This window comes from Rhodococcus tibetensis (genome assembly GCF_024438035.1).
Taxonomy (GTDB): domain Bacteria; phylum Actinomycetota; class Actinomycetes; order Mycobacteriales; family Mycobacteriaceae; genus Rhodococcus_F; species Rhodococcus_F tibetensis.
In genome coordinates, this window is record NZ_JANFQF010000011.1 from 1 (window position 1) to 213,458 (window position 213,458).

Sequence of the window (213,458 nt, forward strand, 5' to 3'; positions counted from 1 at the left end):
TGACGCCATCGCCCGCGAACTCACCCTCGACCGATCAGCTACATTCCAACCACTGACCACACTGTCCACGAAGTCCTGAGACAGATGTGTACACGAAGTCCTGAGACAGCACACGAGTGCAGGGACTCCTTAACCACGCACGGGCGGCGGAGCCGCCTACTTCAGCGACGCCGGCGGGGTGAAGCGCTCGCCGTACTTGGCGGCGAGCGCTTCGGCGCGCGTGACGAAGCCGGCCTGGCCGCCTTCGTAGCCCTGGATGTACTGCGACACACCGCCGGTCCAGGCGGGGAAGCCGATGCCCATGATGGAGCCGATGTTGGCGTCGGCGGTGGTCATGAGAACACCCTCGTCGAAGCACTTCTGCGTTTCGATGGCCTCGATGAACAGCATGCGTTCGATGAGGTCCTGGAAGGGGACGTCGAGTTCCTTGGAACCGAAGTTCTCCCGCAGGCCGGGCCAGAGGCCGGTGCGCTTGCCGTCGGCGTAGTCGTAGAAGCCGGCGCCGCCGAGCTTGCCCTTGCGGTCGAATTTGTCGACCATCGTGTTGATGACGTCGCCTGCCGGATCGGCGGGCAATTCCTTGCCTTCGGCCTTCGTAGCTTCCGCGGTTTCCTTGCGGATCTTCTGCATGAGCGTCAGGTTCAGCTCGTCCGACAGCTGCAGCGGCGCGGCGGGGTAGCCGGCCTGCAGACCTGCCTGCTCGATGGTGGCCGGATCGATGCCCTCGGCGAGCATGGCGATAGCCTCGTTGATGAACGTGCCGATGACGCGGGAGGTGAAGAAGCCGCGCGAGTCGTTGACGACGATCGGCGTCTTGCGGATCGCCTGCACGTAGTCGAAGACCCGAGCAAGGGCCTCGTCGGACGTCTTCTCGCCGCGGATGATCTCCACCAGCGGCATCTTGTCGACGGGCGAGAAGAAGTGGATACCGATGAAGTCTTCCTGCCGCTTCACACCCGTGGCCAGGCCGGTGATCGGCAGGGTCGACGTGTTCGAGCCGAGCAGTGCCTTCGGGTCGACGATGTCTTCGATCTCCTGGAACACCTTGTGCTTGAGTTCCTGGCTTTCGAACACGGCCTCGATGACGAAGTCGACACCGGCGAAGTCGGCCGGGTCGGCGGATGGCGTGATCCGGTCGAGCAACGCCTTCGACTTCTCTTCGGTGGTCTTGCCACGCGAGAGCGCCTTGGCCTCGATGCCCTCGGAGTAGGCCTTGCCCTTGTTCGCCGCCTCGATCGTGACGTCCTTGAGGACGACGTCGAAGCCGGCCTTCGCGGAGACGTACGCGATGCCCGCGCCCATCATTCCGGCACCGAGCACACCGACCTTGGTGATCGGGGTCTTCTCGATGCCTGCGGGGCGGGATGCCCCGGAGTTGATGGCCTGCAGGTCGAAGAAGAACGCCTGGATCATGTTCTTCGCGACCTGGCCGGTGACCAGCGACGTGAAATACCGCGCCTCGATGAGGAGCGCGTTGTCGATGTCGACCTGCGAGCCCTCGACAGCGGCGGCCATGATCGCGCGCGGCGCCGGCATCGGGGCACCCTTGAGCTGCTTACGCAGGTTCGCGGGGAACGCGGGAAGGTTTGCCGCGAACGCCGGGGTGGACGGGGTTCCGCCGGGGATCCGGTAGCCCTTTTTGTCCCACGGCTGGACGCCGCCCTCGGGGTTGGCCTCGATCCACGCCTTCGCGGCAGGCACCAGTTCTTCGACCGAGGAAACGACCTCGTCGACGAGTCCGACCTCCTTGGCCTGGACCGGTCCGCGCTGCTGACCCTGCAGCAACACCTGCATGAGCGCGTTCTGCAGACCGAGCATCCGGACGGTGCGCACGACTCCGCCGCCACCGGGCAGCAGGCCGAGGGTGACCTCGGGCAGACCGATCTTGACGCCCTTCACATCCGCGGCGATGCGGTGGTGCGTGGCGAGGGCGATCTCGAGTCCGCCACCGAGTGCGGCACCGTTGATCGCGGCGACCACCGGCTTACCGAGAGTTTCGAGGCGACGCAGGTCCGACTTGAGCGCGACGCTGTGGTCGTAGATTTCCTGGGCGTTCTCGGGGCCGACCTTGATCATGTTCTTCAGGTCACCGCCGGCGAAGAAGGTCTTCTTGCCGGAGGTGATGACGACGCCCGCGATGGAGTCCTTCTCCTCGACGAGGCGGTCGACGGTGGCCTTCATCGAGGAGATGTAGGCGTCGTTCATGGTGTTGGCGCCCTGGTTGGGGTCGTCGATGGTGAGCACGACGATGCCGTCGGCGTCCTGCTCCCAGTTGATGATGTTCTGCTCGCTCACTGCTTCAAGTCTCCTGTTGATCCGGGCGTCAGACGCGCTCGATGATGGTGGCGACACCCATGCCGCCGCCGATGCACAAGGTGATGAGGGCATACCGGGCGTTCCGTCGCTCGAGTTCGTCGAGCATGGTGCCGGTGATCATGGCCCCCGTGGCGCCCAGCGGATGACCCATCGCGATGGCACCACCGTTGACGTTGAGCTTCTCGTCGGGGATCTTCAGGTCCTTCTGGAACTTCAGCACCACGGATGCGAACGCCTCGTTGATCTCGAACAGGTCGATGTCGTCGACGGTCAATCCGGCGGCGGCGAGAACCTTCTTCGACGCCGGCGTCGGGCCGGTGAGCATGATCGTGGAGTCGGCGCCGGAGGTGGCGGTGGCGACCACGCGGGCGCGCGGCCTCAGACCCATGTCCTTGCCGGCCTGTTCCGACCCGACGAGTACCAGTGCGGCACCGTCGACGATGCCGGAGCTGTTGCCGCCGTGGTGGACGTGGTTGATCTTCTCGACCCAGTGGTACTTCTGCAGCGACACCGCGTCGAAGCCGCCCATTTCCCCGACACCGGCGAACGACGGGTTGAGGCCTGCGAGATTCTCGAGGGTGGTCCCGGGACGCATGTGCTCGTCCTGGTCGAGGACGGTGATGCCGTTGATGTCCTTCACCGGGACGACGGACTTGGCGAAGTACCCGCCCGCCCACGCCTTCGCGGCGAGATCCTGCGAGCGGACGGCGTACGCGTCGACGTCCTCGCGGGAGAAGCCCTCGATGGTGGCGATCAAGTCTGCGCCCACACCCTGCGGCACGAAGTAGTTGTCGTAGTTGGTGGCCGGGTCGAGAGCCCACGGTCCGCCGTCGGAGCCCATCGGCACACGGGACATCGATTCGACGCCACCGGCGATCACCAGTTCGTCCCAGCCCGACCGCACCTTCTGTGCGGCGGTGTTGACGGCCTCGAGTCCCGAGGCGCAGAACCGGTTGAGCTGAACGCCACCGACGGTGTCGGGTAGTCCGGCGTCGTTGACGGCGACGCGGGCGATGTCCATGCCCTGGTCGCCGACCGGGGTGACGACACCGAGGATGAGATCCGAGATGCGATCCTCGTCCAGTTCGGGGAACCGGACGCGGAGCTCGTCGATCAGGCCGGTGACCAGCGAGATCGGCTTGACCGAGTGGAGCGAACCGGTCTTCTTTCCGCGGCCACGCGGGGTGCGGATGGCTTCATAAATGAATGCCTCTGTGGTCACTTCGGGTGTTCCTTCCTTATCTGCGTCGACGCCGACAGTGCACACGGCGCTCTGCGCGGGGCATACCCCGTCAACTTCACCTTAGAACCTGTTGCAAAACGGCGGGAAGGACCGAAGCGATCCTGGATCGTGACCCAGGCGATCACGCTGGCTCTTTACTCATCACGCCCGCCGCCCAGCTCCCTCTCACGCCTCGAGTCCGAGCCCGGCGTCCCGCGCGCGCACGATGGCAGCGGAGCGGTCGGGCACACCAAGCTTGGCCAGCACATTGGACACGTGGTTACGCACAGTCTTCGGGCTCAGTACCAAGCGCCGGGAGATGCTCGCGTTGTCGTGCCCGCGAGCGACGAGGTCCAGGACCTCACGTTCCCGATCAGTCAATTCCGGAAAGACCGTCGAGCGCACCTGGTGCGAGGCCGCCATGAAGGTCATCGCCCGCGCAGCCACCGCCGCACCCAGGATCATTTCGCCGTTCGCGACCGCTCGCACAGCACGTTCGACCTCGGCTGGATCAGCGCCCTTGACGAGATATCCCCGCGCGCCGGCACGCACCGAGGCGACGAGCGACTCGTCATCTTCGTGCATCGTCACCACGAGCACACGCACTTCCGGATATGTCTGGACCAGCCGGCGGGTGGCGTCCACGCCCGACCCGTCACCGAGTTCGAGATCCATCAGCACCACATCGACTTCGGCGTCGACGACCTCGAGGACTTCGGCGACCGAACTGGCCTGCGCAGCCACCTCCATGCCGTCGAGTGTCGAGAGCAGCGCCACCATTCCGAGCCGGAAGACCGGGTGATCGTCGACGACGACGACCCGGATGGACGATGGTGAAGGACTGGCACTACCCGCGCTCATAGTGGGGTCAACGGTAACCGGGCGGTGACCACTGTTCCTGTCGGACGCCCGGATTCGATGTCGAGGGTGCCGCCCAGTTCGCGGGCGCGCTCGCGCATCGACCGGGTCCCGACCCCGACACTCCCAGCTGGATCGAACCCACGGCCGTCGTCGTGGATCATCACCTCGAGGACGTCGCCGCCTCCCGGTTCCTGGGTGAGTGTGGCGTCGACTCGGCAACCGTCCGCGCCGCTGTGCCGTTTTGCGTTGGTCACGGCTTCGACGATGATTCCGTATGCGGCGGCGCTGATCTGCGTACCGAGGCTGGTCGGCGGGTCTGCCTGGATCTGCAGTGTGAAGCCGCTCCGAGAATGTGTTTCCGCCAGGTCTTGGAGCGCCGGGAGAAGGCCGAGTTCGTCGAGCACCGGGGGAAACATGCTGCGGGACAGCTGCCGGATTCCCTCGACCTGGTGGTCGAGTTCCGCCTGAAGCGAGTCGATGAGTTCCGCTGCCGAATGGGGGTCGCTGGTGAGCAGGTTGCGCGCCCCCTGCAACCCGAGGCGGATGCCGGCCAGCGACGGTCCAAGGCCGTCGTGCAGTTCACGGCGGATCATCTGCCGCTCCTCGAGCCGAACCGACGCCAGTTGCCCCCGCGCCTCCCGCAGATCTTCGGCCGACTGCATTACCACCAGTCCCGCGGTGATCACCGCAGACAGCTCGGTGAGTGATCTGCGTGTCCGAGTGCCGAGCGTCTCTCCGGGCGGGGCGGTGACCACCATCGTGCCGAGTGCTGTGCCACGATGCACCAACTCCACCGCCTCCGGCTGTCCGGTCGCGGAACCCCACACTGCGGCAACACCACTGGCGCGGCGGATGGATACCGATTCGAGTCGCAACGCGACCCCGACACCGGCGGCGAGTTCCGCGAGTAGTTCTTCGGGTGATTCGGCACTGCCGAATTGCCGCCCGAGTGTGCGGACCGCCCGAGCCGGATCTGCACCCTCGCCGTACACCAGGTGGTGCACTCGCCGCTGGAGCCACACCCGCGCGGGCTGCACAGCGATGGCGACGACTCCCGCGGCAACCACCTGCGCGCCCACCGATTCGCCCGCTGGGAGCAGCGCCGCCACGACCGTCGCCACCACCACGTACAACACCAGCAGCAGAACGGTGAGTGTTCCGGCCACTGCCGCGCGGCTGACCGCTAGATTCAGCCCCCACATGCGCTGTCGCAGAACGCACACGAGGATCGCGACCGGGTAGAACGCCTGCACAGCGAGGTGCACCAACGGATTGAGCACCCATAAGCCCGGGAGCGACGCAGGCAGCGCGAGAGGAAGGTACGCCGCTGTCATCAGACCGGTGCCCAGACACATCCATCCCAGGCCCACCCGCTCCGCCTGCGGACCGTGTCGCCACCTCCAACCGCAATCCGCCGACGCCAGCGCCCCGACGAGGAGAACAGGAAGGAGCACCCAGACGGGCAGAATGTCCGTGAAGGTTCGCGACCAGAAATACCACGCGGTGGCGCAAATACCGGCCGCCACGCCGGCCTTGGCGATCCACCCCAGGGGATGGTCGCGGATCAGCCACGGGACGACGAGGAAGAGGCTGAGCGTGCCCGGAATCCACGCCGTGTTCTGCAGCGGTTCCAGCACACCGACTCCCGGAAGGCCGGAGCGGACCAGCGCGAGCTGTGAATAGCTATAGCTGAGCGCGGCCACTCCCACTCCGATCGCGGTGAGGCCGAGCAGGATCGGTACCGGGTTCACACGCCGAGTGAGAACGACCCCGGCGACGGTCCCGTAGACCGCAGCCCCGACGACGTCGACCAGGAAGAACAGCTGGTTCGAATCGATGCCCGGGTCCGCGCGGACGAAGGCCGCAACAGACAGGACCACCAACACCCACGACGACACCGCCATGACAGCGGCGGGTACCGGCGCACCGCCGGTACCCGCCGACCCCTCGATCATTCGGATGCCCTCGTCTCGCTCATCGTGCGAACGAGTATCACTCACGCAGGGAGGGCGCGAGAGCGAATCCCACCGCGCTGACCAATACCCACAGCGGTCCGGTGAATCCGGCCAGGTACTGCAGGGGTGACACGCCGATGAGAGCTGTCACCAAGCCGAGGACCAGGCTGACCCAGCCGATCCACCTCGGTCCGGCGTGTCCGCGCAACAGCGCGGTGGCCACCGCCAGCGCGCTCACACCCGCACCCGCCCACAACCACGGGATCGTGCCCATCCAATGGGCACCGACCACCGCGAACTCCGGTACCAGCTGGTCTGTCTCCCCGAGGCCGAACACCAGCTCCGTCGTCAGACCGGTCCCCAGCAGGCACGCCGCCGACGTCAGGACCAGCCCGAACGCCGCGACCGACGGGACGATGCTTGCTGCGGGCAGCGCCACCCGCAACCGTTGAGCCAACCCCGCTGCGAAGACGAGCAGGAGCAGCGCCGTGGTCATAATGGACACGTGCATCACGAGGATGCTGGTTCGTTGTCCGGCAAGGTGGTTCATGATCGATGGCGCGTCACCTGCCGAAGACTCCGCATAGACCGCGTCGATCGACATGCTCGCCTGGATGCCGACGATTCCGGCCACCCCTGCCAGAATTCCGACATACGCCCACCATCGGCTACCTTGTGCCGGCGCCCGGACCTCGTTCTGCACGCCGCCAGGAACATTCACTGTGCTCATGAAACGAGAATCGGCTACCCGGCGTCCCGGGCACCAGGGGCGGGAGTCCCGAAGGGGCGGGACGATCAGCCTTCGAGCTTCTTGGCCCCGAGCATGTCCTTGAGCAATTCGAACGCCACGACCTCCGGGTCACGACGAGTCGACGGATCAGCGGGTTCCGCCGCCTCGGCAAACATCTCTTCTTCGTCTTCCGGTGTGGTGACAGGCGGGGTCGCGGATTCGTAGTCGACCGGGGGTGCGGGATCGTCGGGAAAGTCGGGTGCCTCCGGCGGCGGAATGTCGTCGTCCGGCTCCGACGACGGATGAGGCTGCGGCCGAGTTGATTCCGCGTCAGCCGGTCGCTGCTCGGACGACGGCTGCGCCGATCGCTGTGCGGTCTTGTCCTGGCTGGGCCGGGAGAATCGCGGGGTGCCGGCAGGCCGGCTAGGCGCCGAGGCGACCTTCGTGACCGGCGGAGGCGGGGCAGCCGAGGCGCCCGCCTGATACTCCACTTCCCAGTTACCGCCGAACATCTCGCCGAGGACCTCGGTGATGACCTGAGCGTTGTGGGGCGAAGCGATGCGTGCACCCAGATTGGGAACAGGGTGCGCGAGGATCAAGCGATTGCCCTGCACGTCGTGCACCGTCGCTGCCGACAGCATTGCCGGGAGGATCTTGTTCCGCTGACTCACCTTCTCGCGCAGACTGTTCCACGCCTCTCGTAACGCCGCCGCATCGGGACCGCCGGACGCTGCCGGTTCCGACACGACTTCGGGGGCCGGGGAAGGCTCCGGCTCGGGAACCGGCTGGGGCGTCGGCTCGGGAACGGGGACAGGCTCCGGCGTCGGCTCGGGAACCGGCTCCGGTGTCGGGTCTGGTTGCGGAACGGGTGCAGGCTCGGGTTGCGGAACAGGGGTGGGTTCAGGCTCCGGAACAGGGTGCGGCTCGGGCGTCGGAACAGGGTGCGGCGCCGGCTCGGGTTCGGGCGGCATGGGCACCGTTGCAGTCTCGGCCGCCCTCATCGACGGGCGCTGGAACTTCGGTTCGGGTTCCGGAGTCGAACTGGCCTGCACGGCGGGTACCGGCTCCGAACGTCCGGCCACCGGGTTTGCCGGCGCCGCACCTGCCGGAGGCAGTCCCCGCTCGACCCGCTCGAGTCGCTGCAATACCGCGGACTCCGCGTCCGACGCGGAGGGCAGGAGCATCCGGGCGCACATCACCTCGAGCAACAGACGTGGGGCGGTGGCACCGCGCATCTCGCCGAGTCCGGCGTGAATCACCTCCGCGTATCGGGTGAGGGTCGCCGGGCCGATCCGCTGAACCTGCGCGCGCATGTTCTCGAGCACGTCGCCGGGTGCGTCGACCAGACCGCGCTCGGCCGCGTCCGGCACCGCCTGCATGAGGATGAGGTCGCGCAGACGCTCGAGCAGGTCGACGGCGAAGCGCCGCGGATCGTGGCCGGCGTCGATGACGCGGTCGACGGTTCCGAACAGTGCAGCCCCGTCTCCGGTGGCCAGTGCGTCCACTGCATCGTCGATGAGGGCCACGTCGGTGACACCGAGGAGCGCGAGCGCGCGCGGGTAAGTGACCCCATCGTCGCCCGCACCGGCCAGCAGCTGGTCGAGGATGCTCAGAGAGTCACGCGGCGAACCGCCACCCGCACGAATGACCAGCGGATACACGGGGTCCGCCACCGGAACGCTCTCTTGCAGGCAGATCTTTTCGAGCAGTCCGCGCATGGTCGACGGCGCGAGCAACCGGAACGGGTAATGGTGGGTACGCGAACGGATGGTCGGCAGCACCTTGTCAGGCTCGGTGGTCGCGAAAATGAAGATGAGGTGTTCCGGCGGTTCCTCGACGATTTTGAGGAGGGCATTGAATCCCGCCGTCGTGACCATGTGGGCCTCGTCCACGATGAACACCCGGTACCGGGACTCCGCCGGTGCGTAGAACGCGCGGTCGCGCAGCTCACGTGTGTCGTCGACACCACCGTGGCTGGCCGCGTCGAGTTCGGTGACGTCGAGATTGCCGGAACCGCCCGGACCCAACGCCACGCACGAGGGGCACTGACCACACGGAGTCGACGTCGGGCCTTCGACGCAGTTCAGCGACCGCGCAAGGATGCGCGCAGAGGACGTCTTACCGCAGCCACGAGGACCGGAGAACAGATAGGCGTGGTTGATCCGGCCGGCATCGAGTGCGGTGCTCAGTGGTTCGGTGACGTGCTCCTGCCCCACCACCTCGGCGAAGGATGCGGGTCGGTACTTCCGGTACAGGGCCACGCGGAAAGACTACCGGCGGACCCTGACACGTCAGGTGCGGGTGGTCGGGTCCACAGACACGCCGAACGAGCCCCCGCCACACCCGTCACTTCACACGCGAAACCCGACAGCTGAGTGCATTGCGTAACACGTTCGCAACGCGTCGGCAGCACACCTGAAACGGGTCACGGTCATCGTGACTTTCCGCGCACGGTTCCGTCCGGGCGTGTGAGGAGAATGTCGTGCCTGCAATCGACGCCGGGGCAACTGCCTGGCTGCTGATCAGTACCGCGCTGGTCCTGCTGATGACCCCGGGTCTCGCCCTGTTCTACGGCGGGATGGTGAGATCCACCGGTGTCCTGAACATGATCATGATGAGTTTCGTGTCAATCGCGCTGGTCACGGTGGCGTGGCTGGTGGCGGGGTACTCCTTGATCTTCGGTGACGACATCGGCGGCGGACTGATCGGCGGCTTCGAACACCTGGGAATGGTGGGCATCGACCCCACCACGGTCCACGGGCAGGTCCCGGAGATTCTCTTCGCCACCTTCCAGTTGACGTTCGCGATCATCACCGCGGCGCTGATCAGCGGCGCGATCGCCGACCGCGCCAAGTTCTCGGCATGGATGATCTTCGTCCCGATCTGGGCTCTCCTGGTGTACGCGCCCGTCGCGCACTGGGTGTGGAACCCGCAGGGCTGGATCGCGCAGTTCGGCGCCCTCGACTACGCGGGCGGATTGGTTGTCGAGATCGTATCCGGCGCGTCGGGACTGGCGTTGGCGCTGGTCCTGGGCCCGCGCCTCGGTTTTCGATCCGAGTCGATGCGCCCACACAACCTTCCGCTGGTGCTGCTGGGTGTCGGACTGCTCTGGTTCGGCTGGTTCGGTTTCAACGCCGGCTCCGCCCTCGCCGCCGACGGCACCGCCGCCGCGGTCTTCCTCAACACTCTTGTCGCCGGCTGCACAGGCCTACTCGGCTGGCTCCTCGTCGAACAGAAGCGTGACGGCCACCCCACCACCTTCGGTGCCGCGTCCGGTGTCGTCGCAGGCCTTGTCGCGATCACGCCGTCCTGCGGCACCGTGAGCATGGTCGGGGCGCTCGTCGTCGGCGCCGTGGCCGGTGTGGTCTGCTCGTTCGCCGTCGGCTGGAAGTTCCGCCTCGGGTACGACGACTCGCTCGACGTCGTGGGAGTCCACCTGGTGGGCGGCATCGTCGGCACGATCCTGATCGGCCTGCTGGCCACCGGGGTCATGACCGGCGGACCGGAAGGCCTCTTCTACGGCGGCGGGTTCTCGCAACTCGGCAAGCAGGTGCTGGCCGTGGTGGTCGTGGCCCTCTACGCGTTCGGCATGACGTACGCGCTGGGCAAACTGATCGACCGAGTCTTCGGATTCCGGGTGAGCGCGGACGACGAATCCTCGGGCATCGACCTCGCCCTACACGCCGAATCGGCCTACGAACACGGCGTCCCCGGCCACGGACCGGGAGGCGGCGGCCAGGGCAACAGCGTCTTCCCCTGGATGCACGAGAGCGAACGCCGCCGCCATCTGGAGGAGGAGCGGAAGGATACCGAGTAGGCGCGGCTACTTCTTCTTCGCTGCGGCCGACTTCTTGGCCTCGGCCTTGGCCGCCTTCTTGAATTCGCGCACCTCGTGGAGGCTCTTGTCGTCGACGACGTCCGCGATCGACCGGCGCGAACCGTCCGTGCCGTAGTCCCCCGCGGCCTCCCGCCAGCCCTTCGGCTCCACGCCGATCTGCTTGCCGAGCAAGGCCAAGAAGATGCGCGCCTTCTGATCGCCGTAACCGGGCAACGCCTTCAGCCGCTTCAGAACCTCTTTGCCGTCGGGATCGCCCTCGGTCCACAGCGCTTCGACGATGCCGTCGTAGTTCTCGACGAGGAAGGCACACAACGACTGAATCCGGGTGGCGATGGAGCCGGGGAACCGATGCACCGCAGGAGTCTGCGCACAGACTGCGGCAAATTCCTGCGGGTCCATCTCGGCGATTCGTTGAACCTCGAGACCGCCCAGCCGGTCTGCGAGCTTCTTCGGCCCCGCGAATGCCGTCTCCATCGGAACCTGCTGATCGAGCAGCATTCCGATCAGCAGGGCCAGGGGGTCACTCGCCAGGAGTGCGTCGGCCTCCGGGTCACCGACGAGGTTCAACGTGCGTGCCATGGGTCCGATCCTGCCATCCCGCCGATCCAGCGGGGAGGTCCTCGAGTCGATTCACTCTTTGTCCACAGAGTTATCCACAGCACTGCATTACTCGCGCGTAAGTTCGGCATCGACCCCACACCCGCCACTGGGCCGGCGTGATTCTCACCGGCTCATTCCTGGCGCTTCCAGCTGATCGACCGGGTCACGAACGCAGTGCGATGGCGCTCACCCGGTGTCGGCGCGGCCGATACCGGGTACGACTACGGTCCAGGGACTAATGTCCATTCGCGCGACCCCGAAGGACATCCGATGGCCGAGAACGAAGGCAACCGAGCCAACGGTTTCAGTGGAGCCGTGGATCGTGCGACGGACAGCACCACCTTCGAACGGGTAGCCCGTGCAGGCCACGTGATGAGCGGGTTCGTTCATCTCCTGGTCGCGTACATCATTATTCAGCTGGCCTTCGGCACCGGTGGCAACGCCGACCAGTCCGGGGCGCTGGGCACGCTGGCTTCCAAACCCGGGGGCCGGTTCGTCCTGTGGGTGGCCGCGGTGGCGTTCGTCGCAATGGCGTTGTGGCGCCTCGCCGAGACCGTGCTCGGACCTCACGTCACCGAGGGTTCCCAGGGTGATTCGGAAGGGCCGTCGCTGCTGGACCGCGCGAAGGCCTTCGGCCTGGCTTTGGTCTATTTCGCCTTCGCCTTCTCTGCGGTGCAGTTCGCGAGCGGTGCCGGGAAGTCGAGTGGTCAGCAGAACGCCGGGCTCAGCGCCCGCCTGATGGAGTCCGGGGCAGGCAAGGCCCTCCTCATCCTGGTAGCTGTCGGCGCCATCGCGATCGGCGGCTACCACATCTACAAGGGAGCGTCGAAGAATTTCCTCGACGACCTGAAAGGCCAGCCCTCGAATCTCGTGGAGCCGCTCGGCGTCACCGGATACGTCGCGAAGGGTCTGGTGATCGTCGGCGCCGGTGTGCTCGTGATCGTCGCGGTGCTGAAGTCCGATCCCTCCAAGGCCACCGGTCTCGACGGAGCAGTCAAGACACTCGGCTCGGCGCCGTACGGTCAGGTACTTCTGGTCCTCGCCGGACTGGGCATCGCTGCCTACGGTGTGTACAGCTTCGTGATGGCCCGCTACGCCCGGATGTAACCGACTCTCAGGAGTGCGAGCCGTCCAGCCGTGCCTCGGCGGCCGCGAGGAGAACGCACGTTGCGACGCCGTTCATCGCCTTGTCCAACTCTTCGGTGGACGGGAAGCTCGGCGCGAGGCGAATGTTCTTGTCCTCGGGATCGTTGCCGTACGGGAAGGCGGATCCGGCCGCGGTGAGCGCGATTCCAGCGTCCTTGGCCAGGGCGATGACCCGCTTGGCCGTGCCCTCCACCACGTCGAGGCTCACGAAGTAGCCACCCTTCGGCTCCGTCCACGACGCCACCTTCGACGCCCCCAAACGATCCTCGAGAATCCGCAGCACCAACGCGAACTTCGGTGCGAGAATCTCGCGGTGCTTCTCCATGTGCGCCCGGACACCGTCTGCGTTGCCGAAGAACCGCAGGTGACGCAGCTGGTTGAGCTTGTCCGGTCCGATACTCTTCTTCCCGAAGTGCTTTTGGTACCAGGCCAGGTTTTGCGTGGAGGCGCCGAAGAAGCTGACGCCGGCGCCCGCAAAGGTGATCTTCGACGTCGACGCGTACACGAGCGGACGGTTCGGGTGGCCGGCTTCCGCGGCCATACCCAGGATGTCCAGCGACGGCGCCGTCTCCCCGAACAGGGGATGCACCGCGTAGGCGTTGTCCCAGAACAAACGGAAATCCGGGGCGGCGGTCGGCATCGAGGCCAACGCCCGCGCCACTTCCTCCGAGTACACGGCACCGGTGGGATTGGAGTAGTTCGGAACCGCCCACAAGCCCTTGATCTGCGGGTCGCCTGCCACAAGCTTGGTGATGAGGTCCACGTCGGGGCCATCCGGTCGCATCGGCACCGGAATCATCTCGATGCCATAGGACTCGGTGATGGCGAAGTGGCGATCGTAACCGGGAGCCGGGCAGAGGAACCTGACCTTGGGTTCCTGGGACCACGGGCGGGGGGAATCGGGGTTTCCGTGCAGCAGCGAGAACACCACGGCGTCGTGCATGATCTCGAGGCTCGCATTGCTCCCGGCGAGAAGATTCTGGACGGGAATACCGAGCAGCTCGCCGAAAATTGCCCGCAGTTCAGGGAGCCCGGTAAGGCCGCCGTAGTTGCGGCAGTCGGTGCCGTTGCCGTCCCGGAAGTCGCCGTCACCAGGGAGCGTCAGAAGCTCGGCCGATAGGTCCAGCTGTTCGGGAGAGGGCTTGCCTCGGGTGAGATCGAGCGTGAGCTTCTCGGTCTTCAGCTGCGCATAATTCGCAGTTTGACGCTCGTGCTCGGAAAGTAGTTCCTCATGGCTCATCAACCCGATCTGGGTCTGGTTGGGCATCAGGAGCGGCCTTTCACCGACGTGGTGGGTCGGGTATGCGAAAGATAGGGGACCCCGCGCACCCGGCAGAGCCCGTTGACCCTTGCTGCCTTCCGGCCCTGGGGGAGTTCACAGGATGCGCGCCGCGCGGGATCCACCACAGAGTGTAGACGGCCCCGAACCTCCGCAGGGATCGACCCCGCATACGGGGGCCGGTGCTACGGTCGCCACCGCATTCGGCCACGTCGGGCCGCAAAAAACCGGGACGGGATTTCAGGGATGTATCGGAGAAGGACCGCGCAGGCGGTGGCACTCGGCAGCGTCGTGGCGGCACTGTCGGCGTGCGGGGCAGGCAACGACGACTCGACCTCGGACCATTCAGTGCGCTGGGATGAGGTGGACCCGTGCACGCTCGCCGACGGGGCCACACTCGACCCGCTGCTGACGGCCGACGTCGGCAACGGCACGCCCGTCGAGGGCGCCGAGCGTCGCAGCTGCACCTGGGGCGGCCCGAGACGCTGAACACCGTGACCGTCACCACGACAGGCACCGCCGCCCCGGACAAGCCTCTGCGCACGCTCGACGTGCTCGGAATCGAAGGCCGCACCCTCGCCGAGAGCAAGTAGACGTGCTCGGAATCGAAGGCCGCACCCTCGCCGAGAGCAAGTACCAGTGCATCCTCGAGTTCGCGACCGACTCGGGGACCCTCGTCATCGACACGACCTTCGGCCTGGACGCCGTCTCAGACCCGGACACGTCGTGCAATCGGTCGGTGCCGCTGGCAGAACACTCGCTGGGCTTGCTGCAGTGGGCCTAGAAACCGGGCCGCCACCTGGCCGTTTAACACCGAGCCGGAGTCGTTGGGTATGCTCCTCCACGGAGGATTCGCCTAGTGGCCTATGGCGCTCGCCTGGAACGCGGGTTGGGTTAACGCCCTCAGGGGTTCAAATCCCCTATCCTCCGCCACAGGAAGCCCCTGTGAACTGCTGAGAAGCGGTTCACAGGGGTTTCTTTCGTTCATCACCAGATCTTCCTGGCTACCCGGTGTAGTTATCTTCCTGTTATCGTTCGGGGCGCAGTGTGTGTCGGAACGAGATAAGGGATATGTCATGGCGATTCGTCGCACCCGCGCGTTGATCGTGGGCCTCGTCGCAGTATTGGCGTCGGGCCTCGCGTCCACTTTGACCGGAACCGGTATCGCCCATGCCGACTCGGCCCTGATCTCGGTGTATTCACCTTCGATGGACAAGAACATTCCGGTCAAGGTGCTGAAGGCCGCTGGTGGTGGTCCCGCGCCGACCCTGTACCTACTCGACGGGCTGCGGGCACCGGATGACAACAACGGCTGGCTGATCGAGACCGACGTGGAGAGATTCTTCGCCGGCAAGCACGTCAATGTGGTCATTCCGTTCGGCGGCGGTGGCACGTTCTACTCGGATTGGCAGCGCGACGACCCCAAGCTCGGCCGGGTCAAGTGGGAAACCTTCCTGACCAACGAACTGCCCCCGGTGATGGCCTCGCAGTTCGGCAGCGACGGGGTGAACAACGCCGTCGCCGGACTGTCGATGAGTGGCACCTCCGCGTTGAACCTCGCCATCCATCGCCCCGACTTCTACAAGGCGGTCGCCTCGTACAGCGGGTACCCGACGGCCAGCTCGCCCGGCTTCGCGCAGGGCATTCAGGTATCCGTCGCCCAGATGGGCGGCAACGCCTCGAACATGTGGGGCTTCTGGCCGTCACCGGCATGGATTCGCAACGACCCGCTGCTGAACGTCGGCGCACTGCGCGGCAAGTCCGTCTACATCTCCTCCGGTGCTGGTTCTACGGTGAGCGATCCCACCGTCGACCCGGACAGCGCGCAGTTCGACCCGGTGAAGTTCTCGCAGACGGTCCCCCTCGAGACCGCCGCCGGACTGAGCAGTAAGACCTTCGTCCCCGCGGCGCAGCGCGCCGGCGCCAAGGTGCAGACGCACCTCACCGACGACGGCCTCCACACGTGGAATTACTGGCAGGACCGGCTGCACGAGTCCTGGGCAGGCACCATTGCACCTGCCCTCGGCACCGCCTAGACCAGGCGTTCGGATCGCCTGACTTCCGCCGCACAGTGGCCCCCGATCTCGGATCGGGGGCCACTGGCGTTATAAGCGGTGTTGGATATGTGTTGTGCCGATCGACGACAGCAGGCGAATGCTCAGCCTCGCCGTCGTATTGGCCGTTCTGGCCGGATACGTCGACGCCCTCGGTTTCATCACCCTCGGCGGGTTCTTCGTCGCATTCATGAGCGGCAACCTCACCCGCTTCAGCGTTGGATTCGCCGAAGGCACCTGGGCGCACGCGCTGACGGCCGCCGCCGTGATCGCCGTGTTCGTCCTCGGTACCGTGCTGGGGGCGGTGATTGTTCACCTCACCGACCGGCGGAACCTGCCGGTGAAGACCACAGTGCTCGCGGCGGTGTCGAGCCTGCTGCTCGCCGGGTCTCTCGCCGCGAGCCTGGATGCAAGCACGGTGGCTGTCGGCGCCATGCTGCTCGCGATGGGCGCCGAGAACTCCTTCTTCCAGCGCGACGGCGAGGTGACCGTTGGCCTCACCTACATGACCGGTGCTCTCGTCAAGATGGGACACCGACTTGCCGGGGCCATGTTCGGTGGCTCCCCGTGGGCATGGCTACGCCACTTCGCGCTGTGGATCGGGCTGGTGGTGGGCGCGATCACGGGCACCCTCGCACACCGATGGGTCGGGTTGGAGGCCCTCTGGTTCGCGGCGGTGCCGGCGACCGCACTCACCCTTCTCGTACACCGGACGGTCGACCGAGCTACTCCCCGCCCGCAGTCGTCGTGACGGGGTTACCCGAGGAGTCGAGAGTCCACCAGACGCTGCCCACGGCCTGCCCGAACGCATCCCCGGCCTCCTTGTCGTCCTTGTAGCGGTACACGGGCCGCCCGTTGACGGTGAGCTGATGGGTGCCATCCGCCGCCGGGATGGTGTCCACGACTACCTCTTGCAAACCTTCGACGACGGGATTTTCGGTAACGCTGGTGACCGGCGGCCACGATTCGAGACAGGGGCCACGGCACGAACTCGCACCGGAGCCGACCTCGTCGTTGTCGTACACATAGACCGTCATCCCACCGGTGTCGACGACCACCTCACCGATCGTGGTCGGACCCAGCTCGAGAACGGGTTCACCGGGCGCCGCGGGTGGTGACATCGGAGTCGGCGACACCGGCGCGTTGCCGCCCGTGTCGCCGGAATCGGTGCTGTCGTACGCGCAACTCGAGAAAGCCAGGCTGACGGCGGCGATCGCGGCCAGCACCCATGTTCGTCTCATGGAGTCCTCGTTCTCTGTGACGGCGGTATGGCGGGCCTCCGGGGAACCTCGCACAGACCCGTGCCCTACAGTTCACCTCGAGTTGTCCGCCGGTGCGGGCAGTTCGGGCGATGTTGCGGCCGGGGCAGATGTCGGTGCCGGTGATTACGCTGCCTGTCATGGGCTGGTACACACCGACCTCGCCGTCGTCCGATCTCACCGACACCCTGGTGTGCGGATGGTCGGCGCGCACGGAGGGCGAGCACCTGCTGGTGCCGGACGCCTGCATGGACATCCTGTGGATCCGCGGCGTCGGCATCCGCCTCTGTGGTCCCGAAACGTCGGCCTGGTCGTTCACCCTTCCGCCGGGCACCGAATCAGTGGGCGTGCGCTTCCGGCCGGGCGCCGCTTCGCCACTCTTTCGGACCCCGGCGTCCGAGCTGCGCGATACCCGCGTCGGTCTCGCAGACGTCCTGGGCTCGAGCTGGGAACGGATACTCACCGACCGACTCGACCACGCAGCGGGGAGCGACGAGCGAATCTCGTTGTTCGAGAACGCCGTGCGAACCTGGCGGAACAGCCGATCCGAATCGGATCCGCTGATCGGCCACGTGCGCCGGGCGCTGGCGCGACACTCCTGGAACGTGAGCGCGCTCGCCGACGCCACATCGGTCACCGAACGGCAACTGCAGCGGCGGTGCAACGAGGCGTTCGGGTACGGCCCGGCAACTCTTCGCGGAATTCTGAGGCTGCAGCGGTTCATGGCGCTCGCGCAGTCCGGAATGCGAAGGAGTCTGGCAGAACTCGCCGCTACCTCGGGATACAGCGATCAGGCACATCTGTCCCGCGAGTGCCGCCGCATCTCCTCACTCACCCCGTCCGACCTGCTCGCCAGCGAGGCACCCGGCTGGCACGGGAGCGCCTCAGTCGTCGATGTCGGGAATGTTCAAGCACTCGACCGCTTCGGAGGAGAAGAATCGGCGGCATGACTTCGACAACAGACACCCCCGCAGCCCACTACCGAGATCTCGCCGAGAAGTTCACCGGTCGCGTCGAATCCGTGCCCGCCGACCTCTGGAACGCTGTGTCGCCGTGCGAGGGCTGGACCGCCCGCGATCTCCTGCGCCACGTGATCGACACCCAGCGGTACATCGTCACCGTGGTCGATCTCGAACTGCCCGCCGACCCTTCGGTCGACGACGACCCGGTCGGCGCGTGGGCGGCCACCCGCGACGGCATGCAGCACATCCTCGACGACCCCGAGCGCGGGAACCGCGAATACGACGGACACTTCGGCCGCACCACGCTCGCCGAGACGGTCGGCAGTTTCTACTGCTTCGACCTGGTGGTCCACGGTTGGGACCTCGCGCGCGCCACCGGCCTCGACGAAACCATCCCCGCAGACGACCTCGCGTGGGTTCAGGCTGTCGCCGAACAGCTGGGCGACAACATTCGCATGGCGGGCGTGTGCGGGCCGGCGGTCGAAGTTCCCACGGACGCCGACGAGCAGACCCGGCTTCTGGGTTTCCTCGGCCGCAAGGCCTGACGCCCGGCGCCGTCCCGGCCGCACTTGTAACCTCAGGTCATGAGTCTGCCGGGCAAACTAGCCGCGCTGATGGCCGTGTCACTGGCCGCCGGTGTGCTGACCGGTGATGGAATCGCCGGCGCGGAACCGGAGCCCCGCGCCGCTCAGGGAATTGCGTCGCGCGGGCTTCTCAGTTCCACCCCACTGCACGCCGCGGTCATGTTCGCCGGGACCACCGACGACACCATGCCGTCCGGTCGGGTGCCCGGCAAGGAATCGGATCGCACGTGGGCCACCACGCACCGCTTCGACGAGTACCCGTACATGCGGTACGAGGTCACGTTCGCGCCGGGCACTGCCACCAGCGAGGTGACGTGGGAGGGCCGTTCGGTCAATCTCGACGACCTGGCGATGCACGTGTGGGATGAGGAGGCGGACAGCTGGGGTGAGCCGGTGGCCACGGCACGGCCCGACGTCCCGGGCGAGCCGGTAACCCTGAGCACCCGCATCGAGGGCGTAGATGCTGCCCAGATCCTGGTGATCGACAGCCGCCGCCGCGACCGCTCTTTCCGTGATGCCAACTCCGAGGCCGACCAGCAGTTCGCCGATCCGGCGACCTACGACTTCGCGATTCAGCACATCACCGACACCCAGTACGTGTCCCGGGACAACCCCGCGGTGTTCGACAGCATGACCCGCTGGACGGCCGACAATGCCGCGGACCGGAAGATCGCCTACTCGATGCACACGGGCGACCTCGTCCAGAGCTGGATCCGGCCGGGCGCACCCGACACCCGCGCCCGCCCCGAGTTCGAGGTGGCAGACCAGGCGATGTCGAGACTGGAAGACGCCGGTATCCCGCACGGCGTCCTACCCGGCAACCACGACAATCTGTGGAATGTCGGCGGCCGTCTGATCCCCGGGGAGCACGAGAAGAACCACGCCCTCTACAACGAATTCTTCGGCCCGTGGCGATACCGGGATCAACCGTATTGGGGCGGTTCGGTGACGGACACCGACAACTCGGCGCACTACGACCTGCTCGACCTCGCAGGCGCGAAGTTCCTGATGTTGTACATCGGCTACAACCCGCCTGAGCGTGTATTGCAGTGGGCGGAGGACGTTCTCGCCGCACACCCAGATCGCAATGTGATGATCGGCAGCCACTACTACCTCGATGAGGACGGCTCCCTGCGGATGAGCGGTTTCGGCGACATCGGCGGCAGCGCCGGACAGCAGATCTGGAACCGGCTCGTCGTGCCGTTCGACACGGTGTTCCTCGTCCTGGCCGGACACGTCGACGGGCAGACGACGGTCACCGACAGAAAGGTCGGTGATACCGACCGCACCGTGGTGGAGTTGCTGGCCGACTACCAGAACTTCCGGGTGAACGACCGCCGTGAGACCGGGTTTCAGCGGCTTCTCCAGTTCGACCTCGACGGCGGCACCCTTGCTGTGACCACGCATTCCCCTTCGCTGAACAGTTTCCGCGTGGAAGATTTCGATCCGCAGCGTCGCTACGAGCCCGGTGACGGAGATTTCGTCGCCGAGGTGGAGTTGCGGGCCGACATGCCGCGCGCCGTCATTCCTACGGCCTGAGGTACACCTCGATCATCCGCGAGACGAACGCCTCCGCATCGACCGGCCCGGCGACCACCTCGATACTGCCCGCCGCCCGGAGAACCGCGACCCCGTGCAGCTGGGTCCACAGTTGGAGCGCCACAGCCCTCGGATCGGCCGCACCGGCTTCGCCGACGAGTGTGATGACTGCCTCGAACAGCGGTCGTGACTGCTTCCGAAGTTCGATTCCCGAGCCCTCCAGCACATCGTGACGGAACATCAGGTCGAACAGATTCCGCCTCTCAGCGGCGAACGCGACATAGGTCAGGGCACTTCGTCGGAGCCGGTCGACGGGATCGGGCGTGGTCTCGACCACCGCGTGCAGCTGATCCGACAACTCCGCGAATCCGGCGGCCGCAAGCGACGCCAGCAATGCCTTGTGCGTCGGAAAATAGCGGCGTGGGGCACCGTGTGACACCCCTGCCCGGCGGGCAACGGCGCGCAGACCGACTGCGTCGATGCCGCCCTCGTTCAACAGTTCGCGGGCGCAGTCGATCAGACGTTCGCGTAGTGGTTGCACCTCTCCAGTCACGTAGACAGTGTCTACCATGAACTCGGTAGACACTGTCTACCATTCGCTCGATCTCGAGTCAGGAGAGTGCACCATGTGGTACTGGATCTTCAAATTCGTACTGATCGGACCGGTTCTGCGCCTCGTCGGCCGACCCACCATCGTCGGCGCTCATCACATCCCGAAGTCCGGACCGGTGATTCTCGCGAGCAACCACCTGACTGTCGTCGACTCCTTCTACCTCGTACTGATGGTCCGTCGCCGCATCACCTTCGTCGCCAAGAGCGAGTACTTCACCGAACACGGGACGAAGGGTCGGTTGAAGCGGTGGTTCTTCACCGCGGCGGGACAAGTTCCCATCGATCGGTCCGGGGCATCCGCAGCCGATGCCGCCCTCGACACCGCACGGAAGATCCTCGAGGACGGCAAGGTCTGGGGCATCTACCCGGAGGGCACCCGGTCGCCCGACGGCCGACTGCACAAGGGGAAGACGGGCATCGCACGAGTCGCACTGGCCACCGGAGCGCCGGTGCTACCGGTCGCCATGCACGGCACCCCAACTATCAATCGGCACGGCTCCGCCCTGTTGCGATTTGGAAAGGTGTCGATCACCGTCGGTGCACCACTCGACTTCTCCCGCTACGGGGCACTCTGCGACAACCGGCATGTGGTGCGGGCCGCCACCGATGAGCTGATGCACGACTTGATGGTGCTGTCAGGGCAGGAGTACGTCGACGCCTACGCCGCCAGACGATAGCGGCGGCGTGTGTCAGGCGGTCGCCGCATACGCACAGCGCTGAACCCACTGGTCACACGCGACACTTTGAGTCACAGGGGCACCTGACGCGCGTATTGAATCAATACGCAAGTAATGTTCTTTCCATGCGCGAACGCCGATACTCCTCGACCAGCCCCGAGCACCTGGCCGCAGCCTTGTTCGACGTCGCCGCCCAAGCGGGTCTCGAAGGCGCCAGCGTGCGCGAGGTGGCCAAGCGGGCGGGTGTGTCCATCGGCGCCGTGCAGCATCACTTCTCCACCAAGGACGAGATGTTCGCCTTCGCGCTACGGAGTCTCGTCGACAAGTTACTCGCCCGGTTGGCCGAGGTGGATCAAGGCGGCAACCCTGCCCGCGGCCTGTTCTCGGCGTTGTCGCAATTGCTCCCGCTCGACGAGACCAGGTCCCGCGAGGCCCACGTCATGGCCGGGTTCGCGGTTCGTGCGGCCACGTCGCCCTCACTCGCCGAGATTCGCCGCACAACCCTTTTCACCATCCGTACCAGGCTGTCCGCGGTGCTGATCGGTATGGGCGTGCACGAGGCCGAAACGCGCGCAGCGTTGCTTCTTGCCACCGTCGACGGCCTTGCACTCGACGCGATCGGCAGCCCCGGCCTGTACCCGCCGGAGTACCTCGAGCACGCCCTCGATGTCCAGATCGCGATGGTTCTCCACGGCGCCGAGGTCGTGCCCGCGCCGTCGTCGATCGAACTGGCCAGCTGACCCCCACCGCCTCGACCGATGTCTCAGTCGCCGCACCACATCACACCGCTGACCCACCGGACGGTGGCGAGCAGCACCGCGGTCGGTGCGGGCCGATTTGCACCCAGCCCCTCGGGAGACCTACACCTCGGGAACCTTCGCACAGCTCTGTTGGCGTGGCTGTTTGCGCGGTCCACCGGCCGTCGCTTCCTGATGCGCGTCGAAGACCTCGACCGTGTCCGCCCGGGCGCCCGGGAACAGCAACTGGCCGATCTCCGCGAACTCGGCCTCGACTGGGACGGGGACGTCGTGGTGCAGTCGGATCGGCGGCAGCATTACCAGGACGCGGTCGCCCGACTCGAGTCCGCCGGCCTCACCTACGAGTGCTTTTGTACGAGAAGAGAAATTCTGAAGGCGCCGTCCGCACCCCACGCCCCGCACGGTGCATATCCCGGAATCTGCCGGAACCTGACGTCGGAGGAACGCGGCGCACGCCGCGCCGGCGGACGCCCGCCCGCTCTGCGCCTGCGCGCCGATGTGGGGTCGTTCGCGATCGACGACCTCCTGCACGGCAGCTATTCCGGGATGGTCGACGACCTCGTGCTGCGGCGCGGTGACGGTACACCCGCATACAACCTCGCGGTGGTGGTCGACGACGCCGCCCAGGGAGTCGACCAGGTGGTGCGCGGCGACGATCTGCTGTCGTCGGCGCCCCGGCAGGCCTATCTGGCCGGACTGCTCGGGCTGACGGCCCCCCAGTACGCCCACGTTCCGCTGGCCCTCGACCAGGAAGGCAGGAGACTGGCCAAGCGTGCCGGTGCCGTCACCCTAGGCGACCAGAAAGCATTGGGGCGCACTCCTCGTCAGGTACTCGGAATGCTGGCCGCGTCGTTGCGGCTCACCGCCCCGGACGAGGAAGCCGACCTGGCCGGGCTGCTCGACCGCTTCGAACCGTCCCGGCTGCCGCGCGAGCCCTGGGTGATCACACTCCCGACGACGCCGTCGCAATCACCATGACGAGGAAGAACAAGATCCATCCGAGGATATAGGCGGCGCCAAGGGCGATACCGGCGATTGCGAGTCCCCGGCCCTGTTCTCCGGACCGCTTGATCTGACCGAGCGCAACGATCCCGAGGATGATGCCGACTATCGCGCCGACACCGTAGGCACATCCACCGACGATCGAGACGACCAGTGCAGCGATCGCCAACCCATTGGTTCCGGGCGGATGCGCGTACGGCGCGCCGTAGGCGTTCGTGGGCCCGTACCCGGGAGTGGGCGCGCCATACTGATTTTGCGCACCGTACTGATTTTGCCCGCCGTACTGACTCTGCCCGCCGTACTGAGGTGCAGCCCCGTACTGGTTCGTTGCCCCGTAGGGGTTGGGTGTCTGGTACGGCTGCTGCTGATTCGGAGCACCGTACTGATCGTTGCCGCCGTACTGGTTCGGTGCGGCATACGGATTGGGGTTTCCGTACTGACCCTGGTTCTCCGGCGCCGACGACGTTCCGTAGGCGCCCGGCTGCTGATAGTCGGGGTACTTTTCGGTGGGCGCCGAATATGTGGGGTTGCCGGACTCGTCGACCCCATATCCGTCGCGCGGCAAACCCGGTACCTCGCCGTAACCGGGCGGGTAACGGCCGCCGTCCGGATTCGAGTCGTCCGATCCCCCAGAATTAGTCACGATTACCAGCGTAAGGCATGAAATCGCCTCGAGAAGAAGCGGTCCAAAGGTGGGCAAGTAAAGGTTCGTCCACGTAGTGTCTATTCGCACTGTCATACGCAAGCACTCAATTCTTGCTGAGGGGAACACATGACGACTGGTGGATACGACCCGAACGACAAACCCGAGGGCGGTGATCAGGGCGGATACCCTCCGCAGGGCAATCCCCCACCACCTCCTGGCGGATATCCGCCGCCTCCCGGGAATTACCCACCGCCGCCGCAGGGACCACCCCCCGGCGGATATCCGCCGCCCCCCGGTGGAAACTACCCACCGCCTCCCGGGAATTACCCGCCACCGCAGCAGGGCGGTAATTACCCACCGCCGCAGCAGGGTGGAAATTATCCGCCGCAGGGCAATTACCCGCCGCCCCCGCAGGGACCGCCGCCTGGTGGATATCCGCCGCCTCCGCCCGTATCGGGTTACGGAGCGCCCGGCCAGACACCGGGACAGCTGTCCGTGGGCAACGCGATCAGCTACGGCTGGAACAAGTTCAAGGACAATGCGCTCATCTGGATCGGGATCATGCTGGTCGCGGCGGTCATCCAGGTCGTCCTGAACCTGATCTTCGGCGGGTTCGACACATCCTCCGACTTCTCCGATACGTTCACGGTGTGGCGAATCATCGGAACGCTCGTCACCACGGTGGTCGGCTACCTGATCAATGCTGCCCTCGTGCGGGGAGCGCTCCACGAGGTGGACGGCAACAAGCCCGCATTCGGATCGTTCTTCCAGTTCACGAATGTCGGTGCGATCATCATCGCCAGCGTGATCGTGGGCGTCCTTTCCACAATCGGTTTCATCCTGCTCGTCATTCCGGGTCTGATCGTCGTCTTCCTGACGTGGTGGACGCTGCAGTTCGTGATCGATCAGAACCAGGACGCCGTCACCGGCATCAAGTCCAGCTTCGGAATCATCTCCCAGAACGTGGGACCGCTTCTGCTGCTGGCCCTCGCTCTGGTCGGTATCAACATCCTCGGCGCGATTCCGTGCGGACTCGGACTGCTGGTCACGATTCCTCTCACGATCATCGCCTCGACCTACGCATACCGCGTGCTCACCGGTCGGTACGTTTCCGCCTGACGGCCTGATTCACCACGGGTGAGCGTGCTTTCCGTCCACACGGACGGCAGGCGCGCTCACCCGTTTTCGCTATCCGTCACATGAGCCCCACTCGCCCGATGCGTAATGTGCTCGGCGTCATCCGAGACACACAGACTCGAGATTCGAGGGGGAACTATGACTACTGGCGGATTCGATCCGAACCAGGGGCACCAACCGTTCGGCGCCCAACAGCAGGGGGAACACCACTACGGGCAGCAATCCGGTGGGCAGCAGTTCAATTCGGGGCAGGCTTTCGGTACTGCACCGTTCGCCCAGCCCGACTTCGGGTTCGACACGTCACGTCCGGGTGAGCTGCTGCCGCGTCTGGGTGCACGCGTGATCGACGGGCTCATCGTGGGCATTCCCACCGCCATCGTCACGACGGTCATCTCGCTGGCGCTCGGTTCGGTTCTGGGTAGCGTCGTCGGTGCACTTCTCACCGCAGCCGCCGTGGTCGGCTACTTCGTTCTGCTCGAGACCACGCGTGGACAGACCCCCGGAAAGCAGCTCTTCAGCCTCCGGGTGGTGGGACCGAGCGGTGGACTGCCCACGCAGCAGCAATCGCTCATCCGGAACAGCTTCTACGTCCTTTCCGCGCTCGGCGGTCTTCCGCTGATCGGGCTCCTCTTCGGGCTCCTCGGCACGGTCGCGGCGATCGTCATCGGTGTGACGATCAACAGCAGCCCCACGAAGCAGGGAAAGCACGACGAGCTCGCCGGCGGCACGCGCGTCGTCCAGGGCTGACCGCCTTCACCTGGCGTAGCACCCGCGGGTGAACGTGCCTTTCGTCGCTTCAGATCGGACAAAAGGTACGTTCACCCGTTCCTGATTCGCGCCGCTCCACCTGCAAGTGCTTGGATTGCGGCGTGACAGCCTCAGATCAGTACGTAGAGCAAGCCGACCAAGCCACGTTCGCGCACGTCAGTCGCGGGTACTACCCCACGATCGTCGCGTTGTTCACCGCGACGCTGCTGATCTCGAATATCTGCGCCACCAAGGGTGTCGCATTTTTCAGTGATTCCTCTCTGACCCTCGGGCCGCTGCAGATCCTGCCCGTTATCACCGACGGTGGTTTCTTCCTCTTCCCGCTCGCCTACATCCTCGGCGACGTCCTCAGCGAGGTGTACGGGTTCAAGTCGACGCGACGGGCCATCTACCTGGGATTCGGCGCCCTGATTCTCGCCGCATTCTGCTTTTGGCTCCTCCTCGAACTCCCCGCCGCCGACTTCTACGAAAACCAGGACGCCCTCAGCGCCGTCGTCGGTGTCTACCCCCGGCTGTTGCTCGCCGGACTCGCCGGATACCTGGTGGGTCAGATGCTGAACTCGGTGACGCTGGTCCTCATCAAGGAACGCACCAAGGAGAAGCACCTGTGGGCGCGGCTGATCGGCTCCACCGTCGTCGGGGAGTTCGCCGACACGCTGATCTTCTGCTCCATCGCCGCCGGCGCCATCGGCATCACCACGTGGACCGACTTCGCCAACTACGTGATCGTGGGCTTCCTCTGGAAGACCCTGATCGAGGTGCTGGTCATGCCCGTCACCTATCGGGTCATTGCCTACGTGAAGAAGCGGGAACCGACCTACGTCCTTCAGGCGTAGAAGCGGCCCAGGGTGTCGGCCTTGAACTCCTCGAAGTAGCCGCCCTCGATGCTCCCGCGGATCTGGTCGACCAGTCGCACGGTGAACCGTTCGTTGTGAATGGTGCACAGCGTCGACGCCAGCATCTCCTTGGCCTTGAACAGGTGATGCAGGTAGGCCCGCGTGTAGTTGGCGCAGGTGTAGCAGTCGCAGTTCTCGTCGATCGGCGTGAAATCCCGACGGTTCTTGCTGGTGTTGATGTTGAACCGGCCGTCAGGGTGATAGATCGCCGCGTTGCGCGCCACACGTGACGGGTTGACGCAGTCGAAGGTGTCGGCGCCGTTCTCGATGGCCACGAAGAAGTCGTCCGGTTCGCTGATGCCGAGCATGTGCCGGGGCTTGTGCTCGGGCAGCTCCTCGTTGCACCAGCGGACGATGGTGCCGAGATTTTGCTTCTCCAAAGCCCCGCCGATGCCGTACCCGTCGAATCCGCGTCCACTCTCCCCGCGAATCGACTCGAGCCCCCGGCATGCCTGCCTGCGCAGATCCTCGTACTGGGCGCCCTGGACGACACCGAAGAGCGCCTGATAGGGGCGGTGCGCCCGTTCGGCCGTGAGCTTCTCGTGCTCGGCGATGCACCGCACGGCCCACGCCTGGGTACGCTCCACGGACCTCTCCTGGTAGCCGCGAGTGTTCAGCAGGGTGGTGAGCTCGTCGAACGCGAACATGATGTCGGCGCCGAGCTGATGCTGGATCTGCATCGACACCTCGGGGGTGAATCGATGCCGCGACCCGTCCAGGTGGGATTTGAACGTGACGCCGTCGTCGTCGACCGTGGCCAGACGTTCCTTGCCCTTCGCGATCACGTCGTCGGACCGCACCCCGACGGCTTCCATGGCGAGGACCTTCTTGAAACCCACCCCCAGCGACATCACCTGGAAACCACCGCTGTCGGTGAAGGTGGGGCCGTCCCAATTCATGAACTTGCCCAGTCCCCCGGCCTCGTCGACGATGTCCGGCCCGGGCTGCAGGTAGAGGTGGTAGGCATTGGCGAGCACGGACTGCGCGCCGAGTTCTTTCATGCTCTCGGGCAGCACCGCCTTCACCGTGGCCTTGGTGCCGACGGCCACGAACGACGGCGTCGCGATGTCGCCGTGCGGGGTGTGAATGGTTCCGGTGCGGCCCAGCTGTCCCTCGAGTCGGGTACCTACGGTGAAGAACGTATCGGGCGGGGCCGGGACTACAGCATTCACGGATGTATCCAATCATGGTCGGCGCTGCGTCCTGGTCCACCGCCCCGATGTCGGTAAGGACGCAACGTCAGCGAGCACGCAAACGTGAGTCAGTGGGAGAAGTTTGGGTATCCCCTCGGCAGAGTCGTCACGAAGAGTCTTCCGGATCATCCGAGAGGCGGTCGGCTCGAGGAGATAAGGGGTCAGGTATGTCGCAAGCAGCGTTGAAACCCTTCTATCGGCAGGTGCAGTCTCACTACGACCTTTCCGACGACTTTTTCGCACTGTTCCTCGACCCGACCATGACGTACAGCTGCGCGTACTTCGAACGCGAGGACATGACCCTGGAGGAGGCGCAGCGGGCGAAAATCGATCTGTCACTCGGCAAGTGCGATCTGCGCCCCGGAATGACCCTTCTCGACATCGGGTGCGGCTGGGGCGGGGCAATGCTGCGGGCAATGGAAAAATACGACGTGAACGTCGAAGGCCTGACGTTGAGCCGCAATCAGTACGACCATGTGAGCAGGATGCTGGCGGACAATGCCGGTCCCCGGACGGGGCGGGTCCATCTTCGGGGCTGGGAAGAATACCACGAGAAAGTGGACCGCATCGTCAGTATCGGCGCCTTCGAGCACTTCCGGCGCGAACGGTATGACGTCTTCTTCTCCAATTGCTACGACATGTTGCCGGACGACGGCCGGATGCTTCTGCACACGATCATCGGCCATCCTCTGTCGGCCCTGAAGGAGATGGGTATCCCGGTGACCCGCGAGAACGCTCTCTTCCACATCTTCATCAAGCGGCAGATCTTTCCCGGTGGCCAACTACCCCAACCGCAGTGGATCAAGGAGGCCGTCGACAAAGCGCATTTCCGGGTCGAGCGGATCCAATCGTTGCAGCAGCACTACGTCCGGACGCTCGAGCACTGGGCCGACGCGCTGACGGCACGCCGCGCCGAGGCGATCGAACTGTCCTCACCGGAAATGTACGAGCGGTTCATGAAGTATCTTCTCGGTTCCGCAGCCCATTTCCGCTCCGGGCACATCGACGTCATGCAGTTCACCCTCGTGAAATAAGGGCGCGCACGATCAGACGTCGGCACCCACGAACTGGCTGTTGTACAGCCGGTAGTACGCCCCGCGCGCAATCAGCAGATCGTCGTGGCTGCCCTGCTCGACGATGCGTCCGTCCTCCATGACGACGATCAGGTCGGCGTCCCGAATTGTCGACAGCCGGTGTGCGATCACGAAGCTGGTGCGGTCGCTGCGCAGGACCGCGGTGGCGTGCTGCACCAGCAGTTCGGTGCGGGTGTCCACCGAACTCGTCGCCTCGTCGAGAATCAGGATCGACGGCTGCGAGATGAACGCACGGGCAATCGTGATCAGCTGCTTCTCGCCCGCACTGATGTTGCTGCCTTCCTCGTCGATGACGGTGTCGTAGCCGTCCGGCAGCGAGTGGACGAAACGGTCGACGTAGGTGATCCGGGCCGCCGCGAGGATTTCCTCCTCCGTGGCCTCGGGCCGCCCGTAGGCGATGTTGTCGCGGATGGTGCCGCCGAACAGCCAGGCGTCCTGCAACACCATGCCGATTCGGGACCGCAGATCGTCGCGTGACATCTCGGCGATGTCGACACCGTCCAGGAGGATCCTGCCGCCGTCGAGGTCGTAGAACCGCAGGATGAGGTTGACCAGCGTGGTCTTTCCCGCCCCGGTGGGTCCGACGATCGCGACCATCTGTCCCGGCTCGGCCACGAGGGACAGGTTCTCGATCAGCGGCTTCTCCGGCGAGTAACTGAAGGAGACGTTCGAGAACTCCACGTGCCCCTTCGCCAGTTCGGGGGTCCGGGCGTCGAGCAGATCCGGCTCCTCCTCGTCCTCGTCGAGGATCGCGAACACCCGCTCGGCGGAGGCCACCCCCGACTGCATGAGGTTGACCATCGCCCCGATCTGGGTGAGCGGCTGCGTGAACTGGCGGGAGTACTGGATGAATGCCTGCACGTCACCGAGGCTCATCGTGCCGGACGCCACTCGCATGCCGCCGAGAACGGCGATGGCCACGAAGTTGAGGTTTCCGAGGAACATGATCGCGGGCATGATGAGCCCCGAGATGAACTGCGCCCGGTAACTCGCTTGGTACAGGTTCTCGTTCTGCTCCTCGAACCGGGCTTCCACCTCACGGCTGCGGCCGAACACGGTGACCAGTTCGTGGCCGGTGAACGCCTCTTCCACCTCGGCGTTGAGCGCCCCGGTCGATTTCCACTGCGCAACGAAGTGGGTCTTGGACCGTTTCGCGATCTGCGCTGTCACGAGCACCGACAGCGGGACGGTGAGCACCGCAATGAGAGCGAGCAGCGGTGAGATCACGATCATCATCACCAGGATGCCGATCACGGTCATGGCCGAGACGATCAGCTGGCTCATCGTCTGCTGCAACGACTGCGATACGTTGTCGATGTCGTTGGTGACGCGACTGAGCAGGTCACCGCGGGAATGGGAATCGAAGTAGCGCAGCGGAAGCCGGTGGATTTTGCGTTCCACTTCGGCGCGCAGGTTCTTGACGACTCCCTGTACCACGATGTTGAGGAGGTACCCGGACAACCACATGAACACCGAGGACCCCAGATACAGGGCCAGCACGATCGCCAGCACCCGGCCGAGTTCACCGAAGTCGATACCGACTCCGGGTACCACCGACATGCCGGACACCATGTCCGCGAACGTGCCCTGCCCGTCGGCCCGCAGTGCGGCGACGGCCTGGTCCTTCGACATTCCCGCCGGCAACTGCTTGCCCACGATGCCGTCGAAGATGACGTTGGTGCCCTGACCGAGCAGGCGCGGGGCGATGGACGTGAGCACCACCGACACCCCGGCGACCAGGATGACGACGCTCACGGCGATGCGGTGTGGCCGCAACCGTCCCAGCAGCCTCTTGGTGGACGGCCACAGGGCGTGCGGTTTGGAACCAGGTGCTCCCGGTGCAACGGGACCCGGGATTCGGGGGCCGACCGGCTTTTCGGCGGTTGCGGTGCTCGTGCGATCGCTCATAGGGCTTCCTGAACCGATCGTTGGGATTCGACGATTTCGACGTAACAGGGGCAGGTGTCGAGCAAGTGGTCGTGGGTGCCGATGCCGACGATCGCGCCGTCCTCGAGGACCAGGATCTGGTCGGCTTCCACGATGGTCGAAACCCGTTGCGCGACAATGATCACGCAAGCGTCGGCCGTCTCGGGTTCGAGGGCGGCGCGCAGTCGAGCGTCGGTGGTCAGGTCGAGGGCCGAGAACGAATCGTCGAACAGATAGATCGACGGCCGGCGCACCAGAGCCCGCGCGATGGCGAGCCGCTGTCGCTGCCCGCCCGACACCGTCGTGCCGCCCTGCGCGATCGGGGTGTCCAGACCCTCCGGCATCGCCCGGACGAAATCGGCGGCCTGCGCGATCTCCAGGGCGTGCCACAACTCCTCGTCGCTCGCGTCGGGTTTGCCGTACCGCAGATTGGTGGAGACAGTGCCCGAGAACAGGTACGGCCGTTGCGGAACCAAGCCGATCCCCGACCGCAGAAAGTCGAGGTCGAGACGCCGGACGTCGATCCCGGAGACGGTGACGGTACCGGACGTGGCGTCGATGAGGCGGGGAATCAACGAGAGCAGGGTGGTCTTACCGGATCCGGTGCCGCCGATGATGGCGGTGGTCTTTCCCGGTTCTGCCCGGAAGCTGATGTCGCGGAGCACCGGTTCGTCGGCTCCGGGGAACTTGAACTGAGCGTCGCGTAGTTCCACCACACCCGGGTGCTCGACCCCGGTGATCGGTTCTGCCGGCGGGACAACAGTGGACTCGGTGGCCAGCACCTCACCGATGCGTTCTGCACACACCGTCGCCCGCGGCGCCATCATGGCGATGAACGACGCCATCATCACCGACATCAGGATCTGCATGATGTAGCTGAGCATCGCGGTCAGCGAACCGATCTGCATACTGCCGCTGCCGATCTCGTGCCCGCCGAACCAGATGACGGCCACGCTGGTGATATTGGCGATCACCATGACCAGTGGGAACATCACCGCGGTGAGGCGGCCGACGCGGAGAGCGGTCTGCGTGAGCCGCTCGTTTGCCGTCTCGAAACGTTCGATCTCGGAGCCCTCACGGACGAACGCCCGCACCACGCGGATGCCGGTGATCTGCTCGCGCAGGACGCGGTTGACGCCATCGATCCGGGTCTGCATCTCCCGGAAAGCAGGCACCATCCGCGAGATCACGAATCCCATGGACAATCCGAGGACCGGCACGGTGACGGCGAGGATCCAGGCGAGCCCGACGTCCTCGCGCACCGACATCGCGATACCGCCAACGCACATGATCGGCGCCATCACCAGGATCGTGCAGCTCATCACGACGAGCATCTGGACCTGCTGCACGTCGTTGGTGTTCCGGGTGATCAGCGACGGCGCGCCGAAGCGGCCGAATTCGCGGGAGGAGAAGCTCCCGACCTGATGCATCACCGCGCGGCGAACATCACGCCCGAATCCCATTGCCGCGCGCGCGCCGAAGTACACGGAACCGATAGAACACAAAATTTGCACGACGGTGACGAGCAACATCAGGCCACCCGTCGACAAGATGTAGCCGGTGTCGCCCTTCGTGACCCCGTTGTCGATGAGATCGGCGTTGAGGCTGGGTAGGTACAGAGCGGCCGCCGTCGCGACCAATTGGAACAGGACCACCGCCGTCAATTCCCGTTTGTACGGGCGAAGGTAGGTGGAGAGCAAGCGGTTCAGCATGGGCGGCGATCCTGACGGGTCATCATGATCTTCGAAGGTTACCGGGCCTGCAGCCCCGTGAGTGGTTGAGGAGTCCAGAGACTCCCTAACCACTCACGGGCGCGGAGCGCCTACCGCGTGGGCTGCAGCGCGTCATCCGAGTCGGGCAGCGCCTGACGCAACTTCTCGCCCTCGATGTCGACGTTGGGCAGGATCTTGTCGAGCCACTTGGGGAGCCACCACGCCTTGTCGCCGAGCAGCGCCATCACCGACGGGATGATCACCATGCGGACCACGAAGGCGTCGAAGAACACTGCCGCCGCCAGGGCGAACCCGATCGACTTGATAAACGAGTTGGGTTCGGCGATGAAGGCGGCAAACACCGAGATCATGATGATCGCGGCGGCGCTGACCACCCGGGCGCCATGGTTGAAGCCGACGGTGACGGCCTGCTTCGCGGTCGCGCCGTGGACATACTCTTCGCGCATCCGGGTCACCAGGAACACCTGGTAGTCCATCGCGAGACCGAATACGACTCCGATCAGGAAGATCGGCATGAAGCTCACGATCGGCTGCGGGTTGGCGATGATGCCACCCCAGCCTTCCTGGAACACGGCAACCGTGGCACCGAAGGTGGCGGCGACACTGAGCAGGAAGCCGAGTGTGGCCGTCAGCGGCACCAGTAACGAACGGAACACCAGCAGCAGGAGGAGGAAGGCGAGACCCACGACCACTGCAAGGTACGGAATCAGTGCATCCTGCAGGGTTTCGGACACGTCGCCTTCGAGCGCGGTCTGGCCGGTGACGCCGTAGTTGACGCCGATCGAATCGTGCAGCGCGGTTTCCGCGCCGCGGATGTTGTTCACCAGGTCCATCGTCGCCGGATCACTGGGTGCACTGTGCGGTGTCACCAGGATCTGCGCGGTGTCACCGGCCTTGTTCACGCCCACGATCTGAGCGTTGGACACGTCGTCCTGAGTCGAGATGGTCTTGACGACCTCGTCGAACGCAGCGGCCGGTGCACCGGAGGTGAGGTCTTTGGCGTCGACGACGACGAGCAGCGGACCGTTCTTGCCGGGACCGAAGCCCTCGCTCACGAGGTCGTACGCCTGCCGTGAGCTGGTGGCGGGATCGCCCGTGCCCTCGCTCGGAAGCGCGAGACTGAGTCCCGCCGCGGGGATGGCGAGTGCGCCCAGCAACACGACACCGGCAATCAACGGAATCGCGGGCCTGCGCACCACTGCGCTGATGTAGCGCAGTGCGAAGCTCGGCTTGCCCTCGTCGTTCTCGAGGTCACGACTCTGCAGGAAGGGGATCTTTCCGGCGAACGCTTTGCGGCCGAACAGCCCGAGGATGGCCGGCAGTAGCGTGAGCGCGATCGAGACGGCGATGAACACCGTGAATGCGGCGGCCGCACCCATGTCCGTGAGGAACGGGATTCCGACGACGCGCAGCGCGATCAAGGCGATGATCACGGTGAGACCGGCGAACACCACAGCAGAACCGGCAGTCCCGACCGCACGTCCCGCCGCTTCTGCACGGTCTTCCGTGAGGGAGAGTTCGTGTCGGAAACGCGACACGATGAACAGTGAGTAGTCGATGGCGACGGCCAGGCCGATCATGATGGCCAGGGTGGGCGTCATCGAGCTCAAGTCGGTGAAGCCGGTGGCCACGGTGATTCCGAGGCTGCCGATCATGATCCCGATGATCGCGGTGATCAGCGGGAGGCCGGCCGCGACGAGCGAACCGAAGGTCAAGGCCAGAACCACTGCGGCCACACCGATTCCGACGAGCTCGGTGGCACCGCCCGGCGGCTCGGCTTCGTTGGCGGCCGAACCACTGATCTCGACGGTCAGGCCGGCGTTGCGGCCGGCATCGGCGGCCGACGCGATCTGATCACGCAGGGCCTGGTCCACGTCGCCCATGTCACCCTTGAACGGCACCTCGACGTAGCCGACCGTCTTGTCGGCGTTGAGCGGAGACAGCGCTTGTGCGTTCGCGACGGCCGTCTCTTCGCTGATCCCCTTGTCCGCCGCGGACGACTTCGCCATGTCGACGAGTTGTGTGTTCGCCTCTACCGGATTGACCAGCGCCTGCGCAGCGTCGGCTCCCGAAGCGACCGCGGGATCGACCTTGGCTGCGTCCTGGACCTGTTCGATTCCCCGCACCTCGGCGAGCACAGCGTCCATCGCCTGCTGGCTCTGTTCACTCTCGAGGGTCTGTCCCTCGGGTGCGGCGAAGACGAACCGTGCGCTCACCGCTTCCATCGGATTGTTGCCGGCCGCTTCGGGGAAGCGCTCGGCCATCAGGTCCTGCGCCTGCTGCGCCGGGGTGCCGGGAATGGAGAACGAGTCCTTGGTGGGGCCGGACAGGGTTGCGGCCCCCACACCCATGAGGACGAGGATCACCAACCAGACGCTGATGACCGAACCTTTTCGCCGGTAGGCGAATCTGCCGATCCGATAGAGATAGGTGGCCACGGGAGGCTCCTTCGAGAGTCGGTGGAACGAGGGGTTCGGGCGCAACCGGTTACGGCTGCGGGATTCCCTGACGAAGTTGACGCATGGCGTCGCGGACCAGTTCCTCGGGCCCGCTTGCACCCGATTTGCCGCTCATCCAGAGATCGAGCGACACCTTGCATGCCGAGCCGACTGCCATGTGGAGCAGGTTGGGGTAGAGGTCGGTGTCGATGTTCGTGCCCGTCCGTTCGGCGATCACCTCACCGACCAGGCGGGTAACCCGAAGGTGCACCTCGAGCTTTTTCGCGAGCAGTGCGGGACTGGTCTCGACGAGCTCCATCATCACGGCGGTCTCTTCGAGCGGTTTCGCAGGATCGGTGACGATCTGGACCACCACGTGCTCGAGGGAGTCCCAGATCGGCTCGTCCTCGGGACGAGCGCGGAGCAAGTTCACCCAGTCGTGAACGGACTCCTCGAAATGCGCCAGGACTGCCTCTTCTTTGCTGGAGAAGTAGTTGTGGAACGTCCGAGTCGAAACACCCGCCTCGGACGCAATGGCGTCTGCAGTGACGCATTCGATACCCAGCGCCCGGGCCAAACGCGCAGCGGCACCACTGAGAGCTGCGCGAGTGGCAGCCTTCTTGCGGTCCCGCAGTCCCAATTCCGAAATCACCTCATCCACGGTACAGAACTTGCAGATCTCTGCAATTTTGCAGAGGCATGCAATTTTTATGGCGTTCACCACTCCGTCGATCCGCTGTGCTCCCGGTCACCGCTGGACTACCGTTGGCCCATGGCAGAACCGGCTGCGCCGCTGTCGTTCCGGTCGGACGAGATAGACCGAAGCGCCCTCGAACAACTCGCATCCGTCCTCGACATCCAGGCCGAGCGGCCGGGGATCCGTCGTCTGCGTGCCTGGTCCTCCGACGCGCTCCGCCTCGAATCCGGGGAACGTGTACTCGACATCGGGTCGGGGACCGGATCGGAGACTCAGGCCATGGCTACCGCCGTCGGAGCGTCGGGGCAGGCGATCGGCCTCGATCCCAATCCCGGAATGGTGCTCCTTGCGCGCGAACGGGCCGCGGCCGCGGACTCGACCGCGCAGTTTTTCGTCGGCACCGTCTACTCCCTGCCCTTTGCGACCGACAGCCTGGACGCCGTGCGCTGTGAGCGGGTGTTCCAGCACCTCACCGAACCGGAACGAGCGGCAGCAGAAGTGGCACGCGTCCTGAAGCCGGGGGGTCGAGCCGTGCTCCTCGACAGCGACTGGGGGACGGCGATCCTGCACCCGGGCGATCCCGACGTTCTCCAGCGCATCACCGAGGTGATGCTCACGCACACGGCCAATCCACAATCCGGGCGACTCCTGCCCGGCCAGTTGACCCGGGCCGGACTCGTCGTCGAGGACGCAGGTTCGCAGGCATTGATGCAGGAACCCGGTGATGCCACGGGTCCGCTGGTGCGGATGATGACGGATGCGGCGGTTGCAGAAGGCACGATCTCCCCTCCCGAGCGCACCTCGTTCCTCGACCAGTTGGAGTCGGGGGCCCGCGAGGGCGACTTCCACATGTCCGTGACGATGTTCGCGTATCTCGCACGTAAGGCCTGAGTGTCCCCGTCGCAGCAGTGACTCTTCCGGCATTCGGAAACGGAGTGTGGTGGGTCACGTCCCATCCCCCAGAGTGGTGGAGACGACGCCGATGCCGCAGTCCCCGTCGAGCGTCCGCGTTGTTCACCGCTGTCCTGCAACTTCTGGAGGCTCTCCATGTCAACGATCGCCCGCAACCAGTGGTACGTCGCCGCGTACGGCCGCGAGGTGGGACGGGAACTGTTCTCCCGCACCATCTGCGAGGAGCCGATCCTGTTCTGGCGCACCGAGACCGGCGACGTCGTCGCAATGAGCGACCGCTGCGTGCACCGCCGCTATCCGCTGTCCGAGGCGCCGAGCCGGCTCGACGGTGACACGGTGGTGTGCGGTTACCACGGGTTCACCTACGGCAGCGACGGCGGTTGCGTGTTCGTCCCCGGCCAGGCCCGCGTTCCCCGCACCGCCCGGCTGCGCTCGTACCAGGTGGTCGAGCAGGACGCGTTCGTGTGGGTCTGGATCGCCGACCCGGCGAACCCCGTCGAAGGCGACCCCACCCGCATCCCCCGCGCACCGTGGATGGACTCCCCCGACTACACCGTGGTGTCCGGCATGGAACCGATCGACTGCAACTACGGCCTGCTCGTCGACAACCTGATGGACCTCTCCCACGAGACGTATCTGCACGGCGGATACATCGGCACCCCCGAGGTCGCGGAAACACCGATCACCACCGAGGTCGACGAGGACCGCGGCGTCATCTACGTGTCCCGGCACATGGACGACGCCGAGTGCCCGCCGTTCTACTCGAAGTCCACCGGCATCGAGGGACGCATCACCCGCTGGCAGGACATCGAGTACACGCCGCCGTGCCTGTACCTGCTGCACAGCCGCATCGCCCCGGTCGGCGCCCCTCTCCCCGGCGACGACGGCGACGACTCGCACGCCTTCCACACCGAAATCGTCTACGCGATCACCCCGTCGACGGAGAACACCACCCTCGACTTCTGGGCGGTCGCCCGCGACTTCGCACTCGGCGACGAAGGCGTCACGACATTCCTCGCCGAGAACAACCGCACCGTCGTCATGCAGGACGTCGTGGCACTCAACGTGCTGCAGAAGGCACTCGACACCGAGAAGGACGGCTACCAGGAACTGTCGATCAACATCGACGCCGGCGGACTGGGTGCACGCCGGATCCTGAAGAAACTGGCCGACCGGCCGCAGGCCGTCCCCGCCGTGGCAGCGAGGTAGTCGTGGAATCGATCAGGATGCTCCGCGGCGACAATGTCATGCGCATCCTCTGGCTACCGGACTCGGACCTTCTCGAAGGCGAATGCCATTGCGGTGCACGGCGGGTGGAAGAAGCGCCCGCCCCGCTCTGGGAGTGGCTCCTCGCTCACCCCGAGGGGCATCACCCGGCGGCTCCCCGCGAACCGATCACTGCCGAGCCTCGCACCGCGACCGCGTCGCCCGTCTGACCCGGAGAATTCCTCATGCCTCTTCACCGCGACACCGAGCTCGAACTGGAACTGGCCACCAAGACGACCGGCGCCGACGGAGTCGTCGTCCTGGAACTCCGGGACCCGGCCGGCACCCACCTGCCGGCATGGACTCCCGGAGCACATATCGACCTCGTTCTCACCCCCGAACTCACCCGCCAGTACTCGCTGTGCGGCGACCCCGCCGACACCAGGGTCTGGCGGGTCGCGGTACTGCGCGAGGCAATGGGTCGTGGTGGTTCACAGTTCGTGCACGACAAGCTGAGTCCCGGCGACCGCGTCACCGTGCGCGGCCCGCGCAATCACTTCGAACTCGAACCCTCCCCGCGATACGTGTTCATCGCGGGCGGCATCGGGATCACCCCGATCCTCGCGATGGTGGCCTCCGCCGAGAACGCCGGTGCCGAATGGACTCTCGTCTACGGCGGACGCAGCCGTGGTTCGATGGCGTTCGCCGACACCCTCGTCGAACGATTCGGCGACAAGGTCATGCTCTGCCCCGCGGACGAGCACAGCCGGATCGACCTGCCCGCCCTGCTCGGGACCGTCCGGGAGAGCACCCTCATCTACTGCTGCGGGCCTACGCCCCTGCTCGACGCCGTCACCGAACACTGCGACACCTGGCCGTCCGGGACGCTGCACGTCGAGCGATTCACCGCCAAAGACCTCGACGACCCGGTGCGCTCCGGCAGTTTCGAGGTGGAGTTGACGCTCAGCGGTAAGACGATCACGGTGACCCCGGAGCAGTCAGTGCTCCAGGCCGTGACCGCCGCCGGAGTGAATGTGATCTCGTCCTGCGAGGAAGGAACGTGCGGAACCTGCGAGACGCCCGTGCTCGGCGGTACTGTCGATCACCGGGACTCCCTGCTCACACCGGAAGAGCAGGCCGCCAACGACACCATGATGATTTGTGTCTCGCGGGCAACGTGTCCGCGGCTGACGTTGGAAATCTGAGTGGGAGGACGGGTCATGACTTCCCCCTTGTCGGGTGCGGCGCGCGGTGGTCGCCTGCCACCCGACGAGCCGGGGAAGTCGCTGCGAGTCACCGGGTCGGTAACCATCCGCTCGTTGCGCCTGCTCGAACTCTTCACCCCGGCTGCCCCGCGCCTGACCCTCAGCGATCTGGCACGGAAGTCCGGTTACCCGCTCAGCACCGTGCATCGTCTCGCCGGCGACCTCATCGAGTGGGGCGCGCTCGAGCGGGATTCCAGCGGACGGTTCACCGTCGGGCTCAAATTGTGGGAGATCGCTTCCCTCGCACCTCGGGGCACGATGCTCCGCGAACTCGCGATGCCGGTGATGGAAGACCTCTCGCAGATCACCCGCGAAAACGTGCAGCTCGGCGTGTGCGAGGGCACCGAAGTGGTGTTCGTCGAACGGATCGCCGGGCAGAAGGCCGTACCCGTACACACTCGGGTGGGTGGGAGGTTCCCCCTGACGGCGTCCGGGATCGGGCTCGCACTATTGGCGTACATGCCCGCCGACGTGCAGGAAGCGGTGCTGGCCGCGCCGATCGAGAAGTTCACGGAACGGACGATCACGGACCCGTCCGTGCTGCGGCGCGTCCTCGCCGAGATTCGCCGGTCCGAGGTCGCGATCAGTGACCGTCAAGTGACCATGGATGCAGTGTCGGTCGCGGCGCCGATTTTCGAACGTCCGGGAACAGCGATCGCAGCCGTGTCCCTGGTGGTGTCCGCAGAAGGCGCTTCGCCCAGCACTCTCGTCCCGCTCGTGCGTGCGGCGGCCCGCACGATCAGCCGCGCTGTGCGTCCTCGCCCGCCGCTGTAACCGTGCGGGGACGGCGTTTCCACGCGCCGGGGTCCGCGGTCAGTTCGGTGAGGAAGTTCGGCAACCGTTGCTCCGCGATGTCGGCCACACTCACGTTCTCGAGCACCGCACGCAGGTTCACTCGCACGGCGATCCACACGTCCTGCAGCTTGGCCGCCGGCCCGCCGTACTCCACATCCTCGGGTCTCTCGCCGCGCACCGAGGCCAACGGGCCCTCGACGGTACGGATCACGTCGGCGATGGTGATGTCCTCGGCGGGGCGGGCCAGCCAGTAGCCGCCGTCGGGGCCGCGTCTGCTGTTCACCAGTCCGCCACGCCGGAGATCGGCGAGCACGGCTTCGAGGAACTTGTGGGGAATGGTTTGCGCGTGTGCCAGAAACTCGGCTTTGGACGGTGACTGCCCGGCCGCGGCCAGTTCGATGAGGGTCCGCACGGCGTAGTCCACCTTGGCGGTGATGTGCACCCCGAATTCCTATCACCTGAGTATGAAAAGGAGCAAACTCGCGCGCACCCGCTGCCGGACCGATCGGCGGGGAGTGACCGGCGTCACGTACATTGAACTGGACGATCGTATTGTGCGGAGGACGCATGTGGGACACCGTGATCTCGGCGTGGAGTTCGACCCTCTTGGAGCCGCTTCACGAACCGGTGACGCTCGCCGTTCCCGCGTTCGTCCTGTTCCTCGCCATCGAGTGGCTGGCCGCCCGCCACCTCGAGGAAGCACCGATCGGTCCCGATGGCCGGTCCCGTCCGGTACCTGGCGGATACGATCGACGCGACGCCCGTGCAAGCGTGTCGATGGGCGCAGTCTCCATCGTGACGACGGCCGCGTGGAAGCTGCTGGCACTCGTCGGCTACTCCGCGATCTGGGTGTATCTCGCACCGTGGCATCTACCGGCGAACGCCTGGTACACCTGGGTGATCCTGCTGGTCGGAGTGGACCTGTTGTTCTACACCTACCACCGGATGGCCCACCGCATCCGGCTGATCTGGGCCACCCATCAGGCGCATCATTCGAGTGAGTACTTCAACTTCGCCACCGCGTTGCGGCAGAAGTGGAACAACAGCGGCGAGATTCTGATGTGGATTCCGCTGCCGCTCATCGGCATTCCACCGTGGATGGTCTTCATCGGATTCTCCGTGAACCTCGTCTACCAGTTCTTCGTGCACACCGAGCGGATCGACAAGCTTCCCCGGCCGATCGAATTCGTGTTCAACACTCCCTCACATCACCGAGTCCATCACGGCTGCGACCCCGAGTATCTCGACCGGAACTACGCCGGCATCCTCATCGTGTGGGACAGGATGTTCGGCACGTTCCAGGCCGAAACTCATCGCCCCACTTATGGACTCACCAAGCCGGTCGGGACGTACAACATCTGGAAGCTGCAAACACACGAATACGCCGCGATCGGACGGGACTGGCGCGGAGCACGGTCGTGGCGCGACAAACTCGGCTACGCGTTCGGGCCGCCCGGATGGGCGCCGTCAGGAACGCGCGAGGCTGACCAGGAAGTCCACGGTGCCGCTGCCGTCCACGGTCACGAAGCCCAATGACGGCGGCTGTACACCGAAGTCCGTCCAGGTGACCGGAATGCTGCCCGACGCTATGAGGTCATCGCCGGACCGCAGAACGTCGATGTCCACCGTGACCGGCCGTGACTGCCCCTTGAGCGTCAGCGTGCCCTGGGCGGTCACCGTTCCCACCGAGCCGTCGGCGGGCAGACCGGACAGGTCGACCGGCTCGTCGACGGTGAAGGTCGCGGTCGGATACGTGTCGGTGTCCATCACGTTGCCGCGGAACTGATTGTCCCGACGAGACTGGTCGGTGGTGATGCCGGCGACTTGCACGCTCACCTCTCCGGCGATGAGTTTCTCGGCCTCGACGGTGGCCGAACCTGTGACCTCGCCCGTAGAGCCGACCACCGTTACGCTCGCGCCGTTGAGGATCTCGTGGACCGTGTAGCCGGCGGAGGTCTGGTTGGACTCCTCACCCGGCGCGACCGTCCACTGCCCGTCGACCGGCCCGGAAGCGGCCTCGGCGCCCTCGGTCGACACCGACGCCGCCGGGGCGTCGTCCTCGGCGATGAACCGACCGTAGGCCCAGGGGCCGACCAGCACCGCAAGTACGACGACGGCAACGATTCCGCCGATGGCCAACCACAGCTTCTTCATGCAGACAGGGTAGTTGCAGCTTCAATAGCTGTCACTGGGTTCGCGCTGCGACGCCGAACGCGCGCGCCCCGCTCGAGCGGTGAACCCGAACGGGGCGCCTGCGTCGCGACTCAGCGTTGCTGTTCTCGGACTGTGTCCTTCGCGTCGGCCGCACGGCCCTGCACGTTCTGAGCGGCGGACGTTCCCTCCTCCTTCACGGTGTCCGCGGCGTCGGTGACCGTCTCCTTGACCGCCTGGGTGGCGTTCTGGGCGGGTTCCTTCAGATTCTGGGCCGCATCTTTCGCGACATCGGTGAGTTCCTGAGTGAGGGGCTCGGCCTTCTCCTTCACGGCGAGAGCGGCCTGCTGTTCGCGCTCGCTCGCAGGAAGCATCGACGCCACCAGCAGCAAGCCGGCACCGAAGGCGATCAGTCCGGCCGCCAAGGGGTTGCCTTGCGTGTGTTGGCGCACCGCACCAGGTGCGGACTGCGCGGCGTCGGCAGCGGAACTCTGCGCGTCGGCGAGGCTCGACCCGGCGTCCTGAGCCGATCCCATCACGCGGTCGCGCACGCCGCTGACCGCGCCGGTCATCCTGCCCACCTTTCTCTTCGCGATCGTGGTGGGGTTCGCTTCCCGAGCGAGGGTGTCCACGTCGACGCTGAGATTGCGGCGTGTGCGTTCGATGTCGGCGCGGATACGGTCGGGATCTTGGCTGGTGGTCATGGCGACTCCTGGGGGCGTGGGGTGAGCGCGTCGGGAATTTTCTTGGCGGTGCCGGTGGTCTGCGGGAGGCCACGTGCCTTCTTCAGTGCCGCGCGACCGAGCACGGCGAGAACGGCGGCGATGATCGCCCACACGAGCATCACGACCAGCGCGGACCAGCCGCGTCCGATCGCGTTGCCGAGGCTCCACCACGCGGCAACGGACAGGAAGAGCACCGCAAAGTGCGCGGCTACCGCGGCGCCGGCCAGCATGCCCGCACCCTTACCGACACGGTTGGCGGTTTGCGTCGCTTCGGCTTTCGCGAGCGCCACTTCTTGCCGCATCAGGACGGTCAGATCTTCACTGACGTTCGACAGCAACTCGCCGATGGACGGCGGCTCGGTGCCGTTTCCCTCGGCCCGGGCTCCGTAGGGTGCGTTCATCGCGTCACGTCCGGGCCGGCAGGCGGGTACCCGGTTTCCGGATAGCCGGACTCCTGGGCGTATCCGGGTTGCTGCGAGTATCCCGGCTGCTGGGTGTACCCAGGCTGCCCGGCATATCCGGGCTGGGCGTATCCAGGCTCCGTGTATCCCGGCTGCTGCGGGTATCCCGGCTGGGTGTAGCCGGGCTGTGGCGGATTCTGGGCGGGCGGGTACTGAGACGGCGGGTACTGCGGGGGCGCGTCGTGTAGATGCTCAGGCTCCGGAGGCATTGCGCCGGCACCCGGCAACTCCGGCGGCCACTGTTCACTCTGACCGCCGCGGGCTCGGTCCGTGGCCGAGGCATCGCTGTCGTCGTTCGCGGACATCAAGGAGCGGCCCAGTCGGCCGGCGACCAATCCGGCGCCGGCGGCGAGAGCGAGGAAGGTTCCTGGCTTGCGCCGCGCGAATCGGGTCACCTCGTCGAGAACGTGCCCGGGCTCGCGGTCGTCCAGCCACGAGGCGATGGCATGTGTTTTCTCGGCAACCTGCATCGTGAGATCGGTCGCCATCCCCGACTGCTCCGAGTTTCTCGCCATCGATCCGAACTCGTCACCGAGGGCACGCAGACCCGACGCCACCCGCTTCTGCTGCGTAGCCGCCTGATCGGTCAATTCGCTCCGTGTTTGCCGCAGGAGGTCCTTGGCCTGCTGCGTCGCCTCGCCGGCGACATTCTGCGCTTGTTCACCTGCCACTCCGGCGACGTGTTTGCCCGCCCCGGCCGCGTCACTCGCGACTTCGCTCGCCTGCTGCTTCGCGACGTTCGTCGCCGACTCGTCGCGGGGGTGCGTTGTGGGACCGGCCCACGCACCCGGTTGGTCTTGTGTGGGGTTACCACCGGAAATGGTCATGTGTTGGCCCTGCCTCCTGCGTGAACGTGGATACGCGTCGGTCGGTCCGAAGCGGACGTGTTTGTTGCAGTTACCCCACGGCCTCGGCCCGAAACAGGCTGGCACACATCGATTCGGGATCTTGCGAAATATCCCTGATAGCAGAGAATTCACCGGCTGAAAGCCGAGATCAACCCGTTCGAGGGCCGGCACGGGCAAGAAGCCTCGCCCCTAAACTCCTCGATCCGGCGCGACCGACTGGATCGGGGCAACGATCGCAGGACCCATCCAGCGTCGGAGGTAACGCCGCATGTCATCGTCGCTCCGCGGCGGACTTCCCGGGGAAACGAAGAACGACTGCATCGTTCGAAGCACGTACTCGACGAGATCCTGAAGTGCGGGGTCGTCGTACCCACAGCGCTCCCAATCGACGTCGAAGCGCTTGATCATCGTCATTCCGAAGGTGTGCGCCTCGTGCGAGGTGAGGCCGTCGGGATCGACGTTCGAGTACGAACTCGACAGCAGTATCCCCAGGTGGGGCGTCCGACGCACCTCGGCCAGTGTGTACACCACTGCCTCGGTCATCGCGTCGACAGGATCCTCGATGCCTTCGACTTGCCGGGCCAGCCGATCCAGGAATCCGTCGACGGACGCAATGGCCGCCGCCCGCATCAGAGCGTCGGCGCTGGCGAAGTATCGGTACACCGTCTGGCGGATGACGCCGAGCGACTCCGCCACGTCGGCGATGCTGATCGCCGATCCCGTTCGTCCGATCAGTTCCACTGCAGCAGCAACGATTCGGCGGGACGCTTCCTCGTCGTTGCCGGGTGGACTACCGCCCCACCCACGCCTTCGTGCCACTGCCCGCTTCCTCGGATCGAGTTCTGTCCGCCCAGCGCGCACAACCCACGGCGGGTGCGCGCCCATCCGGATGAACGGCGACGCTACCACAGGGTCCGGGCCGTCGGCCGAGGCGTCATTCGGCCCCGGAGGTACGAAAGTAATCATACAGTTCGGTCTCCATATGTATGATTGTCGCCACTGTGGCTTCGACGCATCGAACGGGGCCACCCAGCCCGCTTCGAAAGACGAGGTATCGCACCGTGACCGATCTTCAAGTCCGAAAGATGCGCTTTGCGTTCGCGGATTACGACGTTCCCTTCGTGTGGAACGAAGAGAATCCGGCCTTTTCGAGCATGGCCAACGCGGTCTCGTTCCTGGCGATCGGCTTCGAGAAGATGATCGTGAAGATGATTCTCCAAACCAAGCCGCTGATCACCGATCCCGCCGTTGCCGCGGAGGCGGACGCCTTCATGCGCCAGGAAGGGCAGCACTCGACGGCCCACCGCCAACACGTCAAAGGCCTGATCGATCGGTACCCGGGACTCCAGGAGACTCTCGACGAGGTGATCGGAGAATTCGACCGGCTCACCGCCCAGACCTCGCTGAACTACCGCCTGGCGTACACCGCCGACTTGGAAGCAACCTTCACTCCGGTGTTCAAGCTGATGCTCGACAACGATTCGACGCTGTTCCGGCCCGGAGACGACCGGGTCGCGTCATTGTTCATCTGGCACTTCGTCGAGGAAGTCGAACACCGAAGTTCTGCGCTCATCATCTTCGATTCCGTTGTCGGAAGCGACGTGTACCGGATGCGGATGGCGCCGTCGATCTTCCGGCACGTGCTGAAAGTGATCCGAATCGCCTGCGAAGGATTCAACCAGCATGTCCCCGTCGAGGATCGCAAGGTCGATGCCCTGTCGATGTTTGCCTCGTACCGGCGTCAACAGAACCTGCGCAAGCGGTTGCCACTGCTGCGCGCGGAGAACAACGGCCTGATGATGCGCGCGTTCGACGATCTTCCGCTCGGCAAGCAACTCACTGCGTTGGTGGGCATCATCCGCAGTCAGCTGCCGAAACACAACCCGGACCACGAGAAGCTGCCTGCACTCGCCGACGTGTGGTTCGAGCGCTACGACGCCGGCTACGACGTCACGCACTGGTACACCGCAGGGACGGTCGCGTCTTCGGAGGCGAACTGATGGCGGATCGTTGCTCACCCACGTTCGACCAACTCGCGACGGAACTCGGCTTTTCGTGCCAGGAAGCCGGTGGACTCGTCGAGGTCCGCAGCCCGCTGGCGTTGGAGAACTGGACGCTGCCGGTTCTCGAAGCCACCATCGTTCTCGGTTCCGTGCTCGCGCTCGTCCTCGCGATCGTGCGCTTGCGACGGAACGGCGATCCCACCAACCTGGTGCTCTGGTTCGGCGCGACCGCGTACCTGTTCATCATCGAGCCACCCCTGTACTTCCCCGCAGCCTTCGGCATCGAGGACCACGTGGACACGATGTTCGCGCACAACGTTTTCACCGTGGACTTCCTGTGGGGTCGACTCCCGCTGTACATCATCGCGATCTACCCGTTGATGGCCACGTTGGCCTTCGAGATCGTCAGAATGCTCGGAGTTTTCCGTCGATACGGGGTTCTCGTCGGTGCGGTCTGCGTGGGCTTCGTCCACCACGCCTTCTACGAGATCTTCGACCATCTCGGACCGCAGCTGCGGTGGTGGGAGTGGTCGACCGAGAATCCGCTCAACCAGCCGATGTTCGATTCCGTGCCGCTCCCGAGCGTCGTCGTGTTCGCCGCGCTGTGGCCGATGTCGCTGGCGTTCTGCGTCCAATTCTTCGTCGGTCGTCACGTCGACCGAGGTCAGCGCTTCTCTGGCCTCCAGTTGGTGTGGCGCACTGCCGTCATCGGTGTACTGGCGTCGCTGGGCACGTTCATCCTGCCGCTCCCGGCGACGGTCCTCGGAATGGGAAGCACAACCGCCCGCGGGGTTCTCTACGCCACGGAACTGGTCGTCGTCACCCTGGTCGCGACGTGGATTCTCGTCCGCCAGTGGTTGGCGCTGCGCCGGGGGAATTCGGATGTTCCTGCGTACACCAACGACTTCGTCCGGCGCTACAGCGTGGTGTACCTGAGCGTGATGGCGCTGCTCTGGGTCAGCGCGTTGCCCGACTACGCGGGCACGGTCGACGGCGTCACGAGCAACGGCGATCCCGTCGGGAATCTCTGGTACACCGCGGCATGCTTCACCGTCGCAATACTCTGTGTGGTCGCCACCTTCACCGTGCCACACAGACAGCCTGCAGGAAACAACATTGCTTCAGCCGGAGCACACGCTGCAACAGGCACGTAAACGCAGGAAAGCCCCTGACCTGGTCGCAAGGACCGGATCAGGGGCTTTGCCCTTGGCGGTGGCGGAGGGATTTGAACCCTCGGACGGGGGTTACCCGTCACACGCTTTCGAGGCGTGCTCCTTAGGCCGCTCGGACACGCCACCGCCGGTGACTTTACCGGATGTGGCGCCCGAGCCTGAAATCGCCAGGTGGAGCCGCTTTACGTGAGCTTGTCCTTGAGGTTCGACGCGGCGTCCTTGACCTTCTCGCCGGCGTCCTTGACAGCGGACGACGCCTGGTCGGCCTTGCCCTCGTCGCGCAGGTCCTTGTCGTTGGTTGCTTTGCCTGTGGTTTCCTTCGCCTGACCCTTGAGGTCTTCGGCCTTGTTCGACGCTTTGTCTGCGATTCCCATGAGATACCTCCGTGAATCCGTTTCGGACCCGGTGCCGGGCCCGGCGGCGCCTCGTTCAGCGCCTGTCTCCAGAAAAGCACGGGTCGTGCCGACCCGGCTACACAATGTCGAGTACCCCACGAAAACGTTTGAAACCGGTCAGCGGCGTTCTCGGAAGAAATCCTCGAGGATTCCGGCGCACTCGTCTTCGAGAACACCCCCGCGGACCTGCGGCCGGTGCGTGAGCCGGCGGTCGCGGACTACGTCCCAGAGGGAGCCGACTGCCCCGGTTTTCGGCTCCCATGCGCCGAAGACCACGCGCGACACCCGCGCGAGCACCAGCGCTCCGGCACACATCGTGCACGGTTCGAGCGTCACGGCCAGCGTCGCACCTTCGAGGCGCCACCCGTCTCCGTAGACCCTCGCCGCTTCCCTCAGCGCCATGATCTCCGCGTGCGCTGTCGGGTCCGACATCGCCTCACGCGAGTTGACGGCCCGCGACACCTCGACACCGTCAGCGTCGAACACCACGGCGCCCACCGGCACATCGGCGTCGGTGGCGGCCCGGGCCGCCTCGATTGCCGCGCGGATCATCCGCTCGTCGTCCTGAAGTGTCACTGGATGCGAACTAACGCGGCAGTTTGTCGAGAACCCCCGACAGCTCCGTGGTGAAGCCCAGTCGCTGAGCGATCATGCCCAGTTGCTCGTCCGGATACAGGTCCGTTTCGGCGGTGATGACAGCCAGCACCGGTTCGGGCAGTCCCAGGTCGGCGAGGAGAGAAAGATCACCCTCCTCCCACGGCTCGACGTCGTCGAGGTCGTCCGGGTCGATGTCGGGCACCTCGATGTTCAGTGCATCCAGCACGTCGGCGGCGATGTCGTAATCGATGGCCGCGGTGGCGTCGGACAGCAGCAGTCTTGTGCCCGACGGCGCAGGCCGCAGGATGATGAAGAATTCGTCGTCCACGTCCAGCAGTCCGAAGAACGCGCCCGCGCTGCGGAGGGACCGAAGTTCCTCCTCCGCGGTACTCAGACTGGTCAGAGCAGCCGAGGTGAGGGCCTTGACTTTCCATCGGCCGTCCTCGTGTACTACCGCGACACCGAAGCCCTCCAGATCCTCAGCCCGATCCGACGAGGCGCTGTTGTTTCCCGCGCGCTGTGCACCCATGAGCGCAACGGTAGCCCGCGGGGTGCCGGTAAATGAAGTCCGCACACGAATGTGCCAACCTGATCGGGTGTCTGATACCCCTTCCGCACCTCCGGTGTGCGTGCTCGGCCTGGGCTTGATCGGCGGTTCACTGCTGCGTGCGGTGGTCCGGGCGGGACGCGAAGCGTGGGGTCACAACCGATCCGCGCCGTCCGTCGACGCCGCCCGGGCGGACGGTTTCGACGCCGACACCGATCTGGTCGCGGTACTCCAACGTGCGTCGGCAGAGTCGGCGCTGATCGTGATCGCGGTCCCTGTGCCCGCGGTCGCCGCCACTCTCACCGCGATCGCCCTGTACGCACCGAACTGCTCGATTACCGATGTCGTCAGTGTCAAGGCGGAAGTCGCGGCCGCTGCAGCCCGTCAGGGACTCGCCGACCGCTATGTGGGCGGGCACCCGATGGCCGGGACGTCGGCGTCGGGGTGGAGCGTCGGCAGCGCCGACCTTTTCCGCGAGGCGGTGTGGGTGGTCGGCACCGACGACGGCGTCGACCACAGAATCTGGACGCAGGTAGCGCAACTGGCATTGGACTGCGGATCCGTCGTCGTACCCGCCGAGTCCGCCGAACACGATCGTGCGGTCGCGCGGATCTCGCACCTCCCGCATCTGCTGGCCGAAACCCTGGCCGTGACCGGCGCGGCAGGTGGGCCGCTGGCGCTGGGACTGGCGGCGGGGTCGTTCCGTGACGGCACTCGCGTCGCCGGGAGCGCGCCCGGCCTCGTTCGCGCCATGTGCGAGGGAAACCGGGAGGCACTACTGATCGCCTTGGACGAAGCGCTGGACCTGCTGCAGACCGCGCGAACCGAACTGGCCGGGGAGTCGTCCACCGCGACGCTCGTCGACGCCGGACACGCCGCCCGCACCAGGTACGAGAATCAGGAGACCTGGGACATTACGGGCATCGTGCCCGGCAACGACGGCTGGATCGAGGCGATGCGCGATGCGGGCCGCCGCGGGGGGCGGCTCCGCCGCCTGTGAGTGCTCGACGAGTGCAGAGACTCGCTAACCGCGCACGAGCGCGAAGCGCCTAAATCCGTTCCGCCAGCCCCGGGTAGTCGAGGATGAACCCTGCAGCGTCGACGGTGACCGAGGAGCTGGACACCGGCGACAGGACGTGAATTCCGTCCGGACCGCTGCTGTACGTGAGGATGGCGCCCTCCACCCGGAGGTCGAGGAGGTTGACGTAGACAACAGGCACCTGGATGTCCTCGGAGCCGAGATGCAGCCCGTATCGCCGGATCGGCAGGGTGTTGAAGAAAGGGCTGAGCACCATATCCACGTCGAGGGCACCGTCGAACGTGGAGCGCTGGTGCTGAGCACCGTGCTGCACCATCCACGTGCCTTCCTCGTCGCGGCTGATCGACATCTGCCGCTCACCTGCGGCGACAGACGTGCGCAACGAGAGTCGCCGGGTGACGCCGCTCTCGTCGGTGACGAGGTCGTAGGAGGCGCTGAACGCGGGATGATCAGGGCATTCGCCGCCGATGATGCGGCCGGCAGCCTTGATGCGGTCGCCGCTGAGCTGGACACGCACCGATTCCATACGGGGTGCGTTGGCCGCCCGCCACGTCAGTACCGCAGGCCAGGACGGGGCACCGGAGTCTTGGATGCTCACCTGTCTACGGTAAGCGACGACGGCTCGCGGGGTGGCAATGGGCCGAGTTTCGTTGCAGCAGAGTTGCCGAGATCGGGTGCCCGGGCGCGATCCATCGCCGCGATGCGCGCGGAGAACACGGTGAGGGCACTCAGGCCGACGGCCACGTTGAGGAGCGCCCCGAATTCCTGGGCCACGAAATCGAAGACTTCGGTGAGCAGCACGGTCACGAGCGCCGCAGACCGCAGGAACTGCAAGGGCCACATCTTGCCGTTGCGCAGACGCAGCGTCGCGCTCCCGCACAGCACGAACGCGATGGCCGAACCGACGAGCTGACCGATGGTGGTGACATCCGCGCCGGCGCCGCGCAGGTCGTCGCCCAGGGTGATCACGGCACTGATCAGACCCAGCGTGGAGAAGACGGTGAGCCCGACAGCGGCCGTCCACAGCATCCCCGGGCCCTTCGCGAACTCAGGCGTCGCCCGTCGCGCGACTTCCCGCACCGACGGCACCACCCGCCCGCGCCGCTCAGGACAGTGGTCGAGCAGGTTCGCAACCGACGCGAGCGTCGACGCATCCGCACCCGCCTCCCCGGCGCGCCGGAGTTGTGCGAGCGCCTGATCCCGCCGTACACGATCCAGGCCGCGGTCGAGGCCGCCGAGGGCGATGGCGGCGGCGTTGGCGACGTCTTCGGTGACGGTCGGCGGGCGCACGTCGTGCAACCACCGATTGACCAGCAGCAACACCACGATTACCACGTACATGATGGCGACGGACGGCCGGTAGAAGTAGTCGTTGGTTTTGGTGACGAACTTACCGATCTCGTCGAGAAACAATCCGAATCCGATGCCACCCACGACGACGGCCACGACTCGTGGTTTCCGGCCGAGAAACGAGAACACCGTCACCAGGGCCACGATCATGCCGAGCCCACCCCAGAGCACGTGCGCGATGTGGAGAGAGGACCCCCCGACCTGGGGATAACCCGTCAGGTGGAGGTAGGCGCGGGTAAGCAGAATCGTGAGGATGCCGATGATGACGAACGCCTCGACGAGACCGCTACCCTGGGCGTCGCGCACAAACAGTGACCTCTCGCGAAACCCGGGATTCATGGCCGCCTCCCTGCGTTCCCACCCACAGGAAGTCTAGGACTCCGGCAGGTCGAAATGTCCGGTGTTGCCCGCAGTCGGCAAGTACACACGGGTCGTTGGTCAACCTCGGGGCAGATCTCGAGTAACGTTCTCGGGTGACTGGTTCGTGAGGAAGGGTGCCGTGACGTCAACCGGGAGCATGGTGGGCCTGTTCGCCGGTATAGGCGGGCTCGAGTTAGGTCTCCGAGAGCACGGCTGGGACACCGAACTGCTCTGTGAGATCGATCCGGGCGCCCAGGCGGTTCTCCGTACCCGATTTCAGGACGTACCGGTGCATGCCGACGTCACGAAACTGCGGTCCCTCCCCCAGGACATCGAGTTGGTCGCCGCCGGATTCCCCTGCCAGGACCTGTCCCAGGCGGGCCGGACGGCCGGCATCACGGGATCGCGGTCGAGTTTGGTGGACGAGGTGTTCCGGTTGGTCAAACGGCGCAAGGGTCCCCGCTGGCTGCTCATCGAGAACGTGCCGTTCATGTTGCAGCTGGGCCGAGGCGCCGCTATGAGACACATCACCGACGCCCTCGAGGACCTCGGGTACATGTGGGCGTACCGGGTGGTCGATGCCCGGGCCTTCGGGCTTCCGCAACGGCGTCAGCGGGTTCTGATGCTCGCTTCGCGGACCGAGGACCCTCGTCCGGTGTTGTTCGGTGAGGACGCCGGGGAACGCCCGGTGGGTGATCCTGCCGACTTCCCGTGCGGCTTCTATTGGACCGAGGGCACGCGTGGACTCGGCTGGGCGGTCAATGCGGTCCCGACACTCAAGGGTGGTTCTTCCGTCGGAATCGCCAGCCCGCCGGCCGTGCGGTTGCCGTCGGGCGAGATCGTCACTCCGGGCCTGATCGACGCCGAAAGACTCCAGGGCTTCGATCCCGACTGGACCGCTCCGGCCGCGCTCGTCCCGGGTCTGCGCAACAGCCATCGGTGGAAGCTCGTCGGCAACGCGGTGAGCGTGCGGATGGCGTCGTGGGTAGGTGGACGTCTGGTGTCGCCGGGAATCTATGAGCGCAGCATCGAGACTCCCCTGAATCCTGGCGATGCGTGGCCCGCCGGGGCCTGGGGAATGAACCGGCAAGCATTTCGGGTGCACACCTCGACGTGGCCGGTGCAGGAACCCTACGAGGACCTCAGTGGATTTCTCGAGGACACCCGGCTGCTGTCTGCCCGCGCGACTGCGGGATTCCTCAAACGGGCGCGGATGGGCAACCTGCGGTTCATCCCGGGTTTCATCGACGACGTCGAGAGCCACCTCGACCGTATGGGCGGGTTCCCGCAGGCCGCGGCCTGACGGACCGGCACTTGCTCATGCCCTCCACCGATCCCGCCACCAGTGCCCGGATGCGGGCGCAGCGGCGGCGCGACACCGTTCCCGAACTGGGACTGCGCCGGGAACTGCACCGGCGCGGGGTGCGGTTCTTCGTGGACCGGGCCCCGGTGAAGGGCATCAGACGACGCGCCGACCTCGTGTTTCCCCGCCGCAAGGTGGCGGTGTACGTGGACGGCTGTTTCTGGCACAGCTGTCCGGAGCACGCCACCTTCCCGAAGAACAACGCCGAGTGGTGGGCCGACAAGCTCGCCGGCAATGTCACCCGTGACCGCGATACCGACGCCCGGCTCGCCGAGTCCGGCTGGACGGTGGTGCGGATCTGGGAGCACGAAGACCCCGTCGAGGCGGCCGACCGCGTGCAACTTGCTTTGGGCACCGTCGAACGGCCTTGACTGTGCGGTGCACAATTTTGCACCCTCGGAGGTATGGCTGAGCAGGAAAGTTCGGTGCAGGATGGTGTCATCGGAAAAACTCCCACGCCTTCCCCCGGAGGAGCATCATGATCCGCCAGTTCTTCGCGGCGGCCTCCATTGCGCTCGCAGCGGTAGCCGGACCTCTTCTCGGTGTCGGTCCGTTTGCCGCGGCCGCACCGGGCGACACGTACATCAGCAATTCCGTCGCCAACCCGGCGGATCAGGCGTTCTGCGACGATCAGGCAGCCCTCGCCAATAACCTGGCAGCCAAGGGCGACTATGCGCGGGCCGACGGCGTCGCGTCTTCGGCGAACATGAGCGGTTGCCGTATCTTCACGTTCCAGGCGTCCTAGTTCGCGCAGTTTGCCGGTTCGGCAACATAACTTTCACCTGGCCCAGGTTTGGCCGCACAGTGGAGCCATGACGCATCTTCACGAGCACGACCCGAGCGATTTCTACAGCCAGGAGTTCTGGGATGAGCGGTACAGCTCGACCGGTGCGGTGTGGAGCGGAAACCCCAATCCCCGCGTCGTGGAACAGCTGGCGAGTGTCACACCGGGCCGCGCTCTGGACATCGGCTGCGGCGAGGGGGCGGATGTCATCTGGCTGGCCGCGAACGGCTGGGACGCCACCGGCGTCGACGTGTCGATGGTGGCGCTCGACCGCGCCGCCGCACGGGCAGCAGAGGCCGGTGCTGCGGTCGCGGCGCACACCACTTGGCAGCAGGTCGACATCCGGTCGTGGGAGCCGCCCGCCGGACAGTTCGATCTGGTGTCGGCACAGTTCATGCAACTGCCGGAGCCCACACGTGGAGACCTGCACCGTCGTCTGGCGGCGGCCGTGCGACCGGGCGGGCACCTGCTGATCGTGGGCCATCACCCCGCCGATCTGAAGACTTCGGTGGGCAGACCCGACGTGCCGGACATCATGTTCACCGCGGAACAGGTGGCTGCCGCGCTCGAACCCGAAAGCTGGGAGATCCTCGTGTGCGCGGCCCCCGAGCGCGAGATCCAGGATCCGGAAGGAAACCTCGTCGCCATCCAGGACGCGGTCCTGCATGCCGTTCGGCGGCACTGACGATCGCCCCTCTACTCGGCCCGCCTCCGGTGTACGAACGGGACGCCGGTTCGATCTAACGCAACGAGCGTCCCGTTCGCACGCCAGGACCCCACACTCAACCGTCGAATGCGGCGGCAACGGCCTCGGCGTCGCGGTCGCGATCAGCTGGTGGGAGGCGTGGCGGACGTCGACGGCTGCGGCGTCCCCGGAGTAGACGGGGGCGTAGACGTCGCATCGGGATCCTGCGCATCGGCGCGCAGCCGATAGACGTGGTCCGGGGAAATGATTTCCGTGATGGCGGTGGCCAGCGTGGTGCTCGGCTCGCTGCCCTCGAATGGGACGTCGGTGTTGATCATGATCGCGAGGGTCGTTTCCTTCTCCGGCAGGTACACGCAGACTGTCTGGTAGCCAGGAATGCTGCCGTTGTGCCCGATCCAGCCGGCGATGTCGAAGATGCCCAGGCCGTACCCGACATCGGTCGGCAGACCGGGCGCGTTCACCGTCTGAAGTCGTTGCTCCTGGGTGGCCGGCTTCAGCAGCGTTCCCGTGGCCAGGGCGGGAACCCAGATGTGCAGGTCCTCGAGGGTGGAGATCATGGCGCCGGCGGCCCACCCCCAGGACGGATTCCAGTCGGTGGCCGCGGCTTCCTTGCCGTCCGCCGTCTGCTCGGTGTAACCCTGCGGGTGCGGTTCCGGGAAGGCGTTCGAGTTCGGGAAACTCGTGTCGGCCATCTCGAGTGGATCGAGAATCTTCTGCGTCACATAGTCAGCGAGCGACATTCCACTGACCTTTTCGACGACGAGTCCCAGCAATGTGGTGTTTGTGTTGGAATACTCGAAGCCCTGCCCTGGCGGGAACGTCGCGGGTTGCGCGAACGCGTAGCCGAGGAGCTGCTGGGGAGTGAAGTTCGCTTTCGGGTCGGCGATCAGCGCCTTCTGGAAGTCCTCACTGGCCGAGTAGTTGGCCAATCCGCTCTGCATTCGGGCCAACTGGCGGATCGTGATCTGATCTCCCAGCGGTACGCCGTCGATGTACTTCGCGATGGGGTCGTCGAGGCCGACCTTGCCCTCGTCGACCAGCTGCAGCACACCGGTGACGGTGAATGTCTTTGTCACACTTCCGATCCTGCTGTAATCATCGGTCGTCATCGGTGTGCCCGACGACTTGTCGGCAACACCGAACGCTTTCACGTAGTTGCCGTCGGCGCCCCACACGCCCACCATCACCCCGGGAATCGAGGCCCTCGCCATCGTGTTCTCGATGGCCTCGTCGAGACGCTCCGCGACTGCGGAATCGAGCTGCGCGCCTCCCCCGGCCGCCGACGTGCCCGCCTGTGACGTCTGCGTCGCCGATGTGGCCGACTGGTCAGAGGCATCCTCCGCACACGCTGCCGTGGCCACCAGCAGCACAGCCGCTGCGGCCGCGACCAGCCCTCGTCTCCGATTCGCCTTGGTCACGACCTGAGCTGTCATCGTGCTGTTCCCCTCGTCGGTGTGCCCTTCGGAAAACTTACTCCGCTACCGCCGGACGAACGTGTCTTTCGGCGCTTCGACTACGCCGAAAGGTCCATTCGCCCTACGTGCCACGCTGTTCCGCGTACTCCGTCATCAATCGCTTCTCCTCCTCACGGTGCGGATAGAAGGCGAACACCACCACGGCGCCGGCGCACACCACCAGGATTGCGGCGAGGTACGCCCTGGTGTCCCCGTCGAGGAAGGCGCTGCGTGCGGCGGCGATGATCTGGTCCGCGTACTGGGGATAACGTTCGGCAAGCACTTCCGCACTGGAGTACGACTTCGTCAGCGCAGCCTGCGTTTCCGGCGTCACCTGTCCGGCATTCGGCGACGCGGCAATCGCCGAGGACAGCGACTTCGCGTATCCCGCAGTGAGTACCGCACCGAGGATCGACTGCATGATCGCGCCGCCGAGGTCGCGTTGCAGGTCGGAGGTGCCGGACGCCATCCCCGCCCGCGACACCGGCACCGAACCGGTGAGCGAACGCGACGCCGGTGTTCCCGCGAACCCGACACCGATTCCGACGAATGCGTACGCCACCCCGACCTCGAGGTATTGAGCGTTCTCGTTCCACAACAGCAACGCGACCAGCAACCCGAGGACCACGAACAGGTACCCGAGCAGAAGGGTGAAGCGCGCGCCGTGTGATTCGACGAGTTTCGCCGACCGGGGCGCGACGATCACCATCGCGACGGCGGCCGGAATGATCGCAGACCCCGCAGCCAGAGTGGAGTATCCGAGCACGTTCTGCAGGAACTGCTGACCGATGAACATGGCGCCCATCAGCGCACCGAACACAATTACCCCGCCCACGGCGGCCACCCAAAACGTCGGCCTCGCCGCCACGTGGAGGTCGAACAACGGGTGCGCCGCGCGGCGTTGCTGCAGGTAGAACGCCACCCCGGCGGCCAACGCGATCACACCCAGCCCGATGGCCGTCGCGCCGGCACCGTCGACGGGCGCAAAGTTGATCGCGAGGATGAGTGCTGCGATGAAGACCACCGAAATGACACCACCGAGGTTGTCGACCGGATCGGTGGTCTCGTTGACGTGAGCCGGCACCCATACTGCGGCGCAGACGAGGGCCAGACCGGCGAGGGGCAACGTCACGAAGAACACCGCACCCCAGTGGAAGTGTTCGAGGAGTGCACCCGAAACGATCGGCCCGAGCGAGGAGATCGCCCCGCCGAGAGCCGACCACAATGCGATGGCCTTGGTGCGCGGCGGACCCGACCACAGGGCAGTGATGATGGCCAGGGTGGTGGGGAAGGCAAGGCCCGCGGAGATGCCTCCGAGAACGCGCGCGAGGAAGAGTATTTCGACGCTTCCTGCAAATCCGGCAATCGCCGAGGCCGGCAAGGACAGCGCCATTCCGAGCACCAGCATTTGTTTGCGCCCGTACCGGTCGCCGAGCGCACCGAGATAGAGCACGGATGCGGCCAGACCCAAGGAGTACGCCACGGCGACCAGGTTGAGCTGGGTCTGGCTCGCATCGAAGGCGCGGCCGATGTCGGGCAACGCCACATTGGCCACCGAGAGATTCAAATTTGCTACTGCAGCAACGAGTATCAGTGTCGCGAGGATGAGCGTCGCCCGGGCGGGCGCCTGCGTCGATGCGGTTCTGGTCACCGGTCAGCTCCTCGGATGCTCGTCGCTCGGCGTTGCGCTGTCGACCGCCTCGGTCGGCACGCTCCGGGGGGGGTGAACACAAGCGCGCCGAGTGAAGACATGCACCACCCGTCTCTTCCGGCGACAGGACAACAGCTTTTTCACGAGCGTCACAGAATTCGGGTTTCCCGACATCACCCGTCGTGGATGATGCGCACCGCGCTGCCGGTCGCGATCATCGACACCAGGGCATCCACGGCACAGGGAGAGACATGACGAATACAGCTGCTGACGTCGGACCGGTCGCGTTTCTGTTCCTCACATTCCCTGGGGATCGCGCCGATCCCGCCGTGATCGAATCATTCCGAGAGGTGGTCGAGCAGGGCACCATCGCCATCCTCGACCTCGTCTTCCTCGCCAAGTCGGAGAACGGGGCGCTGCGGCAGGTGGAGGTGGACGAAGACCTCGATAGCATCGGTCTCGCCGCATTGTCCCTCGAGGCCAAGGCACTTATCAGCGATGAAGACCTCGACGTGGTCCGAGAATCACTCGAACCGGGGACTTCGGCGGTGGCCCTGGTGTACGAGCAGACGTGGGCGCGCAAGCTGGCCGCCGCTGCACGTGAAGCCGGCGGCGAGGTGGCGCTTCATCTGCACATTCCCCGCGAAGTGGTCGAGACCGCGATCGCCGCGGCGAACTGACATCTCACAGAACGGAGTACGCGCATGGTGTTTCGAGGTCCACGACGTGCGGGGCGGCCCGGTCTACTCGGCGTGGTTGCCAGGACCGCGGTGATCACCGGCACCGCACGGGCGACGTCCAACGCGATGAACCGACACGCCGCCAACAAGGATGCGGACGAACAAGCTCGCGCCGACCAGGCCGCCCAGCAGGCGTACGCCGAACAACAAGCGGCGCAGGCACCACCGGCCCCGGCATCCGCAGGTGGCGACGACCTCGTGTCGCGTATTCAGGAACTCGCGCGTATGAAGGATGCCGGCATTCTCACCGACGAAGAGTTTGCGGCAGCGAAGGCGAAACTCCTGGGGTCGTGAGGCTGGGCGCTATCGGAGCGCGGGAAGCTGCGTCGCCTCCGCCTCCGCCTCCGCCTCAGCGAACGCGCGCCGCGTGTGCCGAACCAGCTCGCGAAGTGCGGGTCTGGCAGCACTCTTCCAGACCAGTGCCAGCACCGCAGGGATCTCGACGTCCTCGAGGACGAGCGCCGTCAGCTCATCGAATCCGGCGGCCATCGACTCGCTGAGGATCGCGACCCCGAGTCCGCGGAGGGCGAGGTCCGCGACCGTGTCCGGGGCGCTGGCCTGTAACGCGATGTTCGGCCGGATATCCGACACCGCACACGCCTGATCGAACACCGTCCGGATTCCCGTTCCGGCGGGCATACATACGATCGCATGGTCGCAGAGTTCGGCCAGTGTCACGCTGGTTCGGCCTATCAGTGGGTGATTTGGCGGCACAGCGGCGACCAATCGTTCCTTGATGATCGGAAATGCCTCGAGCCCGTCGGGCGGTGTGGTGGCCGTGCCGACGAGAGCCAGGTCGATGTCTCCGCTGCGGACTCGCTCGACGAGGTGATCGGAATTGTCTTCGAGCAGCGATACATCGACGCCAGGATGCGCGCCGTGGAATGTCGCCAATGCGTCGAACAGGCCGGTGACGGTACAGGCGGTGACCATGCCGACCACCAGTCGACCCCGGACCAGCTGATTCACGGCGTCCACGGCGTCACGCACCCCGGCAGCGGCAGCGAGTGTGGCGCGCGCATGGACGAGCGCAGCCTCTCCGGCCGCGGTCAATCTGGCCGTCCGAGTCGAGCGGTCGATGAGGGCGGCTCCGAGGTCGTGCTCGAGCTGTCGGATCTGTGCGCTGATGCCCGACTGGCTGATGTGCACCCGCAGGGCGGCCCGCGTGAAATTGGCTTCCTCCGCCACGGCGACGAAGTACTCGAGCTGACGCAGTTCCATAACCTCTAATTCTAGTCTTCAGAAAAACTATGCGTTGGACTTCCTCTCCGGCGAGCACGATTCTGGAAGTACCCAACGAAATCGAACGAGAGGACTCCTGTGTACGAGAAGGCCATGAAGCCCGAAGACCTCACCCGACTGTTCGTCGAGCGGAGCAACGCCGGCGACGCGGCTGGAGTCGCGGCGCTATATGAGGAGAACGCCGTCATGGCATATCCGCCCGGAGGTCGGACCGTCGGCCGTGAGGCGATCCGGAAGTTGTGGGAATCCGTCCTTGCCCACGCGCCGCACTTCGAGCTGGAGACTCCCCTGCCCACCCTGATCAGCGAGGACATCGCCCTCACCTCGACCCCACCGAAAGACGGTTCGGGAGCCCGCGCCCAGGTGGTGCGTCGGCAACCCGACGGTTCGTGGCTTCGCCTGCTCGACCAGCCGGAGTTCGTCACGCCCAGCGCCTGAACCCGCGCGGATTTCGATCCCGCAGATGCGAGAAACCCCCTCACCCGGTGTGGTAAGGGGGTTTCTCGTTGTGCGCCCGAAGGGATTCGAACCCCTAACCTCTTGCTCTGGCGCCAGGCGGCGGCGTAGCTGGGACGTTGCCGACGCGATGGGGGTGGCGGCGTGATCGGGCCGCGGGTCGATGACGCGCTCGAGCAATGGCAGGCGCTCACCGAGCGGGAGCAGCAGTACGCGCTCGGAGTACTCGCCTCGATGAATCCGCAGGTGTTGCTCGACGCGGTGGCGTTCGTCCGCAAGGCCCAGTTCCGCTGATCCGTTCGGGAGCGGTGGCGTGCGTGCTCGTCACGAACAGCGCCCCCCGATAGATCGCGGGTTGGTACGTAAGTTGTTACAGATTTCGTGACCTGCACCGATAAAGCCGTTCGGTAACTAGTCAGTAACCGCCTCGAGGGGGGAGTATCCGCGCATGACTCGAACGATTCCGAACGGTTGGATTTCTTTTCTGGAGGCCTTCACCCTCGCGTTGCGGGCGGCGGGCAAACCACAGACAACGATCTCCACACGTCTGAATCACCTGCGCCGGTTGGCCCGCACTTGCGGCCACCACTCCCCCTGGACGCTCACCGGAGACCAGCTCGTCGCATGGTGCGGTCGACAGGACTGGTCGAGCGAAACCCGACGCAGCTACCGAGGAACGCTGCGCGCGTTCTGGTCGTGGGGGGTCGAGACCGGGCAGGTGGCCGAGAACGCGGCGGCGGCTTTGCCGAAGGTGCCAGCGTCACGGCCGAGGCCGCGGCCCGCGCCGGAACGGGTCTACGCCGAGGCGCTGGCGGTGGCGCGGCCACGCGAGCGGTTGATGTTGCGCCTCGCCGCCGAGTGCGGGTTGCGCCGCGCCGAGGTGTCGCGAATTCACGCCGAGGACATACTCGAAGACCTCGACGGGTGGTCGCTGCGTGTGCACGGCAAAGGTGGCCGAGAGCGAATCGTGCCGATGCCAGCGTCGCTGGCGGTCGAGGTGCGGCGCGGTGCGGCCGGGCACACGCCGGGTCACGGTGCGGCGGGGTGGTTGTTCCCAGGAGACGACGGTGGGCACCTGTCTCCGCGATGGGTGGGCAAGCTGGTGACCCAGCTACTGCCCGGCGCGCACACCATGCACGCGTTGCGGCACCGATTCGCCACGCGGGCCTACCTGGTCGACCGCGACACGTTCACCGTGCAGGAATTACTCGGTCATGCGTCACCGGACACGACTCGCCGGTATGTGTACGTTCCGCGGGAATCACTACGGCGCACCGTAGACGCAGTGGCGGCGTGAGCCGATCAGCTCGGCCGGATCAGCGTCGCGCTGAACGCGGCGCGGTCACCGGGGACGGTCGTGCTGCCCAGCACGTTGAGGGCGGCGCCGTTGTTCTGGAATGCGATCACACGTATCAGGTCGTTGACCTGCAGCAGTGCTTGGAACGCCACGTCGTTGCAGGCGGCCAGGCCGGTGGGCGGTATTTCGTTGCGCCGCAACTCGAGCAGCGCGCCGGAGCGGTTGCGCTGCACTCGCAGGATGCGGGTGCCGTTGGCGCCGAACGCCCACGGCAGCGAGGCGGTGATGGCGTAGACGCCGGTGCGGCGGATCGTGATGCCGGTGGCGCCGAGCATCGCGGGCCGACCGGCGCTGGTCTCTGTGTCCCAGTCGATGTGTGTCCAGGACACATAGGTATCGGTGGCGTTCGGTATCGACTGTGTGGTTTGCCGGTAGCCCTGCGCGGACTCGGGCGGCGTGTACGTCACCGGGGGCACCTCGGCCGCGGACAGCACCGTCTCGAAACGCTCGGCCAGCGCCTTGACCTGGTTGGCGCCCTGGTAGATCGGATCGGTTTGCAGCGGGTAGGGCAGCTGGTAGATGGGTGTCTGTCCGGGCATTGTCGTTGTCTCCCTTGTCAGTTCGGCGTGTAGATGGTGCCGAGTGTGTTCGGCCAGCGCGTATCGAACCACGACACCGAGCCATCGAACGCCCACGCGGGCGGCGGCGCCGCCCAGGTGATGCCCGTGTGCATCGAATCCCAGATCGGCGGGGTCGTCGCGGACGTGTCGTTGACGGCTTGCAGTTTCGTGGTGACACGCCAGTGCCCGCCGGTGTGCTCGATCGTCCCGCCGATGATGGCGAACACCGGCGGCACCGTCTCGAGCCACGCCGAGAACGCCGAGCCGTTGATGTAGACAACGCCCTGCGTCTCGGCGCCGAGCGTGAGTACCTGCGCCACCTTGATCGACGGGAACCCACCGTCACGGGCGGTGTCGATGATGGCCGGTGGATGCTGCGGCAGCGATCCCTCGACCTGACCGCGGGCCAGTACCTCGGTCAGCACCGGGTCGATATGCACACCGTCGTCAATCCACGATGTGAATGTGACTGTGCGCCTGCCGTTCTGGTTGTCGTCGGCGGCGGACAGCACCGAGACCCAATCGCCACCGCCGTTCGGGCGGTCCTTCCACGATGCTTCGACGCGGGTCACGACACCTTGCGGGGAGAGTTGCAGCGGGCCACCGGCGCCAGCCTCGCAACCGAGTATCCCGATACCGGGGTAAGTCACACTGTCGTACACGATGTCTGAGGCTTGGATGTAGATACGGCCACCGCGGACCACCGCCCATATCGCCATACTGTAGCTGCGCCGGTACAGGTGGCGCACGACGTTCTGCTGCGGGTTGTAGCTGAACGTGTCGCCCATGCTCATGTAGAACTCGGCGTTGAGGTCGGCCAGCGAGCGGCCTTTCACGTCGAGCGGCCAGCAGGAGATGTTGACCGAGCCGGGGTAGAAATAGAACTCGTCAATATCGGCCACCACCTGCGCGGCGTCGGCGATTCTGTTGGCGCGCACGATCATTGTTTCCGTGGGCCAGGTCTCGGGCGGCAGCATGATATTCCCGAGGTCGGCGTCTTTACCGGCCGCGGTGACCGTGACTATCCAGCCGCCGGCTCGGGTGCCGGTGGCAGGCTCGGCCTGCGCGTCGGTCACGCGGCCAGCGAAACAACACCAGTTCGTTGCCACGTCGTTGGGATCTTCGGCGTGTAGCGACAGCCGCCGACCGATGGCGGCGCGTCCCTTGATGCGGGCGGGCCAGTTCCCGGTGCGGTCGTAGAACGACAGGGTGGCGGTGGCCGGTCGGGCGTGCGAGATGTAATCGTCTCGGCCCCACTCGATCACCACACCGTCGAGGGAGAGCGGTTGACTGTCTGCCTGGTCGGCGCTGCACGCGACGCGGGCACCGTCGAACATCACATAGGGGCGCGGGTTGACGGTCATCCGAGGGCCACCGCGGCGACGTGTCCCAGCGTCCGATCCCGGCCGCGGAGTAGGTCATTGATCTGACGGGCCGTCGACTGCGGGTCGACGGCGCCCTGCACGGTGACGGTCACGTTCGTGATACTCACCGGGCCACCACCACGGCCAGCCAGACCGGCAGCCCAGTCGAGCGACGGGGCCGCGGCGGCGGTCAGCTCGGGGGCCGCGGCACCGAACGGGGTGAACGGGGCCGGGAGGAACCGGAACGCCGGAGCCTCGGGCACACCGAGCAGCTCGGGCATGGCGCCGCCGAACAGGGAGGTCAGCCAGCCGGGCGGCGACGGCCAGGAAATGCTCGAGATGAACGAGATAAGCGACTGCACCAGGCCGATGATGGTTTCGATGGGACCGGCCAGCGCACCGAACGCGGCCGAGCCGATCGACCCGGCCACGTCGAACGCGGGGCCGAGCGAACCGAGCAGCCCGGTCAGCAGCGAGATTGCACCGGCCAGCACACCGGCGACTATCCCGGCCATCGACGCCAGAGCGTCGACCACGCGGATGATGCCGGGGGCGAGCTCGGCCATCAGCGACGCCAGCGGCGGCAGGATGGCACCGGCCAGCTGCACCAGCGGCGGCAGCAACGGGATCAACGCCAGCATCAGCGACAGAAACGACGTGGCCAGCTGCGGCAGCACCGGGGCCAGCGCGTTGATGGCCGTGGTCAGTTGGCCGGCGAACGTCACGGCCACCTGCGCCAGCACCGGGGCCAGCTGCGCGAACGTCGAGGTAATGATGGGCAGGATCGGGGCCAGGGCACCGGCCAGCGCCGACGCCACCTGACCGATGGCCGGGGCCAGCTGCGCGAACGTCTGCGCCATCACGGGCAGCACCGGGGCCAGGGCGCCGGTGAGGGCCTGCACGACGGTCGTCAGTGCCGGGGCCAGCGCCGACACCGCACCGGCCAGCCCACCGGCCAGGGTGGCGGCCAGCTGGGCGATCAGCGGCAGCAGCGGGGCCGCGGCGGTGAGCAGCTGCGCGAACGCCTCACCGATGGGGCCGATGGCCGGGGCCAGTGCTTGCACCGCGGAGGCCAGGGCGCCGCCGATCACGGTGGCGATCTGGGTCAGCGGGCCAGTCAGATCGGTCAGTACGCCGCCGAGCGAGGTGAACACCGACCCGAGGACGGGGCCGATCACGGCGCCGAGCTGGCCGAGCAGCTGCACGAACGGGCCCAGCAGGTTCGCCACACCGGTCAGCGCCGCGGCGAATCCGTCGAACACCGCGGTCAGGGTGCCGTTCGCGGCCAGGTTGGAAAGGGCGGTGCCGATGGAGTCGAGCACGTTCCCGAACGCGGCACCGAGCTTGTCGGCCACCGGCAGCACCGCGGCGCCGAGGTCGAGGAATCCTTGCACCAGCTTGGCCAGGCCGGGGCCGAGTGCCGCGGTGAACTTGGCGGATGCGTCGATCATCGCCTGTAGGGCGCCCAGGCCGGGGCCGGTGATCTGGTCGACCACGGTCGAGAACACCGACGACACCGCCGACGCCACGCCTTGCATCTGCGGGGTGATGGCGTCGAGCAGCCCGCCGAGCTTGGCGAACGCCGGGGCCATCTCCCTGGCGAACGTCGAGGACACCGCCGACTTGAGCGCGTCGAACTGCGGTTTGATACTCGACGCCGCTTCCTTGATGCCGTCGAGACCGAGCATCACCGCGGCCAGCGCCGGGGCCATCGCGGCGCCCAGGGCCAGGGCGCCGAGTCCGACCGAGCCGAGCGCGCCACCGAGCAGCGCGGTCAGCGTCAACACCTTGGCGATCTTCGATATCAGGTCTTTGAATCCCGATGCTGCGCGGCCGATCCCGGCGGCGATGCGGGCACCGAATCCGGCGCCGGACAGCCGTTCGATGCGGCGTTGCAGCCGCTCGACCTCGCGGGCCGTGCGTTGCATGGCGCGGTCGGCGACACCACCGTCGCCGACGATGCGGATGGAAAGTATGGCGGTGCGCCCGGCCATGCGTGTCAGCCCTTCTCGGATGCGGTCAGTAGCACGTCGATGGCGGTGGCGATTACCTCATCGGACTCGGCCAGCCACGCGGCCGGTGTCTGATTCGTCGCCACCGCCAGCTCGACAATCAGTCGCTCGACAGTGCCGGACTCGTAGGGTCCACGATGCGGGCCACCTCGGCCTCGTCGTCGTCACCGATCTCAGCGACCGCGGCGGCGGCATTGCAGAACGCATCGAACCCACCATCGAACAGGCCGTTGCGGCGCAACGCCGAGAACGCCAGGAAGTTGGCGAACAGCAGCGGGTCTTCCTGCGGGCCGTCCCACTTGTGCTTACGGCGCGTCGAGCTGTAGGCCATCTGGTCGGCAACGATGGCGGTCACGTTGCGGTGAACGGTGCCGTCGACCATCTCCACGTCGAACACAAACCTGTTGATACTCATAGCTTTACGTCCCCTCCACTTGGTCGAGCAGTCGCTCGACGTGTCTCATGTATGCGCTCGTCCACGCTGGCTCGGTCGCCTCGGCGGCGTTCAGGATGAACGGTTGCGCGCGGATATTGCGGGCGGGCCAGCCCCAATGGATCGGGCCTGCATAGGGCACCGACTTCTTCCCGGCGCGCACGATCCCGGCGCGGGCCGTGCCCGCGGCGCGAATCGACTGGTCGAGCCGACCCGATACCCGCGGCACGCGGGCGCGGCTGGCACCGGCCACCGTGTCGGCCGCGCCGCGGTTGATGGCCTTCAGCTCGTCCATGCCACGACCAGCCGCGCGCAACGTGCGGCGCAGCTGGTCGGCGCCGACCAGCTCGAATAGGGCGGCCATCGGTTACGGCGTGGGATCGGTGGCCACCGGCGGGCCGACCAGCGCCCACTCGACCTCGGCAGTCGGCTTGGTCTTGACGTCGCCACCGATGGCCAGCGGGTCGACGGTGAGGATGCCGGTGAACTCCTGGCCGACCGCGGTCGACGGGGTGAACTTGAACGGCACCTGCACACCGGCGTTGGTGAGCGACCACAGGTTGATACCGCCCTCGGTCAAGTCCTGCACGATCGTCGCGTTCAGCGACCAGCTGTAGGTGATCTCACCGGGCAGCACGTCACCGCACAGCGTGGGCAGATCGTCGTCAGCGTTCTTGTCGGGCACCAGCTGGGCGGCGGTGATCTGGCAGGAAATATCGATCACGGTGCCGACCTCACCGAGCGAGAGCGTGCCCGGTCCCATTTTGTAGCTCTTGACTGGCATAGTCGTTGTCTCCTAGCAGGTTTCGTGGTTGACGGTGACCCGGAATGCTGGCAGCGGGGCGCCACCGCCGGGGAGTGTGACGGCCTCGGCCAGCGACGTGTCAGTGTCGGGGTCGATCACGGTCAGGGCCTTGTCGAGCAGGGACGACAAGGTGCGGAGCGCCTGCGCGGTGCCGGTGTCCGGTGCGATCAGGTACACGTCGACCGCGACGGTGCCGCCACCGCCGAGCAGGTTGTGCGCCATCGTGCGGGCGGTGACCCACGCGGCCGGTGGGTTGATCTCGGCAGGCTCGACCGTTGCGCGGAGACCGGCCGAGCGCAACGACGCAACAACGTCCTCGGCCGCGGCGGCAATGTCCAGCGGGCCAGCCATCAGCCGACCGCCGGTCGCTGGTAGTGGCCGAGTCCGAGCAGCTGCGCAACGTCGGGGTCGTTGCGTTGCACGTAGATCGGTCCCAGCTCACCGAACGACTCGACACCGCTCGGACTGTTTCGCCGCCGGTAGATGCGGCTGGCCAGCATCACGCCGCCTTGCACGCGCCGAGCTGGCCACACCGCGGGCACTCCGAACCAATCGACCAGCAGATCGTTCACGGCCGCAACGGCACTGGTCAGGGCCGTTGCGTCGGTCTGGTCGTCCAGGTGCAAGTAATCGCGCACTGCGTCAGTGGTTACCGGGGTGGCCGGCTCGGGCGTAGTCATCAGGGCGCCGGGGCAATCGTGACCTTGGCGATGCCCTTGGCCGAGTGCAGCAACGTTGCGTAGTAGCCGAACACGCCACCGTCGCGGCCACCGTTGGCAATGTTCACCGTCTCGACACGGATCGGGGATCCACCGAGCTCGTAGAACGTCATCGCGGGCTTGGCGCCGACCACGACGGTGCCAGCGGGCACAAAGTCGGAGTCGGTGAAGTTCTCCGGCCGGATGCCGAGCAGGTCGAGGAACGCGGGCACGTCGAACGCGGTCACCTCGAGCAGCGCCTCGAGGTCGATCGGGTTGACCAGTGCGAACGTGGCCGGGGTGCGGGCCGCGCTCTTGACGGTGCGGGCGCCCTTGGCCACGGCCTTGAGCAGATCGGTCGCGGACCCGGCCGCGGTGGCCGCGGCGGCGACGGCGGCGGCGGCACGCTCGTCGGATTGGTAGGCGTAGCTCTCGGTCATCGCCCGGAAATACGAGTTGATGAACTCCGTGTCGTTGAAGTCCCAGAACTTACGGTCGAGGTCGTGGGCACCGGCGAGCCGCTTCGCTTCGACGGGCACCGACTCGGTGGTGGGCGCGTTGCTGGGTACCGCGGTCTTGTCGCCGGTGTAGTCGTCGACCTCGGGGGCCACGACCCAGCGCCAGCCGGTGAGCTTCCAGTGGGTCAGGGTGCCGGGGTTGAGCAGCGGCACGATCTGACGTTCGTAGGCGACACCGGACCACAGCTCACCGACCCAGCCATCAGGCGAGACCCACGGGTTAGCCGAGCGGGTGATGTCCGCCAGCGCCGCGTGCAGCGTGTCGGACGTGCCACCGTAGTACGCGGCCTGTAGGGCCTCGGTGACCTCGGCCAGCGACCGGGGCCGGGGTGTGGCGGTGGTCAGTGCGATACCGGCCGGGACAGCCGCCGGTGCCGCGGCGGTCAGCACGGCCGCGGGTGCGGCGGGCGCGGTCGCCGCGGTGCCCGAGTCGGCGGGTGCGGGTGCGGGCGCGGCCGGGGCAGCCGGGGCCGTGGTGACCGGCGCGGCACCGGCGGCGGGGGTGGCGGGGGTGACGGTCATGGTGGTGACTCCTGTTGGTTGGTCTGGCTGGGCTTGGGCGACAACGCTCGACACGCGGGCGTCAGCGAATGCGGGAATGGCGACCAGGGCCACGGCGTCGAGCTGGGCCGACACCACGCGCTTGCCATCGGGGGACAGCTGCACACCGGACAGCTCGACCGACAGGGCGTCGCGGATGCCCTCGGTGGCGTCGGACAGGGCCAGGTCACCATCGGGACCGGCGCCGACCTTGAACCCGAGAATCATTCCGTCGGGTGTCTGGTCGACGCGGGCCAGGTAACCGACCGGGGTGCCCTCGGGCCGGTGGTCGCGGAGCAGCTTCACGCGCTTGAGGTCTGGCGGCAGCGACACCGCACCGGCGTCGACCGACACCAGCCCGCGGCTGGTGCGGCCTGGCACGTTGTAGGGCAGGGCCAGGCCGGTGATGGTGCGCCGCTCGGCGTCGGCCGACAGGTCGGCCGGGGCGGTGGCGAACTCGGTGGTCGTCATGCTGCGGGGGTGTCCCTTCTGTGTCGGCCGGGGACGGCCGGGGGGGCCGCGGCCAGGATCGGCACGTAGTGGCGTAGCGCGGCCTCCACCACCGGCGATGCGAGCAGCCGCGAGACACCGGCGTTACCGAGCAGGACGGCGAATACCAGCACGGTGACCGTGGTGGTACCGAGCGTGTCGGCCAGGATCGGCACCACCGGCGCCAGGGCGACGATGGTGGCCACCGTCGAGCGACCGGCCGAGCGGGCCGGGTGCGAGCACTGGGTGGGCTGTTCCTCGGTCGGAACCGGGGCCATCATCAGGACTTCTCCTCGAGGGTGTCGGACTCGGGTTGTAATGCGTCAGCGATGCGGGCCAGGTAGATCACGGCCAGGGCGCCAGCGACCAGCACACCGACCGTGATGCCGACCACCAGCACCACCAGCGCCACCAGCACCGTGCTCACTCCTGCCCGCGCAGCTCGGCAACGTCGTGGCGCAGCTGGGCCACGGCGTCGACCAGCGTCAAGTCCTGCCCTTTCGCGTTCTTCCCGAGCTGCGACCAGGGGCCGAGCTGTTCGGCCACGTAGCGCAGCAAGCGATCCTGTTCGGGTGTCATATCGGGAACCTCCGGTGTCGGTCGGGTGTCGGTCTGGTCGGGGCCGTAGATGCCCAGGTGACCGGCGCTGAGCCGGTCGGCGAACGCCTGCACGCGGCGGTCACCCTCGGGGTAGCCGATCTGGTAGTGCATCTCGTCGGCGCGAGACCACCGGGCACCCCAATAAACCGTTCCCTCGAATAAGTCGAGGCCACGGTTCACGCGGTCGATCAGCACGCGGGGCATGGTTCGAGCGCCCCACGGATACTTCGGTGCGTTGATGTCAAATGCGGTGCCGGACAGGTGATTACTGTTCGGGACGGCGTTGTCGCGGGACCACCCCCACACCTGCGACGTGACCGGCTCGACGTTGCGGTGATACCAGAGCAGCCACGCATTGAGGATGGTCGCGGCGGCGCCCGACCGGACCGGGGCACCGGGCGAGGCCGGAACCAACTTGACGGTCACGGTTTCGTTGTGGTCGCACATGCGCCAGCCGTTCTCGCTGTGCGTGTTTCCGTAGGCGATGCGGAACGTCATCGGTCGTTCTCCTGTCGCGTGGAACCGGCGCCGACCGGCAGGGAGGCGGGGCCACCAGTCGGCGCCGGGGATCGTGGGCCACCGTCGTCGGGGGTGCCGACCTCGAGGGTGGTACCGACAAAGTCGGTCGGGTCGAACGCCAGCCGAACACCGGACGGCACAACGTCGTCCATGCCGAGCCGCGCCGACACCGCGGCCAGGAACGGGGCCAGGCCGTAGTCGATGAACTCGGCGTTACGGCCTGCGGTGGTCTCGTAGGTCAGGGTCGAGGCGATGCCGGTGGCGTCGAGCAGCGAGGCGGGGATGCCGGTGGCGCGGGCCACGTCCACGGCGCTGGCGTTGCGTCCTTCGATCAGCAGGTGTTCGGCGGCGGCGCCATGCTCTTTCACTTCGATGGCGGCGTTGGTGTACGCGACGCCGCCGTTCTTCCCGCGCCGCGCCTCGGCCCACTGGGTGACCAGCTTGCCGATGGCCTCGTCGGTCATCGGCACGTCGTTGGTCTGGTGCAGCTCGAGCTGCGCCGATGGCGTTTCGGCGGCGCGGTCGGCGGCGGTAATCAGGTGCGAGGCATGGCGGATGGTGCGGGCGGCGAACGTCAGCAATCCCTCGTCCAGACCGGGAATCAGAATCACCGATTCGTTGGCGGCCAGCTTCTCGTCGACCAGTACCCGACCTTCGGCGTCGAACTCCCACCGCTCCCACAGCACGCGGTCGGCCGCGGTCAGCTGGCCATCGGCGTCGCGGGCCACTGACCACAACGACCAGCCGTAGAACATCAGGTCGTCAATCGTCCACAGCATCCGGTGGAACGGGGACAGCACACCGGCGGTCGAGTCCAGCCACCGCGGCTGTACGGGCAGCGGCGTGTCCGACTCTCCGGCGTAGGCGCGCAACGGGATACGCGCCGCAGTGCCAGCCAGCAGCCGCCGAGCGCGCGCAATTGCGGGCACTGCCATCGCTTCGACGCGGGTCATCGGCAGCCAGTCGGCACCGAGCAGGTCGGGCCACACCACCTGGTTGAGATGGTTCGGCGTCGACGCGAACGGGCTAGCTGCCTGCGGCACCGGCGTCCGGGTGGCGAGCAGCGTCGGCAGCGAGGCCGCCAGCCGTACCGAGTCCAGGAATCCCATAGAGAGAATTATTGTGAGGTGGCATACGTTGCCGAAATGTTGCAGCTCGCGCGGCATTTCGAGCGCGCTTCACGGCGGCCGGATCGGGGTGGACGCGCTCGATATGCACGGCGATGGCGCGGCCGACCTCGGCGTGTGTGGCGCCCAGGAAACGCCATCCGCACTCGCACGCGGCCACGGCACTGAAAGCTGTTCTGTCCCTGCGAATGTTGGCCATGCCTATCCCGTCCAGATCATCGGGGCCGCGGGTGCGACCGGTTGGTGCTCAAGGGCGCGGAATGCCAGAGTGACGGCCTCGAGGGCGGCGATGGAGCCGACCGAGCCGGATCGGGACCACGCCCAGCCGTCACCGACCGAGCGTTTCGTGGCGATCCCTGCGGCGGTCGACAGCGCCGGATGCGGGCGGATGAACACCGGGTCGCGTCTGCCCTCGAGGGAGTCGAGCAGGTTCGCGCACGCGGTGGTCACGTCCCGCAAGTTGCAGGGCAGCAGGTCGACACCGGCCAGCTCGAGGGCGTCGGCCAGCGTCGAGGACGGGCCACCGCGGTCGACCAGTAGACCGGCGTTCTGGTGGCGGCCGACCAGCTCGGCGCACCGGGCCGCGCCCCATCCGGTGCCGGGGCGGCACTCGACCAGCTCGGCGACAGGGACCAGGCGGCCATTCACGCTTGCCCAGGCGGCGGCGGCGATGGCCGTTTCGGATCGGTCGAGGGCCACCGCGGCACCGAACGCTGGCCGCGCCGAGTCCGGTATGGCCGTGGTGGTCTGGTGATCTTCCCAGTCCGACAGGGCTATCACGCGCTCGGCCGCGCCGGTGCGGCGGTTGCCGTAGGCGCGGGCGAACTCACCGGGCGGCAGCTGGGCGGCGGCACGCTCGAGCGCCTGCATGTCGATGGTGTAGCCGTAGGCTGGATGCGCCGCGGCCACGGCCTCGAGGTCTGTCGGGTCCACGTCGTCGGCTATCGAGTACTCGACATAGCAGATGCCAGGCTCACCGGCTCGGCCGCGCTCGACCAGATCGTGGAACCACACCGATTCGCTGGTGCCCATCGTGGACAGGATGATGGTCTGCGCGCCGGGGCGGGTGGCCTGCGTCGGGACGATGGCCTGCATGAGATTGGCGCCCTCGGCCTCGGTGAACGACCAGCCCTCGTCAATGTCGTTGAGGTCGGACTGTTCACCGTGCAGCGCGTCGATGGTCGGTGGGTGCGGGCGTAGCTGCGAGCCGTTGACGAACACCAGCTTGGAATCACCGGCGCCGCGTTTGATGGTGGCCAGCGGCGCCAGCGGTGACCCTGCGAACGCCTCGGCCATCTCGAGCCACTTCGTGCGCGCGTCCTGGCCGGTCTGCGCGGTGTGCCAGACCTTGCGTTTCGGCCTGGCCAGGCAGCGATGCACACCGTTGGCCAGGACAAGGGTGGTCTTACCTGCCTGGCGCGGCACCGAGATCACGACCAGCGGATACCGATACCGCCCGGACGGGTCGACTTCGCCCATGACATCGGCGGTCTCGGTCTGCCAGGGCATAAGCGGCGTGCCCAGCGCACCGGCCACGGTGCCGACCTGCGGGCCGAACGTCGCGAAGCGATCATCCCGCGGGGTGATGAACCGGGGCCGAGCTGGCCGTGGGGGTGCCGAGTGCATCGAGCAGACCTTTCAGGTTGTCATCGGTTTCGGTGGCACGGGAATCGGGCGTCAGCCGCGCCTCGCGCAACGCTTCGATGTACGGGGTCAGCAGCTTGGAGGGGCCGTAGGGCTTGTTCTCGGCCTCGAACGTGTCGAGCGCCCAGGCACCGGCGCGCACAGCAACTAGCAGCGCCTCGTCTACGTCCTCGACCATGTGCCGACGCTCGGCCGCGGCCAGGGCGCGCTCGACCGCCTCGGAGTGCCGGCCTTTGGGCGGCGGCGCGGGTTTGGGTGCGGCGAACAGTCCGGCGTCGTCGTCGCTCATGTGCTCGTAGGTGCGGGGGCGTCCGGGCTTTGCCATGTTTGACCTGCGCTTTCGTTGTTAATCGACCCCACGGTTCGCGGGGTCTCTGGAGAAAATGGGAGATGGGCGCGGGGCTTCCGAGCGGCCTCGGCTCAAAGGATTCGCCCAGGTCAGGGCATGTTTTCCGCATTTGTGCAGGTCAGCGCGTTTCACCTGGTCACCACTGCCTACTCGGTGGCACGACGGCCGCGGCGTAGCGCCTGGTGGCGAACCACTCGGCCAGCAACATCGCGCCGCGGGCACTGTTGCAGCTGCGATGCGCGGGCCGGAGATTGGCCAGCACGTTCAGCCCGCCGTGCTTGCGGGGGATCACGTGGTCGGCGGTGGTGGCGCCGGGGCCACCGCACAGGTGACAGACGGTGCCGTAGGTCTCGAGGGTCAGGCGGGTCAGTGTCTGCGCCTCGCGGCCGGACCAGCTGGTCACGACTCCAGCTCTTCACGTGCTTGGTCGGCCAGGTACATGACAGCCCAGGCCAGCATCCCGACCAGCTCGAGACCGGCCACCGCGGCGCGCCTCATGTCAGCGGGGTGTCGGCGGTCGCTGGCAGGCCGACCGGGGCGGTGCGGTGTTCGGATGTACTTCCGAACACCTGCGGGCGAGGGCGGGCCGAGACCGGCGGGGCCGGGGCCAGCGGCGGGGCGGTCGCGGTGGCCGGTGGTGGGCCAGCATTCGGGTTGGTGAACCGGGCCAGCTGGTCGCGGTCGACGGCCACGGCCTCGGTCGAGCGCATGGCCAGGGCGCGCGGGCGGTTCGCTCGACGTAGCTTCTCCCACTCGGCCGGGGTGCTGGGCGGTGCGCTCGCGTGCAGGGTGCCGTCGTCGTCGGTGATTGGTTCGTGCATCGCGTCGATGCGGCGCCAGTCGGTCGGATCGGACTCGGGTATCCCGGTCTGCGCCACCGCGGTCAGCAGCACGTCGGCGGCGCGCTCGGCCGCGGCGCGGGCCAGTGCCAGGTGCGGCACGGCGTCGAGTCCTGCCGTGCCCTCGGGCGTGCCCAGGTGTCGGGCGGTCAGTCCTCGCGCGGCCAGTTCGTGCGTGGCGATCCGTTGCACCAGCTCGGCGGCAGCGAATGCCAGGCAGTCAAGGTCAGCGGGTGCGGTGGCGGTGGGGATTTCGCGGTCCGTATTCATAGCCTCTACCTATCGTGATTGTGTTGGGTACCAAGGGAATAGACGGAGTGAACGCCTTTGCTTGGGGACCTCCCAAGCGACCTCCCAAATTTCCGACCACCGTTTGTCCGCGCCAACGCCTGTAGCCTCACGCCCTTGTGGGCGTAAGGCTTTCAGGTATTACCGGCGACCCACTGATCAGGCGGGCAGTCGGTCCCGGCCGCTAGTTCGGCCGAGCTTCGTAAGTGGTCACATGACTAGAGCGGTCGGTTTACGTCGGACTCACCAGATAGCGACGCACAGCGGTTTCAGTGGGACGTGCAGATCACCTCTCGGGTTGTTCGGGATCGAAGAGCGTCGGAGGGAGTGCGGCAGCCTCGGCAACCGCACGGGCGTCCCGGCAGTCGGCACAGACACGATCGACGGGAACCCACGCTTTGGGACTGAACGGGCGGTCGCAGTCGACGCACTTCACGCGAGGCTCGTCGATGGGACGGCCCTTGCGCCAACGGACCTTGCTGGCATCGACACGGTTAGGTTGCGGCTTCCACGGCCCGCGGATCAGCTCACCCATGCTGGCGCCGACGCGTAGAACAACACCACGCTCAGCGCCAGGCCGAGCAGAATGCACAGCGCCCAATCGGCGCGGGTGGCCTTCACGTGTGCGCACCACGCTCAGCGACCAGGGCCTCGATGTCGGCCGGGTCGAACAGGAATGCGCCACGGAGACCGGGGCCTCTGACAACCGGGGTCAGGTCGCCGGACTCCACGAGTCGGGTCACGGTCTTACGTGACACACGTAGCTCACGAGCAACATCCGCGGATGAAACAAGGTTCATGACGTGAAGATTTACACATATGACTAACAAGTGGCAACCGTGGAACTACGCCCATGTCATTTCGGGGGCACGCCAGAATGATGGGTTATTGCCGTTGCGCTGCAAATTGACTAAAGTTCGTCATATGACAACTTCGTATGGCGTTGGGCGTGTTCCCGCCATCGACCTACCTATTCGACTGCGGGTTGCGCGTGAGTCCGCGGAGATGAGTCAGGCCGACTTGGCGAAGGCGATCGGCGCGTCGCGCGCAACGATCGCGAACTATGAGCAGCGCAAGACACCCAAGCGTTCGACCGTGATGGCGTGGGCGATGGCCACGGGCGTCGACGCGAGGTGGCTTCTCACGGGAGAAGCCCCGTCACCAGATGGTGACGGGGCTTCCAGTGTGCGCCCGAAGGGATTCGAACCCCTAACCTCTTGATCCGTAGTCAAGTGCTCTATCCGTTGAGCTACGGGCGCGTGTCTTCAGTTATAGCTGTACCGGCCAACTAGCACCGGCGTGGCGGAGGCGAGAGGATTTGAACCTCCGGTCCCTCGTAAAAGGGACAACTCATTAGCAGTGAGTCCCATTCGGCCGCTCTGGCACGCCTCCCTGGGGTGGTTCCGATCCCTTCGGACCGCCGGAGCGAAAGATTACACACCTTTCCACGACAAGACAAAACGGCTGGTCAGAGCCGCAGTCCCGTTATCTCAGGTTGCTGTCGAACCAGTCGAAAATCCTGCGTTGCGCGTCGACGATGCTTGCGACTCCGGGAGCGTCGTCCTGCCCGTCCGGCACCTCGAGCGGTTCGTCCGCCCGGTGCGCGAGTCCTGCATAGCTGACGACGAGCGCCGCAACCGATGCTGTGCCGGTGGCATCCCGCAACCGCTCGACGTGCTCCGGCGGGGTGGACGGGTCGTCCTCGCCGTACAGACCGAGCCACGGAGCCTGCAGCAACGGTGCCGCATCGATCAGCGCCGGGGCGTCGTCCGACAACGGCTCGACTATTCCCCGTGCGGCGACACTGACAGCGGCGCCGATCGGCCGATTGGTGGCAACGAGCAGCGCGGCGGTTCCTGCGTCGTCGAAGCCGAGCACCCCGACGCAATCGGAGTAGACACCGCGGCTCGTCAGCCAGTGCACGGTGGCGTCGAAGTCGGCGAAGAGTGACTCGCCGAAGACTTCGCTCGCGCTGTGCGCGGGGCGACCGTGGAAGAGGTGCGGGGCCGCCGCCACCCACCCTTCCGCTGCGAGTGAGCGCATCAAGTCGAGGAGCGACTCACTGAACACGCGCGACTCGTGCAGGACCACGATCGCGCCGCGCGCAGGGCCGTCCGGTTCCGCCACGGTGAGTGGAACTCGCGTCTGCGGATCGGCCGGTGCGTCGCCGACCGTCTGCAGGACTGCACTGTCCCTGAAGATTCCCGACATGCCCCCACCTTGGCACGGACTGGCCGTCGACGCACCGAATCGGAGGCGCATAATCGCCTGGTGACTCCGCGAACAAGGGCAGACCTCGACACGATCCCGGCCTACGTACCCGGCAAGAACTTTCCGGGTGCGATCAAGCTGGCGAGCAACGAGACCACGCTCGGTCCGCTGCCGAGTGTCCGAGACGCCATCGCGAAAGCAGTGAGCAACGCCAACAGGTATCCGGACAACGGTCACGTGGCACTGATCCAGGCGCTGGCAGGCCACCTGGGTGTTCCCACCGAGAACATCGCCGCAGGCAATGGTTCCGTCAGTCTGTGCCAGGAACTGGTCCAGGTCACGTGCCAGGACGGCGACGAGGTGATCTTCGCGTGGCGCTCCTTCGAGGCGTACCCCGTGGTGACACAGGTCGCCGGCGCCGTTCCCGTGCGGGTTCCGCTGACCGCCGACTTCGGTCACGACCTCGACGCCATGGCCGCCGCCGTCACCGACCGCACACGGCTGATCTTCGTCTGCAACCCGAACAATCCGACGGGCAACGCCCTCACGAAGGCCGAACTCGAACGCTTTCTCGACGCCGTACCCGATCGTGTCGTGGTGGCTCTCGACGAGGCCTACTTCGAGTACAGCAGCTCCGACGCCGACGGCATCGAGCTGCTTCGCGGACGCCCCAACGTCGTCGTGCTGCGCACGTTCTCGAAGGCGTACGGGCTGGCGGGTATCCGCGTGGGATACGCCGCGGGCGATCCATCGATCATCACGGCGCTCGGCAAGGTTCACATCGCTTTTGCCGTCAACGCCGTGGCCCAGGCTGCCGCTATCGCCTCACTGGCCGCCGCCGACGAATTGCTGGCCCGCACGGACAGCGTCGTCGCCGAACGGAACCGGGTCCGCGATGCCCTCCTCGCCGCCGGATACGACGTACCGGAGTCGGCGGCCAACTTCGTCTACCTCCCGCTGGGAACCGCTTCGGGACCCTTCGGGGCAGCGAGCGCAGAAGCCGGTGTGCTGCTGCGTCCCTACGGTGACGACGGGGTGCGGATCACGATCGGCGACCCCCACGAGAACGACGTATTCCTCACCTTCGCGACGAGCGCCGAGGCTAGGTCGATCGCGAAGGTCGCGGTTCGCGCGTGACTCCCGAGATATAAACGTTACATGCAGGTATAACTCCCGTGATGCCCCGTTGGCAGACTCAGTGCGGTTTGCCGAAGGGAGCCGCCCACAATGCGTCGTCGCGTCGCGGTCCGCAGCGCTGTCGCTGTCGTCGCACTGTCGTTGACGCTGGTCACCCCCGTAGTCGTCGGTCCTCCCGACGCGCAGGCGCAGGAGCCGCCGGTGTCGGTACGGTTCCTCGCCATCAACGACCTGCATGGCAGTCTCGCGCCTCCGCTCGGCGTTCGCAGCGAGGTGAAGCAGGCGGACGGTTCGCGGGTGCAGGCTGGTGGAGCCCCTTATCTCGCGGCCTACGTCGATCAACTCCGCGGTCAAGCCGCACACTCATTGCTGTACTCGGTGGGCGACAACTGGGGATCGTCGGCTCTGGAATCAGCTGTCTTTCACGACGAACCGACGGTGACGCTGCTCAACCGGATGGGCGTCGACGCGTCTGCCATCGGCAATCACGAGCTCGACGAGGGATTCGCCGAGTTCCTGCGACTTCAGCACGGCGGCTGCCACCCCGTGGACGGTTGCCGTTTCGACGACACATTCGACGGCGCCGACTTCCCACTTCTGGCCGCCAACCTGCAGTTCGAGGACGGGTCCCCCGCCACGCTCCCGTTCGCGGTGAACTACGTCGAAGGGATCCCGATCGGGGTGATCGCGACGATGCCGGCCGACACCGCACGCATGGTCACGTCCGACGACTCGGACGGGCTGCAGTTCACGGACGAGCTCGCCGCCGTGAACCGCACTGCAGATGTGCTCGACTTCTTCGGTGTGCGGGCCATTGCCCTTCTCATGCACCGAGAGACGAAAGGTGACCAAGACAGCGGGCCGGACGCGTGCGAAGTGGAATCCCGGCCCACCCGCGACGTTGCCTTGCAGGTCTCCCCGAAGGTGGACGTCATATTCACGGCCGACGGTTACCAGCAGTACAACTGCACCCTGCCCGACCCGCTCGGAAACCCGCGGGTGATGATGCAAGGCGCCTCCCACGGCCGTATCGTCTCCGTGGCGGACGTGGCGATCGATCGCACCAGCCGCGACCTCTTGCGGGATCGCACATCATCGTTCAATCAGATTGTCACGCACGACATACTCCCCGACCCCGGGGCTCAGTTGCTCGCCGACAGGGCGGGGGAACGGGCAGGCGAGGTCAGCCGAACGCGCGTGGCGTCGCTGACGGAAGACCTCACCCGGGAGGCCACACAGAGCGGGGAATCTCCGCTGGGGAACGCCGTCGCAGATGCTCAGCTGGCGGCCGGGCGGGCGTTCGGGGCCCAGATTGCGCTCACCAATCCCGGCGGGCTTCGTGCCGACCTCGTCGGAGACGACATCACCTACGGCCAGGCGTATGCGGTCCAGCCCTTCAGCAACGCCCTCGAAGTTCTGACCCTCACGGGCTCCACTCTTCGCAGCGTGCTCGAGCAACAGTTCCAACCCCGCGGGGACGGCACGGTCACCGAGCGAATCCTGTCGCCGTCGAGTTCGCTGACGTACACGATGGACCGGTCGGCGACTGTCGGCGACCGCATTGCGGACCTCCGCGTGAACGGAGAACCGGTGTCGCCCGAAGGGGTCTACCGGGTCGCGGTCAACAAGTTCCTCGCCGACGGCGGAGACGGGTTCGACGCCTTTCGAACCCACGCCGAGGCTCTTCACGCGGGTTGCGATCTCGACGCCTTCACCGCCTACCTCGGCGCGGGCTCGCCCCTGTCGCCTCCGAGAACCGATCGGATTAGGGTTGTCGGCTAGCCGAGGAGATCAGACTCCGAGCGCACTCCTCAGAACCGGCCACGACGTGCGCAGCTCGTCCTGCCAGTACGGCCACGAATGCGTGCCGGAATTGCGGTAGACGAAGGTCGCGGGAATGGCCAGAACGTTCAACCGTTGCTGGAACGTCTGTGTGCAGAGGTTCGCGGCCGCCTCGAGGGGGCCGCCGACCGCGATGGTGGACGCCAGGTCTCCCCCGGTCGCCATCTCGTACGGGCCCGGAAGGCCGTTCCCCGTCGAGATGTAGATCTGCTTGCCGCGCAGGGCTTCGGCATTGACCGTCGGGTCGTGAGCTGTCCAGGCGGGGTCGAAGTCCGGTCCCCACATGTTGGCCGGGTTCCCGCCCTTGAACGCGACCGTGCCACGGACCGAATCACGCGAACTGGGCTGGGTGTTGTCGAGGCAACCGCTGTATGCGGCCAGACCACGGTAGAGGTGGGGATGGCGGGTCATGAGGTTGGCCGCACCCATGGCACCCATCGACACGCCGGCGACTGCGTTGACCCCGTTGCCGCCGAACTGGGCATCGATGATCGGTGGCAGCTCGTCCGCGAGGAAGGTCTCCCACTTGTTCACGCCGAGGGTGGGGTCGGGCAGGTGCCAGTCGGTGTAATAGCTTGCGGTGCCACCCACGGGCAGGACCACGTTCACCTTCTTGTCAGCGAAGAACTCGACCACGTCCGTCTTCTGCGTCCAGGTGCTCTCGCGGAAGTCCGATTCGGCGCCCGCACTGACCCCGTCGAGCAGATACAGCGACGGGCGCGCACCGCCACCTGCCGGATGCAGCACCTGCACCTGAATGACCCGATTCATGGCGGGCGAGTTCACGAAGACGGCACTGCGGGTAGGGGTGATCTTCACGATCTTGTCGACACTCGCAGCACTGCTCGTCCGAGGCGCCGCCGGGGGAGGCGTCGGTTCGGCTGTGGCAGTGAACGCCGGCCCCAACAGGGTCAGTGACACTGTCACTCCGACAGCAGCGAATGCTAGGCGACGCATAAAAGAAATCCCTCTTCCCGGACCGTGTGAATTCCGATTGCACAGTACAAAGTGCGGCCGGTCAACCAGAGCTTAAAGGTTTTGTGACTGCTGTGTGATTCGGGCCCGCGCGCTTGTGGCCATACCGATATACCCGAGGAGGGAACCGAATGCGGGACTGCTGCGTCCAACCCGGTGACAGGCAACTACGCCGAGCAGGGATGCCCGGCAGACCGCATGGGAGGAACTCGATGGTCGACCCGGCCGCGCGCGACGAACTGCGCGCACGCAACGAAGCATTTCGTCATCAGCTCGATTCGATGCTCGACACGCTGCGACGGCAAGCCGACAGCCTCGTCCGGGCCCGCGCCGAGGTCGCGAGTGCGACAGGCTCGGGTACGTCGAGCGACGGACTCGTCCGGATCGGCGTCGATGCTGCCGGAATCGTGACGGCCGTCGATCTGTCCGCGGATACGTTTCGGCGCACCAGCCCCGAACGACTGGGGTCCTCGATTGCAGAGGCGGCCCGTGGGGCCGTGGCCGATGTGCGCCTGCGAACCGCCGACGCCCTGGCGCCCGTCCTCGAGGCCCGCCGCGACCTGCCGGACCTCTCCGAGCTGGTTCCCGATGCTCCGCGCCTGGGTGACCTGCAGCCGTGTTCCGCCGAAGAACCAGGATGGGACGTCTCGGTCCTGCGCAGGGCAGACCGATGAGCGCAACACTGTGGGTCGACCCGAACCATTTCCGCACCGTTGCGCCACGGTTCGGCGGGCTCGCGGACACGGCAGACGCTCTGATTGCCGAGCTGACGAGCGCGCTCGACGCCGAAGGCGCTGCCTGGGGTTCCGACGAGGGTGGAACGGCATTCGCGGGGCACTACATTCCCGGAGCGGAGTCAGCGGTGCACGCCGTCGCGTCCCTCGTCGCGCTCTTCTCCGCGATCGGCGACGGGATGCGAGCCACTGCCGAGTCCTTCGAAGCAACGGAAACGCGGTTCTCTCAGGAACTGGGCGGGGCGTTCTGATGGGCATCGAACTTCCCGAGGTCGTGAAGCCGGTGGCGTGGCTCGCGTCCGGTTCCGACTGGCCCGCGACCGACGAGACGTCGCTGCGCCGGCTCGCCGATGCGTGGGGCATCGCGTCCACGGGGCTGATGAACCTGGCAGAGGAGGGCGACGCCGCAATGCGCGACGCGTTGTGTGCCGTCGAGGGCGACGTCGCCACGGCGATGTCCCAGCACTGGCAGAAGTTCGGCGGAGACACCGGCGCCCTCCGCGATCTCGCGGCACACTGCGAAACCCTGTCCGCGACGTGCGAGTCGACCGCGACCGAAGTCGAATACGCGAAACTGTCGATCATTGCGGCGCTGGCGATTCTGCTGGCGGAACTCGGGGCGATGGCAGCTGCAGCAGTACCGACGCTCGGCGCGAGCACAGCTGGTGCGGTTGCGGCGGAAGCAGCCACTCAGGTCACGATTCGGATGATCATTCGGGACCTGATCGTGTCGGTCATCGAACATGCCGCAGTCGCGGCAGCCCAGAGCGTCGCCCTCGACGGCGGAATCCAGGCACTGCAGATCGTGACCGGTGGCCGGAACGGGTTCGACGCCGACATGCTGAAGAACTCCCTGATCGGCGGAGCAACCGACGGTGCCATCAGCGCACTGTTCGGCGAATCCTGGGTCGACGCCTACGGCGCCGCGTCCCGCCGGTAGCGCGGTCGGCCCGATGACGACATCCGCGCGTTCGACCCATTGCACAACGCGTTAGCCGGGACTAACGTATTGGACGTGCTCGACCAGTTGGAAGTTGCAGCCGAGCCAACCCGGAGACGCTTGATGCACCTGCTGACATCTGGTGAACAGACCGTCAACATGCTCGCGGCGCACTTTTCTGCGAGCCGGTCGGCCATTTCTCAACATCTCCGAGTACTCACGGACGCGGGGCTGGTCACCGCACGTAAAGACGGACGTTTCAGGTACTACCGGCTCGATCCACAGGGCCTTGCCCAACTCCGCACGCTGTTCGATTCGTTCTGGATCGATGAACTCGATCGGCTCGTCGCGGACGCCACCGAGGAAGCAGCTTCCAGAGGAGACCGCTGATGCCTTTCGACAAGACCGTCGTCGTCCCACTCGACCCGGACGCCACCTTCGCGCTCGTGACGGAACCCGAACGGTTGCGCCGGTGGCAAACGGTCGCGGCGCGTGTCGATTTGCGAACGGGGGGCGGGTACCGCTGGACCGTCGTGCCCGGACACTCCGCCGCGGGAACCTTCCAGGAAATCGTTCCCGGTCGGCGGATCGTGTTCACGTGGGGTTGGGAAGAAGGTACAGATCTGCCGCCCGGCGCCTCGACCGTCACCGTGACGCTCACCCCCACCGCGAACGGAACCGAGGTGCGATTGGTCCACGAAGGGCTGAACGACGAACAGGCAGCCCGCCACGCCGAGGGCTGGAACCACTACCTCGATCGCCTCGCCGCGGCCGCAGTCGCGGGAGACGCCGGCCCCGACGAATGGGCGGCTCTATCGCAACCACTGGACGAGCTGGCAAGCGCAGAAGCAACTTTGGCGGTCGTGCAGCGAGTACTCCGCGACCTCACCGCCGACGACATGTCCGAGCAGACGGCGTGCACCGAATTCACTGTCGCGCAGCTCGCCGACCACCTCGCCGGATCGATCACCACCATCGGCGCCGCCGCCGGCCCGAAAATAGAGGACGATCCCGCGAAACCCGTCGAAGCCAGGATCGCCGACGCAGCCCAGCAAGCACTGGAAGCGTGGCGGCGCCGCGGACTGGACGGGACCGTCACCATCGGGGGCAACACAATCCCCGCCCCTCTTGCCGCGGGAATACTGTCTATCGAATTTCTGGTACACGCCTGGGATTTCGCGGCAGCCGTGAACCGGACAGTCACCGTCGAGCCCGCGCTGTCCGAGTACGTACTCGACCTGGCGCACACCATCATCCGGCCGGAAGCCCGTGGTGCCGTCGGGTTCGCCGATCCGGTTCCCGCGGAGCTCACTGCCCATCCCTTCGAGCGTTTGATCGCCTTCACCGGTCGCCCACTCACGACGGCCTGACCCACTCACCGAAAGGAACCGTCATGCCGATCAAAACGAAATACCCCCAGGGAACACCGAACTGGGTGGATATACGAACCAACGACCAGGCCGCCGCGAAAGAGTTCTACTCCGCGTTGCTCGGATGGGAATACGACGACCTGCCCACCCCGGACGGCTCCGTTTATTCGATGGCGACGGTGCGGGGGCAGAACGTGGCAGCGATAGCGCCGCAGCCGCCCGGCGCCGGGCAGGCGGGAGGGCCGCCGACGTGGAATACGTATATCTCGGTCGATGACGTCGACGAGACCATCGGCAAGGTCGCAGAGGCCGGGGGCCAGGTGCTGATGCCCCCGTTCGACGTGATGGAAGCCGGCAGAATGGCATTCGTCGCAGACCCGACCGGTGCCAGCGTGGCACTGTGGCAAGCGAAACAGCACATCGGCGCGAGCCTCGTCGGAGACCCGGGTGCCTGCCTCTGGAACGAGTTGAACAGCAACGACGTCGACACGGCGGTCAGCTTCTACAACAGCGTCCTCGGGACCACCACCACGCAGATGTCGATGGGACCCGAGTACACCTACACCCTGTTCCAGGTCGGTGACGAGCAGGTCGGCGGCGCCGGTGCAACGCTGAACCCGGACACGCCAAACCACTGGCGCGTGTATTTCGCGGTCGAGGACGTCGACGCCAGCGCTGCGAAAGTGGTCGAACTCGGCGGCAGGATCGTCGAAGAGGCCATGGACATTCCCACGGTCGGGCGGATGGCCGGAGTCGCCGATCCGCAGGGCGCCGTCTTCAGTATCATGACCCCCGAAGAGCGCCCGGAGCAGTAGGTTCGAGCGCTGCGAAAGGATTCGCCATGCAGATGCCCCGGCCTACGGAAGCGGACAAGGAGTTCTTCCGTTCACTGATTCCCGACGCCCCCGGTGTTCACGTGAAGCCGATGTTCGGCAACCTCGGCGCCTTCGTCAACGGGAACATGTTCGCGGGGCTTCTCGGACCGAGCGTCGGGGTCCGGCTCCTCAGTAAGCAGGCAAACGACGAGCTGTCGTCTGCGGACGGCGTCGGCCCGTTCGGTCCCGGTGAAAAGCCGATGCGCGAATACCTCGCCCTACCGGACCGATGGCGTGACACCCCGGATCAGGCCAGGCGGTGGCTCGAACGCGCGCTCGCGGAGGTAGCGGAACTGCCGCCGAAGGCGCCCAAAGCGCGGAAGACTGCACGCCCCCGCGTGTAGAGGAATGAGAAACGGCCCCGACCCGGCACGTGTGGTGCCGGTGCCGGTGCCGCTTTCGAACACCCCACCAACGTCAATTTTTATTGAACTTTGACTCCGGGCCCGCATGGAAACGAAAGTGCACCTGAAGTCAAACTTCTTCATACTTTGACATTGGACAGTTGCGAGTCGGCGGCGTTTGCCGTGTCGGACGGAGTCAACGTGAAGGCGCTACAGAGGATGCTCGGTCACGCGTCGGCAGCGATGACGCTGGACTCGTACGCGGACCTGTTCGACGACGATTCCGAGGCCGTGGGAAGCGCCCTCGAAAAGCGCATAGAAAAGCCCCTCACCTGCGGCAACAGGCGAGGGGCCTTCGGCGGAATTGACAGGGCCCGCTATCCGGGCGAACCATTGATTCGGGTCGGGGTGACCGGTGATCGACGAGAGGATCCCCCATGTACCCGTCTCCGCTGACCACTCCGCTGTTCTATCTGCTCGGTGATACGTACTGGTATACGGCGTATCCGCTGGAAACGCTCTTTCATCAGATCTCGGCTGACCACCATGGATAACTGGTGGTTGTACTACAGCCCGTTTCCGCAGCCCGTCCGCGAGTGGCTGTGGATGGTGGTTCAACAAATCTGGTAGACCCACATCATTGAACGGATCGACCCCCGATGCTCAGCTGGTTCATGTACGTCCCGATTCCAGGATTCCGCGAGTTCTACGCGTCTGTGATCGCCCCACTACTCGGCTAACAGCAGAACGGAGTGACCGAAACCGGTGGCAGACCCGGGAAGAGCGGCCGGGCCAGGCGTGAATGTGAAGGCACTTCAGCGGATGCTTGGACACGCGTCCGCCGCGATGACTCTCGACCACCTACGCGGACCTGTTCGACAGCGACCTGGACGCGATCGGCACCGCCCTGGATAACGCCAGATCCGCCACAAGGGTGGGCAGAGCCGCCAGCGGGCAGCTAGCTCGGAAACAAGAAAACGGCCCCGACCCGGCACGTGTAGTGCCGGGCCGGGGCCGTTAATTCGGCGGAAGCGGAGGGATTTGAACCCTTCTGAGCCCCCAGTCCAGGAGGGCAAAAGCGGCCCTACCAGCGAATTCGCATCACGCTCAATACCCCAGAATCACGCCGATTCGTGGGCAAGTGTGGGCAAAGTGTGGGCACGAAACATCAGGCCTTGGCGGCCTCGGCATCACCGACGGCGTCCTCGAAATAGACGTCGGTCCAATTGCCAGCGGAGTACGCGGCCAATGAGCCGGTCTGTCCCTTGACTGTGAGCACCCCTTCGGGGCTGATGTCGAAGCGCTTCACATCTGGGTAGCGGTGGTAGGTGATGCTTCGGCTGGCGGACTTATGGAAGTTCACGCGGAGTGTGGTCATGCCCGGAAGACTATCGATCGTCCCCGACACCGTGGTCAGTACAGCCCGACGTGCTCGATGTACTTAGCCATGATGTCCTGGTACAGGTTGGGAGGCAGATCGCCGATCTTCTCCACGAGGTGGGTCTTCAGTACCGGCTGGAAGGCATGGACACGAGCCCATGATTTCTTGCCGCAAACGCTCTTCGGGATCTCGACGTCGTACTCAGTCACGTAATTCGGTGACGTCGACAACGGGCACCCGCTCACCACTACCCAACTGTCGTCGGTGCACACCTTCTGTTCGCTCAGAACCACGAAGGGGCGACGGTTGTGCATCACGCGCTCATTGTTCGGCGGCAGCGTCAGCTGGCCATCAGGCACGTAGTAAACGCCGCGCCACACGGTTAGCCCCATCTACGACAGGATTTCCGCGTTTGCCTGCCTACGCAGTTCGGCCATTTCTTCATGCTCGCGCGCCATCTCGGACATATCCCCTGAATCCTTGCGCGAGCCCATCTCGTCGCGCCGGGCCCTCAGACCCCCGAGCACAGAGGCAAGACGACTGGACGCCGAGTTGGGGCCGACCGCCGCCAGAACAGTCGAGAAATACGCCCGCATCACGTCGTCAGGGATCGGGATTTCCTTCTCATCCTCGACATAAGTGTTTCGCCAGGGCGACTCGTCGTGCGTCATCTCCCGGAGATCCCATGCCGAGTAATGGCCATACTCCGACCACACATCCTCAAGCACGCCTTGGACATGTGCAGGTAGGCCAGCCGAGACCTCATCGGTGCGCGCGCTCAGTTCGATCGGACGGTTCCGGTAGCTCGAAAACATTCGGTAGGCCTCGGGCGCTACAGGGCCGTGGTCCCATGCCTGCACTGGCTCCGGGAGCAGGGGTCGACCGACGCGCGCGAGCGTGAAGCCATGGGCGTAATACATGAGCTTCTGCAGCTTCATGTGCGTGAGAGGTTGACCGGACTCCGATGCCTTCGCAGCGAACCACTTCGCTACTGCTAGAGAGTTGCGAACCTCAGCCACTCATCTCACCACCCATCAACACGTCTCTTTTACTCACAGGTTCTACACAAATCAACGACTAGCTATCCCCACATGTTCCACAGGCTGACTTGACTGTACCGACAATCTATGCGATCTCCGGGGATCTCACAGCATCGGGGTGGATTACCTGCAGTCATACTAAGGAGTACCACCGACAACTCCAGGTGGTCTTTCGCTCACGACTGTATCCGCGTTACGCACGCTCCCCACAGTTTCCACACGTGACGGGCTGTCAGTTCCGCGATGTGCGGCAACGTCGCGAGCGCAGCCATTCGTGGACGTCATCGGACGAGATGCGGATGTACCGGCCCGAGCGGCCGATGCGGACGTACGCGAGTTCGCCGGATCGGTACATCCGGCGCACCGTCTTCTCTGAGACGCTGAGCAACCTTGCGGTATCCCCTACAGTCAGAAGTATGGGGAGACTCATCGTGGAGATGATGCTCGGTGACGAGCGGGTCCGGACCTTTTTCGTGCCTCACGAACGCAGGTGCCGAGTCACCCAGCTCGCTCGCATCGATACCGCGCGGCGATGAACGCTCGTAGGTCCGCTGGCACGATCCGGTGCTTACGTGGTGAGAGGACGACACGCGGAAGGTCGCCGCGGCGCGTCATGTTCGCGACGACTTTCGCCGAGACGCCGAGCCGTTCACCTGCCTGCTCGTAGGTCAGCAGTGGCTCGTCGGTCGTTGGCGCGTTGTATGGGCGCAGGTGCGTCATTCCGCTGAGCATTACAGTCCGGCGCGCCACTCGCTCGGCGATGCGGGCAACCGTCGGATGCCCTGCCGCGGCCGGTCGGGATCGGCCGGAGTGAACACGCCGTACACGCCGCGGTCATCGCCTGCGAGGTACTGCTCGTGCTGCTGCTGGGCACGTGTGGCGAGCAGCTCCTCTCGAGCAAGCGCCTTCTGACGCGCCTCTGCCCGTCGCCGCCACCACGCCCGCGCAGCGAGGATTGCAGCGTAGGCCAGGACCCCGAAAGCAACGGTGACGAGGATCAGCTTCCAGTGCCGCAGGACCAGGGCGAGCACGAGGAGCGCGACAGCAACGGTGACGACGTTCTTCATGGGCGACGCCTCCTGGAGCGAGGGGTGTACGCAGTATTTACACCCTTGCGGTGACGGCTTCGCTTAAATCTTGCTCTCGTCCCACGGTTCGTCCGGTGTCGAGGCGGCGAGTTCGATCCACCACCCGTCCGTGATCTCCTCGGGGATCACGTTTCCCGCGGCCTGCCACTCGTCCAGGGCCAAGCGCCACTCCGCGAGGCTCGGCCAGGACTTCGGGTCGAGGAGTTCAGCGGGGACACTGCCGGGAATCTTGACCCGGCGCTTCACGACACTGCCCCCGTGATCCCGTACACGCCCCGTGGCGCGCGGCGCGGTTGCTTCGGCGCCGAGTCTTCCTGCACGCCGCTTTCGAGCCCCAGCGCGGCCACGAGGCGGGCGAAAGCGATTCTCTGCTGCCGCAGCTCGGGCAGCGCCGGGTGTACCCGCGTGCCCTGAGACGATTCGTTCAGCACGCCGTCTCGCTCGAGTACCTTCTGCAGCGCGTCGAGGGCGTCGGCGGTGCGGCAGGCCTGCAGGAGTAAGCCACGCTCATGTTCGGCGAGCTCGAACTCATCGGTCGTCGACGACCACAGCCGCTTCCCGGCCGCGCGCAGTCCGGCCGGCGTCCTCGTCTGGCTCATCTGGCTTCCTTAGGGTCGATGTGATTCGGGTGCTGTGGATGCAAGACCGCCTATGCCGTGAGAGGCGGGGGAGAGGCGGTCGGGGGTGCCTCCCCCTGGGTTTGCATAACCGCAGGTCAGGGCGTTGCGCTTCTGCGCCCTTCCGCAGGCTGAGGCCGACGGCCGACTCGCGCCCGCAGTCCCCCGGTGAGGACTGCGGGCGCTGCGACGCTGGTGGGATCTTCGGCTGCAAAGGATCAGTCCTCCCCCACCATCCATTCCTCGGGCCCGGCCGTTCTCAGTCGAGCGAGGTGAGGTTGACGTCGCGGTCTCCATTGCACGGTCAGCGCGACTAAGCGTGACTGTGGGCCTTGTCGCGTTCTTGCCACTCTTCCCGGACTCGCTCGCACCGCTCCCGGAACTCGTCGGGGGTTGCGAGCGACAGCGGGAAGCCATGCAGCACTGCACCGAGCACGGCAGAGTCCAGATCGCGCGGCGTGGGGATCCTGTCGAGCTGGTCGGCGGTGAGATCGGCGATAACCAGTGGGCGCATGTCGTTCTGCACCCCAATGTTGGGGTGAGTGAGCATCGCGATCATGGCCCACAGTGGAACCAGGGTTCGGATGCGTTCTGCCGCGTCGTACGCCCTACCCCACAACGTCATGTGCGTTGCGGTCACGCTACTGAGCCCTTCACGACTGGACAGGTCCAATGCGGGGATCTTGGTACGGGCTTCCTCGATGGTTTCGGCGGCGACGACAAACGCTCTGTGGAGTTCATCGAGGAGGTCATCGGAGTGTTCAACGATGACCTGACGCCGAAGGAGTTCCACGTGGTCTCGCACCATTCCCGGAACACCAGCCTCCGAGAGTTGCTTGCGGACGAGCAGCTCCCGGACGGTCTTGTCGTCGGCAATGTCGCTGCCGCTTGCGACGGCGGCGATCACGGCTGCCGACAGGTCACGGCGCCACGTCGGGTCTGCAGGGTCGACGACCTGGCCGGTGATGTCGTACGTCTCGGTCAGTTTGTCGAGTGCTGCGGTGAAGGCGGCGGGGATGGTTGCGCCGACATGCGGGAAGTTCTGACGCATCATGCGCACGATGAACTGGGGGCGGTCAATGTTGTGCATGTGTCAGTCCTCACTGTCGGTGGAGAAGATGTTGCGGGTGAACGCCCTCATCGCTTCCCCGGTGTCTCGGGCCTCGGTTATCAGCCGGGTCAGTTCGTCCTCGCTGAGCGCTGCCAGGTAGTCGGCGATCGCTCGTCGGTCAGGTGGGGTCATGCTGCCTTCCGTCCTTCGAGATGTTCGGTGACGGCCTGGTGGTCGAGCATCCATCGGCCGGCGTGGAGTTGGCCCCCGAGTGCCGGCGCTTTGCGTCGGGCCTGACGGTTACTGCATCCGAGCATCTTCGCCGCCTCCTCGGTCGTTATCCATCGCGTGGTCTGTGAACGAGTGTTGCTGTTCACCAGCGCTTTCGCGTCCGTCTGTCCGCCTGCGGCCAGTTCTGCTGCGATTACGGCGAGATGCGCGGGGACGGGCAGTCCGTTGCGGCGGCGCGCAGCGAGCGCGACGGCGACGGCGAACCGCACCGCCTCGACCGCAGGGCCGGTGAGCAGGACGACGTCGGGCGCGAGCCGCTGTACGAGAGGTCTGCTCATCGTGCGGACCTCTCAGCAGCGTCGTGAAGATCGTCGGCCAGGGCGCGAGCCTCACTGGCGGTCATGGCGATCAGCAACCCTGCGAACCGCAGAGTGATGGACCGAGTGGCTGCGTGGTCCACAACGATCCTGGCGGCCAGATTGCGCGCGTGGAGCCTCATGAGTTCTCGTCCGGACCTATGCGCGGTGAGACATCCGCGGCGGCGGTGAGCTTGTCGACCAAGGCGACAGTGCCGCGAGCGACGGGGATGTGGCCGGGCACCGGCTGTGGGTTGGCTGTGTCTCGTCGTGCGGGTAAGCCGCCCGATGCAGGGACGCCATACACCAACGAGAGCGCGTCCGGCAGCGATCGAGGCGGTTCCAGACCGAAGTGAGGAACCCACAACTCAGTGATACGTGCGCGTTCGGCTCGATACTCGGGGAATGTCGCACCGGTAAGCGGATCGACATAACTGGTATCGAGGAAAATGACCCCGGAAAGGTCGACCCGACCGATTACGGGCACCAGGTGAGGGCGTTCGCGACGAACCTGCAGGTCAAACCTGAGCGCTCGCTGGACGGTAACCCGGAACTGTTGGTCAGTATCAGCGTGAATTCCACAGCCACAATCAGCTTGGGGCGCCCTGTGCTCCTGCAGGTCGCAGACAGCGTGCAACGAGGCACCGATCCAGCCTGGACCGCTTCGCTCGGTGTTCCGGCTCTGCATGTACGGCGATCGAAGGAGTGTGTCGGTCGACGTGTCGACGCTCCAAAGTCGCCAGCCCAGGATTGTGGGTGCCGGGAAAATATGGTGGGCAGCAGCTGAAGCGATTCCATTCGTGGGTGCGTTGCTGGGCGGCGGGGAACCAGGCGTGATCATGACGCGCGATCCTTTCGTGGACGGCCGACCTGCCAGCCTGGGGAGTGGTGTTCTGGAGCTGACCCGCCCACACGCCCTCGATGTGCCGGGAGTGCTCGGCGGCGACGTCGCGGCAGGCGGTGCGGACCGGGCACCGAGCGCAGATGCGTGCAGCGGCGGCATGCCTTGCGGCGCGGTCCGATTCCTGCTCGTTCTCGTGCCGGTCGTCGAACAACTCGTGGCGACCGACGCATGCCGCACCGCGTAGGCGCGGATCGATGAGTCCGACGAGCACCTCGATCGTCTTTCGCTGCCGAACGCGCTCGTCGAGCGCCGAGACGGCCTTACGCTTCGGCGTCGCCGACGCATCGCTGTTCCTCGGTGTCAGACCGGCTCTCGCCTTCCGGGCGTTGAGCGCCGCCCGCAGCCGGTCCGTGCTCGCACCGCGGTCAGCTTCGCGCAGCGACCGCTGAGCCTCCGCACGGGAGGCCGTCACGGGCACGCCCAGGCGCTCGAGTTCGGCGATCGTCTCGGTGACTTGCTCGTCGGTCGGTGACGGCATCGCCGTCCTCACTGGGCTCAACGCTTCGAGCAATCGTTGACGTCAGCCGTGCGCGCCAAGTGCGGACGGCACTGCAGGCATGGCACGGGCCGACCGTCGAGGTCTTCGCCGAGCCAGCCGCTACGGCAGTCGGGGTGGTGGGGTGCTGTCGGAGCGGGAGTGCTGTCGACGCGTTCTCCCGTGCGGTCGTGTGTCATGCGCCCTCCTGGGCTCGGTTCTCGTCGATGCGGGTGTGTGCCCGACGTAGGCCGCCTTGCCTCGGCCGGGCGTGGCGGTCGTTGAGAATTGCGTATCGAACAGAGCCGTAGTCGCATCCTGAGGCGAGGAGGTCTCGAGCCCTCCCTCGCTCCCCCGTCCAGAATCCCCCGGGAAGCTCCTGATCGATCCACCCGAGAGGGTTCAGCGCGGGGTCGAGTTCGGGCCCGATGGTGGCGAGCGCGGGAGTGCTCGGCGGCGGCTCGGTCTCGCGTGGCGCTCCCTCGAACAACTCGGCGAAGCCGGTGGGGGCGGTCGGTCCCTCCGCGACGATTTCGGTTTCGATCTCTTGCGGCTTTTCATCCCCAGCCCCGCGCGCGCTCGCGCCCGCGTTGCTCAGGTGAGACGAACCCTGATCCAATTCCCTGGTGTAAGGCCCTGGTAGTTCTTTCTGGTGGGGGGTAAGTGAGTTACCCCCTTCAAAGGGTGCCGATTTACCCCCTTCCGAAAATGGCTTACCCCCTTCCTGAAAATCATTTACCCCCTTCGGTGAGCCGGAAGGGGCTAACTCAGTTACCCCCTTGGGGATAAGCAACGCGTACACATTTGCCTTGCCCTTCCAGTGCGCGTTACCCCCTGGATCTGTGAGCACGAGCCACCCCTTCTCGGTGAGGTTGCGTAGGGCCTTCTTCGCGGTCGGGAGTGAAACGCCGGCCGCTTCGCACAGTCGTGGAAGGCCGGGATGCGCGTTCGTCAGGTCGCCGTTTGCGAATGTGCTCAGGTTCACCAACACGCGGTACTCAGCGTGCGTGAGATCGGCACCTCGCAGAGCCTCGTAGAAGGCAAATTTGTTCAGCGACTGACGGGGCATGGTTCACCGGCCACCTGGGAGGTCGGGACGATGTGACCCACTGCCTTCTCGGCTAACCTGTGTCTCAGGCATGACGGGCCTTTCTGGTGATGGATCGGGGCGCGAGCGACTGGGGCTCGTGCCCCGATTGCTTTCCAACGGGGAACGTTTGCGTCGGGCCTTCGCTGGAAATACGTTGCTGCTCAGATCAATTCGGCCACCTTCGATAGTCGACCAGAATCCATGCGATCGACCGCGAGAACAGAAGTCTGGCTAGCACCGCCTCGACGACACTCATGGCCGAACCTCGTCGCCCTGGGCCTCACCGAGCACCGCCGCCAGCTCGGTCACCAAGTGCGTGGCCTCATCGAGGGCGAGCGAGAGATGACCGTTGAGGCCGAACACAATGCGGATCGTCTTGTTCTCGACGACATGCTTCACCGTGGGCAGCTCGTCCATCACGACGTCGGCGATCAGATACATCACGCAACCTCCTTGCGGGAGAGCGCCGGGCACTGGGCCGCGCAAGCGGTCTGGAACGCGGCCCAAGGGTCTGCGACGACGGAGACGATCGTTGTCCAGCAGTTGCCCGTCTCGTGTTCGAAGAATCCCCATCCGGTGGCCTCGGTCGGCTCCTCGCCGCGCCAGACCTCAGCGGCGGTCCCGCGAAGCACTCCGAGCATGCGCTCGTCCGCTCCGACGAACGGGACGATCGAAATCTCGCCCGACGTGCGGACGTAGACCCTGCCGACATCGGCCCAGTCGAGTCCATCCGCCTGCCAATGCGTCATCTGGCCGCATGGCTCAGCTACCCGGATTCCGAAGACCTCGACTGCGGCGTCCGAGCTGACCGGCTCGGTGCGGTACGTGAACTGTGGGATCATGGCCGTGACTCCTGCTCATATGCGTGGGTTGGGTCCGTATTGCCCTCGAGCCGGTTGCCGCCGGCCTCGGGGGCGTTCTCGTTGATGGGCGCGGGAAACATCAGACAGCCAGCGGACGATCGTCAGTGCGCTGGTATGTGTTCGCGTCCACGTAGGCGCGCAAGTCATCCCAGCGATAGAGCACACGACGACCGTGCTTAACGAAACGCGGCCCCGTCCCTTGGTATCGATCCTGCGCGAGCCGCTGGGTAGTGGTGCGGAGAAACTCGGCTGCCTCGTCGGCGGTGGCGAGCGGGGAGGGTGACATATCGTCGCTCCTAGTCTGCGAGTTATGAACATCTGGGCGGATCATGCTTATTCATACTAGATCGATTGGCATGCTGCAAGCTCTGAACTAAAATCTGCAAAATGGCGACAAGGCGAGTTGAGACCGGACTGACCGGCAACACCGTGCGGGAGAACATCGCGAGGGTGCGCAAAGAGCAACGATTGACGCTGCGCGATCTCGCGGAGCGACTGAGCGAGCGCGGGCGACCCATGGCGCATAACACCCTCAGCGAGATCGAGCGCGGGGCCCGCCGTGTCGACGTTGACGATTTGGTCGCAATCGCTGTGGCCCTTGATATTTCGCCATCCACCTTGCTAGTGCCCGATGCGAAGACGGCGGACGATCTCGTCCAGATGACGGCTACAGAAGAAATTCCAGCCATCAATGCCTGGCGCTTCTTGACCGCCGAGGGAGCAGCTCGACGCGCATTTGTCGTGAACTGGTCCATGAGGGCGAAACCGGATTGGGTAATAGCGCACGAGGAGAGCAGGAACCGAGCGAACGAGGACCGGTTCCAGACCGCGGTCGCGAAGGCCCTCAACATCGATCTCGGTGACGCGTAATGGCCACCATCGAAAGCTATGAGACGAAAGCCGGCAAGCGCTGGCGCGTCCGATACCGAACACCCGACCGCCGGCAGACCGACAAGCGCGGCTTCACCAGCAAACGCCAGGCCCAGGACTTCGCCGCCACGGTCGAGGTCGAGAAGATGCGGGGCGAGTACGTCCCGCCGAAGCTCGGACACATCACCGTGGGCGAGATCGGGCCCGCGTGGCTTGAGCGGAAAGAGTCAGATCTGAAGCCATCGGCGTACAAATCGCTCGAGACGTCGTGGCGCATCCATGTCGAGCCGCGGTGGGGCGCTGTGCGACTGGCCGACATCGACCTGGATTCCGTTGAGCGCTGGATTGCGGACCTGGGCCGGACGAAGACCGTCGACGGCGAGAAGGTGAAGGGCAAGGGCGCGACGGTCGTCATCCGGGCCTATGGCGTGCTGGCTGGCGTCCTCGACAGCGCGGTGAAGGCGAAGCGGCTCGCGAAGAATCCGGCCCGAGGAGTCGAGAACCTGCCACGCAAACAGCGCAAGGCGCGCGTCTACCTCACTCACGGACAGGTCGACGCACTCGCGGCGGCGGCCGGTGAGCGGAGCACGCTCGTCTACGTACTCGCCTACACGGGCGTCCGATGGGGCGAAGCGATCGGCCTGCGAGTGAAGCACCTCGATCTCCTGCGGAAGCGTCTGACGGTGATCGAGAACGCCGTCCAGGTGAACATGGAGATGCACGTCGGCACGCCGAAGAACCGCAAGAGTCGGTCGGTGCCAATCCCCGACTTCCTCGTCGTCGAGCTGGCGCGGCAGTGCGAGGGCAAGGACCGCGATGACCTGGTGTTCCCGGGCCGCGATGGCGAGTACCTGCGGCGCTCGGTGAGCTTCACTGGGTGGTTCACGAAGGCAGTCGAGAAGGCCGGCGTCCCGCGGGTCACTCCGCACGACCTGCGACACACGGCGGCAAGCCTGGCCGTGTCGGCCGGCGTCAACGTGAAGGCACTCCAGCGGATGCTTGGACACGCCTCGGCGGCGATGACGCTCGACACCTATGCGGAGCTGTTCGACGACGATCTCGACGCCGTGGGCAGCGCGCTCGATCAGGCCCGATCTGCGGCAAGTGTGGGCAAAATGTGGGCACAGGCTGATTGACCCTCTCCAATGAGAGCAACAAAAAAAGGCTCTGACCTGGCAACTATCGCCAGATCAGAGCCTTTTCTCTCTGCGGAAGCGGAGGGATTTGAACCCCCGGTGGGTTTAACGCCACGCTCGCTTTCAAGGCGAGTGCATTCGGCCGCTCTGCCACGCTTCCGTGCGCGATCCTATCGGTAACGGTGTCGGCGGCTGCAACCGGTCAGCGGTCGCCGATGGCTTTGTCTACCCGCTCGAACACCTCGGCGAGTACCTTGAGCTGCGATTTGGTGAGCTGATCGACGAGGTTGCGCCGGACCCCGGCTACGTGGGTGGGTGCCGCCTCGGCCAGTCGCGCGCGACCTTCAGCCGTGATGACGGCGAGAACACCCCGGCCGTCCTCCAGGCAGGTGTCCCGGGTGACCATGCCTTGCGCCTCCATGCGCCGGATCTGATGCGTGAGGCGGCTGCGCGAGGACAGCACCCCGTCGGCGAGATCGGACATGCGTAGCGACCCGTCGGGTGATTCGGACAGCAGCACGAGAATTCGGTAATCGGCGAGCGACAGATCGTGCTTTTCCTGCAGATCCCTGTTGAGGACGTCCATGAGCCGCTGGTTGCCGTCCATATAGCCGCGCCATGCGCGCATCTCGGCCGGGGTCAACCAATTGGTCTCGACATCGGCGTCGGAGGTTTCTGCTGTCACAGGTTCATATTCTAGTAGCGTCTACGTGCCTCTCATATTTTCTGCCACTGATGTGGCAGAGGTGGGGGAATTACGTACTTCACGGCTACCCGTGACACCGTGGGATGTGGCGGGTTTGACCGTGTCCCACACCGACGCTCGAGGTGCAGGAACGATTCTTATGTGATTCACCCCCGCCTCGGGTGTCGCGGTGGGAACACTGCGGCGGACCCGGCGATGCCGCGGGCGGCTCGGGGTGGGACTGGTCTTGTCGCGGCACTGCCGGACCGGTGCATGTTCGGTGTTCCGGATTTCCGGGTTCTGTCCGCGTTTGCGAATAACTCTGCTGCGCCCCAGGAGTGCACGTTTAGCGAGGTTCACCCCCCGCCACGTGGTCACGATTGCCGCCGACCTTGCACTGTGCGCACCATGCCCGGTGGTAGCCGCCCGGGCGGGAGAGGGTGTCGTTGCAGCCCGGGCACAACGCCGACGTCCCGCGGGCCGGCACGGACACCACCGTCACGCCGACCCCTGCGGCGGTGTGTGCGAGAGCGTCGACGGCTTTGCGGCGGGCGGACTGCGCGGCCCGGTTGTTGTTCACCCGGCCGTGACCCCGCGTTTCGAGGGTGGTGAGGTCTTCCACCCCGATCACCTTCGCGCCCGCCGCGGCGGCGTAGTCGACGATGTGACGGGCGAAGTGGAAGGCGAGTTCCCGGTTGATCTTGCCCCGTTTGACACCGACCGCGGCGCGGTGGGCGTCGAGGACCGCGATCTGCTGTTCCAGGTTGACGCGCACCTCGGGTGGCGCGGTGGCGGCGAGCCGCGTCAGGCGTGCGGCTTTGCGGTGCAGGTGTTGGCCTTCCGCTTGCAGGCGGGCCAGCCTGATTTCCAGGCCCCGGTCGTCGTAGGTGAAGCCCCGGTAGTCCGAGACCAGTCCGTCGGGGCGTTCGGTGACGATGGCGGCTGCTCCGAGGGTGGACGGTGACCAATCCACCCCCACCGCCGTCGATCCCGACGTCAGATCGGGCGCCCGAACAGATTCGGTGGCAGCGCAGCGCAGCAGCAGGCCACGGTGGTCGAGGACGAGAGTCGGCAGATGCCAATCCGTAACTGCTCTGGTGTGCAGGTGTGGTGGGATCGCGGCGATCAGGCGGACCCGCCGCCAGTGCGCCCGACCTGTCGGGGCCTCATGCGTGGGCAGTTTCACCGTCAGCACCATGACACCGTCTGCGACGGTGATCTGCGAGAGTTGTCGATCGGCGGCGGAAAGCCTGGCCATCATCGATGTCCGCGGCGGTGTCTGCAGATCGGTGATCCGCAGCCGTTCATAGCTCGCACTCCCGGCCCGGCGGAAGCACGCGCTGAGCTGGCGTACGACTGCGCGGGTGAAACCGGCCGGCACGTACTCACCAGCGGTGGTGGGCGGCGCGATCCGTCCGGTGACGGGATCGAACCTGGCCGACAGCGAACCGATGGCGGTGTCCCGATACGCCAAGGTACGCAGAGTACCGACCGCCTGCGAGGTGACCACTCGGGTCACGCGCGAGGGCACGTACACGCCGGTGGGGTAGGACGGGTTCCACCCCAGACGTGCGGCAGTGACATGCCCCTGCATCGGGAGCTTGCGGCCTTGACTGTCGCGTCCGGCGGCGAGGGCATCGAAGGTAGCCGGCTGCCACAGCCTCGTCACCAACTCCGATTGCGCGGCGCCGATCAGGTCGAGCAGCCACCGAACACGAAGATCGATGGTATCGAGCCCGATCGGGGCGCCGGTAGCGTCGTCGACCGCCGCGTACGGGCGGGTCGTGTACGAGAACTGGCGCGGCACGGTACATCCGGCCTCGGCAACGGTCATCTCGCCTCACCAGCCACGACAGTGAACGCCACGTGCGGGATCTCGTCCTTCGGCACCCGCCACACTGCGCGATCGGCGCGGGACAACTCTTGTCGTGAAGCCGTCCGCGCGTCCGCCGTCTTCATCGGTTACCCCTCCTGCAGCCGTGCTGCCGCGTCGTCGAGAAGTCGGCGTTGATTCTGCTTCGACCGCAACCGATACAACCGGCCCGGAAACGACTCCAGCAACGCCATGAAGTCATCCATCAAGCTCCTCCACCAGCGTTGTGTTGCCATGCTTCCGCAGGGCTTCGACCGTAACCCCGACCACCGACATCTAGTCTCGGAGGGAGTCCGCAGGCGGGCCAACCGATCCCGCCACACCACCCACACCACCGTGAAGGGACCCTCGGCGGCATCGTCGAGCATCGCGTCCAACCCGGCCCCGCGTTTCCGCACACCCGAACCGCGACCCGTTGCACATCCGATACACGACCCCACAGGCGCTCGCGCGCACCATCTTCTCCTAAGCGACGAGCGAGGAATATGCCCGGTCGAACCGGACACCCAGTACTAAAACGCTTCCACCCCGTCAGCCGGATCATTGTCAGGGGCGGGTCGGCCGAGGCAGGCCTCGAGGTCCGCGCGGTCGAAGACCCGTTGACCAGAACCTCGACGCCGAGAGGGCAACCGGCCTTCCGACGCGGTTTTACGGACGACCACAACCGACATGTTCAGGTATACCGCGGCATCGCCGATCCGCACGAAAGGAGAGTCGGAGAAGGCATCAGGAAGTATCAGGGATTACGTCAACTGTTGCGAGCCTGACGTTACTTTCCAGTAGCGTCGGGGCCCCAATCCCTCGATGTGACAAGCGGGATCGCTCGCAGGGACCGTGCGTCGCCTCGATTCGCTAACGTCGTCCTTCATGTATGCGATCACGATCGATCAGCCGGGTGGTCCGGAAGTCATGCGATGGGCGGAGCAGCCCGATCCCGAACTGCTACCCGGCCACGTTCTCATCGATGTGGCGGCCACTGCCGTCAACCGCGCAGACTTGACCCAACGTCAGGGGTTCTATCCGCCGCCGCCCGGTGCCAGCGACATCCTCGGACTCGAATGTTCCGGAATCGTCGCCGAACTCGGCGAAGGCGTCTCGGAGTGGTCCGTTGGCGATCACGTGTGCGCGCTCCTCGCCGGTGGTGGTTACGCAGAACGTGTGGTCGTTCCCGCAACCCAGCTGCTGCCGGTACCGAAGGGGGTCGATCTCCTCGTCGCCGCGTCCCTACCCGAGGTTGCGTGCACGGTGTGGTCGAACGTGGTGATGCGCGCCGGGTTGTCGCGGGGTGACGTCCTGCTCGTTCACGGCGGTGGCGGCGGTATCGGCACCCATGCCATCCAGGTGGGTGTCGCGTTGGGTGCACGGGTGGCCGTCACGGCGGGCTCGCAGGAAAAACTGGAACGCTGCCGAGAGCTGGGCGCCGACATCCTCGTCAATTACCGCGAAGCCGACTTCGCCGAAGAAGTGAAGAAGGCGACGGACGGCCATGGCGCCGATGTGATTCTCGACAACATGGGTGGCTCCTACCTCGGCCGCAACATCGACGCGCTGGCATCGGACGGACGGCTCGTCATCATCGGCTTCCAGGGTGGACGCAAAGGTGAGCTCGACCTCACCCGACTGTTCGCGAAGCGGGGCAACATCACTGCAACGGGGCTGCGCGGCCGTCCCGAGAACGGGCGCGAGAGCAAGGCGGAGATCGTCGCCGACGTCCGCAAACGCCTGTGGCCACTGATCACCGAAGGCGCGGTACAACCTGTCGTGGCGGCCGAACTGCCGATTACCGAAGCGCCCCGCGGCCACGAACTGCTCGACTCTCCGGAGACTGTCGGCAAAGTGATTCTCACCATTCCGCGTCGCTGAGGTCGCGGCAGAGAGCAGGTCGGGCGAGGGGCAGGGCGTATGTCACCCCAGTGCAGCGAGTTCGCCGACGAGCTGGTCGATCTCGTAGCGGGTGGTGTAGGGGGCGAGACCGATGGTGACTGCGCCGCCTTCGTCGTTGACGCCGAGTGCGTCGAGGAGGCGGGACCCACCGTGGACGCCGCTGACTGTGGCGATGCGTTTGTCGGCCAGGTGTGACGCCACTTTGTCGGCGGAGACTCCGGCGACGGTGAAGCTGAGGGTGGGGACCCGGCTGGGTGACCGGCCGATGACCATGATCTGCGGGAGTCTCTTGAGGGACGCCATGAGGTGGTCGAAGAGACTGTCCTGGTAGTTCTGCAACGAGCTGATGGACGTTTCGAGCTTTTGGCGGCGCGACCCGCTGGCGGATTCGTCCAGGCCGGCGAGGAAGTCGATGGACGTGGTGAGTCCGGCGAGCAGGGCGAACTGGTGTCCCCCGACCTCGAGCCGTTCGACGCCGCGCGCGTAGGGGTTGAGCGATACCGCAGGGATACGGTCGAGGAGCGTGGGGTCGCGGAAGACGAGGGCGCCGACCTGCGGGCCACCCCAGGAGGTGGCTCCGACGGCGACGACGTCGGCTCCGAGTTCGTTGATGTCGACGTGGGCGTAGGGGGCGGCGCCGATGGCGTCGACAACCATGAGGCCACCCACCTCGTGAACGCGGTCGGCGGCGACACGGACGTCGGGCGCGGAGCCGACGATCGGGGATGCCGCGGTGAGGGCGACGAGTCGGGTGGTGGTGGTGATGAGGTCCTGGAACTGCCAGCTGGGGAGTTCGCAGGTCTCGATTTCGACCTCGGCCCACCGGACCTGCGCGCCATAACGGCTTGCGACGCGGAGCCAGGGCGCCACGTTCGCTTCTTCGTCGAGACGGGAGAGAACCAGCCCTGTTCCGAGTCCGAGCCGCGTGCTCAGCGACTCGGCCAGCCAGGCGAGGAGGACGGCGCGGTCGGGGCCGAGCACGACCCCGGCAGGGTCACCCCCGACGAGGTCGGCGACGGCTGCGCGGGCGGCGTCGAGCACTGCAGCGCTGCGCCGGCTGGATACGTGACGGCCGGTCGACGAGGACGCGGACGCGCGGAAAGCTGTGGAAACGGTGCGCGACACGGCGTCCGGAATCTGCATGCCGGCCTGTGGATCGAGGTGGATCCAACCGTCGCCGAGTGACGGGATCAGTCCCCGTACGCGGGCAACGTCGTAAGCCATGCCCGACACTCTAAGACCCTGAGTCAATACGGTCGAAGTCAGCCGCCTGTTGTTGTGGTGTGCAACAAACCGTGTGTGTGGAGAAATCGGACGCACCCGCGCATGCCCGAGCGCGAACAGACAAGATGGAGTCATGACGAACTCGGAGAATGAACACGTCCTCGTGATCGGCCCCGACGGTCAGCCGGTGGCCATACCCGTCGAAGAGGCCGCGAAGCGATCCGCCGACGGCGAAGCCGGCGCCGACGACAACGCGAAATCCGAATCGGTAGCCGACATGGTCGAGCAGCCCGCCAAGGTCATGCGGATCGGGACGATGATCAAGCAGCTCCTGGAGGAGGTACGGGCCGCCCCTCTCGACGACGCCAGCCGGACGCGGCTGAAGGACATCCACAAGTCGTCGATCAGCGAGCTCGAGCAGGGGCTGGCCCCGGAGTTGCGGGACGAGCTCGAGCGTCTCACTTTGCCCTTCACCGACGACACCGTCCCGTCGGATGCGGAGCTCCGCATCGCGCAGGCGCAGCTGGTCGGCTGGCTGGAAGGCTTGTTCCACGGCATCCAGACAGCGCTGTTCGCCCAGCAGATGGCGGCGCGCTCGCAGCTGGAGATAATGCGTCAGGGCGCACTCCCGCCGGGCATCAGTATCGGCAACCCGCACCCCCCGCAGAACCACGGTGAGGGACCGCAGTCGAGCGGTACCGGCCAGTACCTGTAGCAACGGGCGGCACAGCGTGGAAGTCGACTCCCGGTAGGCTCGGTGCCCGTGTCAGCATCCGCTATCGAATCCGAGGCCGCAGGCGGCCCGCTCCCGGCGTCCGACTCGCAGACTTTCCGTCGTGCGTTCAAGGACCTCAGGGACGGCTTCGCTCAGCGCGAGCTGTGGCTGAGCCTCGGCTGGCAGGACATCAAGCAGCGGTACCGCCGGTCGGTGATCGGTCCGTTCTGGATCACGATCGCCACCGGAGTACAGGCTGCGGCCATCGGAATCCTGTACGCCGCGCTCCTCGAGATTCCGCTGCCGGAGTTCCTGCCGTACGTCACGGTGGGCCTGATCGTCTGGAATCTGATCAGCGCCAGCATCCTCGAGGGCTCCGAGGTCTTCATCGCGAATGAGGGCCTGATCAAGCAGTTGCCGTCGGCGTTGAGTGTGCACGTGTATCGGCTGGTGTGGCGACAGCTGCTGCTGTTCGTCCACAACCTGTTGATCTACGTGATCATGCTGGTGGCGTTCGGGGTGTGGCGCGACCTGACGTGGACGTCGCTGGCCGCGATCCCGGCGCTGGGACTGATCGTCCTGAACGCGGCGTGGGTGTCGATCATGTTCGGCATTTTCTCCACTCGTTACCGGGACATCGCGCCGATTCTCTCCAGCCTGACGCTGTTGCTGTTCGTGCTGACCCCGATCATGTGGACCACCCAAAGCCTCGAGGCGCAGGGTGGTCAGGCCGCCGAGCGGGTCAAGCTCGCCGAACTGAACCCGTTGTTCCACTATCTCGACATCGTCCGGGCGCCGATGATCGGTCAGGACCAGCAGGCCTATCACTGGTACATCGTCTTGGCCATCACCGTCGTGGGGTGGACTGCCGCCATCCTCGCGCTTCGCAAGTACCGGGCCCGCGTGCCCTACTGGGTTTAGGGGTTCCCGCAATGACAGAACATGTGAGTATCGAGACGCGGGACGCCTGCGTCGACTTCCCGATCTTCGACGCCAAGTCGCGATCGTTGAAGAAGGCGTTCCTCGGTAAGGCCGGCGGTTCCATCGGCCGCAACAGTTCCGACGTGGTGGTGGTCGAGGCTCTGCGCGACATCACGTTGTCGCTGAAGGAGGGCGACCGGATCGGGCTGGTCGGCCACAACGGCGCCGGCAAGTCGACGTTGCTGCGACTGCTGTCGGGCATCTACGAGCCGACGCGCGGCAGTGCCAGCATCCGCGGCCGCGTGGCCCCGGTCTTCGACCTCGGTGTCGGTATGGACCCCGAGATCTCCGGATATGAGAACATCATCATCCGCGGATTGTTCCTCGGTCAGACCCGTAAGCAGATGCTCGCGAAGATGGACGAGATCGCCGAGTTCACGGAGCTGGGCGAGTACCTGTCGATGCCGCTGCGCACCTACTCCACCGGCATGCGGGTGCGTGTCGCGATGGGAGTGGTGACCAGCATCGACCCCGAGATCCTTCTGCTCGACGAGGGTATCGGCGCTGTCGACGCGGAGTTCATGAAGAAGGCCCGGGTGCGGTTGCAGGCGCTGGTCGAACGCTCCGGAATTCTGGTGTTCGCCAGCCACTCCAACGAGTTCCTCGCGCAGCTCTGCGACACCGCGATGTGGATCGACCACGGCCGCATTCGCCAGCAGGGCAGCATCGAGGACGTCGTCCGGGCGTACGAAGGGGACGACGCGGCCGATCACGTCCGGCACGTCATCTACGAGTTGGAACGGGAGAAGTCCGGATTGGCTACTCCCCCGCGTTCGCACGAACGGGACGCCCGTAGCGACAGATCGAACGAACGTCCCGTTCGTACAGCCGCGGAAGCCGAGGCGGAGTCCGCGTGAGCGTTCCCGACGAGCGGATCATCGGCGTCGTCGTCACCCACAAGCGCCGGGAACTGCTCGCGCAGTCGCTGAAGGTCCTGGCCTCGCAGACGCGGCCACTGGATCATCTGGTGGTCGTCGACAATGCCGCCGAGGACGACGTGCGTGAGCTCGTCGAATCGTCGGGGATTCCCACCAGCTACCTCGGGTCGCAGCACAACCTGGGCGGGGCGGGCGGCTTCGCACTCGGGATCCTCTACGCGTTGTCGCTGGGCGCCGACTGGGTGTGGCTCGCCGACGACGACGGCCGACCCGAGGGAGACAAGGTTCTCGGAACGCTGCTCGACTGCGCGAACCGGCACGGGCTGGCCGAGGTGTCGCCCGTGGTGTGCGACATCGACGACCCCGACCGCCTGGCATTTCCGCTGCGTCGCGGGGTGGAGTGGCGGCGGCTTCGTTCGGAGCTGTTCGAGGACGGCGACGACTCCGCCGATCTGCTCCCGGGCATCGCCTCCCTGTTCAACGGCGCACTGTTCCGTGCGTCCACGATCGACGCGGTCGGTGTCCCGGATCTGCGCCTGTTCGTTCGCGGTGACGAGGTGGAGGTGCATCGCCGACTGGTGCGGTCCGGTCTGCCCTTCGGAACGTGCCTGCAGACGGCGTACGTGCACCCGAACGGCGCGGAGGAGTTCAAGCCGATCCTCGGGGGCCGGATGCACACCCAGTACCCGGACAACGAGGTCAAGCGCTACTTCACCTATAGAAATCGCGGCTACCTGCTGTCCCAACCGGGAATGCGGAAGCTGATTCCGCAGGAATGGGTGCGGTTCGGGTGGTACTTCCTCGTCACCCGGCGTGACGTGCAGGGACTCCGCGAATGGATGCGACTGCGGAAGCTGGGACGCCGGGAGCGTTTCGAGCGACCGTAAATCAGTTGCCTCACATTCGGTCGGGTGGGATTCTTATGTCCGAACGGTTCCGGAAAGTGTCGCGAAGGAGTGAATGTCCGATGATTGTCTCGTCGGTCGACGCCACGTGCGTCCACACTCCCCTCTCCTTCGCCTGACCGAACCTTCGATCGTGGTCCGGTCGGCACTTCACCGACCCGAGGATTCCACTCATCATGTTCAACCCTGCACAATTTCTGCCTGGACAACTCCTGGCTTACGGATGGAATGACACCCTTCCCTTCGACCATTACGTGACCGAGGGTTCCGAACCCGGGCGCGTGATCCGCGTCGACCGCGGACGTTGCGACGTCGCAACATCTTCGGACATCGTCCGTGCCGAGAACGGCGAGCATGCGCTCTGCACCGGTGACTGGATCACCGTCCGCACGAGCAGTGACCCGATCGCTGTCGCTGCACTGCTCCCGCGGCGCACCGCCATTGTCCGGTCCGCCGCCTCGGGCAGATCCGACGGCCACGTTCTCGCCGCGAACGTCGACACGGTGGTGATCGCCTCCGCTCTCGATACCGATGTCGATCTCGGGCGCATCGAACGACTGTTGGCATTGGCCTGGGAGAGCGGCGCTACGCCGGTGGTCGCGCTCACGAAAGCAGATGCTGCCGAGGATGTTTCCACCGCGGTCGCTGCCGTGACCGCTGTGTCGCCCGGTTCGGTGGTAGTTGCGGTGAGCGCCGAGACCGGCGACGGCGTCGACACCCTGGCCGCGATGATCGAGGGCACCGTCGCCTTGATCGGCCCATCCGGTGCGGGCAAGTCGACGCTCGCCAACGCATTGCTCGGCGCGGATCTGCTGGCCACGGGCCGTGTTCGCGAAGGTGATCACAAAGGCAGGCACACCACGTCGCACCGGGAACTGCTGCCACTCCCGCAGGGCGGCGCCCTCATCGATACGCCGGGCCTGCGCGGCGTGGGCATGTGGGACGCGGCGGACGGCATCGACATGACGTTCCCGGAGATCGACGACCGGGCGGCGCAGTGCCGGTTCCGGGACTGCTCACACGAGACGGAACCGGGCTGTGCGGTGCTGGCCGCTGTCGAGCGCGGCGACCTTCCCGAACGAAGACTTGCCAGCTACCGCAAGCTGATTCGCGAGAACGGCTGGATCGCGTCGCGGTCCGATGCCCGGCTCCGCGCAGAGCGGGAACGGGAGTGGAAGATCATCGCCCGCGGACATCGCCAGATGTACCGAACGCGCGGTCACTGACACCTCGCCAACTCGCATCCCGGTTCGGCCCTGAGCCGGGATGCGACCTGGCAGCATGGATACATGTTCGAGGGATTTCGGCGGAAGGCCAGACTCAAGCTGCAGCGCGCCGTGTACGAGGTGGTGGCCGAATCAGATCGGCGTTCTCGCGAACTCCACGAGAATCAGCACGATCAGACTCTCGCCGAGTTGTCCGCGACCAATCAGGAACTCTCGCGCGTCCTGTCGGAACTGTCGGATGCGCGGATGGAAGTTTCCGACGTTCAGCAACGACTCGGCGAACTGGAACAGCAGGTGCGCCGCGACATCACTCAGGCCCTCGATGTCGGAGCCACCAACCAATCGGCGACGTTCGTGCTCGAGCACATGCCGAAAGCTCCCGTGTTCTGGAATCCCCACGACACCCTGCGCTACGGACTGTCCCAGGTGGAGCTTGCGGGGATGGCACTCGAGTTCGGAGTCGCGTCGGGAACCACCCTGCGGATCATCGTCGAGCAGCTCAAGGATGCCCAGCACGAGGTTTTCGGTTTCGACGTGTTCTCAGGGTTGCCGCAGACGTGGCGCACCGGCTTCCCCGCGGGAGAGTTCGCCCAGGAGAAGATGCCTCAGGTGCCCGGCGCCCAGCTGATCCCCGGACTCTTCGAGGACACGCTGACCGATTTCCTCGACAAGCACCCGGAGCCTGTGGCATTCGTGCACCTCGACGCCGACCTCTATTCGTCGACCAAGACGGTGCTGGATCGGATCGGCTCACGACTGGTCGCCGGAACGGTGATCGTCTTCGACGAGTTCTTCAACTATCCCGGCTGGCAGGAACACGAATACCGCGCGTGGAAGGAATTCGTCGACCGGACGGGAATCGGTTTCGAGTACCTGGGTTACACCGCCAACCACGAGCAGGTGGTCGTGCGGATCACCGAACCGACGTCACGATGAGGATTCGTTCATCTGCTCGTAGAGGCGGGTCCAGTTCTCGCGGCTGGTGAGAGTCGGCATCCCGGCACGGAACGCCTCCGCGACGGCGGGTGCTTCCACCCGGAACCGTTTCATCACTCCGGCGAGGCGGCCACCCATCTCGGCGGCGAGCTGCTTGTCGTACTTGCGTTCGCGCACACCGGCTTGCGACGCGTCCGTGACATACACGTGGTCGAAGCGTCCTACATGCCACCACCGCGCGTCCTCGTAGGAGATTGCGACGGGCCCGCGCTCGAGGCGTCCGCGAAGATGGCCGGCCACCCGCTTGGCGAGCACGAGGTCTTCCCAGCCGGCCTTCGGCGGCGGATCTGCTCGACGGAACTTCACCCCCGTCGGCAGCTCGGACACCGGCTTGGCGACGGTCTCGGGGAACCGTCTGCGCTCCTGGTTGATCATGGCGAGAGCCGCCTGCCCACCATCGGCGAGGGCGTCCGGACCTTCGAGGAATCCTTCGATGGCACGCAGTTGCGTGTGCGCGAGACCGTACTGCAGGCCCACGATCGAATGACTGATTTCCCGGCTGAGCTGCTTGGCCAGGGACGTCGGTGCGAATCCGGGGTCGAGGGCCGCTGTGATCAGGCCGTTGCGGGTGCTGAAGTAGTGCGCGAAGCCGTCGACATCCTTCCAGTAGAAGTCGGCGTGCCACACCCCGGTGGACGGCAGGGTGATCGTCGGGATGCCCGCCCGCCCGGCCCTCAGGCTGTATTCGACGTCGTCCCACTGGAAGAAGACGGGCAACGGCATGCCGATCTGCCGGACCACTTCGGCCGGGATCAGGCACGACCACCAGCCGTTGTATTCGGCATCAATTCTTCGCTCGGGCAGTTTCTTCAGGACGTTGGCGTTGCGGACCCCGAACTTGTCGGTGGGTAGTCCACGCTGCAGCGTTGTGAGATCGGCGCGTTCGCCGGACGCCAGCAGATAGTTGGGGTTGTACAGGAACAGCATCTGGGCGCCGATCAACGCCGGCTCGGTGGTCATGTTCGCGAAGGCGCTGAGGCGCAACACGCTCTCCGGCTCACACAGAACGTCGTCATCCATCAGCAGGACATCGGCATGCGGGCCTGCGGCGGACGCCTCGTAGAGCCCTCGGCTGAATCCGCCGGCGCCCCCGAGGTTGGCCTGGCGCAGGTAGTGCAGTCGGTCGCCGAACTTGTGCGCGACCTGCTGGAACAGTTCGCGAGACTCCACCGGATCGGTGCCCTGGTCGACGACGTACACCGCGTCGAGGGAAGACGACACCCGCTCGTCGGACGCGAGAGCAGCGACGGTGTTGGCGCAGTCGTCGGCCCGGTTGAAGGTACAGATCGCGATGGCCACCGGTCGGACGGTCTCGGGTGAGGCCACCGTCCACTCGATGTCGGCGACGGTGACGCCGCCCTCGAGCGCATCGAACTGCAGCCACAGCGCGCCGCCGTCGGCGAACTTGTCGAGTTTCGCGGTGAGGGTGACCGTGCCGGAGCCGGTGATCACCTCGGCGGCGATGATCCGGCGGTGTCCGCCGATGTCGGAGGCCAGCAGCTGCGCCCGGCAGTGGTCCGCGGCGTCGATCCGCGCTGTGGCGGTGACCTCGGTAGCACTCGTCCACCGCTGCCAGTAGCTGGCCGGGAACCGACCGAAGAAGGTGTTGGTGTGGACGGTGGCACCGGAATGCAGATGCAATGCGAATCGTGTGCGGGTGGACCCGCCGCGCTTGACCACCGCGTACAAGTCGTCGTTGACGATCGGTGAGGTGCCCGTGAACGGTCCTCGCTGCGCGACGAGCCGATCGGACACCGCCCGGTGCTCGGTCAGCTCGACGTCGGAAACGGAGGCGTTCGCTGTATCCACATGCGCAGGGTATCGCGATCGTGACCGCCGCCGCGGCTCAGCCTGCCCTCCGGGCAGGGAACCTCTACCGGCCGGGGTGATGCTTTCCGGTCGTGTCGCTGTCAGGGAGCCGCATCCCCGGCGGGGCGGGCTCGTACGTGGGCCCGCTCCCCCTGCGGCCCGAACAGGCTCAGGATTTCGACCGGCTCGGGGCCAGGATTGCCGAACCAGTGCGGCACGTGGGTGTCGAACTCGGCTACCTCGCCCGCGGTGAGGATCACGTCGTGTTCCCCGAGCAGCAGGCGGAGCCGGCCGGAGAGGACGTACAGCCATTCGTACCCCTCGTGGACTTGCCGCTGCGGCTCGCCTGCCGTGGGCTTCGACGCCGGGATGACATGCTTGAACGCCTGGATTCCGCCCGGCCTGCGGGTGAGGGGAACGATCTTCGAGCCGTTCCGCTCGATCGGCCGCAGGTGGACCCGTGGGTCGCCGGTGGCCGGCGCGTCGACGAGCTCGTCGAGTGGGAGCTGATGGGCCCGCGCGAGGAGGAGGATCAGTTCGAGTGTGGGTTTGCGCTGACCGGACTCGAGGCGGGAAAGAGTACTCACCGATATTCCGGTGGCGCCCGACAGCTGCGCCAGGGTCGCGCCGCGCTGCTGACGCAATGCCTTCAACCGAGGACCCACCGCGTCGAGGACGCCGTCGAGGTCGGGAATGTCTTCGCTCACCCTTCCATCTTGCCACTCCGGCAAAGAAGTTTGTCACTTTTGCACGTAGTGCTGGACGGTGTAGTCACGAAGCCCAAACGAAGGAGAATGCGGTGAAAGACAACTACGAGGTAGTAATCGTCGGTGGTGGCGCAGCAGGGCTGAGCGGTGCGCTGGCCCTGTCCCGGGCACGGCGGTCGGTGCTGGTGATCGATGCGGGCGCCCCCCGCAACGCGCCGGCCGGGCACATCCACAACTACTTGGGCCGCGAGGGGACTCCTCCGGCCGAACTGCTCAGCGTCGGCCGGGACGAGGTCGCCTCCTACGGAGGCGAGGTGGTGAGCGGCACCGTCGCCTCCGCCGAGACCGCCGCGGACGACGGCTTCCGGGTCACCCTCGCCGACGGACAAGTGGTCCGGGCGCGGCGACTGCTCGTGACGACCGGGTTGGTGGACGAGCTGCCCGACGTTCCGGGAGTGTCCGAACGCTGGGGCCGCGACGTGCTCCACTGCCCGTACTGCCACGGGTGGGAAGTCCGGGACCAGCCGATCGGCGTCCTGACGAGCAGCCCCTTCTCGATTCATCAGGCACTGATGTGGCGGCAATGGACCGACAAGGTGACACTGTTCCTCAACGACGCGATCGAGCCGACCGCGCAGGAGTACGAGCAACTTGCCGCCCGCGACATCTGCGTGGTCGACGGGAAGCTGTCGGGCCTGACGGTGGTCGAGGATCGCCTCACCGGTGTCCGGTTGCACTCCGGTGAGGAATTCGCCTGCACCGCAGTGGTGGTCGCACCTGTCTTCACCGCGCGCGCCGACGTGCTGACCACACTCGGGCTCGAGCCCGTAGAGCAGCAGATGGGCGGACACGTGATGGGCACCTACGTCGAGTCGGATGCCATGGGCGCCACGGCGGTTCCAGGCGTATGGGTAGCGGGGAACGTGGCAGACCTCAAGGGGCAGGTGATCGGGTCGGCCGCGGCGGGACTCAATGCTGCGGCCGCGCTCAATGCCGATCTGATCGCGGAGGACACCCGCCTCGCCGTCGCAGCGAGAGCTGGGCAGTAGCCGGGCCGCACATCGTCACTCGTGAGACAGGGCTTCCGCCCGGCGGATGTCGTGAGCGAAGGATCAGCCGATCACGGACTCCGTAGCCGCGTAGGTCTTCTCGGCAGACTCCTTCTGTGCCCGCCACCACGGTTCGTTGTCGCGATACCACCGCACGGTGGCTTCGAGGCCGCGGCGGAAGTCCCCGTATTGCGGCGTCCACCCCAGCTCGGTGCGCAGCCGGGTCGAGTCGATGGCGTAACGAAGATCGTGGCCGGGGCGGTCGGTGACGAAGTCGAGGTCATCGGCGTTTCGGCCGAACAACTCGAGCAGCGTTTCGACGACGGTCCGGTTGTCCACCTCACCGTCCGCACCGATCAGATACGTCTGACCGATGCTGCCCTTCTCGAGGATCGTCCACACGGCCGAATTGTGGTCGTCGACGTGAATCCAGTCGCGCACGTTCTTCCCGCTGCCGTAGAGGCGGGGGCGCAGCCCGTCGATGAGGTTGGTGATCTGTCGTGGAATGAACTTTTCGGCGTGCTGGTACGGACCGTAATTGTTCGAGCAGTTCGACAGCGTGGCCCGCACCCCGAACGACCGCGCCCAGGCCCGCACCAGCAGGTCGCTGGAGGCTTTGGTGGCCGAGTACGGGCTCGACGGGTTGTAGGGGGTCGACTCGGTGAACCGCTGCGGGTCGTCGAGTTCGAGGTCGCCGTACACCTCGTCCGTGGAAATGTGGTGATAGCGGACGTCGTGGGCGCGAACCGCCTCGAGCAGGGTGAACGTCCCCATCACGTTGGTGTGCAGGAACGGCGTGGGGTCGGTCAGCGAGTTGTCGTTGTGTGACTCGGCAGCGAAGTGGACCACTGCGTCCGAGGCCGCGACCAGGCCGTTGACCAGCGCACTGTCGGCGATGTCACCGTGGACGAACTCGATGCGATCGGCAACCGGGTCCAGGGAGCGTCGGTTGCCTGCATATGTCAACGCGTCGAGTACGGTCACAGCCACGTCCGGCCGCTCGGCCACTGTCCGATGCACGAAATTGGCACCGATGAACCCGGCGCCACCGGTCACGAGAAGCCTCATGCGCACCAAGGGTAGCGTCGGCGCCGAGTTTTCATCCGCACCGAACACTGGAACACTGCGCACATGCGCGGAATCATTCTTGCCGGGGGCACCGGGTCGCGGCTGCACCCGATCACTCTCGGGGTGAGCAAGCAACTAGTGCCCGTGTACGACAAGCCGATGATCTACTACCCGCTCTCCACTCTGATGCTGGCCAACATCCGGGACATTCTGATCATCACCACCCCCCACGACGAAGAGCAGTTCCGCCGGCTTCTCGGCGACGGCTCCCAGTTCGGCGTCAACCTGTCTTACCTCGTGCAGAACGAGCCGAACGGCCTGGCCCAAGCCTTCGTCCTCGGCGCCGATCACATCGGTGACCAGCCGGTGTCGCTGATACTCGGCGACAACATCTTCTATGGACCGGGCCTCGGTTCCCGGTTGAACCGGTTCGAGAACATCGACGGCGGGGCGGTGTTCGCCTACTGGGTCTCCGACCCCAGTTCGTACGGCGTGGTGGAATTCGATGAGCGCGGCAGTGCAACCTCCATCGAGGAAAAACCAGCCACTCCCAAGTCGAACTACTCGATTCCCGGGCTCTACTTCTACGACAACGACGTCGTCGCCATAGCGCGCGATCTCACGCCGTCGGATCGCGGCGAGTACGAGATCACCGACGTCAACCAGGCGTACCTGCAGGCGGGCCGGTTGCAGGTGGAGGTACTGCCCCGCGGCACCGCCTGGCTCGACACCGGCACCGTCGACTCTCTCCTCGAGGCATCGAACTTCGTGCGCACGCTCGAGCACCGGCAGGGATTGAAGATCGGTGTTCCCGAAGAGGTCGCCTGGCGGCGCGGGTTCATCACGGATGCCGAATTAACCGAGCGCGCAGCCACTCTGGGTAAGTCTGGCTACGGCGACTACCTCCTCGAAATCCTCGAGCGCGGCAAGGACTGGTGACGTGGAATATCGGGAGCTGAAGATCGCCGGGGCTTGGGAGATCACTCCCCGCCAGTTCGGTGACGACCGAGGCGTGTTCCTCGAGTGGTTCAAGGGCTCGGAGTTCCAGGCCGCCGTCGGGCACGAACTCGAGCTCGCGCAGGCCAACTGCTCGGTGTCCGCCGCCGGCGTCCTGCGCGGCATCCACTTCACCGACACCCCGCCGGGTCAGGCGAAGTACGTCACCTGCGTCAGGGGTGCGTTCCTCGACGTCATCGTCGACGTGCGCGTGGGCTCCCCCACCTTCGGGCAGTGGGATTCCGTGGTGATCGACGATGTGGACCGCCGCGCCGTGTACCTCCCCGCAGGTCTGGGCCACGCCATCCTGTCGCTCGAAGACGCGTCCACGGTGATGTACCTGTGCTCCCTCGAGTACACCCCCGAACTCGACCACGACGTGCATCCCCTCGACCCCGACCTCGCCATCGACTGGCCCACCGTCGGGCGTGACGGTTCGCCGCTGACCTTCCAGCTGTCCGGGAAGGACTCGACTGCGCCGTCCCTGACCCATGCAGCCGATGCCGGGCTCCTGCCTGTGTATTCGGGCGCCTGAGTCGGTCTTTTCTCTCGCAGCGGCATCACCCAGGTGAAGCGGAGTAGGCGCGGCACCGTCCGTGGGTGGGAGGATGCCGGAATGACGAGCGACACGAACGAGACCACTGCGCCGCGGGAACGACTCGAAGTTCAGCGGGCGATTGCGGCCGAGCCGGCGGAGATCTTCGGCGTGCTGTGCGACCCGAACGGGCACGTGGCGATCGACAGTTCCGGCATGTTGATGTCCGCCGAGGGAGAACCCGTGACTGCGGCAGGTGACAGCTTCGTCGTCCACATGGACCGCGACGCGCTCCACGACATCGATCTCGGCCTGTACGACGTGACCGTGACGATCGAGACCTTCGTACTCGACCGAGAGATCTCCTGGAAGGTCCTCGGCCGGATCCGCCCTCAGATCGGCCACGTGTACGGCTACCGGCTCGCGCCGATCAGCGAGGGCACGATGGTCACCTCGTATTGCGACTGGTCGTCCATCGACCCCGTCTGGCGGGACGCCGGAATCTTCCCGGTCATTTCCGACACCGCTCTGCGCGCCACGCTGGGCATCCTCGCCCGCACCGTCGCGCCTGGTTTGCCCCGGCCGCTGTAATCGGAGTTCGGGTGGGCGGCGAAGTTACTCCTGCGGACGCCGGCGATTCTCCCGGCGTTGCTCCTCGGCACGTTCCCTGCACCGGCGCACGAACTCGGCCTCCTCCGGATCTTCGGGCAGACGTTCGCCGGGATACTTCTGCGGCCGCCCTGCCACCAGCCACAGGATCGAGCCGACGATCGGCAGGAGCAACACCACAACCAGCCAGCCGTCCTTCGACAGGTTCCTGACCTCGTCTTCGTCGGTGGTGATGGCATCGGCGAAACACAGAACCCACAGGACGAATCCGAACAGCGCAACGTACAGCATCAGCGTTCTCCTCGCCCGGCACACCCGAACACATGGTGCGCCTGACTCCATCGAACAACTGCCGCGGTGTCGCCGCAAGGGGTAGTCAGCTCATCTCCGACCACTCGATACGGTCGGCGAGGGCGAGCAGCGCACGCTTCCTGTTCGGGTTGGATTCACCGATCCAGGCGATACGCCCGTACACGTGCTCGCGGAAGTACGGCCTCCCGTCGCGGTTCTGCAGTTCTGGGCCAGTGCGTATGCAGTTGAAGAGCAACGCACGCAGTTGGTCGTACTCGGTGCGTGCGGCCCCCGGGTGCGCGTTGACCACGAGTCCCGCCAGATGCTGCCGTCGGTGCGCTCGCATGATCCGCGTCTTGCCCTGGTGCACCGAGAAGCCTTCGTCCGCCGCGATCCGGCCGACGGCGTGGATCAGTCGGTCCACCGCGAGGTCGGCGCCGGAGAACGCGAGATCGTCGGCGTACCGGGTGTATTCGGCTCGGGAAGACCGCGCCAGACCGGTCAGCCGCCGATCGAGCCGATGCGCGACGAGATTCGCGAGGGCAGGCGAAGTCGGCGCGCCCTGCGGTAGATGCGAACCCCGCAATCGACTTGCCCCGTCGAACGGGAGCCTCGCGAGGACGTCCGGTGGGGTGGAAGTCGTGCACAACCCTGTCAGCACACGCGACACCCGTGGCCGATACCCGAACGAGTCGAATACCGCCCGCACCCGCGTCCGGGAAATCGACGGAAAGAAGGCGCGCAGATCGATTCGCACCACGACGTCTTCACCTGCATGCGGAGCCGCGAACATGTGAACGCTGCGCCCAGGAACGAATCCGTGCGCAGCGGCATGCGGAGGTACTCGGTCGAGCACGGACCGCAGAATCCGGCGCTGCACCTCGCGGAGACGTTCCTTGGGCGCTTCCAGCAAGCGATGGTCAGATCGGATCCGGTAGCGGTAGTGCTGCAGGGTGGGCGCCTTCTTCCGCAGCCACTCGCCCGGATCGGCGAACCAGTCCAGTTCCGCCGGTGTGAGACCGATCGCCTGCGCGACCGCGACAGTGTGGGTCCACTTCGGAACGTCGAATTTCCACTCGTGGTCGGGTTTCTCGACCACCGGAGTCGGCTCGTCGATGTTCGGCAGCTCCGACAGCAGCCGGTACACGCTGTCGACCCCCTCGACCGGAGGGGTGGGCAGAAGGTCGAACAATCGTGTTGCGATCCGGCCGGCGTCCGGGATGCCGATCTCCTCGAACCGCTGGGCGATCGCCGCCCGCGTCCACGAACCCGATACGGCTCCGGCGGCGAGACGATGTGCCACTGCCGGGGACAGGGCGCGACGCCTTGTCATGCGTGCGACGGTGAGAGGCGACCGATACCTGTCGTCTGCGGCGCGCCGAAGCACGCGGAGCGTGCGGCCGTGCGTCGGACGGTGCCTCCCGTGAACAATGCCGAGCCAGGGGTTACCCCTGACGTGGTCGCAGCCGGCGTACCGGCTACCCCACTCTCACCCCTGCACCGTCGCACCTCGTGAGAATGCCATAAAGTCAGCCGCTTTCGGAGGGTTCCGGGCCGACGGCGTCGCCGGCGCCTTCGCACGGGTGAGAGCACGTCAGACCGATGCGGTCACCGGCTTCCTGTCGGTGCGGGCGAACCGCTGGTAGCCGGCGTGGGTGAGCCATTCGAGGGGACCACGTTCGAACCGCCTTAGCCACAGCCGCGACACCACGACGAGGGTTGCCGACACCATGATGAACAATGCCACCGTGGCCGGAACGATGGTGCTGCCGTCCAGCCGCGCCGCCAGACCGAAACCCCACCCGTAGCAGACGACGGAACAGAGAACGTTCTGCAGCACATAGCAACTGAGTGCCGTCCGGCCGATCGGGGAGACCGCACGGCCTACGGTGCCCGGTTCTCGGCCGTCGGCGTAGCGGTGCGCGATCGCAGCGAGGAGACCGAGGGCCACGACAGGCGCGGTCCCGTACCTGCCGAGCACCAGGCCGGCGTCTCCACCGAACAGTCCGAGTGCGAAATCCAACGGCAGTGCGAGCACCAGACCGACAAGCATGAGCCGACGCCGCAGGGGTCCGCGATCCGGATCGAGGATGCGCGCGCCGAACAGATGGGCGCCGGCCAGGAAGAGAGCGATCGACAGCGGCAGAATGAAGATGACTTCGAGGCGGAAGAACACGAGGTTGTCGAGGCGGAAGAACACGAGATCCACGAAGCTGCCCTCGGCGTAGGGATTCGGCGACAACGATTGTGGTTGTCTCGCGGACGCCGAGGACAAGGCCAGGGAGATCAGCGCGAGCATCGCCGCGTGGACCACCGCGGCACACCACATCCACACCCGTTGCGCGCGGACGCCGGTGGTGAGCACGAACGCGACGATCAGACCGGTCAACGCGTAACCGGTGAGCACGTCGAATTCGGTGAAAAGGAAAAAGTGCACCGCTCCGTCGAACATGAGAATTGCAGCTCGCCAGGAATAGCCACCCGGCCACGGCAGTCCGCGGCGCTGAGCGGAACGCTGCTGGATGGCGAGACCGATACCGAACATGATCGTGAGCAGGCCGAGGAACTTTCCCTGCGTGCACTGTTGGAGGACCGCCTGCACCGGCGCCCACCCGCCGGTGGCCAGTCCCGTGCCGTTGACGTAGCCGACCAAGCCCTCGACGCCCGTGAAGATCCAGATGTTGGTGCCGAGCGTGCCCAGGATCGCAATCCCGCGCATGACATCGAGCGCAGCGTAGCGGCGGGAACCCGGTTGATCTGCGGCCATCCTCAACCCCTCCAATTTGGTGGCACATCTGTGTCAACAAAATTCATGCTAACACAATCGTGTTAACATAGCGGGGTGCCTAAACTCATCGACCACGACCAACGGCAGCAGAAGATCGCCGAGGCCGTGTGGCGGGTGATCCAGCGCGACGGAATAGGCGCCGTTTCCGTACGGGACGTGGCCGCCGAAGCGGGTGTCTCCACGGGTTCTCTGCGACACGTCTTTGCAAGCAAGGCTGAACTCCTCGCCTACTCGATGCAATTGGTGCAGCGACGAGTGCGCGAGCGGGCGCGCGAGCATTCCTCGATCAGCGATCCGTGGACGCGGGCACTGGCAATTCTGGACGAGATGCTGCCGCTCGACGACCGCCGCCGGTGTGAGATGGAGGTCAACCTCGCGCTGGTAGCCGAGGGCCCTGCCCATCCGAAGGTGCGAGAGATCGCCCGGGACGCCCAGCATGAACTGCGCGCCGGATGCGCATCGATCCTGGCCGGGCTTGCCGCGCACGGGTACGTCGCACCGGAGCGCGACATCGATGCCGAGGCGATGCGACTGCACGCACTCGTCGACGGGGCCGCGATGCACGCCCTGCTCGGCGAAACCGATACCGCGGAAACGGCGCAGCGCATGATCGCCGAACACCTCCGCGGTCTGGCGTGAGCCGCGATCAGGCCCCGAGGTGCGCCGCGCCCGCGAGGAAGCTTCGCGGAAGGTCGTTATCTCGCAAAGCGGCCGGCGAATCCGCGCAGTGGCATGTCGGCACTTGTTCTGATCCCTGGCGCCGCCGCGACGACACTCCGGAGGGAGTTCAATGCCGGCAGTCCGGTAACGGTCATTCCGATGGATGCAAAGTCTTCCGGGTTGTCGAGGCGTACACCGGGTTTGGGGAAGATCATGTGCTTGCTGTAGATGTTCGGGTCGCCGGTGATCTGGGTGATGTAGCAGCCCTTGATGTTCCAGCTCGGATCTGTGTGGGGTGTCATCTGCCACTCGAGGTGGGACTCGATGCGGGGTACACCGTCGACCATGCCCTGGTACTTGATGTAGTTGGCACCCAGAGATCCTTTGGGCATGCGATACCAGCCCAGGTCGACGTCTTTCGTGCAGGCGCCGAGCTCGTAGGTGAACGCCACCTCGTCGAGCTCGAGGTCGAAACAGTCAGCCATCATGTACACGCTGTCGGAGAACACACGGGTGTACTTCTCCAGTGATCCCGGGATGCTGGGGTCGTCGATCGGTTTGCCGTAACCGACCTCCTTCCACGTTTCGACCGAGTGGTGACAGGACACATCTACCGACTCGATCACGGTGACGTTCTCGATCTCGGCCACATCCGCGGAGTGGACAACTCCGAGGATCTGACAGAGTCCCGGATTCATTCCGGTGCCGTAAAAGGTGGACCCGCCACGCTGACAGGCTGCCTCGAGAACCTCGGTGACCTTCCTCCCTGACGGGTGTGGATGGTTTCTGTCGCGATGATGCCCGGTGATGAAATCTGCGGTGGTGACGATATTGATGCCCGCCTCCAGGACACGTTCGTAGAGCGCCTCGTCGGGAAACACTCCATGGAAGGTCAGCACATCGGGTTGTGCGGCGATGATCTCCTCGATCGTTCCGGTCGCCGTCACCCCGATCGGCTCGAGTCCGGCGATCTCGCCGGCGTCCCGGCCGATCTTCTCGGGCGAATAGCAGTGCAAGCCTACGAGTTCCAGATCTCGGTAGGCGCTGATTCGTTTGATCATCTCCGAACCTACGTTGCCGCTCGCGACCTGGAAGACGCGGATCGGTGCGTGTGTCGTGCTCATTGGCGGGAAAGTGCCTTTCTGGAATCTCACGAACGGAACTGGTGCCACTGGCTGACGTGATCGGAGTGACTCGCATCACCGAACTGCAGTGGCGGCCTTCGATTCGACATCGGCGGGATAGAACTGGTTGGCCCACTTGCGAAGCGCGGTAAAGCCCTCGAATTCCGAACGCGACAAGGCAGGAGGATCGGAGTAGCGCTGGTGTTTCCAGATATGGATGTCGTTTTGAAACTGCTCGATGACTCCCTGTGCGTGCTTGCGGGCCCGGGGAGGGGGTTCGGCGCACCCGTCACCGGGGTGACGACCGATCCACACGGTGAATCGGACATCGGAGGTCGATTCGTCGATCGGGGTAACCGCGGTCAACGTCCGGTTGTCGATCATCCCCCAACTCTTCGTAGCGGCAACTCCGACTCCGCTGTTGATCGCTTGCACACCGCTGTTGACCTCGTCGGCCGGTACGTCGTCGAACGCGATGGTGAAGTCGACGTAGGACACCGGCTGGTCGAAGTCGTGGCGGGTGAACTCGGGAATGAGCGGCGTGTTGTGCACGTACTTGAAATGCGCAAAGTCCACGCCGTTCTCCATCACGTACTGCGGATGGATCTCCAGGCCGGTCTCGAACAGGGTGCTGTAGCCGTACGCAGGGTAGTAGTCGGCGCCGCTGTGCCCGTCGTCGAACCCGGAGAGGGCGTCGGTGACGTCGAAGTACGGCGCGCGCCGGTCCACGTCGTGCCAGATGAAGACCGATTCACTGTGTTCGGTGACGGGGTACGTGCGGATTCGCCGGCCCTTGTTCGGCTGCTTCTCGTAAGGGATACATACGTTGCGCCCCTGCATGTTCCATTCCCAACCATGGAAGGGGCACCGCAGAATTTCGCCATCGACGGTGCCGCCGTAGCCCAGGTGCGCACCCAGGTGTTCGCAGTAGGCGTCCATGACGGTGACCTGCCCCGACGTGGACCGCCACGCAATCATCTCGGTGCCGAAGTACTTCATCCGAACGACTTCCCCGGCGCCGATCTCGGCGGACCACGCGACCTGGAACCATCCAGTCGGCTTCATCGGCAGAGGTGTCTTCGCCATTCGGAACCCCTCTTCTACGATTCGACCCTCGACGAAATCATAGAGGGTTCTACGACTGTTTGGTAGAGGGTTCTGTGAATTCACGCGAGTGGAGTCGTTCGGCGCATCGCCCGTGCTACTACCATGGACGAGGTGACAGAAACGGGCGTGGCAGGCAGGCGCAGCAACAAGCGTGGCTTGGCAACCCGCGAGAGCATGCTCGATGCCGCCGTACGGTCGCTGGCGTCCGGTGATCCGGGCGCGGTCTCGGGCAACCGCATCGCCAAGGACATCGGCGCAACCTGGGGGACAGTCAAGTACCAGTTCGGCGACATCGACGGGTTGTGGGCCGCAGTGCTGCGCCACACCGCCGAGCGTCGGGGTGACATGCCCGCGAGTGCGCCGGCCACTGCCCCACTGCGAGAACGGGTACGGGCCATTATCGACAACATGTACGACGGGCTCGCCGGCAGCGATTCACGGGCGATCGAAACCCTCCGCGCCGCCTTGCCGCACGATCGCGAAGAGTTCGAACGGTTGTATCCGTCGACCGCAGCCGAGTTCGCGTCCTGGAGACAGGCCTGGCTCGACACCTGTCATCGCGCTTTCGCCGGTCTCGACGTGAATCCGGACCGCGTGACCGAGGTGGCTGCATTCATTCCCGGCGCGATGCGCGGCATCACCTCGGAGAAACAACTCGGCACGTACACCGATCTGGACCTTGCCAGGCGCGGGCTCACCAACGCGATAGTCGCCTACCTCGAGCCCTGATGCTGCTCGAACTACGGTGACCGTTCACCGGCTTCGAGCGGAGTGCTGTCGACATTGATCTGAGCCTCGATCACGAGCGAGACGTGCTCGACTATGCGCCGCTTGGAGATTCGCGAGCTTCCGGTGAGCCAGTGCTGGTACAGGAACGCCAGCGCACCGAAGATCGCGATCGAGTTGAGCGCAATGGTGAGGGAATCAGGTTCGGCGCTGTCGCTCAATATTTCCAGCGACGCGGCGATCGGGGCGGTGAACTCCTTGACCAGCTGCTCGCCGCGCTGAGCGAGTTCGGGGACGCTCTGGGACTCGACGAACATGATTCTTCCGCGGCGCCGATCGGTTGCGACGTAGTCGGTGAAGGACCGCACGACGTGCCTGATCAGCTCCCGCGGCTCCGCCGGAGCTGTCCCCAGCGCGGCGATCAAGGTGTCGCGGGCGCCGAGGACGACCCGATCCAGAACGGCGATCAGCAGTTCGTCCCTGTTCTTGAAGCTCTCGTAGAAGTACCTCTCGGTGAGACCCGCGCGGCGGCAGGTGGCGCGCATCGTCGTCGCGGCCGCACCCTCCGTGCCCATGATGTCCAGACCGGCCTCGATCAGCTGCTCATGACGTGCCGCACGGCGATCCTCGGGCTCCCGGCCCCGCCACTTCCGGGGCGCGCCGCGGGAGGTCTCGGTCTCGGTCATACCTACATCGTCTCATTGTCGTGCCTGCGCGACCCTCCGACAGAACACTGCAGGGCCTAATGTTGACATCATACGCTGTTGACATTGACTGATGTCACTTCTAGTGTCAGGCCATACGGCGGCATCGACGAGGAGGACGCCCCACATGGTCAGCGCTACACAACCGGTTGAATGTCCGGTCCACGACAGTCGCGAGAAGGTGCATGTACTCGTCATCGGCGCCGGGTTCGGCGGGCTCGGAACGGCGATGCAGCTGAAACAAGCCGGCATCGACGATTTCGTCGTGCTCGATCGGGCGAGTGAGGTTGGTGGAACCTGGCAGGTCAACACCTACCCCGGGGCCCAGTGCGATATCCCGTCGATCCTGTACTCGTTTTCGTTCGCGCCGAATCCGAACTGGACGAGGTTGTACCCGCTGCAGCCTGAAATCCACGACTATCTGCGCGCCTGCGCCGAGGACTTCGGGATAGTGCCGCATCTGCGTCTGAATTGCGAGGTGCAGGACGCGACCTGGGACGACGCCGCGCAGGTCTGGCACGTGACGACCGATCAGGGGAGCTGGGAAGCCAGAATTCTCGTGGGGGCCATGGGGCCCTTCAGTGAACCGGCAGTCCCGGACCTACCCGGACTCGACAGCTTCGAGGGCACGGTCTTCCACTCCGCGGCGTGGAATCACGAGCACGATCTGTCCGGTGACAGAGTTGCCGTCGTCGGAACCGGCGCGTCGGCAGTGCAGATCATTCCGCGAATCCAGCCGATCGCCGGATCGTTGACGGTGTTCCAGCGGACTCCGACGTGGATACTCCCCCATCCCGACCAGCCGATGACCGGATGGCCCCGGACACTGTTCGAGCGGATACCCCTCGTCCAACGGCTCGCACGGACCGGACTCGATCTGGTGCAGGAGGCGATGGTCCCGGGGTTCGTGTATCGGCCCGCACTGCTGAAAGGCCTCGCGAGCCTCGGCCGCGCGCACCTCAAACGGCAGATCCGAGACCCGGAACTGCGACGCAAGCTCACTCCCACGTATGCCTTCGGGTGTAAGCGTCCTACGTTCTCCAACGCCTACTATCCGGCACTGGCACAACCGAACGCCGCGGTGGTCACCGAGGGAATACGGGAAGTGCGACCGAACGGGATCGTGACCGTCGACGGCACTCTGCACGAACTCGACACGATCGTGATGGGCACCGGCTTCAGGCTGACCGACAATCCGGCGTTCGACGTGGTGCGCGGGCGGGACGGCCGCACGTTGGCCGAGGCCTGGAACGGCAATGCCCGGGCCTATCTCGGCACGACGATCAGCGGCTTTCCCAACTTCTTCATGCTGCTCGGCCCCAATTCCGTCACCTACACCTCCCAGGTGGTGACGATCGAGGCCCAGGTGAAATACATCCTGAGCGCTCTGCAGCAGATGGAAGCGCAGGGAATGGCAAGCATCGACGTCCGCCCGGAGGTGCAGCAGGCGTTCGTGGACGACGTGGACGAGCGTTTGCAGAAATCGGTGTGGAACGCCGGCGGCTGTGCCAGTTACTACCTGAGCGGTGAAGGCCGCAACTTCACCTTCTACCCGGGTTTCAACCGGAGTTTCCGTGCACGCACCCGGCGGGCGGACCTCGCCAAATACGTCACCCGACGAGCGGGAATCTCGTCTCAACCGACAGTGAGGACAGCAGGATGATGACCTTCCCCCGCATCGGACGGAAACCGGTGGTCGACCCCGCAGGCGCGCGCCGGTACACGGACGAATCCCACGCAATCACGGCTCGTGACGTCGAGTTCAGCTGGGAAGGAGTGCCTTTGCACTACATTCCCGGAGAGCCGATGGCAACGCACGTCATCAACTTCATGCACCTGGTCCTTCCCGAAGGGGAGCGTGCAATGTCCGCGACCCTGGCCGAGGCACTGCCCCTGATCGAGGACGAACGACTCCACGAGGAAGTAGTGGGCTTCGTCGGCCAGGAGGCGACCCACGCCGCCTCGCACAAGGGGGCACGCGAGCATCTCGCGGAGCTCGGCATGGACATTACGCCGATGTCGCGCAAGATGGACTGGCTCGTCGACCGGATCCTGGGTGATCGCGGGTTGTCGGGCCGCGCCAAACGGGCCTGGCTGTGCGAACGGTTGGGCCTGTTCGCCGCCATGGAGCACTACACCGCTGTCGTCGGCGAGTGGTTGCTGACCGACCCGGCCCTCGAGAAGGCGGGCATGCACCCGGTCATGCTCGACATGGTCCGGTGGCACGGCGCCGAAGAGGTCGAGCACCGCAATGTCGCTTTCGACGCCTTCATGTACGTGGACGGCAGCTATGCACGGCGGGTGCGCACGGCTCTGATCGCCAGTTTTACCCTCATCCTCCTGTTCCTGTCGTCGATGAACTACTTGTTCCGAGCGGACCCGTCCACCGAGAAGGGGCGCTTCTGGCCGCTGCAGTTGATCAGCGCGATCCGGCGCGGATTGGTGCCGAACCTCAAATTCTTGGTGACCGAGATTCCGCCATACCTGCGCCCCAGCTTCCACCCGTCGCAGATCGGCGACATGGATATCGCGATGCGCTACCTCGCACAGTCCCCCGCAGTCAACCGCTCCTAGCGAGAGAGACCACTCATGATGACGACCCACTCGGACGGGATCGACGACCCCGCCTCCGACCGAACTGAGTTCGAGCCCACTCGGGCGCTCCGGTTGGCGGCGCAGGCAACGGTCGCGTACCGGCACGTCTTCGCGGCGAGCCGTGCCGCATCGTGGCTGTCACGCCCGAATCCAGTACGCAACAACGGATTCGGCATGACCCTCACCATCGACGAGGTGAGGCAGGAGGCGGAGGACGTGGTCAGCCTCACCTTGACGTCGCCGGACGGAGGCACGTTGCCGTCCTGGATTCCGGGTGCTCACCTCGACGTCTTCCTGCCGTCGGGCCGGCAGCGTCAGTACTCGTTGTGCGGTGACCCCGACGATCTGTCGTCGTACCGCATCGCCGTCCGCCGCATCAACGGCGGCCTGGGCGGTTCGAAGGAGATCCACGAGACGCTCGAAGCCGGGGACCGCGTGCGCATACGCGGTCCGCGCAATGCCTTTCCGTTGGTGACTGCCGACTCGTATCTGTTCATCGCCGGCGGTATCGGAATCACACCGATCCTGCCGATGGTGAGAAAGTGTCACGAGCGGGGACAATCCTGGCGACTCGTGTATCTCGGCCGCTCGCGCACCACCATGCCGTTCCTCGACGAACTCGCGCGATACACCGGCCGTGTCGAAGTGAGACCGGACGACGAATCCGGCCCACCCGACATCACCGAGATCCTCACCACCGCGGAACCGGGTGCAGCCGTGTACCTGTGTGGACCGACACCGCTGATGACCCCTGCACGCGGTGTCATGCACACGCTCAACCCGACCGGCTCCCTGCACACCGAACGGTTTTCGGCATTGCCGGTGGTCGATGGGCACCGGTTCGACGTACGCCTCGCGAAACAGGGAACTACCGTATCGGTGGCCGAGGACGAAACCGCGCTGGCCGCGATACGCCGTGAAATCCCAGGGGTCGCCTACTCGTGTCAGCAGGGCTTCTGTGGCACCTGTCGAGTGCGGGTCCTCGCCGGAGACGTCGAACACCGCGACCGCATCCTGACGGACGCCGAGCGACAGGACTCGATGTTGATCTGCCTTTCTCGCTCAGCCGGCGGACCTCTGGTGATCGACCTATGACGCGCTGGTACCCGCTCGCGGCCGCAGACGACGAGTTCCTGAAGACCGCCAGATTCCGAATCGTGCACGTCGTCTACTTGTCGACGGACCCTGCACACGTGTGGAGTGTTCTCACCGCCCACGACGCATTGGTGTCCTGGTCGTCGCTCATCACCGCAAGCGACTGGACTTCACCTCGACCCTTCGGCATCGGCACCACAAGGACGGTGACACTCGGTCACGGTGCAGCGGCCCTGCGGGAACGCTTCTACCGCTGGGAAGAGGGCAGGCAGATCACCTTCACCGCCGAAAGCGCGTCCAGGCCCGGCTTCCGTCGGTTCGCCGAAGACATCACCCTCGACCCGCACCCGGACGGCACTCGGCTCACGTGGACTTTCGCGATGGAGACCACGCCCATGCTCACCCCGTTGATCGCGTGGTCCCAGCCGGTCCTCCGCCGCGTGACGCGTGGATGGGCGCGCGGCCTCGCCCACAAGGCACTCGACCATCCGAAGGGTGCATCTCGATGACCACCACCACGGCTGCAGATTCCACCTTCGATGTGATCAGTCCGGCAACGGGACGGGTTGTCGCCGTTCACCCCCTCGGTTCGGCACGCGACGTCGATGACGCCGTAGCCCGTGCGCGTGACGCCGCCGACTGGTGGACCTCACTGGGATTCGACGAACGGGCCCACAGGCTCGATGCCTGGCGTGGCATCATCGCCCGGCGGGCAACGGAACTCGCGGACCTCGTCCACATGGAAATGGGGAAGCCACGCGCAGACGCGATGCTCGAGATCGCGATGGCCTTGGAACACCTCGCGTGGGCGGCGAAGAACGCCGGCAAGGTACTTCGCCGGCGCACTGTCCGCTCGAGCGCGCTCACCCTCAACCAATCGGCCAGTGTCGAATACCTCCCCCTCGGGGTGGTCGGTGTGATCGGGCCGTGGAACTACCCGATCTTCACTCCGCTCGGGTCACTGTCGTTCGCCCTTGCAGCCGGGAACACAGTGGTCTACAAGCCGAGCGAGTACACCCCAGGCGTGGGGGTGTGGCTGGTCGAGGCCTTTACCGAAGCGGTGCCGGAACATCCCGTGTTGCAGGTCGTCACCGGCGACGGTTCCACGGGAGCTGCGCTGTGCCGATCCGGCGTGAACAAGATCGGATTTACCGGGTCCACCTCGACCGGCAAGAAAGTCATGGCCGTGTGCGCGGAAACGCTCACCCCCGTCCTTATGGAATGCGGCGGCAAGGACGCACTGATCGTCAACTCCGACGCGGACCTCGATTCTGCGGCTGATGCCGCTGTGTGGGGTGGGCTGTCCAATGCCGGACAGACCTGCCTCGGGGTCGAGCGGGTGTACGTGCACGACAGCATTTTCGACCAATTTCTCGACAGAATCGTCGCCCACGCGTCCCGCATTCGTGCGGGCTCGGACACGGATGCGCACATCGGCCCGATCACCATGCCCTCGCAGGTCGGCGTCGTCCGTCGCCACATCAACGATGCGATCGACAAGGGCGGGCGGGTGGTGCTCGGCGGGCCTGACGCGGTCGAGGGCCAGTTCGTGCAACCCACCATTCTCGTGGACGTGCCGGAGAACAGCGTCGCGGTAACCGAGGAAACCTTCGGCCCCACCCTGATCGTGTCGCGAGTTCGGAATATGGACGAGGCCGTGGAACGGGCCAACTCGAGCCGATATGGTTTGGGTCTCAGCGTCTTCTCACGCCGTCACGGCGAGGACATCGCGCGGAGGATTCGCACCGGTGCAGTCTCCGTCAATTCTTACGTTCTCTACGCGGCCGTTCCAGGTCTGCCCCTGGGCGGGGTCGACGATTCCGGATTCGGTCGCGTCCACGGCCCGGACGGCTTGAAGGAATTCACTTTTCCACGGGCCATGACCCGACAGCGCTTCCCTTCTGTTCTGCCGCTCACGACATTCCGGCGCACACGATGGGTGGACTCGCTCGTCCGCTTCCTCATCACACTGCTCCACGGAAGGAACTGACGATGGCGACCTTCAGGAAGCGATCGGCAGTCACCCGCACACTGCGTGACCTGGGACTGCCACTACCCGGCAAGGGGGCTGAATACGACGTCGCGGGCAAAGTCGTCCTGATCACCGGCGGCGGCGACGGCATCGGATTGGCCACAGCCCGCACACTGCACGCCCGCGGAGCAACAGTCGCATTGATCGACATCAACCGATCCGCCCTTACCGCAGCGGAATTCGTACTCGGAAGGCAACGCGTCTCGACTCTGGTCGCCGACGTCCGCGACCGGGACGGCATGAGTGCAGCCGTGGAGGAGGTGATCGAACGGACCGGACGGCTCGACGTGGTCATCGCGAACGCCGGAGTGACACCGCCCCCGGCCACTCTTCGCCGAATCGACCCCGCCGCCTTCGATCGGGTCATAGACATCAACCTCACCGGAGTATTCAATACCGTCCGTCCGGCCGTCGACGAAGTGATCGAACGGCGTGGCCACATCGTCGTGGTGTCGTCCGCGGCTGCGTTCGCTCCCGGACTCGCCGGTGCGTCGTACATGATCAGCAAGGCGGCCGTCGAGCAACTCGGCCGGGCTCTGCGCCTCGAACTCGCAGGCTATGGCGCCTCCGCCGGTGTCGCCTACTTCGGCATGGTGGACACCCAACTGGCTCGCGCAACGCTGGACGACGACGAGCTCGGTCGGAAACTCGATGCCCGCCTGCCGCGGCCGTTGCGGCGCCGTATCAGCGCCGAGGACGCCGCGACCGTCATTGCCGACGCCATCGCCCGACGCGCCGGACGCACCCTGGCGCCCGCGGCCTGGCAGCCCTGGGCGCTCGGGCGCGGACTCGTGAATGTCTTCGCAGACGGCTACCTCGCTGCCGACCACGACTGCCACGAGCTCATCCGTGAACTCGAGGCTCGACCTGCCACCTCAACCGCTCCCGGATCACCCCCCTCCACCAGGAAGATGCCATGACCCCGACTCGAGCTCCTATCACCTTGTGCGAGGCGTTTCAACGCGTCGCAGCCATCGAACCCGAATCGATCGCGCTCCGCACCGTGGGCGGCAGCGAAGTGCTCACCTGGCGGCAATATTCGGAACAGGTACGTGCAGTCGCGGTCGGATTCGCCGGGCTCGGCGTCGGGCGCGGTGACACCGTGGCACTCATGATGGGAAACCGTCTCGACTTCTATCCGGTGGACGTCGGCGCTCAGCACGTCGGTGCCACCTCGTTCTCGATCTACAACACTTCCCCGCCGGACGCCATCGCCTACGTACTCGGCAACGCGGGAGCGAAGGTGGTCGTGTGCGAGGCGCAGTACGTCGACCGGATCCGGGAATCCGGAGTGCAGCTCGAGCAGATCGTCGTAGTCGACGTCGACTCGGGCAACGCACGCGCCGGAACGATTTCGCTGGACGAGATGAAATCCCTCGTTCCCGCACACTTCGATTTCGACGCGACATGGCGAGCAGTGCAGCCGGACGACGTCGCCACGCTCATCTACACCTCGGGGACTACCGGACATCCCAAGGGCGTCGAATCGACACACGCCGCGTTACTGTTCGAGGCCAGCACAGTATGTTGCATCCTGCCAATCGAATTCGGAGACCGGATCACCTCGTTCATGCCGTCCGCGCACATCGCCGACCGGATGACCTGTCTCTACTTCCAAATGGTGTTCGGCACCGAAATCACCGTCGTCGGGGACGTTTCCCAGATCGCCGCCGCGCTACCCGATTGCCGACCCACCATTTGGGGTGCAGTCCCACGCGTCTGGGAAAAGCTGCAAATAGCAGTAGAACGGGCGGTAGCCGACGAGCCACACGAAACCAGGCGTCAAGGGCTGCAGTGGGGGCTCGATGTGGGCGTCCGCCGCTTCGCCGAGCTCCGCGCCGGCCGACCCGTACCCGCAGAACTCGAGGCGGAATTCGTACGCGCAGAATCGCGAGTCCTGGCGCCGCTGCGGGCGCAACTCGGATTCGACGCCCTGAAGTGGGCCGTATCCGGCGCGGCCCCCATCCCCGCCGACACCCTGGCATTCTTCGGCGCGCTCGGTCTGAACATCTCGGAAATCTGGGGCATGTCGGAATTGACGTGCATCGCGAGCGCCGCTCCTGCGGACCCCACCAAACTGGGAACGGTCGGCAAAATCGTTCCCGGCATGGACATGCGGATCGCCGACGACGGCGAGCTGCTCGTCCGCGGCCCGCTGGTCATGAAGGGGTACCGCGGCGAGCCCGAGAAAACGGCGGAGGCAGTCGACGCTGACGGATGGCTGTCCACGGGAGACATCGTGACCGTCGACGACGACGGATTCCTCACCATCATCGATCGTAAGAAAGAGTTGATCATCAACTCTTCGGGCAAGAATATGTCACCAGCCGGGATCGAGAACGCGATCAAGGCCCAGTCCTCGCTCGTCGGTAACGTTTCCACCATCGGTGATGCCCGACCGTACAACACCGCACTGATCGCGTTGGACCCCGACGCGGCAGCACGATATGCGGCTCAGCTGGATGTACAGGCGGATGCCGCGACTCTGGCAGCACACCCCGCTGTTGTCGCCGTGGTCGCCGAAGCTGTCGCCGCAGGAAATGCCCGCCTCTCGCGGGTCGAGCAGATCAAGAAGTTCACTATCCTTCCCTCTTTCTGGGAGCCCGGCAGTGACGAATTGACCCTCACCATGAAGCTGCGCCGCAAACCCATCGCCGCGAAATACGCTGCCGAGATCGAGAATCTCTACGCCCAGCCGGCACCCGAGGGTGTCCACGAAGCCGCGCTCCGTCGCGCCGACACGGCGCCCGCAGTCGCAGGCTGACAGCACCTTTTGCGAACCCGACCCTGCTGACGAAAGAACACGATGACCACCACACACTCGGCGTCGACACTGACGGACTCCGCCTGGATCGACGAGGATCTCGCCGCCGTAGCCGAACTCGCGCGCAACTTCTTCGCCAAGGAGGTGACTCCCCACCAACAGCGCTTTGCCAAGCAGGGATTCCCCGACAAGGACACCTACCGAACGCTCGGCGAACTCGGCCTGTCGGGCATGTCCATTCCCACCGAATACGGCGGAGGTGGTGGCACGTTCGCGCACGATGCGGTCCTCTTCCACGAACAGGTGATGGCCGGGGACCACTCGCTTCAGCTGGGCGTCCACTCGGGGATCGTTCCGCACTACCTGAACGCGTACGGAACCGACGAACAGAAATCACGGTGGCTTCCCCGGCTCACCAGCGGTGAGTGGGTGGGTGCGATAGCCATGACCGAACCCGGCACCGGATCGGACCTGCAGAGCATCACTACCAGAGCTGTGCGGGACGGCGACGACTACCTCGTAACCGGCGCAAAAACCTTTATCTCCAACGGGTACAACTGCGACCTCGTCATCATCGCCGCCAAGACCGATACCACCCTCGGCGCGAAGGGTGTGTCGCTGATCGTCGCCGAAGTCGACAACGCCACGCCCGGATTCACACGTGGGCGGATCTTCGACAAGGTCGGGCAAAAGGGGCAGGACACCACCGAACTGTTCTTCGACGGTCTCCGGGTGCCTGCCGAGAACCTACTCGGCGAATCCGAGGGTGCGGGCTTCGGCCAGCTGATGCAGCAACTCCCGCAGGAACGTCTGATCTGCGGTGTTGCCGCAGTCGCTGCGATCGAACGTGCCGTCGCCCTCACCGTCGAGTACGCAAAGTCCCGCACGATGTTCGGCAAGACCCTCTTCGACCTGCAGAACACCCGCTTCGAACTGGCCGAGTGCGCCGCAATCGCCCGGGTGTCGCGCACCTTCATCGACGACTGCATCGCCAAACATCTCCGCGGCGAACTCGACGTCACCACAGCCGCGATGGCTAAATACTGGCTCACCGACCAACAGTGCTCCGTGATCGACCGCTGCGTTCAGCTTTTCGGGGGCTACGGTTACATCCTCGAATACCCCATCGCGCAGATGTACGCCGACGCCCGGATCCAACGCATCTACGCCGGATCCAACGAGGTCATGAAGGAACTCATTTCCCGGACGCTCTAGGCGCTCCGCGCCCGTGCGCCTTTCTGGTAGTCCCGGCTACCAGAAAAGGCGCACGGGGCCGAAGGGCGAATCGGAGGAGCGTGAGAATCGGCAGCTGGGACAGCTCATGGAACAACCGGCGAGAACACTCCGATGCTCGCCAATCTCGACCGTCGAGGCACCCCGGTAGTACTCCTCAGCCGGGGATCGCGAATCCACCGTTGCCGGTCCGCGGGTGGGCGCGGGGTCGTTCGGGGTATCTTTCGCACTGAGACGTCAGTGCACCACCCGACGAGAGGTCACCATGCCGAAACCTCCCCTCCCGCAGGAGGCCGCCGAGATGTTCGCGCGGCCCAATTACGCCACCATCACCGCCGTCCGGCCGGACGGGCAGCCCGTCTCGGTGGCCACCTGGTACCTCTACGAGGACGGGAAAGTGCTGGTCAACATGGATGCGGGACGTAAACGGCTCGACTACCTGCGGCACGATCCCCGCGTGAGTCTCACTGCAATGGACCCGCAGGACTGGATCACCCACGTCAGCGTCCAGGGCCGGGTAGTGAAGTTGGTCGACGACGAGAATCTCGTCGACATCGACCGCATTGCCACGCACTACACCGGCAACCCGTACCCCGTCCGCGACCGCGCCCGGGTCAGCGCCTGGATCGACATCGACACCTGGCACGGTTGGGGATCCCTGAAACAGTCGTGAGCCGCACCCCTCGACGGAGGTAGCCGGGCATGCCGAGCTCCCGCGCCGCATCGGTCGTCGCCGTGGCAGTGGCGGTGGTCGGCGGTTTTCTCCTGAACCCGCCCCCGGTTCGGGAGGCGGACGTGCCCGCGGTGACCGTGGCTCAGCCGGCCGCCCCTGCCCCGCCACCGCCGAACGTTCTCACGCCCGAGGAGATCGAGGCACGCGTCGTACCGGTTCTCGTCACACTCGTCGCGGATTCGGGGCTTGTCGATACCGCAGGGACCGGCATCGTGCTGACTCCGGACGGCGTCGTCGTCACGAATCACCATGTGATCGACGGTGCACTCGACATCAACGCGGTCAACCTCGCCAACGGTGCGGAATACGTGGTGGATGTCCTGGGTTACGACAGCTCGCACGACATCGCGGTGCTCCAACTGCAAGGCGCCCATTCGCTGCCCACGGCAACGCTGGCGACGTCACCCACCATACGGATCGGTGATCCCGTGACTGCTGTGGGCAACGCCGAAGGCAACGGACATCCGGTGCCGGCAAGGGGCTTCGTCACCGAACTGGGCCGGTCGATCACCGCGAGAAGCTCGACGGACGGTTCCCGGAATCGGTTGAGCGGGTTGATCGAAGTGGACGCCGAAGTGCGCCCGGGCGACTCCGGCGGCCCCCTCGTCGACACCACCGCCACCGTGATCGGGGTCAACACCGCGGGCAACGCCGACTCCGATCCGTCGACACCTCCGCCAGCGCAGCCACGTTCGTATGCCGTCCCCATCGCCACCGCGATGGCCATCGTCGATCAAGTGCGTTCCGGCAGAACGTCGTCCACCGTGCACGTCGGCGACACACCGCTTCTCGGCATCAACGTCACGAACAACGAGCGGGGCGCGGAAGTGCTGTGGGTCGGCATCGGGACCCCGGCGGACCACGCCGGGCTCGAGATCGGGAACGTGATCACCGATTTCGATGGAACACCCGTCCGCTCGTCGACCGAGCTCAGCGAGCGCATGATCGCGAAACACCCCGGGGACACGGTGTCGGTGCGCTGGCTCGACGACCTCGGTCAGTCGAGGGCCGCCACCATCGTCCTCGACGAGGGCCCGCCGCGATAACCGTCATGCCGTGGCGCCGTTAACCATCCCGTCGTCACGCCGGACACGGACCGCGACGAACCTCGCGATACGCCGCAGCACCGCACGGCTTTCCGGCAACCCCGGCCAGAGCGCCGGAAAGGCATGAACTTGTCCGTCCCAGATCTGCAACGTGGTATCCACCCCCGCGGCGCTGAGCCGGTGCGCCATCAGCTCTGAATCCGGGCGCAGCACTTCGCCTTCCGCTGCGATCAACAGTGCCGGCGGCAGTCCCGCGAGATCGCCGTTCACCGGCGACAGCGCGGGGTCGAGTACGCCGTCGACCGCGGCTCCGAGCTTCCCGATGGTCACCAGAACCTCGATCGGCGCGAACACGTCCTTGGCCGCGTTGACGTGCACCGACTTCTCCGCACAATCGAGATCGAGCAACGGGGACAACCCGACCAGCCCGGCAGGTAGGTCGACGCCCTCCTCACGAGCTTTCAGTGCGGTCGCGAACACCAGGAATCCGCCTGCGGAGTCACCGGCGAATACCGTCCCGTCTGCGCGGGCCCCGTTTTCGAGCAACCACTTGTATGCCGTCAGGCAGTCGTCGACCGAACCACTGATATTCGTGTCGGGCAACTGCCGGTAGCCCACGTGCATCACCGGCAGTCCGGTGAGTTTCGCGATCGTCGCCACCACCGGCCGATGCGTGTTCAGACCACAACACAGGAATCCGCCACCGTGAAGGTAGAGGATGGCGCCCTCGCTCAGGTCCGGGGAGACCCCGGGAGCGCGGACGACCTCGGCGTCGAAGCCGGGCAGTCGAACTTTCTGGCGGCGAATGCCGGACGCCGGTCGCATTCCCGCGGCGAGGTCGAGCAGTGCCGCGCGGCGGATGGCGGACTCGTTGATCGGGGCCATCCGGACCACAGGGCGGAGAAACCATCGACATGCCTGGTAGAGGAGCTGGGATTCGATGCTAGGTCCGGCGAGTCTGGCACCGGGACGATACTGCACCGTCGGTTTCCCGATCCGTTGATTCGCAGATGACTGGCGGTCGTTCGGCACAAAGTCCATGCCTGCTCCCTCGTCGCCGACGCTCGTCTTCGTTGACGGCGTCTCCTCCACGGTAGAAGTACCGGGTGTCACATTTGTTGCTCTTCGGCGCATCGGCATCGAGTCGTGACCAGGAGCGTAAGAACTGGACTACTAGCCGAAATCGACGTCGTCGAGTTCCTCGACGACGGTCACGCGCCGTGTGCGCCCCCCGATAATCTTCCCGATGCCGCGGCGGCCACCGTTGTCCACTCTTCCGGAAGGCGGAATGCGCTGGGGAGCGGCGCGTGGGCGCGGCACGGTGACCGGCGGGAGGCTGTGCACCACTGGCTGCACAGGCGGGGACACTGGACTCTCGACGCCGGCGGGTTCCGCGACCGGCGCGGGCGCCGGGTCACGCCGGTCCGCGCCGTGGAGGTCCACGTCGGCCAGGCTGGTGGCCCACCACACACGTCCGTCCAGCCGGCGCTCCCGCAGTTCCGCGGCAATCTCGTCGTGCCATACCGAGGGTTCGCCGGCCCCGAAGGATCGGGAGTTCGCACTGACCCACACGACGCCATCCGGATGACGATCGGCCAGATCCAGGACCGTCAGCCAGTTCACCGTCGCCGCGTATCCGTCGTACCTCTTCTTCTCCCGGTAGGGACGTCGGCGCTGGACGGCGCGCTGGGCGATCTCCACGTGCGAGCACCCCACCGGCTCGACCACCTCGACGCCGATCTTCTCCAATTCGCGGGCAAGGGCGACCACATACCCACCGGCCTTTGCACGGGCCACATCGACGAAGAGCGACAGGTCATCCCGCAGTCCCAGCCGGTCGTACATCCTGGCCTGGACGGTGAGCGCTTCGATCATCGCCGCCGATTCCCGCTGGTAGCGGTCGGCGATTTCGATGAGGACGAGACGGGGAACCGCAACCCGGACACCCCGGTCCACGGCCGTGCGCACGAAGGTCTCGAAACGAGAATCTCGCGTGACCGCCGATGTATCGAGAACGATGAGCATTGCCCGATTGTGCAGGAGAAACCCACCCGCTCAGCCGCTGTCGCCGGGTCGTTATGCAATCTCGATCATTACGAAAGCAGCTGCGAGGCCGCCCCTACAGTAGCCGCGCTCCCTACCACCCCGCGGCGATCAGCGGATCTTGAATATCACTGCGCGCTGAACGATGAAGTTGATGACCGTCGCCGTCCCCTGCGCGATGACGAACGCCACCGGCAACCGCCACCACTCGTCGGGGAACGCCTGATACATGACCCAGTTGAGACCCACCTGCACCGCGAAGGTCACCGCGTAGAGAATGACGACCGCGACGAAACGGGCACGGCTCGGTTCCGCTTTGAACGTCCACCGCCGGTTGATCAGATACGCCGTGGTGGTACCTGCGATGAAGCTGATCGACTTGGCCGCGTTCAAGGGCATTCCCACCAGCTCGAGCAGCAGCCAGTACAGGCCGAAGTCGACGATCGCCGACAACCCGCCGGTCAGCACGAACCGCACGATCTGCGTCTTGAGGTCCAGTGCGTCATCCGCGATGTTCTCGGTGACGGGAATCTCGACCGGGAGGGGAACGTGATGTTCGTGCTCGTGACTCGGCTGGGTTTCTGACACGACGACGAGAGTAACCACCCGTGCGTACCTGTTCACCGCCCACCGTTGACAAGTACGCACAGGGCCGGTGGGTCCTACCGCCAGGTAGCCTCTATCTCGATGTCCACGACAGCAGAAGAGACGCCCACCCAGGCGCTCCCCACACAGACCCGCACCCTCACCGGCTGGGGACGCACCGCGCCCACCACGGCGCAGGTGCTGTCCACTCCCGACGTGGAAGTGATCGCGAATGCGGTCGCCCAGGTCGCGGAGAAGAACGAGTCGAAGCCCGCTCACCTGCAGCGCGGGGTGATCGCCCGCGGCCTCGGCCGCTCGTACGGCGACCCCGCACAGAATGCCGGCGGCCTGGTCATCGACATGAATGCGCTGAACCGCATTCACCGCATCGACCGCGACACCCATCTGGTGGACGTCGATGCCGGCGTCAACCTGGACCAGCTGATGAAGGCAGCCCTGCCGTTCGGTCTGTGGGTCCCCGTGCTGCCGGGCACGCGCCAGGTCACCATCGGCGGGGCCATCGGCTCCGACATCCACGGAAAGAACCATCACAGCGCGGGCAGCTTCGGCAACCACGTGGTGTCGCTGGATCTGCTCACCGCCGACGGTCAGGTGCGCAAGCTGACGCCGAAGGGCGGTCGCAACGACCCCAAGGGTGCGCTGTTCTGGGCAACGATCGGCGGCATGGGCCTCACGGGCATCATCCTCAGGGCCACCATCAAGATGACGCCCACCGAGACGGCGTACTTCATCGCCGACGGCGACGTCACGAACAGCCTCGACGAGACCATCGCCCTGCACAGCGACGGCAGCGAGGCCAACTACGAGTACTCGAGCGCGTGGTTCGACGCCATTGCCGCGCCGCCCAAGCTCGGCCGCGCCGCGATCTCCCGTGGCTCCCTGGCCAAGCTCGACCAACTGCCGACGAAATTGCAGAAGAACCCGCTGGCATTCGACGCACCGCAGCTGATGACGTTCCCCGACATCTTCCCGAACGGGCTGGCCAACAAGTTCAACTTCTCGCTGATCGGCGAGCTGTGGTTCCGCAAGTCCGGGACGTACCGCGGCAAGGTCCAGAACTTGACGCAGTTCTATCACCCGCTCGACATGTTCGGCGAGTGGAACCGTGCGTACGGTTCTCACGGTTTCCTGCAGTACCAGTTCGTGGTGCCGCCGGAGGCAGTCGACGAGTTCAAGGCGATCATCCGCGACATCCAGAAGTCGGGACATCACTCGTTCCTCAACGTCTTCAAACTGTTCGGTGAGGGCAACCAGGCGCCGCTGAGCTTCCCGATCCCCGGCTGGAACATCTGCGTCGACTTCCGGATCAAGCCGGGCTTGAACGAGTTCGTCACCGAACTCGACAAGCGCGTACTGAAGTTCGGTGGACGCCTCTACACCGCCAAGGACTCGCGGACCACCGCCGAGACCTTCCACTCCATGTACCCCCGGATCGACGAGTGGATCGCCACCCGCCGCAAGTACGACCCCACCAATGTCTTCTCCTCCGATATGTCCAGAAGGTTGGAACTGTGATCAACGCCGTCGGGAACCCGCAAACCCTCCTGCTCCTCGGTGGCACCTCCGAGATCGGTCTCGCCATCTGCGAGGAGTACCTGAAGAAGGCTCCGATGCGGGTGATCCTCGCGGCACTCCCCGGCGACCCCGGCCGAGACGCCGCGGTGGCGCAGCTGAAGGCTGCCGGAGCCAACGCTGTCGACGTCATCGACTTCGACGCTGTCGACACCGAGAGCCACCCGAAGGTGATCGACGAAGCGTGGGCGCAAGGTGACGTCGACGTCGCCATCGTCGCGTTCGGTCTCCTCGGCGACGCCGAGGAACTGTGGCAGAACCAGCGCAAGGCCGTTCAGATCGCCGAGGTCAACTACACGGCAGCGGTGTCGGTGGGCGTCCTGGTGGGCGAGAAGATGAAGGCGCAGGGCTACGGCCAGATCATCGCGATGTCCACGGTGGCGGGCGAGCGCGTCCGCCGGTCGAACTTCGTGTACGGGTCCACCAAGGCCGGACTCGACGGCTTCTACCTCGGACTCGGTGAGGCGTTGCGCGAGTTCGGCCCCCGTGTTCTCGTGATCCGTCCGGGTCAGGTCCGCACCCGGATGTCGGCGGACGTAAAGGAAGCTCCGCTCACCGTGAACAAGGAAGACGTGGCCAAGCTCGCCGTCGCGTCCGCGGAAAAGGGCAAGGAGCTGGTCTGGGCGCCGGGCGCCTTCCGGTACGTGATGATGATCCTGCGGCACATCCCGCGCCCCATCTTCAAGAAGCTGCCCATCTAAGCTCCCTCCCCGTGACGGAAGCACGCGTAGCCCCCGCCCGACGGGCCCTGTCGACCGCCGCCGAGATGTTCCTGGCGGCGGTCGTCGCCGCAGTGGTTGCCGCGGCGGGGCTCTTCGCGTTCGCGCGGGTGCAGTGGCCGGCATTCAGTTCGTCCAACGTGACGCAGGCCGTCACCACCGTCGGTCAGGTGCTGGCCGTCGTCGGTATCGCGGTGTCGGTGCTGCTCGTACGCCGCCTCCAGGCGGTGCGGTTCGCAAAGGTGCTGTCGTGGGCGAGCCTGTCCGGGTTCGTGACGGTGACGCTCGGCCTCCCGCTCGCGGCAACCCGGCTGTACCTCCACGGCGTGTCCGTCGACCAGGAATTTCGCACCGAATACCTGACCAGGCTCACCGACTCCCCCGCGCTGCGCGACATGACGTACGCGGACCTGCCGCCGTACTACCCGGCGGGCTGGTTCTGGGTGGGTGGACGCGTCGCAGATCTCCTCGGTATGGACGGCTGGGAGGCGTTCAAGCCTTACGCCATCGGGTCGCTGGCCGTGGCGGCCGTGGCGGCACTCGTGTTGTGGAGCAACCTGATCCGGCACGATCTGGCGATAATCGTCTCGCTCGCGACCGCGGCACTGGTGGTGGCATACGGTTCACCCGAGCCCTACGGGGCCGTCATCACACTCTTGATCGGCCCGGCCCTCGTCCTGGCCTGGGGTGGCCTGCACCGGGTTTCCGGGCGCGGCGGCTGGGGCGCGGTGATCGGCACCGGACTCTTCCTCGGTCTCGCCGCCACCTTCTACACGCTCTACCTCGGTCTTGCCGCCTTCGCGGTGACTGTGCTCGCCCTACTCGCTGCCGCGCTCCGGGTTCGGTCGGAGAAGACGTGGCGGGGGGCGATCGATCCGCTTCTCCGGTTGGTCGTGGCCGCTGCGGTGTCCGCAATGGTTGCCCTCCTGGTCTGGCTTCCGTATCTCCTCGCGGTGATCCAAGGCTCGCCCGCGGCCTCGGGCACTGCGCTGCACTACCTGCCCGAGGCGGGGGCGCGTCTCCCGCTGCCGATGATCCACTTCTCGCTGACCGGTGCGTTGTGCCTGCTGGGCACTATCTGGCTGGTGGGCCGCGCATCGACGTCGCGTCGCGCGCAGGCGCTCGGTGTCGGGGTGGTGGCCATCTACGTGTGGACGATGATGTCGATGGCGCTCACCGCTCTCGGCAACACACTTCTGTCGTTCCGGCTCGAACCGGTGTTGATCGTCCTGCTCGGTGCGGCAGGGGTGTTCGGATTCGTCGAGTTCGCGGGCTGGCTCCTGCTGGCCACGAGTGACAATCCCCGAGTCCGCGGCGCGGTCCTGGTGATCGGCCTGCTCGGCGGTTTCTCTTTCGTCCAGAACATCCCCAAGCACCTCGATTCCGACATCGCCGTCGCCTACACCGACACCGATGGCAACGGTGAACGCGCAGACAAACGTCCGCCCGGCGCGGCCGCGCACTTCGCCGCAGTGGACGAACTCGTCCAAGACCAGATCCCGCGTGAACGTGATGACACGGTGGTCCTGACCGCCGACACCACCTTCCTCAGCTTCTACCCGTACCTCGGGTTCCAGGCACTGACGTCTCACTATTCGAACCCGTTGGCCGACTTCGCCGGACGCGCACAGGCCATTGCCGCCTGGAGTGAACTCGAAACACCCGATCAGTTGGTGTCGGCCCTCGACGAATCGCCGTGGCGCTCCCCGGACGCATTCGTATTCCGCCAGGGCCCCGACGGGTACACCCTGCGGCTCGCCGAGGACGTCTACCCCAACGACCCGAATGTTCGCCGCTACACGGTCACGTTCTCGAAGGAACTGTTCGACGACCCCCGGTTCACCGTGTCCGAAACCGGTCCCTTCGTGGTGGTCACACGAAACTGATCGGTTCGGTCACGTTTGACCGGGCGTGCGGGAGGGAACTCCGCACCCAGTCCAGGAGCGGGGCCACCCCGCCTCTCGAGGGGAATGCCAGGTTGTGGCGAGGAGCGGTCATGCCCGATGCAGGAAGGCCGCCACGCGACCGATCCGGTGCCGAAGAATATGCGCTCGGCACCGTGGGTGGCGAGGTAGCGGTCCATGCCGGACTCGCGTTGACGATCGGGGCCGTCGTGGGTGTCTACGTGGGGCACTGGGCGGTGTTCGTGCTCGCACTGTTCGGAGTGTCGTTGTGGATTATCAGCGGAATGATCGTCCAGGCCGTACGACAGAGGCCGCCGGACGTCAGTCCGGCGGCCTCCGACAGCCACCCGCTCAGGCGTGCCGCCTAGTTGAGCTTCTGTGGCACACCGTAAGTCATCACCGAGTCACCGTTCGCGGTGGTCGCCATTGCATACGGCCGGATGGTGACCGGTCCGATAGCACCGGAGATGAAACCGTGCATACCCTGCATTCGCACGAGCGCCGAAGGTCCGTCGAACTCCTGGCCTTCGAGGAACGGGACGGTGGTGATGCCGCCGGGCTCCAGGTCGATGTCGAGTTCCTGCGACGGGATGATGGAGCCGCCGATGCCGGCGGCCGTACCGGCATTCAGTCCGAGTTCCAGGTCGGGAACCAGCCCGAGATCGATTCCGTTGCTCGACTCGAGGAACCAGTCGAGATTCGGTGTATTGAGGACGATCGTCGCACCGGCCAGAGCGACCGGATAGCCGATCTGATAGCCGAGGGTGAGCTGCGTGTCTTCGAACTCCGCGGCGTTCGGCCCGGTGATATTCACCGCGGCGTATCCGTCGTGGAAGAACTCGACCGATGTCGGCACGCCGTCCAGCGGGGGAACAGTGTGATACGAGGTATCACCCTGAAGAACTTCGATGCGATTTCCTCCGGCGTCGACGACGGAGCTGGAATTGTCGACACCTGCCGAGGCAGTCCCATTGCCCATGACCATGCCGAGCACTGCAATTCCTGCGACAGCCACTGCGCGCGTGAAACGTTTGTACCCATACCGAGATGTGGTGATGTCCGTCATGCCGACCCCATTCAGAGTGCACTGCAACCGATACGAAAAAGCAAGCTGAGCGTAACCACAGGAAGCGAACAATATCCCCGTATTGATCAGAAGTTCACAAATGAACTTCCTGTGACATGGGCAACATACCTGCCGTCACGCCACGAGTACCCCATCAGACCCTCCGGTACCCTCGGGCGATCGACATCGACCGGATAATCGAAGGCGCGACTGCGTGACTGAGATACTCACCGACGCCGGAACGCCGCAGCGGGCCGGAAGCACCACCGAGACCGCCCGCGCCCTACGCTCACGCCTCCGGTTCCGTCCCCACCCGGCCGATGTCGCCGCGGTCGCATTCTTCGTCTGCCTGGCGGTGTTCGTGCTGGTTCGTCAGTGGAAGCATCTCGGGACCGGCTACCTCATCCGCAGTGGGCAGGACCAAACCATGTGGGAGTGGTTCTTCGCCGTCGCTGCCCGCTCGGTGGTGCGCCTGGAGAACCCGCTGTCGAGCGACCTTCAGAACTATCCCCTCGGCGTGAACCTCATGGGGAACACGGCGATGTTCGGCATCAGCATCCCGCTGGCACCGGTCACCCTCTTGTTCGGTCCCGGTGTCACGTTCACTCTCGCTCTCACGCTGGGACTTTCCGGCACGGCCATCGCCTGGTACTGGGTATTCTCCCGGCACGTCGTCGCCTCGCGGTTCGCGGCAGCCGTCGGCGGTGTCGTCTGCGGATTCGCCCCCGCTCTCATCTCCCACAGCAACGGGCATCCCAACTTCGTCGCCCTGTTCCTGCTTCCATTCATCGCGCTCGGCGTGATCCGGCTCGGCAGTGGAGCTCGTCCGGTACGGGACGGCATCGTGCTCGGACTGCTGATCGCGTACCAGATCCTCCTCGGCGAAGAACCACTCCTGATCTACGCACTGGCCTTCGTGGTTTTCGGGCTTGCCTTCGCAGCGACGCGCCCCCGCGCCGCTGCGGTATCGGTAAGGAAGAGCGTCAAGGGATTCGCGATCGCCGGCGGTGTCGCCCTTTCCCTCGCCGCGCTGCCGCTGTGGTGGCAGTTCTTCGGTCCGGACAGTTACCGCGCGCTCGAGCACGGTCCGGTCGGCAACGACACCGAAGCGTTCACCGGGTTTCCCACGTCCTCGCTGGCAGGAGCCCCCGGATCAGCCGAGTTCAGCATGAACGCGACCGAGGAGAACGCGTACTTCGGCTGGCCGCTGCTGATTCTTCTCACGCTGTCGGGACTGTGGTTGTGGCGGATGCCGCTGGCGCGGGCGGCTACCGTGACCGTGGCGGCGATGGGCGTCTTGTCGCTGGGGTCCTCCCTGACCGTCGGGGGAACGGATACCGGAATTCCGCTGCCCTGGAAATTTGTATCGCATCTTCCCCTGCTCGAATCCGTTCTGGAGTCGCGCTTCGCCATGGGCTGCCTCCCGGCTGCAGCGCTCCTCCTCGCACTCGGCACCGACCGCGCCCTCGCGTCCGCTCGGGCCGGGGAGCGCACCACCACGCTGCTGTGGATCGGCTGGCTCGCCGTCGCCCTGATTCCGCTGGCACCCACACCTCTCGCTGTCGTGCAGCGGGACACCGCGCCCGACTTCTTCGCCGAAGGCACCTGGAAGCAGTACGTCACGGACGGATCGGTGGTAACCGTGCCGCTCCCGTCACCGGAGAATGCGCGCATGCTGCGCTGGCAGACCGAGCAGGACCTCGCCTTCCCCATCGCCGGGGGATATTTCGTCGGCCCGGCCGGCAGCGAGGCGAAGGGAAAGTACGGACCGGACGACCGGCCGACCGCGCTGCTGTTGAAATCGGTGCAGAATTCCGGTGAGGTGCCAGACATCGACGAGCAGACGCGAAATCAGGCGTTGGCGGACCTACGCTTCTGGAACGCCGACGTCCTCGTACTCCCCCACACGCGCAACGATCGCGTCCTGCGTGAGACGGTCCGCCTGCTCATAGGCGAGCCGGCGACGCCAGTGGACGGCGTCTGGGTGTGGGACGTCCGAGCCCTGACACCCGAAAGCGGCTAGCGCGTCAGCACTTCCGGCCCGTCCTCGCCTATCGCCACAGTGTGCTCGCTGTGTGCGGCGCGGGCTCCCGTCAGGGTGCGCAGGGTCCATCCGTCGGCATCGTGTCGATAGTCGTCGCTGCCGTCCGCAATGAGCATCGGTTCGATCGCCAGGACCATTCCCGGTCGCAACAACGGGCCCTTACCCGCGCGGCCCTCGTTGGGCACGTGCGGATCTTCGTGCATCTGCCTGCCGATGCCATGTCCGCCGTGATCGGCGAGTATCCCGTAGCCCGCTCCGCGCGCATACAATCCGATGGCCGCACCGATGTCGCCCAACCGATTTCCGGGACGGGCGGCCGCAATCCCGTGAGCCAGCGCAGCTTCGGTGGCCGCAACGAGTGCGATGTCCGCCAGGTCCGCCGTGCCCACGATGAAACTGATGGCGGCGTCACCACACCATCCGGCAAGCCGGGCCCCGCAATCGATGCTGACCAGATCGCCGGGCCGGAGTCGATACGGCCCCGGAATGCCGTGGACCACAGCATCATTCACACTGGTGCAGAGAGAGCCGGGGAAAGCGGACGGTGCCCAACTCGGGTGATAGTTGCGGAACAGCGGCACTGCTCCCGACTCGAGGATCAGATCGGTGGCCAGGGCGTCGAGGTCGAGCAGGCTCACCCCCACCGCAGCCGCCTCACGCACCGCGGCCAGTGTCGCAGCAACCACCTGCCCCGCCGCGCGCATCGCCTGCACTTCGGCTGCTGTCTTCAGCTCGACCACGACCCACCCTTACCTGTTTCCAATTTTTATACCGGTATTACTATATGGCACATGGTGCGTGTGCCGTTGACAGCCGAGGAACTCGAACGCGGGCAGAAGCTGGGCGAACTCCTGCGCGCCACCCGGGGAGACAGAAGCATGGCCACCGTCGCGCTCGACGCAGGCATTTCGGTCGAAACTCTGCGCAAGATCGAGACCGGGCGCATCGCCACTCCCGCATTCTTCACCATCGCAGCAGTGGCCCGGGTCCTCGGCCTGTCGCTCGACGAGGTGGCCGAGTCCCTCACCCCCGTCGTGACCGGAAAAGCGGCAGCATCCTGACGCCCGTCAGCTCAATCCGTGCGAGTTGCCTCCGGCGCCCGGCACACCCACACGGGGCAACGCCTAACATCGTCGTGTGCCGTCCGATGTAGCAGAGAAGCCCGTGCGTTCGCCGTCAGAGCGGCAGCCGCTGCCCGACATTCGAAGCATCCGCACTTCCCGGCTCATCGCGATCGTCACCGGCCTGCTCGGTTTCGTGCTCGCACTCGCCACTCCCTTGCTGCCGGTCGAGCAGGACACTGCCTCGATCGCCTGGCCGCAGAACGGCGTCCTCGAGAGCGTCGACGCCCCGCTGGTGTCCTACGCGCCGCTGAACATGCAGGTCTCCGTGCCCTGTTCGGCGTTGGCGCAGCTCGGCGGGGGCGGTGGCACCCTCGTGTCCACCCTGCCGAACGGGGCGCCCGACTTCGACAAGGCCGGTCTGGTGGTGCGGGCGGGAGCCGACGGCACGGTCGACGTCATCGCCCGTGGCAGCACACTGATCTCCGCGGCCCCCGCCGACGTGCAGGGTTGCGACACAATCTCCGTTACCTCCGATTACCAGCGCACATCCGCCGAGGTGACCGGTACCGCGGAACCCGTCACAGGGTCGATCGAGGGCGATGCCCGCCCGCAGCTGGTCGGCATCTTCACCGACCTGCGCGGCGACACCCCGGCCGGATTGAACGTGCACGTCGACCTCGACTCCCGGTTCTCGTCCAGCCCGACTCTGCTGAAGCTGCTCGCGATGATCGTGTGCGTCCTCGCAACCCTGGCGTCGCTGTACGCGCTGCACCGGGTGGACGGCATCGACGGCCGACGCGCCCGCCGCTTCCTGCCCGCGCACTGGTGGAAGTTCACGGGCGTCGACGCCGTGGTGATCGGGACGTTGCTGCTGTGGCACGTGGTCGGCGCCAACACTTCCGACGACGGCTACCTGCTGGGCATGGCCCGGGTGTCCGAGCATTCGGGTTACATGGCCAACTACTTCCGCTGGTTCGGTGTACCGGAAGCACCGTTCGGCTGGTCGTACGAGCTTCTCGCGGCCCTTGCCAAGGTGAGCACGGCGAGCATGTGGATGCGACTGCCCACCCTCCTTGCGGCACTGCTCTGCTGGATGGTGATCAGCCGCGAAGTCATACCACGACTCGGTGTCGCGGTGCGGCGCAACCGAACTGCCCTCTGGACGGGCGGGCTCGTCTTCCTGGCGTTCTGGCTGCCCTACGACAACGGCCTGCGCCCCGAACCCGTGATCGCGCTCGGCGCCCTGCTCACCTGGTGTTCTATCGAACGCGCCATTGCCACCGGACGGCTGCTTCCCGGCGCGGTGGCCGTGCTGATCGCAGCCTTCTCCCTCGCCGCGGGTCCGTCCGGTCTGATCTGCATCGCCGCGCTCATCGCGGGTGCGAGGCCGATCCTGCAGATTGTGATCGCGCGGGGTCACCGCGTCGGATTCGCGTCGCAGATCCTCCCCGTTCTCGCCGCGGGCACCGTCGTGCTCGTCGCCGTCTTCGCCGATCAGACACTCGCGACCGTGCTCGAGTCGACTCGTGTGCGGACAGCCGTGGGCCCCAACGTGGCCTGGTTCGACGAGCGGGTGCGCTGGGACGCGCTGCTCGGCATCTCCCCCGACGGCTCGCTCGCACGCCGGTTCGGTGTGTTCGTCATGCTGCTCTGTGTCGTCCTCTGCGTGATGCTGATTCTGCGCAAGGGCAAGGTGCCGGGCACGGCGATCGGCCCGTCACGCCGCATCCTCGGCATCGTTTTCGCATCGCTCCTGCTCATGATGTTCACGCCCACCAAGTGGACCCATCACTTCGGTGTGTACGCCGGGCTGGCCGGATCGGTAGCCGTACTCGCTGCGGTCGGGGTCGGAGCCAGAAGCATCCGCTCCAAACGCAACCGCACCCTGTTCGCCGCGGGCATCCTCTTCATCCTCGCCGTCGCCTTCACGGGATCCAACGGCTGGTGGTACGTCTCGAGCTACGGAGTCCCGTGGTGGGACAAGCCGCCGATGATCGCGGGCAAGGGCTTCTCCACCCTCTTCCTCGGCCTCACCGTGCTCGCCTTGCTTCTCGCCGCCTGGTACCACGTCCGGGAGCCGTACGGAAAGGATGTCGGGCCGAACGGGAAACGTGCGCGTGCGCTGGCTCCGTCACCACTCACCATCGCTGCCGGGGCCGTGGTCCTGTTCGAGGTGCTGTCCCTGCTCAAGGGAGTGGTCGCGCAGTACCCCGGCTACTCCATCGGGAAGGCGAACATCGAGTCGTTGACCGGCGGCACCTGCGCCCTCGCCGACGAGGTGCTGGTGGAGACCGATCCCAACGCGGCCCTCTTGCGTCCGCTGGCTCCGATCACCGACCCCGACGGTGCCGGCGCCTTCGCTGCCACCACGGCCGACGGGTTCACCGCCAACGGCATCGCCCGCGACCTCACCGCCGACTCCGAGAAGATCAGCAAGGGCGGGGCCAACACCGTCGACACGGACACCGACGAGACCACCACCGGTACCAGCTCCGGTACCGGCGGCGGCACCGAGGCCACCGCGGGCGTCAACGGCAGCACCGTCACGCTGCCGTTCGGTCTCGACCCCGCCCGCACGCCCGTCCTCGGTAGCTACCAGACCGGGGAGCAGAAGCCTGCCGCGCTGACCACGGGGTGGTACGGCCTTCCCGAGCGCACCGACGACGCACCGATCGTGACCCTCTCCGCCGCCGGGCGCATCCGGTCGGTCGACGCCGATGGCGTCGTCACTCCCGGGCAGGTGCTGAGGGTGGAGTACGGCTCCACCGGTCCCGACGGGGCCGTCACCACGCTCGGTAGCATCGATCCCATCGACATCGGACCGTCGCCGTCCTGGCGGAACCTGCGTGTCCCGCTCGAGTTGCTGCCTGCCGACGCGAATGCCGTGCGGCTCGTGGCCGATGATCCCGACACCGACCCCGACCAGTGGCTCGCCGTCACCCCACCCCGGGTGCCGAAGATGCAGACACTGCAGACTGTGGTCGGCTCCACCGACCCGGTGCTGCTGGACTGGGCAGTCGGGCTCGCCTTCCCCTGCCAGCGCCCCTTCGACCACCGGTACGGCGTCGCCGAGGTACCGCAGTGGCGGGTTCTGCCCGACCGCATCGGCGCCGAGTCCACGAACGCCTGGCAGGACAGGATCGGCGGTGGCCCGCTGGGGTGGACCGACCAGCTCCTGTCGGCGAGCACCCTCGCTACTTACCTGTCGAACGACTGGGACCGTGACTGGGGGTCCCTCGAGCGGTTCACTCCTCGTGACGGTGGTGCGACGCCGGCACAGGTGGAGTCGGAGCAGGTCACCCGGTCCGGTACCTGGTCGGCGGGACCGGTTCGCTACTGAGTTCCACTCTCCTTACCGACGGGTAGGTTCGCCCGTGGCGTTGGGAACCGCGGATATGACTCCTCAGGTTCCTGACATACCATCGACAACCGTGCCCGACGCCGTGACAATCCCTGTGTCCGAAACCGCAGCCACTCCGCCGCCTGCCCGGCAGGACCGGCGGAGCGAGTACCGGACCGCTCGCCTGGTCGCCATCGTCACCGGCCTCATCGGGCTCGTGCTGGCGTTGGCCACCCCCTTCATGCCGGTGGAGCAGAGCACCGCAACGGTCAACTGGCCGGAGAACGGCGTGGTCAGCGACCTCGAGGCACCGTTGATGTCGCAGGTGCCGGTCGATCTGTCGGCCACGATCCCGTGTTCCGCGGTCGCGGGACTGCCCGAGCGTGGCGGGATCCTGCTCTCGACAGCACCCGCGCAGGGTGACGGCGCCGCGTTGAACGCCATGTTCGTGCGCGTGTCGGACAAGTCCGTCGACGTCCTCGACCGCAACGTCACCATCGCGACGGCACCGCGCGAACAGGTGCAGTCGGGCGCCTGCACGGAGATCCGCATCACGTCCGACATCGACACGACCTCGGCGGAGTTCGTCGGGCTGAGAACCCCCGCCGGGGCTCCCATCGCCGGACAGCTGACCGGTGACCTGCGACCGCAGGTGGTGGGGGTCTTCAGTGACCTCCGGAACGGCGCGGCCCCGGCCGGCCTCTCGTTCACGATGGACATCGATTCCCGGTTCTCGTCGAGCCCCACCCTCATCAAGCTCGTCGCGATGATCGTGGCCCTCCTCACCACCGCCATCGCCATGATCGCCCTCGGCCGACTCGACGGCACGGACGGACGTGGGCACCGCAACTTCCTGCCGTCGCACTGGTGGAAGTTCACCGGCCTCGACACGCTCGTCGTCGGCACCCTCGTCCTCTGGCACTTCATCGGTGCCAACACCTCGGACGACGGATATCTGCTCACCATGGCGCGGGTGTCCGACCACGCCGGTTACATGGCCAACTATTTCCGCTGGTTCGGTGTCCCCGAGGCCCCGTTCGGCTGGTACTACGACGTCCTGGCGGCCATGGCCAAGATCTCGACGGCCAGTCCGTTCATCCGGCTGCCCGCACTGATCGCCGGAATTCTTTGCTGGATGGTGATCAGCCGCGAGGTGGCACCTCGCCTCGGCCGCTCCGTGCGCCGCAACAAGGTGGCACTGTGGACCGGGGGCCTCGTCTTCCTCGCGTTCTGGCTGCCCTACAACAACGGCCTGCGCCCCGAACCCATCGTGGCACTCGGCGCGCTGCTCACCTGGTGCTCCATCGAGCGCGCGATCGCGACCGGACGGCTCCTGCCCGCGGCCGTTGCCGTGCTGATCGGTGCGTTCACACTTGCGGCCGCCCCGACGGGTCTGATGTGTGTGGCTGCCCTCCTCGCCGGTACCCGTCCGCTGGTTCGCATCATCGTCAAACGTCACCGGCAGTTGGGCACGCTGCCGTTGCTGGCGCCGATCGCCGCCGCCGGCACCGTCGTCCTGGTGGTGGTGTTCGCCGATCAGACCCTGGCGACCGTCCTCGAAGCCACCCGGGTGCGCACTCTCATCGGACCGAACCTGGAGTGGTACAAGGACTTCCTGCGCTACTACTACCTGTTCGTGCCGACCGTCGACGGATCCGTCGCTCGCCGGTTCGCGTTCCTCACCATGATCCTGTGCCTGCTCACCACCCTGTTCATCCTGTTGCGGCGCAGGCGGATTCCCGGTGCGGCCACCGGACCGTCGTGGCGCCTGCTCGGAGTGGTGTTCGGAACGATCTTCTTCATGATGTTCAACCCCACCAAGTGGACCCACCACTTCGGGGCATACGCAGGCATCGCCGGTTCGCTCGCCGCACTCACTGCTGTCGCGGTGTCGGCGTCCGCGCTGCGGTCGCGTCGCAACCGCACCATCTTCCTCGCCGGACTGCTGTTGATGCTCGCACTGACCTTCGCCGGCATCAACGGATACTGGTACGTCTCGAGCTTCGGGGTGCCGTGGTTCGACAAGACGGTGTCGCTGGGTGGTCGCGAATCCAACACCCTCTTCCTCGTCCTGTTCGGTCTCGCGGTGGCACTCGCCGCCTGGCAGTACCTGCGTGAAGGCTTCGCCGCGCCGCCCGTCCGGCCCAACACAGAAAAGGGCAGGCGCATCAGGAAGTTCGCTGCCGCACCGCTCACCGTCATTGCCGGGGTCATGGTGCTGTTCGAGGTGGTCTCCCTCCTCAAGGGCGCGGTGTCCCAATACCCGGCGTACTCGCTGGCACGATCCAACTTCGACTCCGTTGCCGGTCAGACGTGCGGCCTTGCCGAGGACGTCCTCGTCGAAGGCGACACCAACGGCGGCAATCTCGCACCCATCCCCGACCCCACGACGCCACTGGCCGACCCCGCCGATCCACTCGGTGGTGCCGCGCCCACCGGCTTCTCCCCCAACGGTGTGCCCTCCGATCTCACCGCCGATTACGTCGAGGTCAAACAGGGCATGGGCAACACCGACAACCAGAGCGTCGGCCCCAGCTTCGAGACCGGCGGCAGCGCCGGCACCAGCGGCGGCACCGGACGCACCGGCGTCAACGGCAGCACCGCCAAGCTTCCGTTCGGACTCGACCCCAGCACCACCCCGGTCATGGGCAGCTACCAGGAAGGCGTCCAGGAACCGGCCACATTGTCGTCCAGCTGGTACGCACTTCCCGAGCGCAGCGAGAAGTCCCCGCTCGTCGTCATGTCGGCCGCGGGACGTATCTGGTCAGTCGACCCGACGGGCGCCACCACCTACGGGCAGTCCCTCCTCGTCGAGTACGGCAAGCGTCAGCCCGACGGCACCGTGCAGATCCAGGGCACCTACCTGCCCAAGGACATCGGGCCCGCGCCGTCGTGGCGGAATCTGCGGGTCCCCATCGACGAACTCGCACCCGACACCGACGCGGTCCGGATCATCGCGAACGATCCGAACCTCACCGGCGATCAGTGGCTCGCGTTCACCCCGCCTCGGGTTCCGACGCTCGACACGCTCAACTCGACGATCGGCAGCACGCAGCCGGTTCTCCTCGACTGGGCCGTGGGGCTTCAATTCCCTTGCCAGCGACCGTTCGACCACCAGAACGGGGTCGCGGAGATGCCGAACTACCGCATCCTCCCCGACCGGCCACTCGCCGTCAGCTCCACCGACACCTGGCAGTCCGCCGAAAACGGTGGCCCGCTAGGGTTCACCGAACTGCTGGCAGGCGCCACCGCCATCCCCACCTACATGCGGGACGACTGGGGTCGCGACTGGGGCTCGCTCGAGCGTTTCGACCGGTACTACCCGGACGCCACCGCAGCCAACGTCGACGCCGCCACCAGCACCAGGTCCGGACTGTGGTCGCCCGGCACCCTGCGGGTGTACGACAGCCCGTAGCCCCTCTCCTGCGTTGATTCGACCGATGTCACACGGGTGCAGTTCGGCTGCGCGCGTGTGACATCGGTCGTTCGGGGCAGTCCACCTCGGCGTGGGTTATCCACAACTTCCGGTTCATCCACAGGCCAATGTGCCACCTCCACGTTCCCGGCCGAGTGCCCGAGGACTCACGGCATGCTCTGTTCCATGCAACGTGGAACCTGGGCCGACGACCTTTCTGCTGTCACCGCAATCAGCCGGAACGCCGTGGTGCGGACGGCCGCCCTCGAACGGCTGGGCATCGCGAAGGGAACGATCTCCGCACGCTGCAGTGAGCGTGGTCCGTGGCAGCGCATCCTGCCCGGCGTGGTCTTGCTGCACAACGGGCCGCCCACGACGCTGCAGCGGAACCTGGCGGCGCTCGAGTACGGCGGACCCGACTCACTGCTGTCGGGGCACGCAGCACTGGCCGCACTCGGGTACAACCAGTCGACGTCGAGAAACGATGTGCTGCTTCTCATTCCATCGATCCGCCATCGACGTGACTGGGCGTACGTGAAGGTCGAACGGACGTGGCGCATGCCCACCCCGGTCCAGCGCGGACAGCTCCGGCTCGCGCCTCCCGAACGCAGCCTCCTGGATGCGGCGCGGCGGACCCTGCAACCCGACAGTTGTCGTGCGCTGCTCGCAGACGGGGTTCAGCGCGGCGATGTCACGATCGACGACCTCGCGCGGGAACTCGCGTCGGGCAGCCACCGGGGAAGCCGATTACCGCGCGCGGTACTTCGGGAGCTGAGCGAAAACGCACATTCCGTCGCCGGGGCTCACGCTCAGAAGTTGTACTCCTCGAGTGACCTTGCGCCCATGCAGCACAACGTCGACGTGCTCTCGGCCACCGGCCAGTGGCTCGCCCGTCCCGACGGGTGGCTCGACGACGTGGCCGTGGCATGGGAGATCGACACGCTGAAGTATCATTTCTCCGCGGAACTGCACGAGGCCACCGTCATTCGGCGGGCGCGGATGCAGCGAGAGGGCATCGTCGTGGTAACCCACCTGCCCGAGCAGATCCAGACAGAACCGGCGACCGTGCTGGCAGACCTGCGCGCCGCCCGGACCCTCGCAGCCTCACGCCGGCGCCCCTCGGTGTTCGTCAGTGCCGAGCACCTTCGGCGGTCGGCGTGACCTCCGTGGTTCCCGGCGGTTGTGGCGGCGGGAGGGTGTCAGAGGGGCATCAAGTCGTGCTTGCGCGGATTGCGCTGCACCGTCTTGTCGCGCAGCATCGTCAGCGCCTTACGGATCTCGAGCCTGGTCGTGGAGGGCTCGATCACCGCGTCGATGTAGCCTCGCTCGGCGGCGATGTACGGCGTCGCGATGTTCTCGTTGTAGAAGTTGATCAGCTGACGCCGCACCGCGGGAGCGTTGTCGCCGGCGGCCTCGATCTGACGGCGGCCGATGAGATCGACGGCACCCTCGGCACCCATGACGGCAATGCGGGCGGTGGGCCACGCAAAGTTGATGTCGGCCCCGAGCTGCTTGGACCCCATGACGGCGTACGCGCCGCCGTAAGCCTTACGGATCACGACCGTCACCTTGGGAACTGTCGCGGTGACGAACGCGAAGATGAACCGCCCGCCCCGCTTGATGACGCCGATCCTCTCCTGTTCGAGACCCGGAAGGAACCCAGGCGTATCGACCGCGAACACCAGCGGGATGTCGAAGGCGTCACAGATACGGATGAAATGAGCGGCCTTGTCGGACGCCGCGGCGTCCAGTGCGCCCGCCGCGACCAGCGGCTGGTTCGCGATCACTCCGACCGTGCGCCCGTCCACTCGCGCGAAGCCGGTGATGATGTTCAGCGCGACCTGCCCGCCGATCTCGTGGAACTCACCGTCGTCGAAGATCCGAAGAAGGATGTCGTGCATGTCGTAGCCGGCGTTGTCGGCGTCGGGAATGAACGTGTCGAGATCCCGGTCGGAGTCCGTGATCTCCGGTTCCAGACCTGGGTTGACGACCGGCGGCAGCTCCATGCAGCTCGACGGCAGGAAGCTGAGGTATTTGCGCACCCACTCGAACGCGGCCTTCTCATCGGCCGCGACATGGTGCAGGTTGCCGTACTGCGCCTGGTTCCGGGCGCCACCGAGTTCCTCGAGGCTGACGTCCTCGCCCGTGATCTTCCGCACCACGTCGGGTCCGGTCACGAACATGTACGACTCCTCCGTGGCCACGAGGATGTCGGTGTTGATGGGCGCGTACACGGCACCACCGGCGCACTTACCGAGGATCATGGAGATCTGCGGGCACATCCCGGACAGGGGCTCCTGACGGCGGCCGAGCTCCGCGTACCACGCCAGCGAGGTGACCGCGTCCTGGACACGGGCGCCACCGGAGTCGTTGATGCCCACGCAGGGGCAACCGATCTTGGCCGCGAATTCCATGATCGCCGCGACCTTCCGGCCGAACATCTCGCCGACGGAACCACCGAAGACGGTCTGGTCGTGGGAGAACACCGCGACCGGGCGTCCCTCGACGGTGCCGTGGCCCGTGACGACACCATCGCTGTACAAGGCGTTGGGGTCACCGGGCTGGCGCATGAGTGCACCCACCTCGATGAAGCTTCCCGGGTCGAGAAGCATGTCGATGCGTTCGCGTGCGCTGGGTATCCCCTTCTTCGCACGTTTGGCGATCGCCTGCTCCCCCGCGGGTTCCTTGGCTACGTCGAGCTTCTCACGCAGCTCCGCCAGCTTCTCTGCGGTGGTCGTGGTCACTACTGTGCTCCGATTCCGACGGCTCGGATGGCCGCCAGCTTCTTGGTGAGATCGGCCCCGACCTTGGCGATGTACGGCTCGTCGACGATCTGCAAGTGGTCGCCGCCGACGTGGATGATCTCCAGGTTCTCCACTGCGTCACCCCAGCCGCCGTCGGGCTTACGAGTCTTGAAAGCGGGCTCGAGCTGCATGACGTCGTCGTGATAGCGGTCGGCCATGTAGAGGACCACCTCGCCGTCGTACTGCTCGAGCTGGGCGGTTTGGATGGCCCGGTTGTCGAGCCACGACGTGCGCTGGTGCTCGATGATGCCGCCGGGAATCTTGGTGCCGCTCAGCTTCAGCAACTCCGTGAGGATCTTGACCTGCTCCTCGTCGCTGCCTGCCGCCGCGAGTTTGTCGTACGGCAGCGGGTAGTCGACGTTGTAGGTCTTTTTCGCGAACGCCGCGTAACGCTGCCAGCGCTTCCGGATCTCGTCCGGAGTCTCCGGCACCTCTTCGCCCGCCATGACGGTGTCGATCAGGCCGACGATCCGGACGTCGGCGCCCTCGGCGCGCAGCAGCTTGGCCACCGCATACGCCAGCACACCACCGAGCGACCAGCCGTACAGCACGTACGGCCCCTCGCCCTGGATCTCACGGATCAACGGGAGGTACTCGGCGGCCCGCTTTTCGATCGGACCTTCCGTGCGCTCGAACCCGTACATCGGCGTGCCCGCAGGCAGTCGCTTGAGCAGCGGTTCGTAGACCACGGTCGACCCGCCGGCCGGATGGAACACGAACACCGGTACGGCAGTAGACCCTTCGGGACGCGCGCGCAGCGTGCGCACCAATCCATCGATCTTGCCGGAGTCCTCGAGGAATCCGCGGACTACGTTGGCCAGCTCCTCGATGGTGGTGGCATCGAGGACGTCGTCGAACGTGATCTCCCCGTTCGCACGCTCGGACAGGCGTGCTGCCAGCTTCTCCGCCACCTCGTCACCGACGATCGGCAACGTGTTGAAGATGCCCTTCGCGGACTCCCCGGTGACGACCGCCCACGTGGCGAAGGTCAGCCGCTCGGCCGCATCACGCGGTGGGACGTCCGAACCTGTCGCATCCGCGAACGCTTCCTTACTCTGCAGCGAATTACCGTCCGACACAGCGGTTTCTTGCATGGCCGGTTCCGCCACCCGCTCCGGCGCCGGCGTCGACTCGACGGTAACTTCGGCTTCGACGGACGTGTCCTCGGCATCATGAGCGGACTCCGCCGCCTCCGCATCATGCGCCGACTCCGCCGCCTCCGCGGCCTCCTTCTCGGCCTTCTGCTTGTCGGCGAGCGCCTGCACCTCTTCACGGTTCTCCACCGCGTACCGCAGGTACTTGCCCACCTCCATGAGATTGGCGTCCTTGACGGCCTGCAACTGAAGCTGCGGGATGTCGAACTCGTACTCGACGCGATTCTTGATCCGCACGGCCATCAGCGAGTCGAGGCCCAACTCGATGAGCGGGATCTCCGCGGGCAGATCTTCCGGCGAGTAGCCCATCGACTCCGCGACGATCAGCGCCAAGCGGTCGTCCAGCGACTGCGAACCGTTCGGGTCCCACTTGTCCCCGATGTCTTCGACGACCTCGGGCAGCTCCTCCACCGGTTCGGTCGACGGCGCCGCGGTAGCCACCGGCTCCGGGAGCACCGCACCCGAGGTGACGGCTGCATCGAACAGCAGAGTGAAGCCGGACGCGCTCCGGGCATGCACCTGGACGGACGCACCACCGGGATGAGTGGTGAGCGTGGTGGTGAGGGTTCCGTCCACCGGGACCTCGGCGTGGGAAATCGACGCGGTCAGCGCGACATCCGACAGCACCCGGGACGCGGCGGCGGTGACCAGCGCGGGCAGGTCGGTGACGACGTCTGCCTGGACCTCCCACACGTGGCGGCCATCGGGCAACGACACGTGCGCACCGGGAACGCGGTTGTTCCCGCTCGACGTGATGCGACTCTCCACCCAGTACGGCTTCCGGAGCCACGCCGTGCGCGGCACGGGCGCGTAGTCGCCTTCGGGCAGCAACGACGACAGGTCGACCGCGTGTCCGTGTACGTACAACTGCGCGAGCGCGGCGAGCACACCGAGCGGCTCGTCTTCCTTGCGCTTGAGCGTCTGGATGAGCTGCATGTCGTGCAAGCCGGCGTCGAAAGCCGTCGCCGCCACCGACATCAGTGCCACGGGGTTCGGCGACAACTCCACGAACGTGGTGTGCCCGCTTCCGACAGCGAGGCGCACGGCGTTGGTGAAGTACACGCTGTGGCGCAGACCCTTGGTCCAGTACTCCTCGCGGTGGATCGGCTCGTGACCGGCGCGGTAGTAGGTGTCCTGATCGACCGAGGAGTACACGCCGAGCTGCAGCTTGGTGGGCTCGATGCCGGCCAGTTCGGCGGCCAGCTCGCCCAACAGGGGGTCTACCTGAGAGGTGTGGCTCGCGCCCTTCGTCTGAAGGACCCGGGCCATCTTCTCTTCCCCCTCGGCCCGCGCGACGATCGCGTTGACCTCGGACTCGGGTCCCCCGATCACCGTATGGGTCGGAGCCGCGTACACGCAGACCTCGAGATGCGGGAAGTCCGGGAGAACGGTCTCGATCTCGGCCGCGCTGTATTCGACGAGTGCCATCAGACGGATGTCGTCGCCTTCGAGCGTGGCCTCGGCCTCACCCATCAACCGCGACCGGGCGCAGATCACCCGCACGGCGTCCTCGAGTGGCAGACCACCGGAGATGTACGCCGCGGCGGCCTCGCCCATAGAGTGACCGACCACGGCCTCCGCCTCGGCACCGTGATGACGCAGCAACGCCGCCAGGCCGATCTGGATGGTGAAAATGCCGACCTGCGACGTCTCGACGTCGTAATCGATGCTGTCGTCGAGGAACTTCTCCTTCATGGAGTAGCCGGCCTCGTCCTCGATCAGCGCATCGACTTCGTCGATGGCCGCAGCGAACACGGAATTCTCGAGATACAGCTGCTTGGCCATCTTGCGATGCTGGGAACCGAAGCCCGACAGCACCCACACCGCGCCCTTCGACGACGGCGAGTCAGCCGAGAACACGCCATGACCCGGCTTGCCCGCGGCGACCGCACGCAGTCCGGTGATGGCCTCGGAACGAGTCTTCGCCAGGACCACGGCGCGGGAACGACCGTGGTTGCGGCGAGCGAGGGCACGAGCGACATCGGCGAGGGGCGTGGTGCTGCCCTCTTCCGTTTCGAGCCAGTCGGCGAGGTCGGCGGCGGCGCGGCGACGACGCGAGGGCAGCGCACCCGACACCGAAAGGACGACGGTCTGCGGGGCGGGCGTGGTCTGCGGGGCGGGTGCGGCGATGTCGGCCGTGCCCGCAGCACTGTCGACGGAGTCCGGTGCCTCGGTCTCGTCATCTGCGACCGGGCCGGTGTACTCACGCACGACGACGTGGGCGTTGGTGCCACCGAAGCCGAATCCGGACACACCGGCCACCGCGGCGCCCGAGTAGCGCGGCCAGGCGGCACCTTCCGGAATGACCTGCAGGTGAGCCTTGTCGAACGCGATGTACGGGTTGGGTCCCGCGTAGTTCAGGGTGGGCGGCAGGGTGTCTTCCTGCATCGCCAGCACGACCTTGATGAGTCCGGCCGCACCGGCCGCTGCCTCGAGATGCCCGAAGTTGGTCTTGGCGGACCCGAGCAGCGCAGGCTTGTCGTCGGCACGTCCACGCCCGACGACGCGGCCGAGCGCGTCGGCCTCGATCGGATCACCGAGGATGGTGCCGGTGCCGTGAGCTTCGATGTAGTCGACAGCCGAAGGATTGATGCCGGCGTCGCGGTACGCGTGTCTCAGGACATCTGCCTGAGCGTCCGGGTTCGGTGCCGCGAGACCGTTGGAACGGCCGTCCTGGTTGACCGCGCTACCGGCGATCACTGCCAGAACCTGGTCGCCGTCGCGCTCGGCATCGTCGAGGCGTTTCAGGACGACGAGACCTCCGCCCTCGGCCCGGATCATGCCGTCTGCGTCGGCGGAGAACGCCTTGATCCGGCCGTTGGGGGCCATCACCCCCAGCTGGTCGAAGCCCAGCGTCGCGGGGGGAGTGACGAGCATGTTGACGCCGCCGGCGAGTGCGACGTCGGATTCGCCGGACCGCAGCGAACGCACAGCCTGATGCACGGCGACCAGTGAAGAGGAGCACGCCGTATCGAGCGCGACGGACGGCCCGCGGAAGTCGTAGAAGTAGGAGACGCGGTTCGCGACGATCGCCGTCGACGTGCCGGTCAGCGCATACGGATGAGCGCCGCCCTCGGCACTGACCGCCAACATCTGATAATCGTTGGCCGAGCTGCCGATGAACACGCCGACCTGCTCACCCTTGAGATCGCTCGCGGGAATGCGGGCGTGCTCGAGAGCCTCCCAGGTCAACTCCATGGCCAGGCGCTGCTGCGGGTCGACGTTGACGACCTCGAGCGGGGACATCGCGAAGAACTCCGCGTCGAAGCCCTTCACGTCGTCGAGGTAGCCGCCCTGAGTGTTGGCCTTCTCGACTGCTGCCTTGATCTGCGGGTCGGCGGTGAACTCCTCCCACCGGCCCTCGGGCAGATCGGAGATGCCGTCGCGGCCCTCCGCAAGCATCTCCCACATCTCGGCCGGGGTCTTCCCGGCTCCCGGGAATCGGGTCGAGAGTCCCACGATTGCGATGTCGTGTGCGTCCGACGTCGGCGCGGCCGCGTAGTAGGCGGCATCGGCCGAATCGTCGAGCTGCTCGGGCTCACCCTCGATGATGCGCGTGGCAAGTGAAGCGATGGTCGGGTGCTGGTAGGCGACCGTCGCCGTGAGCGTCACTCCGACCAGTTCTTCGATCTCGCCGCTCAAGGCGACGGCATCGCGGGACGAGAGGCCGAATTCTTCCATCGGGCGGTCGTCGGTGATCTGGCCGACCGGCTGGCCGGTGGCGTCGGCGACCCAGTTGCGCAGCCACTCACGCAGCTGCGCGACCGTCATATCGCCGGCAGACCCCGTCGCCCGGTCCACATCGCTCGTGGTCGCCTTCGCCCCGCCCGCGCTGTTACCCCGGTCTTCATTCAATTCAGCCATCAACTCACCAAGCTACCCGTCAGAAAGTGGACTAGTCGGAAACGCTATCGGGGAAGGCCGTCTGCGTGTATCCGCCACGCAGGGTCCCTTCGATGTAGCTCGCCTTGCACGCACGGCGGGCGATCTTGCCGCTCGAGGTGCGCGGAATGGACCCCGCGGGGACCAGCAGAATGTCGCGTGCGGTCACGCCGTGCCTGCTCGAGATGGCTGCCCGCACCGTGTCGGAGATGGGCTGCGGATCGGCCTTTCCTGCGCCGGGGGCGCGCTCGGCAACGATGACGAGCTGCTCCGAGGAATCGTCGGGATCGAATGACAGGCCCGACTGTGTGTTCTCGAACACGACCGACGGCAACTGGTTTGCCGGGACGGCGAACGCGGCCACGAATCCGGGCCGCAGGGCGGTGCTCGCCTCCTGAGCGGAGAACTCGAGATCCTGCGGGTAGTGGTTGCGGCCGTCGACGATCACGAGGTCCTTGACGCGACCCGTGATGAACAGCTCACCGTCGATGTAGACACCGAAGTCCCCGGTACGCATCCAGTGCGCGTCCTCGGGTGTGCCCTCGGCGTGGCTGCCCGCGGCGAGCCGGTTCGTGAGCTTGTTGTGGAACGTTTCTGCGGTCTCGTCGGTGCGACCCCAGTAACCGATGCCGATGTTCTCACCGTGCAGCCAGATCTCACCGACCCGGTCGTCAGGCTGCTCGATGCCCGTCTCCGGATCGACGATGGCAGCCCACTGGCTCCGCGCGACGTACCCGCAGGACACCTGCGGGATCGCGTTCTCGGCATCTTGATCCACCTTGACGACGCGTCCCGCGTTGAGCTCGTTGCGGTCGACGTAGATGACCCGCGCCTCGTCCGAATGCCGGGTCGACGACACGAACAGGGTGGCCTCGGCCATTCCGTACGACGGCTTGATCGCCGTCTTGGGCAGACCGTAGGGCGCGAACGCCTCGTTGAATTTGCGCATCGACGAGGTGGTGACCGGCTCGCTGCCGTTGATGAGGCCGATCACATTGCTCAGGTCGAGGCTTTCGCCGTTCTTCGGCAAACCGCGGGCCGCCGCATGCTCGAAAGCGAAGTTCGGGGCAGCGGCGAAGGTACCCGCGCCGTCCGAAATCGCGGCGAGCTCCTTGATCCAGCGGTACGGGCGCTGCACGAACGCCCGGGGACTCATGATGGTGATGTACTTGCCGCCCAGCGCAGGCAGGATGACCGTCAGCAGGCCCATGTCATGGAACAGGGGCAGCCACGTGACGCCGCGCGAGTTCTCGTTGAGCTCGATGGAGTCGACCATCTGCAGCGCGTTGGTTCCCACGGCGCGGTGGGTGATCTCGACACCGGCGGGGACACGGGTGGAGCCGGACGTGTACTGCAGGTAAGCGATGTCGTCGAGGTCGATCTCGGGGCGAACCCAGGTGTCGCCGACGCTGTCGGGAATGGCGTCGACTGCGATGATGCGAGGGCGTTCGGCTGCGGGGAGTGACCGGAAGAACTGGCGAACACCCGCGGCGGAGGAGGTGGCCGTGAGGATCGCGGAGGGCTTGCAGTCACCGAGGACGGCATGGAGGCGGTCGGTGTGACCGGGCTCGTCGGGATCGAACAGCGGCACCGCGATGGTGCCGGCGTGGATGGCGGCGAAGAACGAGATGACGTAATCGAGACCCTGCGGCGCAAGCACGGCGACACGGTCGCCCGGCTTGGTGACCTGCTGGAGGCGGGCAGCGACAGCGCGCAGGCGGTGACCGAACTGTTCCCAGGTCAGCTCGTGCGCTTCGCCGTCACGTTCCCGCGAATAATCGATGTAGCGGTACGCCAACTCGTCCGAGTTCTCTCGCGTGTGACGCTGGACATAGTCGACCAACGTACTGTCCGAGTCGAGCCGGATATGGCCCTTCTCGTCGATAAAATCATCGAACTTCGCGTTCATTCCATCTCCTCCGAAGCGATCACACAGGCATGCCACCGGCATGCCTGCGCCCCAGACTTCCTTCGCCGAATCGGATCTTTTACAACTCGTGGGGAATCACGTGAAACGCCACTCACCCGAATAAGTGCATCGATTCCAAACCATCGATATGTTACAGATTGGCATCGCCGCCCTCGCTACGCTGCGTCTACTCGCCCTTCAGTTGCGAGATGATCGGTGCGAACGCATCCATCTGTGTGGGGAACACACCGACGTAGGACATTGTCGTCTTTTCGCGCACCATCCGGATCTGATCGGCAATCTCGTCGAAGCTGCCGATCGCCAGATAGGGCGAGTTGAGGATGTCCTCGACCGAGAGCTTGGCGTCCACCTCGATGTTGGGCGGGAAGCCCTGGTCGAGTGCGGCGAGCGCCATCTCGGCGGTCTGCTCACGGTCATCGGTGATGACGATGGTGGTGATCGTCCAGTTCAGTTCGATGTCGTCGAACCGCTCACCTGCCGCTTCACGAATCCGCTCGACGCGCTCCATCGTCTTCTCGAGCGTGACACCCGACAACAGGAGTTTGCCTTCCTTGCTGGTGGGGGTGGCGACGGAGATGATGTCCGCGTACTTGGCGGCCAGCGCCAGCATCTTGGGGCCGCCCCCGCCGACGGCGATCGGCGGGCGCGGGCCCTGGCGAGGCCGCGGGCTGCCGGTCAGGCCCTTGATCTGGTAGTACTTGCCGTCGAAATTGCATTCCTGGCCGCGCAGCAGCGTGTCGAGGATCTGCAGCGACTCCTCGAGTTTGGCGATGCGCACGCCGGGTCGCTCATAGTCGATGCCACCCTTGTCGAACTCTTCCTTCATCCACCCCGCGCCGATACCGAGCTCGAGACGTCCGCCCGACAGCACGTCGATGGTGGCCGCATCCTTCGCGAGGATTGCCGGGTGCCGGAAGCCGTTGGCGAGCACCGCGGTGCCCAACCGGATCTTGTCGGTGGCAATCGCCAGAGCACCGAGCGCGGCGATCGGTCCCACCTGGTTGCCCAGGTGATCGGGGATCATGAAGCTGTCGAACCCGAGTTCCTCGGCCTTCTGGGCCAGTTTGACGAACCGGCGCGCGCCGCCCTCGTCTGCATTGCCCTCGCCGCCGGCCGCGAATCGGAACTTACGGGGCGGGCTGGCCTCGGAACTCATGTATCGCTTCTCCTGTGGTGAAACGCCCGCGCAACAGGACGTGAACATCGGTGGGATGGGCACGGGTGGTGCCGCAACAGTGCAGCACTCTACCGGTGCCGAGAAACGCACACTACCGGCGAGTACGAGGCGTACGTCTCTGTTTGGGACGATTCACGGATCAGGGACCTCGGCAAACCCACCCGCCACAAGATCAACTGTGCGCCGGCGTCGGGGCCGCGGCGATCTTCTCCGCCGCCCAGCGCGCCATCCATTGCGTCGCCGTGGTGCCGTTCTCGTCCACGACGTACGAGTTGTACAACGCGTGAACGGGGTTGTTGTTGTATTCGAGCAGGCGCATCGCGCTGCCGATCCAGTTGCCCGGCGCCATGGCCCGGGCGGGTGCGTCGCAGATGCCGTCCGAGGGCGCGCAGATCTCGACCGTACGGTCGGCCAGGTCACCGAATCCCCCGGGGCGCGGACCGGTCATCGTGATGCCGGGAATCTGCAGACCGGCGAGCGAGAGTTCGGCCCCGACGCCGACGACCGGCGCGCCGATATTCGTGGCGGCCGCCGGGTCCCGCCGACCGTCCGCGATGAGGCCGACACCCAGAACAAGGTCTGCCGGGACAGGTCCGTCGCCGGCGCCGATGCTCGACGCGACGTCACCCGCGATCACCGCACCCTGCGAGAAACCGGTGAGCAGGAAGCTCGAGAGCGGGCACTCGGCGTGGCGACGGACGAGGATGTCGTTGGTGGCCGCCATCCCCGCGGCGCGACTGTTGTTGTACGACTGCTGCCCGTCCGGCGGGAACGCGATCGGGTTGGAGAACTGGGCCACGTACGGAACCGTGTAGACGTCGGCCCGCGACGGCGGAAACTGTTGCTGCAGCGGCCGAGACACGTTGAGCATCAAGGACGCCGGATTGGCGGACGGGCTGTACGGGTCGTCGACGGCACTGGACTCCCACGTTCCCGGGACCACCACGACCTGAACGTCCGGGCAGTTGGCGGATTGCGAATCGGGACGGTCGGGACCGGGCGGGCTCGGGATGGGTTCGGGTAGCCGCCCCGCAAGGAGATACCAGAGTGCGATCAATGCCAGCAAAAGCACCAGCAGGAATGCCGCAAGTACCACCAGCTTGCGCAGGAGGCTGCTCTTCTTCTTCCGCGTTTCGCGCCCGGTCCACGTCATCGGCGTCTACTTGCAGTAGGTGGCGTGCGCGACGTCGACGTAGGTCTGCGCGTCGGCGCTCGCCTGCTCCTGGCTGAGTTCCTTGCCCGCCGCGGCCGCCTCGGAGCCCACCATTGCCGTTACGAACACCATCGTGTCGGAATCGCTCTTACCTTCGGCCTTGGACTGGCAGATGAAGTCCGCGGTGCTCACGGCCATGGTGCCGTCGGCGGCCGGTTCGATGCCCTTGTCCTTCAGTGCGGCGAGGAACCTCTGACCGTCGGCGCTCACCGGGACCTCGCTGGGTCCGGGGAAGTCTTCGGGAACCTCTTCGGGCTGTTCGGGCGGTGCGGTCGCCGCCTGACCCGGGCTCGTCACCGGTGCCGACGAGGTGGCACTGCCGCTGGTAGCAGGGGCCGAACTCTCGGTGGCACTGGACGTCGGCGCTGCCGTTGTGGTGGCGGACGGAGTGGACGTTGCCGTGGAATCGTCACTGCCGCACCCGACGAGCAATCCGCTTGCTGCAACTGCAATCGCGCCGGTCGCCAATGCTCTTGCGAAGGTGGTGCTGATACGTGAATGCTGCGGCATCTATTTCCGTCCTTGTTTTTCCAAGTCGTTGTCTCTCGACAGGGTACAGACGCAGATCGGGCGGGAACCCGGTCCGCTGGACCGGTCCCGCCCGCTGCTCGTCACGAAAATCAGTGAACTTCAGCCTTGCCGTCGATCAGTGTGATGTAGCCGGTCTGGAAGTTCTGCTGCACACCGCCCGGGATGGCGAATTTGTCACTGATGGGGAAGCCGATCCGGCCTGCTTCGTAGCCGACGCTCTTCCACGCGTCGAAGATCGGACCGTTCTCGATCGCCCAGGCGCCCGACAACGGGCTCCAGTAGATGTTGCCACCCTCGAACTCGTTGAACCTGCCGCCGTCCTTGACCGCGATCTCGCTCGTCTTCGGGAAGCCGAGCCATCCGCCTTCATAGCCGAGTTCGGCGTACTTGCCCATGATCATCCCCTGCACGCGGTGCGTGCCGTGGACGGGGCTGTAGTACATGGCGCCGATCTCGAAGCCCTGCACAACCCCGTCCTTGCCGGGTGTGGGCACTTCGTCGGCCACTGGGTAGCCGAGCGGTCCGCTCTCCCAGCCCTGGCGTGCCCACTCCTCGCGGATGGCCCCGCGGATGGCATGCGCGCCGGTTTGGGGTGTCCAGTAGATGGACCCGTGCTCGAAGTGATTGAAGCGACCGCGACCGTCCGGCGTTCCCAGCTCAGGGGTGGTCGGATAGCCGAGCGGCCCCGCCGGACCACCCGTCGCCTGATAGGCGCCGCCGATGACCCCGGCAACCGGCTGCGTGCCCGTGTCGGACTTGGCGAAGATCCGGCCAAAGCGGAAGTCCTGCACCGTGCCGCCCGCGAGGCTGTACTCGGGTGTGAGGCAGTCACCGATCCACGGGTTCGCTGCCGCGACCCCGGCAATGGAGCCACCGGTGCCGCACACCGGCTTGTCTGCTTCGATGCCCACGGCGGCGGCGAGCTGCGGCCACAGCTGGTGCAGCTCGAACTGCCAGTACGGCCACGAGTGCGTCCCGGACGGGCGGTAGTTGACCTGCGCGGGAATGCCGAGCTTGTTGAGCTTGGTGGCGAACGTCTGCGAAGTGAGGCGCGAGAGGATTTCCAGACCCATGCCCGCGTAGTTGGTACTCACACCCGGGATTCCCGACGGCTGGTCGTACGGGCCGGTGGTTCCGCTGCCGCTGGAGATGTAGAGGCTGACGCCCTTGAGCTTGTCGGCCAGAAGGTAGGGGTCGTGCTCTTCCCACGCCGAACTGGTGGGTGGGCCCCACATGGCGTTCGCGTCGAATCCGCCGGCATCGCTCATGGCGTAGGCGACGGCCTGCGGCATCCCGAGCGCCGTGGTGGTCAGCATGCCCGACAGCGAGGCCGCGAAATCGAAGAATCCCTGGTTGCGAGCGGCGAGGAACATGGCCGACGTCCCGCCCATCGACAACCCGACCACACCGCGTGTCTGTGTGGTGCGCCAATCGCTCTCGAGAATCGGCGGCAACTCCTTGGTGAGGAACGTCTCCCACTGGTAGTTCTGACCGTTGTCCTGGGCCACCCAGTCGGAGTAGAAGCTGGATTGACCGCCCACAGGAAGGACGACGTTGATGTTCTTGTCCGCGAAGAACGACTCGGCGTCGGTTTCGAGTGTCCAGCCGTTCTCGTTGTCCTGCGCGCGCAGACCGTCCAGCATCCAGACCGACGGGAACTTCTCGGTCGGCTTGGAATTCCAATCGCGAGCGAGCAGCAACTGGACCTGGATCGGCACCCCCATCGACGGGGAGTTGATCCACAGTGCGACCCGGCGATCGGAAAGCCAGTCGACGTGATGAATCGTCGCGCCGCTCGGCGCCTGCGTAGCCACCGGAGCCGAATGCACGGCAACCGGTGCAGCGGACGCGGTGGCGGTCGAGGTGAACCCGACCGCCACCGGCACCACGAGCACAGCCGCAAGCGAGGCGAGGACCCTTCTTCGGACCACTCCGGCCGACATACGCTGACGTTCTGCCCTGAGCAGGCCTACTCGCATGACGTTCACTCTCTCTCTGCGCGTCGAGGCCACAACACGGAACACTGCCTCACGTTCCGGTTCTTTCTACACGCAAACAACTGACGAGTGGGGGTGCCGCGCTGTTACTACTGGTGCAATTGTTACTTTCGAGCTACTTCCGGCTACCCGATGGTGTTGCTGAGATCCGGTGCCAGGTCGTGAATCTGCTGCTGCCAGTAGCGCCAGCTGTGGATGCCGCGGGGCGGGAAGCTGTAGGTGACGTTCTTCGCGCCGATGGTCGCCATCCGCACCTGGAAGGCACGAGTGTTGGCCAGCGACAGCGCCTCGAGGCTCGCACCGGTGGTGGCGTTGAACACGTCCATGAACCCGGTGGGTGCGGCACCGCCGGGGGCGGGGATGCCGTTCGCGGCGGAAACCCAGACGCGGGTGCCGTTGTCGCGGAGCTTGTTGGCGAAGACGAACGGGTCGTTACGCAGCCACGCCGGGTTCCACGGCGGGCCCCACATCGCGTCGACGTTGAAACGACCGGCGTCGAGCATCGCGACCCGGATGGCTTCACGCATGCCGGGAGCCGAGATGTTCAGGTACCCGGACAGTGAGCCGGCGTAGTTGAACTGGTCCGGGTGGTACGCGGCGAGCGTCAGAGCGGCACTGCCACCCATCGACAGGCCGATGACACCGTTGCGGGTGGACTGGAAACCGAGGCGGTCCGCGAGCGCGTTGCGGAGCTCGTCTGTGAGGAAGGTCTCCCACTTGTAGGTGACCTTCTGACCATTGAAGGTCGAGTTCGACAACCAGTCGGAGTAGAAGCTGGACTGGCCACCGACCGGCTGGACGACGTTGATGTTCTGCGCGGCGAGGAACGGCCCGGCGTCGGTGTTGATCTCCCAGCCGCTGAGGTCGTCCTGGGCGCGGAGGCCGTCGAGTAGGTACACCACGCGGCTGGTGTTGCCGTCAGCGGCACGCCAGATGCGGCTCTTCACCGGGCCCATGCTGGAGTCGACCCAGAAATCCTGGGCTGCAGGGTCGAAGGCTGCGGATGCGGTCGCGCCGCCGCCCACCATGGTCACGCCCAGCGGCAGTGCTACTGCCAGAGCAATCGCGGCGGCGGTGCGTCTGGCCCACCCGCTCGTTCTCGTCGAACCCCCAACTCGCATGAAGTCGTCTTCCCTCCGGTTGATCCCTCGCGCGCCGCGGACGCGGCAACCACTCGAACTCTCGTGAAAATCTCACGTACAGACGCCACCCGCGCAGCAATCGCTGCGCGGGTGGCGTCTCGACGGGATCACCTTACTGACAAAACGTGTCACTGTGCACTCCCGGGTACGAAAATTCCGACCGTTCCCCCGGTTCGCCCACACCCCGCCGGACTCGGACCCAGCCGACGAGTGCCGTCCCACCCGAAGGTGGGACGGCACTCGAATCGAGCTCAGGAATAGATCACCAGGCGCCGAGCGTGTCCAGGATCTGTCCGCGGGCCTTCCACAGCTCCGAGCCCCAGTACGGCCACGAGTGCGTGCCGTTGGCGGGGAAGCTGAAATGGGCGGGAACACCGAGGGTGGCCAGGCGAACCTGGAATGCGCGGGTGTTGGCCAGCGCGAGCGCCTCGAGTCCCATGCCGTTTGCGGTGTTGTAGTAGTCGATCGGCGCGCGTGGGTGGTCGAACTCACCCGGCAGACCGCTGGCGGCGGAGATGTACATCGACAGGCCCTGCAGACGCGGTGCGAACACGAACGGGTCGTTACGCAGCCACGCCGGGTTCCACGGCGGGCCCCACATCGCGTCGACGTTGAAACGACCGGCGTCGAGCATCGCGACCCGGATCGCTTCACGCATACCGGGAGCGGAGATGTTCAGGTACCCGGACAGTGAACCGGCGAACTTGAACTGGTCGCGGTGGTACGCAGCGAGCGTCAGAGCGGCACTGCCACCCATCGACAGGCCGAGAACGGCATTGTTGGTGCGTGAGACGCCGTAGTTCGCGAGGAAGTTGGGAAGCTCCTGAGTCAGGAACGTCTCCCACTTGTACGTAACCGGCTGCCCGTTGAAGTTGCTGGGTGCGTACCAGTCGGAGTAGAAGCTCGACTCGCCGCCCACCGGCATGACCAGCGTGACGTTGTCATTGCGGTACTGGTCCAGCGCGTTGGTCTCGAAGGTCCACGCGTTGCGGTCGTTGCGGGCGCGCAGGCCGTCGAGCAGGTAGAGCGCAGCGCTACCGCCGCGAGCCGCCCACTGCACCTGGACCTTGATGTTTCCCATCGAAGAAGGAACCCACAGCTCCTGGTATCCACCCGACGGTGCGGTGTGGACCGGGGCGGTGTGAGTGGGTGCTGCCACGGCGACGGCTCCACCAGCGACTCCTGCGGCCACAGGCAGTACCAGTGCGGCGGCACCTACTGCCATCGCACGCTGCTTGAGGCGCTGAGACAACCTCGTTCTGGCAAAACGCATGGATACTGCTCTCTCTCTTCGTCTGCGGACTCCGCCTAGGGGCGGTTCCGGCGGATTCCGTCGGGGAACAGGCGCCCTGCCAGCCCGGATCGATGCCGGGTCGGCAGCGGACCTCTTCCAAGTCACACTGCGCTCGGTGGACTGTATGTCACACAAAGTTCCCTGACAAACGCTCGCGGAGCATTTCCCGGGGCACTTCCTCGACCACCGTCACCGATGACTCATCATCGACGTACATCGTGACCGAAGGCCCCGGCGTTACACAAACGAGATGTGACGTTCTGGCATCGAGATCTGTACGCCAGGGCCCAGAGACCTCCGCCTGTCCGATTCGGCCTATTCGGCCGGTTCCGGGAAAGGCGGCTCGAGATTGCATCGCTGAATTTCGTATGCCGGTACCCGATCGAAACGGTAACTCGCGAAATCCAGTGCATCCTTGAAATTCTGCTTGAATCGCGGCCACGTCAATTCGGACCGATACGACGTCAACAGTTCCTGCGTCTCGGGGCACGTCAGCGCCACGCGCGCTTCGGTCACCCATTCCTCGTCGAGGAATCCCGGCATCCACGGGTGCTTGTCGATCATTCCCGTGTCCACGACCACCCAATCGGGATAGAGGTTCTTGTCGTGTCCGATGCGGCCGTCGTCCAGGCGTTCGGTGTGGGCGGCGAGCGGGTAGGCGAGGCCCATCTGGTCGAGGACCCGCACATCGAGCCCGACGTTCATGCTCGTCATGCCGAGGTTCAGGAAATAGACCGTGTGCCCTGCACCGCCGTCCGGGATCGGAAGCGGCGGAGGAACGACGAACCAGTACGTGTAGTCGGACGACGGGATCAGCAGGCCACCGTCCGGGGTGTCCGCAATGGTCTCCGCCATGGCGCGCATACGCGGATAGTCCAGATAATCGTCAGCGCGAATAGGATGGGCGTGGCCGGTATTGAGCACGTAGAACGCGCGCTCGTCGACAATTCCGGATCGCCCCACAACCGCACCTTCCGGCATTCCGGTGGTATTGGAGGCAAAGAATGCCCACACCACCGTGCCCACCCAGAGAAATGCCATCGCAAAGAACAGTGATGTCTTCCGATTTCTCCCCCACGACGCCCTCTCGGGAATTCGCACCGGAATAACGGCGACTGGGACGATGAAACAGAACAGAACAGGCAGAAGTACGCGCCCGTGCATGAAGTCGCCACCGACGCGCAGCGAATAGAGACCGAGAATGAATCCACTGCCGAGGATGAACGCGACCACCGCATTCTGCGTCCGGAGCCGCGCGCGCAGATGCTCCACACGGTTCCCCGAGGTGTGACGAACACCATCGCCGAGAGACTTGCTGCGACCCCGCCAGGCGAGCACAGCACCGGCGAGAAGGAACAACAACGGCAGCCACAGCAGATACGGGCCGACCAGATTCCACAGATACGCGAAGCCCTGCGACCACTTGGCCCCACCTGCGTCCTTCGACACCGCGGTATTCGGGTACGGGAGCGCGTAGTAGCCCATCCGCCAGATCTGGTATCCGACCGGCACGATGCCGGCCACGAACACCATGGCCGTGCGCGCCACCCAGGTGAGTCCTGGTGCGAAGAAGATCATGGCCAGCGACAGGGCGCCGAGAATAGCCAGTTCGGGGCGCACCAGTGGGCCCATTCCCGCGATGAACGCGAGGATCAGCACAGACCCGGTGGACGGGGCAGCAGCCTGACTCCACCGGATCAGCAGCAGCCACAGCAACGCGATCCAGAAGATGACCAGGCAACTTTCGAGCCCGGACGTGGCGAAGTCGCGCGCAGGGGGAACTGCGATGTAGACCAGCACGCCGGCAGGCAGCAGGAACAGCGTCCCGCCCGACCCGAACGATCCACCGCGGTAGAGTCGCGCGGTGCCGAGCATGGCGAGCACGATGGCCGCCGTGGACAGGATCAAGGCGATCGTGAGAACAACGTACTCGAGCCGGCTCTGGGTGAGCCAGCCGAAGGCGTAGACGATGTAGGTCCAGGCGGTGCTGGTGTTCGCCTCGACCCGTTCACCCGCGTTGAAGACGGGACCGTTGCCTGCGAGCAGGTTGCGCACCGTGCGCAGCACGATCAAACCGTCGTCGGCGATCCACCGACGTTCCCAAGCTCCCCAGAACATCAGGAGAGCCGAGACGGCCACACCCCCGAGGAAGACCACCCTCGAGAGGATGGCCTTCCGGTGGCGTTCGGTCTGCTCCGCGGCGGCATCCGAGTATTCGGTGCCTCCTACCACGTCAGACGAGGTAGACAGCGACACCCACCACTCCGATCCAGGCGATGGCGAGGAGTTGGAGCACACGGTCGCCCAGCGCGATCTCCTCGGGCTCTCCTGCCTCGCCGCCGTCGACGTCGACGGCGTATCGGAGGATCGCGATAGTGAACGGAACCATGGAGATGGCGTACCAGTTGGTGCTCTTCAGGTCGTCCTGCTGGAATGCCCAGAGTCCGTAGCAGAGCACGACGGCGGTGGCACTGAGTGTCCAGACGAAGCGCAGGTAGGTAGTGGTGTAGTTCTCGAGCGACTTGCGGATCTTTGCCCCGGTGTTCTCGGCGAGCTGCAGTTCCGCATACCGCTTACCGGCGGCCATGAACAACGAGCCGAACGCCATCACCAGCAGGAACCACTGCGACAGTGCGATCTCGGCGGCCACACCGCCGGCGATGGCACGCAGCAGGAACCCGGACGAGACGATGCAGATGTCCAGGACGGCTTGATGTTTGAGTCCGAAGCAGTATGCCAGCTGAATACCGATGTACACGGCCATCACGACGGCGAGCTGCCAGTTGGCCAGGAACGCCAGCGCGATGGCGCCGCCCAGCAGGACGACCGCCATGGCGAACGCCAGGTTGACGGGCAGCACCCCGGCCGCGATGGGACGGAATCGCTTGGTGGGGTGTGCACGGTCGGCTTCGACATCCATCGCGTCGTTGACGAGGTAGATGCCGGATGCCGCCATGCAGAACACCACGAATGCGAGCGCGACCGGCAGCAGGACATCAGGCTCGGTGGCCGTTCCCGCCGCGATGGGAGCAGCCAGCACCAGGACGTTCTTCACCCACTGGCGCGGACGAACCGCCCGGACGATGCCTGCGGCCAGGGATGTCGGGGGTCCGGTGACGACTGCCGGTTCCTCGCTCATTTTTCTCCAAACTTCTGCTCGGCCTTGAGTACCGCGGCCGCAGACGCGGCCCCCAGGGCAGATCCGGCGAGCACATCGGTCGGGTAATGCACTCCCAGAACTAGCCGGGAGAGCAGCATCGGCGGTACCAACAACGCAGGCAAGGGTAGCCCGGTGAGTCGGCCGAGCAGCACAGCAGCCGCGGTGGTCGACGTGGCGTGCGAGGACGGGAAGCTCAGTTTGCTCGGCGTCGACACGTTGACCTGGATGGACGGGTCTATCGGCCGGGGACGGCGGACGACCCGCTTGATCGCGATCGACGCCGCGTGGGCGCCCACCGCACCGACGGCAACTCCCGCCCACTGACGCCTGCGTGGCTTGTCGAGGGCGGCGCCGATCCCGGCGACAGCCACCCAGCCGAAGGCGTGCTCACCGAAGTGTGACATCGCTCGCGCGGTGGCCACCACCCCCGGCTTGCCCGCGATCGTCGACTGGACGGATTGCAGGATCTTCACCTCACGAGATGCCGAAGACACGTTCCCACCTCTCCTTACTGGTCAGGGCAGGAACAGCGTCCTGGTACTCACGTTTGAGGTCAGGGAACCGCTGAGCCAGTTCACGGCGCAGCCGTAGACCTTCCTTCAGCAGCGCGAGGGCCTGCTTGGGGTTGCGCTTGCGGTAGACGACACCCCTGCCGTCGGCGGTGGTGACGGTGACGCCGTCCACCTGCGACAGCAGGAACCAGCGCGCGTCCAGCGTCGGCACGTTGAGCTGCGGTCGCTCGTGGTGCTCTTGGTGCGCGGGCTTGACGTTGTGGACCAGACCCTTGCCGAGGCGCACGATCTTGGCCAGCGGATTGCCCGGCAGACCGACGGCGCCGACCTCGGCCCCGGAGGGCAGCGGCAGGCTCGTCGAGGACGGCAGGACAACGGCGTCCGGGAATTCCTTGCGCATCGCATGGACGTTGCCCAGCGCGGTGGGCAGCAGCTCGAAGATGTGCTCAGGGCCTTGGAGGAAGTCGGCGATGGCCTGGTTCTGGATCGCGACGGTCGAGTACTCGAGGCACAACAAGTGCTTGATTGTGGCCTTCACGCTGTTGACCACGAGGCCGCGGACGCTGCCCGGCATGTGCAGGGCGGCGACGACGAGTCGGTTCCGTAGGTGGAAGTACGCCTGCCAGTCGATGGCGTCGTCCTTGTCGCTCCACGCCATGTGCCAGATGGCGGCACCGGGCATGGTGATGGTGGGGTAACCGGCCGCGCGGGCCCGCAGCCCGTACTCGGCGTCGTCCCACTTGATGAAGAGCGGGAGCGGTTGGCCGAGTTCCTCGGCGGCCTGGCGGGGGATCATGCACATCCACCAGCCGTTGAAGTCGACGTCGATGCGGCGGTGCAGCTTCTTCGAGTTCTCCCGGTCGCTGAGCGGGTACTTGGAAAAGTCGTGGTCGTACTCGACGTTGGGTGCGGCAGTCCACATGAAGATGCTGCGGTCGACCACTTCACCCATCGTGTGCAGGTGGCTGCGCTCCTGCAGGTTGAGCATCTGGCCGCCGACCAGCATGGGGGTCTTCGCGAACCGGGACATCGCGAGCGCACGCAGGATCGAGTCGGGCTCGATCTCGATGTCGTCGTCCATGAAGAGGATGTGCTGGCAATCGGTGGTCTTCAGGGCCTCGTACATGATGCGGCTGTAACCACCCGAGCCACCCAGATTTGCCTGGTCGTGAATGACGAGACGATCGCCCAGCGCTGCTGCGGCGTCTTCGTAACCGGCCTCGTCCACGACCTTGCGAGTGCCCTGGTCCGGGACGATGACGGCCTTGACCACTTCGAGCACCAGCGCATCGGACGCGAGCGCCTCCAGTGCCTTCACACAGTCGGTGGGCCGGTTGAACGTGGGGATGCCCACCGCCACGGTGGCCTCGCCCGGCGCGTCGATCGGCGCGAACCAGCCGGCGCTCTCGAGCACGACCTCGGTGTCGGAGGTGATGTCGAACCAGATCCAGCCGCCGTCCTCGAAGGGAGCGAGCTCGATCTCGAACTCCATTGCGGCGTCGCCGTCGAGGAACTCACGTCCCTCGACGTGGATGCGGGACGAATCGGCCTTCGAGCGGTACACGTCGATACGGCCGTGGCCGGACAGGTCCAGCCGCAGCACCACCGACTTCAGGATGGTCCAGCGGCGCCAATAGCTCGCCGGGAAGGCGTTGAAGTAGGTGCAGAACGACGCTTCGGACTCCGCACCGACCGACAGCGAAGTACGCGACAGCGGGTGGGCGCGACGACTGTTGGTCTTCGCCTCCTCCACATAGAGCGTGCGCACGTCGAGGGGCTCCCCCGGCCGGGGCACGAGAATGCGCTGCAGCAACGACTTCCCCAGCAACGACGGGTCCTCGGTCGCCTTCTCGGCCTCGAGTAGGTGGCGGGCGCTCATTCGGAGTCCCCGACGAGGTCCGCACCGGATTCGAGGTGGGGTCGAAGGGAGTTGTCGAACATCGACAACGCACTGGCGATCGCCATGTGCATGTCCAGGTACTGGTAGGTGCCGAGGCGACCACCGAACAGGACCTTCTTTTCCGCCATCTCCGCCTTGGCCCGGTCCCGGTACGCGGCGAGCTTGTCGCGGTCCTCGCGGGTGTTGATGGGGTAGTACGGCTCGTCCTTGCTCTCCGCGAAGCGGGAGTACTCCCGCATGATGACCGTCTTGTCCTTCGGGTAGTCCCGCTCCGGGTGGAAGTGGCGGAACTCGTGGATCCGGGTGAAGGGCACGTCGGCGTCGTTGTAGTTCATCACCGGTGTTCCCTGGAAGTCGCCGGTCTCGAGGACCTCGGTCTCGAAGTCGAGCGTCCGCCAGCCCAGCTCACCCTCCGAGTAGTCGAAGTACCGGTCGAGGGGACCTGTGTAGACGACGGGAGCGTCCGGGTTGGCGGCGCGCAGTTCGTCGCGGACGTCGAAGTAGTCCGTTTCCAGCCGGACCTCGATCTTCGGGTCCTTCGCCATGTTCTCGAGCCACGCCGTGTAACCGTCGACGGGCAGTCCCTCGTAGGTGTCGTTGAAGTAGCGGTTGTCGAACGTGTAGCGCACGGGCAGTCGCGTGATGTTGCCCGCGGGCAGATCCTTGGGGTCCGTCTGCCACTGCTTGGCGGTGTAGTCACGGACGAAGGCCTCGTACAGCGGGCGTCCGATCAGCGAGATCGCCTTTTCTTCCAAGTTGGAGGCGTCCGCCGAGTCGATCTCGCTGGACTGCTCGGCGATCAGCTTCCGCGCCTCTTCCGGCGTGAAGTAACGGCCGAAGAACTGCGACACCAGGCCGAGGCCCATCGGGAACTGGTACGCCTGCCCCTTGTGCAGTGCGAACACCCGGTGCTGGTAGCTGGTGAATTCGGTGAACTGGGTGACGTAGTCCCACACGCGCTTGTTCGAGGTGTGGAAGAGGTGCGCTCCATACTTGTGGATCTCGATGCCGGTCTCGGGCTCGGCCTCCGAGTAGGCGTTTCCGCCCAGGTGGTGGCGGCGGTCGAGCACCAGCACTCGCTTGCCCAGCTGCGTTGCTGCGCGCTCGGCGATGGTCAGTCCGAAGAATCCGGAGCCGACGACGATGAGGTCGTATCCGGCCGCGCTGTCGCGCTCCGTCTCAGCCTTCGCGGGGGCAGTGGTCTCTGGGTTTGCAGCGGTCACGGTGAACCAGGGTAAGCGACTCCGTCGCCTGTGCGCGGCCAAGGGGTGCAGGGACACCCTCGCCATGCACGCGGAGTTCTCCCGGTATTCACCCCTTCTGCGGACCTCGTTGTTCCCACCGTCGCGCCGATCCAGCTCAATGATCGGGTGCGCATCGTCCAGCTGGCCAACTTCTACGGACCGCGGTCGGGCGGACTACGCACCGCCCTGCACAACTGGGGGCGCGGCTACTCCGAGCGCGGGCACGAAGTGATCCTCGTCGTCCCAGGTCAGCGGGACAGTGAGGAGGTTCTGCCGGGCGGGGTCCTACGGGTTACCCGAGCGGCACCGGTGATCCCGGCGACCGGCGGCTACCGCGTCGTCAATCCGCGGCGCGTGGCAGACGTGGTGCGAGGACTGCGACCCGACGTCCTCGAGGTGTCCGATCGCCTGACATTGCGTGGTTTCGGCGGCTGGGCCCGCGACCGCGGCATTCGCAGTGTCGTCGTGTCACACGAGCGCCTCGACCGACTTCTCGGCCAGTTCGCGCCGCGCCGTCTCGCCACCGGGTGGGCCGATGTCGCGAACCGCCGCATGGCACGGAACTACGACGCCGTCGTCTGCACGACGGATTTCGCGAGCGAGGAGTTCGTCCGGATCGAAGCCTCCAACCTGCACCGGGTCCCGCTGGGGGTGGATCTGGCGCTGTTCCATCCCGGCAAACACGATCAGGGCATGCGCGACTCCTACGCCGGGCCGGCGCAACGATTTCTCCTGCACTGCGGCCGCCTGTCCGTGGAGAAGCAGGTGGAGCGGAGCATCGACGTGGTCCGATTACTGCAGCGCGAGGGGCACGACACCCGCCTCGTCATCGCCGGTGACGGACCCCGGCGCGAGGCGCTGAAGTCCCGAGCCCGGGGGCTCCCCGTCCACTTCACCGGGTTCATCAGCGACAAGACGCAGCTCGCCTCCCTCTTCGCGTCGGCCGATGTGTCGCTGGCTCCCGGTCCACACGAGACGTTCTGCCTGTCGGCGCTGGAGTCGCTGGCTGCGGGTACCCCGGTAGTTGCGTCACAGTCTTCGGCGCTGGCCGAGATCATCACACCCGGGTGCGGCGCTCTGGCGAGCAACCGCGGCCCCGCCTTCGCGGAGGCGGTCAGTAGTGTCCTCGAGATTCCCGCGAACACCCGGCGGGCGTCCGCCAGACGGCGGGCCGAGGACTTCGGCTGGGCCGAGTCCGTCGACGGAATGCTTGCGGTGCTCGAGGGCCGCCGCTAACTGCCGCCGGTCGGAATCCAGTCCCGTAGCACGCTCGCGTCGATCACCTGTGCACCGAGCTTCTCCGTCCAGATGATGGTCCCCTTCTGGTACATCCGGAACTTGCCCGCCTCGGACGGCAGCATCATTTCCGGACCCACTGGTGCACCCAGCGTGCTGTTCACTCCACCCAGTTCCTTGTACTTCTGGGCGATCGGCGATCCCGGGGTGGTGCCGACGGTGTCGTCGTCGGCGAGGCTGGGGTCGGGTTCACCCGGTACCGGCGGCGCTCCCGGTACACCGACACCCTCGCCCACCGTGAACCAGTCGGACTTCAGCTTCAGCTTGGCCCGCGCCTGCGCCCCGGTCGCCTCGGCGGTACCGGAAGAACCAACCACCTTCACGCCGGTGACCCGGCCCCCGTCGACGCCGAAGTTGTTGCGGGTCACCACCTCGAAGGTGTGGAGTTCACCCACGCCGAACGCGGTCGCGATGTCGCCGGCCGTCAGCGTCACCGTCCAGTCGTGGTGCGGCGACACGGCATCACCCTGGTCCTCAACCGCCGGGAACTCGCCCCCGGCCGTGAAACCGCCTGTCGACGAAGAGAACTCGGCGGCAACGGCCTTGTCGTCCTTGACGAGAATCATGCCCTGGGTGGAACGGACGGCGTCCGTGGTGCGGGGATCCTCCGCCGCGGAGCCGCCGTACACCTGACAACTCTGGGTGTCGCAGGTCCGGGCAAAGGCCTCACGGTTCTCCGTGGCAGCGTACGAGCGTGCGGCAATCGCCTGCGCCCGAAGTGCTTCGGCACCACCAGTGTCGGCCCAGTCTGCCTTTGCCTCGACAGGCACGACCCCGAGCAGGTAGTCGTCCACGCCGAGGACGTTGACGGTGCGCACAGCAGCGCCGTCCAGCGCGACACCGAGCGCGCCCCGATACGGCGTGTCACCCGCGCAGAAGGTGAGGTGCTCGTTCGACGGACGGTCGGACCCGAGATCGACAGGGTCTACCCACGGATGGTCCGTGGCGGCCTGCCACAGGACCTCACCCGCACAGCCTCGGGTAACGACGACGTTGGCGCCGCCCCCCGCTGTCGGTGTGAGGTGCACGGCCTCGCCCGGTCCGACGGGCTTGCCTGCAACCACGGCGCCGGCGGCGGAATACACGTCGAGAGTCTGATCGTCGCGACCCTGCAGCCGCACACTGATCTGGGCATCCGCGAGTGCGCCGAGGGTAGTTCCGCCGTAGTAGTGGGCGAGGATGCGCTCGGCTGCCCACCCCTGCTCCTTCGCGTACCCGTAGGCGCCCCACTGGCCCATCCCTCGGCCGTGCCCGTTGCCGTGCCCGGACAGGGTGAACGGCGTGTCGGAGGCGACCGACTCCCGGATCTCCGGCCCGGCCGAGCCGAGATGGACTGCCAGGCCCGCAGCGCCGATCACGAGAAGGGGGGCAATAGCGAGCGCCGACACGCGCGCCACCGACGACGTCCATCCGCGCCGGACAGGAGGTCCCGCGATGTACCGCCTTTTACGGGTCCAGGCAGTTCTCCCTGCGCGGATCCCGAATTCGGTCTTGGACATCTGTGCACTCCTCATCGCTGAAACAACGAGCTCCGAAGCGCGGTGAGTGCCTTGCTCCGGCGGGTCCGAAGAATTCGGGATAAAGTCTCAATGTAAGGTTGAGCGTTATGGACCTGTGTGACTAGTGTGGCAAGAGTGATTCGAGTTGGCAACATCAGTCACACAGGTCACATCGGCATCACAAGTTGCAGATGAGCGAGGCCTGCTCGCAGGAAACTACAACTGAGGAGAGTCCCCTTGCCGCACCGCCGACCGAAGCCCTCGATCGTCCTCGGGGCTGTCGCCGCTCTGGCTGTCGCAAGTCCCGTTGCGGTCTACGGCATCAGCAGCGCCCCCTCCGACGTCCGCTCCACCAACGAGACCTCTGCCTCCGCGGTGTCCACGGAGATCGCCCAGGTAGTGCTCTCCCAGATTCCCGACATCGTGATTCCGCTGAAGGAACTGACCGGGCTGAACCTGCCCGACGTCAATATCGGCGATCTCCGCAACGTGAAAATCCCGCCGTACATCCAGATCCCGAGCAATCTCCCACTGCCTGCCGGTATCCAGATCCCCAACCTGCAGATCCCGCTGAAGCTGCCAGCTCCCGGTGACGTCTCCGACCCTGCGATCCTGCCGCCTGCCGACCAGCAGCCGGGGGCGATCGTCAAGGAGATCACGCGGGACACCCCGTTCAGCATGGTGGCGCTCACTTCCGAAACCGTGGCGTCCGCGGAGTCCAAGGTCCGAGCCCTGCAAGCCGACGGAACGTGGGGCGACTGGTTCTCCCCCGACATGATCGACACGCGGCGCACTGACAAGACGGCGTCGAACGGCACGGTGGCCACCGAACCTGTGTACGTCGGGTTGACGAAGGCGATCCAGATCCTGACGCCCACCACGGGGCTTGCACACGCTGCGGAGCCGGTACCTGCTCCGGCTCAACCTGCAACTCCTGCCGCACCTTCCCAGCCTGCGCCTCCGGCCGCACCGGCACCCGAAGTCGCTGCGCCGCTTGGGTATGCGCCTGCGTCCATCAACACGCCGTTGCGTCAGCAGCCGGCCCAGACCGGTGCCGACGACGTCACCGCCGTGCTGATCGAGCCGGGAAGCGGACCGGGTGACGGAGCCCTGAGCGACATCGCGACCCCGATCGGCGGCTCCGGACCCAAGGTGATCACCCGCGCGCAGTGGGGCGCCGACGAGTCGATTCGTTGCGACGAACCGACGTACGACGACTTCATCGGTGGCGCCACGGTGCACCACACGGCCGGTACCAACGACTACTCCAAGGCAGAGTCGGCCGAGATCGTCCGTGCGATCTACGCGTACCACGCACAGACGCTGGGCTGGTGCGACGTCGGCTACAACGTGCTGGTCGACAAGTACGGGCAGATCTTCGAAGGTCGTGCCGGCGGCCTGGACCGTCCGGTTCAGGGCGCGCACGCAGGCGGGTTCAACGAGAACACCACCGGTATCGCGATGATGGGCGACTTCTCGTCCGAGGATCCTCCGCAGGCGACGATCGACTCCGTCGGCAAGTTCCTCGGATGGAAGCTCGCCAAGGCGGGGCTCGATCCGCTCGGCAAGACCACGATGTATTCCGAAGGCACCGAGTTCACTCCCTACGCACAAGGTGAGGCCGTCGATCTGCCCGTGATCTTTGCGCACCGCGACGTGGGCAATACGTCCTGCCCCGGTGATGCCGGTTACTCACACATGGACGAGATCCGTCGGATCGCGGCTGCGAACACGGGCGGCGGCGACAGTGCATCGCTCGCGTCGGGACCGCCCGCAGGCGAGGCGCCGGCTGCGTCCGCGCCGGGAACAGATGCGAGCGCGAGCCTCGGCTCGGGCATTCCGGCTCTGGTCAACGAAATCCTCCGACTGACCGACCCCTCCCCCGTCGCACAGAAGTGGGTTGCCGAAGGCGGTGACACCGGCCCCCTCGGCCAAGCCGTCACGGGTCTGCTGCAGGCGAAGGCCGGGAACCAGGGCGCGCAGTTCACCAACGGAGCCATCTACACCTCACCGAACGGTGGTGTGTGGTCGGTTCTCGGGCAGATCTTCAAGACCTGGCAGAATCTGGGCGCCGACAACGGTGAGCTGGGACTGCCGACGTCGGACGAATACCCGATCCCCGGTGGTCTGCGAACCGATTTCGAGAACGGCTCGCTCATCTTCAACGAGCTCACCGGCATCGTCACGAAGGTGTTGAAGACGTACAACGACGCCTACGCGGAGGCGTACCGCAACGGCGCCCCCGTCGACGCCGCCGCGCCCGCCGCACCGCCCGCGGATCCGGCACAGCTACCGCCTGCTCCTGCTCCGGCACCCGTCGAGCCGGCACCTGCACCGGCCGCTCCCGCTCCGGCGCCTGCACCGGCCGGCTGACGGACTGCGTCACCCTCTCGAGCGCTGGTGGTCTACGACCACCAGCGCTCGAGTACTTTCGCAACCCCGTCGTCCGAGTTGGTGGCGGTTACCTCGTCGGCAGCCGCCTTGGCATCGGGATGCGCGTTCTCCACGGCAACACCCCGACCCGCAAGGTTCAGCATCGGGATGTCGTTGGGCATGTCACCGAAGGCGACGATCCCCGATGCCGTGACACCGAAGTGCTCCGCCACAATGGCGAGCCCGGACGCCTTGCTGATCCCCGACGCCGACAACTCGATCAGACCGTTGTCCGTCGAGAATGTCAGGTCCGCGCGAGCGCCGAGGTGCGGCCGCAATACGTCGACCATCGCTTGGCTGGTCATTCCGGGCACTCTGATCAGTAGCTTCACGGCCGGCGCTGCCAGAACCTCGTCCTCGGACATTTCGGTGTTGTCGGGATTGAGCCACGCATGCTGGTAGTCGGGCGAGCTCACGAACTGCGGTGTGGCGGCATCGTGGGCGCTGACGCCCACACGTTCCGCTGCCAGCCCCGCTCCGGGCAATAGCTCCAACGCGATCTCCGACAACCAGGTGAGGGTGTCCACGTCGAGAGTCGCGGCGCTGAGCACTCTGTCGCTGTCGGCGTCGTAGATCACGGCGCCGTTGGCGCAGACGGCGAGCGGCGCATAACCCAGACCCTCCACCACGGGATGGATCCACCGCGGCGGGCGGCCAGTGGCGAGAACGAAGGGGGTTCCCGACGCCACCACCGACTTCACGGCGTCACGGGTGCGGGCACTGACCCGTTCGTCTGGCCCGATCAGGGTGCCATCGACATCGGACGCTACAAGGCTGGGTCGGTCTGGGCTCACCCGGTCATTCTGCCTGCACTGTCCTCACCCGCGCCGAGCGGCCGCCGGGCGCAGCTATTGCCTGTCGTCGCGACGGCCGCATAGACGGGTTCCACCCGATCTAGCTTCCGGACTCCCGGGCCTGTCGAGCCTGCGCCCTCTTCTCCGCGTCGGCGGCGTCCATCTTGTCGGCCTGCTCGAGGGTCGGCGCGCTGCCGCCGAGTCGCGCGGGCACCCAGTAGGCGCCGGCGGGATGGTGATAGTCCTTCTGCAGGTCCGCGAGCATCTCCTGCATGGTGGTGTGGAGTTTCTCCGTCAAGTCGGCCGCGGGCTCGAACGGTGCGATCGGCTCACCGACAGCAATGGAGATGGGGGTGTTGGTCCGGCCGAGGCGCTTCGGGAACCCCTTGGTCCACACACGCTGCGCGCCCCAGATCACCATCGGGATGATGGGCACGTCGGCCTCGATCGCCATCCGTGCGGCACCCGACTTGAATTCCTTGATCTCGAAGCTGCGGCTGATGGTGGCCTCCGGATACACGCCGACCAGTTCACCACGGCGCAGCAGGTCGACGGCCGACAGGTACGAATCCGAACCGGCCCCACGGTCAACGGGAATGTGCTTGAGTGCCCGCATGATCGGGCCCGAAATCTTGTTGTCGAACACTTCCTTCTTCGCCATGAAGCGGACATACCTCTTCACGGTGCGCGCCGGAAGCCCCGCATAGGTGAAGTCCATGTAGCCGGTGTGATTGATCGCGATCACCGCCCCACCCGTCGCGGGAAGGTGCTGATCGCCCTTGACCGTGAACTTCAGCCCCTCGAAGGCGAATACGGTGCGGGCAATGCCGATGACGGTTCGATAGACGGGTTCCACAATCGGCTAGCGTAGCCGGGTATTCGCGATCTGGCCCGAAGTCGGGGACGGACGTTCGGCGGGGAGTCGGCAGGAAGGGCGTATGAGGGAATGGGCCGCACGGGCAGGAGGGCGCTCGCGCCCGCACACACGTTCGCCCTCGTGGCCGGAATGGTCGCCTCGCTGGCGGCCTGCGATTCCCAGTCCGGCATCCCCGTGGACGCAGCGGAGGCAGAAGTCGCGGCAGCACCCGGATCCATCGTCGACGATTCCATCACCCGGCCCTCGACGTCCGCCCGGCCTGCTCCCCGCGTGATCGTCGGTGAGGTGCCCGGCAATCCCGCGGCCGCCGACGCCGTCCGCGCCTGGGCCCTCGACCTCGTCACCGATCCCGAAAGGGTGACGTCGGCTTGCTGGACGCTCCCACCGGCCCAGATCGCCGAACAGTACGCGGACACCGCCGCCGTGCTCCGGGCAGTCGCACAACCCGGAGTCGACGGGCAGTTCTCGGTGTCGTGGACGGGCGGCAGCACCACGGTGTCGGTCAAACGGAGCGAGATCGCGTCCGGCTACGCCTGCCCGCACGTCCACGCCGCCGGGACAGTCGACTTCTACACCCAGGCGGACGCCGAACACGCGGTGACGAGGTTCCTGTCGCGGGAGGCGGGCCGACCGGTGAATCGGGCCGACACCGAGACCGCCTATCCGCTGATCTGCCCCGGATTCAGTCCGTGGGACCCGTCCGGGACTGGTGACGGCGGGCAACCACCACTGAAGCAGAACCCTGATGTTCTGGCCGACACCACCACGTTCGCAGCCGACGAAATGACTACGACACCGGTCCGGGGCGACTACGTGATTGTCACCGTCCCGGTCACCGATGTCTCGGGTGTGACGAAGACCAAGCAGGTCACCTTGTCGATCGGCCAGGACGGCTACTGCCTGGGCGAAGTAACGTAGGCGGCTCCGCCGTCCGTGCGCCTTTTTGGTCGTTGGGGCTACCGGAAGGGCGCTCAGGTGGCGCAGCCGCCTACCCTGGAACAGTCGCTCAGCTCTTCAGGAGGCATACCAGTGCAGGTCACCAGCGTCGGACACGCCGGATTTCACATCCAGACCGAGGCAGGATCGATCCTGTGCGACCCCTGGGTGAACCCTGCGTACTTCGGGTCGTGGTTCCCGTTCCCGGACAACACCCAGCTCGACTGGGACGCGCTCGGCAACTGCGACTACCTGTATGTATCGCACCTGCACAAGGACCACTTCGACCCGGAGAACCTGAGCAAGCACGTCAACAAGGACGCCATCGTTCTGCTCCCCGACTACCCGGTGCCGGACCTCAAACGTGAACTCGAGGCGCTCGGTTTTTCCAAGTTCTTCGAGACCGAGGATTCGGTCAAGCACAGGATCAACGGCGACGGAATCGAGGTGACGCCGCAGGCTCCCCTCGCGCCGGGCGACCTCGACATCATGATCATCGCCTTGCGCGCGCCCGCGGACGGCCCGATCGGCGACTCCGGTCTGGTGGTGTCCGACGGCGAGACCACGTGCTTCAACATGAACGACGCCCGGCCCGTCGACATGGATGTTCTGCACGACCAGTTCGGCAAGATCGACATCCACCTGCTGCAGTATTCGGGTGCCATCTGGTACCCGATGGTCTACGACATCCCCACGAAGACCAAAGCCAACTTCGGCAAGCAGAAGCGCCAGCGCGGCATGGACCGTTGTCGCAGCTACATCGAGCAGGTCGACGCCACCTGGGTGGTGCCCTCTGCGGGCCCGCCCGTGTTCCTGGACGACGAGCTGCGTTACCTCAACGACGACCGGGGTGACGAGGGGAACATTTTCCCCGACCAGATCACGTTCCTCGAGCAAATGAAGATCCACGGCAACGACGGCGGAATCCTGATGATTCCGGGGTCCACCGCGGACGTGAAAGGCGGCGAGCTCACGCTCACGCACCCCATTTCCGATGCCGAGGTCGACAAGATCTTCTCCGACAAGGCCGCATACATCGAGGACATGGCGAAGCGCATGGCGCCGGTCCTGGCCGCCGAGAAGGCCACGTGGGCCCCCGCCGAGGGTGAGCCGCTGCTCGAGGCGCTCAAAGCGAAGTTCGAGCCGATCATGAAGCAGTCCGACCTGATCTGCGACGGCATCGGCTACCCGGTCGGCCTCGTGATGGGCGACGAGACCGTCGTCCTCGACTTCCCGCAGCGCACCGTCCGCCCGCGCGGTGAGAAGGACGGCAAGTACCGCTACGGCTTCCGGATCGCGCCGGAACTGGTGCGCACGGTGCTCCGCGACGACGAACCCGACTGGGTGAACACCATCTTCTTGTCCACCCGCTTCGAGGCGTGGCGCGTCGGCGGGTACAACGAATTCCTGTACACGTTCTTCAAGTGCCTCACCGACGAGCGCATCGCGTACGCCGACGGCTGGTTCGCCGAGGCCCACGACGACTCGGCGTCGATCGAACTCGGCGGCTACGAGATCCAGCGTCGCTGCCCGCACCTCAAGGCCGACCTGTCGAAGTTCGGCGTCGTCGACGGCACCAATCTCACCTGCAACCTGCACGGCTGGCAGTGGGACCTCGAGACGGGCCGGTGCAAGACGTCCAAGGGCCACGAGCTGCGGTCGAGCAAGCTCTGATCGGTCCTGCACGGCTGCACGAACGGGACGTCGGTTCGGTTAGATCGAACCAACGTCCCGTTCGCGCGTCAGGGGCCCGGGCGGCGGGGCCGGGCTTCAGGCCGCAGGAGGCGGCGGCAGCCAACGGCGGACCAGAGCCGCAGACGCTAGAACCGGGACAGCGAGTGCCGCAACGAGTGTGGTGACCGAGAACCACGTCGAGCAGACAGCGAAGCCCACATAGATCAGAAGTGCAGTGATTTCGCCGAAGAGCCCGGACACCGAGGTGACGGTGGCCCGCGCCGGACCGGTGATCGCCTCCTGCACACGCGCTTCCGACACGATCATGACATTGCCCAGGCTGCCGTAGCCCACACCGATTGCGGCGAACCCGGCGACACCACCCAGAAGCGCTCCGACACCGAGCAATACGGCACCGACCGCGACGACTCGGCTCATCGTCACCGCTCGCATCGACGCCGTGCGTCCGGCTGCTGCGGTACCCACCACTTGGCCTGCAACGGTGATGGCCACCAGCAACGGCACCACCGCCGTCGTTGTGCCGCCGTCCCGAGCGAGAAGGCCGAAATACTCGTCGAAGGCTAGGAACCCGACGAGCACCGACGACAGAATCACGCCGCGGCGGAGCACTGTTTCGTGCGAGACCTCCCCGATCCCGGCACGGAGCATGCCGGTGTAGCGGGACAAGAGTCCGCGCCCGTCGGCCACTTCCCGTGTTTCGTCCGCGTCCGCTGCTCTCGGCGCAGCGGGCAGCAGTAGAGCGAACCCTCCGTGCACCACCGTTGCGGCGACACTCACCCACCCGACCAGCGCGTAGCCGCCGACGACGAAGGTGCGGCGGTCAGTGTGGCGACGAGGTTGCTCATCATGGCGCCGGAGTTGGCGTAGCCGAGGAGTCGGGCGAAGCTCGCCGACTCACCCCGCGACACCAGCTCGTCGTAGAGCAACGCCTCGAAGGTTCCCGACTGGATTGCGCCGCTGATGCCCCACAGCGCGAATCCGGCGGCGAAGCCGGCATACGACGGCACGGCAATCCACAGGGTGAATCCCGCCGTGTACAGCGCGGAGGCGAAGACGAGTAATCCACGACGGGACACGGTGTCGGCCCACGCGCCCGAGGGCACCTCCGCGACGAACGACACGATCGACCAGATGATGAACAGCGACGAGATCTGCCCGATACTGAGGCCGTGGTCGGCGAACAGCAGGTCGTAGAGACCGAAGAGCGGAATGAGGTCACGCGTGGCGGTGTAACCGACCACCCGGACGGCCAGTGAACGCTGGGAACTGGGTCAAGGCTGAGAGGCGGGATATCTCACGCGCTCATTTTGACACGGGGCGCCCGGCGGGTCGCCCGATTTCCTTCGATCGGCTATCCGGCTGTCGGTGGCTGATCGACGAGCTGGGCCATGTAGAGCTGGTCGCCCATCTTGTCCATCAACTCGATCTGTGTCTCCAGATAGTCGATGTGCTCCTCTTCTTCCGCGAGGATTCCCTCGAGCAGCTTCGCCGACGTGGCGTCGCCCTTCTCGCGGCACATCTGAATTCCGGGACGCAGACGCTCGACCACCTCGAGCTCGACCGCGAGGTCGGAGTGGAACTGCTCTCGCAGGTCCTGTCCGATGCGCAGCGGGAGCAGCTTCTGATAGTTCGGGAGCGCCTCGAGAAAGAGGATGCGGTCGGTCAGGATCTCGGCGTGAATCATCTCTTCGATGGATTCGGCTCGGGTCTTGGCCGCCAGTTTGGTGAAGCCCCAATTGGCCTGCATCTTCGAGTGCAGGAAATACTGATTGATTGCCGTCAGCTCACTCGTCAACTGTTCGTTGAGAAGAGCGATGACCTCGTCGTTACCGCGCATGACAACCTCCGGTCGCCGGGACTAATTCGACCGTATCAGGCTCGACCACTATCCGCAGCGGATCGTGGTTTCAGTTGTCAGGCAGCTGTGCGACTACGTGCCGCGTACGCACAGAGAATTTCTTCCAGGCGGTCGACGCAGGTACCACACCCCCATCCGGCTCCACAGCGCTCACCGATGGCATCTGGACTGTCGGCACCGTCGTGCACGTGCTCGTGCACCTCGGACTCGGTGACGGCCTTGCAGATGCACACGAACATGTGGAGCTCCCTTACGCGAACTATCTGATTAGGTAAGGGTTACATCATTTCGCCGAGGATGCAAGGGTAGCCTTGCATAACGGTCAGTATTCTTTTACGGCTTCAATACGTCCGTACCGACGAAGGGCACCAAAGCCTCCGGCACTCGCACGGTTCCGTCGGACTGCTGGTGGTTCTCGAGGATTGCCACGATCCACCGCGTAGTGGCCAACGTGCCGTTGAGGGTGGCGGCAGTCTGCGGCTTTCCGTTCTCGTCGCGGTACCGCACACTCAGTCGCCGCGCCTGGAACGTCGTGCAGTTCGACGTCGACGTGAGCTCCCGGTACGCCTGCTGGGTGGGCACCCACGCCTCGCAGTCGAACTTGCGGGCCGCCGAGGACCCCAGGTCGCCGCCGGCGACGTCGATCACCCGGTAGGGGACATCGATGGCGGCCAGCATGTCGCGCTCCCACGACAGCAGACGCTGATGCTCGGCGTCGGCGTCCTCGGGCTTGCAGTAGGTGAACATCTCCACCTTGTCGAACTGGTGGACGCGGATGATGCCGCGGGTGTCCTTGCCGTAGCTGCCCGCTTCCCGGCGGAAGCACGTCGACCAGCCCGCGTACCGCTTCGGGCCGGCGGAAAGGTCGAGGATCTCACCCGAGTGGTACCCGGCGAGCGGGACCTCCGAGGTTCCGACGAGGTAGAGGTCGTCGTCGGCAAGGTGATAGATCTCGTCCGCATGGGCGCCGAGGAACCCGGTGCCCGCCATGATTTCGGGCCGCACCAGAACGGGCGGAATCATCATCTGAAACCCGTTGGCCATCGCCTTCTGGGCGGCGAGCTGCAGCATGCCGAGCTGCAACATGGCCCCGAAGCCGGTGAGGAAGTAGAACCGGGCACCGGACACTTTCGCGCCGCGTTCCATGTCGATCAGCCCCAGCGACTCGCCCAGTTCGAGGTGGTCCTTGGGCTCGAAGTCGAACGTCGGCACGTCGCCGACCGTCTCGAGAGTCACGAAGTCGTCCTCGCCACCGGCAGGGGCGCCGTCCTGGACGATGTTGGAGATTGCCCGGTGCGCGGCGTCGAGCGCTGCCTGCGCCTCGTGCTGCTCCGCCTCGGCCTGCTTCACCTTGGCCGCAAGTTCCTTGGACCCCTCGAGCAGCGCGGGCCGGTCCTCTGGGGACGCCTGGCCCACCTTTTTGCCGAAGGACTTCTGCTCGGCACGCAGAGTGTCGCCGGCGAGTACCGCGGCGCGACGGGACGCGTCGGCCTCGAGCAGGGCGTCGACCAGAGCGGGATCTTCGCCGCGGGTGCGCTGCGACTCGCGGACGGCGTCGGGGTTCTCGCGGAGGAACTTCAGGTCAATCACGGTGTCAAACCCTACCGGGCGCCCCCGGAGCACTCATTCGGGTTTCGGTTCCAGCAGGCTCACCAGATCTTCCCGGCCGAACATCCTGGCGGCGTCCACCGCCGTAGGGTGCCCGGCTCTGACATCGGCGCCACCCGCGACGAGAGTGCGCACCACCGCGTCCTCGCCCCTGAACAATGCCCCCGCCAGCGGCGATTGCCCCTTGTCGTTGAGCCGATTGACGTCGGCGCCACGGTCGATCAGGGCCTGGACCGCGTCGGTATGACCGTGGTAGGCGGCCAGCATGACGAGGGTGTCGCCGTTCTGGTTGGTGAGGTTCACCGGGACTCCGGCGTTGATGTACGTGATCAACGCCACGGCGTCACCGGCGCGAGCGGCGTCGAACACCCGGCCCGCAAGTTCCTGGAGTTCGGGGTCCACCGGCTCGGCGGACGACTGCGCATGGTCGTTCATGGCACTCGAAGCTACCCCGTCCCGAACACGATCGAGGGAGTTGTTCTGCTTCTCGCAGCGGAACGGGCATGATGGAAATGATGTCCTCAGATCAGCCGAACGGCGCCGAACCGCAGCCCGGGAATGCCGGGCAACCGACCAAGGCGCCCCGCACCATGTCCGCGACCACGACTCGTCGCGCGCTCGCGGCTGTCGCGGTGGGTGCAGTGGTCGCGGCGATCGCGACGTTCGCGATCGCAGGTGGGTTCAACCGCAGCGAGAACCTGCCCACCCACTCGGGTGAATCCGGACCACAGGCGACCGAGTCGGTGGAAGGGGAAGCCTTCGCCTCGGCGGTCGCAGGCGACTGCCTCGACTGGACGCCGTCCAACGACCCCAAAGAGGACCGCAAGGACGTCGCGAAAGTCGACTGCTCGACGCAGCACCGTTTCGAGGTGGCGGCCCCGCTGGATCTCAGCGTCTACCCGGGCGCCGAGTTCGGCCCGGGTTCGCGTTACCCGGGGGCCCTGCGATTCGCCGGACTGCGGGACGAGCATTGCGTGCCGGCGGTCGATTCCTATCTGGGTGCGCGTTTCGATCCTTACGGCAAGTTCAGCGTGGGTCTCATGTTCCCCAGCGAGGCAGGCTGGACCGCCGGTGAGCGCACACTACGATGCGGTCTTCAATTCTCCGGTACCGCAGGAACTTTGCTTCCCTTCAGTGGGCGGGTGGCCGAGCAGGACCAATCCAATGTCTGGGATCCCGGCACCTGCATCGGCATCAATCAGAACGTCCCCACCGATCCCGTCGACTGCGTGCAGCCTCACGCGTACGAGGTGATTTCCGTGGTCGACCTCGGCACCCAGTTCCCAGGTTCGATGCCGTCGGTGGAAGATCAGGACAAGTACCTTGAGGGCGTGTGCACCCAGGCGTCCAACGAATTCCTCGGCTCCGCGGACGCGTTGCGGAACAAGACCCTCACCTTGTTCTGGGACAACCTGGAACTCGACAGCTGGCTGGCGGGTAGCAGGCGCATCAACTGTTCTGTGGGCAAGGAGATCGACACCGGCGGTTTCTCGACCATCACCGGGTCCGCCAAGGGGGATATCTTGATCAACGGCGCTGCGCCGGTACCGCCACCGCCTACTCCGGAGGGCAGATCGATGCCGACGCCGCTTCCCGGCGCGGCTCCGGTTCCCGGGTCCTGAGGTGCCGGTCGCGATGACGCCCGATCGATTCGAGGAATTGGTCGGGGACGCGCTCGATCTGATCCCGCCTCGGCTGGCGACCGCCATCGACAACGTCGTCGTTCTCGTCGACGACCGCAATGAGGACGATCCACATCTCCTCGGGCTGTACCACGGGATCGCACTGACCGAACGGGACAGTCATTACGGCGGATCGCTACCCGATACGATTACCGTCTATCGCGACGCCCTTCTCGAAATGTGCAGTTCAGAGGAGGAAGTCGTTCACGAAGTGGCGGTCACTGTGATCCATGAGGTTGCACACTACTTCGGGATAGATGAAGATCGCTTGCACGAGCTCGGCTGGGGATGAACGGTTTTCCCGAGGAGATTTTTTTCTCGGGATCGGGGGGAACCGAAGAGCGCGTGGCAGCGTCCAAGAAAGTAGGGACGCTGCACCATGCAGTTCGCTTGCCGGGGGGCAGCTGCCTTCCGCACCCGCCTAGGTCAGAAGGAGTTCGACGCAATGCCAGCTCTGCACGTCGCACCTGAAGCTCTTGTCGCCGCTGCCGTGGAACTCGACGCGCTCGCCGCGCGCCTCGAGGCATCGGTTGCACTCAACTCCGCAGCCATCCGTGTATTGCCGTCCGGGAGCGAAGAAGTCTCCCTCCATGCCGCCGGTTACTTCAACACTGTCGCAGGCACATTCACTCCTGCTGTCGCTCAGGGGATTCTCGAGATGCGGGAGACCGCGAACACGCTCCGCGCCCAAGCCGCCCTGTACGCCGCCGAGGACTTCGCCCTCGGCGCGTCGCTCGCTGCGGGCATGTGACCGGAACGCCTCGAGACCAGTAGGAGATTCGCATATGACCATGGGATTGACAGGCGTCATCTGGTTGCCCCGCGGGGCAACCGTCAACTCGACCACGCTCATCGCGGGCGCCGGCCCGGTGCCGTTGAGCGTAGCGAGCGCTGCGTGGACGGCGCTGTCCACCAGCTTCGTCGACGCCAACCTCACACTCGTTCGGGTGATGGCCGAGCTGGCTGCCGGCTGGCAGGGTGTTTCGGCCGTGGCTGCCCTCGCCAAGATCACGCCGTTCACGGCATGGACCGCCGAGTGCGCCGAACTGGCGGCAGATACCGCCGCGAAGGCCGGCCTCGAGGCGGGTGCGTACACGACGGCGGCGCTCATTATGCCCAGCATTCCCGAGATCGTCGCGGTCAAGACCGCGAAGGCCACGGCATACTCCACGGGCGGCGCTCTCAACGGCACCGCGGCAGCCGCCGAAGCCGCCGACCGGGCCATGGATATCCGGGCCGGGCTCGTGATGGAAGGGTACGAGGCCGCGTCCAACATCCTCGCCTTGAAGCGCACGTACAAGCAGCCCCCGCGCATCGTCACCAAGGCCGATTCCAAGGAGGTCGGCACCTTCGAGGACGTCCCCCAGGACGGTGATTTCGACCCGACACGGGCCGCTGCGGCCGCGCTGATGGCAGCGGGCCAGAATCCCGCGGTCGCCACGGCCGCATCACAGGTCGGCAGTATCGCCGGCACCACCGTCTCCACCGCCACCTCGGCGGCGAGCAACATCGGCGGGGCGGCGCTGTCGGCGGTCGCTGGTTCGGGGGCCACCCCGATGATGGGTGGTGCGCCCATGATGTCGGGTGGCACGTACAGCAGTGGCGGCACGGCATCCACCTCCGCGGCGGCAGCACGGACGTCGGTGGGCGCACTCGGTGCCGGGTCGGGCGCAGGCGGCGCGACTCTGCCGGAGGGATGGGGAAAGACGGACGCCCTCGGCCAGGGCGCTCGGCCCGGAGCGCCCGCGGCCACGCCTGGCGGAGTGATCGGAGATGTCCGGGCAGACACGAATCCGGCTACGGCAACACGTGGAGCAACGGGCGGCGGCCCCGTGATGGGCGGGCGCGGCGCAGGTGCTGCCGGTTCACAGGACGAGGACGAGCGGGACACTCCCGACTATCTGAAGAACTTCGAGCACTTCTCCGACGGGCGCACGGTCATTCCCTCGGTGATCGGCGCCGACCCCGACCACCAGGAGAGCGGACGTTGATAGATCTGGGCACCCAGGTGGGCGTACCGACCCTGCCGGCGGTGACCCTGAGCCTCGACGAGATGGACTTTCTCGTCGACAAGCTCGCGCTCGACGTTCTGCCGGTGGTGCTCGACGCCGGCCCGCGGTACGACACGTACGAAGCCAGGGACGAAGCCTTTCGCCGCGCCGTCGCCGGTCTCACCGCCCGGGATCTTCTCCCGGGCGGTGAGGTTCGAGCCGAGCTTGCTACCCGACTGCAAGTCCTCGCCCGCCCGCAGTGGGAAATCGCTCTGCGCTGGTACGTCGACGGAAGCATCTCGCGGTTGTGTGTTTCCCGGGGCGACACCATGTCGGTGCTCACCATGCGCGCCGCGGACACCTACGTGATGCAGGACACCGGCGTCGACATCTTCGCCCCCGTCATCGCCGCCCTCGGGGCTGCGGATCCGCTGCACTTCGGCGTCGTCAACGCGCCCACTACCCAGCTCGGTGAGGTGTTCGACGCCGGGGGTGACGGCAAAGCTCTCGCGGCCGGCCTCACCGCGCTCGGTGTCGCGGCCGTCGACGCCACCGCCGTGGGCAACGCGATGGCGACCTGCAACACATACGCCGAGATCGTGGGAATCGTGTACGGCGACGGGCAATACGACCCCGTCGGCGGTCCCGTGACCGTATTCGACACGCAGAACGGGCGAATCGTCGGTACGTCGAGCGTCTCTGCGCACGGCGTCGCCTGGTCTTCGCTGAGCCCGGGTACCCCACAACGTTTGCGCCAAGCCCTGGAGTTCCTGGCCGACAGGCTCCACTGAGTCACACCGGTTCACGCTTCCACCACGCCCCAGTCTCGCGGCGCTCCTTCCACGTGGTGAACCGGTAGCGGTACAGGCGTGCGCGCACATGTCGAGGCGGAGAATCCGGGAAGGGATTGTGACGCAGCAATTTCAGGGTGTCTCGATCGTTCCTCAGCAGTCGTTCCACGAAGGCGGGGAACCACGGATCGGCGTAGCCCGGTGAGATCGGAATGAACCAGAACAACCAATCGAGCCGCAGGTGGTACGGCGCGAATTGACGTGGCCGGCGATTCACATCTCCCGGTTTTCCTTTGAAGTCGTACTCCTTCCATTCGGACTGTGCGGTGATCACCGGGTCGGACGTCCCCTCCACGATCACTTCGTACCGAACCTTGGTGACGCTGCCGAAGGCGCCGTAGGTGTTCACCAGATGCCACGAGTTGAATGACGCGTTCATCCGCTGTCCGTGCGAGATCATGTTTCGGATAGGCCAATAACTCAGCACCACCACCAACGCGGTCACGGCGACCACCAACACGACGAAGTACAACGGCGCCGACGAACTTCCGGTCGGAAGAGAGACCGGCAGGAGCATCTCGAACACACTGTCCGGGATGACGGACAAGGCCAGCACGATCGTGATCCAGTTCAGCCACGAGAAGTTTCCGCTCGCCACCAGCCACAACTGGGTGACGATCATGACCGTCGCGGCAATCGCAGCCACCGGTTGCGGTGCGAACAGCCCGAACGGCATCACCAGTTGCGCACCGTGATTCCCCAGCACTTCCAGCCGATGAAGTCCTTTCGGCATGCGGTGGAAGTACCAGCTGAGCGGGCCGGGCATCGGCTGGGTTTCGTGGTGATAGTAGAGGCACGTGAGGTCGCGCCAGCATCTGTCGCCGCGCATCTTGATCAGACCCGCGCCGAATTCGAGCCGGAACAGTAACCACCTCACCATGATCAGCACGAGAATCGGCGGACCGACGGACGTGTTGCCGAGAAAGATCGCCAGGAATCCGGCCTCGAGGAGTAGCGATTCCCAGCCGAAGCTGTACCAGATCTGTGAGACGTTGACGATGGACAGGTAGAGGATCCAAAGCACCAACCACACCAGCATGCACGCGGGAAGCGGCATGATCTGTGTCAATCCCAGCAGAGTCGCGAGTGCCAACCCGGCGCCGGTCCAGGCGAGAGCCGCGAAGAACCGATCCGAATAGTGGAAGTGGAAGACACTGGGCGCACGCGCGAACGAGACGGCCCGCAGGAACCTCGGAATCGGCAGCATGCCGTCACTACCGACGAGCGGCCTGAACTGGTTCACCGCACCCAAGAAGGCGACAAGGTAGATCGCCGCGAGCCCCTCGGTGACGAGCAGCCGCCCGAGGGAATAGTCTTCGGCTACGAACCATTCCATTGCCGTCACTCCTCGAGGACGGGTTAGTCCATCGTCGCGCAGCGGGTGGGAGTCCGCAACGCCTTCACCCCATCGGGTCGTCGGCGCCGGGAATCACGCGGTGTTCGAACGGCGGCTCGATCGTGCCCCACCGCACACACTCCCAACGTCCGCCCGGCGCCGGTACCAATTCCACCGACTGCGTGTTGGCGAGGTGGTTATTGGCGGCGAAAAGTCCGGGCACCTCGGCCAGCTGCGCGGCGACGAGCCGGATCGCGGCACCGTGACTGACGAGCACGACATCCCCCGATCGGTCCGGATCGTCGAGGTACTCCCCGCGCAGGGCATCGACGACCGGCACATACCTGTCGAGGATGTCGTGGGCGGATTCACCACCGGGTACGCGGGCTGCCAGCTCCCCTGCATGCCACAGGTGAAAGGTCTTCATGAACAGGGCGTGCGACTCCTCGTCACGGCGATCCTCGAGGTCACCCGCCTGCGCCTCGTACAGCCCCTCGCGGGTCTGGGCGGAGAGCCCGGTGGCGCGTTCCACCGCACGCGCCGTCTGCCGGGCGCGCAGCGCCTCCGAGTTGACGAGCGCGGCAAGCGACGCGCGGGCCGCCAGCCGGGCCCCGAGAGCGTCGGCCTGGGCCTGACCCTCGGGTGTCAACGGCGCACCGGGCAACCGGGTATCGAGCCGGCGCTCGACGTTGGCCTCGGTCTGCCCGTGCCGGACCAGAATCAGCTTGCCACTCACAGTTCCCTGTCTCCCTGACGAATTCGTTCGATCCAGTCCGCCGCGTCTCCGTCGGACGGCGGGGGCGGACCGCTGGGGTTCGCGGCCGGCCACGACCCCAGGAACCGCACTGTCGACTTGCGGTACAGCGCGCGGAACGCCTCGGCGACCAGCGGGTCGTCGATGTGACCGATGCAGTCGACGAAGAACCGGTAGGCGCCGGGTTCGGTGCGGATGGGCCGAGATTCGATGCGGATAAGATCGATTCCGCGAGTAGCGAACTCGGAGAGGACGCTGACGAGCGACCCCGGTTCGTTGTCGGGCTGCAGCACGGCGGAGCTCCGGTCGCTACCGGTGCGCGGCGGGACCTGCGCCGGGGCGGTGACGAGCACGAACCGGGTCCGCGCCCCGGCGACGTCCGCGACACTACTCGCCAGCGCGTGCAGACCGAGACGCTTGCCGGCCAGGGCAGTAGAGACCGCGGCGTCGGCGAGCCCACGTGAGACATCCTCGGCTGCACCCGCATTGGACGACGCGGTCTGAATTTCGGCGTCGGGGCAGTTCTTCTCGAGCCAGATCCGCACCTGGCCGGCGGCGACGGGATACGCGCGCACGGTCCGCACCTGGTCGAGGCGCTCGATTCCTGGGCGACCCAGAATTTCGAACGCCACATCCAGTTCGGTCTCGGCCACGATCTGGAGGCGTTCACCGAGCGCCAGGGAGTCCAGCGTGGGTACTACCGCCCCCTCGACCGAACTCTCGATGGGGACGACGGCACCGTCGACCACGGCGTCGCGTACGAGCGCGAGTGTAGCCGGGGGGCTGGACGCGGCGACGCGTTCCACCGGCCCGTCGAAGGCGCCCGCCACCTCGAGTTCGGCGAGCGCCATTTCCGTGAATGTTCCCGAGGGTCCGAAATACGCGATCTTTGGCACGCCTACGAGATTACGCACCGAGAGTTGACGGCCCGGCGCTATGCGGTGAATCTTTTATCGCAACCCGGCTGCGGCGAGTTCGCGGCTCACCCGGGCGGGATCGCTCACCTCGATGCCCAGGAGCACTTCCCGGACGGCCTCGGCCGCTTCCGGGCCGAGCGCCGCGAGCTTCTCCGCGTGCGGATCGGCGAGCGCCGATCGGACGTTGTCTCCGCGTAGCGACGCGACGGTTCCGGACAGCAGGGCGAGAACCTCGGCGGCGTCGTGGGCTCTCGCCACGTAACCGACATCCGCGTGTGCGAGGACAGCGAGGAAATCGGCCACCTCGCCGATGGAGAATCCACTGCCCAGACCGGGGATGCGTCCGGCATCGACAAGTGTGTGCGCCGACTCCGCGAGCCCGAGGTCGCCGTCACCGACGAACACGGCGAGCGGCGAGGGTAGTCGGAGTGCGACCGCGTCGTCGAGCTGGGCGGCCGTGCAGTCGAGGTGGAATCGGACCGCCTCGTAGGAAGCCTGCTTCCGGGTGCGCAGCTCGGCCGGGTCGATGTCGAGGCCGACGATGATGCGGCCCGCGTCGGTGCCGTGGCTGTCGATCAATGTGGACGCGAGGACAACTCGTGGCCCCACTGCGCCACCGACCACGGTGTCCGTGGATTGTCCGGCGGTAGGGGACGCACTGAGCAGGCCTTCGAGCAGCGACTGCGGTCCGCGCGAGCGCGGGACTCCGAGGGAAAGAGGGATAGCCACCTGCCCACCGTAATCCGCGGCGGTCTTGCCATTCGACGCACGTCACATTAGGTTAGGTTTACCTCAGTACCGCCGCTCCCGAAGGAGGCTCCATGCCCGTCACGACTACCGGACCGACCACCGCCGAGCGTGTGCGTAGCTCGTGCGCACGGACCCAGCAGGCAGTACTCGCTGTCGAAGGCAGCGCTCCCACAATCACCTCCGTGCACCACCTGCGCGGGTGTGGCGACGTCGTCGTCGCAGTCCCCAGCGACTCGGCGGCTGCCACGCTGTCGTGGTTGGCCGGCGGTGGCGGAATCCCTGCGGTTCTGGAGCTGACGGACAACTCACCACTCGCATTGCGCGAACCCGTGCGATCACTGGTCTGGTTGCGCGGCACCCTGCACTCCCTGTGCGACGCGCACACCCGCGCACTCGCCGACGAGGTCGCATCCGAATATCCGCATCCCGGACTCCTCGACGTCGGGCACGACGCGACTCTGCTGCAGTTACGGCTCGAATCGGCCGTGGTCGCCGACGCGAGCGGCGCCGAACCCGTATCCCTCCCCGACCTGCTCGCCGCCAGCCCGGACCCGTTCTGGGAAATGGAAACGGCCTGGCTCCAGCACCTCGACGAGGACCACACCGACCTCATCGACCTGCTCTCGCGCAAACTCCCGCCACACATGCGGCAGGGACGCATCCGCCCGCTCGGTATCGACCGCTACGGGTTGCGGCTGCGCGTCGAGAGCGATAACGGCGACCGCGACATCTGGATGCCGTTCGCGAACCCGGTGGACGACGCCATGTCACTGAGCCGGGCGATCCGGTTGCTCGTCGGATGCCCCTTCGTCAACGGTCTGCGCGCCCGCGGCTGATCGGCGGCCCATGGTGTGGCGCGCTAGCGTTGCCGCGTGATCTCGCGGACAACACTCGACTCCTGGTTACGCCCCGCATCACCCGACCTGCCTGTGGCACCGGCGCGGGAACGTCGCGGTCTGTGGATCGAGATCACGATCGTCCTGCTCGTCACCTTCGGGACCAGCGGGCTGTCGGGACTGTTGTCGCTGACCGAGTCGCTCCTGACGCCGGGTGACCTCTCCGACCAAGCGGTGGCGCTGAACGTCGCCCGGGCGGAGAACCAATTCATCGACGTGGCGCGGCAGCTGCTCGGTGTCGTGAAACTGCTGTCCTGGGCGGCGCTGGGCCTGTACCTGCTGTGGCGTGGCGGCATCAGTCTCCGCTCGGTGGGACTGGGGCGAATCCGGTGGCGTCCCGACGCGGTGCAGGGTGCCGGATTGGCTGCGTTGGTCGGGCTCCCCGGGCTCGGCTTCTATCTGGTGGCCCGCGCGGCCGGGGCCAACCTGACCGTCGTCCCCAGCACGATCGGCGACCACTGGTGGCGGCTTCCCGTCCTCGTCCTGTGGGCGATTGCCAACTCGGGGGCCGAGGAAGTACTGGTCGTTGCCTATCTCGTCACCCGACTGCGGCAACTGGGGTGGAACGAGAACTCGTCGTTGCTGGCGTCCGCGCTGCTACGCGGCACCTACCACCTCTATCAGGGCTTCGGCGGGGGGCTGGGCAACGTGGCGATGGGACTGGTGTTCGGTCGTTACTGGCAGAAGACCGGCCGACTGTGGCCACTCGTGATCGCGCACGCCACCATCGACTCGGTGGCTTTCGTCGGATACGCGGCCCTGCGCGGCCGCGTCGGCTGGATTCCGTAATTCCGCGGGACCAGTAAAGTCGTTCGGGTGACCGGCGACGCTCCCTATCCACCGCTGCCGCCCCGTCCGCCTCGGCGGACGCAGGGCGGCCAGCCCGCGCCGCAGTCGCCGAACCGCCGGACCCCACCTCCCGACCCTCGGGGTGCCCAGACCCGTCGCGTACCGCCTCAAGGCTCTCCAGGACCGCCACCGCCGCGACCCCGGCACCCCTCTCCCCGACCGAGCCCGGCAGGTCCGCCCCCGGAAGGCACCCAGGTGATCCGGCGAGACGGGCGAGGAACCCCACCCCCGCCGCAGCAGGCCTGGTCGCAGGCGCCCGAACCGCGGTTGTCGCGATCGGCGCCCCCTCGGCCGGACGGCTACGCACCCACCCAGACGCCGCAGCCCTATCGTGAGCCGCCGCAGTATCGACAAGCGGCCCCGGCGCACGCCCCCGAACGGCGCCCCCCTCGTACCCCGCCGCCCCCACTTGCGCCTCCTCGCAACCCGGAACCACCGCGACAGCGCGCACCCAGGCGCAGGCGGAACTGGGGCAGTCGTATCGGCATCCTCTTCCTCGTGTTGGTTCTTGCCCTCGCCGGCATGACCTACTACCTGGACACCTCCCTGAACCGGGTCGACGCCCTCGCCGACTACGACGGGCGAATCGGCGACACCCCCGGCACCAACTGGCTGCTGGTCGGCTCGGACAGTCGCACCGGACTGACACCCGAGCAGGAGCAGGAGTTGTCGACCGGCGGCAACAGCGGTCCCGATCGCACCGACACCATCATCGTGATGCACCTTCCGAGCAGTGGTGGGCCGGCGACGATGGTGAGCATCCCCCGCGATTCCTACGTGTCCATACCGGGCTACGGCCAGGACAAGATCAACGCGTCGTTCGCGTTCGGTGGGCCCCCACTGCTGGTACAGACGGTAGAGGAAGCGTCCGGACTGCACATCGACCATTACGCCGAGATCGGGTTCGGCGGTTTCGCCGGGATCGTCGATGCGATCGGTGGTGTCGAGATGTGTCTGGACACGGCCATCGACGACCCCCTCGCCGGGATCAACCTCGAGCCCGGCTGCCAGGAGCTGTCGGGGTCCGATGCTCTCGGTTTCGTCCGCAGTCGCGCAACCGCGCTCGCGGACATCGACCGCATGAACCACCAACGGAAGTTCATGGCCGCGCTGATGGCGAAAGCCACCAGCCCCGCAACCTGGCTGAACCCCTTCCGGGTGTGGCCGCTGGTCACCGACACAGCCAAGTCGTTGCGCGTCGACCAAGACGATCACATCTGGAACCTTGCGATGCTCGCCTGGGCTGCGCGTGGTGACATGATCACCACAACCGTCCCGGTGGCCGGATTCGAGGACGTCGACGGCGCGGGAAATGTACTGGTGTGGGACGACGAACGGGCATCCCAGTTCTTCGGCGCCCTCGCGAACGATCAGCAGGTTCCCGCCGAACTGGTCACCACGGGACCCTGACGCCGCATCCGTAAACTGAGTCGCATGACACAGTCGGCGCCCGCAAAGCTCAGTGAATTCCACCTCCTGTTGCAACAGCAGATCCGCAACGAGTTCACGGCGTCGCAGCAGTACATCGCGGTGGCCGTCTACTTCGACTCGCACAATCTCCCGCAGTTGGCGAAACGGTTCTACACGCAGGCCACCGAGGAACGCGGGCACGCGATGATGATGATCCAGTACCTCCTCGACAACCACCTCGCCGTGGCCGTTCCGGGTATCGACGAGGTGGTCACGAAATTCGACTCGGTGCGTGCTCCCGTGGAACTGGCGCTGAAGCAGGAAGAAGCGGTCACCGAGCAGATCACCAAGCTCGCCCGCACCGCCCGCGACAACGGGGACTACCTCGGCGAGCGATTCATGCAATGGTTCCTGAAGGAACAGGTCGAGGAAACCGCGGACATGCACACCCTGCTGGCCATCGTCGACCGCGCCGGCCACAATCTGTTCGACGTCGAGGATTTCGTAGCCCGGGAGATGAGTACCGTCCAGCGTGCCGATTCGACCGCGCCCAAGAGTGCAGGCAGCGGGGTCTGAATTCACACCTCGCGAGCGTGCCTTTACGCCCGCGGGGGCAACCCGAATTTCGCCGGTGAATGCGTCGAATTAGGTCGGATTAACTATGGGAATCCTTGCCATAATTAGGCAGAACTTGCATGACAACCCACTCTGACCAGCTATATCGTGTGTCCCATGACTTCCGTTGACGCGCACAAGACAAAATTCCATGCTCTGCTGCACGACCAGATCCGCAACGAATTCAACGCGTCACACCAGTACACCGCGACCGCCGTCTATTTCGACAATGCGGATCTTCCGCAGCTGGCCCAGCACTTCTACAAGCAGGCCGTCGAAGAACGAAACCACGCGATGATGATCATCCAGTACTTCCTGGATCGCGGAATCAACGTGGAGCTCTCGGGTGTCGACGCCGCGAAGGGCCACTTCGAGAATGCGCGTGAGCCGATCGCACTTGCTCTGACGCAGGAGAAGACGGTCACCGAGCAGATCGTGCAGCTGGCGAGCACCGCCCGCGAGGAGGGTGACTACCTCGGCGAGCAGTTCATGCAGTGGTTCCTCAAGGAACAGGTCGAGGAGGTCGCCAGCATGACCACTCTGCTCGCCATCGCCGACCGCGCAGGCGCCAACCTGTTCCACCTCGAGGACTTCGTCGCGCGCGAGATGAGCGTCGTCAGCGACACCTCCGGAGCGCCTGCCGCTGCCGGCGGGGCCATCTAGGCGGCTTCGCCGCCCGTGCGTGGTTGACGAGTCCAGAGGGTCGTCAACCACGCACGAGCCCGAAGGGCCTACCGCAACGTGACCTGGCGACCGCGGAGGCCGTCACGGGCGCGGCGCTCGTCGGTGGTGAGCGGCGCATCGACGGCCAGTGCCTGCGCGAGCCGGTCACCGAGCTCGACGGTCGCGGCCGCCCACTCGTTGGGGTGCTTCTCTCGATCGAGGTCGAAGACCGGGACGAGGAGGCCGTGTGTCCGGAAAGAGCCGGCATAGCGCGACCCCTCACCCAGGTGCAGTCCGCCGGTGGCGTGGACTCGCGCCAGGGCCAGCATCAGGTCGTCCTCGTTCTCGGGACGCACCCAGCGGATGTGTGCCTTCTCGCCCGCATCCACCCACCACGCCGCTACGACGCCTTCGGCTTCGACCCGCGCGGACGGCATGATCGCCGCGTTCGCGTGCTGCACGGTGGTCGCGACCTCGGGCGCCGGTTCTACCCCTTCGGGAATCCACCAGTTGAAATCCTGGTGCACCGTGATGTCGAGCAGAGCGTCCGCGTCGATCACCTCGGCGGGTGCGGGTGTGTCGGCACCGGGGCTGGCGGAGGCCAGCGATTCGCCGGCCGCGGCGCCGCGAACCCAGACGACGGACGCCGCCAGGTCGGCACCCAGATCCAACGAGTGTGACTGGACCTGTACACCGACGAAACCGGTGGAGTCTTCACCTTCGTCGCGGACTAGCGCCGCCACGGCACCCGGGAGCACTGTCGCCAACGTCACCGGACGAGAAGCATCCTTCACCGGCAGCGGTGCTGTTGCGGAGGGAACGAATTCGCGTAGCGCGACAAGGTCGCATTCTGCGGCGAGTCCTTCGAAGGGCCGCGTCACGGCCGCGGCGGCACTTTCCCGTTCCGCCTTCCGCTGCGCGAGCTTCTCGGCGCGGCCGCTGTCCGGCTTCGGTCCACTGTTTCTCTTGCTCTTCTTTGCCACGAGGCAAAAACCTACACGCCGGGGAAGGTTCGGTCAGGAGGCCAGCCAATTCTTGGTGCGGCCGGGGTGGTTGGTGGCCACCCAGCTGACCCCGAGTTCGCGGCACAGGGCGACATCGGTTCGATCGTCGACGGTCCAGCAGTAGGTGGCCCGTCCCGCGGCCGCGGCCTTGTCCACCATGTCGGGGTGTTCGTGCAGTGTCTTCACCGATGGGCCCACCGCGGTCGCGCCGACCGTCGTGGCGGCTCCTCCACCGAGGTAACGGGCTGACTCCCCCAGTAGCACGGTCGGAAGCAAAGGCGCCGATCTCCGGATCCGCCAGACGGCTCCGGCCGAGAACGACATCACGACGGCTCGCGAGTGGTCGGCGGACGGCGGGGATGCGATGCCGAATCGCTGCAATTCCGCCAGGACCTTGCTTTCCACGAGGCCGCCGAACCTGACGGGATGTTTGGTTTCGATGAATACCTTCACGGGCCGCGCCGAGTCGAGCGCCAACTCGATGAGCGCACTCAGTTCGAGCAGTTCTGCAGGCTCGTCCGCGGTGCCGTAGTTGAACTGGGCCAGTTCGTCGCGGGTCATCTCGCTGACGACGCCGGTGCCGTCGGAGGTTCGCTCGATGGTGCGGTCGTGTACGCACACGAGGTGGCCGTCCTTCGTGAGCCGCACATCGCATTCGAGTCCGTCTGCTCCCTCTTTCAGCGCGAGTTCGTATGCGGCGAGGGTGTGTTCGGGCTTGGCGGCGGACGCACCCCGATGCGCGACGACGAGCGGTCCGCGCCGATCGGGGCTCACGACGCCAACGCTTCCTGATCAGCTGTTTCGGACTTCTTCTCCGGTTGTTCCGGTTGGGAGGGCGGATCGGTGGCAATCACCCAACGAGTGACGGTCTCCTTCGACCCCTTCAGGGTGCGGCCTTCGAGTCTGCGCAGAACCAGTAGGGCGAGCAGCGCGGTGACCGCGGCGCTCAATGCGGTGAAGGCGGCTATGAGGACGCCGTCGGCCATGGCCTGCAGACCGGGACGGGATCTCCAGAACCAGTTGAAGACGAGGAGGACGGCACCGAAGACCCACATGGCCCACCAGGCGCGCACCAATGTGACGGCTCTGGGATCTCGCCGGATGACCTCGAGTAGGAACACTCCGGGCATCACCAGGTTGAGGCCGGGAACCGCGCACCCGACGATCACTTCACCGGCGGAACGCGGATCCGACGTCCTCGCCCGCGTGAACGTACGACGACGGATTCGCAGCAGCCAGCACACGCCGCTGATACCGGACAGCAGGGTGAAGAGCATCCCGCCCGCCTGCGTGAAGAACACGGCGACGTCCGAGACGGCAAGCACGGTCGAGTCGACCAACCGGGTTCTGTTCCACACGAGGACGCCGTACCGACCCAGTTCGGCCGGCACGGCCAGCGCGTACAGAGCGGCGGTGACGATCAGGAAGGTGGCGGCCTTGTCGGCGAGCAGTTCAGGCCAGTTCCTTCTCGAGACGGGCGAGTCGACGGGGTCGTGAAGTCCCCATCGGGGGATGTCGGTGTAGTGCGGCGTCGGACTGGCCACGACAGGATCGGCGACCAGTCCACCTCGCCGGAGCGGTGGGCGCGCCACCCAGCGGAAGCCGCGCTGAACGGGAGAGTGCTGCTGATCGGTCCGGATGGGCGCGAGCAGGACGCCGTGGCAGCGCGGACACCACTGTGCCGGAGCGCCGAGCACCGGCCACCGGCCGGCGCATCGTGCGCACACCTGATTGACGCTCATGCCCTCCGCACCCACTTCACGTTTCCGATTCTGTCACGACCTCCATGTTGGGGTCAGGCAGCGACCGATTCGTCCTTTTCGCGTCGGATATGTGAGCTGCGTCACGTAGATTCCGGAGTTATCCACAGTTTCCACAGGTTCATACACAGCTATGAACACTGCCCGGGCCGCACATTTCCAGGTCAGAAGGTGTGGGCATTCGTCGTTGTTGACAGCTCGAGGTGAACGGTCCACAGCGGTGGATGAACTTGACACCGCAGGTCGGTGAACGACGCGGGTGGGATGGGCGACGGCGCGGCCCGGAATTACCCCTCCATGCCGGATTGCCCGCGAAGCAACCCGAAAACTCCGGACCGGCCGTCTTCTCCCCCACCTCGTGTCGGGGCCGAATTCCCCCGACACTTGATCTGACGCGGCCCGGATCCGTTTGGTTCCACCCAATCTGTAATCTCGGAAACCGATGACGGAAGACGTCGGATCGCGGTGGCAGCTCGGACCCGCCCGTGTCCTGCAGGTGGCTCTGGGACTGGTCTCCGGGTCGCTACTCGTCCGGTCGTGGGTGGCCGCCCGCAGCGACTTCTACTGGGATGATCTGATCCTCGCCGGCCGGGGCGGTAGCCTGCCGCTCCTCTCCGCCGATCTTTTGATCTACGACCACGACGGTCATTTGATGCCGGGCGCTTTTCTCGTCGCCGGGATCGCGACACGAATCGCGCCCTACCAGTGGATCCTGCCGATGATCACGATGATCGCGCTTCAGGCGCTGGCGTCCTACGCGGTATTCCGGTTGCTGCGCAAGATCCTCGGACTGCGGCCCGCACTGCTGATCCCGCTGGCGCTGTATCTGTTCACGCCATTGACCGTTCCCGCGTTCGCGTGGTGGGCGGCGGCGCTCAACGCGCTGCCGCTGCAGATCGCGCTCGCCTGGGTGGCGGGTGACGCGCTGGAGCTGTGCCGGACGGGACGGCGCAGATATGCCATCTCCGGCCTCCTCGTCACGATCACGGCGTTGCTCTTCTTCGAAAAATCCGTCGTTGTCCCTTTCGTGGCGTTTGCGACCGTGGCGCTGCTCGCGCATATCGACGGCTCCCCCCGCCCGCTGCGGTCCACGGCGCGGCGCGGCGCTCCGCTGTGGACCGGTTCGGCAGTAGTCCTCGGTGGATGGGCGGTGCTCTACCTGTCCACTGTGGATTCCCAGTTCGAGTGGGCGGGACCGGAGCGAGCGTTCCAGTTGTTCCACCACGCGACGTCGCTGGGTCTCGTGCCGACTCTGCTCGGCGGACCATGGACGTGGGACCGCTGGATTCCGAGTCCGCCGTGGGCGTCACCGTCCACCTCTCTTGTGGTGGTGAGCTGGCTGGTTCTTGTCGCGGTGATGCTCGCGACGATGCGATCGAAGCGGCGCATCGGTGCGGTGTGGGTCCTCACTGCCGGGTATTTCCTGCTGTCGGTGGCCGCGATGGTGATCACCCGGTGGGGCGCCGACACCACGTACGAGCTGGCCCAGACTCTGCGATACTTCACCGACACGGCGGTGATCCTCGCGATCTGTACCGCTCTGATCGTGAGGGCGCCTGCGCGGAACCCCGTCGTGGTCCCGTTCCCGGCCCGGCCGGTCGTGGCTGCCACCGTGGTCGCCGCGTTTCTCGCGGGCAGCCTGTGGTCGACGTACACATTCACGCGGAGCTGGGCGGAGAACCCGACCACCGACTATCTGACCACGGCCCGCGCCTCCCTGGCCGAACACCAGGACGCGCCTCTCCTCGAACAGCCGGTGTCCATCTGGGTGCTGCTGCCGGTGGCGTATCCGAGCAACCTCGTCAGTCGGGTCTTCGCGCCCCTTCCGGACCGTCCCGCATTTTCCGACAGCACCGACCGGCTGCGGATGCTCGACGACTCCGGGACGGTGGTCGACGCCCAGGTGACGTGGGTGCGGTCGATCGAGCCGGGCGCGGTGCCGGACTGCGGGCACCTGGTGGACCAGCGCAGTTTCGTCCCACTCGCTCTGGACGGTCCGCTGACGGGATGGGAGTGGACGGCGCAGCTGAACTATCTCGCCAGTGCGGACGGTGAGATCTCCGTAGCAATGGAGGTCGGCGACCCGGTGCGGGTGCCGGTGCACCGGGGGCTCAACTCGGTGTACGTGCGCCTCACGGGCGGCGGGCAGGGTCTGCGGATCAAGACACTGACGACGGACCTGTCGGTGTGCGTGGGCGTCGGCCCGGTCGGGGTCGTCGTTCCGAAATAGCTGGTCGTCTTCCGGGAGAACTAGAGGCCGTACCGGGACCAGGCGACACGGGCCCTTGCCGCCCCGACGAGGGCGGCCGCTGCGTCGTCCCATCCGGCGGCGGGCAACCCGAGCTTCGCGAAGAGCGAGCGACGCGGTCCGGTCATTTCGATGGTGGCGTCGGGGAATCGCTTCTCCACCACCTCGCGCAAGGTTCCTATCCCGTCCACGATGCCGAGTTCGACCGCGCGCCGGCCCAGCCACACCTCGCCGTTGAACAACTCGTCCTCGGTTGCCTTCAGCTTGTCACCACGGCGCTGCATCACCCAGTTCCGGAACTCGTCGTGGATGCCCTCCTGAATCTGTTCGAGCCACTGCACGTCCTCCGACTTCTCCGCGAAAAACGGGTCGAGGCGAGTTTTCGCCTCACCGGCCGAGTGCAGCCGTCGCTCGATGCCTATCCGGTCGATGAATTCGGAGAATCCGAAGCCTGCCGAGATCACCCCGACGGAGCCGACCACCGATGTGGCGGTGGCATAGATGTCATCGGCGGCACACGCCAGCCAATATCCGCCGGACGCCACGACATCTTCGCAGAACGCAAGAACCGGAAGTTCGTGCTCAGACGCGAGCTGCCGGATGCGGGCACCGATGTATTCGCTCTGGGTCGGCGAACCACCGGGGCTGTTGATCAGAAGTGCCACGGCCTTGGCGCCGTGTGTGGTGAAGGCTCGCCGAAGCGGTTCCTCGACCGATTCCGCGCTCAGTACCCGTCCGAGTCCCGCGCCTCCCGACGCGATCATTCCGTGCAGGCGCACCACCGGGACCACCCCACCGCCGGCGCCGCCGAGTGCCTCGGGCAGCCTGTCGGCCAGCGGTTTCGGCAGGGACAGCGGGAGCTTCTTGGCCATGAATTCAGCGTACCGACGACGCATCGGGCAAAGTGGCTGCCATGGAGTTGCGAATCTTTACCGAACCTCAGCAGGGTGCCACCTACACCGACCTTCTGGCGGTGGCGCAGGCCGCCGAACGATTCGGTTACGGCGCGTTCTTCCGCTCCGATCATTACCTCGCAATGAACAGCGCGGGATTGCCCGGCCCGACGGACGCGTGGATCACCTTGGGCGCACTGGCCCGGGAAACATCCACCATCCGACTGGGCACCCTCGTCACCTCCGCCACCTTCCGTCATCCGGGCCCCCTGGCCATTTCGGTGGCCCAGGTGGACGAGATGAGTGGTGGACGCGTCGACCTCGGGATCGGTGCCGGCTGGTTCGAGGAGGAGCACAAGGCCTACGGCATCCCGTTTCCGCCCCTGAAGGAGCGTTTCGAACGGCTCGAAGAGACGCTGGCGGTGGTCACCGGGCTGTGGCGCACCCCTCGCGGGGAATCGTTCTCCCACGCCGGGAAGCACTTCCGGATCGAGAACTCGCCGGCCCTTCCGAAACCACGACAGCCTCAGGGGCCGCCCGTGGTGATCGGCGGTGCCGGCAAGAAGAAGACCCCGGCTCTCGCCGCGAAGTACGCCGACGAGTTCAATGTTCCCTTCGCGTCCATCGAGGACACGCGGGTGATGATCGAACGAGTCCACCTCGCGTGCAAGGCCATCGACCGCGACCCCACCGAGTTGGTGTACTCCAACGCGCTCGTGCTGTGCTGTGGCCGTACCGAAGAGGAAATTTCCCGACGGGCCGCGAATATCGGCCGCGAGGTGAGCGAACTGCGGGAGAACGGACTCACCGGGTCGCCCGCCGAGCTGGTGGACAAGATCGGCCGTTACACCGAAGCAGGATCTCAGCGGATCTACCTGCAGACCCTAGACCTGAGCGACCTCGACCACCTCGAACTCGTCGCTGGCGAGGTGCTTCCGCAGCTGAGCTGAACCCGGCCGCGGGATCAGTTCCGCAGTTCCAGTTCGGCGGCCACGATCACAGGAAGATTCAGGGGCAGCGCGCTCGCTCCGATCGCAGTCCGGGCGTGGTCGCCGATGTCGGGCCCGAAAATGTCGAGGATTGTCTCGGAGAAGCCGTTGAGAACAGCCGTCGTCTGCGGGTATCCGGGTACTGCGTTCACGAAGCCGCTCACGGTCAGCCAGGCGCCGATCCGGTCGAGATCGCCCACCGCCCGGCGAATTCCGGCACACACCGCAAGCGCGGTGAGCCGCGCAGACTCCCGGGCCTCGTCCAGCGACACCTCGGCGGGTACGGCGCCGAACGGCCCCGAGGGTGAGCCGTCCTCGGCGAGGGGTCCGTGACCCGAGACGAGAACCCGGCGTTCGCGCACACGTATCCAGCTGAACGGCAGCACCATCCCTGGCGGCAGTTGCGCCGCAACGGGCAGCACCAACCCCAGTTCGCGAATCCGCGACTCCGCACCCATGACGGCCTCCGCTCGTCGTTCACTGGACCTGGGACAACTACAGCACAATCGGGGATATGAGGTTGCTACTCCTGGCCGACACCCATGTGCCCAAGCGTGCGCGGGATCTTCCCGCCTCCGTCTGGGAGGAGGTCGACAAGGCCGATGTGGTCATTCACGCCGGGGACTGGGTGAACGTGGCGTTGTTCGATGCGCTCGAGGAACGGTCTGCCCGGCTCGTCGCCTGCTGGGGGAACAACGACGGCGACGACCTGCGCGCGCGGATGCCCGGGACGGCCGAGGTGACACTGGAGGGGGTCCGCTTCACTGTCGTGCACGAGACCGGGGCTTCCACCGGCCGGGACAAGCGGATGTCCGCCGCCTACCCCGACACCGACGTTCTCGTCTTCGGGCACAGCCACATTCCATGGGACACGGTCTCCGACACGGGTCTGCGACTGCTCAATCCGGGGTCACCCACGGATCGGCGCCGCCAGCCGTTCTGCACGTACATGACGGCCGAGGTTCGGGACGGGGAACTGCGCGAGGTCGAACTGCACCGACTGTGACCGGCTGCCCGGTCAGTGGCGGGTGGTCGAGTCCAGGAACTGGCGGAGGTCGCGGTCCCACTGGGCGTCGCGGGCACGGTTGAGGGACGCCCGGGTGATGAGGAATCCGGACATCGCGATCATCATCACCACGAACCAGGTGAACAGGCCGGCGATCACTCCGGCCACTCGTGCGGCCGACGCCGACATCGGCTGGGTGGTCAAGTTCCCTTCGCCGTCGACCCAGATCTGTTCCTCGGTGCCGGCGGGGGTGGCGGGATCGACGGTGATGTCGGCGCGGCGGGTCTGGTCACCCCACGTCCACTTGGCCGGGGCGGTGTCGACTCCGGACGGTGCGACGTCGGAGGACATCGTCACGCCTGTGGAGTCGGCGAAGGTGGTCGCGGTGACGGTCCGGAACTCGGAGGTCTGCTGCTCGGCCAGCACCTGTTGGCTGGCGGCGGTCTTCGCACCCACGAAGATGGCGAGCGGAAGCATCGCGAAGGCGAGCACGATTACCGCAAGCGTGAGAAGGTTCTCGATGCGGTCGGAACGTCGCATCAGAGGGTTGCGCCGGGTGGAGCCGGGCCGCAGCGGCAGCCCTCCCGCTCGAGAGTTCTTCCACATGTCGTTCCGGTCCTCTCGCCGACAATCTCCTGCTTCCAGGGTCGTACGCTTCGCAAACAAGATCAAGTCATCGAGGTGTGTGCTTGGGCACTGTGTGGTATTACACCTCCACTGATACTCCTCCCGGGGTTCGTCCGCATAGGGCCAGCTCCCGATGTTCTTTGGGGCTCATGCCCCGTACTCGCTTGAATGCCGCACTCAGAGCGAAACCGCTGCTGTACCCGACCCGTTGGGCAACCGCGGCCACGGTGGCGTCGGGCTCGCGCAACAGGTCGGCGGCCACGGACAGGCGCCAGTGTGCCAGGAAGGTCATCGGCGGCTCCCCGACCAGTTCGGTGAATCTCCGGGCCAGGGCCGCCCGGGACATCCCGGTCTCGGCAGCGAGTGCTGCGACTGTCCACGGATGTGCCGGATTGTTCTGCAGGATGCGCATCGCCTTGCCGACCACCGGATCGGTCTGGGCCCGCACCCACGAAGGTGCCTCGATCGCAGGCCGGGCGAACCACGCACGCAGCACCGCGATGAGCAATAGATCGAGCAGCCGGTCGAGAACGGCTTCCTGGCCGGGTTCGTTACGTACCACCTCGTCGTGCAGGAGAGTGACCAGCCGAGAGTCCCAGTCGGCGCGACGTTGGACCACCAACGGGGGCAGCGCCGACAGCAGCCGGCGGCTGATCTCGCCGGGGGTCGTGTACGTCCCGGTCAGCATCATGGTGCGGCCGTCAGGGTTGTTTCCCCAGGTCCGGACGCCCAGATCCATCGCTTCGGTCAGCGGTTCCCCGTGCAGAGTCGTGCAGCTCTGGTCGGGGTTGATGATGACGCGCGGCGTCGTCGTCGGATCATCCGCGACGACGTAGCGTTCCGGGCCCCGGACGACGGCGATGTCGCCCTCAGCCAACCGGGTGGGTTCACCGAGATGAGGCAATATCCACGCGTCGCCGCGACCTACGGCCACGATACTGAGCGGCGCGCGGTCGTCGATTTGCAGCGACCACGGTGGTTCCATGATCGAGCGCAGCACGAAGGCTCCGGTGGCCCGGGGACCGCTGATGAGTCCGGCAAGGGGATCCATACCTCGATCGTAGACGCTGACGTATGGATGAGCGCTTCTCAACCATGGATAGTCTCATCGATGCAGTCTTGACTGGACGCATGACAACGACAACGTCCACCCTCGTCCTGACCGGCACCGGCAAGATCGGCGGCCGTGTTCTCCGCGGACTCGCCGCCAAGGGCGCACCCGCCCGCAGTGGTTCACGGTCCGGTCGGCCGCCCTTCGACTGGGACGACGAAGACACCTGGGAACCCGCACTCGCCGGCATCACCTCCGTCTACATCGCCTACTACCCGGACCTCGCCGTGCCGGGGGCCGCAGCGGTCGTCGAGAATTTCACGGAGACGGCCGTGGCGGCCGGGGCGCAACGACTGGTTCTGCTGTCCGGCCGGGGAGAAACCGAGGCGGAGCGCAGCGAACAGGTGGTGCAGAAGTCGGGCGTGGAGTGGACGATCCTCCGCTCGAGCTGGTTCAGCCAGAACTTCAGCGAAAGCTTCATGGTCGACGCGTTGCGCACCGGAACCCTCGCTCTGCCCGTCGACGGCGTCCTCGAGCCCTTCGTCGACGCCGACGACCTCGCCGACATCGCTGTCGCCGCACTCACCGAGGACGGGCACGCGGGCGAGTTGTACGAGGTGACCGGACCCCGCTTGATGTCGTTCGCCGACGCAGTCGCTGACATCTCGGGGGCCACGGGACGTGACTTCCGTTATGCCACCACCACTTCCGAGGACTATGCGGCTCTGCTGGCCGAAGAGGGGTTGCCCGCCGACGCGATCGGCCTGCTCGCCTACCTGTTCGAGGAAGTCCTCGACGGGCGGAATGCGTATCTCACGGACGGTGTGGAGCGGGCTCTCGGACGGGCGCCGAAAGATTTCACCGAGTACGCCCGCGCCGCGGCGGCAGCGGGAGTCTGGAGACAATGACGGTGGAACGTTCCCTGCTGATCGTCACGGCTGTGGGTGCGGGGTTGATCGGCGGTGTGATGTTCGCGTTCTCGACGTTCATCATGACGGCGCTGGGCCGCCTCGAACCAGGGCAGGGCATCACAGCTATGCAGGCGATCAACCGCGCAGCGCCGAATGCCCTTTTCATGACGGCGCTGTTCGGTACTGCCCTCACATCGATCGCGCTGGCCGTGGTGACGGTGATCCGGCACGACGCTTCGGCGATCTACGCGATGGTCGCGTGCATCCTCTACCTCGTCGGGATCGTGTTGACGGTGGTTTACCACGTCCCGCGCAACAACGCGCTGGACGCGCTCGATCCGGCGGGTGCCGGGTCCGCGGAATTCTGGCGGAACTACGTCTCTGGGTGGACGGCCTGGAACCACATCCGCACCGTCAGCGCGTTGTCCGCCTCGGCGGTTCTGCTGTGGGCGGCGACCGGACGCTGAGCTACGACGGCGGAAGCACGTCCGTCTGAGCGGGAACCTCGTCCTGCTTCAGCACTCCGACGGGGCAGCTGACACCGGTGGCGTGCACAGGGCAGTAGCCGCCGGGATTCTTGGCGAGGTACTGCTGGTGGTAGTCCTCCGCGTAGAAGAACTGGGTGAGCGGGGCGATCTCCGTGGTGATCGCCCCGTACCCGGCGGCGGCGAGGCGTTTCTCGAAAGCCTCGGCCGTAGCTTCGGCGATCTCGATCTGCTCTTCGTTCATCGTGTAGATCGCGGAACGATACTGCGTTCCCTGGTCATTGCCCTGCCGCATGCCCTGGGTCGGGTCGTGGTTCTCCCAGAACTGCTGCAGAATCTCGGCGTAGGAAATGACCTGCGGATCGAACACCACGAGCACGACCTCGGTGTGGCCGGTTCGCCCCGAGCAGGTCTCCTCGTAGGTGGGGTTCGGGGTGTATCCGCCTGCGTATCCGACAGCGGTGGTGTAAACGCCGCCCAGCTGCCAGAACTGTTGCTCGGCACCCCAGAAACATCCCATGCCCAGCACTGCGGTCTGCATTCCCTCGGGGAAGGGCGGCTGCAGCGGATGACCACTCACGACGTGCGTCGCCGGAACCGGGATGGGCCGATCCCGTCCGGGAAGCGCGTCCCCGGCGGTAACCATCGTCGACTTAGCGGTTGCTCGGCCCAGCAGCTCGTCGTACCAAGACATGACTCGATGCTACGCGCGCAGTCGCGGGCGTCTCCTTGTCCGATTTCGCTGGTTCACCGGGGTCCGCGATGCGCGCGGCCACCCATCGCGACGCGGGCACTTCCACCCATCGATACAGAGCTTCCGAGATCAGCGCGGTCACCACGAGGAAGGCGACAATGGCACCGGTCGCGCCGAAGTGTCCGACCGTGTGTTCGTACACGCGGTACAGAACGAGCGTATGGACGAGATAGATCGCATAGCTGCGCGTCGCCGTCCACCGGACGACGGCCCAATGGGCGGCCGGTCCGTCGTACCGGCCGATCAGGACGACACAGGCGGTGACGACTGCGAACGTCCACAGGTAGTGCTCGCCCGCCCAGTACACCCGGAAGTCGGTGGCAAGGTGGATGACATTCACCTGGGCGAGCCCGGCGATCACGATCCACCGGAACTCAGCGAGTCGGGCCCAGCCGAGGTAGATGATCTGGCCGAGGAACACGGCGGGCAACGTCGCAGCGATCTTGGACAGCATCGGGACCGTGTAGGGCTGGGGCACGTACAGGTTGTAGAGCAGGATGAGGGCGCAGATCGCCGCGCCGGCGAGAGGCATCGCAATCGGAGCGGTGCGCAGGATCGGCCGCGCTGCCACGCACCCGCCATAGAAGAGGATTTGCACGGCCAAGGTCCACGTGACGCCGAGAACCGCGACCTCGGGTTTCAGGAAGAACCCGCCGAGCACGAAACTCGAGAGCGCGTCGACGTTGGAGATCCCGTCCTGCCCGCTGAACATGCCGTTGATCCCGAGACGCACCAGGACGACGGCGGCGAGAATCGCCACCCAGAACGCGGGCAGGATGCGCCCGAGCCGGTTGAACAGAAATCGCCCGGGTGGGTGGCGAATTGCCGAACGGGTGATCAACACACCGGTCAGCATCATGAACACCGCAACGCCGAGAAAAGACAAATGCTGGTTCAGCCCGGCCCGTTCGATGAATATTTGATAGACGACGTCGATGAGCCACCAGCCCGTTCCGAGATCGTCGATCAGATAGAACGAGATGTGCGAATAGATGACGGTCAGGACCGCAAAGAATCGCAGCAGATTCGCGCCCGTAAGCTCCACGCGCGGCGCAGCCGCGGGTGAATCTGCAACAGGTATCAGCGAAGGCACCGCGACAGCTTAAGGTTCCGTTCACCGGGCGGACGAATTGTCACGACCGCCGGAGCCGCCGTGTAAGGTTTTTTTCGGGTCGCCGAACTTTACTGTGAGGGAATCGCTCCTCGAGCCCCGGTGTTGCGCAGGGTGTACCAATGAGATTGGGTATATACCCGAGAACGATTAGAAAAGGCGGGTGTATGACGCATGCTCGCGCGGCGTCCGCACCCGGAAGAATCAGGGCAACACGCCCACAAAGAAGGGACCCTCGTGTCTGAATACACGCTGCCGGAACTCCCCTACGACTACGCAGCTCTCGAGCCGCACATCTCCGGCAAGATCATGGAGCTGCACCACGACAAGCACCACGCCACC

Annotated in this window: 214 protein-coding genes, 5 tRNA genes, 1 other RNA gene and 6 pseudogenes; 100 read left to right on the forward strand and 126 right to left on the reverse strand. The window is 65.9% G+C overall.

All coding sequences use genetic code 11. The features are described 5' to 3' along the window. Positions 1-156 precede the first annotated feature (156 nt). The 6 genes from NOF53_RS14340 to NOF53_RS14365 form a co-directional block, all read right to left on the reverse strand. Positions 157-2,295 (reverse strand): 3-hydroxyacyl-CoA dehydrogenase NAD-binding domain-containing protein, encoded by a 2,139-nt coding sequence (locus NOF53_RS14340; RefSeq protein ID WP_255969504.1) that lies wholly within the window; start codon positions 2,293-2,295, stop codon positions 157-159. Positions 2,296-2,323: 28 nt separating this feature from the next. Next, complete coding sequence (locus tag NOF53_RS14345) at positions 2,324-3,538, reverse strand: acetyl-CoA C-acetyltransferase (RefSeq protein ID WP_255969507.1); 1,215 nt, start codon at positions 3,536-3,538, stop codon at positions 2,324-2,326. A 186-nt stretch (positions 3,539-3,724) separates the two neighbouring features. Then, on the reverse strand, positions 3,725-4,399 hold the full coding sequence (locus NOF53_RS14350; protein WP_255969510.1) for a response regulator: 675 nt from the start codon (positions 4,397-4,399) through the stop codon (positions 3,725-3,727). Beyond that, complete coding sequence (locus tag NOF53_RS14355; RefSeq protein WP_255970104.1) at positions 4,396-6,354, reverse strand: sensor histidine kinase; 1,959 nt, start codon at positions 6,352-6,354, stop codon at positions 4,396-4,398. The genes NOF53_RS14350 and NOF53_RS14355 overlap by 4 nt, the downstream gene beginning before the upstream one ends. Positions 6,355-6,391: 37 nt before the next feature. After that, complete coding sequence (locus NOF53_RS14360; protein ID WP_255969513.1) at positions 6,392-7,084, reverse strand: hypothetical protein; 693 nt, start codon at positions 7,082-7,084, stop codon at positions 6,392-6,394. Positions 7,085-7,149: 65 nt separating this feature from the next. Continuing rightward, positions 7,150-9,345 (reverse strand): DNA polymerase III subunit gamma and tau, encoded by a 2,196-nt coding sequence (locus NOF53_RS14365; RefSeq protein ID WP_255969515.1) that lies wholly within the window; start codon positions 9,343-9,345, stop codon positions 7,150-7,152. Positions 9,346-9,566: 221 nt separating this feature from the next. On the opposite strand from NOF53_RS14365, the gene NOF53_RS14370 reads away from it, so the two are divergent. Next, entirely contained in the window at positions 9,567-10,901 is a 1,335-nt protein-coding gene (locus NOF53_RS14370) for an ammonium transporter (RefSeq protein ID WP_255969518.1), read from the forward strand. Positions 10,902-10,907: 6 nt separating this feature from the next. Here NOF53_RS14370 and NOF53_RS14375 read toward each other — a convergent pair whose 3' ends face one another. Continuing rightward, positions 10,908-11,501 carry an HhH-GPD-type base excision DNA repair protein gene (locus NOF53_RS14375; RefSeq protein ID WP_255969521.1) on the reverse strand — a complete coding sequence of 198 codons (594 nt, stop codon included), beginning with the start codon at positions 11,499-11,501 and terminating at the stop codon, positions 10,908-10,910. A gap of 291 nt (positions 11,502-11,792) precedes the next feature. Between NOF53_RS14375 and NOF53_RS14380 the strand changes: the two genes are divergently transcribed. Continuing rightward, positions 11,793-12,629 (forward strand): DUF1206 domain-containing protein, encoded by an 837-nt coding sequence (locus NOF53_RS14380; protein WP_255969524.1) that lies wholly within the window; start codon positions 11,793-11,795, stop codon positions 12,627-12,629. A gap of 7 nt (positions 12,630-12,636) precedes the next feature. Here NOF53_RS14380 and NOF53_RS14385 read toward each other — a convergent pair whose 3' ends face one another. Both NOF53_RS14385 and ffs read right to left on the reverse strand, forming a co-directional pair. Next, positions 12,637-13,935: an aspartate aminotransferase type Ic gene (locus NOF53_RS14385; RefSeq protein ID WP_255969527.1), complete on the reverse strand. Its 1,299-nt coding sequence runs from the start codon at positions 13,933-13,935 to the stop codon at positions 12,637-12,639. Positions 13,936-13,978: 43 nt separating this feature from the next. Continuing rightward, positions 13,979-14,073, reverse strand: an RNA gene (gene ffs, locus NOF53_RS14390) — signal recognition particle sRNA small type. A 147-nt stretch (positions 14,074-14,220) separates the two neighbouring features. Between ffs and NOF53_RS14395 the strand changes: the two genes are divergently transcribed. The 5 genes from NOF53_RS14395 (at position 14,221) to NOF53_RS14415 (ending at position 16,752) form a co-directional block, all read left to right on the forward strand. After that, a complete protein-coding gene (locus NOF53_RS14395) occupies positions 14,221-14,436 on the forward strand; it encodes a hypothetical protein (protein ID WP_255969530.1) in 216 nt (71 codons plus the stop codon). Positions 14,437-14,542: 106 nt separating this feature from the next. Continuing rightward, the gene (locus tag NOF53_RS14400) at positions 14,543-14,731 is read left to right on the forward strand and encodes a hypothetical protein (RefSeq protein WP_255969533.1); all 189 of its coding nucleotides are present in this window, start codon (positions 14,543-14,545) and stop codon (positions 14,729-14,731) included. A gap of 61 nt (positions 14,732-14,792) precedes the next feature. After that, a tRNA-Ser gene (locus NOF53_RS14405) sits at positions 14,793-14,880 on the forward strand. Positions 14,881-15,023: 143 nt separating this feature from the next. Then, on the forward strand, positions 15,024-15,983 hold the full coding sequence (locus NOF53_RS14410) for an alpha/beta hydrolase (RefSeq protein WP_255969536.1): 960 nt from the start codon (positions 15,024-15,026) through the stop codon (positions 15,981-15,983). An 85-nt stretch (positions 15,984-16,068) separates the two neighbouring features. After that, entirely contained in the window at positions 16,069-16,752 is a 684-nt protein-coding gene (locus tag NOF53_RS14415; protein WP_255970107.1) for a YoaK family protein, read from the forward strand. Here the strand turns inward: NOF53_RS14415 and NOF53_RS14420 are convergent. Further along, positions 16,727-17,242, reverse strand: coding sequence for a COG4315 family predicted lipoprotein (locus tag NOF53_RS14420; protein ID WP_255969539.1), 516 nt, complete (start codon positions 17,240-17,242; stop codon positions 16,727-16,729). The two genes, NOF53_RS14415 and NOF53_RS14420, sit on opposite strands and share 26 nt — an antisense overlap. Positions 17,243-17,400: 158 nt before the next feature. On the opposite strand from NOF53_RS14420, the gene NOF53_RS14425 reads away from it, so the two are divergent. Genes NOF53_RS14425 through NOF53_RS14435 form a run of 3 tightly spaced genes read left to right on the forward strand, consistent with a single transcriptional unit; the run spans position 17,401 to position 20,345 of the window. Further along, positions 17,401-18,210, forward strand: a complete 810-nt coding sequence (locus NOF53_RS14425; RefSeq protein ID WP_255969542.1) for an AraC family transcriptional regulator — start codon at positions 17,401-17,403, stop codon at positions 18,208-18,210. Further along, complete coding sequence (locus NOF53_RS14430) at positions 18,207-18,767, forward strand: TIGR03086 family metal-binding protein (RefSeq protein ID WP_255969545.1); 561 nt, start codon at positions 18,207-18,209, stop codon at positions 18,765-18,767. Before NOF53_RS14425 ends, NOF53_RS14430 begins: the two co-directional genes overlap by 4 nt. A gap of 39 nt (positions 18,768-18,806) precedes the next feature. Continuing rightward, the gene (locus NOF53_RS14435) at positions 18,807-20,345 is read left to right on the forward strand and encodes a metallophosphoesterase (RefSeq protein WP_255969548.1); all 1,539 of its coding nucleotides are present in this window, start codon (positions 18,807-18,809) and stop codon (positions 20,343-20,345) included. On the opposite strand, the gene NOF53_RS14440 is transcribed toward NOF53_RS14435, so the two are convergent. Continuing rightward, a complete protein-coding gene (locus NOF53_RS14440) occupies positions 20,335-20,916 on the reverse strand; it encodes a TetR/AcrR family transcriptional regulator (protein ID WP_255969551.1) in 582 nt (193 codons plus the stop codon). The genes NOF53_RS14435 and NOF53_RS14440 overlap by 11 nt on opposite strands. Positions 20,917-20,971: 55 nt before the next feature. Between NOF53_RS14440 and NOF53_RS14445 the strand changes: the two genes are divergently transcribed. The 3 genes from NOF53_RS14445 to gluQRS all read left to right on the forward strand — a co-directional run bounded on the left by NOF53_RS14445 (position 20,972) and on the right by gluQRS (position 23,370). After that, positions 20,972-21,634, forward strand: a complete 663-nt coding sequence (locus NOF53_RS14445; protein WP_255969554.1) for a lysophospholipid acyltransferase family protein — start codon at positions 20,972-20,974, stop codon at positions 21,632-21,634. Between the two features lie 125 nt (positions 21,635-21,759). Continuing rightward, positions 21,760-22,374 carry a TetR/AcrR family transcriptional regulator gene (locus tag NOF53_RS14450; RefSeq protein ID WP_255969557.1) on the forward strand — a complete coding sequence of 205 codons (615 nt, stop codon included), beginning with the start codon at positions 21,760-21,762 and terminating at the stop codon, positions 22,372-22,374. Positions 22,375-22,392: 18 nt separating this feature from the next. Continuing rightward, positions 22,393-23,370 (forward strand): tRNA glutamyl-Q(34) synthetase GluQRS, encoded by a 978-nt coding sequence (gene gluQRS / locus NOF53_RS14455; RefSeq protein WP_255969560.1) that lies wholly within the window; start codon positions 22,393-22,395, stop codon positions 23,368-23,370. On the opposite strand, the gene NOF53_RS14460 is transcribed toward gluQRS, so the two are convergent. Then, positions 23,336-23,959, reverse strand: coding sequence for a DUF4190 domain-containing protein (locus NOF53_RS14460; protein WP_255970110.1), 624 nt, complete (start codon positions 23,957-23,959; stop codon positions 23,336-23,338). The genes gluQRS and NOF53_RS14460 overlap by 35 nt on opposite strands. 207 nt (positions 23,960-24,166) lie before the next feature. Here NOF53_RS14460 and NOF53_RS14465 point away from each other — a divergent pair, with 207 nt between their 5' ends. The 3 genes from NOF53_RS14465 to NOF53_RS14475 all read left to right on the forward strand — a co-directional run bounded on the left by NOF53_RS14465 (position 24,167) and on the right by NOF53_RS14475 (position 26,781). Further along, positions 24,167-25,159 carry a DUF2189 domain-containing protein gene (locus NOF53_RS14465; protein ID WP_255969563.1) on the forward strand — a complete coding sequence of 331 codons (993 nt, stop codon included), beginning with the start codon at positions 24,167-24,169 and terminating at the stop codon, positions 25,157-25,159. Between the two features lie 156 nt (positions 25,160-25,315). Next, on the forward strand, positions 25,316-25,924 hold the full coding sequence (locus NOF53_RS14470) for an RDD family protein (RefSeq protein ID WP_255969566.1): 609 nt from the start codon (positions 25,316-25,318) through the stop codon (positions 25,922-25,924). 122 nt (positions 25,925-26,046) lie between these two features. Beyond that, complete coding sequence (locus NOF53_RS14475; protein WP_255969569.1) at positions 26,047-26,781, forward strand: queuosine precursor transporter; 735 nt, start codon at positions 26,047-26,049, stop codon at positions 26,779-26,781. On the opposite strand, the gene tgt is transcribed toward NOF53_RS14475, so the two are convergent. Continuing rightward, positions 26,772-28,013: a tRNA guanosine(34) transglycosylase Tgt gene (gene tgt, locus NOF53_RS14480; RefSeq protein ID WP_255969572.1), complete on the reverse strand. Its 1,242-nt coding sequence runs from the start codon at positions 28,011-28,013 to the stop codon at positions 26,772-26,774. The genes NOF53_RS14475 and tgt overlap by 10 nt on opposite strands. Before the next feature lie 188 nt (positions 28,014-28,201). Between tgt and NOF53_RS14485 the strand changes: the two genes are divergently transcribed. Continuing rightward, entirely contained in the window at positions 28,202-29,068 is an 867-nt protein-coding gene (locus tag NOF53_RS14485; RefSeq protein WP_255969575.1) for a cyclopropane mycolic acid synthase family methyltransferase, read from the forward strand. Between the two features lie 12 nt (positions 29,069-29,080). On the opposite strand, the gene NOF53_RS14490 is transcribed toward NOF53_RS14485, so the two are convergent. The 4 genes from NOF53_RS14490 to NOF53_RS14505 all read right to left on the reverse strand — a co-directional run bounded on the left by NOF53_RS14490 (position 29,081) and on the right by NOF53_RS14505 (position 35,877). Then, positions 29,081-31,036 carry an ABC transporter ATP-binding protein gene (locus NOF53_RS14490; protein WP_255969578.1) on the reverse strand — a complete coding sequence of 652 codons (1,956 nt, stop codon included), beginning with the start codon at positions 31,034-31,036 and terminating at the stop codon, positions 29,081-29,083. Then, entirely contained in the window at positions 31,033-32,766 is a 1,734-nt protein-coding gene (locus NOF53_RS14495) for an ABC transporter ATP-binding protein (protein WP_255969581.1), read from the reverse strand. Before NOF53_RS14495 ends, NOF53_RS14490 begins: the two co-directional genes overlap by 4 nt. Before the next feature lie 110 nt (positions 32,767-32,876). Continuing rightward, positions 32,877-35,225 (reverse strand): MMPL family transporter, encoded by a 2,349-nt coding sequence (locus NOF53_RS14500; RefSeq protein ID WP_255969584.1) that lies wholly within the window; start codon positions 35,223-35,225, stop codon positions 32,877-32,879. Positions 35,226-35,274: 49 nt separating this feature from the next. After that, positions 35,275-35,877: a TetR/AcrR family transcriptional regulator gene (locus NOF53_RS14505; protein WP_255969587.1), complete on the reverse strand. Its 603-nt coding sequence runs from the start codon at positions 35,875-35,877 to the stop codon at positions 35,275-35,277. 120 nt (positions 35,878-35,997) lie between these two features. Between NOF53_RS14505 and NOF53_RS14510 the strand changes: the two genes are divergently transcribed. The 5 genes from NOF53_RS14510 to NOF53_RS14530 all read left to right on the forward strand — a co-directional run bounded on the left by NOF53_RS14510 (position 35,998) and on the right by NOF53_RS14530 (position 40,079). Next, complete coding sequence (locus NOF53_RS14510) at positions 35,998-36,813, forward strand: methyltransferase domain-containing protein (RefSeq protein ID WP_255969590.1); 816 nt, start codon at positions 35,998-36,000, stop codon at positions 36,811-36,813. A gap of 156 nt (positions 36,814-36,969) precedes the next feature. After that, a complete protein-coding gene (locus NOF53_RS14515; protein ID WP_255969593.1) occupies positions 36,970-38,043 on the forward strand; it encodes an aromatic ring-hydroxylating oxygenase subunit alpha in 1,074 nt (357 codons plus the stop codon). Positions 38,044-38,045: 2 nt separating this feature from the next. Then, positions 38,046-38,270, forward strand: coding sequence for a hypothetical protein (locus NOF53_RS14520; RefSeq protein ID WP_255969596.1), 225 nt, complete (start codon positions 38,046-38,048; stop codon positions 38,268-38,270). A gap of 15 nt (positions 38,271-38,285) precedes the next feature. Then, positions 38,286-39,245 carry a PDR/VanB family oxidoreductase gene (locus tag NOF53_RS14525; protein ID WP_255969599.1) on the forward strand — a complete coding sequence of 320 codons (960 nt, stop codon included), beginning with the start codon at positions 38,286-38,288 and terminating at the stop codon, positions 39,243-39,245. Positions 39,246-39,326: 81 nt separating this feature from the next. Continuing rightward, positions 39,327-40,079 (forward strand): IclR family transcriptional regulator, encoded by a 753-nt coding sequence (locus tag NOF53_RS14530; RefSeq protein ID WP_308213826.1) that lies wholly within the window; start codon positions 39,327-39,329, stop codon positions 40,077-40,079. On the opposite strand, the gene NOF53_RS14535 is transcribed toward NOF53_RS14530, so the two are convergent. Continuing rightward, positions 40,045-40,542 (reverse strand): RrF2 family transcriptional regulator, encoded by a 498-nt coding sequence (locus NOF53_RS14535; RefSeq protein ID WP_255969606.1) that lies wholly within the window; start codon positions 40,540-40,542, stop codon positions 40,045-40,047. The genes NOF53_RS14530 and NOF53_RS14535 overlap by 35 nt on opposite strands. A 125-nt stretch (positions 40,543-40,667) precedes the next feature. Between NOF53_RS14535 and NOF53_RS14540 the strand changes: the two genes are divergently transcribed. Next, positions 40,668-41,636: a sterol desaturase family protein gene (locus NOF53_RS14540; RefSeq protein WP_255969609.1), complete on the forward strand. Its 969-nt coding sequence runs from the start codon at positions 40,668-40,670 to the stop codon at positions 41,634-41,636. Here the strand turns inward: NOF53_RS14540 and NOF53_RS14545 are convergent. From NOF53_RS14545 to NOF53_RS14565, 5 genes are all read right to left on the reverse strand, one after another. Next, entirely contained in the window at positions 41,568-42,254 is a 687-nt protein-coding gene (locus tag NOF53_RS14545; RefSeq protein ID WP_255969611.1) for a YceI family protein, read from the reverse strand. The genes NOF53_RS14540 and NOF53_RS14545 overlap by 69 nt on opposite strands. 110 nt (positions 42,255-42,364) lie before the next feature. Next, positions 42,365-42,955 (reverse strand): DUF3618 domain-containing protein, encoded by a 591-nt coding sequence (locus NOF53_RS14550; protein WP_255969613.1) that lies wholly within the window; start codon positions 42,953-42,955, stop codon positions 42,365-42,367. Beyond that, entirely contained in the window at positions 42,952-43,377 is a 426-nt protein-coding gene (locus NOF53_RS14555) for a phage holin family protein (protein WP_255969616.1), read from the reverse strand. Before NOF53_RS14555 ends, NOF53_RS14550 begins: the two co-directional genes overlap by 4 nt. Further along, entirely contained in the window at positions 43,374-44,264 is an 891-nt protein-coding gene (locus NOF53_RS14560) for a hypothetical protein (protein WP_255969619.1), read from the reverse strand. The genes NOF53_RS14555 and NOF53_RS14560 overlap by 4 nt, the downstream gene beginning before the upstream one ends. A gap of 210 nt (positions 44,265-44,474) precedes the next feature. Beyond that, positions 44,475-45,104, reverse strand: coding sequence for a TetR/AcrR family transcriptional regulator (locus NOF53_RS14565; RefSeq protein WP_255969622.1), 630 nt, complete (start codon positions 45,102-45,104; stop codon positions 44,475-44,477). Between the two features lie 242 nt (positions 45,105-45,346). Here NOF53_RS14565 and NOF53_RS14570 point away from each other — a divergent pair, with 242 nt between their 5' ends. Together NOF53_RS14570 and NOF53_RS14575 are read left to right on the forward strand one after the other, a co-directional pair. Then, positions 45,347-46,285, forward strand: a complete 939-nt coding sequence (locus tag NOF53_RS14570; RefSeq protein ID WP_255969625.1) for a metal-dependent hydrolase — start codon at positions 45,347-45,349, stop codon at positions 46,283-46,285. Further along, the gene (locus NOF53_RS14575) at positions 46,285-47,442 is read left to right on the forward strand and encodes a hypothetical protein (RefSeq protein ID WP_255969628.1); all 1,158 of its coding nucleotides are present in this window, start codon (positions 46,285-46,287) and stop codon (positions 47,440-47,442) included. The genes NOF53_RS14570 and NOF53_RS14575 overlap by 1 nt, the downstream gene beginning before the upstream one ends. A 53-nt stretch (positions 47,443-47,495) precedes the next feature. On the opposite strand, the gene NOF53_RS14580 is transcribed toward NOF53_RS14575, so the two are convergent. The 4 genes from NOF53_RS14580 to NOF53_RS14595 form a co-directional block, all read right to left on the reverse strand. After that, positions 47,496-47,586, reverse strand: a tRNA-Ser gene (locus tag NOF53_RS14580). 56 nt (positions 47,587-47,642) lie between these two features. Beyond that, positions 47,643-47,834 carry a CsbD family protein gene (locus NOF53_RS14585; RefSeq protein ID WP_159918878.1) on the reverse strand — a complete coding sequence of 64 codons (192 nt, stop codon included), beginning with the start codon at positions 47,832-47,834 and terminating at the stop codon, positions 47,643-47,645. A 138-nt stretch (positions 47,835-47,972) separates the two neighbouring features. Beyond that, a complete protein-coding gene (locus NOF53_RS14590; RefSeq protein ID WP_255969631.1) occupies positions 47,973-48,431 on the reverse strand; it encodes a nucleoside deaminase in 459 nt (152 codons plus the stop codon). Between the two features lie 10 nt (positions 48,432-48,441). Beyond that, on the reverse strand, positions 48,442-48,981 hold the full coding sequence (locus tag NOF53_RS14595; protein WP_255969634.1) for a tRNA adenosine deaminase-associated protein: 540 nt from the start codon (positions 48,979-48,981) through the stop codon (positions 48,442-48,444). A gap of 49 nt (positions 48,982-49,030) precedes the next feature. On the opposite strand from NOF53_RS14595, the gene NOF53_RS14600 reads away from it, so the two are divergent. After that, the gene (locus NOF53_RS14600; protein WP_255970113.1) at positions 49,031-49,999 is read left to right on the forward strand and encodes a prephenate dehydrogenase; all 969 of its coding nucleotides are present in this window, start codon (positions 49,031-49,033) and stop codon (positions 49,997-49,999) included. Between the two features lie 49 nt (positions 50,000-50,048). On the opposite strand, the gene NOF53_RS14605 is transcribed toward NOF53_RS14600, so the two are convergent. Then, the gene (locus tag NOF53_RS14605; protein WP_255969637.1) at positions 50,049-50,636 is read right to left on the reverse strand and encodes a putative glycolipid-binding domain-containing protein; all 588 of its coding nucleotides are present in this window, start codon (positions 50,634-50,636) and stop codon (positions 50,049-50,051) included. Continuing rightward, positions 50,633-51,727 (reverse strand): hypothetical protein, encoded by a 1,095-nt coding sequence (locus NOF53_RS14610; RefSeq protein WP_255969640.1) that lies wholly within the window; start codon positions 51,725-51,727, stop codon positions 50,633-50,635. Before NOF53_RS14610 ends, NOF53_RS14605 begins: the two co-directional genes overlap by 4 nt. Before the next feature lie 178 nt (positions 51,728-51,905). On the opposite strand from NOF53_RS14610, the gene NOF53_RS14615 reads away from it, so the two are divergent. From NOF53_RS14615 to NOF53_RS14630, 4 genes are all read left to right on the forward strand, one after another. Continuing rightward, positions 51,906-53,051 (forward strand): DNA cytosine methyltransferase, encoded by a 1,146-nt coding sequence (locus tag NOF53_RS14615; RefSeq protein WP_255970116.1) that lies wholly within the window; start codon positions 51,906-51,908, stop codon positions 53,049-53,051. Positions 53,052-53,068: 17 nt separating this feature from the next. After that, positions 53,069-53,482 (forward strand): very short patch repair endonuclease, encoded by a 414-nt coding sequence (locus NOF53_RS14620; protein WP_255969643.1) that lies wholly within the window; start codon positions 53,069-53,071, stop codon positions 53,480-53,482. A gap of 107 nt (positions 53,483-53,589) precedes the next feature. Then, the gene (locus NOF53_RS14625) at positions 53,590-53,856 is read left to right on the forward strand and encodes a hypothetical protein (RefSeq protein ID WP_255969646.1); all 267 of its coding nucleotides are present in this window, start codon (positions 53,590-53,592) and stop codon (positions 53,854-53,856) included. Between the two features lie 67 nt (positions 53,857-53,923). Further along, positions 53,924-54,580, forward strand: a complete 657-nt coding sequence (locus NOF53_RS14630) for a class I SAM-dependent methyltransferase (protein WP_255969649.1) — start codon at positions 53,924-53,926, stop codon at positions 54,578-54,580. A 143-nt stretch (positions 54,581-54,723) separates the two neighbouring features. Here NOF53_RS14630 and NOF53_RS14635 read toward each other — a convergent pair whose 3' ends face one another. Next, positions 54,724-56,034 carry a serine hydrolase domain-containing protein gene (locus tag NOF53_RS14635; RefSeq protein WP_255969652.1) on the reverse strand — a complete coding sequence of 437 codons (1,311 nt, stop codon included), beginning with the start codon at positions 56,032-56,034 and terminating at the stop codon, positions 54,724-54,726. Between the two features lie 103 nt (positions 56,035-56,137). Continuing rightward, on the reverse strand, positions 56,138-57,706 hold the full coding sequence (locus NOF53_RS14640; RefSeq protein WP_255969655.1) for an MFS transporter: 1,569 nt from the start codon (positions 57,704-57,706) through the stop codon (positions 56,138-56,140). A gap of 251 nt (positions 57,707-57,957) precedes the next feature. Between NOF53_RS14640 and NOF53_RS14645 the strand changes: the two genes are divergently transcribed. After that, positions 57,958-58,386 (forward strand): DUF6325 family protein, encoded by a 429-nt coding sequence (locus NOF53_RS14645; RefSeq protein ID WP_255969658.1) that lies wholly within the window; start codon positions 57,958-57,960, stop codon positions 58,384-58,386. A gap of 24 nt (positions 58,387-58,410) precedes the next feature. Then, positions 58,411-58,740, forward strand: a complete 330-nt coding sequence (locus NOF53_RS14650) for an SHOCT domain-containing protein (RefSeq protein ID WP_255969660.1) — start codon at positions 58,411-58,413, stop codon at positions 58,738-58,740. A gap of 9 nt (positions 58,741-58,749) precedes the next feature. On the opposite strand, the gene NOF53_RS14655 is transcribed toward NOF53_RS14650, so the two are convergent. After that, positions 58,750-59,667, reverse strand: coding sequence for a LysR family transcriptional regulator (locus NOF53_RS14655; RefSeq protein WP_255969663.1), 918 nt, complete (start codon positions 59,665-59,667; stop codon positions 58,750-58,752). Between the two features lie 114 nt (positions 59,668-59,781). Between NOF53_RS14655 and NOF53_RS14660 the strand changes: the two genes are divergently transcribed. The 3 genes from NOF53_RS14660 to NOF53_RS14670 all read left to right on the forward strand — a co-directional run bounded on the left by NOF53_RS14660 (position 59,782) and on the right by NOF53_RS14670 (position 61,441). Beyond that, a complete protein-coding gene (locus tag NOF53_RS14660) occupies positions 59,782-60,126 on the forward strand; it encodes a YybH family protein (protein WP_255969669.1) in 345 nt (114 codons plus the stop codon). A 162-nt stretch (positions 60,127-60,288) separates the two neighbouring features. Next, the gene (locus NOF53_RS14665) at positions 60,289-60,438 is read left to right on the forward strand and encodes a hypothetical protein (RefSeq protein WP_255969672.1); all 150 of its coding nucleotides are present in this window, start codon (positions 60,289-60,291) and stop codon (positions 60,436-60,438) included. Positions 60,439-60,592: 154 nt separating this feature from the next. Then, positions 60,593-61,441 carry a tyrosine-type recombinase/integrase gene (locus tag NOF53_RS14670; protein ID WP_255969675.1) on the forward strand — a complete coding sequence of 283 codons (849 nt, stop codon included), beginning with the start codon at positions 60,593-60,595 and terminating at the stop codon, positions 61,439-61,441. 5 nt (positions 61,442-61,446) lie between these two features. Here NOF53_RS14670 and NOF53_RS14675 read toward each other — a convergent pair whose 3' ends face one another. The 18 genes from NOF53_RS14675 to NOF53_RS14760 all read right to left on the reverse strand — a co-directional run bounded on the left by NOF53_RS14675 (position 61,447) and on the right by NOF53_RS14760 (position 75,086). Further along, positions 61,447-62,040 carry a hypothetical protein gene (locus NOF53_RS14675; RefSeq protein ID WP_255969678.1) on the reverse strand — a complete coding sequence of 198 codons (594 nt, stop codon included), beginning with the start codon at positions 62,038-62,040 and terminating at the stop codon, positions 61,447-61,449. Positions 62,041-62,057: 17 nt separating this feature from the next. Next, positions 62,058-63,425 (reverse strand): hypothetical protein, encoded by a 1,368-nt coding sequence (locus NOF53_RS14680; protein WP_255969681.1) that lies wholly within the window; start codon positions 63,423-63,425, stop codon positions 62,058-62,060. Next, positions 63,422-65,419 (reverse strand): phage tail family protein, encoded by a 1,998-nt coding sequence (locus NOF53_RS14685; protein WP_255969684.1) that lies wholly within the window; start codon positions 65,417-65,419, stop codon positions 63,422-63,424. The genes NOF53_RS14680 and NOF53_RS14685 overlap by 4 nt, the downstream gene beginning before the upstream one ends. Before the next feature lie 118 nt (positions 65,420-65,537). Continuing rightward, entirely contained in the window at positions 65,538-65,852 is a 315-nt protein-coding gene (locus tag NOF53_RS14690) for a hypothetical protein (RefSeq protein WP_255969687.1), read from the reverse strand. Positions 65,853-65,856: 4 nt separating this feature from the next. Continuing rightward, positions 65,857-66,234, reverse strand: a complete 378-nt coding sequence (locus tag NOF53_RS14695; RefSeq protein WP_255969690.1) for an HK97-gp10 family putative phage morphogenesis protein — start codon at positions 66,232-66,234, stop codon at positions 65,857-65,859. A 3-nt stretch (positions 66,235-66,237) separates the two neighbouring features. After that, entirely contained in the window at positions 66,238-66,654 is a 417-nt protein-coding gene (locus NOF53_RS14700) for a hypothetical protein (RefSeq protein WP_255969693.1), read from the reverse strand. Between the two features lie 12 nt (positions 66,655-66,666). After that, a complete protein-coding gene (locus NOF53_RS14705; protein WP_255969696.1) occupies positions 66,667-67,026 on the reverse strand; it encodes a hypothetical protein in 360 nt (119 codons plus the stop codon). Further along, a complete protein-coding gene (locus NOF53_RS14710; RefSeq protein ID WP_255969699.1) occupies positions 67,026-67,355 on the reverse strand; it encodes a hypothetical protein in 330 nt (109 codons plus the stop codon). Before NOF53_RS14710 ends, NOF53_RS14705 begins: the two co-directional genes overlap by 1 nt. Then, positions 67,355-68,902 (reverse strand): phage major capsid protein, encoded by a 1,548-nt coding sequence (locus NOF53_RS14715; protein WP_255969702.1) that lies wholly within the window; start codon positions 68,900-68,902, stop codon positions 67,355-67,357. Before NOF53_RS14715 ends, NOF53_RS14710 begins: the two co-directional genes overlap by 1 nt. Continuing rightward, positions 68,899-69,201: a hypothetical protein gene (locus tag NOF53_RS14720; protein WP_255969705.1), complete on the reverse strand. Its 303-nt coding sequence runs from the start codon at positions 69,199-69,201 to the stop codon at positions 68,899-68,901. Before NOF53_RS14720 ends, NOF53_RS14715 begins: the two co-directional genes overlap by 4 nt. Continuing rightward, positions 69,201-69,347, reverse strand: coding sequence for a hypothetical protein (locus tag NOF53_RS14725; protein WP_255969707.1), 147 nt, complete (start codon positions 69,345-69,347; stop codon positions 69,201-69,203). Before NOF53_RS14725 ends, NOF53_RS14720 begins: the two co-directional genes overlap by 1 nt. Further along, a complete protein-coding gene (locus NOF53_RS14730) occupies positions 69,344-70,018 on the reverse strand; it encodes a M15 family metallopeptidase (RefSeq protein ID WP_255969710.1) in 675 nt (224 codons plus the stop codon). The genes NOF53_RS14725 and NOF53_RS14730 overlap by 4 nt, the downstream gene beginning before the upstream one ends. Continuing rightward, positions 70,015-71,148: a phage portal protein gene (locus NOF53_RS14735; protein ID WP_255969713.1), complete on the reverse strand. Its 1,134-nt coding sequence runs from the start codon at positions 71,146-71,148 to the stop codon at positions 70,015-70,017. The genes NOF53_RS14730 and NOF53_RS14735 overlap by 4 nt, the downstream gene beginning before the upstream one ends. Before the next feature lie 219 nt (positions 71,149-71,367). Beyond that, entirely contained in the window at positions 71,368-72,792 is a 1,425-nt protein-coding gene (locus tag NOF53_RS14740; protein WP_255969716.1) for a terminase large subunit domain-containing protein, read from the reverse strand. Continuing rightward, the gene (locus NOF53_RS14745) at positions 72,737-73,135 is read right to left on the reverse strand and encodes a hypothetical protein (RefSeq protein ID WP_255969719.1); all 399 of its coding nucleotides are present in this window, start codon (positions 73,133-73,135) and stop codon (positions 72,737-72,739) included. Before NOF53_RS14745 ends, NOF53_RS14740 begins: the two co-directional genes overlap by 56 nt. Positions 73,136-73,295: 160 nt before the next feature. Beyond that, entirely contained in the window at positions 73,296-73,562 is a 267-nt protein-coding gene (locus tag NOF53_RS14750) for an HNH endonuclease (protein WP_255969722.1), read from the reverse strand. A gap of 91 nt (positions 73,563-73,653) precedes the next feature. Then, positions 73,654-74,268 (reverse strand): hypothetical protein, encoded by a 615-nt coding sequence (locus NOF53_RS14755; protein WP_255969725.1) that lies wholly within the window; start codon positions 74,266-74,268, stop codon positions 73,654-73,656. A 635-nt stretch (positions 74,269-74,903) separates the two neighbouring features. Continuing rightward, positions 74,904-75,086 carry a helix-turn-helix domain-containing protein gene (locus NOF53_RS14760; protein WP_255969728.1) on the reverse strand — a complete coding sequence of 61 codons (183 nt, stop codon included), beginning with the start codon at positions 75,084-75,086 and terminating at the stop codon, positions 74,904-74,906. Positions 75,087-75,210: 124 nt separating this feature from the next. Between NOF53_RS14760 and NOF53_RS14765 the strand changes: the two genes are divergently transcribed. Next, complete coding sequence (locus NOF53_RS14765; RefSeq protein ID WP_255969731.1) at positions 75,211-75,507, forward strand: helix-turn-helix transcriptional regulator; 297 nt, start codon at positions 75,211-75,213, stop codon at positions 75,505-75,507. Here NOF53_RS14765 and NOF53_RS14770 read toward each other — a convergent pair. The 3 genes from NOF53_RS14770 to NOF53_RS14780 all read right to left on the reverse strand — a co-directional run bounded on the left by NOF53_RS14770 (position 75,473) and on the right by NOF53_RS14780 (position 76,497). After that, positions 75,473-75,545, reverse strand: a tRNA-Arg gene (locus NOF53_RS14770). The genes NOF53_RS14765 and NOF53_RS14770 overlap by 35 nt on opposite strands. A 41-nt stretch (positions 75,546-75,586) precedes the next feature. Next, a tRNA-Ser gene (locus NOF53_RS14775) sits at positions 75,587-75,678 on the reverse strand. A gap of 93 nt (positions 75,679-75,771) precedes the next feature. Continuing rightward, the gene (locus NOF53_RS14780; RefSeq protein WP_255969734.1) at positions 75,772-76,497 is read right to left on the reverse strand and encodes a dienelactone hydrolase family protein; all 726 of its coding nucleotides are present in this window, start codon (positions 76,495-76,497) and stop codon (positions 75,772-75,774) included. A gap of 60 nt (positions 76,498-76,557) precedes the next feature. Here NOF53_RS14780 and hisC point away from each other — a divergent pair, with 60 nt between their 5' ends. Together hisC and NOF53_RS14790 are read left to right on the forward strand one after the other, a co-directional pair. Then, positions 76,558-77,634: a histidinol-phosphate transaminase gene (gene hisC, locus NOF53_RS14785; protein WP_255969737.1), complete on the forward strand. Its 1,077-nt coding sequence runs from the start codon at positions 76,558-76,560 to the stop codon at positions 77,632-77,634. A gap of 90 nt (positions 77,635-77,724) precedes the next feature. Further along, on the forward strand, positions 77,725-79,416 hold the full coding sequence (locus NOF53_RS14790) for a bifunctional metallophosphatase/5'-nucleotidase (protein ID WP_255969740.1): 1,692 nt from the start codon (positions 77,725-77,727) through the stop codon (positions 79,414-79,416). A 9-nt stretch (positions 79,417-79,425) separates the two neighbouring features. Here NOF53_RS14790 and NOF53_RS14795 read toward each other — a convergent pair whose 3' ends face one another. After that, positions 79,426-80,433, reverse strand: coding sequence for an alpha/beta hydrolase (locus NOF53_RS14795; protein WP_255969743.1), 1,008 nt, complete (start codon positions 80,431-80,433; stop codon positions 79,426-79,428). Positions 80,434-80,663: 230 nt separating this feature from the next. Between NOF53_RS14795 and NOF53_RS14800 the strand changes: the two genes are divergently transcribed. From NOF53_RS14800 to NOF53_RS14840, 8 genes and pseudogenes are all read left to right on the forward strand, one after another. Further along, positions 80,664-81,125 (forward strand): YbaB/EbfC family nucleoid-associated protein, encoded by a 462-nt coding sequence (locus NOF53_RS14800; protein WP_255969746.1) that lies wholly within the window; start codon positions 80,664-80,666, stop codon positions 81,123-81,125. Continuing rightward, positions 81,122-81,436 (forward strand): WXG100 family type VII secretion target, encoded by a 315-nt coding sequence (locus NOF53_RS14805; RefSeq protein ID WP_255969749.1) that lies wholly within the window; start codon positions 81,122-81,124, stop codon positions 81,434-81,436. The genes NOF53_RS14800 and NOF53_RS14805 overlap by 4 nt, the downstream gene beginning before the upstream one ends. Next, entirely contained in the window at positions 81,436-82,125 is a 690-nt protein-coding gene (locus tag NOF53_RS14810) for a WXG100-like domain-containing protein (protein ID WP_255969752.1), read from the forward strand. Before NOF53_RS14805 ends, NOF53_RS14810 begins: the two co-directional genes overlap by 1 nt. 75 nt (positions 82,126-82,200) lie before the next feature. Then, positions 82,201-83,495: pseudogene (locus NOF53_RS14820) on the forward strand (TIGR03086 family metal-binding protein). A 23-nt stretch (positions 83,496-83,518) separates the two neighbouring features. Beyond that, positions 83,519-84,310, forward strand: a complete 792-nt coding sequence (locus NOF53_RS14825; protein ID WP_255969761.1) for a VOC family protein — start codon at positions 83,519-83,521, stop codon at positions 84,308-84,310. 26 nt (positions 84,311-84,336) lie between these two features. Then, positions 84,337-84,714, forward strand: a complete 378-nt coding sequence (locus NOF53_RS14830) for a TfoX/Sxy family protein (protein ID WP_255969764.1) — start codon at positions 84,337-84,339, stop codon at positions 84,712-84,714. Positions 84,715-84,882: 168 nt separating this feature from the next. Next, a pseudogene (locus tag NOF53_RS14835) lies at positions 84,883-85,170 on the forward strand (hypothetical protein); the annotation flags it as partial. A 327-nt stretch (positions 85,171-85,497) separates the two neighbouring features. Beyond that, positions 85,498-85,735: pseudogene (locus NOF53_RS14840) on the forward strand (hypothetical protein); the annotation flags it as partial. 147 nt (positions 85,736-85,882) lie between these two features. Here NOF53_RS14840 and NOF53_RS14845 read toward each other — a convergent pair. The 17 genes from NOF53_RS14845 to NOF53_RS14925 all read right to left on the reverse strand — a co-directional run bounded on the left by NOF53_RS14845 (position 85,883) and on the right by NOF53_RS14925 (position 94,096). After that, positions 85,883-86,092: a hypothetical protein gene (locus NOF53_RS14845; protein WP_255969767.1), complete on the reverse strand. Its 210-nt coding sequence runs from the start codon at positions 86,090-86,092 to the stop codon at positions 85,883-85,885. Positions 86,093-86,127: 35 nt separating this feature from the next. After that, positions 86,128-86,487, reverse strand: a complete 360-nt coding sequence (locus NOF53_RS14850; RefSeq protein WP_255969770.1) for a type II toxin-antitoxin system PemK/MazF family toxin — start codon at positions 86,485-86,487, stop codon at positions 86,128-86,130. Next, complete coding sequence (locus NOF53_RS14855) at positions 86,488-87,033, reverse strand: Panacea domain-containing protein (protein ID WP_255969773.1); 546 nt, start codon at positions 87,031-87,033, stop codon at positions 86,488-86,490. It lies immediately after the preceding gene. 334 nt (positions 87,034-87,367) lie between these two features. Then, positions 87,368-87,565, reverse strand: a complete 198-nt coding sequence (locus NOF53_RS14860; RefSeq protein WP_255969776.1) for a helix-turn-helix domain-containing protein — start codon at positions 87,563-87,565, stop codon at positions 87,368-87,370. A 68-nt stretch (positions 87,566-87,633) separates the two neighbouring features. Beyond that, positions 87,634-87,855 carry a helix-turn-helix transcriptional regulator gene (locus NOF53_RS14865; RefSeq protein ID WP_255969779.1) on the reverse strand — a complete coding sequence of 74 codons (222 nt, stop codon included), beginning with the start codon at positions 87,853-87,855 and terminating at the stop codon, positions 87,634-87,636. Between the two features lie 11 nt (positions 87,856-87,866). Continuing rightward, a complete protein-coding gene (locus NOF53_RS14870; RefSeq protein WP_255969782.1) occupies positions 87,867-88,202 on the reverse strand; it encodes a hypothetical protein in 336 nt (111 codons plus the stop codon). A 63-nt stretch (positions 88,203-88,265) separates the two neighbouring features. Further along, positions 88,266-88,469 (reverse strand): hypothetical protein, encoded by a 204-nt coding sequence (locus tag NOF53_RS14875; RefSeq protein ID WP_255969785.1) that lies wholly within the window; start codon positions 88,467-88,469, stop codon positions 88,266-88,268. Then, entirely contained in the window at positions 88,466-88,822 is a 357-nt protein-coding gene (locus NOF53_RS14880) for a terminase (protein ID WP_255969788.1), read from the reverse strand. The genes NOF53_RS14875 and NOF53_RS14880 overlap by 4 nt, the downstream gene beginning before the upstream one ends. A gap of 331 nt (positions 88,823-89,153) precedes the next feature. Then, positions 89,154-89,930 carry a hypothetical protein gene (locus NOF53_RS14885; protein WP_255969790.1) on the reverse strand — a complete coding sequence of 259 codons (777 nt, stop codon included), beginning with the start codon at positions 89,928-89,930 and terminating at the stop codon, positions 89,154-89,156. 3 nt (positions 89,931-89,933) lie between these two features. After that, positions 89,934-90,083: a hypothetical protein gene (locus NOF53_RS14890; protein ID WP_255969793.1), complete on the reverse strand. Its 150-nt coding sequence runs from the start codon at positions 90,081-90,083 to the stop codon at positions 89,934-89,936. After that, positions 90,080-90,460: a helix-turn-helix domain-containing protein gene (locus tag NOF53_RS14895; RefSeq protein ID WP_255969796.1), complete on the reverse strand. Its 381-nt coding sequence runs from the start codon at positions 90,458-90,460 to the stop codon at positions 90,080-90,082. Before NOF53_RS14895 ends, NOF53_RS14890 begins: the two co-directional genes overlap by 4 nt. A 157-nt stretch (positions 90,461-90,617) precedes the next feature. Further along, the gene (locus NOF53_RS14900) at positions 90,618-90,965 is read right to left on the reverse strand and encodes a hypothetical protein (protein ID WP_255969799.1); all 348 of its coding nucleotides are present in this window, start codon (positions 90,963-90,965) and stop codon (positions 90,618-90,620) included. A 103-nt stretch (positions 90,966-91,068) separates the two neighbouring features. Then, a complete protein-coding gene (locus tag NOF53_RS14905; protein WP_255969802.1) occupies positions 91,069-91,860 on the reverse strand; it encodes a WhiB family transcriptional regulator in 792 nt (263 codons plus the stop codon). A 193-nt stretch (positions 91,861-92,053) separates the two neighbouring features. Next, the gene (locus tag NOF53_RS14910; RefSeq protein WP_255969805.1) at positions 92,054-92,926 is read right to left on the reverse strand and encodes a helix-turn-helix domain-containing protein; all 873 of its coding nucleotides are present in this window, start codon (positions 92,924-92,926) and stop codon (positions 92,054-92,056) included. A gap of 273 nt (positions 92,927-93,199) precedes the next feature. Further along, entirely contained in the window at positions 93,200-93,391 is a 192-nt protein-coding gene (locus tag NOF53_RS14915) for a hypothetical protein (protein WP_255969808.1), read from the reverse strand. Then, positions 93,388-93,789 (reverse strand): hypothetical protein, encoded by a 402-nt coding sequence (locus NOF53_RS14920; protein ID WP_255969811.1) that lies wholly within the window; start codon positions 93,787-93,789, stop codon positions 93,388-93,390. Before NOF53_RS14920 ends, NOF53_RS14915 begins: the two co-directional genes overlap by 4 nt. Before the next feature lie 100 nt (positions 93,790-93,889). Then, the gene (locus NOF53_RS14925) at positions 93,890-94,096 is read right to left on the reverse strand and encodes a helix-turn-helix domain-containing protein (RefSeq protein ID WP_255969814.1); all 207 of its coding nucleotides are present in this window, start codon (positions 94,094-94,096) and stop codon (positions 93,890-93,892) included. Between the two features lie 101 nt (positions 94,097-94,197). Here NOF53_RS14925 and NOF53_RS14930 point away from each other — a divergent pair, with 101 nt between their 5' ends. Next, a complete protein-coding gene (locus tag NOF53_RS14930; protein WP_255969817.1) occupies positions 94,198-94,680 on the forward strand; it encodes a helix-turn-helix domain-containing protein in 483 nt (160 codons plus the stop codon). After that, positions 94,680-95,816 carry a tyrosine-type recombinase/integrase gene (locus NOF53_RS14935; protein WP_255969820.1) on the forward strand — a complete coding sequence of 379 codons (1,137 nt, stop codon included), beginning with the start codon at positions 94,680-94,682 and terminating at the stop codon, positions 95,814-95,816. Before NOF53_RS14930 ends, NOF53_RS14935 begins: the two co-directional genes overlap by 1 nt. A 73-nt stretch (positions 95,817-95,889) precedes the next feature. On the opposite strand, the gene NOF53_RS14940 is transcribed toward NOF53_RS14935, so the two are convergent. The 5 genes and pseudogenes from NOF53_RS14940 to NOF53_RS14960 all read right to left on the reverse strand — a co-directional run bounded on the left by NOF53_RS14940 (position 95,890) and on the right by NOF53_RS14960 (position 99,078). Then, positions 95,890-95,976: transfer RNA gene (locus tag NOF53_RS14940), tRNA-Ser, on the reverse strand. 42 nt (positions 95,977-96,018) lie between these two features. After that, positions 96,019-96,501: a MarR family winged helix-turn-helix transcriptional regulator gene (locus NOF53_RS14945; protein ID WP_255969823.1), complete on the reverse strand. Its 483-nt coding sequence runs from the start codon at positions 96,499-96,501 to the stop codon at positions 96,019-96,021. A 21-nt stretch (positions 96,502-96,522) separates the two neighbouring features. Next, positions 96,523-98,335, reverse strand: a pseudogene (locus tag NOF53_RS14950) (zinc ribbon domain-containing protein). Then, positions 98,332-98,460, reverse strand: a complete 129-nt coding sequence (locus tag NOF53_RS14955; protein WP_255969826.1) for a hypothetical protein — start codon at positions 98,458-98,460, stop codon at positions 98,332-98,334. Before NOF53_RS14955 ends, NOF53_RS14950 begins: the two are co-directional and overlap by 4 nt. A 426-nt stretch (positions 98,461-98,886) precedes the next feature. Next, positions 98,887-99,078 carry a helix-turn-helix domain-containing protein gene (locus tag NOF53_RS14960; RefSeq protein ID WP_445263533.1) on the reverse strand — a complete coding sequence of 64 codons (192 nt, stop codon included), beginning with the start codon at positions 99,076-99,078 and terminating at the stop codon, positions 98,887-98,889. 163 nt (positions 99,079-99,241) lie between these two features. Between NOF53_RS14960 and NOF53_RS14965 the strand changes: the two genes are divergently transcribed. After that, complete coding sequence (locus tag NOF53_RS14965) at positions 99,242-100,237, forward strand: NAD(P)H-quinone oxidoreductase (protein ID WP_255969829.1); 996 nt, start codon at positions 99,242-99,244, stop codon at positions 100,235-100,237. 42 nt (positions 100,238-100,279) lie between these two features. Here the strand turns inward: NOF53_RS14965 and NOF53_RS14970 are convergent, their stop codons facing one another. Further along, positions 100,280-101,482 carry a cysteine desulfurase-like protein gene (locus NOF53_RS14970; RefSeq protein ID WP_255969832.1) on the reverse strand — a complete coding sequence of 401 codons (1,203 nt, stop codon included), beginning with the start codon at positions 101,480-101,482 and terminating at the stop codon, positions 100,280-100,282. 133 nt (positions 101,483-101,615) lie between these two features. Here NOF53_RS14970 and NOF53_RS14975 point away from each other — a divergent pair, with 133 nt between their 5' ends. From NOF53_RS14975 to NOF53_RS15000, 6 genes are all read left to right on the forward strand, one after another. Next, positions 101,616-102,197, forward strand: coding sequence for a bacterial proteasome activator family protein (locus NOF53_RS14975; RefSeq protein ID WP_255969835.1), 582 nt, complete (start codon positions 101,616-101,618; stop codon positions 102,195-102,197). Positions 102,198-102,245: 48 nt separating this feature from the next. Beyond that, positions 102,246-103,118: a galactan export ABC transporter permease subunit Wzm/RfbD gene (gene wzm / locus NOF53_RS14980; protein ID WP_255969838.1), complete on the forward strand. Its 873-nt coding sequence runs from the start codon at positions 102,246-102,248 to the stop codon at positions 103,116-103,118. A gap of 11 nt (positions 103,119-103,129) precedes the next feature. Continuing rightward, the gene (gene wzt, locus NOF53_RS14985; protein ID WP_255969841.1) at positions 103,130-104,035 is read left to right on the forward strand and encodes a galactan export ABC transporter ATP-binding subunit Wzt/RfbE; all 906 of its coding nucleotides are present in this window, start codon (positions 103,130-103,132) and stop codon (positions 104,033-104,035) included. Next, a complete protein-coding gene (gene glfT1 / locus NOF53_RS14990; protein ID WP_255969844.1) occupies positions 104,032-104,943 on the forward strand; it encodes a galactofuranosyltransferase GlfT1 in 912 nt (303 codons plus the stop codon). Before wzt ends, glfT1 begins: the two co-directional genes overlap by 4 nt. Positions 104,944-105,137: 194 nt before the next feature. Then, entirely contained in the window at positions 105,138-106,187 is a 1,050-nt protein-coding gene (gene rsgA / locus NOF53_RS14995; RefSeq protein ID WP_255969847.1) for a ribosome small subunit-dependent GTPase A, read from the forward strand. Between the two features lie 63 nt (positions 106,188-106,250). Next, positions 106,251-107,123 carry a class I SAM-dependent methyltransferase gene (locus NOF53_RS15000; RefSeq protein WP_255969850.1) on the forward strand — a complete coding sequence of 291 codons (873 nt, stop codon included), beginning with the start codon at positions 106,251-106,253 and terminating at the stop codon, positions 107,121-107,123. On the opposite strand, the gene NOF53_RS15005 is transcribed toward NOF53_RS15000, so the two are convergent. Together NOF53_RS15005 and NOF53_RS15010 are read right to left on the reverse strand one after the other, a co-directional pair. Further along, positions 107,115-108,992, reverse strand: coding sequence for a glycosyltransferase (locus NOF53_RS15005; RefSeq protein WP_255969853.1), 1,878 nt, complete (start codon positions 108,990-108,992; stop codon positions 107,115-107,117). The two genes, NOF53_RS15000 and NOF53_RS15005, sit on opposite strands and share 9 nt — an antisense overlap. Before the next feature lie 101 nt (positions 108,993-109,093). Beyond that, a complete protein-coding gene (locus tag NOF53_RS15010) occupies positions 109,094-109,699 on the reverse strand; it encodes a helix-turn-helix domain-containing protein (RefSeq protein WP_255969856.1) in 606 nt (201 codons plus the stop codon). A gap of 92 nt (positions 109,700-109,791) precedes the next feature. Between NOF53_RS15010 and NOF53_RS15015 the strand changes: the two genes are divergently transcribed. Further along, complete coding sequence (locus NOF53_RS15015; RefSeq protein WP_255969858.1) at positions 109,792-110,748, forward strand: NAD(P)/FAD-dependent oxidoreductase; 957 nt, start codon at positions 109,792-109,794, stop codon at positions 110,746-110,748. A 63-nt stretch (positions 110,749-110,811) separates the two neighbouring features. On the opposite strand, the gene rfbB is transcribed toward NOF53_RS15015, so the two are convergent. Continuing rightward, entirely contained in the window at positions 110,812-111,816 is a 1,005-nt protein-coding gene (gene rfbB / locus NOF53_RS15020) for a dTDP-glucose 4,6-dehydratase (protein ID WP_255969860.1), read from the reverse strand. Between the two features lie 63 nt (positions 111,817-111,879). On the opposite strand from rfbB, the gene rfbA reads away from it, so the two are divergent. The 3 genes from rfbA (at position 111,880) to NOF53_RS15035 (ending at position 113,938) form a co-directional block, all read left to right on the forward strand. Then, entirely contained in the window at positions 111,880-112,755 is an 876-nt protein-coding gene (gene rfbA / locus NOF53_RS15025; RefSeq protein ID WP_255969863.1) for a glucose-1-phosphate thymidylyltransferase RfbA, read from the forward strand. Between the two features lies 1 nt (position 112,756). Beyond that, on the forward strand, positions 112,757-113,347 hold the full coding sequence (locus NOF53_RS15030; RefSeq protein WP_255969866.1) for a dTDP-4-dehydrorhamnose 3,5-epimerase family protein: 591 nt from the start codon (positions 112,757-112,759) through the stop codon (positions 113,345-113,347). A gap of 81 nt (positions 113,348-113,428) precedes the next feature. After that, positions 113,429-113,938 (forward strand): SRPBCC family protein, encoded by a 510-nt coding sequence (locus NOF53_RS15035; protein WP_255969868.1) that lies wholly within the window; start codon positions 113,429-113,431, stop codon positions 113,936-113,938. 24 nt (positions 113,939-113,962) lie between these two features. On the opposite strand, the gene NOF53_RS15040 is transcribed toward NOF53_RS15035, so the two are convergent. The 3 genes from NOF53_RS15040 to NOF53_RS15050 form a co-directional block, all read right to left on the reverse strand. Beyond that, complete coding sequence (locus tag NOF53_RS15040) at positions 113,963-114,247, reverse strand: PLDc N-terminal domain-containing protein (protein ID WP_255969871.1); 285 nt, start codon at positions 114,245-114,247, stop codon at positions 113,963-113,965. An 85-nt stretch (positions 114,248-114,332) separates the two neighbouring features. After that, the gene (locus NOF53_RS15045) at positions 114,333-115,580 is read right to left on the reverse strand and encodes a reverse transcriptase family protein (protein WP_255969874.1); all 1,248 of its coding nucleotides are present in this window, start codon (positions 115,578-115,580) and stop codon (positions 114,333-114,335) included. Between the two features lie 261 nt (positions 115,581-115,841). Continuing rightward, positions 115,842-117,014 carry a DUF418 domain-containing protein gene (locus NOF53_RS15050; RefSeq protein WP_255969877.1) on the reverse strand — a complete coding sequence of 391 codons (1,173 nt, stop codon included), beginning with the start codon at positions 117,012-117,014 and terminating at the stop codon, positions 115,842-115,844. A 75-nt stretch (positions 117,015-117,089) separates the two neighbouring features. On the opposite strand from NOF53_RS15050, the gene NOF53_RS15055 reads away from it, so the two are divergent. Then, positions 117,090-117,674 (forward strand): TetR/AcrR family transcriptional regulator, encoded by a 585-nt coding sequence (locus NOF53_RS15055; protein WP_255969879.1) that lies wholly within the window; start codon positions 117,090-117,092, stop codon positions 117,672-117,674. Between the two features lie 56 nt (positions 117,675-117,730). Here the strand turns inward: NOF53_RS15055 and NOF53_RS15060 are convergent, their stop codons facing one another. Continuing rightward, the gene (locus NOF53_RS15060; RefSeq protein ID WP_255969882.1) at positions 117,731-118,819 is read right to left on the reverse strand and encodes an NAD(P)H-dependent amine dehydrogenase family protein; all 1,089 of its coding nucleotides are present in this window, start codon (positions 118,817-118,819) and stop codon (positions 117,731-117,733) included. 75 nt (positions 118,820-118,894) lie between these two features. Next, positions 118,895-119,905 carry an aromatic ring-hydroxylating dioxygenase subunit alpha gene (locus NOF53_RS15065; protein ID WP_255969885.1) on the reverse strand — a complete coding sequence of 337 codons (1,011 nt, stop codon included), beginning with the start codon at positions 119,903-119,905 and terminating at the stop codon, positions 118,895-118,897. A gap of 195 nt (positions 119,906-120,100) precedes the next feature. Between NOF53_RS15065 and NOF53_RS15070 the strand changes: the two genes are divergently transcribed. After that, positions 120,101-120,655 (forward strand): TetR/AcrR family transcriptional regulator, encoded by a 555-nt coding sequence (locus NOF53_RS15070; protein ID WP_374212616.1) that lies wholly within the window; start codon positions 120,101-120,103, stop codon positions 120,653-120,655. An 11-nt stretch (positions 120,656-120,666) separates the two neighbouring features. Here the strand turns inward: NOF53_RS15070 and NOF53_RS15075 are convergent, their stop codons facing one another. Then, complete coding sequence (locus NOF53_RS15075) at positions 120,667-121,338, reverse strand: TetR/AcrR family transcriptional regulator (protein ID WP_255969891.1); 672 nt, start codon at positions 121,336-121,338, stop codon at positions 120,667-120,669. A gap of 145 nt (positions 121,339-121,483) precedes the next feature. Here NOF53_RS15075 and NOF53_RS15080 point away from each other — a divergent pair, with 145 nt between their 5' ends. The 10 genes from NOF53_RS15080 to NOF53_RS15125 all read left to right on the forward strand — a co-directional run bounded on the left by NOF53_RS15080 (position 121,484) and on the right by NOF53_RS15125 (position 132,854). Next, positions 121,484-123,019, forward strand: coding sequence for a flavin-containing monooxygenase (locus NOF53_RS15080; RefSeq protein WP_255969894.1), 1,536 nt, complete (start codon positions 121,484-121,486; stop codon positions 123,017-123,019). After that, positions 123,016-123,930 carry a metal-dependent hydrolase gene (locus NOF53_RS15085; RefSeq protein ID WP_255969897.1) on the forward strand — a complete coding sequence of 305 codons (915 nt, stop codon included), beginning with the start codon at positions 123,016-123,018 and terminating at the stop codon, positions 123,928-123,930. Before NOF53_RS15080 ends, NOF53_RS15085 begins: the two co-directional genes overlap by 4 nt. 15 nt (positions 123,931-123,945) lie before the next feature. Continuing rightward, on the forward strand, positions 123,946-125,046 hold the full coding sequence (locus NOF53_RS15090) for a PDR/VanB family oxidoreductase (protein WP_255969900.1): 1,101 nt from the start codon (positions 123,946-123,948) through the stop codon (positions 125,044-125,046). Further along, positions 125,043-125,555: an SRPBCC family protein gene (locus NOF53_RS15095; protein WP_109326083.1), complete on the forward strand. Its 513-nt coding sequence runs from the start codon at positions 125,043-125,045 to the stop codon at positions 125,553-125,555. Before NOF53_RS15090 ends, NOF53_RS15095 begins: the two co-directional genes overlap by 4 nt. Then, entirely contained in the window at positions 125,552-127,036 is a 1,485-nt protein-coding gene (locus tag NOF53_RS15100) for an aldehyde dehydrogenase family protein (RefSeq protein ID WP_255969906.1), read from the forward strand. Before NOF53_RS15095 ends, NOF53_RS15100 begins: the two co-directional genes overlap by 4 nt. Before the next feature lie 2 nt (positions 127,037-127,038). Further along, positions 127,039-127,998 carry an SDR family oxidoreductase gene (locus NOF53_RS15105; protein WP_255969909.1) on the forward strand — a complete coding sequence of 320 codons (960 nt, stop codon included), beginning with the start codon at positions 127,039-127,041 and terminating at the stop codon, positions 127,996-127,998. Next, positions 127,995-129,842 carry a fatty acid--CoA ligase FadD11 gene (gene fadD11 / locus NOF53_RS15110; protein WP_255969912.1) on the forward strand — a complete coding sequence of 616 codons (1,848 nt, stop codon included), beginning with the start codon at positions 127,995-127,997 and terminating at the stop codon, positions 129,840-129,842. Before NOF53_RS15105 ends, fadD11 begins: the two co-directional genes overlap by 4 nt. Before the next feature lie 42 nt (positions 129,843-129,884). Then, positions 129,885-131,057 (forward strand): acyl-CoA dehydrogenase family protein, encoded by a 1,173-nt coding sequence (locus NOF53_RS15115; RefSeq protein WP_255969915.1) that lies wholly within the window; start codon positions 129,885-129,887, stop codon positions 131,055-131,057. A 283-nt stretch (positions 131,058-131,340) separates the two neighbouring features. Next, the gene (locus NOF53_RS15120) at positions 131,341-131,748 is read left to right on the forward strand and encodes a pyridoxamine 5'-phosphate oxidase family protein (RefSeq protein ID WP_255969918.1); all 408 of its coding nucleotides are present in this window, start codon (positions 131,341-131,343) and stop codon (positions 131,746-131,748) included. A gap of 29 nt (positions 131,749-131,777) precedes the next feature. Further along, positions 131,778-132,854: a S1C family serine protease gene (locus NOF53_RS15125; RefSeq protein WP_255969921.1), complete on the forward strand. Its 1,077-nt coding sequence runs from the start codon at positions 131,778-131,780 to the stop codon at positions 132,852-132,854. A gap of 3 nt (positions 132,855-132,857) precedes the next feature. Here NOF53_RS15125 and NOF53_RS15130 read toward each other — a convergent pair whose 3' ends face one another. The 3 genes from NOF53_RS15130 to NOF53_RS15140 all read right to left on the reverse strand — a co-directional run bounded on the left by NOF53_RS15130 (position 132,858) and on the right by NOF53_RS15140 (position 135,485). Further along, positions 132,858-133,895, reverse strand: a complete 1,038-nt coding sequence (locus NOF53_RS15130; RefSeq protein ID WP_308213822.1) for an alpha/beta hydrolase — start codon at positions 133,893-133,895, stop codon at positions 132,858-132,860. Positions 133,896-134,027: 132 nt separating this feature from the next. Then, positions 134,028-134,879, reverse strand: a complete 852-nt coding sequence (locus tag NOF53_RS15135; RefSeq protein ID WP_255969927.1) for a PIN domain-containing protein — start codon at positions 134,877-134,879, stop codon at positions 134,028-134,030. 129 nt (positions 134,880-135,008) lie between these two features. Next, entirely contained in the window at positions 135,009-135,485 is a 477-nt protein-coding gene (locus NOF53_RS15140) for a GtrA family protein (protein ID WP_308213823.1), read from the reverse strand. A gap of 99 nt (positions 135,486-135,584) precedes the next feature. Between NOF53_RS15140 and dprE1 the strand changes: the two genes are divergently transcribed. The 4 genes from dprE1 (at position 135,585) to NOF53_RS15160 (ending at position 140,066) form a co-directional block, all read left to right on the forward strand. Beyond that, positions 135,585-137,018 (forward strand): decaprenylphosphoryl-beta-D-ribose oxidase, encoded by a 1,434-nt coding sequence (gene dprE1 / locus NOF53_RS15145; protein WP_255969930.1) that lies wholly within the window; start codon positions 135,585-135,587, stop codon positions 137,016-137,018. Next, positions 137,015-137,776 (forward strand): decaprenylphospho-beta-D-erythro-pentofuranosid-2-ulose 2-reductase, encoded by a 762-nt coding sequence (gene dprE2, locus NOF53_RS15150; RefSeq protein WP_255969933.1) that lies wholly within the window; start codon positions 137,015-137,017, stop codon positions 137,774-137,776. The genes dprE1 and dprE2 overlap by 4 nt, the downstream gene beginning before the upstream one ends. Before the next feature lie 11 nt (positions 137,777-137,787). Continuing rightward, positions 137,788-139,680 (forward strand): galactan 5-O-arabinofuranosyltransferase, encoded by a 1,893-nt coding sequence (locus NOF53_RS15155; protein ID WP_255969936.1) that lies wholly within the window; start codon positions 137,788-137,790, stop codon positions 139,678-139,680. 110 nt (positions 139,681-139,790) lie between these two features. After that, positions 139,791-140,066 carry a hypothetical protein gene (locus NOF53_RS15160; protein WP_255969940.1) on the forward strand — a complete coding sequence of 92 codons (276 nt, stop codon included), beginning with the start codon at positions 139,791-139,793 and terminating at the stop codon, positions 140,064-140,066. Here the strand turns inward: NOF53_RS15160 and NOF53_RS15165 are convergent. Continuing rightward, positions 140,063-140,764 carry an MspA family porin gene (locus NOF53_RS15165; protein WP_255969943.1) on the reverse strand — a complete coding sequence of 234 codons (702 nt, stop codon included), beginning with the start codon at positions 140,762-140,764 and terminating at the stop codon, positions 140,063-140,065. The genes NOF53_RS15160 and NOF53_RS15165 overlap by 4 nt on opposite strands. A gap of 214 nt (positions 140,765-140,978) precedes the next feature. Between NOF53_RS15165 and NOF53_RS15170 the strand changes: the two genes are divergently transcribed. Further along, the gene (locus NOF53_RS15170) at positions 140,979-142,787 is read left to right on the forward strand and encodes a glycosyl transferase (RefSeq protein WP_255969946.1); all 1,809 of its coding nucleotides are present in this window, start codon (positions 140,979-140,981) and stop codon (positions 142,785-142,787) included. On the opposite strand, the gene map is transcribed toward NOF53_RS15170, so the two are convergent. Beyond that, on the reverse strand, positions 142,784-143,548 hold the full coding sequence (map, locus tag NOF53_RS15175; protein ID WP_255969949.1) for a type I methionyl aminopeptidase: 765 nt from the start codon (positions 143,546-143,548) through the stop codon (positions 142,784-142,786). The genes NOF53_RS15170 and map overlap by 4 nt on opposite strands. A gap of 51 nt (positions 143,549-143,599) precedes the next feature. Here map and NOF53_RS15180 point away from each other — a divergent pair, with 51 nt between their 5' ends. From NOF53_RS15180 to NOF53_RS15195, 4 genes are all read left to right on the forward strand, one after another. Continuing rightward, positions 143,600-143,869 (forward strand): helix-turn-helix domain-containing protein, encoded by a 270-nt coding sequence (locus tag NOF53_RS15180; protein ID WP_255969952.1) that lies wholly within the window; start codon positions 143,600-143,602, stop codon positions 143,867-143,869. A 76-nt stretch (positions 143,870-143,945) separates the two neighbouring features. Next, positions 143,946-147,212 carry an arabinosyltransferase domain-containing protein gene (locus NOF53_RS15185; protein ID WP_374212613.1) on the forward strand — a complete coding sequence of 1,089 codons (3,267 nt, stop codon included), beginning with the start codon at positions 143,946-143,948 and terminating at the stop codon, positions 147,210-147,212. A 91-nt stretch (positions 147,213-147,303) separates the two neighbouring features. Then, positions 147,304-150,627 (forward strand): arabinosyltransferase domain-containing protein, encoded by a 3,324-nt coding sequence (locus tag NOF53_RS15190; RefSeq protein ID WP_255969956.1) that lies wholly within the window; start codon positions 147,304-147,306, stop codon positions 150,625-150,627. A 186-nt stretch (positions 150,628-150,813) separates the two neighbouring features. Further along, a complete protein-coding gene (locus tag NOF53_RS15195) occupies positions 150,814-151,788 on the forward strand; it encodes a hypothetical protein (RefSeq protein WP_255969959.1) in 975 nt (324 codons plus the stop codon). A 38-nt stretch (positions 151,789-151,826) separates the two neighbouring features. On the opposite strand, the gene NOF53_RS15200 is transcribed toward NOF53_RS15195, so the two are convergent. From NOF53_RS15200 to glf, 14 genes are all read right to left on the reverse strand, one after another. Continuing rightward, positions 151,827-153,371: an acyl-CoA carboxylase subunit beta gene (locus NOF53_RS15200; protein WP_255969962.1), complete on the reverse strand. Its 1,545-nt coding sequence runs from the start codon at positions 153,369-153,371 to the stop codon at positions 151,827-151,829. Further along, positions 153,371-158,356, reverse strand: a complete 4,986-nt coding sequence (pks13, locus tag NOF53_RS15205) for a polyketide synthase Pks13 (protein ID WP_255970128.1) — start codon at positions 158,354-158,356, stop codon at positions 153,371-153,373. Before pks13 ends, NOF53_RS15200 begins: the two co-directional genes overlap by 1 nt. Before the next feature lie 124 nt (positions 158,357-158,480). Beyond that, positions 158,481-160,376: a long-chain-fatty-acid--AMP ligase FadD32 gene (gene fadD32, locus NOF53_RS15210; protein ID WP_255969965.1), complete on the reverse strand. Its 1,896-nt coding sequence runs from the start codon at positions 160,374-160,376 to the stop codon at positions 158,481-158,483. A 187-nt stretch (positions 160,377-160,563) separates the two neighbouring features. Continuing rightward, a complete protein-coding gene (locus NOF53_RS15215; RefSeq protein ID WP_255969968.1) occupies positions 160,564-161,553 on the reverse strand; it encodes an LLM class F420-dependent oxidoreductase in 990 nt (329 codons plus the stop codon). Positions 161,554-161,746: 193 nt separating this feature from the next. After that, positions 161,747-162,727, reverse strand: a complete 981-nt coding sequence (locus tag NOF53_RS15220) for a cutinase family protein (RefSeq protein ID WP_255969971.1) — start codon at positions 162,725-162,727, stop codon at positions 161,747-161,749. 6 nt (positions 162,728-162,733) lie between these two features. Beyond that, positions 162,734-163,297 carry a DUF732 domain-containing protein gene (locus NOF53_RS15225; RefSeq protein WP_255969974.1) on the reverse strand — a complete coding sequence of 188 codons (564 nt, stop codon included), beginning with the start codon at positions 163,295-163,297 and terminating at the stop codon, positions 162,734-162,736. Between the two features lie 110 nt (positions 163,298-163,407). Continuing rightward, positions 163,408-165,297, reverse strand: coding sequence for an alpha/beta hydrolase-fold protein (locus NOF53_RS15230; protein ID WP_255969977.1), 1,890 nt, complete (start codon positions 165,295-165,297; stop codon positions 163,408-163,410). Between the two features lie 143 nt (positions 165,298-165,440). Beyond that, a complete protein-coding gene (locus NOF53_RS15235; RefSeq protein ID WP_255969980.1) occupies positions 165,441-166,436 on the reverse strand; it encodes an alpha/beta hydrolase in 996 nt (331 codons plus the stop codon). 283 nt (positions 166,437-166,719) lie between these two features. After that, a complete protein-coding gene (locus NOF53_RS15240) occupies positions 166,720-167,730 on the reverse strand; it encodes an alpha/beta hydrolase (RefSeq protein WP_255969983.1) in 1,011 nt (336 codons plus the stop codon). A 336-nt stretch (positions 167,731-168,066) separates the two neighbouring features. Beyond that, positions 168,067-169,983 (reverse strand): arabinofuranosyltransferase AftB family protein, encoded by a 1,917-nt coding sequence (locus NOF53_RS15245; RefSeq protein ID WP_308213824.1) that lies wholly within the window; start codon positions 169,981-169,983, stop codon positions 168,067-168,069. Between the two features lies 1 nt (position 169,984). Then, positions 169,985-170,890, reverse strand: coding sequence for a decaprenyl-phosphate phosphoribosyltransferase (locus NOF53_RS15250; protein WP_255969986.1), 906 nt, complete (start codon positions 170,888-170,890; stop codon positions 169,985-169,987). Then, on the reverse strand, positions 170,887-171,405 hold the full coding sequence (locus NOF53_RS15255; RefSeq protein ID WP_255969989.1) for a phosphatase PAP2 family protein: 519 nt from the start codon (positions 171,403-171,405) through the stop codon (positions 170,887-170,889). The genes NOF53_RS15250 and NOF53_RS15255 overlap by 4 nt, the downstream gene beginning before the upstream one ends. Next, positions 171,386-173,302: a glycosyltransferase gene (locus tag NOF53_RS15260; protein ID WP_255969991.1), complete on the reverse strand. Its 1,917-nt coding sequence runs from the start codon at positions 173,300-173,302 to the stop codon at positions 171,386-171,388. The genes NOF53_RS15255 and NOF53_RS15260 overlap by 20 nt, the downstream gene beginning before the upstream one ends. Next, complete coding sequence (glf, locus tag NOF53_RS15265; RefSeq protein ID WP_374212614.1) at positions 173,299-174,546, reverse strand: UDP-galactopyranose mutase; 1,248 nt, start codon at positions 174,544-174,546, stop codon at positions 173,299-173,301. Before glf ends, NOF53_RS15260 begins: the two co-directional genes overlap by 4 nt. 147 nt (positions 174,547-174,693) lie before the next feature. Between glf and NOF53_RS15270 the strand changes: the two genes are divergently transcribed. Next, positions 174,694-175,803 carry a glycosyltransferase gene (locus NOF53_RS15270; protein WP_255969995.1) on the forward strand — a complete coding sequence of 370 codons (1,110 nt, stop codon included), beginning with the start codon at positions 174,694-174,696 and terminating at the stop codon, positions 175,801-175,803. On the opposite strand, the gene NOF53_RS15275 is transcribed toward NOF53_RS15270, so the two are convergent. Further along, complete coding sequence (locus NOF53_RS15275; protein WP_255969997.1) at positions 175,800-177,362, reverse strand: SpoIID/LytB domain-containing protein; 1,563 nt, start codon at positions 177,360-177,362, stop codon at positions 175,800-175,802. The genes NOF53_RS15270 and NOF53_RS15275 overlap by 4 nt on opposite strands. Positions 177,363-177,599: 237 nt before the next feature. On the opposite strand from NOF53_RS15275, the gene NOF53_RS15280 reads away from it, so the two are divergent. Beyond that, on the forward strand, positions 177,600-179,735 hold the full coding sequence (locus NOF53_RS15280; protein WP_255970000.1) for an N-acetylmuramoyl-L-alanine amidase: 2,136 nt from the start codon (positions 177,600-177,602) through the stop codon (positions 179,733-179,735). Positions 179,736-179,767: 32 nt separating this feature from the next. Here the strand turns inward: NOF53_RS15280 and NOF53_RS15285 are convergent, their stop codons facing one another. Then, positions 179,768-180,589, reverse strand: a complete 822-nt coding sequence (locus NOF53_RS15285) for an HAD family hydrolase (protein WP_255970003.1) — start codon at positions 180,587-180,589, stop codon at positions 179,768-179,770. Between the two features lie 100 nt (positions 180,590-180,689). Further along, positions 180,690-181,445 carry a lysophospholipid acyltransferase family protein gene (locus NOF53_RS15290; RefSeq protein WP_255970005.1) on the reverse strand — a complete coding sequence of 252 codons (756 nt, stop codon included), beginning with the start codon at positions 181,443-181,445 and terminating at the stop codon, positions 180,690-180,692. A 90-nt stretch (positions 181,446-181,535) separates the two neighbouring features. Here NOF53_RS15290 and NOF53_RS15295 point away from each other — a divergent pair, with 90 nt between their 5' ends. Both NOF53_RS15295 and NOF53_RS15300 read left to right on the forward strand, forming a co-directional pair. Beyond that, positions 181,536-182,384: a hypothetical protein gene (locus NOF53_RS15295; RefSeq protein ID WP_255970008.1), complete on the forward strand. Its 849-nt coding sequence runs from the start codon at positions 181,536-181,538 to the stop codon at positions 182,382-182,384. A 111-nt stretch (positions 182,385-182,495) separates the two neighbouring features. Beyond that, the gene (locus NOF53_RS15300; RefSeq protein ID WP_255970011.1) at positions 182,496-184,076 is read left to right on the forward strand and encodes a Rieske 2Fe-2S domain-containing protein; all 1,581 of its coding nucleotides are present in this window, start codon (positions 182,496-182,498) and stop codon (positions 184,074-184,076) included. A gap of 96 nt (positions 184,077-184,172) precedes the next feature. Here the strand turns inward: NOF53_RS15300 and NOF53_RS15305 are convergent. From NOF53_RS15305 to NOF53_RS15325, 5 genes and pseudogenes are all read right to left on the reverse strand, one after another. Next, positions 184,173-185,338, reverse strand: a pseudogene (locus NOF53_RS15305) (MFS transporter). A gap of 110 nt (positions 185,339-185,448) precedes the next feature. Continuing rightward, the gene (gene bfr / locus NOF53_RS15310) at positions 185,449-185,934 is read right to left on the reverse strand and encodes a bacterioferritin (protein ID WP_109326014.1); all 486 of its coding nucleotides are present in this window, start codon (positions 185,932-185,934) and stop codon (positions 185,449-185,451) included. Positions 185,935-186,011: 77 nt separating this feature from the next. Continuing rightward, positions 186,012-186,194, reverse strand: coding sequence for a (2Fe-2S)-binding protein (locus tag NOF53_RS15315; RefSeq protein ID WP_255970014.1), 183 nt, complete (start codon positions 186,192-186,194; stop codon positions 186,012-186,014). 94 nt (positions 186,195-186,288) lie between these two features. Beyond that, entirely contained in the window at positions 186,289-187,545 is a 1,257-nt protein-coding gene (serS, locus tag NOF53_RS15320; RefSeq protein WP_255970017.1) for a serine--tRNA ligase, read from the reverse strand. A 33-nt stretch (positions 187,546-187,578) separates the two neighbouring features. Next, positions 187,579-187,998 (reverse strand): ankyrin repeat domain-containing protein, encoded by a 420-nt coding sequence (locus NOF53_RS15325; RefSeq protein ID WP_255970020.1) that lies wholly within the window; start codon positions 187,996-187,998, stop codon positions 187,579-187,581. A gap of 80 nt (positions 187,999-188,078) precedes the next feature. Here NOF53_RS15325 and NOF53_RS15330 point away from each other — a divergent pair, with 80 nt between their 5' ends. The 5 genes from NOF53_RS15330 (at position 188,079) to NOF53_RS15350 (ending at position 192,027) form a co-directional block, all read left to right on the forward strand. Further along, entirely contained in the window at positions 188,079-189,185 is a 1,107-nt protein-coding gene (locus NOF53_RS15330; protein ID WP_255970023.1) for a septum formation family protein, read from the forward strand. Between the two features lies 1 nt (position 189,186). Continuing rightward, positions 189,187-189,537: a metallopeptidase family protein gene (locus NOF53_RS15335; protein WP_255970026.1), complete on the forward strand. Its 351-nt coding sequence runs from the start codon at positions 189,187-189,189 to the stop codon at positions 189,535-189,537. A 153-nt stretch (positions 189,538-189,690) separates the two neighbouring features. Then, positions 189,691-189,996 carry a PE family protein gene (locus tag NOF53_RS15340; protein ID WP_255970028.1) on the forward strand — a complete coding sequence of 102 codons (306 nt, stop codon included), beginning with the start codon at positions 189,691-189,693 and terminating at the stop codon, positions 189,994-189,996. Positions 189,997-190,030: 34 nt separating this feature from the next. Further along, the gene (locus NOF53_RS15345) at positions 190,031-191,236 is read left to right on the forward strand and encodes a PPE family protein (RefSeq protein ID WP_255970031.1); all 1,206 of its coding nucleotides are present in this window, start codon (positions 190,031-190,033) and stop codon (positions 191,234-191,236) included. Continuing rightward, the gene (locus NOF53_RS15350; protein ID WP_255970034.1) at positions 191,233-192,027 is read left to right on the forward strand and encodes an ESX secretion-associated protein EspG; all 795 of its coding nucleotides are present in this window, start codon (positions 191,233-191,235) and stop codon (positions 192,025-192,027) included. The genes NOF53_RS15345 and NOF53_RS15350 overlap by 4 nt, the downstream gene beginning before the upstream one ends. A gap of 1 nt (position 192,028) precedes the next feature. On the opposite strand, the gene NOF53_RS15355 is transcribed toward NOF53_RS15350, so the two are convergent. From NOF53_RS15355 to NOF53_RS15370, 4 genes are all read right to left on the reverse strand, one after another. Then, a complete protein-coding gene (locus tag NOF53_RS15355; protein ID WP_255970037.1) occupies positions 192,029-193,423 on the reverse strand; it encodes a lipase maturation factor family protein in 1,395 nt (464 codons plus the stop codon). A gap of 64 nt (positions 193,424-193,487) precedes the next feature. Then, on the reverse strand, positions 193,488-194,159 hold the full coding sequence (locus NOF53_RS15360; protein ID WP_255970040.1) for a histidine phosphatase family protein: 672 nt from the start codon (positions 194,157-194,159) through the stop codon (positions 193,488-193,490). Beyond that, a complete protein-coding gene (pheA, locus tag NOF53_RS15365) occupies positions 194,156-195,073 on the reverse strand; it encodes a prephenate dehydratase (protein ID WP_255970043.1) in 918 nt (305 codons plus the stop codon). Before pheA ends, NOF53_RS15360 begins: the two co-directional genes overlap by 4 nt. Positions 195,074-195,127: 54 nt before the next feature. Continuing rightward, complete coding sequence (locus NOF53_RS15370) at positions 195,128-195,823, reverse strand: hypothetical protein (protein WP_255970046.1); 696 nt, start codon at positions 195,821-195,823, stop codon at positions 195,128-195,130. A 92-nt stretch (positions 195,824-195,915) separates the two neighbouring features. Between NOF53_RS15370 and NOF53_RS15375 the strand changes: the two genes are divergently transcribed. The 5 genes from NOF53_RS15375 to NOF53_RS15395 all read left to right on the forward strand — a co-directional run bounded on the left by NOF53_RS15375 (position 195,916) and on the right by NOF53_RS15395 (position 200,277). Then, positions 195,916-196,680, forward strand: coding sequence for a DUF2470 domain-containing protein (locus tag NOF53_RS15375; RefSeq protein WP_255970049.1), 765 nt, complete (start codon positions 195,916-195,918; stop codon positions 196,678-196,680). A gap of 36 nt (positions 196,681-196,716) precedes the next feature. Then, entirely contained in the window at positions 196,717-197,529 is an 813-nt protein-coding gene (locus NOF53_RS15380) for a CPBP family intramembrane glutamic endopeptidase (RefSeq protein WP_255970052.1), read from the forward strand. Between the two features lie 255 nt (positions 197,530-197,784). Beyond that, complete coding sequence (locus NOF53_RS15385; protein ID WP_255970055.1) at positions 197,785-198,999, forward strand: LCP family protein; 1,215 nt, start codon at positions 197,785-197,787, stop codon at positions 198,997-198,999. Between the two features lie 24 nt (positions 199,000-199,023). Next, positions 199,024-199,575: a ferritin gene (locus tag NOF53_RS15390; protein ID WP_255970058.1), complete on the forward strand. Its 552-nt coding sequence runs from the start codon at positions 199,024-199,026 to the stop codon at positions 199,573-199,575. A gap of 156 nt (positions 199,576-199,731) precedes the next feature. Next, positions 199,732-200,277 carry a ferritin gene (locus tag NOF53_RS15395; protein ID WP_255970061.1) on the forward strand — a complete coding sequence of 182 codons (546 nt, stop codon included), beginning with the start codon at positions 199,732-199,734 and terminating at the stop codon, positions 200,275-200,277. Between the two features lie 68 nt (positions 200,278-200,345). On the opposite strand, the gene NOF53_RS15400 is transcribed toward NOF53_RS15395, so the two are convergent. The 3 genes from NOF53_RS15400 to NOF53_RS15410 are packed head-to-tail and all read right to left on the reverse strand — an operon-like array spanning position 200,346 to position 203,023. Then, entirely contained in the window at positions 200,346-201,260 is a 915-nt protein-coding gene (locus NOF53_RS15400) for a DUF5926 family protein (RefSeq protein ID WP_255970064.1), read from the reverse strand. A gap of 33 nt (positions 201,261-201,293) precedes the next feature. After that, positions 201,294-202,055, reverse strand: a complete 762-nt coding sequence (locus NOF53_RS15405; RefSeq protein WP_255970067.1) for a glycerophosphodiester phosphodiesterase — start codon at positions 202,053-202,055, stop codon at positions 201,294-201,296. Further along, complete coding sequence (locus NOF53_RS15410; protein WP_255970070.1) at positions 202,052-203,023, reverse strand: DUF4328 domain-containing protein; 972 nt, start codon at positions 203,021-203,023, stop codon at positions 202,052-202,054. The genes NOF53_RS15405 and NOF53_RS15410 overlap by 4 nt, the downstream gene beginning before the upstream one ends. Before the next feature lie 460 nt (positions 203,024-203,483). Here NOF53_RS15410 and NOF53_RS15415 point away from each other — a divergent pair, with 460 nt between their 5' ends. Next, complete coding sequence (locus NOF53_RS15415) at positions 203,484-205,271, forward strand: hypothetical protein (RefSeq protein ID WP_255970074.1); 1,788 nt, start codon at positions 203,484-203,486, stop codon at positions 205,269-205,271. A 20-nt stretch (positions 205,272-205,291) separates the two neighbouring features. Here NOF53_RS15415 and NOF53_RS15420 read toward each other — a convergent pair whose 3' ends face one another. Next, positions 205,292-206,161, reverse strand: a complete 870-nt coding sequence (locus tag NOF53_RS15420; RefSeq protein WP_255970077.1) for a S49 family peptidase — start codon at positions 206,159-206,161, stop codon at positions 205,292-205,294. Between the two features lie 41 nt (positions 206,162-206,202). Between NOF53_RS15420 and NOF53_RS15425 the strand changes: the two genes are divergently transcribed. Further along, on the forward strand, positions 206,203-207,132 hold the full coding sequence (locus NOF53_RS15425) for an LLM class F420-dependent oxidoreductase (protein ID WP_255970080.1): 930 nt from the start codon (positions 206,203-206,205) through the stop codon (positions 207,130-207,132). Positions 207,133-207,146: 14 nt separating this feature from the next. Here the strand turns inward: NOF53_RS15425 and NOF53_RS15430 are convergent, their stop codons facing one another. Beyond that, positions 207,147-207,629, reverse strand: coding sequence for a RidA family protein (locus tag NOF53_RS15430; protein WP_255970083.1), 483 nt, complete (start codon positions 207,627-207,629; stop codon positions 207,147-207,149). 56 nt (positions 207,630-207,685) lie between these two features. Here NOF53_RS15430 and NOF53_RS15435 point away from each other — a divergent pair, with 56 nt between their 5' ends. Then, complete coding sequence (locus NOF53_RS15435; RefSeq protein ID WP_255970086.1) at positions 207,686-208,177, forward strand: metallophosphoesterase family protein; 492 nt, start codon at positions 207,686-207,688, stop codon at positions 208,175-208,177. Between the two features lie 12 nt (positions 208,178-208,189). Here the strand turns inward: NOF53_RS15435 and NOF53_RS15440 are convergent, their stop codons facing one another. After that, positions 208,190-208,783 (reverse strand): Rv1733c family protein, encoded by a 594-nt coding sequence (locus NOF53_RS15440; RefSeq protein WP_255970089.1) that lies wholly within the window; start codon positions 208,781-208,783, stop codon positions 208,190-208,192. A 100-nt stretch (positions 208,784-208,883) separates the two neighbouring features. After that, positions 208,884-209,855 carry an AraC family transcriptional regulator gene (locus NOF53_RS15445; protein WP_255970092.1) on the reverse strand — a complete coding sequence of 324 codons (972 nt, stop codon included), beginning with the start codon at positions 209,853-209,855 and terminating at the stop codon, positions 208,884-208,886. An 80-nt stretch (positions 209,856-209,935) separates the two neighbouring features. Between NOF53_RS15445 and NOF53_RS15450 the strand changes: the two genes are divergently transcribed. Continuing rightward, positions 209,936-210,763, forward strand: coding sequence for a Rossmann-fold NAD(P)-binding domain-containing protein (locus NOF53_RS15450; protein WP_255970095.1), 828 nt, complete (start codon positions 209,936-209,938; stop codon positions 210,761-210,763). After that, complete coding sequence (locus NOF53_RS15455) at positions 210,760-211,233, forward strand: anthrone oxygenase family protein (protein WP_255970098.1); 474 nt, start codon at positions 210,760-210,762, stop codon at positions 211,231-211,233. Before NOF53_RS15450 ends, NOF53_RS15455 begins: the two co-directional genes overlap by 4 nt. 1 nt (position 211,234) lies before the next feature. Here NOF53_RS15455 and msrA read toward each other — a convergent pair whose 3' ends face one another. After that, positions 211,235-211,945, reverse strand: a complete 711-nt coding sequence (gene msrA, locus NOF53_RS15460) for a peptide-methionine (S)-S-oxide reductase MsrA (protein ID WP_374212615.1) — start codon at positions 211,943-211,945, stop codon at positions 211,235-211,237. Further along, positions 211,905-213,098 (reverse strand): acyltransferase family protein, encoded by a 1,194-nt coding sequence (locus NOF53_RS15465; RefSeq protein WP_255970101.1) that lies wholly within the window; start codon positions 213,096-213,098, stop codon positions 211,905-211,907. Before NOF53_RS15465 ends, msrA begins: the two co-directional genes overlap by 41 nt. A 255-nt stretch (positions 213,099-213,353) precedes the next feature. On the opposite strand from NOF53_RS15465, the pseudogene NOF53_RS15470 reads away from it, so the two are divergent. Beyond that, a pseudogene (locus tag NOF53_RS15470) lies at positions 213,354-213,458 on the forward strand (superoxide dismutase); the annotation flags it as partial.

What these genes read in the sequence shown, in the direction of transcription:
- NOF53_RS14970 (WP_255969832.1), bottom strand. Translation starts at nt 101,482, where the DNA reads ATGGCTTACGACGTTGCCCGCGTACGGGGACTGATCCCGTCACTCGGC.
- NOF53_RS14930 (WP_255969817.1), top strand. Translation starts at nt 94,198, where the DNA reads ATGGCGACAAGGCGAGTTGAGACCGGACTGACCGGCAACACCGTGCGG.
- NOF53_RS15410 (WP_255970070.1), bottom strand. Translation starts at nt 203,023, where the DNA reads ATGAGCGTCAATCAGGTGTGCGCACGATGCGCCGGCCGGTGGCCGGTG.
- NOF53_RS14615 (WP_255970116.1), top strand. Translation starts at nt 51,906, where the DNA reads ATGGTGGGCCTGTTCGCCGGTATAGGCGGGCTCGAGTTAGGTCTCCGA.
- NOF53_RS14660 (WP_255969669.1), top strand. Translation starts at nt 59,782, where the DNA reads ATGAAGCCCGAAGACCTCACCCGACTGTTCGTCGAGCGGAGCAACGCC.
- NOF53_RS15195 (WP_255969959.1), top strand. Translation starts at nt 150,814, where the DNA reads ATGCAACGTGGAACCTGGGCCGACGACCTTTCTGCTGTCACCGCAATC.
- NOF53_RS15240 (WP_255969983.1), bottom strand. Translation starts at nt 167,730, where the DNA reads ATGCGTTTTGCCAGAACGAGGTTGTCTCAGCGCCTCAAGCAGCGTGCG.
- NOF53_RS15260 (WP_255969991.1), bottom strand. Translation starts at nt 173,302, where the DNA reads ATGAGCGCCCGCCACCTACTCGAGGCCGAGAAGGCGACCGAGGACCCG.
- NOF53_RS15160 (WP_255969940.1), top strand. Translation starts at nt 139,791, where the DNA reads ATGCCCGATGCAGGAAGGCCGCCACGCGACCGATCCGGTGCCGAAGAA.
- NOF53_RS14965 (WP_255969829.1), top strand. Translation starts at nt 99,242, where the DNA reads ATGTATGCGATCACGATCGATCAGCCGGGTGGTCCGGAAGTCATGCGA.
- NOF53_RS15345 (WP_255970031.1), top strand. Translation starts at nt 190,031, where the DNA reads ATGACCATGGGATTGACAGGCGTCATCTGGTTGCCCCGCGGGGCAACC.
- NOF53_RS14495 (WP_255969581.1), bottom strand. Translation starts at nt 32,766, where the DNA reads ATGCTGAACCGCTTGCTCTCCACCTACCTTCGCCCGTACAAACGGGAA.
- NOF53_RS14560 (WP_255969619.1), bottom strand. Translation starts at nt 44,264, where the DNA reads ATGACCATTTCCGGTGGTAACCCCACACAAGACCAACCGGGTGCGTGG.
- NOF53_RS14780 (WP_255969734.1), bottom strand. Translation starts at nt 76,497, where the DNA reads ATGTCGGGAATCTTCAGGGACAGTGCAGTCCTGCAGACGGTCGGCGAC.
- pks13 (WP_255970128.1), bottom strand. Translation starts at nt 158,356, where the DNA reads ATGACGGTCGCGCAGCTGCGTGAGTGGCTGCGCAACTGGGTCGCCGAC.
- NOF53_RS14450 (WP_255969557.1), top strand. Translation starts at nt 21,760, where the DNA reads ATGCGCGAACGCCGATACTCCTCGACCAGCCCCGAGCACCTGGCCGCA.
- NOF53_RS14360 (WP_255969513.1), bottom strand. Translation starts at nt 7,084, where the DNA reads ATGAGCACAGTGAATGTTCCTGGCGGCGTGCAGAACGAGGTCCGGGCG.
- NOF53_RS14935 (WP_255969820.1), top strand. Translation starts at nt 94,680, where the DNA reads ATGGCCACCATCGAAAGCTATGAGACGAAAGCCGGCAAGCGCTGGCGC.
- NOF53_RS14855 (WP_255969773.1), bottom strand. Translation starts at nt 87,033, where the DNA reads ATGAAGCTGCAGAAGCTCATGTATTACGCCCATGGCTTCACGCTCGCG.
- NOF53_RS15315 (WP_255970014.1), bottom strand. Translation starts at nt 186,194, where the DNA reads ATGTTCGTGTGCATCTGCAAGGCCGTCACCGAGTCCGAGGTGCACGAG.
- NOF53_RS15295 (WP_255970008.1), top strand. Translation starts at nt 181,536, where the DNA reads ATGGGCCGCACGGGCAGGAGGGCGCTCGCGCCCGCACACACGTTCGCC.
- NOF53_RS14610 (WP_255969640.1), bottom strand. Translation starts at nt 51,727, where the DNA reads ATGAATCCCGGGTTTCGCGAGAGGTCACTGTTTGTGCGCGACGCCCAG.
- NOF53_RS14805 (WP_255969749.1), top strand. Translation starts at nt 81,122, where the DNA reads ATGAGCGCAACACTGTGGGTCGACCCGAACCATTTCCGCACCGTTGCG.
- NOF53_RS14730 (WP_255969710.1), bottom strand. Translation starts at nt 70,018, where the DNA reads ATGACGTTCCGCATCGCCTACGGAAACACGCACAGCGAGAACGGCTGG.
- fadD32 (WP_255969965.1), bottom strand. Translation starts at nt 160,376, where the DNA reads ATGAACGCGAAGTTCGATGATTTTATCGACGAGAAGGGCCATATCCGG.
- NOF53_RS14385 (WP_255969527.1), bottom strand. Translation starts at nt 13,935, where the DNA reads ATGCCCAACCAGACCCAGATCGGGTTGATGAGCCATGAGGAACTACTT.
- NOF53_RS14645 (WP_255969658.1), top strand. Translation starts at nt 57,958, where the DNA reads ATGACGAATACAGCTGCTGACGTCGGACCGGTCGCGTTTCTGTTCCTC.
- NOF53_RS14860 (WP_255969776.1), bottom strand. Translation starts at nt 87,565, where the DNA reads ATGAGTCTCCCCATACTTCTGACTGTAGGGGATACCGCAAGGTTGCTC.
- NOF53_RS14865 (WP_255969779.1), bottom strand. Translation starts at nt 87,855, where the DNA reads ATGACGCACCTGCGCCCATACAACGCGCCAACGACCGACGAGCCACTG.
- NOF53_RS15250 (WP_255969986.1), bottom strand. Translation starts at nt 170,890, where the DNA reads ATGAGCGAGGAACCGGCAGTCGTCACCGGACCCCCGACATCCCTGGCC.
- NOF53_RS15135 (WP_255969927.1), bottom strand. Translation starts at nt 134,879, where the DNA reads ATGCTCATCGTTCTCGATACATCGGCGGTCACGCGAGATTCTCGTTTC.
- NOF53_RS14800 (WP_255969746.1), top strand. Translation starts at nt 80,664, where the DNA reads ATGGTCGACCCGGCCGCGCGCGACGAACTGCGCGCACGCAACGAAGCA.
- NOF53_RS14695 (WP_255969690.1), bottom strand. Translation starts at nt 66,234, where the DNA reads ATGGCCGCCCTATTCGAGCTGGTCGGCGCCGACCAGCTGCGCCGCACG.
- NOF53_RS14350 (WP_255969510.1), bottom strand. Translation starts at nt 4,399, where the DNA reads ATGAGCGCGGGTAGTGCCAGTCCTTCACCATCGTCCATCCGGGTCGTC.
- NOF53_RS14830 (WP_255969764.1), top strand. Translation starts at nt 84,337, where the DNA reads ATGCAGATGCCCCGGCCTACGGAAGCGGACAAGGAGTTCTTCCGTTCA.
- NOF53_RS15435 (WP_255970086.1), top strand. Translation starts at nt 207,686, where the DNA reads ATGAGGTTGCTACTCCTGGCCGACACCCATGTGCCCAAGCGTGCGCGG.
- NOF53_RS15035 (WP_255969868.1), top strand. Translation starts at nt 113,429, where the DNA reads ATGACGAGCGACACGAACGAGACCACTGCGCCGCGGGAACGACTCGAA.
- NOF53_RS14700 (WP_255969693.1), bottom strand. Translation starts at nt 66,654, where the DNA reads ATGCCAGTCAAGAGCTACAAAATGGGACCGGGCACGCTCTCGCTCGGT.
- NOF53_RS14485 (WP_255969575.1), top strand. Translation starts at nt 28,202, where the DNA reads ATGTCGCAAGCAGCGTTGAAACCCTTCTATCGGCAGGTGCAGTCTCAC.
- NOF53_RS14735 (WP_255969713.1), bottom strand. Translation starts at nt 71,148, where the DNA reads ATGGGATTCCTGGACTCGGTACGGCTGGCGGCCTCGCTGCCGACGCTG.
- NOF53_RS15040 (WP_255969871.1), bottom strand. Translation starts at nt 114,247, where the DNA reads ATGCTGTACGTTGCGCTGTTCGGATTCGTCCTGTGGGTTCTGTGTTTC.
- NOF53_RS14410 (WP_255969536.1), top strand. Translation starts at nt 15,024, where the DNA reads ATGGCGATTCGTCGCACCCGCGCGTTGATCGTGGGCCTCGTCGCAGTA.
- NOF53_RS14550 (WP_255969613.1), bottom strand. Translation starts at nt 42,955, where the DNA reads ATGACCACCAGCCAAGATCCCGACCGTATCCGCGCCGACATCGAACGC.
- NOF53_RS14375 (WP_255969521.1), bottom strand. Translation starts at nt 11,501, where the DNA reads ATGGCACGCACGTTGAACCTCGTCGGTGACCCGGAGGCCGACGCACTC.
- NOF53_RS14635 (WP_255969652.1), bottom strand. Translation starts at nt 56,034, where the DNA reads ATGACAGCTCAGGTCGTGACCAAGGCGAATCGGAGACGAGGGCTGGTC.
- NOF53_RS14825 (WP_255969761.1), top strand. Translation starts at nt 83,519, where the DNA reads ATGCCGATCAAAACGAAATACCCCCAGGGAACACCGAACTGGGTGGAT.
- NOF53_RS15275 (WP_255969997.1), bottom strand. Translation starts at nt 177,362, where the DNA reads ATGTCCAAGACCGAATTCGGGATCCGCGCAGGGAGAACTGCCTGGACC.
- NOF53_RS15000 (WP_255969850.1), top strand. Translation starts at nt 106,251, where the DNA reads ATGTTCGAGGGATTTCGGCGGAAGGCCAGACTCAAGCTGCAGCGCGCC.
- NOF53_RS15420 (WP_255970077.1), bottom strand. Translation starts at nt 206,161, where the DNA reads ATGGCCAAGAAGCTCCCGCTGTCCCTGCCGAAACCGCTGGCCGACAGG.
- NOF53_RS15450 (WP_255970095.1), top strand. Translation starts at nt 209,936, where the DNA reads ATGACAACGACAACGTCCACCCTCGTCCTGACCGGCACCGGCAAGATC.
- NOF53_RS14810 (WP_255969752.1), top strand. Translation starts at nt 81,436, where the DNA reads ATGGGCATCGAACTTCCCGAGGTCGTGAAGCCGGTGGCGTGGCTCGCG.
- NOF53_RS15045 (WP_255969874.1), bottom strand. Translation starts at nt 115,580, where the DNA reads ATGACAAGGCGTCGCGCCCTGTCCCCGGCAGTGGCACATCGTCTCGCC.
- NOF53_RS14670 (WP_255969675.1), top strand. Translation starts at nt 60,593, where the DNA reads ATGACTCGAACGATTCCGAACGGTTGGATTTCTTTTCTGGAGGCCTTC.
- NOF53_RS15355 (WP_255970037.1), bottom strand. Translation starts at nt 193,423, where the DNA reads ATGGAATGGTTCGTAGCCGAAGACTATTCCCTCGGGCGGCTGCTCGTC.
- NOF53_RS14845 (WP_255969767.1), bottom strand. Translation starts at nt 86,092, where the DNA reads ATGACCACACTCCGCGTGAACTTCCATAAGTCCGCCAGCCGAAGCATC.
- rfbB (WP_255969860.1), bottom strand. Translation starts at nt 111,816, where the DNA reads ATGAGGCTTCTCGTGACCGGTGGCGCCGGGTTCATCGGTGCCAATTTC.
- NOF53_RS14435 (WP_255969548.1), top strand. Translation starts at nt 18,807, where the DNA reads ATGAGTCTGCCGGGCAAACTAGCCGCGCTGATGGCCGTGTCACTGGCC.
- NOF53_RS15065 (WP_255969885.1), bottom strand. Translation starts at nt 119,905, where the DNA reads ATGGCGAAGACACCTCTGCCGATGAAGCCGACTGGATGGTTCCAGGTC.
- NOF53_RS15080 (WP_255969894.1), top strand. Translation starts at nt 121,484, where the DNA reads ATGGTCAGCGCTACACAACCGGTTGAATGTCCGGTCCACGACAGTCGC.
- NOF53_RS14880 (WP_255969788.1), bottom strand. Translation starts at nt 88,822, where the DNA reads ATGAGCCAGACGAGGACGCCGGCCGGACTGCGCGCGGCCGGGAAGCGG.
- NOF53_RS15115 (WP_255969915.1), top strand. Translation starts at nt 129,885, where the DNA reads ATGACCACCACACACTCGGCGTCGACACTGACGGACTCCGCCTGGATC.
- NOF53_RS14625 (WP_255969646.1), top strand. Translation starts at nt 53,590, where the DNA reads ATGATCCGCCAGTTCTTCGCGGCGGCCTCCATTGCGCTCGCAGCGGTA.
- NOF53_RS15430 (WP_255970083.1), bottom strand. Translation starts at nt 207,629, where the DNA reads ATGGGTGCGGAGTCGCGGATTCGCGAACTGGGGTTGGTGCTGCCCGTT.
- NOF53_RS15445 (WP_255970092.1), bottom strand. Translation starts at nt 209,855, where the DNA reads ATGGATCCCCTTGCCGGACTCATCAGCGGTCCCCGGGCCACCGGAGCC.
- NOF53_RS14740 (WP_255969716.1), bottom strand. Translation starts at nt 72,792, where the DNA reads ATGCACTCGGCACCCCCACGGCCAGCTCGGCCCCGGTTCATCACCCCG.
- NOF53_RS14680 (WP_255969681.1), bottom strand. Translation starts at nt 63,425, where the DNA reads ATGACCGTCAACCCGCGCCCCTATGTGATGTTCGACGGTGCCCGCGTC.
- NOF53_RS14430 (WP_255969545.1), top strand. Translation starts at nt 18,207, where the DNA reads ATGACTTCGACAACAGACACCCCCGCAGCCCACTACCGAGATCTCGCC.
- NOF53_RS15125 (WP_255969921.1), top strand. Translation starts at nt 131,778, where the DNA reads ATGCCGAGCTCCCGCGCCGCATCGGTCGTCGCCGTGGCAGTGGCGGTG.
- NOF53_RS14420 (WP_255969539.1), bottom strand. Translation starts at nt 17,242, where the DNA reads ATGAGACGAACATGGGTGCTGGCCGCGATCGCCGCCGTCAGCCTGGCT.
- NOF53_RS14575 (WP_255969628.1), top strand. Translation starts at nt 46,285, where the DNA reads ATGGCGGATCGTTGCTCACCCACGTTCGACCAACTCGCGACGGAACTC.
- NOF53_RS14525 (WP_255969599.1), top strand. Translation starts at nt 38,286, where the DNA reads ATGCCTCTTCACCGCGACACCGAGCTCGAACTGGAACTGGCCACCAAG.
- NOF53_RS15235 (WP_255969980.1), bottom strand. Translation starts at nt 166,436, where the DNA reads ATGCGAGTTGGGGGTTCGACGAGAACGAGCGGGTGGGCCAGACGCACC.
- NOF53_RS15095 (WP_109326083.1), top strand. Translation starts at nt 125,043, where the DNA reads ATGACGCGCTGGTACCCGCTCGCGGCCGCAGACGACGAGTTCCTGAAG.
- NOF53_RS15455 (WP_255970098.1), top strand. Translation starts at nt 210,760, where the DNA reads ATGACGGTGGAACGTTCCCTGCTGATCGTCACGGCTGTGGGTGCGGGG.
- NOF53_RS15090 (WP_255969900.1), top strand. Translation starts at nt 123,946, where the DNA reads ATGATGACGACCCACTCGGACGGGATCGACGACCCCGCCTCCGACCGA.
- NOF53_RS14675 (WP_255969678.1), bottom strand. Translation starts at nt 62,040, where the DNA reads ATGCCCGGACAGACACCCATCTACCAGCTGCCCTACCCGCTGCAAACC.
- NOF53_RS14355 (WP_255970104.1), bottom strand. Translation starts at nt 6,354, where the DNA reads ATGATCGAGGGGTCGGCGGGTACCGGCGGTGCGCCGGTACCCGCCGCT.
- gluQRS (WP_255969560.1), top strand. Translation starts at nt 22,393, where the DNA reads ATGTCTCAGTCGCCGCACCACATCACACCGCTGACCCACCGGACGGTG.
- NOF53_RS15085 (WP_255969897.1), top strand. Translation starts at nt 123,016, where the DNA reads ATGATGACCTTCCCCCGCATCGGACGGAAACCGGTGGTCGACCCCGCA.
- NOF53_RS15075 (WP_255969891.1), bottom strand. Translation starts at nt 121,338, where the DNA reads ATGACCGAGACCGAGACCTCCCGCGGCGCGCCCCGGAAGTGGCGGGGC.
- NOF53_RS15105 (WP_255969909.1), top strand. Translation starts at nt 127,039, where the DNA reads ATGGCGACCTTCAGGAAGCGATCGGCAGTCACCCGCACACTGCGTGAC.
- NOF53_RS15230 (WP_255969977.1), bottom strand. Translation starts at nt 165,297, where the DNA reads ATGCGAGTAGGCCTGCTCAGGGCAGAACGTCAGCGTATGTCGGCCGGA.
- msrA (WP_374212615.1), bottom strand. Translation starts at nt 211,945, where the DNA reads ATGTCTTGGTACGACGAGCTGCTGGGCCGAGCAACCGCTAAGTCGACG.
- NOF53_RS14490 (WP_255969578.1), bottom strand. Translation starts at nt 31,036, where the DNA reads ATGAGCGATCGCACGAGCACCGCAACCGCCGAAAAGCCGGTCGGCCCC.
- NOF53_RS15440 (WP_255970089.1), bottom strand. Translation starts at nt 208,783, where the DNA reads ATGTGGAAGAACTCTCGAGCGGGAGGGCTGCCGCTGCGGCCCGGCTCC.
- NOF53_RS15225 (WP_255969974.1), bottom strand. Translation starts at nt 163,297, where the DNA reads ATGCCGCAGCATTCACGTATCAGCACCACCTTCGCAAGAGCATTGGCG.
- NOF53_RS14910 (WP_255969805.1), bottom strand. Translation starts at nt 92,926, where the DNA reads ATGCCCCGTCAGTCGCTGAACAAATTTGCCTTCTACGAGGCTCTGCGA.
- NOF53_RS14690 (WP_255969687.1), bottom strand. Translation starts at nt 65,852, where the DNA reads ATGAGTATCAACAGGTTTGTGTTCGACGTGGAGATGGTCGACGGCACC.
- NOF53_RS14710 (WP_255969699.1), bottom strand. Translation starts at nt 67,355, where the DNA reads ATGACTACGCCCGAGCCGGCCACCCCGGTAACCACTGACGCAGTGCGC.
- NOF53_RS14630 (WP_255969649.1), top strand. Translation starts at nt 53,924, where the DNA reads ATGACGCATCTTCACGAGCACGACCCGAGCGATTTCTACAGCCAGGAG.
- NOF53_RS15325 (WP_255970020.1), bottom strand. Translation starts at nt 187,998, where the DNA reads ATGAACGACCATGCGCAGTCGTCCGCCGAGCCGGTGGACCCCGAACTC.
- wzt (WP_255969841.1), top strand. Translation starts at nt 103,130, where the DNA reads ATGACAGAACATGTGAGTATCGAGACGCGGGACGCCTGCGTCGACTTC.
- NOF53_RS14445 (WP_255969554.1), top strand. Translation starts at nt 20,972, where the DNA reads ATGTGGTACTGGATCTTCAAATTCGTACTGATCGGACCGGTTCTGCGC.
- NOF53_RS14975 (WP_255969835.1), top strand. Translation starts at nt 101,616, where the DNA reads ATGACGAACTCGGAGAATGAACACGTCCTCGTGATCGGCCCCGACGGT.
- NOF53_RS14705 (WP_255969696.1), bottom strand. Translation starts at nt 67,026, where the DNA reads ATGGCTGGCCCGCTGGACATTGCCGCCGCGGCCGAGGACGTTGTTGCG.
- NOF53_RS15395 (WP_255970061.1), top strand. Translation starts at nt 199,732, where the DNA reads ATGACTTCCGTTGACGCGCACAAGACAAAATTCCATGCTCTGCTGCAC.
- NOF53_RS14790 (WP_255969740.1), top strand. Translation starts at nt 77,725, where the DNA reads ATGCGTCGTCGCGTCGCGGTCCGCAGCGCTGTCGCTGTCGTCGCACTG.
- NOF53_RS14555 (WP_255969616.1), bottom strand. Translation starts at nt 43,377, where the DNA reads ATGAACGCACCCTACGGAGCCCGGGCCGAGGGAAACGGCACCGAGCCG.
- NOF53_RS14620 (WP_255969643.1), top strand. Translation starts at nt 53,069, where the DNA reads ATGCCCTCCACCGATCCCGCCACCAGTGCCCGGATGCGGGCGCAGCGG.
- NOF53_RS14650 (WP_255969660.1), top strand. Translation starts at nt 58,411, where the DNA reads ATGGTGTTTCGAGGTCCACGACGTGCGGGGCGGCCCGGTCTACTCGGC.
- NOF53_RS15340 (WP_255970028.1), top strand. Translation starts at nt 189,691, where the DNA reads ATGCCAGCTCTGCACGTCGCACCTGAAGCTCTTGTCGCCGCTGCCGTG.
- NOF53_RS14465 (WP_255969563.1), top strand. Translation starts at nt 24,167, where the DNA reads ATGACGACTGGTGGATACGACCCGAACGACAAACCCGAGGGCGGTGAT.
- NOF53_RS14745 (WP_255969719.1), bottom strand. Translation starts at nt 73,135, where the DNA reads ATGGCAAAGCCCGGACGCCCCCGCACCTACGAGCACATGAGCGACGAC.
- NOF53_RS14760 (WP_255969728.1), bottom strand. Translation starts at nt 75,086, where the DNA reads ATGAACCTTGTTTCATCCGCGGATGTTGCTCGTGAGCTACGTGTGTCA.
- NOF53_RS14595 (WP_255969634.1), bottom strand. Translation starts at nt 48,981, where the DNA reads ATGGGTGCACAGCGCGCGGGAAACAACAGCGCCTCGTCGGATCGGGCT.
- NOF53_RS15050 (WP_255969877.1), bottom strand. Translation starts at nt 117,014, where the DNA reads ATGGCCGCAGATCAACCGGGTTCCCGCCGCTACGCTGCGCTCGATGTC.
- NOF53_RS14715 (WP_255969702.1), bottom strand. Translation starts at nt 68,902, where the DNA reads ATGACGACCACCGAGTTCGCCACCGCCCCGGCCGACCTGTCGGCCGAC.
- bfr (WP_109326014.1), bottom strand. Translation starts at nt 185,934, where the DNA reads ATGCGCGGTAACGACGAGGTCATCGCTCTTCTCAACGAACAGTTGACG.
- NOF53_RS14920 (WP_255969811.1), bottom strand. Translation starts at nt 93,789, where the DNA reads ATGATCCCACAGTTCACGTACCGCACCGAGCCGGTCAGCTCGGACGCC.
- NOF53_RS14510 (WP_255969590.1), top strand. Translation starts at nt 35,998, where the DNA reads ATGGCAGAACCGGCTGCGCCGCTGTCGTTCCGGTCGGACGAGATAGAC.
- NOF53_RS14380 (WP_255969524.1), top strand. Translation starts at nt 11,793, where the DNA reads ATGGCCGAGAACGAAGGCAACCGAGCCAACGGTTTCAGTGGAGCCGTG.
- NOF53_RS15415 (WP_255970074.1), top strand. Translation starts at nt 203,484, where the DNA reads ATGACGGAAGACGTCGGATCGCGGTGGCAGCTCGGACCCGCCCGTGTC.
- NOF53_RS15375 (WP_255970049.1), top strand. Translation starts at nt 195,916, where the DNA reads ATGCCCGTCACGACTACCGGACCGACCACCGCCGAGCGTGTGCGTAGC.
- NOF53_RS15120 (WP_255969918.1), top strand. Translation starts at nt 131,341, where the DNA reads ATGCCGAAACCTCCCCTCCCGCAGGAGGCCGCCGAGATGTTCGCGCGG.
- NOF53_RS14515 (WP_255969593.1), top strand. Translation starts at nt 36,970, where the DNA reads ATGTCAACGATCGCCCGCAACCAGTGGTACGTCGCCGCGTACGGCCGC.
- NOF53_RS14600 (WP_255970113.1), top strand. Translation starts at nt 49,031, where the DNA reads ATGTGCCAACCTGATCGGGTGTCTGATACCCCTTCCGCACCTCCGGTG.
- NOF53_RS15100 (WP_255969906.1), top strand. Translation starts at nt 125,552, where the DNA reads ATGACCACCACCACGGCTGCAGATTCCACCTTCGATGTGATCAGTCCG.
- fadD11 (WP_255969912.1), top strand. Translation starts at nt 127,995, where the DNA reads ATGACCCCGACTCGAGCTCCTATCACCTTGTGCGAGGCGTTTCAACGC.
- rsgA (WP_255969847.1), top strand. Translation starts at nt 105,138, where the DNA reads ATGTTCAACCCTGCACAATTTCTGCCTGGACAACTCCTGGCTTACGGA.
- NOF53_RS14655 (WP_255969663.1), bottom strand. Translation starts at nt 59,667, where the DNA reads ATGGAACTGCGTCAGCTCGAGTACTTCGTCGCCGTGGCGGAGGAAGCC.
- NOF53_RS15220 (WP_255969971.1), bottom strand. Translation starts at nt 162,727, where the DNA reads ATGACGTGGACCGGGCGCGAAACGCGGAAGAAGAAGAGCAGCCTCCTG.
- NOF53_RS14795 (WP_255969743.1), bottom strand. Translation starts at nt 80,433, where the DNA reads ATGCGTCGCCTAGCATTCGCTGCTGTCGGAGTGACAGTGTCACTGACC.
- NOF53_RS14545 (WP_255969611.1), bottom strand. Translation starts at nt 42,254, where the DNA reads ATGAAGAAGCTGTGGTTGGCCATCGGCGGAATCGTTGCCGTCGTCGTA.
- NOF53_RS15390 (WP_255970058.1), top strand. Translation starts at nt 199,024, where the DNA reads ATGACACAGTCGGCGCCCGCAAAGCTCAGTGAATTCCACCTCCTGTTG.
- NOF53_RS15165 (WP_255969943.1), bottom strand. Translation starts at nt 140,764, where the DNA reads ATGACGGACATCACCACATCTCGGTATGGGTACAAACGTTTCACGCGC.
- NOF53_RS14440 (WP_255969551.1), bottom strand. Translation starts at nt 20,916, where the DNA reads ATGGTAGACACTGTCTACGTGACTGGAGAGGTGCAACCACTACGCGAA.
- NOF53_RS14755 (WP_255969725.1), bottom strand. Translation starts at nt 74,268, where the DNA reads ATGAATACGGACCGCGAAATCCCCACCGCCACCGCACCCGCTGACCTT.
- NOF53_RS14905 (WP_255969802.1), bottom strand. Translation starts at nt 91,860, where the DNA reads ATGCCGTCACCGACCGACGAGCAAGTCACCGAGACGATCGCCGAACTC.
- NOF53_RS14850 (WP_255969770.1), bottom strand. Translation starts at nt 86,487, where the DNA reads ATGGGGCTAACCGTGTGGCGCGGCGTTTACTACGTGCCTGATGGCCAG.
- dprE1 (WP_255969930.1), top strand. Translation starts at nt 135,585, where the DNA reads ATGTCCACGACAGCAGAAGAGACGCCCACCCAGGCGCTCCCCACACAG.
- NOF53_RS14540 (WP_255969609.1), top strand. Translation starts at nt 40,668, where the DNA reads ATGTGGGACACCGTGATCTCGGCGTGGAGTTCGACCCTCTTGGAGCCG.
- NOF53_RS15060 (WP_255969882.1), bottom strand. Translation starts at nt 118,819, where the DNA reads ATGAGCACGACACACGCACCGATCCGCGTCTTCCAGGTCGCGAGCGGC.
- NOF53_RS14585 (WP_159918878.1), bottom strand. Translation starts at nt 47,834, where the DNA reads ATGGGAATCGCAGACAAAGCGTCGAACAAGGCCGAAGACCTCAAGGGT.
- NOF53_RS14955 (WP_255969826.1), bottom strand. Translation starts at nt 98,460, where the DNA reads ATGAAGACGGCGGACGCGCGGACGGCTTCACGACAAGAGTTGTCCCGC.
- NOF53_RS15425 (WP_255970080.1), top strand. Translation starts at nt 206,203, where the DNA reads ATGGAGTTGCGAATCTTTACCGAACCTCAGCAGGGTGCCACCTACACC.
- NOF53_RS14890 (WP_255969793.1), bottom strand. Translation starts at nt 90,083, where the DNA reads ATGACCCCACCTGACCGACGAGCGATCGCCGACTACCTGGCAGCGCTC.
- NOF53_RS14885 (WP_255969790.1), bottom strand. Translation starts at nt 89,930, where the DNA reads ATGCACAACATTGACCGCCCCCAGTTCATCGTGCGCATGATGCGTCAG.
- NOF53_RS14765 (WP_255969731.1), top strand. Translation starts at nt 75,211, where the DNA reads ATGACAACTTCGTATGGCGTTGGGCGTGTTCCCGCCATCGACCTACCT.
- NOF53_RS15180 (WP_255969952.1), top strand. Translation starts at nt 143,600, where the DNA reads ATGGTGCGTGTGCCGTTGACAGCCGAGGAACTCGAACGCGGGCAGAAG.
- NOF53_RS14870 (WP_255969782.1), bottom strand. Translation starts at nt 88,202, where the DNA reads ATGAAGAACGTCGTCACCGTTGCTGTCGCGCTCCTCGTGCTCGCCCTG.
- NOF53_RS14685 (WP_255969684.1), bottom strand. Translation starts at nt 65,419, where the DNA reads ATGGCCGGGCGCACCGCCATACTTTCCATCCGCATCGTCGGCGACGGT.
- NOF53_RS14720 (WP_255969705.1), bottom strand. Translation starts at nt 69,201, where the DNA reads ATGATGGCCCCGGTTCCGACCGAGGAACAGCCCACCCAGTGCTCGCAC.
- NOF53_RS14895 (WP_255969796.1), bottom strand. Translation starts at nt 90,460, where the DNA reads ATGAGCAGACCTCTCGTACAGCGGCTCGCGCCCGACGTCGTCCTGCTC.
- rfbA (WP_255969863.1), top strand. Translation starts at nt 111,880, where the DNA reads ATGCGCGGAATCATTCTTGCCGGGGGCACCGGGTCGCGGCTGCACCCG.
- NOF53_RS15330 (WP_255970023.1), top strand. Translation starts at nt 188,079, where the DNA reads ATGTCCTCAGATCAGCCGAACGGCGCCGAACCGCAGCCCGGGAATGCC.
- NOF53_RS15070 (WP_374212616.1), top strand. Translation starts at nt 120,101, where the DNA reads ATGCTCGATGCCGCCGTACGGTCGCTGGCGTCCGGTGATCCGGGCGCG.
- NOF53_RS14470 (WP_255969566.1), top strand. Translation starts at nt 25,316, where the DNA reads ATGACTACTGGCGGATTCGATCCGAACCAGGGGCACCAACCGTTCGGC.
- NOF53_RS15215 (WP_255969968.1), bottom strand. Translation starts at nt 161,553, where the DNA reads ATGAGTTCCGAGGCCAGCCCGCCCCGTAAGTTCCGATTCGCGGCCGGC.
- NOF53_RS14425 (WP_255969542.1), top strand. Translation starts at nt 17,401, where the DNA reads ATGGGCTGGTACACACCGACCTCGCCGTCGTCCGATCTCACCGACACC.
- NOF53_RS14925 (WP_255969814.1), bottom strand. Translation starts at nt 94,096, where the DNA reads ATGTCACCCTCCCCGCTCGCCACCGCCGACGAGGCAGCCGAGTTTCTC.
- NOF53_RS15130 (WP_308213822.1), bottom strand. Translation starts at nt 133,895, where the DNA reads ATGGACTTTGTGCCGAACGACCGCCAGTCATCTGCGAATCAACGGATC.